Below are 224,443 nucleotides of genomic sequence, written 5' to 3'. Positions count from 1 at the left end.
CGCACCGTACCCTGTTGGTTGAGCCGGTAGCTGAAGGTGCGGGTATTCTCGCGCTGTCGCCTCGGGCCAACCGCATCATTATCGAAGAAGGCGGCAAGCTGCTGCCGCTGTCGTTGAAGAACCCGCACCCGGAAGTCTCCTGGAGCGCGTTGTGGAGCAAGGTCTGGTACGAGAACTATGACGAGCCGAAGTATGTCTGGCAGTCCACCGCCTCGAACACCGACTTTGAACCCAAGCTGAGCCTTTCGCCGCTGACCTTCGGTACGTTGAAGGCTGCGTTCTACGCCATGATCCTGGCCGCTCCGCTGGCCATCGCGGCCGCTATCTACACTGCCTACTTCATGGCCCCGGGCATGCGCCGCAAGGTCAAGCCGGTAATCGAGCTGATGGAGGCGATGCCGACGGTTATTCTCGGTTTCTTCGCTGGTCTGTTCCTGGCGCCTTACCTGGAAGGACACCTGCCGGGCGTATTCAGTCTGTTCCTGCTGATGCCGATTGGCATTCTGGTCGCAGGTTTCAGTTGGAGCCGCTTGCCTGAGTCGATCCGCCTGCGGGTCCCGGATGGTTGGGAAGCTGCGATTCTGATCCCGGTGATTCTGTTCACTGGCTGGTTTGCCCTGTACATGAGCCCGCTGCTGGAGGCCTGGTTCTTCGGTGGTGACATGCGTCTGTGGATCACCAACGACCTGGGCATCACCTACGACCAGCGCAACGCCCTGGTAGTGGGTATCGCCATGGGCTTTGCGGTAATTCCAAACATCTATTCGATTGCTGAAGACGCCGTGTTCAGTGTGCCGCGCAGTTTGACCCTGGGCTCGCTGGCACTGGGTGCAACGCCATGGCAGACCCTGACCCGCGTGGTCATCCTCACCGCCAGCCCGGGTATTTTCTCGGCGCTGATGATCGGTATGGGCCGCGCTGTAGGTGAAACCATGATCGTACTGATGGCTACCGGCAACACGCCGGTCATGGAAATGAACCTGTTTGAAGGTATGCGTACCCTGGCGGCCAACGTTGCGGTCGAGATGCCGGAGTCGGAAGTTGGTGGCAGTCACTATCGTGTGCTGTTCCTCGCCGCGCTGGTGTTGTTGATGTTCACCTTCGTGATGAACACCTTGGCCGAGCTGATTCGCCAGCGTCTGCGCAAGAAATACTCGTCGCTTTGATAGAAAGGTAGAGATCCGTGAAAAAGGATTCCCTCAAAAGCTGGTTCAAGAGCGGCGCCCCTGGCGTCTGGGTCAGCGGTGGCGCGGTCGCCATCGCGGTGATCATGACCATCGGTCTGCTCTCCGTGATCGCCGTGCGCGGCCTGGGCCACTTCTGGCCGGCCGACCTGATCCAGGCAACCTATAAGGTCCCGGGTCAGCCTGACCATGTAGTGGTCGGTGAAGTCGTACAGAAAGAAGAAGTGCCTCTGGCGCGTTTGAAAGGAGCTGGCTTGCCGGTTCCTGAAAATGGCCCGGAGTTCATGACGCGTGAGTTGATCAAGGTCGGTAACCGCGACCTCAATGGCAGTGACTTCACCTGGGTAGTAGGCAATTGGCTGACTGACCAGAAGACACCAGCGGAGCTGATTGCCCTTGAGCGACGCGAGTGGGGTAACTTTTACGGTTATCTGGTGAGCGTCAAGGAAAACGGCAAGGTCGTCGCCGAAGGCCAGGCTGCCTGGTCTGAACTGCAGACGCGCCTGAAGCGTGCCGATAAGCTGGCGGGCGAGCTGCAAAAGCTTGAGAAGAAGGACATTGGTGCCATTAACTACGGCCTTGAGCGCTTGCGTTTGCACGCTCGCAAGCTGGAACTAAATGGCAAGCTCGATGCCGCCGCCCAGGCAGACATGGACGCCGAACGCGCCGAGCTGAACAACCGCTACAAAGCGATTGAAGAGCGTTTGGGCAGCCTGCATCAGGACTTCGGTCGCGACAGCTTGGTCGTCAAAGACGGCAATGGTCGTGAAATCGAGATCAGCCTGGACAAGGTGGTTCACGCCTACCAGCCGAACGCCATGGGCAGCTTCACCAAGCTCGGTGTGTACTTCGCCAAGGTCTGGGAATTCCTCAGTGACGACCCGCGTGAAGCCAACACTGAAGGCGGCATCTTCCCGGCCATCTTCGGTACGGTGATGATGACCCTGATCATGGCCGTGATCGTCACGCCCTTTGGTGTGCTGGCTGCGGTCTACCTGCGCGAATACGCTCGCCAGGGGCCGGTAACTCGCCTGATCCGTATTGCAGTGAACAACCTGGCTGGCGTACCGGCTATTGTCTACGGTGTGTTCGGCCTGGGCTTCTTCGTCTATGTATTGGGTGGCTCGCTCGACCGTTTGTTCTTCCCTGAAGCATTGCCAGCGCCAACGCTTGGGACTCCGGGTCTGCTCTGGGCCTCGCTGACCCTGGCCTTGCTGGCGGTGCCAGTGGTAATCGTGGCCACTGAAGAGGGCTTGGCACGTATCCCCCGCACAGTGCGCGAAGGCTCGCTGGCGCTCGGTGCGACTAAGGCCGAAACCCTGTGGAAGATCGTTCTGCCAATGGCCAGCCCGGCGATGATGACCGGGATGATTCTCGCCGTGGCGCGTGCCGCCGGTGAGGTGGCGCCGCTGATGCTGGTGGGTGTAGTGAAGCTGGCGCCGTCGTTGCCAGTTGACGGTAACTACCCGTATCTGCACCTGGACCAGAAGATCATGCACCTGGGCTTCCACATTTATGACGTTGGTTTCCAGAGCCCCAACGTCGAGGCCGCGCGGCCGCTGGTGTACGCCACCGCGTTGCTGCTGGTGCTGGTCATCGCCACGCTCAACCTTTCGGCGGTATGGATTCGTAACCACCTGCGCGAGAAGTACAAGGCGCTGGATAGCTGATTGAAAGTCTTTAGCCATGAGCGGCAAGCTTCACGCCGCTTTTGCACAAACTTGCAGCGTGCAGCTTGAAGCCTGCAGCTACAAATGGAGTGAAACCATGCAACATGAAACCCATGCTCACGGTATCGACATGTCGGCCCTGGGTCGCACCAAGCAGAGCCTGCAATTGGCTGACGAAACCGTTGCCATCGAAGTGCCTGGCCTGAACCTGTTCTACGGCGATAAGCAAGCACTGTTCGACGTTGGCATGAACATCCCAAAACAGCGCGTGACTGCATTTATCGGTCCGTCCGGCTGTGGTAAGTCCACGCTGTTGCGTACCTTCAACCGCATGAACGACCTGGTTGACGGTTGCCGCGTCGAGGGCGAAATCAACCTGTACGGCAACAACATCTACCGTAAGGGCGAAGATGTGGCTGAATTGCGTCGCCGCGTCGGTATGGTGTTCCAGAAGCCTAACCCGTTCCCCAAGACCATCTACGAAAACGTGGTTTATGGCCTGCGTATCCAGGGCATCAACAAGAAGCGTGTGCTTGATGAGGCAGTGGAATGGGCGCTTAAAGGCGCCGCGCTGTGGGATGAGGTCAAGGACCGCCTGCATGAGTCGGCACTGGGTCTTTCCGGTGGTCAGCAGCAGCGTCTGGTCATTGCCCGTACCATCGCCGTTGAACCCGAAGTGCTGTTGCTCGACGAACCTTGCTCGGCACTTGACCCGATCTCGACGCTGAAGGTCGAAGAGCTGATCTACGAGCTGAAGTCCAAGTACACCATCGTCATCGTTACCCATAACATGCAGCAGGCGGCACGGGTTTCCGACTACACCGCATTCATGTACATGGGCAAGCTGATCGAGTTTGGTGACACCGACACGCTGTTCACCAACCCGGCGAAAAAGCAGACCGAAGACTACATTACCGGCCGCTATGGCTAGTTTGCGGCAAGCAGACAAGGTGCCCGGTATCACACGTATGACTTGAAGCTTGCAGGTTGCAGCTTGCAGCTTTTTCGCGGAGCGAAAGCATGATCAGTAAAGACAGCCTTACCCACCATATCTCCCAGCAGTTCAATGCCGAGCTCGAAGAGGTGCGCAGCCACCTCCTGGCAATGGGTGGCTTGGTCGAGAAGCAAGTCAATGACGCAGTTACCGCGCTGATCGAGGCCGACTCTGGCCTGGCTCAGCAGGTGCGTGAAGTCGATGACCAGATCAACCAGATGGAGCGCAACATCGACGAAGAGTGCGTGCGCATTCTCGCCCGTCGCCAGCCGGCTGCTTCCGACCTGCGCTTGATCATCAGTATCTCCAAGTCGGTCATCGACCTGGAGCGTATTGGCGATGAGTCGACCAAGATTGCCCGCCGCGCCATCCAGCTGTGTGAAGAGGGTGAGTCGCCACGAGGTTACGTTGAAGTTCGTCACATCGGCGATCAGGTGCGCAACATGGTGCGTGATGCACTGGATGCGTTCGCTCGTTTCGACGCCGACTTGGCGCTGTCGGTAGCCCAGTACGACAAGACCATCGACCGCGAGTACAAGACCGCACTGCGCGAACTGGTTACCTACATGATGGAAGATCCGCGCTCGATCTCGCGGGTACTCAGCGTGATCTGGGCACTGCGTTCGCTTGAGCGGATCGGTGACCATGCGCGCAACATCTCCGAGCTGGTGATTTACCTGGTACGCGGTACCGACGTACGTCACCTGGGCCTGAAACGGATGAAAGAAGAAGTCGAGGGCGGTAGCGAAAAGGCTAATGTTCCAGCCGAAGCTGACGATAAATAAGACTGCCCCGAGAAAGAACGCCCGGCCCTGGCCGGGCGTTTTCGTTTGTGGGGTGTGCACTTAAAGGCAGCCGCGAACGCAATCACGAGTCCCGGCGTGAGCCAATTTTTGGCAAATGGCCATCAGTCAGCGTTATGCTAGTCGGGATTCAATAGGAGTGGCGATGAGTAAAGTCAGTGTGTTGGTTGTGGATGATGCGCCGTTCATTCGCGATCTGGTGAAGAAGTGCCTGCGCAACTATTTCCCAGGGATTGTCATCGAAGACGCAGTCAACGGTCGCAAGGCCCAGACATTGCTGTCGCGCCAAGCCTTTGACTTGGTCCTGTGCGACTGGGAAATGCCAGAAATGTCCGGACTGGAATTGTTGACCTGGTGCCGCCAGCAAGAGTCGATGAAGACACTGCCGTTCATCATGGTGACTAGCCGTGGCGATAAGGAAAACGTGGTTCAGGCGATCCAGGCTGGTGTTTCCGATTTCGTCGGCAAGCCGTTCACCAACGAGCAATTGCTGACCAAAGTGAAGAAGGCCCTGACCAAGGTCGGTAAGCTCGATACGTTGCTGGCCAGTGCTCCGACGCGCGCTACTTCCGCCTTTGCCAACGACTCGTTGAGTGCGTTGACCGGTGGGCGTGCCGAATCGGTAAAAGCCTCGGCCCCGGCTGCTCCGGTGGTGGCTTCCCAGCCGCTCGTCAATGCCCCTAGGCCGACCGCTGCCGCACCTGCTGGTCGTGGCCAGGGACAACTGCGCTTGCCTGGCGGGGTCCAGCCTTGCGTGATCAAAGCGCTGAGCCTTAAGGAGGCGCTGCTGGTGGTGCGCCGGGGTGAAACTCTGCCCCAGGTACTCGAAGGTGCCGTACTCGACCTGGAGCAGGGCGAGAACGCCGAGATCGCCCGACTCAATGGCTATTTGCATGCTGTTGCAGCACTGGAGCCCAAGCCGGACAGCGATTGGTTGCAGCTGACTTTCAAATTTGTTGATCAGGATGCGCAGAAGCTTGATTACCTCTCGCGGCTGATTGCTCGCGGTACGGCGCAGAAGCACTTCGTTCCAGGCGCCTGATAGGTAGGAGCGGGGTTGCCTCGGGTGAAGGCCAGCTGTTGCCCGATTGCAGTTGCCATACGCCGATCGCCGGGTTGATGCGTGGACTTCGATCAGTACACCACTCGTCTCCTGGCACGGCGCTGAAACACTCTCGCCATTCCTCTGCTGAAATTCGCTGCTAGGCTTCGACAGATATCAACTGTCATAAAGCCACTAGTCATGCCTGCACGCTCGCTGCTGTTTTGTGCCTTGCTCGTGGCTTGTGGCCCGGCACTGGCCTCGACGCTCTACAAAAGCACCGATCCCTACGGGGTGGTTTCTTATTCCGATCGTCCACTAACCGGCACCAAGGCCTTCGTCTTCGGTGATCGGATGGTCGAGCAATTGGAAGGTCAGGTGAAACTGCACGCCATCAAGTTCGCTACTGGCGTGAGCTTCAGCGCCCGCAATGACACCTTTGCGCCGGTAGAAGTTGAACTGCGCCTGGAGCGCCTCGGTAATGCCAAGGGCGCCGGTACGCGGCTAGTACGTCGCGTGGTGCCTGCTCGGGCGGCGGTGTTGCTGACAATAGTCAACGCACAGAAACCGGACCAGCCAGTGAGTTATCAAGAGAAGTTCTCCTACGCACTGGGGAATCCTGGGTCGCGTTATCAGGCGTTTAGGTACCCGTTGCCGTGGCGCGGCGGGCCGTTCCACTTAACCCAAGGTCCAAATGGGCGCTACAGTCACTTCGGTCCTAAAGGACGCTATGCGATGGACATCGCGATGCCGGAAGGAACACCAATCATCGCCTCGCGGGCGGGCATAGTGATCAAGACCGAGAACAGTCAGAGCGGGCGCGGCACTCATCCATCGGGCAATTACGTGCGGATTCTGCACGACGACGGCACCATGGGCGTCTATCTGCACCTGATGCGTGGTTCTGTGGTGGTGCGGGAGGGCCAGCAAGTGGTGTACGGGACCGCTCTGGCGAAATCCGGCAACACCGGTAACAGCACGGGCCCGCATCTGCACTTTGTGGTGCAGCGCAACGTCGGGCTCGAGCTTGTATCCATTCCTTACCAGTTCAATCAGCCTGTCGCTGGGTTGCCGAACTTTACAGCTGGCAACCCATAAGACGACTCAATCGAGTTTGAGCACTTTCGCCAGGACGATTTTCGGGCCTTTCATCTTCTTGATGATGATACGCAGGCCTTCGACTTCCATCTGCTCTTCTTCTTCAGGAACGCGCTTGAGGGTCTCGTACACGAGGCCGGCAAGGGTTTCTGCCTCGATGTGATCCAGGTCCACGCCCAGCAGACGCTCGACCTTGAACAACGGCGTGTCGCCACGAACCAGCAGTTTGCCTGGCTGGTAGGCGAGGATGCCGCGTTCGGCCTTGCGATGCTCGTCCTGGATGTCACCTACCAGCACTTCCAGCACGTCTTCCATGGTCAGGTAGCCAATCACCTTGCCGTCGGCTTCTTCAACCAGGGCAAAGTGCGCTCCGCCCTTGCGGAACTGCTCGAGCAGATGCGACAGCGGCATGTGTCGGGACACGCGCTCCAGCGGCCGGGTCAGCTCGGCGAGATTGAACGACTCGGGTATGTGCTCCAGATCAGCCAGCTCCAACAGCAGATCCTTGATGTGCAGCAGGCCGATGAACTCACCGCGCTGGGAGTCGAACACCGGGTAGCGGCTGAACTTGTGCCGACGGAACATCGCCAGGATCTCTTTAAGCGGCGCATGTGCTTCCAGGCAGACCATGTCCTCACGGGAGTTGGCCCAGTCGACCACCTCCAGTTCGCCCATTTCCACCGCTGAAGCCAGAACACGCATGCCTTGGTCGCTAGGGTCCTGGCCACGGCTGGAGTGCAGAATCAGCTTCAGTTCATCACGGCTGTAGTGGTGTTCGTGGTGCGGACCGGGTTCACCTTGGCCGGCAATGCGCAAAATGGCGTTGGCGCTGGCGTTGAGCAGGTAAATTGCCGGGTACATTGCCCAGTAGAACAGGTACAGCGGCACTGCAGTCCACAGCGACAGCAGCTCGGGTTTGCGAATGGCCCAGGACTTGGGCGCCAGCTCACCCACCACGATGTGCAGGTAGGAAATCACGAAGAAGGCACTGAAGAACGACACTGCCTTGATGACTTCCGGCGACTGCACGCCGACAGCCGCCAGTAAAGGCTCGAGCAAGTGGGCGAAAGCGGGCTCACCAACCCAGCCCAGGCCCAGCGAGGCGAGGGTGATACCTAGCTGGCAAGCCGAAAGGTAGGCGTCCAGCTGGTTGTGTACGGTGCGCAGGATTTGCCCGCGCCAGCCATGCTGCACGGCAATCGACTCGACCTTTGTCGAGCGCAATTTGACCATGGCGAACTCGGCAGCAACGAAAAAGCCGTTGAGCAGTACCAGCAGCAGAGCAAAAAGAATCATGCCGAAATCGGCAAAAAGTGAGGCGAAGCTAATACCAGGGGATGGGTCCATGATGGGGTTTTACGGGGTCCGTCATTTGAAAATGGGAAGAAATGCTGTGCCAGCATTCGCTGGCACAAGTCCGCCAATGTAGCGGGTGAGGGCGCAATTGCCTAGTGGCGAACCTTCAGACGGGCGTGCGTTGGGCAATCTGGGTGGGGGCGAAATGACAGGTAAAGGTGCTGCCATGGCCTGGCACGCTACTGATCTCAAGGCGTGCGCGGTGCCGCAAGAGTACGTGCTTGACGATCGCCAGACCAAGGCCGGTACCGCCAGTGTTGGACGCTCGACTGGAGTCGACCCGATAAAAACGTTCGGTCAGGCGTGGCAGGTGCTTGGCATCAATGCCAATCCCCGAATCCTGGACGCTCAAGTGCGCGCCGTGTTCGTCGGCCCACCAGCGGATGCGGATCTGCCCTTCATCCTGAGTGTACTTGACGGCATTGAAGACCAGATTGGAGAAGGCGCTGCGCAACTCCGCCTCACTGCCTTTGAGACGAATGCCGGGAGCGGCTTCCAGCGTGATGCGCTGGTTGCGTTGACCCGACAGGGCTTGGGCATCGTTTTTGATCGTTTGCAGGAGTGGTTCTACGGCCACTGGCTGGTTGTCCGAGGGGTAGTCCGTGGCCTCAAGCTTGGCCAGCAGCAGCAGGTCGTTGAGCAGGGTCTGCATGCGCAGGCCCTGTTGTTGCATCTGCTGTAGCGCCCGGACCCAGCGCGGGTTCACCTGCTCGACGTTATCGAGCAAGGTTTCCAGGTAGCCGGCAATGACGGTCAACGGCGTGCGCAGCTCATGAGAGACGTTAGCAACGAAGTCCTTACGCATTTGTTCGAGCTGGTGGATAAGGGTGACGTCGCGGACCAGCATCAGATGTTCATTGTTGCCATACCGGGTGATATGCAGCTGCACGCGCAGGCGGTCGTTGATCGGTGACGGTATTTCCAGCGGTTCGACGTAGTTCTCCTGTTCGAAGTACTCCTTGAAGCGCGGGTGGCGAACCAGGTTGGTTACTGGTTGACCGCTGTCCTGGGGAGTTTTCAGGCCTAGCAGGGTTTCAGCAGCGCGGTTCCACCATTCCAGGTTGCCATCGCTGTCGAGCATGATCACAGCATCCTTGAGAGCCGCTGTGGACTCCTGCACGCGATCGATCACTGCCTGCAGACGGCCACGCACGCGTTGGTCGCGGCGTTGCAGGTGATAAATGCTGTCGAACACCTCGCCCCACAAGCCATACCCATCGGGCGGTGCCTCATCGGGCTTGTGCAAGCGTAGCCACTCGTGCAGGCGCAACAGTTGCTTGAGTGTCCAGCCCAAGTAGAGCGCCAGGCCAAGGGCCAGGCTCCAGCCGTAATAACCACTGATCAAACCAACCAGCAGGCAGGCGGTAATCAACAGCAGCATGTGGCGAATCAGGGTGCCATGCCAGTTCTGGTTCAATTAACGACGCGTCCTTTCCTATACCTTGGCCTGATTATCGATTCAGCTTTTGGTCGAGAAGCGATAACCGGTCCCACGCACAGTTTGTACCAGATTCTCGTAAGCCTCACCCAGTGCCTTGCGCAGACGGCGGATATGCACATCGACGGTGCGCTCTTCGACATAGACATTGCCGCCCCATACCTGGTCGAGCAATTGGCCACGTGTGTAGGCACGTTCCTGGTGGGTCATGAAGAACTGCAGCAAGCGATATTCGGTAGGCCCCATTTCAGCAGGCTTGCCGTCGATGGTGACCCGATGGCTGATGGGATCGAGCAGCAAACCGCCGACTTCAATTGGCGCTTCGCCGTCGCTTGGACCTGCACGGCGCAGCACGGCCTTCAGGCGGGCCACCAACTCGCGAGGTGAGAAGGGTTTGGTGATGTAGTCATCAGCGCCAACTTCAAGACCCTGGATCTTGTTGTCTTCTTCACCCTTGGCGGTGAGCATGATGATCGGAATATCGCCGGTCAGCTCGTCGCGCTTGAGGCGTCGGGCCAGCTCGATGCCAGAGGTGCCCGGGAGCATCCAGTCCAGCAGGATCAGGTCTGGCTTGCGGTCGACGATGATGGCGTGGGCCTGCTGGGAGTTTTCTGCTTCCAGGCAGTCATAGCCGGCCATCTCCAATGCAACGGCGATCATTTCGCGAATTGGCGCTTCGTCGTCAACGATGAGAATGTTTCTGCCAACCATGCTTAAACCTCTTCCATTAAAGGTGTCTTGGCCCGCATTAGATAACGGAATTATTGCAGTCGTGTGACAAGTCGTGGGCTATAGCAGCAACATTCGGTTACTGGGCTAGGCTTACATTCCCTCTCCCGAGAAACACGGTGGATCCAATGACACGACATACGCTGAACTGGATGGCGCTTTTCACTGCAGTGGCACTGGCCTTGCCGGGAATCGCTTCCGCCCATCATGCCATGATGAAAGATGGTGTGATGGTCGACCATGCCGGCATGACGCTTTATACCTTCGACAAGGACTCGGGCGGAAAATCCATGTGCAACGATGAGTGCGCCAAGAACTGGCCGCCGTTGCTGGTCAAGGATGGTGACATGGCCGAAGAGGGGTGGACGCAGATCAAGCGTGACGACGGTTCAATGCAGTGGGCTTACAAGGGCAAGCCGGTCTACACCTTCATCAAGGACAAGAAAGGCGGGGATATGACCGGTGATGGCATGAAGGATGTGTGGCATGTGATCAAGTGACCGCGACGTTAATCACAGGGCAAGCCCGCTTCCACTGCTGCTCGGGTGGGAGTGGGCTTGCCCCGCGCGGGTTCAGAAACTGTAATCCAGCACAATCCCCACGAATATCAGCAGCCCAGCCCAGTGGTTGTGCAAAAACGCCTTGAAGCAGGACTCTCGGTCGAGATTGCGGGTCGACCAGAATTCCCAGACAAAGCACAGCAACGCTGCCATCAGGCCCAGATGGAACCAGCCGCCCAATTCAAAACGCATGCCTGCCAGCAACAGGCAGCCTAGCGAAAGTACCTGCAGGGTCAGGATGATGACCCGATCAGCTTCGCCAAACAGAATGGCAGTGGATTTCACCCCAATCTTCAGATCGTCATCGCGGTCGACCATGGCGTAGTAGGTGTCATAACCCACGGTCCACAGCAAATTGGCGATGTACAGCAGCCAGGCGATGGCCGGCAGCTCGCCGTTGGCTGCGGTGAAGGCCATGGGAATGCCCCATGAATACGCTGCCCCCAGCACTACTTGTGGGTAGTAGGTGTAGCGCTTCATGAACGGATAGCACGCCGCTAGCGCCACGGCGCCGAACGATAGCCACACAGTCCTGGTGTTGGTGCATAGCACCAGCAGGAAACTGGCGCCCACCAGCACGGCAAACAGTACCAATGCTTCGCGGGCATTGATCCTGCCAGCGGCCAAGGGGCGGTCGGCCGTACGTTTGACGTGACCATCGACCTTGCGGTCGGCGAAATCGTTGATAGCGCAACCGGCCGCACGCATCATTACCACGCCGAGGGTGAAAATCAGCACGTTGGCCAGGGTTGGCGTGCCCTTGGCGGCAATCCACACAGCCGAAAGCGTTGGCCAAAGCAGCAGGTAAATGCCGATCGGCCGGTCCATGCGGCTAAGTTGGATAAAATCCCAGGCCCGTGGGTGCAGGCGATTGAGCGACTTGAGCAGTTGCAGGTACATCAGCGGATCCCCCCGGCAATCTCGGTAGCCTGCCACAGTGAAGGCAGGAAGACTTCGGCTACCAAGATGCTCAACGCGTCACGATCGAAGCGTGAGCGCCGTCCCCAGAGTTTGTCGCTGGCATCGATGGTCGGCAGCCAGGTCTTGGGGTAATGGCAGACTTCAATGGCACGGCGCGTGAAGGCATGGTCGCAGAACAGCAGCTCCCCCAGGGAGCGACTGCCCAACGCTTCCATATCCAGCCCGCCGCTTTCCAGAGCGCTACGTGCGGCGACGCTTCGGGCGAACACCCAGGCTTGGCCGTGGCCTCGCAAATACACTTCGCGTACCCAGCCTTCGCTTTGCGGGGCCAGGCCTAATGCCTGGCACTCGTCATCACGCAGCGGCTGCCATCCTTCATAAAGGGGTGTAACGGAAAAGTGGTCGGCGGATAATCGAGTCAGGCGACGGGTCAGAGATCCTTGATCGAACAACCAGTCCAGAAGCGCGGGCGTTGCGCTGTCTGCTACCTGAGAGTGCTGCAACCATTCTGCAGCGGGCGCTTGCAACGTTTCGTACGACACGATGGTATGGATTAACAGGCCAAAGAGACGGCGAGCTTAGCATGATTGCCCGATCCGGCTTGCATGCTGGCACCTGGCTCCAGTACAAAGCCCTTCCTTAGATGGTCGCCAATGTAATTTTGTCTAGAGCGGCCACTCCAAAGCCTGGATTCGTTGAGGAAAAACGTGATGAAAAAGTGGCAGTGTATTGTTTGCGGTCTGATTTACGATGAGGCCGAGGGCTGGCCGGATGACGGCATCGCCCCAGGCACACGCTGGGAAGATGTTCCGCAGGACTGGCTGTGTCCAGACTGTGGCGTAGGCAAGATGGACTTCGAAATGATCGCTATCGGCTGATCATTTTATAACCAAGATTCGAGGAAGGCATGGCATGACGGCTCCAGTGGTAATTGTTGGAACAGGATTGGCGGGTTACAACCTGGCCCGCGAATTTCGCAAGCTCGACGGCGATTCGCCGCTGTTACTGATTACCGCCGATGATGGCCGATCCTACTCAAAGCCAATGCTTTCTACCGGCTTTGCCAAGAACAAGGATGCTGACGGCCTGAGCATGGCCGAACCCGGAGCCATGGCCGAGCAGCTCAACGCCGAAGTACGCACCCACACCCGTATCAGCGGAATCGACCCTGGTCATAAGCGCCTGTGGATTGGTGAGGAGCAGGTTATCTACCGCGACCTGATTCTGGCTTGGGGGGCGCAAACCGTGCAGGTGCCGGTTGAAGGCGATGCCGGCGATGCGATTTTTCCGATCAACGACCTCGAGGATTACGCTCGATTTCGCGCCGCCGCTGCAGGCAAGCAGCGGGTGTTGATTTTGGGCGCTGGGCTTATAGGCTGTGAGTTCGCCAATGACATGAGCCTGGGAGGTTTCCAGGTGGATTTGGTGGCGCCCTGTGAGCAGGTGATGCCAACTCTATTGCATCCGGCTGCCGCAGCTGCCGTGCAGACCTGCCTGGAAGGGCTCGGGGTACGCTTGCACCTGGGCCCGGTGTTGACCCGCCTGCAGCGGGTTGGCGCAGGCCTGGAGGCGCACCTGTCCGACGGCCTGGTAATCGCGTGCGATTTGGTGGTTTCTGCTGTCGGCTTGCGTCCGCGTATCGATATGGCCGCTGCAGCCGGCTTGCAGGTCAACCGAGGTGTAGTGGTCGATCGGCAGTTGCGCACCTCCCATGCCAATATCTATGCACTGGGCGACTGCGCCGAAGTCGATGGTTTGAATCTGCTTTATGTCATGCCGCTGATGAATTGCGCGCGCGCCTTGGCGCAAACCTTGGTTGGTAACCCTACGGCGGTTGCCTATGGCCCCATGCCGGTAACGGTAAAAACCCCCGCCTGCCCGTTGGTGGTATCTGTGCCGCCTCATGGTTGTGAAGGTACCTGGCACGTTGAAGGCCAGGGCATCGACCTTAAAGTGCTCTGTCACGATGCTGAAGGCAACCTGCTCGGCTACGCCCTTACGGGCTCGGCAGTCATGGAGAAGCTGGCTCTAAATCGGCAACTTCCCGCGCTTATGGCGTAAACGGCCTGCATTCTGTCGGATTACCCCTGTGTTTGCGTGAACAATGGCCGCCCAGAGACTGGCGCGGCCCCTGACGGCATGCCATTCTCACTCCCGTCTGCCGCAGTTTAGAGCCTGCGGTGCCTTGGGCGCTGCTTGCGAAGAGCAGCACGGCATAAAAACAAAAAACCGTCTAAGAGGCTTCACTATGCGCAAACCAGAACTCGCCGCAGCTATCGCTGAAAAGGCCGACCTCACCAAAGAGCAAGCCAATCGCGTGCTCAACGCCGTTCTCGAAGAAATCACTGGCGCACTGCATCGTAAAGACAGTGTGACTCTGGTCGGATTTGGCACCTTCCTGCAACGTCACCGCGGTGCTCGCACTGGCAAAAACCCGCAAACCGGCGAGCCTGTCAAAATCAAAGCCAGCAATACCGTTGCGTTCAAGCCAGGCAAGTCCCTGAAGGACAGCGTCAATCCTTGATGCCTCGCATGGGTTGATTGCATTGGAAGACGGGTACCTGCGCGGTGCCCGTTTTCATTACCGCTGCCTGGCTGCGGAATACGTCCAAGGAGGGACGCAAGATGCACTGCAAGACTTATAACGCCAGGACGGCGGTTCGTGGCTTGGGTGTCGTATGATCCGGCGCCGTCTTCTACTCAATTTCGCTCTGCACACCCTGGCATGTGTGCTTTTTGTGCTGCTCAACGATTACGCTGTCAGCTATTACAAACAGAATTTTGGCGGTTTCACCGCCCGAGGCGTGGCTGCTGGAATGGTCGCCTGGGGAGCCTGGTATTTGCTGATGATCTTCAGTATTCCCGTCGCCATGATCATGCGTTTGCGTGTTCGTCTCTTGCTGACGCTGGCCCAAGCTGCGTTGATCCTCTATTGGCTAATGCCCGAACACCCGGTACGCGCGCTGTTTTATGCCAGCCTCAATGGCAGCCTGACGTTGATGGCGGTGCTATTAAGCGAGGGTATCGGGCGGCATTTGAAGCCCTTTGTCAGCAGTCAGGCACAAGTATGAATGGCCGGATTCTGAGTAGGATTGAGCCTTTTACCCAGCAAATTGTCCTCATCTTCGCGAAATTAGTAGCAAAGTGTGGTGTTTTTCTAGTGAGACTATAAACTGCTTCGCCAGTCACTTTTTAGCCGAGGCGCGCACATGAAGTTTCGCTTTCTCCTTTGGGCCATGGGGCTGTTGATGGCCAAGGCCAGCCGCAAAAACCCGGCGTTCCAGCAACAATTGGCCGACAAGGACCTGGTATTCCAGTTGCAGACGCTCGATGGCAAGGTTGCACGTCACTTCATTGTCAAAGGCATGCGTATCAGCAGCCAGTCGGGCACTCATCCCCAGCCGGCGTTTGCCATTGCCTTCAAAGATTCAGCCTACGGCTTTGCCACCCTGCAAGCGAAGAACAAGCAGTTGGCATTCATGCAGGGAATTCAGGAAAAAAACATCCAGATCAAGGGCAATCCGGCGCTGGTCATCTGGTTCCAGGGGCTTATGAAATACCTGAAACCGAAGAAAAAGGCCTGACCCCGCAGGGGCAGGCCACCGGCTCAGTGGTGATTGAACTGCGAGGCCAGTTCGCGCAGCAGCGCTTCTGCTTCCAGCACTTTGTTCACCACATCCGCCGCTTTTTCGCGGGTTATGTTCAGGCGCTCCAGCAGTTCGTCCGGGATCGACTCGTCCGGGCCGGAGCCAATGCCTCGAGTACGTAACAGACGTACAGCCAGGCATACCAGGTTCGGGAACGCTGCATGGTCACCGGCGTAGAACGGGTCGTGCTGGAAGCGCAGCGCCGTGGACAGCTCTTCAGGCATATCCCAGTAACGCATTAGCCAGGCCCCGATCTGCTCGCGGCTGATACCTAGCAGGTGCTGTTCGACATAGCTGTGGCACAGGTGCGGATTGACCTCCAGATGGCGGCAGATCAGCGAGAAGTGCGGTGGGAATACATGCGCCAAGAGCAGGTAGCCGAAATTGTGCAACAGCCCGGCCAGGTAGGTCAGCCCAGCTTCCGGCCGCTCGGCACGGGGCATGGCACGGGTCAGTCCTTCGATCACGGCAGCCGTGTAGATCGACTGTTGCCAGTAGGGTGTGGTGTCCTGCGGGTGATCCTTGGGCAGGCTCAAGGTTTTGCCCAGCGCCAGCCCTAATGCCAGGTTGATCACCAGATCAAAGCCCAGCACGCGGACGATAGCGTCCTCTACTGAACGAATCTTGCCGGGAGAAGCGTAGTAGGGCGAGGCAGCCCAACTGACCACTTGCGCAGCCAGCGCCGGGTCGGTTTCGACTACACCGGTAATATCGTCGATGGTGGCGTTGGGATCGACACGCAGCTTGATGATTTTCTGCGCGGTTTCAGCCAGCGGCGGAATTTCGATGGTGCTTTCCAGGCGTTGCTGGATACGGCGCGCGGTAAAGGCCTGGACGGCCTGAGTGATCTCGTCGCGATCATCGGTCGGACGATCGAGGTTCGGACGAATGCTGCTCAAGGGTTCACCAAAGTTACCGGCGCTGGCTTTGCTTAGCATCTTCTTGAAGTCGTCACGTTCGATCTCCAGCAGCAACCCTGCTTCGCCGGAATGAATCAGCAACTTTTCAGGCTTGAGCAGGCTCTCATCGTAGAGACACGGGGAGCTGGTGAGCGCTGGAATGCCAGGCAGGAGCTTCAGGCCGTGCTTGTCGAGCATCAGCTTGAGGCGATCCAGTGGCACGGCAGCAAGCTTGCGGCCAGTCAGTTCGGCCAAGCGGTTGAGGTCAAGCAATTGGTTCTGCGCAAACAGCACCATCAGCGCACCCACTGCATCGTCGAGCAGGACAGCCTGTACCTTGCGCTCAGGCAGCAAGTTTGGATGATCGTGCACTTCGCGATAAGCGATGCCGACCTTTTCCAGCAGCAGCCGGATAACAGGCGGAGCGTGGGGGGTTGCGGTGTCCAGGGCAACTTCAGTCATGGCCTGCATCCAGAAATTTTATAATCGCAAGAGTATAACCAGCTTGCGTCGCAAGATGGATCCATTCTGAGACGGGCGTCACACTTGCCCGTACTGCTGCCCATGGCGCAACCAACGTTCGAGCAGCGGACTGACATGACCAGGCCAGCGCGCCAGTAGCACCTGCGCAGCGTCTCTTACTGCGGGTAACAGGTCTGCGTCACGCATCAGGTCAGCGACCTTGAACTGCAGCAGGCCAGTCTGACGAGTACCCAGCATTTCCCCTGGCCCACGCAGCTCCAGGTCTTTCTCGGCAATGATGAAGCCGTCATTGGTTTCGCGCATGATGCCCAGGCGCTCGCGCCCTATCTGCGACAGGGGCGGATGGTAAAGCAGGACACAATGGCTTACGGCACTGCCTCGACCAACCCGGCCACGCAACTGGTGGAGTTGCGCAAGACCAAGACGCTCCGGGTTCTCGATGATCATCAAACTGGCATTGGGAACATCTACCCCGACCTCGATCACCGTGGTGGCGACCAGCAACTGCAGGTTGCCTTGTTTAAACTCGGCCATGATCGCGGCTTTTTCGGCAGGCTTCAGGCGCCCGTGGATCAAGCCGACGCGTAGCTCACCCAAGGCGCTGCCAAGCTCCTCGAAGGTTGTTTCAGCTGCTTGGCAGGTCAGCTCTTCAGACTCTTCGATCAGGGTGCACACCCAATAGGCCTGGCGCCCTTCGGCGCAGGCAGCACGCACCCGCTCAACCACTTCGAAGCGTCGACTGTCAGCAACCAGAACGGTATTGACTGGCGTACGGCCGGGCGGCAGCTCATCGAGGATAGAGGTATCCAGGTCGGCATAGGCGCTCATTGCCAACGTGCGCGGGATAGGCGTTGCGGTCATGATCAACTGATGAGGGCATAACTGACCACCTACGCCTTTTTGTCTCAAGGCCAGGCGCTGCTGAACGCCGAATCGGTGCTGTTCATCGATGATCGCCAGGGCCAGGTTCTTGAACTTCACCTCTTCCTGAAACAGCGCATGCGTGCCCACCACCATTGGCGCGCCTCCGGCAATTTGCTCCAGAGCGCTGGCGCGAGCTTTGCCCTTGAGTTTGCCAGCCAGCCACGCGACTTCGATGCCAAGCGGTTCAAGCCAGCGTTTGAAAGTAATGAAGTGCTGCTCAGCGAGAATCTCGGTGGGCGCCATCAATGCCACTTGATAGCCGGCCTCAAGCGCCTGCAGGGCTGCCAGGGCCGCCACTACGGTCTTGCCGGCACCCACGTCACCCTGAACCAGGCGCAGCATCGGCTCCGGCTGGCTGAGGTCGTAGGCAATCTCGTTGCCGACGCGTTGCTGGGCGCCCGTTGGCGCGAAGCCGAGATTGGCCAGGTACTGCTCGGGCAAGCGGGTGGCCTTGGGCAGCGCTGGAGCGCGTTGAGCGCGCAGGCTTTCGCGCAAGCGTTGTTGAGACAGCTGATGTGTCAACAGCTCTTCGAATGCCAGGCGGTGCTGGGCCCAATGCTGGCCTTCGGCAAGTTCATCGACATCGGCATCGGCGGGTGGATGATGCAGATAGCGGATCGCATCGTCCAACGGCGCTAGTTGGTAGTCCCGGGCCAATTCTGCCGGGAGCCAGTCGGGCAGGCTGCGTGGGCCGAGCATGGATAGGCTCTGCTGGCACAGCTGGCGCAACCGTTGCTGGGTCAGGCCTTCGGTGGTCGGGTAAATCGGCGTCAGGGTTTGTTCCACCGGCGCGGGCTCGTCGCCGGTCAGGGCGCGGTACTCAGGGTGATAGATTTCCAGTCCCGAAGCGCCGGGGCGGGCTTCACCGTAGCAGCGCAGGTGCGTGCCGCGTTTAAGGCCTTCTTTCTGCGCATTGCTGAAGTGGTAGAAGCGCAGGCTCAGCACGCCGGTACCGTCACCCAGGCGAACCAGTAGGCTGCGGCGTTTGCCCATCACCACGTCCGTGCCGCTGACTACGCCTTCGATCACCGCATCCTGGCCCGGACGCAGGGCGCCAATCGGAACCACGCGGGTGCGGTCCTGATAGCGCAACGGCAAGTGAAAAAGTACGTCCTGAAGGTTTTCCAGTCCGACCTTGGCCAGCTTTTCAGCCATGGCTTCGCCGACACCCTTGAGTGCGGTTACCGAAACCTGAGACAACTCCGGCATATCAGCTTCCTACTGACTCGCAGATGGCTTGGCCACCGAGCACAGGCGGATGGAGTCAGCGAGAATCTCGATCGCCTTGGGCCTCGGAAAGCTGGCGCGCCAGGCAATTGCCACTGTGCGAAACGGTGCCGGTGGGCTCAGTGGGCGCACTTCGAGGACTCCAGGGGCGTAGTGATGGCTGTGCACTGCCGACAACGGCAGGATCGATACACCAAGGCCCGACGCCACCATGTGGCGGATGGTTTCCAGCGAGCTGGACTCGACCGTGGTGTGCTTGGCACCGTCGCTACCCTTGGTAAGGGTTGGACAGGCTTCCAGCACCTGGTCGCGGAAGCAATGACCTTCGCCTAGCAGCAGCAGGCTCTTGTCGTTGAGCAGGCTGGAATCGATGGTCTGCTTCTTGGTCCAGGGATGTTCGCTGGGCATCAGCACATAGAAAGGTTCATCGTATAACGGCAAGGTCAGTACATCGGCTTCGTTGAACGGCAGGGCGATGATCACTGCATCCAGCTCACCGTTGCGCAGCTTGTCGCGCAGGATGTGAGTGAAGTTTTCTTCGATGTACAACGGCATCTGCGGTGCGACGCGGTGCAGTTGCGGGATCAGGTGCGGGAACAGATACGGGCCAACCGTGTAGATCGCGCCGACTTTCAACGGGGCGGTCAGTTGGTTCTTGCCAGCCTGGGCCAGCTCGCGGATACCTTGGGCTTGTTCGAGAACTTTTTGAGCCTGGGCGACGATTCCTTCGCCAACCGGGGTCAGGCGAACAGCGCTTTTGCTGCGCTCGAAGATCAGTACACCGAGCTCATCCTCAAGTTTTTTCACGCCCACCGATAGAGTCGGCTGGCTGACATGGCAACGCTCGGCCGCGTGGCCGAAGTGCTGTTCTTGAGCGAGGGTGACGATGTAGCGCAATTCTGTGAGGGTCATAACGGGCGTCCATGAATTTGCGGCCCCAGCATAGCGGCTGCAATCGATAGACGCACGTTATCAGAGTTGCCCGTTTGTGACAGAAACAATGCGTCAGCGCTTATCCAGCGAGTAGACGAATGGCGCGATCACTTCGATGCTGCCGTTGTTCAGCAATTCCTTGGGTGGTGGTGGTACCGGTTGAGCGCGACGGATCATCTCCAGGGTTGCTCTGTCCAGTGCCGCACTTCCCGAGCCTCCAGCCAGGGCGTAGGAGAGGATCTTGCCCTCGCCATCGACCACGAAGCGTAAGCGGTTGATGCCTTCCATGCGCATGCGCCGAGCATTTTCCGGATAGCGCTTGTACTTGGCCAGGTGGCGCAACAGGTCACTCTGCCAGGTTGGCAAGGCATTGCTGTTGGTGGCGATACTGGGAGCAGGCGCTGCGGATTTCTGCGCTGGCGCGTTGCTTGGCGGCGTATCGACCACTTGCTCGTCGGTAGGCTTGTCCTGCGGCGGCTCAGGCTTTTTCTCAGGTTTGGGCGGCTGCGGTTTGGCCTTCGGCTTGACCTGCTTGGCAACGGCGATCTTCGGCTTCGGTGCCTCAGCCAGTTTCGGCAGCGGCAATTCTTCGACCGGCGCTGGCGGTTGAGGCGGAGTCACTACCTTGGGCGGTGGAGGTGGAGCAGGTACTGGCAGCGGTGCCATCTCGATCATCATCGCCGCAGGCGGCAATTCGATTGCTTGGGGTACCGACCAATTGAGCGTCAGCAGCACGGCAATGGCATGGATACCCAGCACAATTGCCAGACTACTGCTGTAACGCGCCAGCTTATGCCGCGTCTTGATCATTTCTTGGCTGCCGTCTCAAGCCCGACCAGACCGACTTTCAGGTAACCGGCCGCGCGCAGCGTATTCATGACTTCCATCAGATCGCCATAGTCCACGCCTTTGTCGGCCTGGAAGAAGATCGTCGTGTCCTTGTCGCCTTTGGTCTTGGCATCGAGCAGAGCGCCGAGTTGCTCGCGCTGGACCTGCTCTTCGCCGACGTAGACATTTTGGTCAGCCTTGACGCTGAGGAAGATCGGCTTCTCCGGCCTCGGTGCCGGTTTGGCGGTAGAGGCTGGCAGGTCGACCTTGATATCAACGGTTGCCAGAGGCGCCGCCACCATGAAGATGATCAGCAGGACCAACATCACATCGATAAACGGTGTGACGTTGATTTCGTGGTTCTCGGCGAGGTCGTCGCCACCTTCGTTAAGATGCAGGCCCATGGATTACCCCACTTTCACCATGTGAGGCGCGCTGGCGCGATCAATTGGCTGGTGGTCCAGGTCGCGGCTGACCAGCAGCAGCACTTCTGCAGAAGCGTCGGATACTTGCGCTTTGTACCCAGCGATAGAGCGGGCGAAGACGTTGTAGATAACCACGGCCGGGATCGCTGCAACCAGGCCCAACGCTGTAGCCAGCAGGGCTTCGGCAATACCTGGAGCTACTACCGCCAGGTTGGTGGTCTGGGTTTTTGCAATGCCGATGAAGCTGTTCATGATGCCCCACACGGTTCCGAACAGACCGACAAACGGTGCGGTCGAACCAATGGTGGCCAGTACGCCGGTGCCGCTGCTCATGTTGCGGCCGCTGGCCGCTACCAGGCGCTCAAGACGGAAGCTGACGCGTTCCTTGATGCCTTCTTTCTCGCGGGTATTGGCCGAAAGGCGCATTTCATCGAGGGCATCATGGACCAACAGGTGCGCCAGGGTGCCTTCCTTGTTGGCGCCATCGCTGGCTTCCTTGAGGGTGGTAGCCTTTTTCAGGGCGGCAATTTCGCCACGCAGACGACGCTTGGCACCCAGCAGCTCGAAGCCCTTGGCGATCCAGATGGTCCAGGTAATGATCGAGGCAATCGCAAGGCCGATCATGACGATCTTGACCACGATGTCGGCGTTTTTGTACATGCCCCATGGGGACAGGTCATGGGCCATGCCCAAGCTGGTTTCTTCAACCAGGCCTTGCTCACCGGTGTCCGGGACTTGACCGTCTACGGGGGCCACTACCGGGGCAGCAGCCGGATCGACAGGGGCCGCAGCTTGTTCGCCGCCAGTTGCAGGCGCGGCGGCAGGTGCAGTAGCCGGGGCAACGGCAGCAGGTGCAGCGGGGGTCGTGACAGGCTCATCGGCCATGGCGGCGGGGGCCAGTACCAGGCTGAACATCAGCGCGGCAATGGCGCGCCATACGCGCGGCGTGGTTGGCGAAGCGGAAGGTTGAATACGTGTCATGCTGGCCGGACCTGATGAAGAAGAAAGAGTTGGATGTCCTTCTAGGCCTCGAGACGGGCCGAGAACAAAATTTGGGCGGCCATTATTGCAAGTAATTCTTGTTAGCAGAAGTAATAAAGTTACTTTTTTTCTATCATAGCTAGCCGCCTATCGATTTATTTGGATAGGCTGGGCCTTTGATTTGCGGAGTTTCGGGATGTCTGCGCCATCAGTTCTTATTGTCGGTTGTGGTGATGTCGGTAGCCGCCTGGCCAAGCAAATGCTGGCGTGTGGATGGCAAGTGAGCGGCTTGCGCCGCAATGTCGAGCAGTTGCCTGTCGGGGTCAAAGGGGTAGCTGCAGACCTCTTTGACCGCCGCTGTCCCGACGCCTGGCCAGAGGTGACGCCGGATTATCTGGTGTACTGCGTGGCAGCCAGCAAGCACGACGAAGCGGGATATCAAGCCGCCTATGTCGAGGGCTTGCAGCACGTTCTCGGTTGGTTGGCTGCGCACGAACAGAAGCCGCGGCGCTTGCTCTTTGTGTCCAGTAGCAGTGTGCATGCCCAGCAGAATGGCGAATGCGTTAATGAAACGTCGGCGACCGAGCCGCAGGGTTACTCGGGTATCGTCATGCTGGAGGCAGAAAAACTGGCGCTGACCAGCGGTATCCCGGCCTCGATTGTGCGCCTTACAGGAATTTACGGGCCAGGGCGTGAATGGCTATTGAGCCAGGTGCGTCAGGGATACCGAGTAACCGAAGAACCTCCACTGTACGCCAATCGGATTCACGCCGACGATGCCGCGGGTCTGCTCGCCTTTCTGCTCAAGGCCGATACCCAGGGGCGTACCTTGGACGATTGCTACATCGGTGTGGACGACGCGCCAGCACCTTTGGCCGAAGTGGTGGCATGGTTGCGCCAATACATGGGCGTAACGCAGTGGTCTGAGCAGGAGCGGGTGCGTCGTACCGGTAGCAAGCGCTGCAGTAACGCTCGTGCCCGGGCATTGGGCTGGGAGCCACAGTACCCGAGCTACAAGGAAGGCTACGCCGCAATCCTGAGCGATAAAGCCTGAGGCGCTAACCGATCAGTCGCGCTCGAGCAGCCATTGGCGAGCGCCTGGAGTGAGCTGCGGTTTCTCATCCGGCTGAGCGCTGTTGAGCGCCTGCAGAATTTCCAACTGATCACCGTTACGTTTGAAGATCCAGGGCGCGCCTTTCTGATTGCGCTCCAGCCACAGGCTGTCGTATGCGCCGCTCATGTCGGCGCAGTCGCCAGCCAGGCAAAGCGCGTAGCGGTCCAGATTGGGCAAGCCTTCAACGCTGCCATTGTCGCGAAAACGTACCTGGGCGCCTTGGCCTGGGCCTTCAATGATTTTCCACTCACCACCCATGTAGGCGCTGTACAGGGCCTGCTCGAAGGTAGTGCCGGTACGTGCTCCCATTGGCGCAGGCGTGCGCGCCTTCTCGAAGCGTTGTGGCGGGGTGGATTTTTGCACCAGCTCATTACCGTCCAGCACCAGGGTTTCGACCTGGTCGCCAGGGAATTCAGCCTGGTACTGCTTCTCTCCAGCCTTGAGCTGGCCTTTAGCGATTTCGAAGCCATTGTCGAAGCTGGCCTGGGCCGCCGCAATATTGAGCTTCCACTCAAAATTGGGACCGTTGTCTTGCAGCGCCTGGCGCAGGCTGACGCCTTTGGCGGCGGTGTCGATGGCTTTCTGGTTGATCCAGATACCGTTGTAATCTTCAGGTTTGTGGCTAGCGCAGCCGCCGAGCAGTGCGGCAGCCAGGGTCAGGGCGAGCGCGTGGCGCATAGCGGGGTCCTTTCCGGGGCAAAGCGGGGGCGAGCCGGGCGACTCGCCGCGCGGGGGTATTACTCGAGGACCAGAATCGCGTCCATTTCAACCTGCGAGCCGCGTGGCAGGGCGGCAACGCCGATGGCGGCGCGGGCAGGATAAGGCTGTTCGAAATACTTGCCCATGATCTCGTTGACCTTGGCGAAGTGGCTCAGGTCGGTCAGGAAGATGTTCAGCTTGACGATGTCCTTGAACGAACCGCCAGCGGCTTCAGCAACAGCCTTGAGGTTTTCGAAGACCTGTACGGTCTGGGCTTCGAAGCCTTCAACCAGTTCCATGGTTTTCGGGTCCAGAGGGATCTGGCCGGACATGTACACAGTGTTGCCGGCCTTGATTGCCTGGGAGTAGGTGCCGATGGCGGCTGGGGCCTTGTCACTGGTGATGACGGTCTTGGTCATGATGATTCCTTGCTGTTATTGGGCTACGTGCGCATACGGGTGATGCGAATCACCCCGGTCAGGGCGCGCAGTTTTTTGATCACACGGGCCAGGTGCACGCGGTCGTGTACGCTTACCACCAGTTGGACCACGCTGATGCGACCATCGCGTTCATCCATGCTGATTTTTTCAATGTTGCCGTCGGCGGCATTGACGCTACTGGCGAGCAGGGCGATCAGGCCGCGCTGGTGTTCCAGCTCGACGCGCAGTTCGACGTTGAACTCGCCGGTGACATCCTTGGCCCAGGACAGCTGTACGCATTTTTCCGGGTTGTGACGGATTTCACTGATATTCCGGCAGTTCTCAAGGTGCACGACCATGCCTTTGCCCGCAGACAAGTGGCCAACGATCGGATCACCCGGGATGGGGGTGCAGCACTTGGCGTAGCTGAGTACCAGGCCTTCGGTTCCGCGAATGGCCAGTGGTCCTTCTGGAGTCGAGAGCTGTTCGCCTTCTGTAGAGAGCAGGCGGCGGGCAACGACATAAGCCATGCGATTGCCCAGGCCGATGTCTTCGAGCATGTCCTCGATCTGCTCCAGGCGATATTCGCTGAGCATGGCCTGGACGCGTTCCTGAGGGATTTTGTCCAGTGCACTGTCGAAGCCATTGAGTACCTTGTTCAGCAGGCGTTCGCCCAGGCTGATGGATTCGGAGCGGCGTTGCAGCTTGAGGGCATGGCGAATATGCGTGCGGGCCTTGCCGGTGACGACAAAATTGAGCCAGGCAGGATTTGGCCGCGCGCCGGGGGCGCTGACGATCTCGACCGTCGAACCACTCTGCAAGGGTTCGGACAGCGGCGCCAGGCGCCGATTGATTCGGCAGGCGATGCAACTGTTGCCGACGTCGGTGTGTACCGCGTAAGCAAAATCGACCGCGGTGGAGCCTTTGGGCAGCTCCATGATGCGGCCCTTGGGCGTGAACACGTAGACCTCGTCCGGGAACAGGTCGATCTTCACGCTTTCGATGAATTCCAAGGAGTTGCCAGCCCGTTGCTGCATTTCCAGCACGCCTTTGACCCACTGGCGGGCACGGGCATGGGTGCCTTTGGGCTGCTCGTCGTCGCTGGACTTGTACAGCCAGTGGGCAGCAATGCCGTTGTTGGCCATCTCTTCCATTTCGCGGGTGCGAATCTGGATCTCGATTGGCACGCCGTGCATACCGAACAAGGTGGTATGCAGCGACTGGTAGCCGTTGGCCTTGGGAATCGCAATGTAGTCCTTGAAACGCCCCGGCAGTGGCTTGTACAGGTTGTGCACGGCGCCGAGTACGCGGTAGCAGGTGTCTACCTTGTCGACAATGATGCGAAACGCATAGACATCCATGATCTCGTTGAAGGCGCGACGCTTGCCGCGCATCTTCTTGTAGATGCCATAGAGATGTTTCTGCCGGCCGCTGACTTCGCCTTCGATGCCGTCGACAGCTAGGCAGTGGGCGAGGGACTCTTCGATCTTGTTGACCAATTCCTTGCGGTTGCCACGGGCCCGTTTGACCGCCTGGTAGATGCGCGCAGAGCGCATCGGGTGCATGGCCTTGAAGCCTAGGTCTTCGAACTCCACGCGCACGCTGTGCATACCCAGGCGATTGGCGATGGGGGCGTAGATTTCCAGGGTTTCCTTGGCAATGCGTCGGCGTTTTTCGCCCGACAGCACTTCAAGTGTGCGCATGTTGTGCAGGCGGTCGGCCAGCTTTACCAGAATTACGCGGATATCCCGGGCCATGGCCATCGCCATTTTCTGGAAGTTTTCCGCCTGGGCTTCGGCCTTGGTCTCGAAATTCATTTGAGTCAGCTTGCTGACTCCATCGACCAGCTCGGCCACCGTCTCGCCAAACTGCGAGCTGAGGGCTTCCTTGGCGATGCCGGTGTCTTCGATCACGTCATGAAGCATGGCCGCCATCAGGCTTTGATGGTCCATGTGCATGTCGGCGAGGATGCTTGCCACCGCCAGCGGATGCGTGACGTAAGGCTCACCGCTACGACGGCGTTGGCCGTCGTGGGCTTGTTCGGCGTAGAAGTACGCTCGGCGTACCAGGTTGACCTGGTCTGGGCCGAGGTAGGTCGACAGACGATCGGCGAGGGCGTCTATGCTCGGCACAGGATTACCTCCTGCCGAGGAAAGGGGACCTGCGCCGTACTACGTCGACCAGGCATAGGCTTAGACGGCCTCGTTGGCCTCTTCCTCACTACCGAAGGCGAAAGCAGGCTCGACTTCGACGATGGATTCGGCAGCGATGAACTCAGGGGTGCAGATACCTTCAGCGATTTCACGCAGGGCAACGACGGTAGGTTTGTCGTTTTCCCATGCCACTTTCGGCTCTTTGCCGCCGGTGGCCAGCTGACGGGCACGCTTGGTAGAGAGCATGACCAGCTCAAAACGGTTATCCACGTGTTCTAGGCAGTCTTCAACGGTTACGCGGGCCATGGTCTTCCTCAAGTAGCAAATGCGGTGTTCAGCCCAAATGGGCGAGCGGACTCGATAGTTTAAAAAATCACCAGCCTTTAGGGAAGCGCTGATTTCGTTTCGGGTCCTTGTTGTCTTGACGATACCTAGTTAAAGGGCTCTAGCACAACCGTCTTGTGTTGGTTGCGATCGAACGCGCCCAGACGATAGGAGCGCCACGATGCTACTGGCGACCCAAGGCATCGCGAAGGCGCGGGGTAAGCTCGTCGAACAGAGTCTGCACCGAGCGCAACGCGCGGCAATCGGGACGGGTCAGTAGCCATAGCTCGGTATCACAGCCGGGCAGGGCGTCGCTCAATGCCTCGACGCCTGGCAGGGTGTGGGCCATGTAGTCGGGCAGGGCGGCCACGCCCAGGCCGGCGGTTACCAACTGCGCAATGGCAGAGATGCTGCTGCACTTATAACGCGGGTTCACGGCGGGCAGGTGCTCGCTGCGCCAGACCACGGTAGAGTGGTCCTGCATGGTGTCGTCCGGGGCAATCCAGGGCAGGCTGGCCGGGATTTGTTTGAGTTTTTCCCGATATTCCTCGCGGCCACAGACCACGTAGGAGGCCGAGCCGAGGCAGCGGCCAACCAAGTGCTCAGGTGGCGAGTTAGTCAGGCGCAAGGCGAGGTCGGCATCTCGTCGACTCAGATTGGCAAAGGTATTGGAGGTTGCCAGCTCAAGCGACAACGCCGGGTAGGCTGGCATGAACTCGGCCAGTGCTGGCAGCAAAAGGCTGTGCAATACGGCATCGGTACAGGTCAGGCGCACGGTGCCGCTGACCACCTGTTCACCGTGCTCCAGTGCTACCCGGGCAGCATCCAGTGCCTGTTCGGCGCGCTCGGCCTGCTCGGCCAGGGCCTGAGCCGTGCCGGTAGGGATGTAGCCCTTGCGGCTTTTTACAAATAACGCGGTCCCCAGGGCTGCTTCCATGCGCCGGATCGAGCGAAATACCGTCGAAACATCCACCCGCAGTAGCTCTGCGGCTTTTGCCAGTGAGCGCCCGCGTACCAGGGCGAGTACCAGCGAGAGGTCGGCGTGACTGATCTGATATTGCATGGGTGCACTCTTTGCTTGCCTAAATGCCAATGTCTGTTGCGTTAGGGCCATTCTATAGTGAGCCAGCAGTCGTGAATCAACTCGCGGCGTTGTCAGGATGTGGAACGTGAGTCCCAGATGGCATCGCCCTGCAGTTCCCCACGATGGGACTACTTAAAAGAACAAACTAAACCATCGCCGCTCCCAGTAGCGCCGCAGTACCTCCTTCACAATCGTTCGATAAAAAATCAAAGGATGCCTAGCCATGACGTCGGTCTCCCCGCGCGCCATCCCTCTCGACGAGATGGGTGAATTTCTCAAGGCCCACCCTGAGGTGCAGTTTGTCGATCTGCTGATTGCCGACATGAACGGAGTGGTACGAGGCAAGCGCATCGAGCGAGCGAGCCTGGTCAAGGTCTACGAAAAAGGTATCAACCTGCCGGCATCGCTATTTGCCCTGGATATCAATGGCTCCACCGTGGAAAGCACCGGACTGGGCCTGGATATCGGCGACGCAGACCGTATTTGTTTCCCGATTCCGGGTACCCTGAGCTACGAACCCTGGCAAAAGCGCCCAACCGCCCAGTTATTGATGACGATGCACGAGTTGGACGGCGCGCCGTTCTTTGCTGACCCGCGAGAAGTCCTGCGCGGTGTGGTCGAGAAGTTCGATGCGCTCGGCCTGGATATTTGCGCGGCGTTCGAGCTTGAGTTCTACCTGATCGACCAGGACAACCTCAACGGTCGCCCACAGCCACCGCGCTCGCCAATTTCCGGCAAGCGACCGCAGTCGACCCAGGTCTACCTGATCGATGATCTAGACGAGTATGTGGACTGCCTGCAGGACATGCTCGAAGCGGCGAAAGAGCAGGGCATTCCAGCCGATGCCATCGTCAAGGAAAGCGCCCCTGCGCAGTTCGAGGTCAACCTGCACCACGTTGCTGATGCGATCAAAGCCTGCGACTACGCGGTGCTGCTCAAGCGCCTGATCAAAAACATCGCCTACGACCATGAGATGGATTCCACCTTCATGGCCAAGCCGTACCCTGGCCAGGCGGGCAATGGCCTGCATGTGCATATCTCGTTGCTGGACAAGAAAACTGGCAAGAACATCTTCACCAGCGATGATCCGGAGCAAAGCGAAACCCTGCGCCACGCTATCGGTGGCGTGCTGGAAACCATGCCGGCGTCGATGGCCTTCCTGTGCCCGAACGTCAACTCCTACCGCCGGTTCGGTGCCCAGTTCTATGTGCCGAATGCGCCTAGCTGGGGCTTGGACAACCGAACGGTGGCAGTACGCGTGCCTACCGGCAGCAGCGATGCAGTACGTATCGAGCACCGTGTAGCGGGCGCAGATGCCAACCCGTACTTGATGATGGCGGCGATTCTGGCAGGCATCCACCACGGTCTGACCAATCAGATCGAGCCTGGCGCGCCGATTGAAGGCAACTCCTACGAACAGTTGGAGCAAAGCCTGCCAAACAACCTGCGCGATGCGTTGCGTGAGCTCGATGACAGCGAAGTGCTGAACAAATACATCAGCCCGGACTACATCGACATTTTTGTTGCCTGCAAGGAAAGCGAAATGACCGAGTTCGAGGTGTCGATTTCCGACCTCGAATACAACTGGTACCTGCATACCGTGTGATGTCCGGAGAAAACAATAATGGCAATTGCACCACGTGAACACTGGGAACAGCTGTTCCAGACCCTGAAGATCGAAGGCCGTGCCTTTGTTGATGGGCAGTATTGTGCCAGTGTCTCTGGTGACACTTTCGATTGTTCCAGCCCGGTCGATGGGCGCCAATTGGTGCAGGTCGCCAGTTGTGACGGTGCGGATGCCGAGCGTGCCGTTGCAGCAGCGCGACGCAGCTTTGACAGCGGTGTCTGGGCTCAGCAGGCACCCGCGCAACGTAAGCGGGTGTTGATTGCTTTCGCTGACTTGCTTCTGGCCAACGCCGAGGAACTGGCGCTGCTGGAAACCCTGGACATGGGCAAGCCGATTGCCGATTCCTTGAGCATTGATATTCCGGCTGCGGCCAATGCCATTCGCTGGCACGCCGAAGCCATTGACAAGATTTACGACGAAGTTGCTGCAACCGCGTCCGACCAGTTGGGTCTGGTCACCCGCGAGCCGGTCGGCGTGGTTGCGGCCATTGTTCCGTGGAACTTCCCACTGATGATGGCCTGTTGGAAACTCGGCCCGGCCTTGGCCACCGGTAATTCGGTAATTCTCAAGCCGTCCGAAAAATCACCACTGACCGCGATCCGCGTCGCTCAGCTGGCAGTCGATGCCGGCATTCCGGCGGGTGTGCTGAACGTGTTACCTGGATATGGCCACACCGTAGGCAAGGCCCTGGCCTTGCACATGGATGTGGACACCCTGGTGTTTACCGGTTCTACCCGTATTGCCAAGCAATTGATGGTTTACGCCGGTGAGTCGAACATGAAGCGTGTCTGGCTGGAGGCCGGCGGCAAGAGCCCGAACATCGTGTTTGCCGACGCTCCCGACCTGCAGGCGGCTGCCGATGCGGCAGCGGCTGCCATTGCCTTCAACCAGGGCGAGGTATGCATTGCCGGTTCACGCCTGCTGGTTGAGCGCAGCATCAAGGAGCGCTTCCTGCCCATGGTGGTCGAGGCACTCAAGGCCTGGAAGCCGGGGCACGCCCTGGACCCCGAGACCCGTGTCGGTGCATTGGTAGACAGCACTCAACTGGACACTGTGCTTGGCTACATCGAGGCCGGCAAGGCAGATGGCGCCACGTTGCTGACGGGTGGAGAGCGTGTGCTGGAAGACACCTGCGGCGTCTATGTGCAACCGGCGATTTTCGATGGCGTAACCAACGCCATGCGTATCGCCCGCGAAGAAATCTTCGGGCCAGTGCTTTCGGTCATCACCTTCGACAGCGCCGAAGAAGCCATTGCCATTGCCAATGACTCGCCATTCGGCCTAGCGGCAGCAGTCTGGACCAGTGACATCTCTCGGGCCCACAAGACTGCCCGCGCCTTGCGTGCCGGCAGCGTCTGGGTCAACCAATACGACGGCGGCGATATGACTGCGCCATTTGGCGGGTTCAAGCAGTCGGGTAATGGTCGGGACAAGTCGCTGCACGCATTTGATAAATATACCGAACTCAAGGCGACCTGGATCAAGCTGTAAGGGAGGGTGAACCCATGCAAACTACCAATGACCTGCCGCCTTTGATTGGCATTTCTGCCTGTCGTCAGCAATTGGGCAATAACTCGTCGCACACGGTCGGCGATAAATATGTCGAAGCAGCAGGTTTTGCCGGGATTCCTGTGATCCTGCCTGCTCGCGCCGAGCCGGTTGATCCGCAGCGCGTGCTAGAGCGCCTAGATGGCATTCTTTTTACCGGTTCGCCTTCTAATGTCGAGCCGCATCATTACAATGGCGCCCCCAGCGTGGAAGGTACGAAGCACGATGTGTTTCGTGACCGGCTGACTCTGCCTCTGTTGCAGGCCGCCATTGCCACTGGTGTGCCGGTGTTCTGCATCTGCCGTGGTTTTCAGGAATTGAACGTTGCCTTGGGCGGCACACTGCACCAGCGCGTGCAGGAGCTACCAGGTTTCCTCGATCACCGTGAGCCGCAGGATGCCCCACTGGAAGAGCAATACAGCCCACGTCATAGCGTTACTGTGCAGCCCGGTGGGCTGTTCGAGCGACTGGGGCTGGAGCAAAGCTTCATGGTCAATTCGCTTCACAGCCAAGGAATCAATCGCCTGGCTGACGGCCTGCGGGCCGAGGCCCTGGCGCCGGACGGACTGATCGAAGCTGTGTCCATGGAGGATGCTCCGGGCTTTGTGGTCGGTGTGCAATGGCACCCCGAATATCGCTTGGCCGAAAATCCGGTTTCGTTGCGTCTGTTTCAGGCGTTTCGGGAAGCATGCCTGGCCCGTGCAAGGGGTGAGCGGCACCGGGAGACGACCGTATGAGGTCAGCCGGTTGATCCGGAGTTCAAGCAACACGTAACAGGATTCATTGAGTGCAAGCGGGCGTGCTGCGGGGCGCCCTGAAAAACAATAGTAAAAGCGGCGGCAACTACTCATGAGTGAATACGAAGCAGGCCTGTCTCCAGGTGTTGGACAGGCTCGCGCCGAGGAAAACGGTGTATCTAAAGCTTCCAAAGGGCTGGCCAAGGGCCGGCTTGGACTGCTGGCGAGCATTGTCCTGGGCATCTCTACCATTGCACCGGTCTACACCCTCACGGGTGCGCTCGGCCCCACGGTGCGCGAAGTCGGTGCTCATTTGCCGGCAGTGTTCATCGTCGGCTTCCTGCCGATGCTCCTGGTAGCCTTGGGTTATCGCGAGTTGAACGCGGCTGAACCCGATAGCGGCACCTCCTTCACCTGGTCGGCACGGGCCTTCGGTCCAATGATCGGCTGGATTGGCGGTTGGGGTCTGGTAACTGCAACGACCATTGTGCTGTCCAACCTTGCGGGGGTGGCAGTCGACTTCTTCTATCTGTTCCTCGGGCAAATATCCGGTAGTCACGAGGTGGCGGCGCTGGCGGACAACCTGCTGATCAACGTTGTTACCTGTTGCGTGTTCATCGCCATGGCGGTTTGGATTTGCTGCCGCGGGATAGCCACGACCATGACGGTGCAGTACGGCCTGGTGGCACTGCAATTAGTGGTGCTGGTGGGCTTTGCCATGGCTGCATTTGGCGAGTCCTCTGCTACGCCTCCGCTGGAATTTGATCTCGACTGGTTCAACCCATTCGGTGTCGAATCGTTCTCGGCATTTACTGCCGGCCTGTCATTGTCGATCTTCATCTTCTGGGGCTGGGATGTCTGCTTGAGCATCAGCGAAGAGTCGGTGGGTAGCGGTGATACCCCTGGCCGCGCGGCGACCCTGACCGTGCTGCTGATCCTGGGTCTGTACCTGGTAACGGCGATTGCCACCCTGCAGTTCGCCGGGATTGGTGATATCGGTCTGGGCCTGAACAATCCGCGCATTCAAGAGAACGTCTTCGCTCACCTGGCGGGGCCAGTCATGGGACCATTGGCGATCCTGATGTCCATCGCCGTGCTGGCCAGTACCGCTGCATCGCTGCAGTCGACTTTCGTGTCGCCGGCCCGCACGTTGCTGGCAATGGGTTACTACGGGGCCGTACCGGAGCGGTTTGCCAATATCTGTCCGCGCTCGAAAACCCCTCGGTACGCGACAATCTGTGCCGGTGTAGCGGCAGGTGTGTTCTACGTCACCATGCGGACCCTGAGTGAAAACGTGCTGGCTGACACCATTACCGCGCTGGGCATGATGATCTGCTTCTACTATTCGCTGACTGCCTACGCCTGCGTCTGGTACTTCCGCCACAGCTTGTTCGACAGCGTACGCCACTTCCTGATGCGTGGCCTGTGCCCGCTGCTCGGTGGCGGTATTCTCTCGGTGATCTTCCTGCAGACGGCCATCGACAGTGCATCACCGTCGTTCGGCAGCGGTTCGCATGTAGGGGGCTTGGGGCTGGTGTTCGTGATCGCAGTGATCATCACACTGCTGGGACTGGGGCTGATGATGCTGTCACGCCTGCGAGCGCCGGCGTTCTTCCTGGGCATGACGCTGCAGCGTCACGCCACAGTCTCCAACCGCCGCTAAGCGGTTGGAGTTACCCGCTGCTCAGGCAAGCAATTGCTTGAGCAGCTGGCCATGACGCTGCTGCTGGTGAGCCTGCAGCAAGCGGTTGGCGCGGAATACCGCTTTGAGGTCTTCCAGCGCAGTGGCGAAGTCATCGTTGATGATGACGAAGTCATACTCGTCGTAGTGGCTCATCTCACTGACTGCTTCGCGCATGCGGCCTTCGATGATCTCATCGCTGTCCTGGCCACGGTTGGTCAAGCGCTGGCGCAGGGCTTCCTGGGTGGGCGGCAAGATGAAGATCGAGCGCGCCTCAGGCATCAATTTGCGCACCTGCTGAGCACCTTGCCAGTCGATTTCCAGAATCAGGTCATGACCTTGATCCAGAGACTGCTGGAGCGCGCTGCGCGACGTCCCATAGAAATTACCGAAGACTTCGGCCTGCTCGAGGAAGTCGCCTTGCTCGATCATCAGTTTGAACTCGGTGTGCTCGACGAAGTGATAGTTCACGCCGTGAACTTCGCCTGGGCGCATCGCGCGAGTGGTGTGCGATACCGAAACCTGGATGCTGTTGTCAGCGTCGATCAGGGCCTTGACCAGGCTGGTCTTGCCAGCGCCTGACGGGGCGGAAACGATATAAAGGGTGCCGCTGCTTTGATTCATGGTCGGGGTGGCCTTACTCAATGTTCTGTACTTGTTCACGCATCTGCTCGATCAGTACCTTGAGGTTGACCGCGGACTGGGTGCTGCGTGGGTCGAAGGCTTTAGAGCCCAGGGTGTTGGCTTCGCGATTGAGCTCCTGCATCAGGAAGTCCAGGCGCCGACCAGCGGCACCGCCGGACTTGAGCACCCGGCGTACTTCGGTGATGTGGGTGCTCAGGCGATCGAGCTCTTCGGCAACGTCGCTCTTTTGCGCCAGCAGGACCATTTCCTGTTCCAGACGTTGCGGATCGAGTTCGGCCTGCATGTCGGCGAAGCGATCGAGAATTTTCTGGCGCTGGGCGGCGAGCATCTGCGGCACCAGGGCACGCAAGGTGGTGACCTCGCTGGCCATGCCATCCAAGCGCTCGTTGATCAGGCGCGCCAACTCGCTGCCTTCGCGGTTGCGGCCACTCTTCAGTTCGTTCAGCGCTTCGACGAACAGCGCCATGGCTTCACTGTTGAGGGTTTGTGGGTCATTGGCATCGGCGACCAGTACGCCTGGCCAGGCTAGCACTTCCAGGGGATTGAGCGCTGCTGGATGTTTGATCAGGCTGGCGACGGTTTCGGCGGCAGCTACCAACTGGGCAGCACGCTCACGGTCAACCTGCAGGGGTTTGCCGGTGCTCTCTTCGTTGAAGCGCAAGGTACACTCTACCTTGCCGCGTGACAGGCCTTGGCGCAGGGCTTCGCGCACTGCGCCTTCAAGGTCTCGCAGGGCTTCTGGCAGGCGCAGGTGCGGCTCCAGATAGCGGTGGTTCACCGAGCGAAGTTCCCAGATCAGGGTGCCCTGGCTACCGGCGCGCTCGACGCGAGCAAAAGCGGTCATGCTGTGCACCATGGGAAGTACCTCGCAAAAAGGGGTTAAGGGAAAGCCAACCGGCTGCAAAGGCGCAAGATTGTAGCGCAGTGCGGTGCTGGCTCCCAATCCACTGATGTTACAAACAGTCTGGAAAAACCCGGAAAAAACCGACCAACGCCTCTGGGCCCGCTGTTTCACGGGCTGCGACAATAGACGTGTCCTCGAGCCCCAGCGCGCTCTATAATGCTGGGCAGATTCAAACCCAGTACAGGTATCCCAAATGAAACGTCCAAGTGGTCGCGTTGCCGATCAGCTCCGCTCGATCCGCATCACCCGCAACTACACCAAACACGCCGAGGGATCAGTGCTGGTCGAGTTCGGTGACACTAAAGTCGTTTGTACGGTCAGTGTCGAGAACGGTGTACCTCGGTTCCTCAAAGGCCAGGGCCAAGGCTGGCTGACTGCCGAATACGGCATGCTGCCACGCTCCACTGGCGAGCGTAACCAGCGTGAAGCCGCGCGTGGCAAGCAAGGTGGCCGTACCCTCGAAATCCAGCGTCTGATCGGCCGTTCACTGCGCGCCGCCCTGGACATGAGCAAGCTCGGTGACATCACCCTGTATGTCGACTGTGACGTGATCCAGGCCGACGGTGGCACCCGCACTGCTTCCATCACAGGCGCCATGGTCGCCCTGATCGATGCGTTGCGTGTGGTCAAAAAGCGTGGCGGCCTGAAAGGCGGCGACCCACTCAAGCACATGATCGCTGCCGTCTCGGTTGGCATGTACCAGGGCGAAGCGGTGCTTGACCTGGACTACCTCGAAGACTCGGCTGCAGAAACTGACCTGAACGTGGTTATGACCAGCAAAGGTGGTTTCATCGAAGTCCAGGGTACCGCTGAGGGCGCACCGTTCCAGCCAGAAGAGCTCAATGCCATGCTGGCGTTGGCACAAAAGGGCATGGTTGATCTGTTTGAATTGCAGACAGCTGCGCTGGCTGACTGATAGTCGACAAGGCAAGGAGCAGAGCATGAGCGAGCAACCACTACAGTTGCCTACCCCCAATGCCGAGATTCGTCAGTGGGCGATGTTCTGTCATCTGGCTGCCCTGCTGGGGCTGGTCGTGCCTTTTGGCAACCTGCTGGGTCCGCTGGTGATGTGGATCTGGAAAAAGGACCTCGATCCGTTCATCGATGCCCAGGGCAAAGAAGCGCTGAATTTTCAGCTCACTGTGTTCCTGGCCTCGATCATCTGCTTTGCGCTGATGTTCGTGCTGGTAGGGATCGTACTGTTCGGCATGCTTATGGTTGCCGTGCTGATCCTCACCATCGTTGCCGGGGTTAAGGCCAACGACGGCCAGCCTTACCGCTACCCGCTGACCTGGCGGCCGATCAAATAATGATCAGTTGCAGGCAGCCATAAAAAAACCGACGTGATGTCGGTTTTTTTATGGCTGAACGATCAGATCGTCAGTGTCCAGTCGTAGTCCACGATCAGTGGCGCGTGCTGGGAGAAGCGTGGCTGACGCGGCAGGCGAGCGCTGCGCACGAAGCGACGCAAGCCAGGGGTCAGCAACTGGTAGTCAAAACGCCAGCCCAAATTGAGCATCTCGGCCTGCTCGTTGTCTGGCCACCAGCTGTACTGGTCGCCTTCACGACTGACTTCACGCAGCGCATCGACATAACCCATTTCACCGACGACGTTATCCATCCAGGCGCGCTCAGGTGCCAGGAAGCCCGGTGATTGCTGGCCATCGCGCCAGTTTTTCACGTCGAGTTTCTGCTGCGCCACGTACAACGAGCCGCAGTAGATATATTCACGACGCTTGCGTCGCTGCTTGTCCAGGTACTTGGCGAAGTCGTCCATCAACTTGAATTTCTGATTCAAGTCTTCGTCGCCGTTCATTCCCGAAGGCAGCAGCAGCGTTGCGATGCTTACCTTGTCAAAATCGGCCTGCAGGTAACGTCCGTAGCGGTCGGCTGTCTCGAAGCCCAGGCCGCTGATGACTGCCTTGGGCTGCAACCGCGAATAAAGTGCCACACCGCCTTGGGCGGGGACTTCTGCGTCGCAGGCATAAAGGAAGTAGCCATCAAGCTGAAAAGCTGGGTCGTCGAGTTCAAAGGCCGAGGCGCGGGTATCCTGAAGGCAGATGACGTCGGCATTCTGAGCTTGCAGCCAACTGAGCAAACCACGCTCGACTGCAGCCTGAATGCCATTTACGTTCACACTGATGATCCGCATAAATGGCCCCAAAAATCTCGTGCGTGTATGATACCCGAGCTGTACTCATTTAGCTAAATCCGTGGTAGTCCGGGACTTTTCATGCAGCCGTATCAGCGCGATTTCATACGTTTTGCCATCGATCGTGGGGTTCTGCGCTTCGGTGAATTCACTCTCAAGTCCGGGCGCACCAGCCCGTATTTCTTCAATGCCGGCCTGTTCAGCAGTGGTTCGGCCCTGGCTCAGCTCGGGCGTTTCTATGCAGCGGCGATTGTCGACAGCAAGATTCCGTTCGATGTCCTGTTTGGCCCTGCCTACAAAGGTATTCCGCTGGCGGCAACCACCGCAGTGGCTCTGGCCGAGCATCACAACCTTGATCTGCCGTGGTGTTTCAACCGCAAGGAAGCCAAGGCTCACGGCGAAGGCGGAAGCCTGGTCGGCGCCCCGCTGACGGGCGACGTGCTGATCATCGATGACGTAATCACCGCTGGCACCGCCATCCGTGAAGTCATGCAGATTATCCAGGGCCAGCAGGCCAAGGCTGCAGGCGTATTGATTGCTCTGAACCGCCAAGAGCGCGGCAACGGCGAATTGTCGGCTATCCAGGAAGTGGAGCGCGACTTTGGCATTCCAGTGGTCAGCATTGTTTCGCTGACCCAGGTGTTGGAGTTCCTTGCCGACGATCCAGCGCTTAAGCAGCACTTGCCGGCTGTCGAGGCTTATCGAGCCCAGTACGGGATCTAAAAAAGGGCCGCATCCGCGGCCTTTTTTTGGTCAGTCCGTGCCGTATTTCGGCGAGCGAGGCCCGTAGAGCAGCCCGCCGTTCTGGTAAGGCGATAACAGACGTGCGCCAGTCATGCCAGCAATTGGATAGCTGGCGTCATCCAATGTGGTGTTGATGATTTGCTTGACCGCAGCGGTGATCAACATACCGACCAGGCCGCCGGCGTTGTTATTTCCTTCTTCGCTAGACGCCGTGGCGGTGCCGGTCCACAGGGTAGTACCGGTTTTAAGATCGACAAGCTTAGCGCTGGCAGTCACGATCGATGCGCTGCTAATCACCATGTAGCGTGTGCCGTAGTCGCTGACGGTCACATAAAGCCCCGCGTCCGCACCAAATATTTCGTTGAGCTTATTGGTTGGCAACTGATGGATATCGGCTGGCGTGGTCAGCCCATTCTGACGGAATGTCTCGTCGACCAGAGCGACAGGCAGCACATAGTAGCCGGCCTCAGCCAGCGGGTAGGTAACCTGCGAAAGCATGCCGTAGCTGGCTTTAACATCCGGCGACTCGTTCAGCGGAGGCAAAATGAGGATCGAGCGCGGACGAGCTTGCTTGAAGGCTGAGTAGTCGACCGTCTTGCGCTCGGCGCAGCCTGCGAACAGCGACAGGATGCACGCGCCAACCATCAATTTTATAAGACGACTGATCACTGTTTGGCTCCTTGCTGGGCATTTTTCATCAAGAAGTCCATGTAAGCGGTCGACTCTGGAAACAGGGCTTTCTCCGTCTGGAACTGCTGAATCATTTGGTCATCCTTGCCCAGGCTCGAGTAGAGCAGGCCGAGCTGAGCGTGATAGCCGGGCGGTACAGCACCACTTTTGGCGCGGATCTTCTGCAGGTCGCGCTCAAGCGCCTCCGCTTGGGCTTCTTTCGATTCCCCTTTGAAGTACTGATACACCTGGGGCTGGTAACTCTCCCACTGGTACAGCGGCTTATGTGAGGTGCAGCCAGTTAGCAAGACACTGCCCAGCAAGACGCCGACGACCATGCGCCAGGCAAAATTTGCGTTACTCATTCTGTGTTCGTCCGTGTGAATTGAGTCTTCGTATTAAGACGCAGGCTTCCAGGCGCCGCTTTCTACTGCATCGACAAGCTTGTTGACGGCTTCGCGCATAGCCAGGTCAAGTACTTTGCCGTTAAGGGTAGAGTCGTAACTGGCAGTGCCGCCGAAGCCGATCACTTCACGATTGGACAGGGCAAACTCACCCGCACCCTGGCTCGAATAGACCACTTCAGAGGTGCTGATGTTGACGATGTTCAGGGCTACCTTGGCATAGGCGACCTGGGTTTTGCCGCGGCCGAGAATGCCGAACAACTGATGGTCACCCACCTCTTTGCGTCCGAACTCGGTGACATCGCCGGTCACGACGAAGTCAGCACCCTTAAGGCGTTGGGCTTGGCCTTTGATGGCCGCTTCCTGCTGGATTTCACCCATGTTGTCGCGGTCCAGTACGTTGAACCGGTTGGTCTGTTGCAAGTGGGTAATCAGGATGGTCTTGGCTTGACCGCCGAGGCGATCGACGCCGTCGGAGAAGATGCCGCGCATGTAGCTGGAACGGTTGTCGAACTTGCCTACAGCGATGGGGGTGCGCAGGCCACTGTAGGGGCGGTTAACGCTTTCGACTTGTTGTACCGCGACAGCCCTTGAGGTTTCTGTTGCACAGCCTGCAATAGAGCCCAATGCGATGGCGGCTGCCAGCACGAGTCCTTGTGACGCATATTTCACACTACTTCTCCCGGGTAAATACAAATGGTTTGCATCTAATTGTGCCAGCTGTTTCGGCTGGCAGGCAATTTCCTTGAGGGGGAAGCAGGAGACGCAAGGAACAATTGCGGGGCAGGTGTGCCCCGCAATCAAGGCGTTAGCGCGGTTTGTGATTGGTGATCAGGGTACCCACACCGCTGTCGGTGAAGATTTCCAGCAGTACTGCGTTTGGTACTCGGCCGTCGATGATATGCGAACTGTTGACGCCGCCTTGCACTGCTTCCAGAGCGCAGCGGATTTTCGGCAGCATGCCGCCGTAGATAGTGCCGTCGGCAATCAGTTCGTTGACTTGCTCGGTCGTCAGGCCAGTCAACACCGCGCCTTGCTTGTCCATCAAGCCTGCAATATTGGTCAGTAGCATCAGCTTCTCAGCCTTCAATGCTTCTGCCACCTTGCCTGCTACCAGGTCGGCGTTGATGTTGTACGACTCGCCGTTCTCACCGACGCCGATCGGGGCGATTACCGGGATGAAGTCGCCTTTGACCAGCATGTTCAGCAGGTCGGTATTCACTTTGACTACTTCGCCCACATGGCCGATGTCGATGATTTCCGGAGTGGTCATCTCGGGCGTCTGGCGGGTAACGGTGAGCTTTTTCGCACGGATCAGTTGGGCATCCTTACCGGTCAACCCGATGGCGCTACCGCCATGACTATTGATCAGGTTGACGATGTCCTTGTTCACCTGGCCGCCAAGCACCATCTCGACCACGTCCATGGTCTGCGCATCGGTGACGCGCATGCCATCGATAAAGTGGCTTTCAATCGACAGACGCTTGAGCAGGTCGCCAATCTGAGGGCCCCCACCGTGAACCACTACCGGGTTGATGCCGACAGCTTTCATCAGCACCACATCGCGAGCAAAGCCGGTTTTGAGCTCTTCGCTCTCCATCGCGTTGCCGCCATATTTGATCACCAGGGTCTTGCCGACAAAGCGGCGGATGTAAGGCAGCGCTTCGGACAAAACCTGGGCGACATGGGTGGCGGCATCGCGATCGAGGGTCATGCAGGGCTCCAATTGGAACAAATAGTCGGTCAGAACTTGGGTTGCAGATCAGGGGCAACGCGCTTCAACTGGGCGCGGAATACTTCCTGGATACGCTGCAGTTCGGCGGTGTTGTCGGCTTCGAAGCGCAATACCAGCACCGGTGTGGTGTTGGAGGCGCGAACCAGGCCCCAGCCATCGGGATAGTCGACCCGCACACCATCAATGGTGGTCAGGTTGGCGTCTTGGCCCCAATCGGCTTCGCGTTGCAGTGCTTCAATGATGCTGAATTTACCTTCGTCGGTCACATCAATGTTGATTTCCGGTGTGGAAATATCATTCGGGAACGCGGCGAATAGCTGCTCGGCATCGGTGGATTCTTTACTGAGGATCTCCAGCAGACGCGCGGCACTGTAGATGCCGTCATCGAAACCGTACCAGCGTTCCTTGATGAAAATGTGTCCGCTCATCTCGCCGGCCAGTAGTGCGCCGGTCTGCTTCATCTTCTTCTTGATCAACGAATGACCGGTCTTCCACATTAGCGCGCGGCCGCCGTACTGCTCGATCAGCGGGGTCAGGCGACGCGTGCATTTGACGTCGAAGATGATCTCGGCACCCGGGTTGCGTTCGATAACGTCCTTGGCGAACAGCATCAGCAGGCGATCGGGATAAACAATGCTGCCGGTGTTGGTGACGACACCGACGCGGTCGCCATCGCCATCGAAGGCCAAGCCCAGGTCGGCACCGGTTTCCTTGACCTTGGCAATCAGGTCGACGAGGTTCTCAGGTTTGCCTGGATCCGGGTGATGATTAGGAAAGTTGCCGTCGACTTCGCAGAACAACGGGATCATTTCGCAACCCAGGGCTTCGATCAGTTGCGGGGCAATTACGCCTGCGGCGCCGTTGCCGCAGTCGACAACGACCTTGAGCTTCTTCGCAAGCTTTATGTCGCCGGTGATCTGTTTGAAATAGCGCTCGAGGATTTCGACGTGTTCGACACGGCCTTCGCCGCGGGTCAGGTCATTGGTTCTCAGGCGGGTCAGCAGTGCCTGAATTTGTTCGTTGGCCAAGGTGTCGCCAGCGATGACGATCTTGAAACCGTTGTAGTTCGGCGGGTTGTGGCTGCCGGTGAGCATTACACCGGATTTGCCCGCCAGGACGTTGGCGGCATAGTACAGGGCAGGCGTCGGCACCAGGCCAACGTCACTTACCGTGCAGCCTGCTTCGACCAGGCCTTTGATCAACTGCTCGACCAGCATAGGGCCAGACAGGCGGCCATCACGGCCAACCGAGATATTCGGTTCGCCTTGGGCCAGGGTTTGCGCTCCAATGGCGCGGCCGATCCAATAGGCCGTCTCGGCGGTCAGGGTGTCACCTACCACGCCACGGATGTCGTAAGCGCGAAAGATGCTTTCTGGAAGTGCAGGTACCAGGTGTGCCATGTCGTTCATCTCTGGGGGAGCTCCAATATCGAGGGCGTGCAGGGCAGGCTCAAACTGAACGCTTTGACGGTCTTTTCGCCAGAGAGTTCGCCATCCTTGGCGCACAGTGGGCAGTGGGTCGATCAGTTGCTGCCGGAATGTCCAAAGCCGCCTGCGCCGCGCTGGCTTTCGTCGAAGGCTTCGACGATGTCGAAATGAGCCTGCACTACAGGCACCAGGACCAGTTGCGCAATACGCTCGCCAATGGTGATGGTGAACGGGGTTTGGCCACGGTTCCAGCAGGAAACCATAAGCTCGCCCTGGTAGTCGGAATCGATCAGGCCGACCAGGTTGCCCAGCACGATGCCGTGCTTGTGGCCCAGGCCTGAGCGCGGCAGGATCAGCGCAGCCAGGCCAGGGTCGCCGATGTAGACCGAAAGGCCGGTGGGAATGAGCAGGGTCTGACCAGGCTCCAGGACGGTGTCTTCCTTGAGCATGGCGCGAAGGTCGAGGCCGGCCGAGCCCGGAGTGGCGTACTGCGGCAGCGGGAATTCGTTACCGATGCGTGGATCAAGAATCTTGGCTTGTAGAGCGTGCATGCAGAGTTAAACCTGGTTGAGACGTTCGGCGATGAAAGCAACCAGCTGACGGGCAATCTTGCCTTTGCTGGTCTGTGCGAAGAGTGTTTCATGAAGCTGGCGATCGATCACACTGCAGGCGTTCTCCTCGCTGTTGAAGCCGATGCTGGGGTTGGCGACATCGTTGGCGACAATCAGGTCGAGGTTCTTGTCCTTGAGCTTGCGCGCGGCGTAATCGAGCAGGTGTTCGGTCTCGGCGGCAAAGCCGACGCTGAACGGGCGGTCTGGACGGGTGGCGATACTGGCCAGGATGTCCGGGTTGCGAACCATCTGCAGCAGCAGGCCGTCACCTGTCGTAGGGTCTTTCTTGAGTTTCTGCGGTGCGATCACTTCTGGGCGGTAATCCGCAACAGCGGCCGACGCGATGAATATGTCGCAAGGCATCGCAGCTTCGCAGGCTGCCAGCATGTCGCGGGCGCTGACCACGTCGATACGAGTGACGCGATCAGGCGTTGGCAAGTGCACCGGACCACTGATCAGCGTGACTTTAGCGCCCGCTTCAACAGCAGCTTCTGCCAGGGCAAAACCCATTTTCCCAGAGCTGTGGTTGGTGATGTAGCGCACCGGATCGATGTTTTCCTGGGTCGGGCCGGCAGTGATCACAATGTGCTTGCCGGTCAGCGACTCACGTTTGAAACTTTCGGCCGCGCACCAGGCCAGGTCGGTAGCTTCGAGCATACGGCCCAGGCCCACGTCGCCACAGGCCTGGCTACCGGAAGCGGGGCCAAACACCTTGATGTCGCGGCTTTGCAGCAATTCGAGGTTTGCTTGGGTGGCCGGGTCGCGCCACATGGCCTGGTTCATGGCGGGTGCCACGGCCACAGTGGCGTCGGTGGCCAGCACCAGGGTGGTCAGCAGGTCGTTCGCTACGCCTTGCGCCATACGCGCGAGCACGTCGGCTGTGGCTGGGGCAATCAGGACCAGGTCGGCCCATTTGGCCAGTTCGATATGGCCCATCGCCGCTTCGGCAGCAGGGTCCAATAGATCCATGTGCACCGGGTGACCGGACAGTGCTTGCAGGGTGAGCGGGGTGATGAACTCCGCGCCACCGCGGGTCATGACGACGCGCACCTGCGCACCGTGTTCCAGGAGTCGGCGAACCAGTTCGGCACTCTTGTAGGCGGCGATGCCGCCGCCGACGCCGAGAACGATGCGCTTACGATACAGCCGCTGCATAGGCTTGCCTTTTGCTCAGTGATTGCACGCGGCGACGACGCCTCCCCAGGCCGAATCGTCGCGTAAAAATGAGCGGGTAATGTAGCACAGGGCTGAAAAACCGCAGTAACTGATAGACAAGGAGGTGGTGGATGAGCATCAGGGATTGGCCGGCGGCGGAGCGCCCGCGGGAAAAGTTACTGGAGCAAGGGGCGCTCAGCCTCTCGGATGCAGAGCTACTGGCGATCTTTTTGCGCACCGGGGTACGCGGCTTCAGTGCGGTGGATCTGGCCCGTCATCTGCTCGGGCAGTTTGGTGGCCTGCGCGGTTTGCTTGAGGCCGATGGCAAGCGATTCAACCGCGAGTTTGGTCTCGGGCCTGCGAAGTTCGCCCAACTACAGGCTGTGATGGAAATGTCTCGGCGTCATCTGGCCGACCGGCTACGCCGCGACTCGGCGTTAGAAAGCCCACAGGCGGTCAAGGACTACCTCAAGGCGCAATTGCGGCATGAGCCGCACGAGGTTTTTGCTTGCCTGTTCCTGGATGCCAAGCACCGCTTGCTTGGATTCGAAGCGCTGTTCAATGGCACCATCGACACGGCCAGTGTCTACCCCCGGCAGGTGGTAAAGCGTGCATTGGCGAACAATGCCGCAGCACTGATCCTGTGCCACAACCATCCATCGGGAGTGTCCGAGCCCAGCTCTGCAGACCTGCATCTGACCGTGCGCCTCAAGGAGGCGCTGGCACTGGTGGATGTGCGGCTGCTCGACCACTTCATTGTCGGCGACGGCGAGCCGTTGTCGATGGTCGAGCAAGGGTGGTTCAGCGTGTCGAGCTGACCTTGGCGAAGTCCTGGCGACCGAACGGGCTGACCTGGTAACCCTGCACATTCTGGCGTACCAGGGCGGCAGCGGTGGGGTGCGCAAGGGGCAACCACAGCGCCTGCTGCTGGATCAGGGCCTGGGCCTGCTGGTACAGGCGACTACGTACGCTTTGGTCCGTAGTCGTCCTGCCAGCGCTGATCAACTGATCGAGGCGCTGGTCGCAGTAGCGGGCGAAGTTGGTGCCCGACTTCACTGCAGCGCAAGCGAATTGCGGGCTGAGGAAGTTATCCGGATCGCCGTTGTCGCCGGCCCAACCCATGAACAGCAAGTCGTGCTCGCCGGCCTTGGCTCGACGAATCAGCTCGCCCCATTCAATGACGCGAATTTCTGCCTTGATACCGATCTTGGCCAGATCGGCCTGGAGCAGTTGGGCGCCGAGGCTCGGGTTGGGATTGAGCAGGCTGCCTTGCGGGCGAGTCCAGATCGTGGTGCTGAAACCTTCCTTGAGCCCGGCCTTGGCAAGCAGCGCCCGCGCTTTGTCGAGATCGGTCGGGTACCCAGGCAGGTCCTTGGCGTAGCTCCAGGTATTGGGCGGGTAGGGGCCATTGGCGGCCACTGCTGTGCCCTCGAATACCGCCTTGAGGTAGCTGGCTTTGTCGAAAGCCAGGTTGATGGCCTGACGTACCTCGGGTTTATCCAGCGGCGCATGCTGGCTATTGATAGCGACGAAGGCGGTCATGAAGGCCTCGGTCTTTTCTACCTTCAGCGTCGGATCCTGGGCAGCGGCAGCGACGTCCAGTGGCTTGGGCGACAAGGCAATCTGGCACTCGTTGCGCTTGAGCTTTTGCAAGCGCACGTTGGCGTCAGGGGTAATGGCGTAAATCAGTGGGTCGACACCAGGCTTACCGTTGAAGTAATCAGGGTTGGCTCGATAGCGAATGACCGCGTCTTTCTGGAAACGGTTGAATACAAACGGCCCGGTGCCAATCGGCTGGTTGTTGAGCTTTTCCGGGGTACCGGCCTTGAGGAGTTGGTCGGCGTACTCGGCAGAGTAGATTGAAGCGAAGCCCATGCTCAGGGTGGCGAGGAAGGTGGCGTCCGGATGATTCAGGGTGAAACGTACCGACTGCGGCTCTGGCGCTTCAATCTGCTTGATCAAGCTTGGCAGCTGCAACGATTGGGCGTGCGGATAGCCGCTTTGGGCAATTTTGTGCCAGGAGTGAGCGGGGTAGATCATGCGCTGGAAGCTGAACAGCACGTCGTCTGCGTTCAAGGTGCGGCTGGGTTTGAAATAGCCGGTGCTGTGAAACTTCACTTCCGGGCGCAGTTTGAACTCATAAATCAGGCCATCGGCTGAAACCGTCCAGCTCTCGGCCAGGCTTGGCACCACTTCGCCTTTTTCGGCGTCAAATTCCACCAGGCGGTTCATCAGCACGTCTGCCGAAGCGTTAGTAGTGGTCAGCGAATTGTACTGAACCACATCGAAGCCTTCAGGGCTGGCTTCGGTGCACACACTCAACGCGGCCGCCTGAGCGAAAACAGGGGCGAGCAGGGTGGCGAACAACAGAGGTAGAGTAGCAACGCGCATAAGATTCCTTGGCTGATCGATGGCCCATCTGCCAGTGCAGTCTGGAAAAGTCCTACCCTAGTGCGCCAGGCCAGAAATAACCATAGGCTTTTTTATCAATATCGCGACGAGTGGTCGACACCTCTGCGGGCCAGTCGTTATGCTGCTCCGGCGTGTCAGTCAGCAAGCCAAAGCACATATTCTGTTGTTGTGCTCTGGTCTTTCTGGTATAAAGCAGCGCTCTTTTCTAGGGGCTCGGCTCGTCGCATCTGCTGATTGAGTCGATAAGACCCTGAAGAAACACGGCGCCTAGCGCCATTGACTGAGAGATTAAGCGGCCAACCCATGCCGGGTTGGGCATGTGGTTTTAGAGGGCTGAGGCATGTCGAGAGTCTGTCAAGTTACCGGTAAGGGTCCGGTGACTGGGAATAACATTTCCCACGCAAACAACAAAACCCGTCGTCGTTTCCTGCCGAACCTGCAGCATCATCGCTTCTGGGTCGAGTCCGAGAAGCGTTTCGTGCGTCTGCGCGTATCTGCCAAAGGCATGCGCATCATCGACAAGCGCGGCATCGATGCCGTTCTGGTCGACATTCGCCGTAACGGCGCTAAGGTCTAAGGGAGAGAATCATGCGTGAATTGATCCGTCTGGTGTCGACCGCTAATACCGGCCACTTCTACACCACCGACAAGAACAAGCGCACCACTCCGGACAAAATCGAAATCAAAAAATTCGATCCGGTTGTTCGCAAGCACGTGATCTACAAGGAAGCCAAGATCAAGTAATTGATCTAGCTGACGAAAAAGGGCCCGTATCTCAGGATACGGGCCTTTTTTTTGTCTGTAGGAGCGGGCTGTTAGTTGGCTTTCTGCTCGAACATCACGTAGATCTTGCGGCACGGCTCCAGTACTTCCCAGGTGCCCTTGAAGCCTGCTGGAATGACAAAGCGATCACCGGCACGCAGGGTTTTTGCCCCGCCGTCTGCATCGCGCAGCACCGATACGCCCTGAACGATTTCGCAGTACTCGTGTTCAGTGTAATTGACGGTCCATTGGCCGACTTCACCTTCCCACACGCCTGCAGCAAATTGCCCGCATGGGCTGGAGTAGTGGTTGTAGACCGCTTGTTCCGGATCGCCTTTGAGCACTTTTTCGGCAGCAGGACGATAGCGTTCGGCTTCGGTAAGGACTTGAGCGAAGTCGATGATTTGGTTGATGCGCATGATCTTTTCTCTTGTTTGTTTAATAAAATGAACATCAGTAGGCGTTTGGTGCAATTATGTCAAATATATTGATAATTGGGCCGCCAGTGGTTTAGGGTGGCAGGTGCCTGTGCGCGTATCTCGCCCAGCCAGAATTTTTGACAGTGCCCGTGAGACCTCGTGCGGCACTGCACCTTAACAAGAGGAGGAGTTTCGTATGACCACCCTGACTCGTGCGGATTGGGAACAGCGTGCCCAACAACTGAAGATCGAAGGCCGCGCTTTCATCAATGGTGAATACACCGCCGCCGTTTCCGGCGCGACGTTCGAATGCCTCAGCCCGGTCGATGGCCGTGTGTTGGCACAGGTTGCCAGCTGTGATGATGCCGACGCCCAGCGTGCCGTGGAAAACGCCCGCGCCACTTTCACTTCCGGCGTCTGGTCGCGTCTGGCTCCAGCCAAACGCAAGGCCACCATGATCCGCTTTGCTGCCCTGCTCAACGCAAATGTCGAGGAACTGGCGCTGCTGGAAACCCTGGACATGGGCAAGCCGATCAACGATTCGCTGACTATCGACGTACCCGGCGCTGCCCAGGCGCTGAGCTGGAACGGCGAAGCGATCGACAAGATCTACGATGAAGTCGCGGCAACTCCCCATAACCAATTGGGCCTGGTGACGCGCGAGCCGGTAGGTGTGGTTGCCGCTATCGTGCCGTGGAACTTCCCATTGCTGATGGCCTGCTGGAAGCTTGGCCCGGCCTTGGCTACCGGTAACTCGGTGGTGCTCAAGCCTTCGGAAAAGTCGCCGCTGACCGCCATCCGCATCGCCCAGTTGGCAATCGAGGCCGGTATTCCGGCAGGCGTCCTCAACGTGCTGCCAGGGTATGGCCACACTGTGGGCAAGGCTCTGGCCCTGCACATGGACGTCGATACGCTGGTATTCACCGGTTCGACCAAGATCGCCAAGCAATTGATGATCTACGCGGGCGAATCGAACATGAAGCGCGTGTGGCTTGAAGCCGGTGGCAAGAGCCCGAACATCGTTTTCGCCGATGCTCCAGACCTGAACGCTGCCGCCGAAGCCGCCGCCAGCGCCATTGCTTTCAACCAGGGTGAAGTCTGCACAGCGGGTTCGCGTCTGTTGGTCGAGCGCTCGATCAAGGACAAGTTCCTGCCTCTGGTGCTCGAAGCGCTCAAAGCCTGGAAACCGGGCAACCCGCTGGACCCGGCTACCACCGTAGGTGCGCTGGTCGATGCACAGCAGATGAACACCGTGCTGTCGTACATCGAAGCGGGTCACACTGACGGCGCCCAGCTGCTGGTCGGCGGCAAGCGCATTCTCGAAGAAACCGGTGGTACCTACGTGGAACCAACGATTTTCGACGGCGTCAGCAACGCCATGCGTATTGCCCAGGAAGAAATCTTCGGCCCAGTGCTGTCGGTACTGTCCTTCGACACCGTCGAGGAAGCGATCGCTATCGCCAACGACACGCCATACGGCTTGGCTGCGGGTGTGTGGACTGCCGATATTTCCAAGGCTCACCTGACCGCCAAGGCGCTGCGCGCCGGTAGCGTTTGGGTCAACCAGTACGACGGTGGCGACATGACCGCTCCGTTCGGTGGTTTCAAGCAATCGGGCAATGGCCGTGACAAGTCCTTGCACGCGCTCGACAAGTACACCGAGCTGAAGGCGACCTGGATCAAGCTGTAACCGCAACCGTTCGATCCAGTTCACAGCCGGACCTTGCTCGACGCGGGTCCGGCTGTGTTGTTTGTGCAGATCCACAACAGCCTGGGAGGCTGCGATGCGTTGGGGAACCTATTTCGCCGTGCTGTCGGCGGTGCTCAGTGTCGGCCTCGCGTTGGGCGTGAGCATGCCGCTGGTGTCCTTGCGTCTGGAAGGTTGGGGTTACGGCAGCTTTGCCATTGGCGTGATGGCAGCGATGCCGGCTATCGGTGTGTTGCTGGGCGCCAGCTTGACCAGTCGGCTAGCTGCCCGTTTTGGTACGCCGGGGCTGATGCGCATGTGTCTGTGGGCAGGTGCATTGTCCATCGGTTTGTTGGCGCTATTACCCAGCTATCCGCTCTGGCTGGTGCTGCGCCTTCTGATTGGCATGATTCTGACTATTGTGTTCATCCTCGGTGAAAGCTGGATCAACCAGCTGGTGGTGGAGCAATGGCGAGGTCGCCTGGTGGCTTTGTATGGCAGTAGTTATGCCCTGAGCCAATTGGCTGGGCCGCTTTTGCTTGGGGTACTGGGTTCAGAAGACGATTTTGGTTTTTGGGTTGGTGCAGGCTTATTACTGCTGGCGCCCCTGGCGCTGCTTGGGCGTAGCGGGGCGCCCACGGCGGAGTCCTGCAGCGTTACGCTTTTCGATTTGATTGGTTTCTGCCGGCGTTTGCCGGTGATTGCCTGGGCGATTGCGTTATTTGCCGCTTTCGAGGCGATGATTCTCACCTTGTTGCCGGTGTATTGCCTGCAGCAAGGCTTCAGTACCGAGATTGCCTTGTTCATGGTCAGTACGGTGGTGATTGGCGATGCGCTGCTGCAACTGCCTATTGGCGCACTGGCCGACCGTATGTCCAGGCGTACGCTGTTCAGCGGCTGCGCGATGACCTTGCTGCTGTCGAGCCTGGCTATTCCAGTGATGCTGCAGACTTGGATGATCTGGCCATTGTGGGTGTTGTTCGGTGCCAGTGCCGGGGGCTTGTTTACATTGTCGTTGGTGCTGATCGGCGAACGCTACCGGGATGACGCTCTGGTGCGCGCCAATGCACACGTAGCGCAGTTGTGGGGTATTGGTTGCCTGATCGGTCCGCTGGTTGCAGGTGCAGGTAGCCAGTGGGTCAGCGGGCACGCGTTGCCCCTGTTGATGGCAGCTGGCGCTGCCGGTCTGGTGGTGCTTGCCCGGCGCCCGAATGCGTTCGAACCTGCTGCGGCCTAAAGCATGCGCTCCAGGCCTACGGCTTTGCTGATCCAGGCATTGAAGCGGCGCCACAGGCCACCGGGTTCGGTGGTCAGAGTGTGCAGGCGGTGGTTGTCTTCGGTCACCCAGACCAGCTTGCCGTCGACCAGTTGCGGCTGGTAGCTCAGTGCCGGAGACATACCCTGTACCGCCAACTCGCGGGTATATTCGGCAAGCTCCGGGCTGTCGACCAGTACGCCGACCTCGGTGTTCCACAGCACAGACCGAGGATCGAAGTTGAACGAGCCAATGAAGGTTTTGCGCCGGTCGAAGATGATCGCCTTGCTGTGCAGGCTCGAATCGGAACTGCCATAAAGGCTCAGGGTGCGTTTGGAACCGGGATCACCCGGCTGGCGACGTAGTTCATACAAGTGCACGCCATGCTTGAGCAGCGCCCGCCGATACGGCGCGTAGCCGCCATGCACCGCAGGCACATCGGTCGCCTCCAGGGAGTTGGTCAGCAGCTTGACCGAGACACCGGCATCGGCATGGCTGGTCAGGTACAGCAGGCCGGTTTCACCCGGGACGAAATACGCCGAGATCATGATCAGTTCATGCTGCACGTCGTTCATTTCCGGGCCCAGTTGGTGGGTCATGAGCAATTGCGGGTCCGGCTCATCACGGGCCAGAACCTTGCTTGGTGCATCCCACAGCGCCTGGTTATGAGCCCAGATAAGTTCGTTGCGCCACACGCCCAGGCGGGGATTGATCTTGTAGGCCATCAGGCGCTCGTACAGCGCCTTGCGTTCAACCTGGGCCGCGGCCAGCCAGGCTTCCAGGCGTTGGCGGCTGGCACGCAGGTCTTCGGCGTCAGGCTGGGTCAGCATAAAGTCGCCAATCGGCTGGCTCAGGGCACTGTTCCAGTATTGATCGAAGCTATGGCCCAGTTGTTCGGCTACCGGGCCGACGCCCAAGAGATCGATATCGGTGAAATTGAGGTTGGGTTCGGCGTCGAAGTACTCATCGCCCAGGTTGCGACCGCCAACAATGGCCATGCTGTTGTCTACCAGCCACAGCTTGTTGTGCATACGTCGATGTTGCAGATTGAGGTTAAACAGTCTGCCCAAGGCACGGGTCACGCCGGTGCTGCGTCCAAGGTGTAGCGGGTTGAAGACACGAATATGGATGTTCGGGTGGGCGGCGAGGGTGGCTATCTTGTCGTCGATGCCGTCACTGGTGGTGTCATCGAGCAGAATACGAACACGCACGCCCCGGTCAGCAGCCTGCAGTAACTCATGCACCAAGGCGCGGGTGCTGAGACCGTCATGCACGATGTAGTACTGCAGGTCGATACTCGACTGAGCGTTACGGATCAGTTCGGCGCGAGCACGAAAGGCTTCATTGCTATTGGGCAGCAGGCGAAAGCCGGAGCGGCCTTCGTAGGCAGCAGCCTGACGTTGTACAGAGCGGCCGAAAGCTGAGTCGCTGGCGGGCAATGCCTGGGTAACTTCCCGCGGTTGTCCGACGCTGGCGCATCCACTCAGGCCAAGCGTCAGCAGCAGCGACAGCAGCAGGGGCAGCGCGCACAGGCTTCTCAAGGCAAAAGGGTCCTTTAGTTTTATTGCTTATGGATATCGACCGCGAGCGGCGGCGGAAAGTTACCCGTCGTTGCCAGCTTCGGCCAGTAGACGAATGGCGGTCTCTCCAACCTTGCGCACAGCGGCTTCTATTGCGGCTGTGGGGCGCGCCGCAAAGTTCATCCGTAGGCAGTTGCGGTACTTGCCGGAGGCGGAAAAGATACTGCCTACGGCAATCTGTACACCTTGCCCAAGTAAAGCCCGGTTCAGGCGGAGCGTGTCGAAACTTTCGGGCAACTCCACCCAGAGCATGAATCCACCCTGCGGCCGGCTGGCGCGAGTGCCTGGGGGAAAGTAGCGGGTAACCCAGTCGCTCATTTGATCTCGACTGCGTTGGTACTGACTACGCATACGGCGCATATGCGGCTGGTAATGTCCGGCCTCGATAAAGTCGGCGATGGCCAACTGCGGCTGGGTCGCGGTGCAGCCGGTGCTAATGTATTTCATGTGTAGCACCCGCTCCAGATACCGGCCTGGGGCTACCCAGCCGATCCGCAGCCCGGGAGCGAGGGTTTTAGAGAAGGAACTGCATAGCAGCACCCGGCCGTCTTCGTCGAACGACTTGATGGTGCGCGGGCGCGGGTAGGTGTAGGCCAGGTCGCCATACACATCATCTTCCAGGATCGCTACGTCGAAACGTTGGGCCAGGGTCAACAAGGCCTTCTTGCGCGCCTCGGGCATGATATAGCCCAGAGGGTTGTTGCAGTTCGGGGTGATTTGGATGAGCTTGATCGGCCACTGCTCAAGCGCCAGCTCCAGAGCTTCAAGGCTTATGCCCGTGAGTGGGTCGGTGGGGATTTCCAAGGCTTTCATGCCCAGGCCCTTGAGGGTTTGCATGGCGCCGTGAAAGCTCGGTGAGTCCACTGCGACGATATCTCCCGGCTGGCACACGGCGCGAATGCTGGCCGACAGCGCCTCGTGGCAGCCGGTGGTCACCACGAGGTCAGCCGGGTCGATACTGCAGCCGGAGTCGAGCATCAGGCGGGCAATCTGTTCACGCAGGGCCAGGGTGCCGGAAATGGTGTCGTAATACAGACCGGGCATGTCCTGGCGGCGGCTGAGCTGGGCCAGGCTGCGCAGCAGCGGCTTGAGTGTGGGGCTATCGATGTCGGGCATGCCTCGGCCCAGTTGCACGACGTCCTTGCTCGGTACGCTGCGCACCAATTCGATGACTTGTTCCCATTGGGATATTTCCACTGGTCGCTGCGCCGGACGGCTGACTGCGGGCAGGGCAGGCAGGCTACGGTCGCTCGGCACGAAATAGCCGGACTTTGGGCGCGGCGCGGCCAGGCCGTTGTCTTCCAGCAGGCGATAGGCCTGCTGCACAGTGCTCAAGCTGACACCATGCTCCACGCTCAATGCCCGTACAGATGGCAAGCGATCACCCGGGCGGTACAAGCCTTGCTCAATACGGGCGCTGAGCAACTCGGCGAGGTTGACGTAGAGGGTCATGGCATACTCCCGCAGCGCAATTTGGCGACTTACCAATACAGATGCTGAAAAAATACAGCATTCAGTGGCAAAGCTGCCGATTCTGTATGGAAATAATATCTGTGTTTTGAATCTGTATTGCTTTTGCTTGATCGCTCAAGCTTTTCCTGCGGTTATCCAGGCCGGGGAGGATTCAAGCAATGAGCGGTATGAGCGATGTGCGTCTGAAATTGCACGCTGAAGAATTGAGTCGTGAACAACGCGTGAAGTTGTTCAATGTTCCAGTAGCGCTTGGGCGTTGGGGCTTGATGGCGCATCGATGGAACAGTCGTCGCGTGTTGTTGGAGCTAACCCCCGAGCAGTTGCGCGATGTCGGCCTTACACCGGAGCAGGCACGCCAGGAGGGCTTGAAACCTTTCTGGCGTGGCTGAAACTGGGTCCTTGAAGCACCGGCAGTCGTTCGCAGGGCGAGCCGGTTCCTGCCGCTCGGTACATCGGGTCAGACCAGCTCTTTGAGCCGGTGCCAGAGCATGCCCAGGGCGAGCAGCGGTGAGCGCAGGTGTTTTCCGCCCGGGAAAGTGAGGTGCGGCACTTTTGCGAACAGGTCGAAGCGTCCACGGTGCTGGCCGCTGATGGCCTCGCCCAGCAACTTGCCCGCCAGGTGAGTGGCATTGAGGCCGTGACCTGAGTAGGCCTGGGCAAAATATACGTTTGGCTGGTCGGCCAGGCGACCGATCTGCGGCAGGCGGTTGGCGCCGATGCCGATCATGCCGCCCCACTGGTAGTCGATGCGTGCATTGGCCAGTTGCGGAAAAACCTGGAGCATCTTTGGCCGCATATAGGCGGCGATGTCCTGTGGGTCGCGCCCGGAATAGTGGCAAGCGCCTCCGAACAGCAGTCGGCGATCCGCGCTCAGACGGTAGTAGTCCAGCGCAACGCGCTGGTCGCAAACCGCCATGTTCTGTGGCAGAAGCTCGTGAGCCAGCTCTTCGCTCAAAGGCTCGGTGGCAATGATGTAGCTACCGGCAGGCAACACCTTGCCGCCCAATTCAGTGTTGAGGTTGTTCAAATAGGCGTTGCAACCAAGTACCAAGGTACTGGCGCGCACCGATCCTTGGGCAGTATGCACACGCACCTGTGCGCCATAGTCGATACGCGTAACTGCCGACTGTTCGAACAGGCGAACCCCAAGCTTCCTGGCCACGGCTGCCTCGCCCAAGGCCAGGTTCAGGGGGTGCAGATGCCCGGAGCCCATGTCGATCAGACCGCCAACGTAACGGTCCGAGCCCACCACCGTGTGCATCTGCTCGGGTTGTACCAGGCGTAGCTCATGGCGGTAGCCCAGGCCGCGCAGCTCTTCGGCATCTTCGGCGAAGCCTTGGAGGTCTTTGGGCTTGTTGGCCAGGTCGCAGTAACCCCAGGTCAAGTCGCAGCTTATCGCGTGCTGCTCGATACGCTGGCGAACGATATCCACAGCTTCCAGGCCCATCAATTTCAGCTCGCGTACGCCATCGCTGCCCAGTAGCGGGGTGAACTGATCCAGGCCATGCCCGACGCCGCGAATCAACTGCCCGCCATTGCGACCACTGGCGCCCCAGCCGATTTTGCGGGCTTCCAGCAAAATGACATTGAGGCCGCGTTCAGCCAGTTCAATTGCTGTATTGAGCCCCGAAAAACCTCCCCCGACCACGCACACGTCGCAGCTCAGCTCGCCAAGCAACACCGGATATTCGGGCTGCAACTGGCTGCTGGCTGCATAGTAGGAGGCGGCATGGGAAGTAGGTGATTGAACAGGGACGCTCATCGATGAGTCCTGAATTTGGTGTTTGGAAAAATTGACGCAGGATAAGCTGCACTTTCGATAGGGAGCAACCATGGGGCAAAATAGCGTTGTTCCCGTTTCCTACCGCAGGCCGCCATGAGTTGTAACAGCCACAAGATCCGATTTTTGCGTGATCAGATCCCGTCCTTCGAATGTGTGCCCGGTTGCCATGACTGCTGTGGGCCGGTGACCACGTCTTCGGAAGAAATGGCCCGCCTGCCGCGCAAGAGTGCGGCCGAACAGGAAGCCGCACTGGCCGAGCTGAACTGTGTGCACCTGGGGCCTGATGGCTGCACTGTGTACGAAGAACGGCCGATGATCTGCCGACTGTTCGGTACCACAGAGCGCCTGCCATGCCCCAACGGTCGCGGTCCGGCCGAAATGATTGACCCGCAGGCAGAGAAGCTGGTGCATCAGTTCATTGCCAGTACCCGTCAGGTGCTGGTTTAGGGCTTAGTCGGGAATCGGCAGGTTAAGGCTTTCTTTGACTTCTTCCATGACAATGTAACTCTTCGATTCGCGAACGTGCGGCAGTTTGAGAAGAATATCGCCCAGCAGTTTGCGATAAGAAGCCATCTCCGAGATCCGCGCCTTCACCAGATAGTCAAAATCGCCCGACACCAGGTGGCATTCCAGCACGTGGGGCAGTTTCAGTACCGCACGGCGAAATTCTTCGAACGTGTCACCGGACTTGTAATCCAGGCTTATTTCAACAAACACCAGCAGGCTGCCCTTCAGGTGCTGCGGATTGAGGCGGGCGTTGTAGCCCATAATGATGCCTTCTCGCTCCAGACGCCGCACTCTTTCGGTGCAGGGTGTCGTCGATAGACCCACCTTTTCGCCCAATTCTGTAAACGAAATACGCCCATCGGATTGTAGGATCCGTAGGATGTTGCGGTCGATCTTATCCAGTTCACGTTTGCTTTGGTGCTGGGTTCTCATAGTGGATGCCCCTCCGTAAAAGCCAACCTTGCCGAGAATTCTCGCCAAATATAGGCTTTTATACAGTGAAAAGCACTGGTCATACCTTCCTATACTGCGCCCATCTACGCCACTAACAACAAATGTCAGCTATAGGCTGCGTCGAGGGTAATAAACATGCGAGTTCTGGTACTTGGTAGCGGTGTCATCGGAACCGCCAGTGCCTACTATCTGGCACGGCAGGGTTTTGAAGTCGTTGTGGTCGACCGTCAACCGGCAGTCGCCATGGAAACCAGCTTTGCCAACGCCGGCCAGGTCTCGCCAGGCTACGCTTCGCCGTGGGCTGCTCCCGGTGTGCCACTGAAGGCCATCAAATGGCTGCTCGAGCGTCACGCACCGTTGGCAATCAAAGCCACTGCGGACATCGATCAGTACCTGTGGATGGCGCAGATGCTGCGCAACTGCACCGCCAGCCGTTATGCCGTGAACAAAGAGCGCATGGTGCGTCTGTCTGAGTACAGCCGTGATTGCCTCGATGAGTTGCGTGCAGAAACCGGCATCGCTTACGAAGGCCGTTCGCTGGGGACAACCCAACTGTTCCGTACCCAGGCGCAACTCGATAGCGCCGCCAAAGACATCGCTGTGCTTGAGCAGTCCGGTGTTCCGTACGAAGTACTCGACCGTGAAGGTATCGCCCGCGTCGAGCCAGCCCTGGCTAACGTTACCGATATTCTTGCAGGCGCCCTGCGTTTGCCAAACGACCAGACGGGTGACTGCCAGATGTTCACCACTCGCCTGGCGGAAATGGCGATCAAACTGGGTGTCGAGTTCCGCTTTGGCCAGGACATTCAGCGTCTGGACTACGCCGGTGACCGCATCAACGGTGTGTGGATCGATGGCAAGCTGGAAACCGCCGACCGCTACGTTCTGGCGTTGGGCAGCTATTCACCGCAACTGCTCAAGCCGTTGGGTATCAAGGCGCCGGTTTACCCACTCAAGGGTTACTCCCTGACCGTGCCGATCACCGACCCGGCAATGGCGCCGACTTCGACCATTCTCGACGAAACCTACAAGGTAGCGATCACCCGTTTCGACAACCGCATTCGTGTTGGCGGCATGGCTGAAATCGCTGGTTTTGACCTGTCGCTGAATCCGCGTCGACGCGAAACGCTGGAGATGATCGTCAACGATCTCTATCCTCGCGGCGGCGATCTGAGTGAGGCCAGTTTCTGGACCGGCCTGCGCCCGACCACGCCGGACGGTACGCCGATCGTAGGCGCCACGCCGTTCCGCAACCTTTTCCTCAATACCGGTCACGGTACGCTGGGCTGGACCATGGCTTGCGGTTCGGGCCGCTTGCTGGCGGATCTGATCGCACGCAAAAAGCCGCAGATCAGCGCCGAAGGCCTCGATATTTCTCGTTACGGAAAACACCAGGAGTCTGCAAAACATGTCAGTCCAGCGCCAGCTCACCAATGAGCGTATGAGTCAGATCGTTACCCACAATGGCACCGTTTATCTGGCGGGCCAGGTGGGCGACGACATGAATGCGGGGATCGAACAGCAGACCCGTGAAACCCTGGCCAACATTGAGCGCCTGCTGGATCTAGCTGGTACCGACAAGAGCCGCTTGCTCTCGGTGACTATTTATTTGAAGGACATCGATGCGCACTTCCAGGGCATGAACAGTGTCTGGGACACGTGGCTGCCCAAAGGCGTAGCGCCTGCGCGCGCTACTGTCGAAGCCAAGCTGTGCGAGCCGGAAATTCTCGTAGAGCTGTCGGTAGTGGCTGCACTGCCGTAATAGCAATCCCTCACCCGGTGCCGTTGGTGGCCTACAAGCTGCAATCGAGCGCCGGGTTTTTTACTATAACCAGACTGCCAAGAAGGCTGCCGCTATGCGTCCTGCTCGTGCCCTGATCGATCTTCAAGCTCTGCGTCACAACTACCAACTGGCTCGCGAATTGTCCGGTGCCAAGGCCTTGGCCGTGATCAAGGCTGACGCCTATGGCCATGGTGCCGTGCGTTGCGCTTTGGCGCTCGAGCAGCAGGCCGATGGTTTCGCCGTGGCTTGCATCGAGGAGGCGCTGGAGTTGCGAGCGGCGGGGATCAAGGCGCCGGTGTTGTTGCTCGAAGGCTTTTTTGAAGCCAGCGAACTGGAGCTGATTGTCCAGCATGACTTGTGGTGTGTTGTGCATTCGCTGTGGCAGTTGGAAGCTATCGAGAAGGTACGCTTGAGCACGCCGATCACCGTTTGGCTCAAGCTCGACAGCGGCATGCACCGGGTAGGTTTGCACCCCAAGGATTACCAGGCGGCCTATCAGCGTTTGCTGGCCAGCGGCAAGGTCACCCGTGTGGTGTTAATGAGTCACTTCGCCCGTGCGGACGAGCTCGATAGTGCTGCCAGCAACGACCAGGTCGCGGTGTTCCAGGCCGCCCGCCAGGGGCTGAGTGCCGAAGTCAGCCTGCGTAACTCACCGGCTGTGCTGGGTTGGCCGGTCATTCCAAGCGATTGGGTGCGTCCGGGCATCATGCTCTACGGCGCCACGCCGTTTGAAGTGCCGCAAGCTGAAGCCGCCCGGTTGCAACCGGTAATGACCCTGCAATCACGCGTTATCAGTGTGCGTGAATTGCCAGCCGGTGAGCCGGTGGGCTATGGCGCTAAATTCATCAGCCCGCGCCCGACTCGCGTCGGCGTGGTTGCCATGGGATATGCCGATGGCTACCCGCGTCAGGCGCCGACCGGTACTCCGGTCATGGTGGCTGGGAAGCGCAGTCAGTTGATTGGCCGAGTGTCGATGGACATGCTGTGCATTGATTTGACCGACGTACCGGAAGCCGGTATCGGCAGCCCGGTAGAGTTGTGGGGAAAAAATGTGCTGGCCAGCGATCTGGCGCAGCAGGCGGGAATGATTCCGTACCAGATCTTCTGCAACCTCAAACGCGTACCGCTGGACTATATCGACGATTGAGGCGCCAAAGCGGACAGGCTGCGGGTCGAAGTGTTGTAAATACTGAACGCTGTTGCGATGATATCGTTCAATTTCGACCCCACTCGTTCGTTTAGGAGGGCTCCAGCATTGGACGTCGGTGAACGACTGCAAGCCATTCGCAAGCTCAAGGGCCTGTCCCAGCGTGAACTCGCCAAACGGGCGGGCGTCACCAATAGCACGATCTCGATGATCGAGAAGAACAGCGTAAGCCCTTCAATCAGCTCGTTGCGTAAAGTGCTGGGCGGTATTCCGATGTCCATGGTCGAGTTTTTCTCGGAAGAACTACAGCCGGAAAACCCCACGCAAATCGTTTACAAGGCTCATGAATTAATCGACATTTCTGACGGTGCCGTGACCATGAAACTGGTTGGCAAGGCGCACCCGAGCCGGGCGATTGCGTTTCTTAATGAGGTGTACCCACCGGGCGCCGATACCGGTGAAGAAATGCTCACTCACGACGGTGAGGAAACCGGGATTCTCCTTGAAGGACGCCTGGAACTGGTAGTCGGTCTGGAAACTTTTATTCTCGAGGCGGGCGATAGCTACTATTTTGAAAGTACCAAGCCGCACCGTTTCCGAAACCCATACGATGAGCCGGCTCGGCTGATCAGCGCAGCGACGCCGGCCAACTTCTAAAGCGTGTGACACGCGGCGGATTGTCGCGGCTAAGACCCTTTGGACATTAGGGTTGTTTCGGTATGGCAGGGTTCCCGTTATACTTGCGCCGCCTGCGAAACCGTGGCCGCGGGCGTGACTAGCCACCATGAGGGTGTACGCGTGAATCTAATCAAGAAAATGCTGGCCGTACCAGCTGCCGTATTGGCCCTTTGGGCAGTCAGCGCAACAGCTGCGACCAACGACGACATTGCCAAGCGACTCGAACCAGTCGGACAAGTGTGTGTACAAGGTCAAGAATGTAAGGGTATGGAAGTTGCTGCTTCCGCAGGCGGCGGCGCTGCCAAGACCCCAGACGATATTATCGCCAAGCACTGTAATGCCTGTCATGGCAGTGGCTTGCTGGGCGCACCGAAGATCGGTGACACCGCTGCCTGGAAAGAGCGTGCCGACCACCAGGGTGGTCTGGACGGTATCCTGGCCAAGGCAATCACCGGCATCAATGCCATGCCGCCGAAAGGCACCTGCGCTGATTGCTCGGATGACGACCTGATGGGCGCCATCAAGAAAATGTCCGGCCTGTAAGCCTGCAATTTCGTCAACAAAGCCCGCCACGTGCGGGCTTTGTTGTTTCTGCAGGCCTGGCTCGCTCCCCCTGGTGTGGACTGGGGAGCAAACTCACGCCATGCTCGGTCCAACCTGCAAGGATGATCGGGAGGCGCAAATGCCACAGAGTTGCTCAATTGAAAAGGCAGTAGACGAAGTGTTGGCGCGTTTGCCCGCGCATATCCACATGGGTTTGCCGCTGGGCCTGGGCAAGCCCAACGCTTTCGTCAACGCCCTGTATGCGCGTGTTCGGCAATTGCCCCAGCGGCGTTTAACGATTTATACCGCGCTCAGCCTGGGCCGGCCTGATCTGGGTGACGGCCTGCAGCGGCGCTTTCTCGAACCGTTTCTCGAGCGCGTATTTGCCGACTATGAAGAGCTCGAGTACTTGAGCGACCTGCGCAAGGACTGTTTGCCGGCCAATATTCGTATCGAGCAGTTTTTCATGCAGCCGGGCAGCCTGCTGCACAGCGCCACGGCCCAGCAGGATTACGTCAGCAGCAACTACAGTCACGCCGCGCGGGACATCAACGCGAAAGGTTTGAACCTGGTGGCACAGCTGGTAGCTGAGGACACCCAGTACCCGGACCACCTGAGCCTGAGTTGTAATCCGGATATAACGCTCGATCTGCTGCCGATGATCGAGCGTCGTCGTGCTGCCGGGGAAACCATCCTGCTGTTGGGTCAGGTACACGCTGAGCTTCCCTATATGCCCGGTGGCTCTGAATTACCCCGTCAGGATTTCGACTTGCTGATTGATTCCGTTGAGCGCAGGCGGCTGTTTTCGACACCGAACATGCCCGTCACGCCCCAGGATCATTTCATCGGCTTGCATGCCAGCGCCCTGGTGCGCGACGGCGGCACTTTGCAGATCGGCATCGGCGCCATGGGCGACGCCCTGACGGCGGCACTCCTGGCGCGAGAGTTTGAAAGCCAAGCCTACCAGGCACTGCTGGCTGCGATGAACCTGCAGCCCTGGCACGCAATGATCGAGCGTGAAGGTGGTATCGAACCTTTCGTTCACGGCTTGTATGGCTGTAGCGAAATGTTCGTCAACGGACTGCTGGCTTTGTTGGAAGCAGGCATTATCCGGCGCCCGGTTGATGGCGATGTATTGGCACATGGAGGCTTCTTCCTGGGGCCTCGGGCGTTTTATCAGCGCTTGCGCGACATGCCGCTAGAAAACCGCAAGCGTATCGACATGCGCGCTATCAGCTACATCAACGAACTGTTCGGCGAGGAAGCCCTCAAGCGTTCACAGCGCCTGGATGCACGCTTCATCAACACCGTGTTCACCATGACCCTCATGGGTGCCGGGGTTGCCGACCAGTTGGAAGACGGGCGGGTGCTCAGCGGTGTTGGAGGGCAATACAACTTTGTCGCGCAGGGACATGCCCTGGAAGGTGCGCGATCGATTCTGCTGTTGCGCAGCTGGCGTGAGTCGGGTGGGGAGGTAAGCTCGAATCTGGTCTGGGAGTACGGCCATTGCACCATTCCACGGCACCTGCGCGATGTGGTCGTCACTGAATACGGGATTGCCGACCTGCGCGGGCAAACCGATGCCGAAACCATCCGGCGACTGCTGCAAATCAGCGATTCGCGCTTTCAGGCCGGGTTGATCGCACAGGCGCAGAAGGCCGGCAAGCTACCGTCCGACTTTGCCTTGGAGCCGCGCTTTACCGACAACACACCGCAGCGCTTGCAACGCTTGCGCGACGAGCACGCGCAGTTGTTCCCCGAGTATCCGTTGGGCAGTGATTTCACTGAGCAAGAGCGCGACTTGTTGCGCGCGTTGAACTGGCTCAAGAGCAAATTCAAATTGAGCGAGGTACTGTCGCTGGGCAAGGCCGCCTTGGACGCACCGGCACCGGAGGCTTATCCGCAACAGTTGCAACGCATGGGACTGGCGCAGCCGCAGGGGCTCAAGGATGAGCTGTACCAGCGCTTGCTGCTGGCAGGGTTGCAGGCTACTTCATCGGCTTGAGGACGCTATCGCGGGGCAAGCCCCGCGACATGAACGCCGGCTTACTCGATGAAAGTAACCACGCCATCTTTGAGCGACTTGACCCGGGCCAGCGACTCAACGCGGTAGCCCTGGCTGTCCAGCTCGGCGCGGCCGCCCTGGAACGACTTCTCGATAACGATACCCAGGCCAGCAACGGTAGCGCCAGCTTGCTTGATGATCGAGATCAGGGCCTGGGAGGCTTTGCCATTGGCCAGGAAGTCGTCGATCACCAGCACGCGATCGCTGCTGTTGAGGTGACGCGGGGAGATCGCCACGGTGTTTTCAGTCTGCTTGGTGAAGGAATACACCGTGGCGGTCAGCAGGTTCTCGGTCAGGGTCAGCGACTGGTGCTTGCGCGCGAAAATCACCGGCACACCCAGCTTCAAGCCGGTCATCACCGCTGGGGCAATACCCGAGGCTTCGATAGTGACGATCTTGGTGATGCCGGAGTCGGCGAACCGACGGGCAAACTCGTCGCCAATCAGTTGCATCAGCGCAGGGTCGATCTGATGGTTAAGAAACGCATCGACTTTGAGAACCTGATCGGAAAGCACGATGCCTTCTTCGCGAATCTTCTGGTGCAGTGCTTCCACTGTGGTATTTCCTCGATGTAGCAAGAGTGGCCACGGCAGTGCGCCGCAGCAAAGGTTGATTATCTAACGTTTAAGCATGGCGCGGATATCGGCCAATGCATTATTGCCGCGTGCGGCCTTCACTTCGGTCGGCGCATCGTCAAGGCCTTCCCAGGCCAGGTCATCATCCGGCAGCTCGTCGAGGAAGCGGCTTGGCGAGCAATCAATGATCTCGCCGTACTGTTTGCGCTTGGCTGCAAAGGTGAAGGCCAGGGTCTGGCGTGCGCGGGTAATACCCACGTAGGCAAGACGTCGTTCTTCCTCGATGGTGTCTGCTTCGATACTGGAGCGGTGGGGAAGAATCTCTTCCTCCATGCCCATGATGAACACATAGGGGAATTCCAGGCCCTTGGAAGCATGCAACGTCATCATTTGCACGCCCTCGGCACCGTCTTCCTCTTCCTGCTGACGTTCAAGCATGTCACGCAGGACCAGCTTGCCGATGGCCTCCTCGATGGTCATTTCACCGTCTTCGTCCTTTTCGAGGGTGTTTTTCAACGCCTCGATCAGGAACCAGACGTTGCCCATTCGAAAGTCTGCAGCTTTGTCGCTGGAACTGTTGGTGCGAATCCAGTTTTCGTAATCGATGTCGGTGACCATGCCGCGCAAGGCCGCGATAGGGTCTTCCAGAGCGACTTGCTCGCGAACCTTGTCCATCCAGCGCTTGAAGCGCTGCAGGCGGTCGGTGAAACGGCTGTCCAGATGCTCGCCCAAGCCCAGCTCTTCACTGGCGGCGTACATCGAAATCTTGCGTTCGGTGGCGTAATTGCCGAGCTTTTCCAGGGTGGTCGAGCCAATTTCACGGCGCGGTACGTTGATCACTCGCAGATAAGCGTTGTCGTCATCCGGATTGACCAGCAGGCGGAAGTAGGCCATCAGGTCTTTGACTTCCTGGCGCCCGAAGAAGCTGTTGCCGCCAGACAGGCGATACGGCACTTGATGATGCTGCAGCTTTAACTCAATCAGCTTGGCCTGGTAGTTGCCGCGGTAAAGAATGGCGAAATCGCTGTACGGGCGATCAGTACGCAGGTGCAGGCTGAGAATTTCCATGGCCACCCGCTCGGCCTCCGCTTCCTCGTTTTTGCAGCGGATCACACGGATCTCGTCACCATGGCCCATCTCACTCCAGAGCTGCTTTTCAAAGGCATGCGGGTTGTTCGAGATGAGCACGTTGGCGCAACGCAGGATACGGCTGGTGGAGCGGTAGTTTTGCTCCAGCATGACCACCTTCAGCGACGGATAGTCCTCTTTGAGCAGCATCAGGTTTTCTGGACGCGCGCCACGCCAAGCGTAGATCGACTGGTCGTCGTCGCCCACCACGGTGAACTGGTTACGCGTGCCGATGAGCATTTTCACCAGCAAATACTGGCTGGCGTTGGTGTCCTGGTATTCATCCACCAGCAGGTAGCGAACCTTGTGCTGCCATTTTTCCAGGATGTCGGCGTGTTCCTGGAACAGCTTGACCGGCAGCAGGATAAGGTCGTCGAAGTCCACCGCGTTAAACGCCTTGAGCGTGCGCTGGTAATGGGCGTAGACGATGGCGGCGGTCTGCTCTTTCGGGTTACGCGACTTTTCCAATGCTTCGGGCGGTAGGATCAGGTCGTTTTTCCAAGCGCCGATCATGTTCTTGATCTCGTCGACGCCGTCGTCGCCCGAGTACTCTTTCTGCATGATATCGGTCATCAAGGCTTTGACGTCAGTCTCGTCAAAGATCGAGAAGCCCGGTTTGAAACCCAGGCGCTGATGCTCCTTGCGGATAATGTTCAGGCCCAGGTTGTGGAACGTCGACACGGTCAAGCCGCGCCCTTCGCCTTTGCGCAGCAGGGTGCCGACCCGCTCTTTCATCTCCCGCGCGGCCTTGTTGGTGAAGGTCATGGCCACGATGTACTGCGCACGAATGCCGCAATTCTGAATCAGGTGCGCGATTTTGCGGGTGATCACGCTGGTTTTGCCGGAACCGGCACCGGCGAGCACCAAAAGAGGGCCGCCGACGTAGTTCACGGCTTCTTGTTGCCGGGGATTGAGTCGGGACATGAAGAAAACCGGGGTCGCCTGAAAAATAGCCGGGCATTTTAGCAGGCGCAGAGAGTTTCTGCCGCGACCGTCTGACAGTGTGACGTACCACTCGATCTAAATTTGCCGCTTTTGATACTTTCCCGCAGGATGCATGGCGAAACCTGCGGGATGTCGGCAAATGGATAGGCGCGACTTTAAGTGAAAATCATTTTCACTAATGGTTTAGGATGAGCCTCTCGCTGCCCATTGTCATTTGACTGCGTCCACGTCCTAAGGAGCCAGCTTGTCTACGCCTGTCGAACCCTTGCGTTTGCTGTTGCTGGCTGATGAGCCCGAGTGGGCCTCGGCCCTGCGTAATTGTCTGGCACCGCTGGCGGGTAGCGCGGTGATGTTGACCGCACCCAGTTGGGACGCGGTCGATAGTTTGTTCGCCAATGATCGCAATGCATTGGTACTGGCAACGCCGCAGCTACAGCCTGCTCCAGGGCGCTGTATCCTGCCGATGGTGTTGTTGCTCGAGCAGGAGCCGCAATCACCACCACCTGGCGTTAGCGACTGGCTGGTGCTTGACCAACTGGGTCCCGATCTTCTGCGCCGTAGTCTTCGTCATGTGCGTGAGCGTGGCGTGCTGGAAGCCACCTTGCAGCGCCTGGCCGAGCAGGACCCGTTGACCGGTATCGCCAATCGCCAGGGTTTCCAGACCCTGCTGGCCGCACGCCTGGCCGATAACGAGGGGCGGGGTGTCGCCCTTGGGCATCTGGATCTGGACAACTTCCGCCGTGCCAACGACGCGCTGGGCCATCAGGCTGGCGATCGCTTGATTCTTCAGGTGGTCGGGCGTTTGAAGAGCCGGCTTGAGGCGGGTGATCAGGTGGCACGCCTGGGTAGCGATGAATTTGCCCTGCTGATCGATACGCGACGTGAACCACAACGCGCCGAGTGGATGGCCGAACGCATTACCGAGGCCCTGGCCGAACCCTATTGGGTCGATGGCGAGAGCCTGCTACTCGGCTGCAGCCTGGGTGTTGCCCATGCGCGTGCGCAGGGCGGCGCTGACCCCCTGATGTGGCACGCTCACATTGCCATGCAACAGGCCAAAGGCACCCAGGGTTGCACCTTTCACATCTTCAACGAGCGAATAAACCGCAACGCTCGCAGCCTGGCTGATCTGGAAAGCGAGTTGCGCCGCGCCCTGCGTCGCGATGAACTGGAATTGCACTATCAGCCACGGCTCGACATGACCGATGGGCGCATCGTTGGCCTGGAAGCGCTGGTGCGCTGGCGCCACGCCGAGCGTGGTTTGTTGCCACCCAGTGAATTCGTGCCGCTCGCCGAGCAGAGTGGTTTGATCGTGCCGTTGGGCTACTGGGTAATCTCCCGGGCCCTGCGCGACATGCAGGTGCTGCGGGAAAAGGGCCTGGCGCCCTTGCACATGGCGGTGAACCTGTCGTTCCGTCAGTTTCAGGACAGCCAGCTGTTGGCGACGCTAAGCCGGCTGATCATCGAGCATGGTGTGGATGCGCGCTGGCTGGAGTTCGAGCTTACCGAGACGGCCGTGATGCGCCGCAACGATCTGGTTGAGCAAACCATGGACGCCCTTGGGCGGCTTGGCGTGCGCTTTTCTCTCGATGATTTTGGTACTGGTTTCTCATCCTTCGTCCACCTCAACAGCCTGCCGATTACCTTGCTCAAGGTCGATCGCAGTTTTGTCGGTGGCATGGAAAAGCGTGAAGAGAACCGCAAGCTGGTCCATGCCATGATCAACCTGGCGCATAACCTCAACCTCGAGGTGGTGGCCGAAGGAGTGGAAACCCCTGAGCAACTGGACCTGCTGCGTAGTTTCAACTGCGATCAGGTTCAGGGTTTTCTGATCAGTCGGCCGTTGCCGATCGATGAACTGGTGACGTTTCTATTCAGTGGCGCGGCGCTGCAAACCATTGCCTTGTAGTGTATTGGGGCTGCTGCGCAGCCCTTCGCAGATGAATCCGCTTCTACGGTAGTGTTTACGCTACTGATACTGCGGTTTTCATGCCCCCAGCATTGCGCAGTAAACGCTTCATCCGCCACTCGAACGCCAGTGTCAGGCTTATCGCCGCACAAGCCAGGCCTACTGCCAGGCCCCACCAGACGCCAACCGCACCCATCCCCAGAGTAAAGGCCAGCAGCCAGGCTGCCGGAGCGCCAATCACCCAGTAGCAGAACAGGCCCACCAGGAAGGTGGTCTTGGCATCCTTGAGACCACGAATCGAGCCCATGGCGATGGTTTGTACGCCATCGAACAATTCGAACCAGGCCGCCACCATCAGCAGGCTCACGGCCAACTGGATAATGTCGGCGAACGCGGGATCACCGTGATCGAGGAACAGCCCCACCAATGGATCGGGCAACAGCCAGAACAGGATGGCGAACATCAGCATCATCGTCGCACCGAAACCGATGCCGACCCGTCCGGCATGTCGCGCGCCAGGCAGATTACCCGCGCCATAGTAGAGGCCGACGCGCATGGTAACCGCATAAGACAGCCCGGCCGGGATCATGAAGGCGGTGGAAACGATCTGCAGGGCAATCTGGTGGGCTGCCAGTTCCGTGCTGCCCAGTACGCCCATGCACAGCGCGGCAAAAGCGAACAGGCCGACTTCCACCGTATAGGTTCCACCAATGGGCAGTCCAAGGCGCCAAAGCTCACGCAGGGCTGGCCAGGAAGGGCGGCTCAGGCCAGTGCGAATCGGATAAGGGCCATAGGCCGGGTGCCAGCGTATGTACAGGGCCATGGCCACGGCCATGCAGTTGGCAACGACTGCCGTGACCAGGCCGATTCCGACCAGGCCCAGCTTGGGCAAGCCGAACATGCCTTCGATCAGCGCATAATTGAGCAGGAAGTTGGCCACCGTGCCGATCAGGCTGATGACCATTACTGGCGTCGAGCGGCCAATGGCGCTGGTGAAGCCGCGCAAGGCCATGAAGCTCAAGTAGCCGGGAAGGGCCAGCGGAAGCAGGAGCAGGAATTGGGCGGCGGCTTCGACGTTGTTCGGGCTTTGGCCCAGTAGCAGCAATACCGGTTCAAGGTTCCATAGCGCCAGCGCCGCAACAATGGCCATGGCCCAAGCCAACCACAGTCCGGCCTGGGTCAGGCGGGTAGCGCCGGCAATGTCACCGGCACCTTTGCGAATCGCCACCAGCGTGCCGACGGCAGCGATCACTCCCAGACAGAAAATCGACACGAACGAATAGCTGGCCGCGCCCAGGCCACCGCCGGCCAGGGCCTGCGGGCTGATGCGGGCCATCATCAGGGTGTCGGTCAGCACCATCAGCATGTGGGCCAACTGCGAGGCGATCAGCGGACCGGCCAGGCGCAACAGAGCCTTGAGTTCATGAGTGGGTGCGACCTGCATTGAATCGTCCTTTTTTGAAGCTGATTTCGGAAAGTTTGAAATTCTCATCTTTTGTGAGGTTTTGCACAAAAGGATAAAAGCGATCATTGGCATGATTAAAACTCATGCCGGTATGATGTCCGTCAACACTCAGGCAGCACCTGCAGGATTGACCACATGCCCCGTCGTTTACCGCCGTTGTACGCTTTGCGAGCCTTTGAGGCGGCTGCCAGGCACAGCTCGTTCACACGCGCCGGGGATGAGTTATCAATCACCCAGAGCGCAGTCAGCCGACACATCCGCACGTTGGAAGAACATTTCGCCTGCCGTTTGTTCGTGCGCAATGGCCGAAGCTTGCAGCTCAGTGAGGCGGCCCGCTTGCTGCTGCCCGGGGTGCGTGAAGGTTTTGCCGCGCTGGAACGTGCCTGCAATACGCTACGCAGCGAGGACGACATCCTGCGCATGAAGGCTCCTTCGACGCTGACCATGCGTTGGTTACTCGCGCGACTCAGCCGTTTTCGCCATCTGCAACCGGGCAACGAGGTGCAACTGACCAGTGCATGGATGGATGTTGATCACGTCGATTTCAACCATGAGCCATTCGATTGTGCGGTGTTACTGGGCGATGGGCGCTTTCCCCCGGACTGGGAAGTAGCGCGGCTGTTTTCCGAGCTGTTGATTCCGGTCGGCGCGCCCGATTTACTGACGGAAGGACCCTGGGACGCCAAGCGTCTGGCAGGCATCGAGTTGCTCCACCCGACTCCTGACAAGCGCGACTGGCGCAGTTGGCTTGCGCGCATGGGCCTGACTGACAAGGTCTCGCTGAAAGGTGGGCAGGTGTTCGATACCCTGGAGCTGGGCATGATTGCGGCCGCCCGGGGGTATGGCGTGTCGATGGGCGATCTGCTGATGGTGGCCGAGGACGTGGCTCAGGGACGTTTGAGCCTGCCCTGGCCAACAGCGGTAGCCAGTGGTCTGGACTATTATCTGGTGTGGCCAAAAACGCGTCCGGGTGGCGAGCGGTTGCGCCGCTTGAGTGATTTCCTGCAGGGCGAAGCCGACGCGATGGACCTGCCGAAGGTGCAGGTCCTCAGTTAGCTACCGCGGTCGTTATGGGCGCGCTCTTGCCCCGCGATGAGGCTCTTACAATCCAGGCAAATCCAGCGCTCGGGCACACACCTGCAACGAACGCTGCTGGCTCTGCGCATACAGCGCCAGCTCATCCTGTACCGACTTGCCCAATGCCTGTTCGAACGCGTCGCGATTGGCATTGCTGCCGTACTCGCTATGGGCATCGTCACCCAGGTTGGACTGAAAGATCCCCGCAGCACTGACCGGCAGGAAGTCTTCGTACACCAGGGCTGCAAATTGCACGTGCCCGGCGTCGATCAGTCCCTGCAGCGAGGTCGGGCGCTGGGCCTCGCCGCGTGCTGCCAGGCCACGTTCGGTCGGGAAGTAGTGGAAGTACGCCAGATCCTGTTCACGCATGTGCGCCAAGTCGTCCGGGAATGCGCGGAAGCTATCCTCGAGCAAATTCATGTAGCGCTCGGCGTTGGCCTCTGCAGGCACACCCCCCAGTGAATCACGCGCGGCATCAAGGAGTTGGTCATACAGTTGGCGACCTTTGGGCGTCAGTGCTGCGCCGCGCTGCTCGATCTCGCCGAAACGGGCGGTATGGCTGCCACTGGCAGCGCCCTGCTGATCGCTGAAGGCGACCTTTTCCTGCAGGGCTTTGAAACTGGTCTGGCGCAGCAGGATAGGGCAGCGACGCGGTGGTGGGCCTTCGATTACGGCCTTGGGTGAAATGCCTTTGGCCGGCATGCCTGCCTGAATGGCGTCGATGTCGAGGGTTCGCGGCGTCAGGTGGTTGATGTGGGGGCCTTTGAAAGCTACAACATCGGCGATCAGGCGGTGTTGATCGTGCAGCTGTTGATACTGTTGCGCTGTTACGGTGGCGTCCTGGTGCCAGCGGAAGGTGTGCAGGGCTTCACTGACAAAGGCGTCGGCATCGCTGGCGGTCAAGCCGCCATCACGTTCGCACTGCTGGATCAGCTCCAGGGCGCGCGGGGTGAAGATCTGCCGTTTGGCGAGAATCTGCCGTGACAGTTCCCGCAGCGCCGGGTTGTCGATCAATTCCAGGCGCAGCAACGAAGTGAATACCCGGAACGGACTGATGTGCAGTGACTGCTCATGAACGGCACGAAAGGCTGTGGAATGTACCGGTACGCCAGCGGAGCTGAGGTCGTAGTAGCCTACCGGCTGCATGCCCATCACCGCGAACAGACGAGCGATGGTGGCAAGCTCTTCGGCGTTGCCAACTCGGATTGCGCCATGACGCTCCTGGTCCAGGCGCTCGATCTCGCCCGTCAGGCGCAGGGTTTGAGCCACTTGCGGCTGCTCGGCCATGACCTGCTGGTTGACTTCGCTCACCAGCGTCAGCAGCGTGCCATAGAGCGGCACCTCCTGTTTGTACATGAGCGACATGGCGGCCGAGAATTGCGCGCGAATGCTGTCCGGGCTGACGAAATCTTGAGCGGGCATCGAAAGCTTCCTGGTGAAGTGGGCACCGCTACATGAAAGCGAGGAATGCACTACTCCCGCAAGCGAAAAAAAGTGGATCAGTTATTCCGTAATTTCGTGAACTTCCGGCGCCAACTCGGCAGCGATCCACTCAACCAGCGCGCGCACTTTCGGCACTTCCGCCGCGTGCTCGGCAAACGCCAGAAAATGTGAGCCGTTGCTGCGCATGCTGTGCTGCCAGGGCACGACCAACTTGCCCTCAGCCAGCTCCTGCTCCACCAGATAACGCGGCACCAGGGCCACACCGCAGCCGGACTGGGCAGCACTGAGACTCATATAGAAGGTGTCGAAGCGTGGTCCGTGGTAGCTATGGGCTGAGTGCAGGCCTTGTTCCAGGAACCATTCATGCCAAGCCTCGGGGCGCGATGTGCTTTGCAACAGCACAAGCTCGGACAATTCGCTGGCGTCTTTGAGCGTGCGGCCCTGTACCAGCTCTGGAGCGCATACCGGTACCACCTCTTCGCCGAACAACTCCACGCAGGTAGCCCCAGGCCATGTACCTTGGCCGAAGAAAAACACCACGTCGGCTTTACCCTGCAGCAGTGCGAACGGCTCCATCTCGTTGCGGATATCCAGATGAATATTCGGGTGGCGTTTGCCGAAGCCTTTCAGGTGGGGAATCAGCCAGCGCACGCCAAAACTCGGTTGAGTGGCTACTTTCAATACTTCGGTCTGCTGGCCGTAGGAGAGGATGTAGCGGCTGGACATGTCTACCTGGGTGAGGATCTTGTTGACCTCGGCCAGGTAAAGCGCGCCAGCAGGTGTCAATTGCAGACGTCGGCGGATGCGCAGGAACAGGTGATGGCGCAGCATCTCTTCAAGTTGGGCGACCTGTTTGCTCACCGCGCTCTGGGTCAGGTGCAATTCTTCGGCTGCGCGGGTGAAGCTCAGGTGTCGGGCGGCAGCCTCGAAACACTGCAGGGCGGCCATCGATGGCACCAAACGTTTGGACATAGCGGTCTCTAAGCGGGTAGATCATTACCTGGCGGAATGATATGCGGAATAAAGGTCGTTTGTTGCGCCAGAGTGATCGGATTAATACTGATCCGGATCACTAATTCAACCACTCATCGCATGCAGGAGAAGAAAATGGTTGATGGACTGCTTGACCGCCTCGGTGTCTCGGCCAATGCCTACACCAATGGCAACCATTCCGTTCACACCCCTATCGATGGCAGCGCGATTGCCTCGGTGCACCTGGAAAGCAAAGCCCAGGTCGTGGCTAAAATCGACAAGGCTGCGCAAGCATTTCAGGCTTGGCGCAATGTTCCTGCGCCGCGTCGCGGTGAGCTGATTCGTCTGTTCGGCGAAGTGCTGCGTGAAAATAAGGCCGCCCTGGGTGAACTGGTCTCGGTCGAAGCCGGCAAAATCACTCAGGAAGGTCTGGGTGAAGTGCAGGAAATGATCGACATCTGCGACTTCGCCGTGGGTCTTTCGCGCCAGTTGTACGGTTTGACCATCGCCTCTGAGCGTCCTGGCCACCACATGCGTGAAACCTGGCACCCGCTGGGCGTTGTCGGTGTCATCAGCGCCTTTAACTTCCCGGTTGCCGTCTGGGCCTGGAACACTACGCTGGCGCTGGTTTGCGGTAACGCCGTGGTCTGGAAGCCTTCCGAGAAAACCCCGCTGACCGCGCTGGCCTGCCAGGCACTGTTCGAGAAAGCCCTGAAAGCCTTTGGTGATGCGCCAGAAGGCCTGAGCCAACTGATTATTGGTGATCGCGAAGCCGGTGAAGCGCTGGTCGACGACCCGCGTGTGCCGCTGGTCAGCGCCACCGGCAGTACCCGCATGGGTCGCGAAGTCGGTCCACGGGTTGCCGCTCGCTTTGGTCGCAGTATCCTCGAACTGGGTGGCAACAACGCCATGATCCTGGCGCCTAGCGCAGACCTGGACTTGGCCGTGCGCGGCATCCTGTTCAGCGCCGTCGGTACGGCCGGTCAGCGTTGCACCACCCTGCGTCGTCTGATCGTGCATCGTTCGATCAAGGAGGAGGTGGTTGCACGGGTGAAAGCCGCCTACGCCAAAGTGCGTATCGGCGATCCGCGCAAGGACAACCTAGTCGGGCCACTGATCGACAAGCAGTCCTTCAGCGCCATGCAGGATGCCCTGGCGCGAGCTCGCGACGAAGGCGGCCAAGTGTTTGGTGGTGAGCGTCAGCTGGCAGAGCAGTATCCGAATGCCTTCTACGTATCGCCAGCCATTGCCGAGATGCCGGCACAAAGCGCCGTGGTGTGTCACGAGACCTTCGCCCCGATTCTCTACGTGCTGACCTATGACGACTTCGAGGAGGCCCTGCGCCTGAACAACGAAGTACCGCAAGGCTTGTCCTCGTGCATCTTCACCACCGACCTGCGTGAAGCAGAGCGCTTCCAGAGCGCTGCGGGCAGCGACTGCGGCATTGCCAACGTCAACATCGGCACCAGCGGTGCGGAAATTGGCGGTGCCTTCGGCGGCGAGAAAGAAACCGGTGGCGGTCGCGAGTCGGGCTCCGATTCGTGGAAAGCCTACATGCGTCGCCAGACCAATACCGTGAACTATTCGCGTGAGCTGCCATTGGCGCAGGGGATCGTGTTCGACTGATCCGGTTAAGCGCGGGCAAGCCCGCTCCTACAGGTCGTAATGATACTGTGGGAGCAGGCTTGCCCCGCGATAAGCTCCCCACCGAACAATAATAATCAAGGAAGCCGACCATGCCAGAGCTGCGTCAACACTGTTTGTGGGAACACGTAACCACGCTCGCTGCGCCGGTCGATAAGCTGGCCTCCGAACTCAAGGCCGACGTCTGCGTCATTGGCGGCGGCATTACTGGTCTTAGCGCTGCACTGCACCTGCTCGAAGCAGGCAAGTCGGTGATCCTGCTGGAGGCCTGGAAAATCGGCCACGGCGGTTCGGGTCGCAACGTCGGTCTGGTCAATGCCGGTACCTGGATTCGTCCCGATGACGTTGAAGCTACGCTCGGCCAACAGCAAGGCAGCCGCCTGAACAAGGTACTCGGCGAGGCACCTGCTGAAGTTTTCGCCACTATCGAACGCTTGGGCATCGACTGCCAGGCACACAATACTGGCACCCTGCACATGGCGCATAACGCCACCGGCGTTGCCGACTTGCAAGCGCGTCATCAGCAGTGGAGCCGTCGCGGCGCCGACGTCGAACTGCTTACTGGCGCAGCGTGTGAGGAATACTGCGGTACCGACAAGATTTCCGCCGCGCTGCTCGACCGCCGCGCCGGCACCATCAACCCCATGGCCTACACCCAAGGCCTGGCGGCCGCCGTCAGCCGTCTAGGTGGGCAGGTTTTTCAGCAGTCCGCTGTCGAGGGCCTGGAACGCGAAAACCGCGGCTGGCGGGTGAAAACCGCCAATGGCTCGGTCAGCGCCGACAAAGTGGTTATCTCCACTGGTGCTTACACCGAAGGCGATTGGACCACCCTGCAGAAGCACTTTTTTCGGGGTTACTACTACCAGGTTGCCTCGACGCCGCTGCAGGGCGCGGCGGCCGACAACGTGCTCAAACATGGGCAAGGCTCCTGGGACACTCGCACAGTGCTGAGCAGCATTCGTCGTGATGATGAAGGCCGACTGTTGCTTGGTAGCCTGGGCCGGGTCGACAACAAGCCAAGCTGGTTCATTCGCAGCTGGGCCGACCGTATTCAGAATCACTACTTCCCGCAGTTGGGCAAAATCGAGTGGGAAATGCACTGGACCGGCTGCATCGACTTCACCCCTGACCACCTGATGCGCCTGTTCGAACCGGCCCCGGGCCTGGTCGCGGTCACCGGATACAACGGCCGGGGCAACACCACAGGAACGGTGATCGGTAAGGCTTTTGCGCAATTCCTCCTGCAAGACAACCCGGATACCCTGCCTGTTCCGTTTTCGGCAATGAAGCCGGTTTCAGCACCGGCCCTGCGCACCGGCTTCTATGAAACCGGATTCTCGCTGTATCACGCCGGGCAATGTTTGCGCGTGGTGTTGTAACGGCTACTTGTGCAGCCAACTGAGAAAGCCACCTTTCTTGATGGCTGCCGGTTTTTGCTCCAGCAGCGACTGCCGTGTTTGCTGACGGATACGTTGGAGCTTGATCAGCGCTGTCTTGACCTCGTCCCGTTGCTCAAGACAGCTGCGCACTTGGTCTTTGTCGATGCGGTACAGAAGACAACTGGACAAGGTGCGGAACTCAGCCGTTGAGTCTTGCGCTTCAAGCAGGTTCTCAACCCCCAGGATCTCGCCCGGACCCATGCGTCCGGCCTCGATCAGCTTGTCACCATCATGCACCACCACCGACACCACGCCAGTGCCTATCACCAGTAGATAATCCGAATTTTCACCCACGCCCAGGATCACTTGATCGGCCAGGTACTCGACTGATGTCATGCGCTGGCTGAGGTTGTCTTTTTCCTCGCCGCTCAATGAGCGGAAAATGCGCACGTCTTCCAACAGGGCGCGCTGGCGGGTCCATGTCTGGGATGGCAGGCTGTCGGTATTCCACACCACGCCGGTTGCTTCGAGGTGGCGATGAGCGAGGTCGAACAGATGATTGCGTGTATCGGTTTTCTGGCTCATTGAACTGACAAAACCGCTGGCTTCATATTCGACCGATTCCAGCGTGGAGCTTTTAATGGTGACCTTGGGTGGCGGTGTGCTCAGCAGCGTGCGCGTACCTTGCAGGGCTTTCTCCAGCGCATCGAACACGCGCCGAGGACGGACCCGCGCCGGAATCACCACGCTGATCGACACGCCGTGTACATCGTTTGGCTGGCTGAAATTGAGCAGTTTGGCCTTGGCCGCCACCGAGTTGGGAATTACCGCCAGGCTGCCGTTGCCGGTCAGCAGGCGAGTGGCGCGCCAGTCGATATCGATGACCTTGCCCTCAGTGCCATCGATGCTGATCGAGTCACCAATCTGATAGGGGCGGGTGGTGTTGAGGACAATTCCGGAGAACACATCGCTCAGGGTGCTTTGCAGTGCCAGGCCAATAACGATCGCCATCACCCCCGAGGTCGCCAGCAGCCCCTTTACCGGTAGCTGCAACACGTAGGCGGCTGCGGCGACAATGGCCACTAGAAAGATCACCGCACCGAGTACGTCTTGCAGCAGGCGGCCGGTATGGCTACTGCGCGCGACCAAAATCACGCCGATCACAACGGTCATGGTCCGCGCTGCGAATAGCCACCAACCAATGCCCAGGACAGTTGCCAACAGATTGCGGGCTACATCGTCGGCCCAAGGCGCCGGCTGCAACGGGCTTACCCCGGAACTGATCAACACCCAGGTAAACAACAGGAACACACCCAGGCGCAGGCCAATACGCAAGGCGCGCCGCTTGAGCGGGGTCACTTGCCAGAGCAGAAGATCAAGTGCGATCAGTACGATACCGATCAGCAAGGGGTAACTCTGGATGAGAGCGAACATACCGAACTCGCGGCGGTGGGGTGTTGCTAGTAAAGAGCAGGTTTGCGGCAATTACTACCGGTGGGTACCTAGAACATGAAGTAGACACTGGCGCTGGTCTGGTCCAGGTCGATATCACCCACCTCGAGCACTTCTTGCTCCAGGCGAACGCCAATGTTGCGCAACACATCGACCTCGACCCCAAGGCCGTAGGTCATATCCAGGTCACTGCTGTCACCGGCAACGTCTTTGTCCGCATCCCAGGCGTGGACGCCGGCGCTGGCGAACAGGCGTATGCGTTGACCGATCGGAAAGCCAAGGTGCGCGGTGGCTTGCAGCGAGTGGCCTTCGAAGTCCGCGTATTCGCCATCGAATTTGCCCAGGTCTACCCAGGCACCTTCGAGCGCCAGGTAGGGGTTCAGCCGGTAGCCGACGAAAGCTTTGTAGGCGTTGTCGTCATCGCTCAATTGATGCTCGTCGGTTTCAACCTTGGTGAGGCCGCCGCCCAGATAAAGGCCGCGGTCATCGGCCATGGCGCCGACAGAGCTGAATACGACCAAAGCGGCTACAAACTGTTTTGCGAATTTCATTGTTCGTCCAATGTGGGTTGGTTAGTGGGGTGGGGCTCGATCAAGCCGAGCCCTTGGGTTGGAACTCTCTGTCCAGCCGTTCGCGAATCAATCGCGCAGCGGTATCCATGGCGGGGTAGATGTCTTCGACCACAGGCCCTTTGTCTTGCTCGATGTTGCGACCGCTGGCCCGGTCTACGGCGCGGCCGAGGGTTACACCGCTCAGGCTGTCGCTGACCTCGCTCTGGAAGAACAGGTAAAGCGTCTCGTCACGCACACCCGTGACGTGCAGGGAGAGACCCACCAACATGCCGATGGGAATGTATTCAGTGACATTCGGATCACGCGGAGCGCGCTCGATATCGGCAATTGAAACGTTTAGCGCCAGTGCGCCATGGGTTGGCTTGTCTACTACGTGATAACCCGCAGCAGTCAGTTGCTTTTCCAGTTGCGCGCGAAAGTGCGAGCGAAGCTTGTTTGCGTCGCCATCAAAGTTGGCAAGTCTGGGATCGCTAGTGTCGAAGGAAATGGTTTTTGGCAAGTTGATGAATATCGTCTTGTCATAATCCCTCGACAACGGCGCGGAGGATTTCTTCCAGGCAAGGCTACTGTCATCGTGTTCGATAACATTGAGGGTAGTACTTGCTTGTTGCTCGGGCGTTATAGCGGCGTCGATGGTGGGGGCCATCGAGCAACCCAATAGGCTCATCGAGAGCAAAAGCAGGATTAACGTTCTGAACGGCATGGAGGATTCCTGTTGGCGCCACCCTGATGTGACTGGCGCATCGCACTCTGAAGCTGGAGTGGAAAAAGCAGGAATCAAAAATCGTTATTTATGGCTTGTAAGGCGCGCCCTATAAGGGCGCGGCGGTCCTCGCGGTCAGTCGTTCATGCACCTCATGCGGTCAAGCTCAAGCATGTAGTAGCAAAGCGTATCGCCACTTGAAGGTATGACCGCCAGGTTGAGAATCGAGCCTAGCCTGAAGTATTGGCGAGCAAACAGCAGCTCCGAATTGTGGCGAACGTCGAACAGCTCTTCATGGCTGCTGGCCTGCAGGTCTTCAACCTTGATCTTCAATCGCCAGCGAGAGACATCGACAAACGACGTGCCGACGGCTACGTGTCGTTCCTTGTCGCCTAATCGTTCAAGCACGCTGATAACGGCGCTCGGTTCGCTTATGGTCAACCCCTCCTTGGAGTCCAGAACATCCTGAGCCATGAAGTTATGCCCTTCGGTTCGATAAGGCTGGCTGTTCTTGAATGGGCGGGGAAGCTCAATGAAGAGTGCCGTCAGGCTCGCCGACACAACCATTGTGATGACAAGCCAGTGGAACCATGCAGTTCGAATATTTTTCATCATTCAGCGGCCACACATTTTTTTAACATGCGGGCGAGGGACTCGTCATGCAACTGGAACTCTGCATTGTAAGTAAGTCCTGTGGTTCTAATACACGATATATTAAAGCGTGGGCCGGTACGACTGATAAACACTTGACCTTTCATTTCTGGCGTTGACAAATTAAGTCCTGCAATTTCAGCGCTGAGTTTGTCGACTTCATGCTTGTTTTTACCGACCGCCGAAATTGAAAGTTCGCCCTGCTTTATAACGACCACTTGCAGTTCGTTAACCGGTTGATACCAGGCATATATCCGCCATACAGCAAACACTGCCAGTACTGCTGCAGCCAGGTAACCCAGTTGGAGTACTCTGCCAATTCCTGGCGTGCCACTGGGTGCTGGCAGCGCAGGGTCGGTGCTTGGAGGGCCTTGTTCCAGGTCTTCTTGCTCAGGCGCTGCGGATGCCCCGGGTTCGTTGATCAGGTAGTCGCTGTTGAAGCGATAGCCTCTGCGCGGCACGGTGATCAGGATCTCGTGATCCTTGCTGTCGCCGAGAATATTCCTGAGCATGAAGATTGACTGGTTGAGACTGCCGGTGGAGACGACACGATCATCCCAGGCGAACTCTTGAATGGCTTCGCGTGAGCAGGTTGTACCAGGGCTCATCAGCAAAAGTTCGAGTATGCGCGAATCGGCTCGCGCCAGTGCTACTTCCTCGGTGGTGCCGGGTGATTTCTCGATAATTATCTTGCAGTGTTCGGAATTAAACTCCACAAGAACGCTGTTTTTCAGTCGAAAATGGTAGATCATCAAGCATTACGCGTGCCGTGAAATGTGTAGCTATTATAGGCCTGCGCATCGGTGTGGCAAGTCGACGGTTAGTGCTTGCTATTGTCTTAGTGCATAAATAAAATAGAGCGCTATATATATTTCAAGTTTGAAATAATTGCTCAGGCTGCTGTAGTCGGTCGGTATTGCAAGGCTTCGGCAAGATGATTTCTATCAATGCGCCCCGCTTGCTCCAGATCGGCCAGCGTGCGAGCTACCTTCAGCAGCCGATGCGCTGCTCGCAATGATAACGTCAGTCGCTCGCAGGCGCTTTCCAACCAATGCTGGTCGGCTGTGGATAACTCGCAGTGCTTGCGCAAGCCTGGCAGGTCGAGAAAAGCGTTGGCGCAACCCTGGCGCCGCTGCTGAAGCTCGCGCGCAGCTGCTACCAGCGCCGCAATACGGGCACTGCTCTCGCCGTTGTTGGCAACCGGGGACAGCGCGGTAGCTTCGCGGGCGACGGTCAGGTGCAAGTCTATGCGGTCGAGCAGGGGGCCGGAAAGCTTGTTGCGGTACCGCTGAATCTGATCACTGCTGCAGCGACAGCGCCCGGTGGGGTCGCCGAGATATCCACAGGGGCAGGGATTCATTGCTGCCACTAATTGGAAGCGTGCCGGGAAACGGATCTTGTCTTTGGCGCGGGCGATAACAATCTCGCCGGACTCCAGCGGTTCACGCAGCACTTCAAGCACCCTACGTTCAAACTCGGGCAGCTCATCAAGAAACAGTACACCGTGGTGAGCAAGTGTGATTTCCCCCGGTTGTGGACGGCTGCCGCCACCCACCAACGCAGCCCCGGACGCCGAATGATGAGGATGTCGGAAGGGACGTTGCGGCCAACTACTGAGCGGCACATGGCTGGCTACCGATTGAATCGCTGCCACCTCCAGTGCCTCACGTTCATCCAGCGGCGGCAACAGACCAGGCAAGCGGCTGGCGAGCAGGGTTTTCCCGGTGCCGGGGGGACCGCTGAAAAGTAAGTTGTGAGCGCCCGCAGCGGCCACCAACAGGGCACGTTTTGCGGCTTGCTGGCCCTGAACCTCATCGAGATCAGGGTAGGGGCGCACTTGCAGCAGCAAGCCATTGGCAGCATAAGGGGCAAGAGGCGTGTGGCCATTGAGGTGAGCCACCAGCTCCAGCAGGTGGCCGACAGCAAACACTACCAGTCCCGATGCCAGACAGGCTTCTTCGGCATTCTCCTGTGGCACTACCAGCGCCCGCCCGGCTTCCCGAGCGGCTAAAGCCGCTGGAAGAACGCCTTGCACTGGTCGTATGGCGCCCGATAGCGCAAGCTCTCCGAGGCACTCCAGATCTTCCAGGGCAGTGCCTGGAAACTGCCCGTTGGCTGCCAGAATGCCCAAAGCGATAGCCAGATCAAAACGCCCGCCGTCCTTTGGCAGATCTGCTGGCGCGAGATTGAGCGTGATGCGGCGGGCGGGAAATTCCAGCCCTGAATTAAGAATCGCGCTGCGCACGCGGTCCTTGCTTTCCTTCACCGTGGCTTCCGGCAAACCGACCAGGGTCAGCGCGGGCAAACCGTTGGCAAGATGGGCTTCGACACTGACAGCAGGGGCAGACACACCCACTTGGGCGCGACTGTAGACAAGGGCGAGGGACATGAACACTCCATGATCAATGCGGGGCCGCGTCCTGCGGCTTTGTAAGGATAGTGGAGGGATGAGGGGGGAGATAAGGAATAGTGAGTCTGATTTTTTCCAGGACTGAGCCCTGACCGGATCTGTGACAAGACTGGCTACATTTTCAAACATGTCGAGATAGAGTTTGAATTGTGAAGTACACAATTTTTGCTAAATTTCGATGGGCTGATTTATTTATGATCACATACTACGCGCACAACCTGCGTCGATGCTGTATTTTGCGTAAATACTTGTAATGCCTGATGCCTCCTGAAACGAGCTAAAGGGTGTTTGTAATCCTTATTATGTAGTAGTCTATAGTTTCTTTGGTTGGTGTATTGAATGGCTGGATGATTATGAGTTTGAATGATGTTCGCTATTATATTGCCTTGTCATGTGCTGTTTTAGGACCTTCAATTTTGTACACAGGGCTGGTTGCTTGGCCTATAAGAGTCGCCTACCAACTTGAGGGTAGGCAATTGCATGTTCTATATCTGGCACTATATATACTTATTGTTTTTATTGGATTTATTTTTTACAGGAAAAGGCTGCGCGGTATAATTTAAGGAGGGTGATGCTTCTATTGTGGGTTTTCGGGTGGTTCTATCTGCATTATTGTTTTGACAGAGTAGTAATCCACCAATACTTCGAAGGCTAGAGCGGTTTTGCCCGCTTGCTGGTATGCGCGTCTGTAATTAATTGGGTCCTTTATGAATAATTCTACCGACCCGGCGGTTCGTACTTGTTTCGTCATTCCTAATATCGATAAGACTAGATCTGCTGAATAATAAGCCATATCCCCATCAGATGAGTTGTTGACTATTTTTCGATAAAGTTCCCTTGTTGGCCCGACTACGCTGGGAGCACTGTAGTCATTGGAAGTGCCGGAGCAACCAGATGAAATCAGGCCTTGTTTTTTACCAGTAATTGTCATGTAGCTGACATTGGCCATCTTCTCTCCTTTTTACTGCTGTTTGTAAGTTGTTTTCAGCTGCTTTCGAACAGCGCACGAGAGTGCCTGAAAGAGAATTTTTGCTCAACGTCTCACGGCGGGCGCCGCAAAATTCAGAAGTTTCCTACAAGTGCAGCGTGTTGTGGCTGTTGGTATGTAACGTCTAGAAAGTTTGCGTATTGTCTTCACAACAATGAACAGGTGTGAGTTTCGAGGGGATGCGAGGATGGCGTCTAAAAGTAAGTCTAATTTTTACGATAATTTTTCCCTTCAAGGGTGCGTAGGTGTTTTCTGTCAGACGCTTCTGAATCATACTTTGGGCGCCGTTACTCTGTTGCGCCTGCCAAGGTGCGTGCCTACCCTGCGATGGTCGTTAATATTTTTACGACCGGATGTCGCAGTCCGAGGCATAAGTCAGAGCTCTATTTTCCAGTTGCAGGCTTCTCTGCTTGCATCACAGGTTAATGGCGGCTGTGCGTGGGGCACTTTAGGGTGCGCCGGTTCCTATGCCCGGTCTGCGAACCCGCGTACAGCTGCCACCCTATTCGTTTCGCAGCGAACGGTGGTCGCTCCATTTGCATGGGAGTTGCCCAATGAAAAAGCCTGTTCCTGATCCACCCGATTTGCCCTTCGTCGAAACTGTCGAAAGGGCGGTCGCCAGTTGTCCCGAGCATCCGCCGCTGTTCATTGTTCGTGCAGGTGTCAGCGCCGAGGATGCGCTGGTGCATGCGTCGCTCTATCTCCGATGCGCTAATGCCAGTGTTGCGCAGGTAGTGGAACGTGTTGACGGTTTGGGGCGGGAACATGCCTGGACTGTTCAGCATTCGCTGGAGCTGGCTCAAGCCTTGATCGATTCATTGATCGATGGGATTGAGCTGCAGCGATTACCGGGCTAGCCCGCTTCTGCCGGTAGGTTCTGTGTTTGCAGAAGGCAGCTTATTCGGCAGCAGTCGGATTCAGGCGTGCTTCCATTTCGGCCACTTTGGCTTCCAGCGCTTCGAGGCGAGCGCGGGTGCGGGCCAATACCACCATCTGGCTGTCGAATTCTTCCCGGCTGACCAGTTCCAGTTTGCTGAAGCCGCTTTGCAGCAACGCCTTGAACTGGCTTTCGAGTTCAGCCCGAGGTTGTGAGGTGTCACCGCTGAAAAGGCGCGAGGCTTGGTCGCTCAGGGCATCGAGAAAGGCTTTGGGCGCGAGCATGTTCGGCTATCCGCTGTATCCAAGTGGGGCGCCAGTGTAGCACGCAGATTTTATCCCCCTTGGCCTGCACGCTTTTTGCGCATCGCGGTGAATCGCCGCGCACTGTAATTGTGCAGCGAATGGGGGCTGGCGACTGGCCAATGTTTACCGCTTGGCGCAAGTGCTTGTTATTGGGGGACTTAACGGATTTGGCAAGGTTTCTGCTAAGACCTTAGTGACCCATGCACTGATGCAGTCAACGTGACGTAGGCGGGTGCAGGTGGAGCATCAAGCTGTTTCGGTCGACGACGCGTTACAAAGCCAGGCGCTGCGCTTAGACTTGAGTCGGGTTTGTTTTCCTGGGGCAAGTCCACCAATTCGGGAGAGAGTTTCATGAAGCTAGTCACTGCCATCATCAAGCCGTTCAAGTTGGACGACGTGCGCGAGTCGCTGTCTGAAATCGGCGTGCAGGGTATCACTGTCACTGAAGTCAAAGGCTTCGGTCGGCAGAAGGGCCACACCGAGCTGTATCGCGGGGCCGAATATGTCGTCGATTTCCTGCCCAAGGTGAAGATCGACGTCGCTATCGACGACAAGGATCTGGACCGGGTCATCGAAGCGATTACCAAGGCTGCCAACACCGGCAAGATCGGTGACGGGAAGATTTTCGTGGTCAATCTGGAGCAGGCGATCCGCATCCGTACCGGCGAAACCGATACCGACGCGATCTAAAAAAAAGCCTCACCAAACCCCAACGCCCCAGGAGAAAACAATATGACTCTGCGTCAATTCGCAGGGCTAGGAGCCCTTTTGTCCCTCGTAATGCCCGGCCTGGCCCTGGCAGAGGAGGCAACCCCCGTACTCAACTCCGGCGACACCGCCTGGATGTTGACCGCCACAGCCTTGGTGCTGTTCATGACCATCCCTGGTCTGGCGTTGTTTTACGGCGGTATGGTGCGTTCCAAGAACGTGCTGTCGGTGATGATGCAGTGCTTTGCAATCACCGGCATGATCAGCATTCTGTGGGTGGTCTTCGGCTACAGCCTGGCATTCGATACCACGGGTATGGAAGAAGGCGTGGTCAACTTCAATTCCTTTGTCGGTGGTTTCTCCAAGGCCTTCCTGGCCGGTGTCACCCCTGACAGCCTGACGGCAATGTTTCCTGAGGCGGTGTTCATCACCTTCCAGATGACGTTCGCCATCATTACTCCAGCGCTCATCGTCGGTGCCTTCGCCGAACGCATGAAATTCTCCGCCATGCTGATTTTCATGGCTGTCTGGTTCACCCTGGTCTACGCCCCCATCGCTCACATGGTCTGGGCGGGTGCGGGTGGCCTGATGTGGGATTGGGGCGTTCTGGATTTCGCTGGCGGCACTGTGGTGCATATCAACGCAGGTATCGCCGGTCTTGTGGCCTGCCTGGTATTGGGCAAGCGTAAAGGCTTCCCGACCACCCCTATGGCTCCACACAACCTGGGTTACACCTTGATGGGCGCGGCCATGCTGTGGATCGGCTGGTTCGGCTTTAACGCAGGCTCCGCCGCTGCCGCCAACGGTACCGCGGGTATGGCCATGCTGGTAACTCAGGTCGCTACCGCCGCAGCCGCACTGGGCTGGATGTTTGCCGAGTGGATCACCCACGGTAAACCCAGCGCCTTAGGCATCGCATCCGGTGTGGTCGCCGGTCTGGTGGCGATCACCCCGGCTGCAGGCACCGTGGGCCCGATGGGCGCCTTGGTGATCGGCTTGATGTCGGGCGTCATCTGCTTCTTCTGCGCTACCAGCCTCAAGCGCAAGCTTGGCTATGACGATTCTCTGGATGCCTTCGGCGTCCACGGTGTCGGCGGTATCGTCGGCGCAATCCTCACTGGCGTGTTCGCCGCCCCTGCGCTGGGCGGCTTCGGTACCGTTGAAGACATTGGCGCACAAGTCTGGATTCAAGCCAAAGGCGTCGGTTTCACCGTGATTTACACCGCCATTGTTACCTACGTGATTCTCAAGGTATTGGACTTGGTGATGGGACTGCGGGTTAACGAAGAAGAAGAGTCGGTCGGTCTCGACCTGGCGCAACACAACGAGCGCGGCTACAACCTGTAACGCCCTCGAAAAATCTTGCCCGGCTTGCCGGGCATTTTTTTGTCTGCAAGATGTCGATTTCCGGTAACGCAAACGGTTTCTCGTGGCGTTTTTGCGCTTGCTTTTTCGGCTGGCGTCACACGGGCAGAAAACTTACAGAGCAGAGTGATAGTTAGACACTTTGCTTTTTCTCTGAGCACGCTAGAATGCGCGCCGAAGGGAGCTGACAAGCAGTCCGCAAACTTCGCTACCCTTTGCTAGGCTTGCCAATGAGCAGGCTGATCACGCCAGGGTAGGCCGACGATCCACTATCGGCAGCTCTTTAATTTTGTCAGGCCCTGCCAAGAGCGGGACCTGCACGGTGCACGCCAGCTTTTTTGCGCGCACTCGAGGTGGCGGCAAACCCGCGACCCTTTGAATTTTTTCTGGTGGCTGTCGATTCGACACTGCTGGTCTATAACTAATATGCTTTTCGCAAGCCATGAGGTAGAACATGAGCGACGACGATCTGGAAAATGACGACCTCGAAGTAGGCGACGAAGACGACGGTGATGAAGGCCTCGAAGCGGCAGCCGATGATGTGGCTGACGATGGTGGCGACGACAGCCCGGCACCTGCTGCCAAGGGCAAGTCCAAGTCGGCTGCTGTCTCGGTAGATGAAATGCCGAGCATGGAAGCCAAGCAAAAGGAGCGTGATGCCCTGGCCAAGGCCATGGAAGATTTCCTCTCCCGTGGCGGCAAGGTGCAGGAAGTGGAGGCCAACGTGGTCGCCGATCCGCCCAAGAAGCCAGACAACAAGTACGGTAGCCGTCCTATCTGATTTGTTCTGTCAGCAAGAAAGCCCGCCGTCGCTGCGGGCTTTTTTGTGCCACGGGAGAAGGTTACCGCCAGCTGTTGAGCAGTTCGGGCAGTTGCGACAGACGCTGGATTTCGGCATCCGGGCGACTGTCGGCCTCCCAGCGTTTACCTTGCGGGTTGAACCAGATTGCTCGCAGGCCTGCGCGTTGGGCTCCGGCAATGTCATCTCCGGGGTGATCGCCGATATGCACCGCTGCATGAGCTTCGACCTGGCCCTGGCGCAGGGCTTCAAGGAAAGGTTGCGGGTCGGGCTTGCCGATCCCCAGGTCTTCGGCGCACAGTGCAAACTTGAAGTAGTCGGAGAGCCCCAGGCGCCGCACGTCGGCATTGCCGTTGGTGACGACACCTAGAGTGTACCGATGACGAAGGATTTCCAGTACCGGCTGTACTTCGGGAAAGATGTCGATCTGGTGGCGGGCGTGCAAGAACACTTCAAAGCCTTCGTTGGCTAGCTCACGGGCTTTGTTCTCGCTGTAACCGACGTCTTCGAGGGCGAGAAACAGTACGCGCCGGCGCAGGGCGCTGATACGGTGCTTGAGCCCGGGTTCAGCCTGCACCAGGCGCTCGCGGATAGCGTATAGATGCTCCACCGGGACTGTGCCCAGGTCTGGCGCATTGGCAGCCAGCCAGTCACGCAGGATAGCTTCGGCGCTGACGATCACCGGCGCGGTATCCCATAAGGTGTCATCCAGGTCGAAAGTGATCAGTTCGATGCTCATGAATCGCTGTCCTTACTGCGTTTTGCCCGGGGGTGAGCGCTGTCATAGACGGCGGCCAAGTGCTGGAAATCAAGGTGAGTGTAGATCTGCGTGGTAGCGATGTCGGCGTGACCGAGCATCTCCTGTACCGCGCGCAGGTCTTGGGATGATTCCAGCAGGTGGCTGGCGAAGGAGTGCCGCAGCATGTGCGGGTGCAGGTTCTGGCCCAGTTCTCTGGCTCCCGCCGCCTGCACGCGCAACTGGATCGCGCGCGGACCAAGTCGACGCCCTTGTTGGCTGACGAACACCGCACCGTCCTGCGGGCTGCTGATGCCGCGTAGAGCCAGCCATTGCTCCATCGCCTCACGCGCCTTGCGGCCGACGGGCAGCACGCGAGTCTTGCTGCCCTTACCATGCACCTGTACCAGGCCGGCAGGTAGATCCAACTGGTCAAGGTTCAGGCTGGTCAGTTCCGACAGACGCAAGCCCGAGGAGTAGAACAACTCCAGGATGGCGTGATCGCGGCGTGCGAGAAAGTCGTTTTCCACTGCGCCTTCGAGCAACTGCAGGGCGCGATCGGCGTCGAGCGTTTTAGGCAAGCGCCGCTCACCCTTGGGCGCCGATAAGCCGTTGGCCGGGTCATGGCTGCACAGGCCTTCGCGATTGAGATAGCGATAAAAACCGCGCACTGCCGAGAGCAGGCGAGCCAGACTGCGAGAGGATTGTCCCTGATGATGCTGGCGAGCGATCAGTTGGCGCAGGTGCTGAATTTGCAGGTCTTTCCAGCTGTCGATCCCGGACTTGCTGCAAAATGCCAAAACACTTTCCAGGTCGCGGCGATAAGCCAGCTGGGTGTGCTCGGACACCTGACGTTCATTGCGCAGGTGCGCACTGAAGGCCTGCAGCTGGCGTTCCATCAACGTACCGGACGTAGGGTCTGGGTAAAGCGTGGGACAACACGGCCAAGCACCTCGGCGATATAGCTGAGGAACAGAGTGCCCACCGTGCTTTTGTAGTGCTGCGGATCACGGCTGGCGATGGCCAGCACGCCATGCAGGCCTTGATGATTGAGGGTAGCGACCGCCGTGGAGCCGACTTCTTTGCGCTGGTCTTCCCCAAACAGAAAGTCCAACTCATGGTCACGCAAGTTGCCACTGACGGTCTTGCCGCTGCACAACAGGCCGCCGATGGCCTGCTGGGCGTCGGCACTGTTGACCCAACGGCCGACAGGGGCTGCGCTTTCACCGAACAGGATCAGGCTGACGAAGGGGACTTTGAATTCCTGGCGCAGGCTGTCTTCGACCGCCATGACCACGGTTTCCAGGCTGTCGGCATCGAGTAGATCGAGAATCAGCCGACGGGTCTTGTCGAACAGCCGGTCGTTGTCTCGGGCAACGTCCATCAACTGAGAAAGGCGGTGGCGCATTTCTATATTGCGGTCGCGCAGCAGCTTGAGCTGACGCTCCACCAGCGAAACACTGTCGCCGCGCTGGTGGGGAATGTTCAGTTCGCAGAGCAGATCGTCGTGTTCCGCGAAGAACGTCGGGTTGTCACGCAAGTAGGCAACCACGGCATCAGCCCCGAAGGCGGGCGTCGAGCCCTCGGCGCTAGGGTCGGTGGGCTGTTCGGCGGGAGCCTGGGGCTGATCGGTCATGGTTGGCACTCACTCATAGACGAACCTGTCCTTCAAATACGCGAACGGCGGGGCCGGTCATGATGACCGGCTTGCCTGGGCCTTCCCACTCGATGGACAGGCGCCCACCGGGAAGGTCGATCAGTAGTGGGGAATCCATCCAGCCCTGGCTGATGGCAGCCACGGCAGCCGCGCAGGCGCCAGTACCGCAAGCTTGGGTTTCCCCTGCGCCGCGTTCCCAGACGCGCAGTTGTGCGCGGTGGCGGTCGATGACCTGGATAAAACCGACGTTGACCCGTTGTGGGAAGCGCGGATGGTGCTCGATCTGTGGCCCCAGTTCATGAACCGGTGCGCTGTTGATATCGTCGACGCGGATTACCGCATGGGGGTTGCCCATGGATACGGCGGCCAATTCAACCTGTTGCCCGGCCACGTCCAGCGGATAGCTCAGCGCCTGGTCCGGTGCATCGAACGGAATGTCGGCAGGCACCAGCCGAGGTGGGCCCATATCGACGCTGATCTGCCCGTCGTTGCGCACGTCCAGCTCGATGACACCGCTCTTGGTTTCGACCCGGATGCGTTTTTTTGCAGTCAGGCGCTTGTCCAGCACGAAGCGTGCGAAGCAGCGGGCACCGTTGCCACATTGCTCTACTTCAGAACCGTCGGCGTTGAAGATCCGGTAGCGGAAGTCCACCTCCGGATTGCTCGGCGCTTCGACAATCAGCAACTGGTCGAAACCGATACCGGTGTGGCGATCACCCCATTGCTTGGCGTGCTTGGGCAAGATGTGCGCATGCTGGCTGACCAGGTCGAGGACCATGAAGTCGTTGCCCAGCCCATGCATTTTGGTAAAACGCAGCAGCATGGGTTTACTCCGGCAGCAGGCTTTCGCCAGCGAACAACTCGGCGACAGTTTCCCGGCGACGCACTTCAAACGCCTGGTCACCATCGACCAGGATCTCGGCACAGCGACCACGGGTGTTGTAGTTCGAGCTCATGACAAAACCATAGGCGCCCGCGGACTGCACTGCCAGCAAATCACCTTCGGCCAGATTCAGCGTGCGCTCTTTGGCCAGGAAGTCACCGGTTTCGCAGATCGGCCCGACCACATCGTAGTTACGACCTTCGCCGGCACGCGGCTGCACGGCAGTAACGTCCATCCAGGCCTGGTAGAGGGCCGGGCGGATCAGGTCGTTCATGGCCGCATCGACAATGGCGAAGTCTTTGTGCTCTGTGTGCTTGAGGTATTCGACGCGGGTCAGCAGCACGCCGGCGTTGGCCACAATGTAGCGGCCAGGCTCGAATACCAGTGCCAGGTCACGGTCACCAACGCGCTCGCGAATGGCCTTGATGTAGTCGCCAGCCAGTGGCGGCTCTTCATCACGGTAACGCACGCCGAGGCCGCCACCCAGGTCCAGGTGACGCAGGAGGATGCCGCAGTCACCGAGGCGATCGATCAGCGCCAGCAGGCGGTCGAGGGCATCGAGGAAAGGCTCCAGGGTGGTCAGTTGTGAACCGATGTGGCAATCGACACCGACCACTTCCAGGTTGGGCAGTTGGGCGGCGCGGATGTAAACCTCTTCAGCATCGGCGATGGCGATACCGAACTTGTTTTCTTTCAGACCCGTGGAGATGTACGGGTGGGTGCCGGCGTCGACGTCCGGGTTGACTCGCAGCGAAACCGGGGCACGCAGGCCCATCTCGGCGGCAACCACTTGCAGGCGTTCCAGCTCGTCGGTGGACTCGACGTTGAAGCAGTGAACACCGACTTCCAGGGCTCGACGCATGTCTTCGCGGGTTTTGCCGACACCCGAGAACACCACACGATCGGCGCTTCCGCCAGCGGCCAGGACACGCTCTAGCTCACCGCCGGATACGATGTCGAAACCTGCGCCCAGGCGGGCCAGCAGATTCAGCACGCCGAGATTGGAGTTGGCTTTGACCGCAAAGCAGACCAGGTGCGAAACACCCTGCAGGGCGTCGGCATAGCTACGGTACTGGGCCTCGATATGAGCGCGCGAGTAGACGTAGGTAGGCGTGCCGAAACGTTCGGCGATGGCCGACAGGGCCACGCCTTCCGCGAACAGTTCACCGTCGCGGTAGTTGAAAGCGTCCATGGGTTACCCTTACTGATGCTTGTGCGATTGCGACTTTTGACCGTCTTTACTGTCGTCTGGCAGGTACAGCGGACCCTTCTGGCCGCAGGCGGAAACAAGGCAGGCAATCGCGACGAGCGCCGCGAGGGAGGAGATCAGGCGCTTCATGGCGTAATCCTTTGAAATATGCAGTATTGCGCCCGAGTATACCGAGCACCTGCCGCCTTGCCTATGCAGGCAGCCCGCCGTCGGGCGGGGGCTGATGCGTCAGGCACAGGGCGTAATCCTTTGCATTCGGCGCGCGGCGCTCGTATCTTCCCCGGCTTGCGTGTGTGCAGACATTTTTGAGGTTCTTGCAATGAGTTTGACCGAAGCGCGTTTTCACGACCTGGTCGATGCGACCCAACAGGCCCTGGAAGACCTGTTCGACGAGACCGACCTGGATCTGGACATGGAGAACTCGGCTGGCGTCCTGACCATCAAGTTCGACAATGGCAGTCAGTTGATCTTCAGTCGCCAGGAGCCACTGCGTCAGCTGTGGCTGGCAGACAAGTCCGGCGGTTTCCATTTCGACTACGACGAGCAGAACGGCAAATGGACCTGCGAAAAAACCGAAGAGTTGCTGGGCGAGATGCTTGAGCGCATCGTCTGGGAGCGGGTGGGCGAGAAGCTCGACTTCGACGAGATCTGAGATGAGCAGCGCGTCAAAGCCGGTCAAGCCGCTCTACAGCAATGTCAGCCCGGCGGTGCCATCGCCTTGCATCAGCACTTGTCGGCTGAATGAGGACAAGGTCTGCATTGGCTGTTTCCGACATGTCGAGGACATTCGCCAGTGGCGTTCTGCCGATGACCAGCGCCGTCGGCAAATCTGCCAGGAGGCACTGAGCCGTCGGCAACAGGCAGGATCGGCGTAATCCCTTCAGGTATTGTGTATTTACTTGGCTGTGGTAGTGTCGAACTTGCTTCGGCAGTGCCGAATTCCTGCAAACCCCGCCCTTGGGCGGGGTTTTGCTTTATATCGCTCAAAAAAAGGAGCCTGACTGGATCATGAGCACCAAGCCTTCCATTATCGTCACCCGATTGGACGTACAGCGTCTCGAGCGTCTGATCGACAGCCTCGATGAGAAGATGCAGGATACGCCGGGTGTGCTCGCCTTGCAGGACGAGCTGGACCGCGCCGAACAGGTCGGTCACGAGGAAGTTCCGGCCGGTGTCGTGACCATGAACTCCCGAGTTCATTGCCGCGAAGAAGCCAGTGGCAAGGACTACCACCTGACCCTGGTCTACCCCAAGGACGCCAACGCCGATGAAGGCAAGATCTCCATCCTGGCCCCCATTGGCAGCGCGCTGCTGGGCTTGTCGGTAGGTGAGCAGATCGATTGGCCGGCCCCTGGCGGCAAGACCCTGAAGTTGAAGCTGCTGGAAGTTGAATACCAGCCCGAAGCTGCTGGCAACTTCGATCTCTGAGCCTTACACCTGCGTCAGGGCTTCGTTGAGCGCCTGTTCCAGTTCGCCTTTGTAGCGCAGGTAGAGAATGCTCGATCCCAGGCCTTCGGCAAGCATGCCAGACAGGTCCAGGTCGGTAATGTAACAACGGTAGCGCTCGGTCTCGCGGCGCTGCTCGATGATCTCGCGGGCGACCATGGCATACAGCTGGTCGCCATGCTCGAGTTCGGAAAACTCCCGCTGATTGCAATACAAAGTGACCTGTACGTCGTCGCTGGCGCCTGCCTGCACAATGGCCTGCACTTCGTAATAAGGCATGGCGATGGCTTTGCGCTGCACTTGCTTGGAATCCACCTGGCGGACCTTGCCAGTGCCTGAAGGCAACAATTGGTAATAAAGAATATCCAGCGAGCCTTGAGCGTGAAGATTGTCTAGCGGCAGTCGCGCTTCGCGGCGAAAAACCATGGATTGAATAAAGCGCTGCAGCGGTAGCAACAGGCTGTTTTCGTCATGGTAAGGCAGGCGCTGTTGCCAGAGTGCGTTGTGCTCATCGAGTACATAGACAGTGGCCCAGGCATCCTGCAGCCGATAGAACACCTGAATGCATTGCGGTTGCCCCATTGGCAGAACCTGGGCCAGATCCAGCTCTTGCAGGGCGTTGGCATCCAGATGCAGCGGGCTGTATTCGCTGCGTTCTTTGCCCAGATAGTGCGAAACAGCGCTGTGACCCTCAAGCGTTACCAGGCTCACTGCACCGGCCTGCAGCTCCAAAACGTGAGTGTGCTGTTGAACCTGCAGCAGATAACGGAAGTTGAGGTTCTGCGCCAGCAGCGCCTGGGCATTGAGAAAAACTTCTTCGACCCGCAGGGCTATGGCCTGGGCTCGGTTATGACAGAAGCAGTGCACCCGCAACCGTGGTTGGTGGCTGGAATCACCCGAACCATTGAGGTAGTCGCGCAAGCACCGCAGCAAGGCATGTTCGCCATCGTAGCGGTGCACCTGAACCTCGTTCCAGCTATTGAGTGTTACCTGGTCCAGGGTCAGGACCAGGTTTTCACGTACGCCGGCGTAGCTCAAGGAGTCGGTACGTTCGGTGGTCATCAGGATGTTCAGGTCACGATGGTGGCGTAACGGGTCGATGCCGACGTTGATCAACAAGAGAATCTCGTCGGCCACGCTCGACTGCAGCAGGCGCTGTTCGCTAGCCATCGGCAAGGGCAGGGGAATGCTTTGTTGCAGGCTGCCCAGCAGGTTGAACAGCTCATATTCACTCAGGTCGCTGCTGCCTGGATGTAAGGCCAGGCGTGTGCTGCTGTCGATTACCCCATTGCGATGGGCCCAGGCCAGCAACTCGAGCAATTCTCGGCAGCGCTTGAGTGGCGCGAAATGCTCCCATTCGTGCACACCCAGGTTACCGTTGTATAAGCCCCAGTGAACCTCTCCGGGTTCCTTGCGGTTGGGCGACTGCACCAGCGTGAGGGTATCTTCGGCCAGGTCCGGGGCAATACCTGGGTTGATGACCTCGACTTTGCCTGCGCGGCGTTCAAACGCTGCGTACAGGCGCCGGCCGAGGATGTTCAGGTCACGGTGGTCGATTCGACTTGCCGCGTTGTGGCTACGGGCAAACTGGCAAAGGAAGCGGTAGCTGTAAGTGAGTTCGGCGACCAGGTCCCGGCGTTCGACTGCCACTTGGCGTACCTTCCATTGACTGCGGGCGTCGAGCAGTGCCAGTTGGCGCTCGTCCCAGCCCCATTCCTCGCTGAGTCGCTCAAGCAGCGAGCGCTGCCAGTTACCGCGTTGGCGCGACTGGCCACTAAGCTTCTTGTTCACTTTCAGGTAAAGGCTGCGACGCACCAGCTCAAGTCGCTGGTGCTCGCCGCGGGCCTGCAGGTACTGTTCGATGCGCCGGTAGACCATGACGTATGGATCGAGCTCATCGAGATCGAGCTGATTGGCGAACACCGCCTGTTTAAATTGCAGGCTCAGGCAGTTTACGTGCGGGTGTTCGCTGGCATACACCTCGGTCAGAAGCAGCTTCAGCACCGATTTGTAGGGCGACTCGATGCCCTTGAAAAGCTGCCAGAGTCCCGCGCCGACATACTCTCCCGGCGGAATATGTGCCAGGTGGCCGAGGTCCAGGTGCTCTTCGGCGCGCACGAAGCGCTTGGAAAGAAGTATGTCGATGTAATGGCCGTAACGTGACTCTTCGTAGACCGGTACCAGCCACCACAAGGGGGTGCATCCGGCAAGCCAGATCGCGGTGCGGTAGAACTCGTCGAGCAGCAGATAGTGCTGGGTGGTTCCGCAGTCGTCGGAGCTGAGTTGGCTGTCGCGTGCGCCGTTCACGAAGCTTTGCGGTTCGATCAGAAACAGGTGGGCCTCGGCGCCTTGGCTGGCGGCCCAGCTTTCCAGCAGTTGGCATTTTTTGCGCAGTTCGGCCAGTTCGCTTTCGTCGAGATCGGCTGCGTGGCAGACCCAAACGTCCATATCGCTTTGTTCTGCCTGGGCCAGCGTGCCCAGGCTGCCCATCAGGAAAAGCCCGTGGATGGGCTTGGGTGGGTTTCCATGGCGGGCCTTGTAGGAGAATGAACGCGTCAGGCGCAGGGCTTCGGCCAGTATGTTGGCGTCGGGCTCGAAAGTGGCGATGCCTGCCGGTGTGGTTCCAGACACATAGCCTGGTAGCAGCGGGTGATTGACGTGCAGAAACAATGGCAACAGCCTCAGCACTTGCTGCTGACGGCTCGATAGTCCTTCCAGGGCTCGTTCGAGCCGCCCCTGATTGAGCGTCAGGAAGCGTTGGCGCAGTTGGCTGAGGACCTTGCGGTCAATGCCCTGATCGAGGTCGGGGCGAATTTCGTAGGGGTGGTTCATTGCGCGCTAAAACCGGCCGTCTGGGGAAGCTCGGGCGAGTTTAAGCGGTAATTGTTTTTTGGCGCCATCTTATTAGCGCTGAATGCATCGCGGAGCAGGCTTGCTCCGCGATGATCATTGTTCTCAGGCCGGTTGGGCGACTTTCAGGATGGTCAACAGTTGCTGTGCGTGCTCGGCCGCATCATGTCCCAGACTGGTCAGATAACCGCCGTCATGCTGGTCGGTCAAACCTTTGTCGTACAGGCGCTGGGCGGCAGCGATGAGCTCTTGAGAGGCAGTGTTGTGAACCTTGATACCTTCCTGGCTGCTATCCAGGTTGAACAGGGCAAGGACTTCCAGCTCGGCAATCAGATCGGGGGTAAACGACATAGTAACTCCGACTTCCAGACAAGGAGGGTAGCACCGTCAGCGGTGCCTGGTTTTGCAGTGTAGTCAGGTAACTCCTGCTTTGCTTCAGTCCTTTTCAGGTGGCAGCTCAGGCAGGGCGCGCAAGGCAGTTTCATACCACTGGGTGTCAAAGGCGCGGTCATCTTCAAGCATGGCGTCAATCTCGTAGGCCAGCACGTGGGCCATGAGGTTAAGGATGTCTTCGCGCTCGTAACCTACCAGGGCCAGTTTGTTGAACGTGGCTTTGGCGGCAGGTGGATCATCGCTTTCGATCTGGTTTTCGATCGCTTCGATCAGGGTCGATTCGGCGAACTCTTCTTCGTCGCTGTCGATGTCTGTGGGGTCGCTCATGGGCGATTCTCCTCTGAGGGGATGCTCAGTTTGCCACGAGCAAAGCGCCAATGCCTCGCTATCTACAAACTCCATGATGCTGGTCAGTGCCGCGTGCCGAGGCTATAACATCTGCGCCAACCCCTTTACGGCCTGGAGGCTGTTGTCATGCTCAAGCTTCACGGATTTGCGGTCAGCAACTACTACAACATGGTCAAGCTGGCGCTGCTGGAAAAAGAAATTCCTTTTGAAGAGGTTCTGTTTTTCGGCGGCCAGAGCCCGCAGGCACTGAAAGTCAGCCCGCGGGGCAAGGTGCCGGTGCTGGAGACCGAACATGGTTTTCTCAGTGAAACCAATCTGATTCTGGAATACATCGAACAAACGCATCCTGATAATAAGCCATTGCTGCCAGCAGATGCCTTCGCCCAGGCCAAAGTGCGCGAGCTGGCCAAGGAAATCGAGCTTTATATCGAATTGCCGGCCCGTGCGTGTTATCCCGAGGCTTTTTTTGGTGCCAAGGTCGATCCGGTGATCAAGGACAAAGCGAAAACCGAGTTGTTGGCCGGGGTGGAAACGCTGAAGCGCAATGGCACGTTCTCGCCATACGTTGCCGGCAACCAGATGACCATTGCCGACATGAAGTTCTGCTTCAGCCTTGATCTGGCCAGTGCAGTGGGCAAGAAGGTTTTTGAACTGGATCTGCTGGAGGATTTTCCACAAGCCCAGACGCTGCTCAACCATTTCAAGCAGAATCCCAACGTGCAGAAAATCGAAGCAGACAAGGATGCGCAGATGCCCGCTTTCCTTGACATGGTGCGTAGCGGCAAGCGCTAGCGCCTATATCACACCAGGCTCGCGGCATGGCGCCGACGAGCCTGTGCGCCTGACTCAGCGGCTGGACAGCAGGGCCTGGCCACGGGCAACGGCTGCGCGGACCTGGGCCGGTGCAGTACCGCCGATGTGGTTGCGGGCGTTGACCGAACCTTCGAGGGTGAGCACGGCGAAGACGTCCTGTTCGATCTGGTCGCTGAACTGGCGCAGTTCTTCCAGGCTCATCTCAGCCAGGTCCTTGCCGCTATCGACACCGTATTTAACGGCGTGGCCGACGATTTCGTGGCAGTCACGGAATGGCAGGCCACGGCGTACAAGGTAGTCGGCAAGGTCGGTAGCGGTAGAGAAGCCACGCAGTGCAGCTTCGCGCATGATCGCGTGGCGCGGTTTGATCGCCGGGATCATGTCGGCAAAGGCACGCAGCGAGTCGCGCAGGGTGTCGGCGGCGTCAAACAGCGGCTCTTTGTCTTCCTGATTGTCCTTGTTGTAGGCCAGCGGCTGGCCCTTCATCAGGGTCAGCAGGCCGGTGAGAGCACCGAATACGCGACCGGTCTTGCCACGCACCAGCTCTGGAACGTCGGGGTTCTTCTTCTGCGGCATGATCGAGCTGCCGGTGCAGAATCGATCAGGTAGGTCGATGAACTGGAACTGGGCGCTGGTCCACAGTACGAGTTCTTCAGAGAAACGCGACAGGTGCATCATTGCGACACTGGCGGCTGCACAGAATTCGATAGCGAAGTCACGATCGGAGACGCCGTCCAGCGAGTTGCCGCCCACGGCCTCGAAGCCCAGGAGCTTGCAGGTCAGCTCGCGGTCGATCGGGTAGGTTGTACCTGCCAGTGCGGCGCTGCCCAGAGGCATGCGGTTGGTACGCTTGCGGCAGTCGACCAGGCGCTCGTAGTCGCGGCTGAGCATTTCGAACCAGGCCAGTAGGTGATGGCCGAAGGTAACCGGTTGGGCGGTCTGCAGATGGGTGAAGCCGGGCATGATGGTGTCGGCTTCGCGTTCGGCCTGTTCCAGCAGGCCTTTCTGTAAACGAGTGATTTCAGCCAGAATCAGGTCGATCTCGTCACGCAGCCACAGACGGATGTCGGTAGCGACCTGGTCATTGCGGCTACGGCCGGTATGCAGCTTTTTACCGGTGATGCCGATGCGATCGGTCAGGCGCGCCTCGATGTTCATGTGAACGTCTTCAAGGTCGACACGCCAGTCGAAATTGCCGGCCTCGATTTCACCCTGGATGGTCTTGAGGCCATCGATAATGGTATCGCGCTCGGCATCGGTGAGCACGCCGACCTTTGCCAGCATGGTGGCGTGGGCGATCGAACCCATGATGTCGTGGCGGTACAGGCGCTGGTCAAAGTTGACGGAGGCGGTGAAACGGGCGACGAAGGCGTCGACGGGCTCACTGAAGCGGCCGCCCCAGGACTGATTGGTCTTGTCGGTGCTCATGGATTCACTCGTTGAAGGCGTGAACGGAAAAGTGGCGTCGATGATAACAGGGTTAAGGCTCGTACCGCAGGGCGGCGGTCGGTGTGTATGCGTGATTATGTCGCGCTGAAGGCAGATGACAGCCGTTGCACAACAGGATATTTACCGATTGAACGGCAGCGTTCCGGCAACCGTCTACAGTTGGACAGAGGATCGGCATGTTTCCTGCCGAACCAGTGAATCTTTAGCCATCGTGCGAGTCTGAGCGTGGATCGCCGTGACGGTCGTCACCTCACCTGTCTACGCTACCCTTGTGCGAGACTCACGCAGGAATCCAGCGCTATATGAATGTCCTGATCGTTGATGACGAACCCCAAGCCCGGGAACGGCTGAGCCGACTGCTTGGCGAACTCGGGGGTTACACCGTACTGGAGCCCAGCGCCACCAATGGCGAAGAGGCTCTGGCGTTGATAGACAGCCTTAAGCCAGAGGTGGTCTTGCTCGATATCCGCATGCCGGGGCTCGATGGCCTGCAGGTAGCTGCCCGCCTGTGTGAGCGAGAGGCCCCGCCTGCCGTTGTGTTCTGTACGGGTGATGACGAATTCACCGTCCAGTCATTTACGGAAAGCACCCTGGGTTATGTGCTCAAGCCGGTGGCTGCCGATGCGCTGCGCGAAGCCTTGAGGAAGGCCGAGCGACCCAGCCGAGTGCAACTGGCCGCGCTCACCCGGCCAGCGGCCGAAAGCGGTAGCGGACCACGCAGCCACATCAGCGCCCGAACCCGCAAAGGTATTGAGTTGATCCCGCTGGATCAGGTGATCTACTTCATCGCCGACCACAAATATGTAACGTTGCGTCATGAAGGCGGAGAAGTCTTGCTGGACGAGCCCCTCAAGGCGCTGGAAGACGAGTTCGGCGACCGATTCGTACGGATTCACCGAAATGCCCTGGTCGCCCGCAACCGAATAGAACGTCTGCAGCGCACGCCGTTGGGGCACTTTCAGTTGTTTCTCAAGGGTCTCAACGGCGACGCACTGATCGTTAGCCGCAGGCATGTGGCCGGTGTACGCAAGATGATGCAGCAGCTCTAGGCTGCGACTGGAGAATATCTCTACCAGGGACGGTTCAATTCTCCTGTGACATAGATCTGCAAGCGGGTCGGAATGAGCTGTTATCATCCGGTACATCTATCTTGTACGGATCGATCCATGTCCACTCGTGAAATCCGCATTGCCACGCGCAAAAGTGCCCTAGCCCTGTGGCAGGCCGAATACGTCAAAGCACGCCTTGAGCAAGCCCATCCCGGGTTGCTGGTTACTCTGGTGCCGATGGTCAGCCGGGGTGACAAACTGCTCGACTCGCCGCTTTCCAAGATCGGTGGCAAGGGCTTGTTCGTCAAGGAACTGGAAACCGCGCTACTGGAAAATCAGGCCGACATCGCAGTGCACTCGATGAAAGATGTGCCCATGGACTTCCCTGAAGGCCTGGGGCTGTATTGCATCTGCGAGCGTGAAGACCCGCGCGACGCCTTTGTTTCCAATACCTTCAAAGGCCTCGATGAGTTGCCAGCTGCAAGCGTGGTAGGCACCTCCAGCCTGCGCCGGCAGGCTCAGTTGCTGGCGCGCCGCCCTGATCTGCAGATCCGCTTTCTGCGCGGTAACGTCAACACCCGCCTGGCCAAGCTCGATGCTGGTGAGTACGACGCGATCATCCTCGCTGCAGCCGGTCTTATCCGCCTTGGTTTTGAAGACCGCATAACCTCCGGCATCAGCGTCGACGACAGCTTGCCTGCCGGTGGCCAAGGTGCCGTGGGTATCGAATGCCGCAGCGTCGACAGCGAAATTCATGCGTTGTTGGCCCCTTTGCATCACCAGGACACCGCGGACCGAGTCGTGGCCGAGCGGGCGCTGAACAAGCACCTCAATGGTGGATGCCAGGTCCCGATTGCCTGTTATGCCGTACTCGAGGGCGACCAACTGTGGCTGCGTGGCCTGGTTGGCGAGCCCAGCGGTGGCAAGCTGCTGACCGCCGAGGCCCGTGCGCCGCGCAGCGATGCGCAAACGCTGGGCGTTCAAGTTGCCGAGGATTTGCTCAAGCAAGGCGCCGAAGACATCCTCAAGGCTGTCTATGGCGAGGCCGGCCACCCGTGAGTGGTTGGCGCCTGCTGCTGACACGTCCGGAGCAGGAGTGCATTGCGCTATCCCGGGCGCTAACCGAGCAAGGCATTGCCAGCAGCAGTCTGCCATTGCTGGAAATCGAGCCGCTGAGCCTGGATGAAGCGCAGGGCCAACTGCTGCGTGAGTTTGACCAGTACGCTGCGGTCATTGTGGTCAGCAAGCCCGCTGCGCGTCTGGGGCTGGCGGAGCTGGCTCACCACTGGCGGCAGTTGCCTCGGCAAGCCTGGTTTACCGTGGGTGCCGCCTCAGCGCAGATCCTCCAGGCCCATGGCTGCCAGGTCAGCTATCCAGCGCAGGGGGACGACAGCGAAGCCCTGCTGCACATGCCTGAACTGCACCAGGCGATTGCCGGACCGGCGCCACGTGTGTTGATCATGCGTGGCCAGGGCGGTCGCGAACTGCTCGCCGAGCGTCTCGCCGAGCAAGGTGCTAGTGTCGATTATCTGGAACTCTACCGTCGCTACCTGCCGGCTTATCCGCAAGGCGCGCTGTCTGAGCGAATTCGCGCGGAACGCCTGAACGGCCTGGTGGTCAGCAGTGGGCAGGGGTTTGAACACCTGCTGCAACTGGCCGGGGTCAATTGGTCGCAGTTGGCCCGCTTGCCGCTTTTTGTACCTAGCCCGCGTGTAGCCGGGCAGGCCCGGCAAGCCGGGGCACAGAATGTAGTGGACTGCCGCGGTGCCAGTGCCGCGGCGTTGTTGGCAGCGCTGCAGCAAATGCCTGCACCTGCCCTCTGAAGCGCTAAGCTGATTGGCGACGAGCCCAATGCAAAGGATGGATACGTGAGCGAAACTGTCTTGCCCAACGATGACATGCAAACGACGCCTGATGCGTCTGAACCTTCCGCTGCCACCCCAGGCAAACGTTCGGGTAACGGCCTGGCGATCCTGGCTCTGCTGCTCGGTGCAGCGGGTGTCGCCGTCGGTGGTTGGGGGGTATGGCAGGTGCGCCAGCTCCAGGGCGCTGAACAAGGCCAGGGCCAATACCTGCAAGCCCTGGGCGAAAAGACCCAGGCCCTGCAATTGCGTGAACAGCAAATATCTGCTCAGTTGGCGGGCTTGCCTGCAGCTACCGAGCTGGAAGATCGCCGCCGCCTTGTAGCCCAATTACAGGGTGACCAGCAGCGTCTGAGTCAGCGCCTTGAAACCGTGCTCGGGGCCAGCCGCAAGGACTGGCGCCTGGCAGAAGCCGAGCACTTGTTGCGTCTGGCCAGCCTGCGCCTTTCTGCATTGCAGGATATCGTCAGCGCGCGTGCACTGGTCCAGGGTGCCGATGACATTCTGCGAGAGCAGAGTGACCCTGGCGCATTCGCCGCGCGTGAGCAGTTGGCCAAGAGCCTGGCAACCTTGAACAGCGTCCAGCAACCGGACCGTACCGGCTTGTTCCTCAAACTTGCTGCCCAGCGTGAACTGGTGCAGCAGCTCAGCGCCGTGTCGCCAGAGTTCAGCAGCGACGCCGATGCCCTTGGGGCATTGACCGCCGATGGCGACGGCGCCAGCCGCTGGTCGCAGTGGTGGGCCGAGTTGTCCAAGTATTTCCAGATCGATTTCAATGCTGACGAGAATGTACAGCCGTTGCTTTCCGGGCAGTCGCTCAACCAACTGCGCCTGGCGCTGAGCTTGACGATCGAACAAGCCCAATGGGCAGCATTGAATGGTGAAGCGAAGGTTTACACCCAGGCGCTGGATGATGCACGTAGCGTTCTGCTGGCCAACTTCAATGCGGACAACCCCCAGAGCAAGGCAATGCTAGACAGCCTCAATGCGTTGGCTGAAGAGCCCGTGTCAGTGGTCGTTCCGGATCTGGCCGACAGTCTGAGTGCTGTTCAGGCCTACCTTGAGCGTCGGCACCTGCCGGTCGAGGAGGCCAAGCCATGAAGCGCGTCTACCTGTTGGCGGTAGTGGCCATTGCGGTCGCTGCTGCGCTCGGGATCGCGATCGCCAAGCACAGTGGTTATGTGCTGATTTCCTACGGCGGCTTTCGCTATCAATCGGGGCTTTGGGCGGCGCTGGCGGCGTTGCTCGGCATCATCCTGACGGTACTGCTGGTGCGCTATCTGGTGGGCCTTGTGTTGACCTCAAGTGGCGTGGTCAATCCCTGGTCACGGCGCAACCGCAGTCGCCGTACCCAGCTGGCCATTGAGCAGGGGCAGTTGGACCTTGCTGAAGGTCGCTGGGCCAGTGCCCAGCGCCACCTGCAACGTGCCGCCGAAAGCGAGCGTCAGCCGCTGCTGTACTACCTTGGTGCTGCGCGGGCTGCAAATGAACTGGGGCGTATCGAAGACCGCGACAACCTGCTTGAGCGTGCACTGGAGCGCCAACCGCAGGCGGAGCTGGCCATCGCCTTGAATCATGCCCAACTGCAGATGGATCAGGGGGATAGTGATTCCGCACTGGTCACGCTGCAAGCCATGCAGGAGCGTCATCCGCACAATGCGCAAGTGCTCAGGCTGCTGCAGCGGTTGTACCGAGAGCGTGGCGACTGGTCGGCGCTGATTCGGTTGATGCCGGACTTGCGCAAGGACAAAGTCTTGCCCGCTGCCGAACTGGCGGATCTTGAACGTCGCGCCTGGGGAGAAAATCTCAGCCTGGCCGCCAGCCGTGAAGGCGAAGAGCAAAGTGCTCGGCAGTCGCTGGAACGCGCCTGGCAGCAACTAACAGCCGCCCAACGTCAGGAGCCACAGCTGGTGCTCGCCTATGCCGAGCAACTGCGTCAGCTTGGTGCCGAGAGCGAGGCCGAAGAAGTTCTGCGCACCGCCATCAAGCGCCAATATGAAAGCCACCTGGCACGGCTCTACGGCTTGGTACGTGGCTCGGATGTCGCACGCCAGTTGCAAACCGCTGAAGGCTGGTTGAAGCAGCATGGCGATGATCCGGGCCTGTTACTCACTCTCGGACGGCTGAGCCTGCAGAATCGCTTGTGGGGCAAAGCCCGTGACTACCTGGAGAGCAGCCTACGCTTGCAGCGCAATCCTGAAGCGTGCGCAGAGTTGGCGCGACTTTTGGCCGGGTTGGGTGATACCGAGCGCAGCAATCAACTGTTCCAGGAGGGCCTGGGGCTGCTTGACGAACGTCTGCTGGCCTTGCCGCTGCCAGAATCCGTCCAGGCGTGAATTGAGCCTTGGGCATGCGCCAGCGCGCGTGCTCAAGGCTGCAGAGAAACTGCCTACACACTCTTACGCTCCCGTCTGACAGTGGTGGGTAAAACTTCAAGTCTTCTCTCGGAATATTCCCTTTGCACTCAGGGACTTGCCCTATTTGTCGTGCCTTGAAACAAGGTACCTCTTTCCTCTACCGTTAAAGCCTGTCCTTCTCGATCCCGGAACTCCCATGCCGTCGGCCCGCTCGCGTTCAATGTTCCTTCCGGCGTTGCTGGTATCGGCGCTAATGCTGGCTGTGGCGTTTTACCTGGAATGGGGCTTGGCGCTGCAGCCGTGTCCGTTGTGCTACAGCCAGCGCATTTGCCTTGGCGGCTTTGCATTGGTCTGCCTATGTGCGGTAGCACAGGCGCCAGGGTGGTCTGGTTCGCGGGTCTATGCGGCCTTAGGGCTGCTCTTTGCTACCGCTGGTGCGCTTTTGGCCGCCAGGCACGTTTGGTTGCAAGGCTCACCACTTTCCAATGTTGGTTGCCAGCCATCGATGGAGTATTTCGTCGCGAACATGCCCCTGGGTGAGATAGTCAAAGCCATGCTGCTTGGCAGCCCGGAATGCGTGCCTATCACTTGGAGTTTTCTCGACTTGACCGTTCCTGAGTGGAGCCTGCTGATTTTTGTACTGCTGGCCGCGCTACTGCTCTTTCGCCTGTTCGCCTACAGGCATGTGGTGATCCACGACCTGGCAAAAAACTGAGGCGCCCGAGCGCAGCTGCAAACGACCAGTGGCACCAGCAAGTGGTATTAAACACTTGTATGAACTTTGTCGTCTGCGTACCTTGAAGCCAGGGGCGCACGGGAATAATCTCCCTGCACGCATACCGAAAATACAGCTGCTCGATGCTGCCCTGCCAACGACCTATGCTCTGCACTTTTGCGAGCGGGGGCAGGGGCATTACCCAGAAGGGATGAGATCGCCATGCTAGATAGTTGTCAGAATGCTCAGGAACGCTGGGGTGGGGTCCATAAGCTCATTGACCGCTGGTTGGAAGAGCGCGCAGAGCTGGTGACAGCCTTCCGTGAGTTACGTGATGCGAAGCCGGCCTTTGCCGATAAGGACAAAAGTCGAGACTTCTGTGCAGTGTTGGTCGACTATGTTTCGGCCTGGCATTTTGAAGTCAGCGAGCAACTGGTCAGCGAAGCCAAGGCATTTGGCGACACACGCGGCCTTGAGCTTGCCCAGCAGATCAGTCCGCGCATCGACGCGACCACTGAAATCGCTTCGGCATTCAACGATCATTGCGACAAAGGCAACTGCAACGACCCCGAGCGTTTCGCGAAGAAACTCAGTGAGCTGGGCAGCTTGCTGCATGAACGCTTCGAACTGGAAGACTGCCTGATCGAAGTACTGCACAACGCGCATAGCGAAGAAGGCGCCGTTCAGGCCTGATTGGTGGGCCGACGCGTCAGTCGGCCACCTCGATCAGTTCAATCTCGAACACCAATGGCGTGTAGGGCGCAATCAAGTCGCCCGCGCCTTCGGGGCCATAAGCCTGCGCCGAAGGAATCACCAAGCGCCATTTCGAACCGGTTGTCATTTCGGGCAGTGCTACTTGCCATCCCTCGATCACACTGTCCAATTTGAACCATTGCGGCTGTTGGTTCTGATCGAAGATTGTGCCGTCGGGCAACTTGCCAACATAACGCACCTGGACTTTCCCGGTCGCGGTGGGTTTGATTCCACTACCTTTCACCAGTTCTGTTGCCAGAATGCCTGCGGCTAATTCGCGCACACCAGCACGCGCGCGCTCAGTGGCGAGGAAACGCTTTTCTGCCGACAGCATCTGTTCACTTTGTGCTTGTAGCGCTGCTTCATTGGCCTGGGTTTCATGTTCGCTGAGTATTACTGCAATACGTTCTTTGCTCAGGGCCAACGGCTTGTTTTGATAGGCTTGGCTTAGTCCTTCGAGCAACGCGTCCAACTGCAGGTCAGGAACTTCTGTACGCAAGCGCTCACCGAGGCTTGCGCCCAAGCTGTAGGCCAGGTCATGTTCCTTTGTCGGGGTGTTGGCAGGCGCTGCCATGAGCGTTGCCGGCATTAGAAAAAGAGCTAACACTAGATAGCGTGACACTGGCTCACTCCTGCTTCAGTGGAAATAAAGTATGCCAGCGTTCGCCTGCGACTTCCGTGTAAATATCAGCAACACTTTGTGAAGCATCTACACTTGATTCCAGCTGCAGTGATAACAACTTTGCCCAGGCATGCAACGCGGCGCCCTTAATACTGTCAACATGGCCTAGCGGCGGTAGCAGCAGAAGCATAGTATGAGCCGCACTCTCGTCAGCCAGGAGGTAAATCATGTCGGCCAATAAGAAGCCAGTAAATACTCCGTTGCACCTGCTCCAGCAACTCTCGGGCAGCCTGCTCGAACATTTGGAAACTGCCTGCTCGCAAGCGCTGGCTGATGCAGAAAAACTGCTCGCCAAGTTGGAAAAACAACGCGGCAAGGCTCAAGAAAAACTGCACAAGTCTCGTCTTAAATTGCAGGATGCTGCCAAGTCCGGAAAGTCCAAGGCTCAGGCCAAGGCCAAATCCGCAGCCGCTGAACTGGAAGAATTGCTCGACTCGCTCAAAGAGCGTCAGTCGCAGACTCGCACCTACATCCTGCAGCTCAAACGTGATGCTCAGGAAAGCCTGAAACTTGCCCAAGGCGTTGGCAAGGTCAAGGAGGCTGCTGGCAAAGCGCTGACTCAGCGCGCGGCCAAACCAGCGCCTGTTGCTGCCAAGCCAGTAGCCAAGGCTGCAAGCAAACCCGCTGCCAAACCTGCAGCAAAAGCACCTGCGCGTAACGCTGCTGCCAAGCCGGCAGCGGCCAAAGCGGCCACCAAGCCTGCGGCTAAAACCGCAGCTGCAAAACCTGTTGCCGCGAAAGCGCCGGCCAAACCTGCAGCAGCAAAAGCCACCGCCAAACCTGCGGCACGGACAGCAGCTGCAAAACCTGCGGCCAAGCCAGCAGCCAAGCCAGTAGCAGCCAAAGCTCCAGCCAGGGCTGCGGCCAAACCTGCAGCAGCGAAAGCGCCAGCCAAAGCTGCGGCCAAGCCGGCAGCGGCTAAAGCTCCAGTCAAGGCAGCGGCCAAACCCGTGGCAGCGAAAGCACCAGCCAAAGCTGCGGCCAAGCCAGTTGCGGCAAAAGCGCCAGCCAAGCCTGCGGCCAAACCTGCAGCAGCAAAAGCGCCAGCCAAACCCGCGGCCAAGCCTGCTGCGGCCAAAGCACCTGCCCGAGCTGCGGCCAAGCCTGCTGCAAAGGCACCTGCCAAGCCAGCAGCACAACCAGCTGTAGCCAAGCCTGCAGCGACGCCTGCGCCAGCAGCGTCCGTGTCTACGCCAGCAGCTGCGGCTCCGGCAGCCGCCGCGCCGACCACGCCGGCAGCGTCGGTGGCACCAACTCAGACTCCGTCTTCGGCGTCCTGAGTCGACAGCATCACGGCGCGCAATCTTTCCAGCGCGTCGTGATGCAAACCGGCGTCCCTTGGCGCCAGGTAGTGCAACCAGTCGGTCCCGACTCCGGTTGCTGCGCACCAGCTTTCACTGGCGATCTGCAGACGCTCCAGCAACACCCGCTCTGCTTCCAGCTCCAAACCTTTCACTTGTTCGCGCAAGCGCGCCAACTGCAAGTCCTCAATGGCTGCCTGTCGCCATTGCCGGCGCAAGCTGCGTAACGGCCCGGTCACTTCTTTCTGCCAGGTTTCGGCCACCTCACGCAGTGCCTGCATGCGTTGCTCGCTGGCTTGAGCGCCACATGAATTGAGCCATGCCGCACAAAGCAGCAGGCAGACATCGCCACCCTGGTCTTGCCATTGCAAGCACGCTGTTTCTACCCCTGGGCGGGCGTAGACTTTCAAGGCAAAATTCCATAGGTCGGTGTGCATGGTCCTACTCGCGCCAGTTGCCGACGAAGCTGGTAGACTCCGCGGCCATTATGATCAGACTATCGAACCTCACTTTACAGCGTGGTCCCCAGCGCCTGCTAGAAGGCGCTGAGTTGACCCTGCACGCCGGTCACAAGGCCGGCCTGATCGGTGCCAATGGCGCCGGCAAATCCAGCCTGTTCGCCTTATTGCGCGCAGAGCTGACGCCTGACTCGGGCGACTGTCAGCTGCCGGCCGACTGGCGTATCGCACACATGCGTCAGGAGGTCGATACGCTCGACCGCCTGGCAGTCGACTATGTGCTCGATGGCGACCTGCGCCTGCGCAAGGTCCAGGCCGATCTCGCCGCCGCCGAAGCCGCCCATGACGGGACGGCGCTGGCGCGCCTGCATATCGAGCTCGACAGTGCCGATGGCTACACCGCCGATGCGCGTGCGCGCAAGCTGCTGGCCGGCCTTGGGTTCACCAACGAGCAGATGGATCGCCGGGTCGGCGACTTTTCCGGCGGCTGGCGGATGCGTCTGAACCTGGCCCAGGCGTTGATGTGTCCTTCCGACTTGTTGCTGCTCGACGAGCCGACCAACCACTTGGATCTGGATGCGATCCTTTGGCTGGAAGACTGGCTCAAGAGCTATCCGGGCACTCTGTTGCTGATTTCCCACGACCGCGATTTTCTCGATGCGGTTGTCGATCATGTGGCCCACGTCGAACAGTGCAAGCTGACGCTTTACCGCGGTGGCTACACGGCATTCGAGCGCACCCGTGCCGAGCGCCTGGCCCAGCAGCAACAGGCCTACGAGAAGCAGCAGGCGCAACGTGCGCACATGGAAAAGTACATCGCCAGGTTCAAGGCCCAGGCTACCAAGGCACGTCAGGCGCAGAGCCGGATCAAGGCCCTGGAGCGCATGGAGGAGCTGTCGGCGGCGCATGTCGATTCACCGTTCGACTTCGTTTTCCGCGAGTCGGAAAAAATTTCCAGCCCCTTGCTCGATCTCTCCGAGGGTCGCCTGGGCTATGGCGACAAGACCATCCTCGAGAAGGTCAAGTTGCAGCTCACACCGGGTGCTCGCATTGGTTTGCTCGGCCCCAACGGCGCGGGTAAGTCGACCCTGATCAAAAACCTGGCGGGGGAACTTGAGCCGCTGAGCGGGCGCCTGGTCCGTGGTGAAAACCTGTCGGTCGGCTACTTCGCCCAGCACCAACTCGACTCGCTGGATAACAAAGCCAGCCCGTTGTTGCACCTGCAACGCCTGGCACCGACCGAGCGCGAGCAGACATTGCGTGATTTCCTCGGTGGCTTTGACTTTCGTGGCAACCGCATCGACGAGCCGGTGCTGAATTTCTCCGGTGGCGAAAAGGCTCGTCTGGCACTGGCATTGATCGCCTGGGAGCGGCCGAACCTGCTGCTGCTCGACGAACCGACCAACCACCTGGACCTGGAAATGCGCCTGGCGCTGACCATGGCCCTGCAGGAGTTCAGTGGCGCAGTGTTGGTGGTATCTCACGATCGCCACCTGCTCAAGAGCACCACCGATGACTTCTTGCTGGTAGCTGACGGCAAGGTTGAAACCTTCGATGGCGACCTTGACGACTACAGCCGTTGGCTGGTCGAGTACCGTCAGCGCAATGCACCTGTCAGTACTGCACCGGTAAACGCCGACAAGACTGACAAGAAAGCCCAGCGCCAGGCAGCTGCGGCACTCCGTCAGCAACTGGCGCCGCACAAGCGTGAAGCCGACAAGCTTGAGCGTGAACTGGGCAGCTTGCACGAACAGTTGGCGAAGGTTGATGCCAGCTTGGGTGACAGCGCGCTCTATGAAGCAGCCCGCAAGGATGAGCTGCGCGATCTGCTGGCCCAGCAGGCCAAGCTCAAAGTTCGCGAGGCAGAGCTGGAAGAAGCCTGGATGGCCGCGCTCGAGGAGCTGGAGACCATGCAGGCGGAGCTGGAGGCGTTGTCTTGATAACATCCTTGCAGTTGCCGGTACCGCCGGAATGGATCGCACCGTTCTGGATGGGGCTGCAGATTCTTCTGATCCTCTGCGCAGCCTTTGTGTTGCAGCGCCTGGTTGGGCGTTGCCTCAAGCGCCTTGGCGAGCGGTATCCGTTGCCACCGGAGCTGATGATGCCGGTGCGGGGCGGTTTGCGCTGGTTGATCATGGGCAGTGCGCTGGTCTTTGTGCTCGAGCGCCTGGGCGTTTCCGCCACGGTGCTATGGACGGCCTTGTCCGGCTTTGTCGCCGTGGCTGCTGTAGCATTCTTCGCCATGTGGAGCGTGCTGTCGAACCTGCTGTGTGCCGTGCTGATCTTCACCGTCGGGCCGTTTCGCATTGGCGACGTAGTGGAGTTGGTCGAGACCATCGACAAGCCCGGCGTTAAAGGTCGGGTGGTGGCCATCAACCTGCTGTTCACGACATTGATCGAGTTGCCCGAAGCTGGCGGGGCCATCGTTCAGGTGCCCAACAGCCAATTTTTCCAGAAGTCGGTACGGCGCTGGCGGGGTGCTGAATTCCTGCCGTTAGTGGGCGAAGACAAAACCTCCGGCAATTGATCGGCAAACCGAAAAAAATCGTGGTGATTTTTTCGCCAGCACACTAGCTTAGAGCTTTGTTACAAAGCTACGGGCGAGGTGTGCGATGTCGTTGGAAACGTGGTTGGCATTTTTTGCCGCTTGCTGGGTGATCAGTCTCTCGCCGGGCGCTGGGGCCATTGCCTCGATGTCGTGCGGGCTGCAGTACGGTTTCTGGCGTGGTTACTGGAACGCTCTGGGCCTGCAACTTGGCCTGGTACTGCAGATTGCGATCATTGCTGCCGGTGTCGGCGCTGTTCTGGCGGCTTCTGCTACCGCGTTCCAGGTAATTAAATGGTTCGGTGTTGGCTACCTGGTCTACCTTGCCGTCAAACAATGGCGTGCCTTGCCGGCTGACCTGAGCGATGAGTCTGCCGTGCGGCCAATCGGAAAACCGTTGAGCTTGGTGTTTCGCGGCTTTCTGGTCAACGTCAGCAACCCCAAGGCGCTGATTTTCATGCTGGCGGTGCTGCCGCAGTTCATCAATCCACATGCGCCATTACTGCCTCAGTATCTGATCATCACCGCGACCATGATCTCTGTCGATCTACTGGTCATGGCCGGGTACACCGGCCTGGCAGCGCGGGTCTTGCGCTTGCTGCGTACCCCCAAGCAACAGCGCCGGATGAACCGCACCTTTGCCGGGTTGTTCCTAGGCGCTGCCACGCTGCTGGCGACCATTCGCAGGGCGCCGGTTTGAGGCGCAGGCACGTATCATTGCGGTAAATGCTGCATGTGTAGCAATGGGCGACCTTCGGGTCGCCTTTTGCTTGAAGATGAAATTGTCACTAATTTTTGCTGAGATTGCCGGGTAAACCTTGAGCGATGGCCATTGGAAGTGAACAATGCAATACCTCGCATTGTTATTTGAGATTGGCTCATGATTCCCCGCTCCCGTTTGCTTGCCTGGTTACTCTGGCCGCTACTGGCTTTGAGCAGTACCGCGCTGCTGGCTGACTCTGTCGATGATGCCGCCAAAGCGTTGCACCTGATCGGCTACATCGGCGCCGACTATCCGGCAACGGTGGAAGCGGGCAAGGTCGTGGACGATGGGGAATACCGTGAGCAGCTGGAATTTACTGATGTTTTGCAAGGCCTGATCAGCGGCCTGCCGGCCCGCGCCGAGCAGAGAGCGCTGGAGCAGGGCGTGATCAACCTGCGCCAAGCCATTGTTCAGCATCAAGAGGGCGCCAGCGTCGCCCACCAGGCCCGCCTGCTTGGTGCGCAGTTGGCCGTAGCCTATGAAGTCAGCCAGGCCCCGCTCATCACGCCCGATGCCTCCCGTGGCGCACCGCTGTACGCACAGCAGTGCTCGGTTTGTCATGGCGACACCGGCGCCGGTGATGGTCCGGCAGGTGTGGGCCTTGAGCCGCCGCCGGCCAACCTGCGCAGCAGCGAACGCCTGTCCCGCCTGAGTTTGTTCGATCTGTTCAATACGCTTGGGCAAGGTATTGAAGGCACCGACATGCCATCGTTTGCCGACCAGCTTGACGAGCGCCAGCGCTGGGACCTGGCCACTTATATCGCAAGCTTTACTGCCGACCCGGCCAAAGCCAAGGGTGACACAACATTCAACCTCGCTGATCTGGCTCGTCAGACGCCCGCCGAGGTCGACGCCGCCCAAGGTCCAGAGGCAGCTGCAGTATTCCGTGCGCAACGCGCCCAGCCGCCGCAGGTCCAGCGGGGGCCGGGGCAGTTGCTCGACTACACCGCAACCACGCTGGACAAGAGTCTGGCAGCCTTCGAGGCCGGGGACCACGAGCAGGCCTATGACCTGTCGGTTGCAGCCTACCTGGAAGGCTTTGAGCTGGTCGAAAGCTCATTGGACAACGTCGATGCCAACGTACGCAAAGACACTGAGAAGTCGCTAATGGCTTATCGTCAGGCGTTGCAGGATGGCTTGAGTCTCGATCAGGTCAAAGAGCGCCTGGAGGTAGCCAAAGGCAAGCTGAAGGAAGCTGCGGATCTGCTGGGTGGGGACGGCTTGAGCTGGACCTTGAGTTACATATCCGGCCTGCTGATTCTGCTACGCGAAGGCCTGGAAGCTATTCTGGTGTTGGCGGCGATCCTGGCCTTTTTGCGCAACACCGGGCAGCAGTCGGCGGTGCGCAGCGTCAACATCGGTTGGGCCCTGGCATTACTGGCTGGTTTTGGTACCTGGGCACTTGCGGCCTATGTAATTGACGTGGGTGGCGCCCAGCGTGAGCTGCTGGAAGGCTGCACAGCGCTGTTTGCCAGCGTCATGGTTCTTTGGCTAGGGGTATGGATGCACGATCGTCGGCATGCCGCTGCCTGGCAGAACTACATCAAGAGCAGTCTGGTAAGCGGTGGAGGACGTTTCGGCTTTGCCTTGCTGGCGTTCTTCTCGGTGTATCGCGAGCTGTTCGAAGTGATTCTGTTCTATGAAACCCTATGGCTGCAGGCCGGCCCTGCAGGGCATCAGGCGGTACTGGCGGGTGGCGCCACGGCGCTGATCCTGCTCATTGGCCTGGCCTGGGTGATTCTGCGTGGCTCGGCGAAACTGCCGCTGTCGTTGTTCTTCAGCATTAACGCCGCTCTGCTGTGTGCATTGTCGGTGGTGTTTGCCGGCCACGGCGTCAAGGCCTTGCAGGAGGCCGGCGTGATTGGCACTCGTCCGGTGGCATTCTTCGATTTTGATTGGCTGGGTATCCACGCAGATGCCTACTCGCTGACCGCGCAAGCTGTGGCGTTGCTTGCAATCGTCATTCTCTACGGACGTAGTCGCTTGGCCGAGAAACGACGGGTTTCGGCGGGCTGATTTGAAGCTGGACGGGCGAGCGGAGATACTGATCGCCCGTTCTTGTTGGAGTTTTTTCTGATGCGTGTCTGGATTGATGCCGATGCCTGTCCCAAGGCGGCGAAGGATCAGGTGGTCAAATTCGCTCTCAAGCGCCAGCTCGAAGTGGTACTGGTGGCTGGGCAGAGCCAGATCAAGCCTGCATTTGCCTGTGTCAGGCTGATCGTTGTGCCCAGTGGTCCGGACGCCGCCGACGACTACCTGGTCGAACATGCTGTGCCGGGTGAGCTGGTGATTTGCAGTGATGTGCCGCTTGCCGATCGGCTGGTGAAAAAGGGCGTGGCTTGTCTTGATCCGCGCGGGCGTGAGTTCGATGAGCGCAACATGGGCGAGCGTCTGGCGGTACGCAACCTGTTCACCGACCTGCGAGAGCAGGGGCAGGTCGGTGGTGGCCAGGCGCCTTACGGCGATCGTGAAAAGCAGGCATTCGCCAACGCCCTGGACCGCATCCTCACGCGCCTGGCACGTTGATATCGAACTCAGTCGTTTTCGTGAGTCAGCTCTAGTACGCGGTCAACCAGCTTGTAGATGCCGCCAGCAGCTTCGCTGATCGACTTCGCCTTCATGTAGGCCGGGGTGGTGACCAACTTGCGCTGGGTGTCTTCGACGATGTCATGAACATCGCATTCCTCGTGAGTGCCGCCCATCTTGACGATGGCTGCGCTGGTATCGGCATCGTCACCAATGGTGCAGACCACGCCAGGGCCATAGATCTTCGCCGCCAGGGCAGGGGAAATACAGATCAAACCCACCGGTTTGCCGGCTTCGGCAAATGCTTCGGCCAACGACAGAACGTCTGGGTGAACGGTGCAAGCAGAGCCTTCAACGGCAAAGTTGGACAGGTTTTTTGCCGCGCCAAAACCACCCGGTACGATCAGTGCGTCGAAGTCTTTGGCATCGGCTTCTCGCAAGTCCTTGATTTCGCCACGGGCGATGCGCGCGGACTCCAGCAGGACATTGCGCGACTCGGGCATTTCTTCGCCGGTCAGATGATTGATTACGTGCATTTGGGCAATGTTCGGAGCAAAGCATTGCACCTGTGCGCCGCGTTGGTCCAGGCGCAGCAGAGTAATCACACTTTCGTGGATTTCGGCACCGTCATACACACCACAGCCGGAAAGAATCACTGCAACTTTTTTTGTCATTCTCACTACTCCCGAGTCGAGGTGTTCAATGTCCTATAATTTGGCAGATGTCGCCACAGAGTTTGGATCGCAATCCGCGCCGAGTGTTCACTTGCTGCAGGTCAAGGACGATTGTTGTCTTGATCGGGGGCTGACTGCTTGGCCTGCTCCGCTTGTTCCGCCAGCAACGCGGCAGCTTCCTTGCGGGCAACGCGCGCGGCCTTGAAGCGCCGACGCACCCACAGGCACCCGCCCAATGCCAGCAGGCCGCCGAGGACCCACAGTTCGTATTTTTTCACGTTACCCAGCAGGCCTTCGAGAATGGCGCCGAAGTGATAGGCGGCGGTGCCCAAGGCCAAGGCCCAGACGGCCGCGCCGATGCCGTTGAGCAGCAAGTAGCGCCGTGGTGGGTAGCCGGACAAGCCAATGGCGACCGGCATAACGGTACGCAAGCCATAGACGAAACGGAAACTCAGGACCCAGATGTCCGGATGCCGACGGATGTGCTCGAGGGCCTTGTCGCCCATCAGTTGCCAGCGTGGCTTGCGCGCGAGCAGCTTACGCCCGTGCTTGCGCCCCATGAAATACCAGAGCTGGTCACCGGCATAGCTGCCGAAGAAGGCCACCACGACCACCAGGTTGATATCCATGTATCCGCGGAACGCAAGGAAGCCTGCGAGAACCAGGATGGTCTCACCTTCGAAAAACGTACCGAGAAAAAGGGCAAAGTAGCCGAAATCCTGCAGGAATTGTTGGAGCATTTTCTGGGTGCTGGCGAAATGAACGCGCAGCCTAACCCTTCGTGGCCTTTGGGGAAAGTGTCCAAATGTGTCTCGACGTGAACATTTCCTACAAGGACAATAACTGCGTCCTCAAGTCGCAGGGTTGTCCCTGGCTGTCATTCAAGCGTCATAATGAGCGCTTATAACTGTCGCGCTCGCCCGCCTGCGCGGGCTCAGGAGTCTGCCGTGAGCTTTACCCCCGCTAACCGTTTGTTTCCTGCCACCCGTCTGCGTCGCAACCGTCGTGACGATTTCTCCCGTCGTCTGGTTCGCGAAAACGTACTGACCGTCGATGATTTGATCCTGCCGGTGTTTGTCCTGGATGGCGAAAATCGCCGTGAGGAAGTTGCCTCGATGCCGGGTGTAGAGCGCTTGAGCATCGACCTGTTGCTGGAAGCTGCACAGGAGTGGGTGAACCTGGGTATTCCTGCCCTGGCCTTGTTCCCGGTCACGCCCACAGAGAAAAAGTCGCTGGACGGAGCTGAGGCCTGGAATCCTGAGGGTATCGCCCAGCGAGCCACTCGAGCCCTGCGCGAACGCTTCCCGGAGCTGGGTGTGATTACCGACGTAGCCCTTGATCCGTTCACCACGCATGGCCAGGACGGTATTCTCGACGACGAAGGTTATGTGCAGAACGACATTACCGTCGATGCACTCGTGCGTCAGGCGCTGTCACATGCCGAAGCTGGTGCGCAGGTTGTCGCCCCTTCGGACATGATGGATGGCCGCATCCAGGCCATTCGCGAGGCACTTGAGCTGGCCGGTCACGTCAACGTTCGCATCATGGCTTACTCAGCCAAGTACGCCAGCGCCTATTATGGTCCGTTCCGCGATGCGGTCGGCTCTGCGTTGAACCTGGGCAAGGCCAACAAGGCCTCCTACCAGATGGACCCGGCCAACAGTCAGGAAGCCCTGCATGAAGTGGCTGCAGACCTGGCTGAAGGCGCTGATATGGTCATGGTCAAGCCAGGCATGCCATATCTGGATATCCTTTACCGGGTCAAGGATGAATTCAAGGTCCCGACCTTTGTCTATCAAGTCAGTGGCGAGTACGCCATGCACATGGCCGCGATCCAGAACGGCTGGCTCAGTGAAGGAGTGATCCTGGAATCCCTCACGGCCTTTAAACGGGCAGGAGCTGATGGCATCCTGACCTATTTCGCTGTTCGCGCTGCTCAATTGATGAGAGGGCAGTAACGCCCTTCAGGAACGCTAGATGAATAACGAAGTACAGAGTAGTGATGTCGAAATGAAGCAAGCTCATTCCGTGCCGGAGCAGATGCTCGAAACGCCGCCGGAGCCTGCTGCAGTGCCCGAGCCTGTGGTCGAGGTAGAGGCGCCCGCGCCTTCACCGGCCCCGGCGGCACCCGCCATCGCCATTCCGGGTCTGGATGACAGCAGCCTGTACATTCACCGTGAGCTGTCGCAACTGCAGTTCAACATTCGCGTGCTGGAGCAGGCGCTGGATGAGAACTACCCATTACTGGAGCGGTTGAAGTTCCTGCTGATCTTTTCCAGTAACCTGGATGAGTTCTTCGAAATTCGTGTAGCGGGCCTGAAAAAGCAAATCACCTTTGCCCGTGAGCAGGCCGGCGCTGACGGCCTGCAGCCTCACCAGGCGTTGGCGCGCATCAGCGAAGTGGTGCACAGCGAAGTTGATCGCCAGTATGCGATTCTCAACGATGTGCTGCTGCCAGAGCTGGAGAAGCACCAAATTCGCTTCATTCGTCGCCGCCATTGGAACACCAAGCTCAAGGCTTGGGTGCGGCGCTTCTTCCGCGACGAGATCGCGCCGATCATCACGCCAATCGGCCTCGATCCGACTCACCCGTTCCCGTTGCTGGTGAACAAGAGCCTGAACTTTATCGTCGAGCTTGAAGGTGTGGACGCCTTTGGCCGCGATTCTGGCCTGGCGATCATACCGGCGCCGCGTCTGCTGCCGCGGGTAATCAAAGTGCCGGAAGATGTGGGAGGCCCTGGCGCCAACTATGTCTTCCTGTCCTCGATGATCCATGCTCACGCCGACGACCTGTTCCAGGGCATGAAGGTAAAGGGCTGCTATCAGTTCCGCTTGACCCGTAACGCCGATTTGGCGCTCGACTCCGAAGATGTCGAAGACCTGGCCCGCGCCCTGCGTGGCGAGCTGTTCTCGCGTCGCTACGGTGATGCGGTGCGCCTGGAAGTGGCAGACACCTGCCCCAAACATCTCTCGGATTACCTGCTCAAGCAGTTCAACCTGAGTGAAAGTGAGTTGTATCAGGTCAATGGCCCGGTCAACCTGACTCGACTGTTCAGCATTACTGGCCTGGATAGTCACCCAGAATTACAGTACACCCCGTTTACCCCAGCGATTCCCAAGCTGCTGCAGAACGCCGAGAACATTTTCAGCGTGGTCGGAAAGCAGGACATCCTGCTCATGCACCCGTTTGAATCGTTTACGCCCGTGGTCGATCTACTGCGTCAGGCCGCCAAGGATCCTAACGTCTTGGCCGTACGCCAGACCCTGTACCGCAGTGGCGCCAACTCGGAGATCGTCGACGCATTGGTCGATGCGGCGCGCAACGGCAAGGAGGTCACTGCGGTGATCGAATTGCGCGCACGGTTCGACGAAGAGTCCAACCTGCAACTCGCCAGCCGCCTGCAAGCGGCCGGCGCCGTGGTGATCTACGGAGTGGTTGGCTTCAAGACTCACGCCAAGATGATGCTGATTCTGCGTCGCGAAGCGGGTGAAATCGTTCGCTATGCGCACTTGGGTACCGGTAACTACCACGCCGGCAACGCCCGGCTGTATACCGACTACAGCCTGCTGACCTCCGATGATGCGCTGTGCGAAGACGTCGGCAAGTTGTTCAGCCAGTTGATCGGCATGGGCAAGACCCTACGCATGAAAAAGCTGCTGCATGCGCCGTTTACCTTGAAGAAAGGCATGCTCGACATGATTGCGCGTGAAACCCAGTTTGCCCTTGATGGCAAGCCTGCGCACATCATTGCCAAGTTCAACTCGTTGACCGATCCAAAGATCATCCGCGCCTTGTACAAGGCCAGTCAGTCGGGTGTGCGCATCGATCTGGTGGTGCGTGGCATGTGCTGCTTGCGGCCAGGAATTGCCGGTGTGTCGCACAACATTCAGGTGCGTTCGATAATCGGCCGCTTCCTGGAACACACTCGGGTGTTCTACTTCCTCAATGGCGGCGAGGAGCAGATGTTCCTGTCGAGTGCCGACTGGATGGAGCGTAACCTCGACAAGCGCGTCGAGACTTGCTTCCCGGTCGAGGGCAAAAAGCTGATTCTGCGTGTGAAGAAGGAGCTGGAGGGGTATCTGACCGACAACACCCACGCCTGGATCCTGCAGCCGGATGGTCGCTATGTTCGCAGTACGCCTACCGGGAACCAGAACCCGCGTAGTGCCCAGGCGGCCCTGCTGGAGCGCCTGAGCAACCCGGTCCTCAGCGTACGCTGAGGACGAAGCCGACCCGGGTCAGCCACTCGGCCTCCAGGCCGAAGTCGGCCTGGGTCAGCTGATTCTCTTCCAGCCAGCCCGCCGGGAACTCTACATCCAGGCTGTCGCCTTTGGCGTGCAGGGTAACCTTTGGCATCTGCTGGGTGCCGCGGATGTGGTGGAACAGGATCGCAAAGCGCAGCAGCACGCACAGGCGAATCAGCTTGGCGCCGTCTTTGCCGAAATCGGCGAACTTGTCCTTGGGGATGTTGCGGCGATGGCCGCGCACCAGCAATGCAAGCATTTGCTGGTCTTCTCGGGAGAAACCCGCCAGATCGGAGTGCTCGATCAGGTAGGCGCCATGCTTGTGGTAGTGATAGTGGGCGATGTCCAGGCCCACCTCATGCACCTTCGCGGCCCAGCCGAGCAATTCGCGCCAGATACCCTCTTCCAGGTCCCAGGCCTTGGCTACCTGGTCGAAGGCGTGCAAGGCTTTGCGTTCGACTCGGGCGGCTTGGCCCTGGTCGACGTGGTAGCGCTCCATCAGCGAAGACAGGGTGCGTTCACGGACGTCTTCGTGATGATGACGGCCCAAAAGGTCATACAGCACGCCTTCGCGCAGGGCCCCATCGCAATGGTCCATGCGTTGTAGCTCCAGCGCGTCGAAAATGGCCTCGAGAATGGCCAGGCCTGCCGGGAAAATCGTGCGGCGATCCGGTTTGACGCCCTCGAAGTCGATCTTTTCGGAATCGCCCAACTTGAATAGTTTGCGCTTGAGCCACGCTAAGCCTTCGGCGTTGACCTCGCCGTTGCCCATGCCGCCCGACTTGAGGGCCAGGCCGATGGCACGGATGGTCCCGGAGGAGCCGATGGCTTCGTCCCAGGTCAAGCGGTGGAGGGCGTTTTCAATGCTCATCAGCTCCAGGCGCGCGGCTGTATAGGCCTGGGCATAGCGGGCTGGGGTGATCTTGCCGTCACGGAAGTAGCGCTGGGTATAGCTGACGCAGCCCATTTGCAGGCTCTCGCGCAGCAGTGGCTCGAAACGTTGACCAATAATGAACTCGGTACTGCCGCCGCCAATGTCGGCGACCAGGCGTTTGCCGGGGGTGTCGGCCAGGGTGTGGGACACGCCCAGATAGATGAGTCGGGCCTCTTCACGGCCGGAAATCACTTCTACCGGATGCCCGAGTATCTCTTCGGCGCGGCGGATGAACTCGCCACGGTTGCGCGCTTCGCGCAGGGCGTTGGTGCCGACGATACGCACCGCACCGTCGGGCATGCCACTGATCAGTTGGGCGAAGCGTTTGAGGCAGTCCAGACCGCGTTGCATGGACTCTTCGTTCAGCTGGCGCTCTTCGTTGATGCCGGCGGCCAGCTGGACCTTTTCGCCGAGGCGCTCAAGAATGCGGATCTCGGTATGGTGGGCCATGGCCACAACCATATGGAAGCTGTTGGAGCCCAAGTCGATGGCAGCGATCAAGGAAAGATTCTTGGCTGTGTTTTGCGGCATGATCATGGCTTCTCGGTCGATAACCCGGCAATCGTGCCACGATCCTGAGCTGACGCCAACGCGCAGCTTATCAAGGCTTGATGCAAGGCAGGTTGAATGAGGAAATATGACTTTCCTGTGACAGCGGTCATATGCACGGTCATGCACAACTATAGTTACACTCAATCGTCCGCGACTTCCTGTAAGCCGCAGGTGCGGCTATGATGGGCCACGTTTTTTTGCTTACGACCTTGGAGACTTCCATGAGCAGCGATCTTATCAAACACGTCACTGACGCCTCCTTCGAAGCCGATGTACTGAAGGCTGAAGGCCCGGTGCTGGTTGACTACTGGGCTGAATGGTGCGGCCCTTGCAAAATGATCGCTCCGGTTCTGGACGATATCGCCGCTACCTACCAGGGCAAACTGACCGTTGCCAAGCTGAACATCGACGAGAACCAGGAAACCCCGGCCAAGCACGGCGTGCGTGGCATCCCGACGCTGATGCTGTTCAAGAACGGCAACGTCGAGGCCACCAAGGTCGGCGCGTTGTCCAAGTCTCAGTTGGCAGCCTTCCTGGACGCCAATATCTGAGTCAAAAAAGCCCCGTATTTTCCGGGGCTTTTCTTTGCCTGATGACTAGACGGCAGAAAAAGCAGGTGTTACATTCGGCCTCGCACTGTTTTTTCGGTGCCCTCTGCACGCCGTCGCCGACGCATCCCTAATTCGAATCAGTACGCGATCCTGTCGCCTTCTTTGCGGCGCGGCTTCATTAAGCCAGAAGCTTAATTTCCCCTTCTTACATGATTACGTCATTCCCCTTATGAACCTGACTGAACTCAAGCAAAAGCCGATTACCGATCTGCTCGAAATGGCCGAACAGATGGGCATAGAAAATATGGCCCGTTCGCGCAAGCAAGATGTGATTTTCTCCCTGTTGAAAAAGCATGCGAAAAGCGGCGAGGAAATCTCCGGTGACGGCGTGCTGGAGATTCTCCAGGACGGTTTCGGCTTCCTGCGCTCTGCTGATGCTTCTTATCTGGCCGGTCCGGACGACATCTATGTTTCGCCAAGCCAGATCCGTCGTTTCAACCTGCGTACCGGCGACACCATTGTCGGTAAGATCCGCCCGCCAAAAGAAGGCGAGCGTTACTTCGCCCTGCTGAAAGTCGATACCATCAACTTCGACCGGCCGGAAAACGCGAAGAACAAGATTCTGTTCGAAAACCTGACGCCGCTGTTTCCGAACAAGCGCCTGAAGATGGAAGCCGGTAACGGTTCCACTGAAGACCTCACCGGTCGGGTTATCGACCTGTGCGCTCCGATCGGCAAAGGTCAGCGTGGCCTGATCGTCGCTCCGCCCAAGGCGGGCAAGACCATCATGCTGCAGAACATCGCGGCCAACATCACGCGTAACAACCCCGAGTGCCACCTGATCGTTCTGCTGATCGACGAGCGTCCGGAAGAAGTAACCGAAATGCAGCGCACCGTGCGCGGCGAAGTGGTTGCCTCCACCTTCGACGAGCCGCCAACCCGCCACGTGCAGGTTGCCGAAATGGTCATCGAGAAGGCCAAGCGCCTGGTTGAGCACAAGAAAGACGTGGTCATCCTGCTCGATTCGATCACCCGTCTGGCCCGTGCCTATAACACCGTGATCCCAAGCTCTGGCAAGGTCCTTACCGGTGGTGTCGATGCTCACGCCCTGGAGAAGCCAAAGCGTTTCTTCGGTGCTGCTCGTAACATCGAAGAAGGCGGCTCGCTGACCATTATCGCCACCGCGCTGGTTGAAACCGGCTCGAAGATGGACGAAGTGATCTACGAAGAGTTCAAGGGTACCGGCAACATGGAACTGCCGCTGGACCGCAAGATTGCCGAGAAGCGTGTCTTCCCGGCCATCAACATCAACCGTTCGGGTACCCGCCGCGAAGAGCTGCTTACCGCTGACGACGAACTGCAGCGCATGTGGATTCTGCGTAAGCTGCTGCACCCGATGGATGAAGTCGCTGCCATCGAGTTCCTGATCGACAAGCTCAAGCAGACCAAGACCAACGACGAGTTCTTCTTGTCGATGAAGCGCAAGTAAACGAGTGCGTTGTGCAAGAGCCGGGGCAACCCGGCTTTTTGCTATCTGTACTTTGGCTATTCTGGCTGGTCGGGTTAGGCGCTACACTCTGCTCCCCGACCGGTACGGCGAATACGAGGCTTTTGCATGCAGTATCGCGATTTGCGCGACTTTATCCGTGGCCTGGAACAGCGCGGCGAACTCAAGCGCATCCAGGTTCCGATCTCCCCAGTTCTGGAAATGACCGAAGTCTGCGATCGCACTCTGCGAGCCAAAGGCCCGGCATTGCTGTTCGAGAACCCCACCGGTTTTGACATTCCAGTGCTTGGCAACCTGTTTGGCACCCCGGAACGGGTGGCCATGGGCATGGGGGCCGAGTCGGTCAGCGAGCTGCGTGAAATCGGTAAGCTACTGGCTTTCCTGAAGGAGCCTGAGCCGCCCAAGGGGCTCAAGGACGCCTGGTCCAAGCTGCCGATCTTCAAGAAAGTGGTGTCCATGGCGCCGAAGGTGGTGAAGGACGCGGCCTGTCACGACGTGATCATTGAAGGCGACGACGTCGATCTCGGCATGCTGCCGGTGCAGCATTGCTGGCCGGGTGATGTGGCGCCGCTGATTACCTGGGGCCTGACTGTAACCCGAGGCCCGAACAAGGAACGCCAGAACCTGGGGATTTACCGCCAACAGGTAATTGGCCGTAATAAAGTCATCATGCGCTGGCTCAGCCATCGTGGTGGCGCCCTGGACTACCGCGAGTGGTGCGAGAAGCATCCGGGCCAACCGTTCCCGGTTTCTGTGGCCTTGGGCGCTGACCCTGCAACCATTCTTGGCGCCGTGACGCCAGTGCCTGACACACTTTCCGAATATGCCTTTGCTGGTTTGTTGCGCGGAAACCGCACCGAGCTGGTCAAGTGCCGTGGCAATGACTTGCAGGTGCCAGCTACTGCCGAAATCATCCTCGAAGGTGTGATACATCCGGGTGAAATGGCCCCGGAAGGGCCTTATGGCGACCACACGGGCTACTACAACGAAGTCGATAGCTTCCCGGTGTTTACCGTTGAGCGTATTACTCACCGGAAAAACCCGATCTATCACAGCACCTACACCGGGCGTCCACCGGATGAACCGGCGATTCTCGGTGTGGCATTGAACGAGGTGTTTGTACCGATACTGCAAAAGCAGTTTCCGGAGATTACCGACTTCTACCTGCCACCAGAGGGTTGTTCCTACCGCATGGCGGTGGTGACCATGAAGAAACAGTATCCGGGGCACGCCAAGCGCGTCATGCTCGGTGTCTGGTCGTTTTTGCGACAGTTCATGTACACCAAGTTCGTTATCGTCACCGACGACGACATCAACGCACGTGACTGGAATGACGTGATCTGGGCGATTACCACGCGCATGGACCCCAAGCGCGATACGGTAATGATCGAGAACACCCCGATCGACTACCTGGACTTTGCATCGCCGATTTCTGGCCTCGGCTCGAAGATGGGCCTGGATGCAACGAACAAATGGCCAGGAGAAACCACCCGTGAATGGGGGCGGGTCATCGTTAAGGATGAAGCTGTCACCCGGCGGATCGATGAGCTGTGGAACCAGTTGGGAATAGACTAAATGCAGGTAACCTTGCAGCCTTCCGGGGCGGTGCTAGTGCTCAACCCCGGTGAAAGGATTCTGGATGGGGCGCGACGCCTGGGTTATAACTGCCCGCAAAGCTGCCGCAATGGCAACTGTCATGTCTGCGCTGCCTTGCTGGTAGAGGGGCGTGTGCGTCAGGATGGACAGGAGCGTGATCATGGCGAACTGTTCACCTGCATCGCCGAGCCGTTGGAGGACTGTATCTTGTTGTGGGATGGTGTGCTCGCCCTGGGTGAGCTGCCAGTGCGGACACTGGCCTGTCAGTTGAGTGAGTGCGTCGACGTCGGTGGCGATGTCTGGCGGATTCGTCTGCGGGCACCGGCCGGCAAAGTGCCACGCTATCACGCGGGCCAATACCTGATGATCGAGCGCGAAGGCGCTGACAAGGCAGCTTTCTCGCTGGCTTCGGCGCCTCATAGCGGGCGTGAACTTGAGATGCATGTACTGGCGCGTGAGAACAGCGCCCTGCAGTTGATCGAGCAGTTGCAACGTACGCGCATGGCGCGCATCGAGATGCCCTTTGGCGACACTCATTTGGCCGAGTTGCCCGACGGCCCATTGGTACTGATTGCCGCGGGTACCGGCATGGCGCAGATGCACAGTCTGCTCGAACATTGCCGGGCCAAGGGATTCAAGCACCCGGTCCATCTGTATTGGGGGGTGCGCCGCCCTGAGGACTTCTACCAGATCGAACACTGGGCCGAATGGGAGCGTTTGCCGAACCTGTTTCTGCACAAAGTGGTCAGTGATCTTTGTGGTTGGGAAGGGCGCTGCGGAATGCTGCATGAGGCGGTGTGCGAAGACCTGAGCGACCTGGCAGGTGTGCACGTCTATGCCAGTGGTTCGCCCAATATGATCTATGCCACCCTCGATGCATTGGTCGAAGCAGGAATGGACGCTCATCAAATGCGTGCCGATGTTTTTGCTTATGCGCCGCGTGATTGAATAGCGGTATAAGGCACGCTGCAACAGCGTGCCTATTTTAATAACCTGCATCGTTGGTGTCTGGCATAAGGCCTTTATTATTGCCTGCGCCGTAAATAACTTTCACTACACTTGAAATAACACTCGATAGCTTGCGCAACGCCTTGCTGCAGGGCGCTTTCGAGTGTGCCGAGTATTGTGTTCAATGCCCGTCTGCCGTACGGTAAGTACGCGGATGAAGCATTCGTTTACAGTAACTCACTTCACCAGTTACGAGGAATTTGGCGGCAGCTATGTCGGCGATTGAAACTGCATCTTTGAATGTGGCTTATCCTCCGTTGCTCGACTTCGGACAACAACTGTCTCTTGAGCAACTTCAACACTCGGTTCAGCACACCATGTCACGTCACCAGGGCGGCCCCGTCTGGTTGTTTGCCTATGGTTCGCTGATCTGGCGGCCGGAGTGCAATGCCGCCGAGCGCCAGCGGGCCAAGGTGCATGGTTATCATCGTGGCCTCTACCTCTGGTCTCATGAGCATCGTGGTACACCTGAGTCCCCGGGGCTGGTGTTCGGTCTGGATCGGGGTGGTTCATGCGGCGGCTTCGCCTACAGGTTGCCGCAGGAGCGCCTTGAAGACTCTCTGTTGGCGCTGTGGCAGCGTGAAATGCCATACCCGGCCTACCGACCTCATTGGCTTACTTGTCGTCTCGATGATGGCAGCAAGGTTCAGGCATTGGGGTTTGTGCTGGAGCGGCACCTGCCCTGTTATGCCGGCAACCTGCCCGACCATCTGCTCAGTCAGATCTTCGCCAATGCCAGCGGGCGCTACGGCAGCACCCGTGACTATGTCGAGCAGACATTGAGTGCCTTGCGTAGCCACGCCATGCCGGACCGTAACCTTGAAGCTCGCTTTCGCCGCTGCCATCCGGGCACTGCATAAGCGGTAGCGGGCAAGCTCGCGACTACCCGTTGGAGCTGTGCCTCCAACAGTAATGAGAATTGTTAAATTGCCGCAGAAACTCTGGTTCGCTAATATCGTGCTCTGGAAGAACTCAAGGCAGGCAAGGATCAAGGATGAAGTGGTTAGCAGCACTGTTGTTGGTGGGGGCAGGTATTGCCCATGCCGATATCAAAATGGAATTTGTTGAAAAGGTCATCCCAACCTATCCGCAGGAATTGCTCAAGTCGGCTATTTCCGGTTCTGTCAGAATCGGTTTCGATGTGCTGGCTGACGGTAGCGTCCGAAATGTAAAGGTCCTTCAGAGTAGTGACCCGGCCTTTGCAAATTCTGCGCTGAAAGCGGCCAGGAAATGGCGTTTCAAGCCCTGGACCGTTTCTAGAGAAAACCCTGAAAAAGTGGATGTACAAACAAATCTGTATTTTCGTCTGAATGACAAAGAAGAATGGTGGGATATCTACGAGCGTGCCGGGTTGATCTTGAAGACGTGCAAGCAATTCAACGAAGAAGTGGCCTTGTACCGTAAAGATGATGAAAAAAGGCCACTTGACGAGATGAACACGACATTGCTGTCGATTCGCATGATCTCGGACATCCCGAAAGACGGCGCCACCAGCTACGAGTACGCCCTTGCTACCTCAAAGGCCTTTAACAAGGCCCTGCCGAAAATTATCGAACAGTGCCGGGCATTCCCGGGAGTCGACTATGTCGACCTTTGGCCTGCGGCGTTGCGCGAGCGGCTGGTCCCGCAGCGCTAACGAGCGCTGCGGGAAAACCGGCTCAGCACATGGTCACCACCAATTTCCCCACGGCCTTGCGCTGACCGAGCAATTCGATGGCCGCGCCTGCCTCGGCCAGTGGGAATGTTTGCGACACCAGTGGCTTGAGCTTGCCCTCGGCGTACCATGCAAACAGTTGCTTGAAGTTTGCTGCATTGTCGTCCGGCTGGCGTTGGGCGAAAGCGCCCCAGAACACGCCGAGCACTGCCGCACCCTTGAGCAGTGCCAGGTTTACCGGTAGCTGCGGGATGCGCCCGCTGGCAAAACCTACCACCAGTAGGCGGCCGTTCCAGGCGATGCCGCGGACAGCCTGGTCAAACAAGTCGCCGCCAACCGGGTCATAGATGACATCGACGCCATTACCAGCGGTCAGGCGCTTGATCTCATCCTTGAGGCTGTGCTCGCTGTAGTTGATCAACTCATCGGCGCCGGCAGCCTTGGCTACGGCGAGTTTCTCGGCGCTGCTGGCTGCAGCAATCACCCGCGCCCCCATGGCCTTGCCGATTTCCACTGCTGCCAGCCCGACGCCGCCTGAGGCACCCAGTACCAGCAGGCTCTCGCCAGCCTTGAGCTGGCCACGTTGCTGCAGGGCATGCATCGAGGTGCCGTAGGTCATGCCAAAGGCGGCTGCACTGTTGAAATCCATTTGCTCTGGGATAGGCAGGACGTTGTAGGCAGGTACTGCAACTTGCTCGGAAAAACTCCCCCAGCCTGTCAGTGCCATGACCCGATCACCCGGTTTGAGTGTGGTGACCTTTTCACCTACCGCGCTGACAATACCGGCGGCTTCGCCGCCAGGCGAAAAGGGCAAGGGGGGCTGGAATTGATATTTGCCTTCGATGATCAAGGTGTCGGGAAAGTTGACCCCGGCTGCATGCACCTCCATGACGATCTCGTTCTTCTTCGGGGCGGGGTTTGCAACTTCTTCCAGGACCAGATCCCTGGCAGGACCCAGGGCTTTGCACAACACAGCTTTCATCGGGACTATTCCTTTGCGCGTAGTGGCCGATAAGTGTAGGTGGGTGGAGTACCGGGTCAATCAGCATGGCCCGTCCTGATAGGCCGGCATAAGCCTGGGCTTGGGTTTGACCGGTGCGCTGGGTATGCTGGCGCCAACTGTGTGAGGAGCGAATTTGTGAAAGCGTGGATCTTGATGGTACTGGCGTTGATGCTGCCGACAGCGGCGATGGCCGAGGAAGCCAAGGAAGGCGAACCGAAGGTTTCTTATATCTCTTTGAGTCCACCCTTCGTTGGCAACTATGCCTTGGATGGCGGGCCGAAACTCCGTGTGTTCAAAGCCGACGTGGCCTTGCGCGTTAACAGTGATGCTGCTGCCGCAGCGGTTAAGCATCATGAGCCACTGATCCGCAATCAGTTGGTGGCACTGTTTACCCAGCAGAATCTGGAAAGCATGAGCAATGTCGAATCCAAGGAAAAACTGCGTCAGGAAGCCTTGAAGCAAGTCCAGCAAGTCCTGGAATCCGAAGAGGGCAAGCCTATGGTCGATGATCTATTGTTCAACAACCTTATCGTGCAGTGATACCGACCCGCTTCAGGATGTGAGGCTGCGTCGAAAGCGCGCCAGGGCGACCGCAAAAAACGCCAGGCCAATGGCTGCCAGGGCCAGCACGTCGGGCCAGACCACCGCCAGGCCGGCGTCGCGAAACAGGATCGCCGCGCTCAGGCTGACAAAGTGGGTTGAAGGTGAAAGCTGCATGACCCACTGTAGCCACTGCGGCATGCTGTCCAGCGGTGTGCTGCCGCCCGACAGCAACAGCATGGGAATGATCACTGGAATCGCCAGCAGGCCGAACTGCGGCGTCGAGCGCGCCAGGGTGGCGAGGAATATGCCTAGCGCTGTACTGGCAAACAAGTACAGGGCGGTGACTGCCAGGAACAACCCGAGTGAGCCGGCCAGCGGCACGCCCAGTGCGCCTTTGACGACTACCTCCAGCGACACCCAGGTGCATACCACCACGACCAGTGCGTTGCTGCCGATCTTGGCCAGCATGATTTCCAGTGCGGTCAGCGGCAGCACCAGCAAATGATCCAGGGTGCCATGTTCGCGCTCGCGTAGCAGTGCTGTGCCGGTAAGCACGATGGCAAGGATGGTGATGTTGTTGACGATCTGGATTACCGCCAGGAACCAGCCACCTTCCAGGTTGGGGTTGAACAGGGCCCTCGGGCTGATTACCGCCGGGCTGTTGGTAGCGGCGGAGCCCTGGTTGGCGTAATCGAGCAGCTCGCGCTCGAATATCCGCCCGATGTATCCCGCCCCCATGAACGCCTGGCTCATGGCTGTGGCATCGACGTTAACCTGCAATTCCGGTGAACGCCCCGCCAGCAGGTCGTTTTGAAAGTTCGTTGGCACGTTGATGACGAAGGTATACAGGCCACTGTCCATGGCCTGGTCGAGCTGGTTGTAAGGCAGCGGCACCGCAGGCTGGAATTCAGGGGGTTGCAAGGCTTCGGCAAGCTTGCGCGACAGCTGGCTGTGGTCTTCATCGATCACCGCGACGCTGGCGTTGTGCACACCAATGATCGAGCCTGCCGCCGGCATGTAGATGGCCACGCTGAATGCATAGAGCAAAAACAGCAGCAGAACGCTGTCGTGGCGTAGGCTGGTCAGCTCCTTGAGACCCAGGCGCAGGGTATGTGCCAAACGATGCATCAGACCTCCTGCTTCTTGAGCATGGCCAGGCTCAGGCCGGTGAAGGCAACAAAGAACCCGAACAGGGCCAGGCATTGCGGCCACAGTTCACGCAGGCTCAAGGCCTTGGTGAAGGTGCCGACGGCAACATCGAGGAAGTAGCCGGCCGGGAACAGTTGCCCCATCAGTGCTGCAGATCCATCGAGTGATGAGCGTGGCACGATCAGCCCGGAGAACTGGATGGTCGGCAGGCTGGTGATGATCATGGTGCCGAGGATCGCCGCGATTTGTGTACGGGTGAACGCCGAGATCAACAGGCCAAGGCTAGTGGTTGCCAGCACATACAGTAGACCGCCAACGGCCAGGGCAAATGCGCTGCCTTTGAATGGCACACCGAATAGCCAGCGGTTCATCGCCACCAGCAACGCCAGGTTGATCAGGCTGATCGCCAGGTAGGGAGCCTGTTTGCCGAGCAGGAATTCCAGGCGGGTCAGTGGGGTGGCATAGAAGTTGGTAATCGAGCCCAGTTCTTTTTCGCGGACAATCCCCAGTGCTGTGAGCATGGCCGGAATGAAGGCAAGGATCAGCGCCATTACCCCGGGACCAATGGCGTTCACGCTGACCACGTCCTGGTTGTAGCGAAAACGAGTTTCCAGGCGCACGGGTGATTGTCCAGGTTGTGCCTGGCTACTCAGGGCTGCCAGTTGCTCGAGGTTGGCCTGGTGCACCGCTTCGACGTAGTTACGGCTGGTTTCGGCGCGAAACGGCATGCCGCCGTCGAGCCACGCCGCTACCACGGGTTGGCGCCCGGCATGCAAGTCACGTCCGAATCCAGGGGGGATCTCCAGTGCCAGCTTGATTTCCGAGCGCTGCAGGCGCTGGTGCAGCTGTGCCGAGTCGCGGATAGGCGGCTGCTCGGCGAAGTAGCGCGAGCCACGGAATGCTTCAAGATAGGCTCGACTTTGCGGGCTTTGGTCCTGGTCATAGACGGCGAACGCGAGGTTCTCTACGTCCAGCGAGATGCCATAGCCGAAGATCACCATCATGAACAACGCACCGAGCAAGGCGAACGCCAGGCGGACTTTGTCGCGCAGCAGCTCCTTGCCCTCGCGGGTGGCGACGGCAAACAGGCGCCTGATACTGAACCCCTGGGACATGGTTATCGGGGTTGTAGCGCCAGGCTCCTCGAGAGCCGTTGAGGCTGCTGGCGCTTCGGCAAGGCCTTGCGCTTGTTCCAGGCATGTCACGAAAGCGTCTTCGAGGGTATCACCGGCAAACTGCTGTTGCAGCGCCGCGGGGGTGTCGCAAGCAAGCACCTTACCCGCGTGCATCAGGGAAATTCGGTCGCAGCGCTGCGCCTCGTTCATGAAGTGCGTAGAGAGGAATATGGTCACGCCTTGTTCCCGCGACAACTCGATCAGCAGGCGCCAGAAATCATCGCGGGCAGCCGGGTCAACGCCTGAAGTGGGCTCATCGAGAATCAGCACTTCCGGACGGTGCAATACCGCCACCGCGAGCGACAGACGCTGGCGCAGCCCCAACGGCAGCGCTGCGGATTGCTGATCGGCAATGTCGCCGAGGTCGAAGCGTTCAATAAGTTCAGCGATACGGGTTGTGCTATCGGCTTTGGGCAGATCGAAAAGCCGCGCGTGCAACTCAAGGTTCTGGCGCACGCTAAGCTCGCCATACAACGAGAAGCTCTGCGACATGAAACCAACCCGCTTGCGTGTCGCCAGGTCTTTGGCGTCTACCGGCCGACCCAAAAGGGTCGCGCTGCCTTCGCTGGCCGGCATCAAGCCGGTGAGCACCTTCATCGTGGTGGTTTTGCCGCAACCATTGGAGCCGAGAAAACCGAATATCTCCCCTCGACCGATGGCGAAACTGACCTTGTTCACTGCAGTGAAGTCACCAAAGCGCAGGGTCAGTTCGTGGGCTTCAATAGCAACTGTTGTTTCGCCGGCGGGGCGTGGAGGAATCTCCAGGGGCTGAGCATCGTGTGCACTGTCACCTTGGTAGTGGGTGAAGGCGTCATCCAGTTTGCCGCTGGCCGTTGCGCTGGCCAGTTCCTGGCTGAGTCCTGAGGCGATCAACTTGCCGCGATCAAGCATCAGGCAGTGTTCGAACTGCTCGGCTTCTTCCATGTAGGCAGTGGCAACCAGCAGGGTGAGCTGTGGTCGCTCGGCACGGACTTGCTCGACAAGTTCCCAGAAGTGCCGACGCGACAGCGGGTCTACACCGGTGGTTGGCTCGTCAAGGATCAGCAAGTCGGGATCGTGGATCAGCGCACAGCACAAACCGAGTTTTTGCTTCATGCCTCCGGACAGCTTGCCGGCCGGCCGATCGGCAAATCGCGCAAGATCGGTAGCGAGCAACAAGCTGTGCATGCGCTGCTCGCACTGCGTAGCGCTGAGGCCGAACAAGGTGGCGAAGAAGCGAATGTTCTCGCTGATCGACAATTCAGGATAAAGGTTATTGCCCAGACCTTGCGGCATGAAGGCAATACGCGGGTACAGGCTGTTGCGGTGTCGGCGCTTGCGGATCGACCCTCCCAGTACTTCAAGTTCACCGCTTTGCAGCTTCTTCACCCCGGCAATCAAGCCCAGCAGGCTGGACTTCCCAGCACCGTCCGGACCTATCAGCCCGCAACGGGTGCCAGCTGGCAGCTCGAAGGAGATATCCTGCAGGGCATCGAGCTTGCCGTAACGGTGACTGATGCCCTGCGCTTGTAGCGCCAGGGCGTTCATTGCAGGTTGGCCGGCCAGTCTACTTCAGCCGTGCGCACGTAACCTGCACCCGGCATGCCGGGCTTGGCCTGAGGCACGGCGCTGGGTTCGGTCAGGCGCAGCTTGACGCGAAACACCAGCTTCTGGCGCTCGTCACGGGTTTCCACCTGTTTCGGCGTGAACTGGGCCTTGGCGGCAACAAACGCGATTTTTGCCGGCAGCGCTTTGTCCGGCAGGGCGTCGAGAACTATCCTGGCTTCATCGCCGACAGTCAGGCGGCCGGTGGTCGAGGCCGGCAGGTACAGGTTCATGTACTGGTCGTTCGGGTTGATCAGCATCAGTACGCGACCACCGGCACCCAGCACCTCACCCGGCTCGGCCAGACGCAGCTGGATAATGCCATCGATGGGGGCGCGCAGGCTGCTGTCGTCGATCTCGCTGGTAAGCTGGGCGACTTGTGCTTCGGCAGCGCCAATCGCAGCCTTTATCGCGGCCAATTGCGCGCGGGCTGCGACCACTGCTGAACTTGCGGTGTCGTAGCGGGCTTGCTGTTGGTCGAGCAGTTGTTGGCTGGCGTATTTACGCTGGAAGATTTCCTTGACCCGCTTCAGCTCCTGACTGGCCAGCAGCAGTTCGCTCTGGCGCAGTTGCACATTGGCCTGGGCGGCGGAGTAGTTTTCCTGGGCGCGAAGCACCTCGGCCTCAGCCTGGCTGCGTTGAGCTTCGAGCGTGCGGGTGTCGATACGCGCCAGTAACTGGCCTTGCTTGACCTTGTCGCCTTCATCGACCAGTACTTCGGCCAGGCGCCCGGGAATCTTGCTGGCTATTTGTACTTCAGTGGATTCAAGCCGGCCGTTGCCCATGCTCAAACCCTCAGGCAGGCGGTCGTGCAGGGACTTCCAGTAGCCCAGGCCACCAGCGGCCAGGAGCAAGGCGATCAAAGCGCCAGCAAATAATTTTGGAGTATGTTGGCTCATCAGTTTGCCTCCTGCTGCATTCGCACCAAATTGTGGCGCGGCACCGACCCTGGTGCGTTGATGTTCGTCAAAACTCCGCAATCCTACCCTGTTTAACGCAACGCGAGTACTGCGGCCCACTGCTCCGGGGTAACCGGCATTACCGACAAGCGACTACCTTTTTGTACAAGAGGCAGTTCTGCCAGGGCGGTTTGTTGCTTGAGGTAGCCCAAGCCTAGAACCTTGGTGAATGTCTCCACATGGACGACATCGATGGCGCTCCAAGGATTTTTTTCATCGTTGGCTTTGGCGTCGAAGTAATGGCTCTGAGGGTCGAGGGCCGTCGGGTCAGGGTAAGCGGCGGTGCTGATCTGGCCGATTCCGGCAATACCGGGTTCAGGGCAGCTTGAGTGATAGAAGAAAAATTGATCGCCCGCTGCCATGCTGCGCAAAAAATTCCGTGCCTGATAGTTACGAACGCCGTCCCAGCGCGCTTGCTTGAGGCGAGCTAGATCCTTGATGGAGAGTTCATCGGGCTCGGATTTCATTAGCCAATAGGCCATGAGTGGTGCTCCTGACTAAATTTGAAATAACCTGTTGCATGAAACCGACGGTCGGTTGGCGTCAAGGTTTGCGTGTCGGCGCTGGTTGTCGGAGAATGCGCCACTTTTAAGCTTGACGCTGCTGCAACAACTAAAAAACGTTGCTGACAACGTGATCAGTTTGCCTGAGGGGGGCAATCAATGAATCGCAAACCGGACTTGCTCTGGATTCTCGTGTTTCTGTTCGGTTTGGGTGTGGTCACTACCGGTTATGCGCAAAGCCTTTGGGAGCGCAAACTCGATGCTCCCTACGAAATACCGGTGAATCCTCAACAACGTTGATCGCAGCGCTGACGTTTCTCAGGCTGGCGCCAGGTACCAGCCACGGTCCGAGACCGTCCCTTGTAGCGGCACATCCCAGCTGGCCTGCGCCAGTCGTTGCACTTTTTGACAATCGTGCGCCAGGCCCAGCAGCAAAGGCTTTTTCCAGGCTTTGCGGCGGGCTTGATAGGCCAGGCTTCGATCATAGAAGCCGCCTCCCATCCCCAGTCGGCCCCCTTCTTCATCAAACCCCACCAAGGGCAGCAGGATCAAATCCAGCGCCCAGATAGGTCGTTGTCGTGCCAGGTTGATGTGTGGTTCGGCGATGCGAAAGCGATTGGGCCGCAGTTTTTCGCCGTGCTCGATTCGCTGGAAGACCATTTTACTTCTAGGCCAGGCGTGCAGGACGGGCAGGTAGGTACGCTTGCCTCGACGTTGCGCCTCGCGCAGCAGCAGGCGAGGGTCGATCTCGCAGTCGTTGGGCAGGTACAGGGCGATGTGGCGGGCGCGACGGAACAATGGGTGTTGCGCCAACTGGCGGTACAACCCGGCTGCGGCCTGACGTTGCTGGGCCGGGCTCAAGGCTCGACGGGCATCACGTAGCAAGCGGCGGAGTTGGGGGCGGGTGAGCTGCGCGGTGTCGGTCATGGCACGGGCGTTCCCAGAGAAGGCTGTTGCGCTTGGGGCAACAGCTCAATTTGCCCGCTTTAGAATGCGTGCAAAGGTAATTCAGGCTCCCCGACGAACCGCTGTCGGTGTAGCCCTTGAACCCGAAAGTTCAAGGTGGAGATTGCAGGAGGCGTTAAGGCTTTCCGTCAAGCGGACATGCACACCGGCCCCACGTGCAACCCCCGTGGTTGTGCGTATCGGCTCAGGGACATGACCGACTGGCAAGCACTCCAGGGAGTGGCGCCAGTATACCGATTCTTAACCCTTATTTGAATCTTGATCGTCAGACAATGCCTGATCGACGCGCTCGAGCAGATCGCGTACCTGCTCGCGAGTAGCGCCACCGGCCGGTGCTTCGGGGCGTTCCTGGTTGTGCAGCAGGTCGTGGGTAATATTCAGCGCGGCCATCACGGCGATCCGGTCGGCACCGATCACTTTGCCGCTGCTGCGGATTTCACGCATTTTGCCATCCAGGTAGCGTGCGGCGCTGACCAGATTGCTGCGTTCCTCGGGTGGACAGATGATCGAGTATTCTTTGTCGAGGATCTGAACGGTCACGCTATTGCTTGAACTCATGAGTCTTGCTCCAGGGCCTTGAGTCGCAAAATCATCGATTCGACCTTACGCCGGGCGATTTCGTTTTTTTCGATGAGGTGGGCACGCTCCTCGCGCCAGGACTTTTCCTGAGCTAATAGGAGTGCATTTTGCCGTTTAAGTTGCTCGACTCGCTCAATCAGCAGCTCGAACCGGCCCATCAGCGTTTGCAGATCGTTCTCTTGCATTGGTTGCCACTCGATTCGGTCTGGCGGGTGATTGCCCGATTTATGCCCCGGCCTGCTCCGAGTTGGCCGCGTCGATGGTCTTGGCGCGCCTGCCGGTGCTAGGATACAAGGTCTTCATTCTAGTCATTGCGCCGTCTGGCGCCTAGTTGCCCATGCCTATTACCAATTCGCCGTACACCGCTTTCGCCACTTTGCTCACCAGCAACGGCCATCCTGTATCCCCTGCCGAACTGCACGGGCTGTTGCTCGGGCGCAGTTGCGCTGGGGCTGGCTTTGATGCGGAGGCCTGGTTGGCCGACGCCGCCCACCTGCTGGAAAACGATCCGGCAGACAATGTTCGTAACGCTTTGATCGGCTTGCAGGAGATGGTCAAGGGCGAACTCGCCGGTGACGATATCACTATCGTACTGCTGCTGCCGGGCGACGACGAGGCGCTGACTGACCGCGCTGCGGCGCTGGGTGAGTGGTGCAAGGGCTTCCTTTATGGCTTCGGTTTGAACTCCGCTGGCGTGACCCTGAGCACTGAAGCCAAAGAAGTTCTTCAGGACCTTGATGCTATTTCCCAGGTGCAGGACGCCCTGGAAGAATCCGAGGACGGTGAGAGCGACTATATGGAGGTGATGGAATACCTGCGCGTCGCGCCGCTATTGCTGTACACGGAATTGGCCAAATCGGTCGAACCTGCAGCCAAACCTTCGCTGCACTGATTGTAGAGGGACCCCACTGCCCATGAGCCATATCCCCAAGTCGGAATACGCCCGTCGACGCAAGGCGCTAATGGCGCAGATGGAGCCCAACAGTATCGCTATCCTGCCTGCCGCTGCGGTTGCCATTCGTAACCGCGACGTCGAGCATGTGTACCGGCAAGACAGTGATTTCCAGTACCTGAGCGGCTTCCCTGAACCGGAGGCAGTGATTGCGCTGATTCCCGGTCGCGAGCATGGCGAATACGTGTTGTTCTGTCGCGAGCGCAATCCCGAGCGGGAATTGTGGGATGGGCTACGCGCTGGGCAGGAAGGTGCGGTGCGTGATTTTGGCGCCGATGACGCCTTCCCGATTACCGATATCGACGACATCCTGCCGGGCCTGATAGAAGGCCGGGACCGGGTGTATTCGGCCATGGGCAGCAACCCCGAGTTTGATCGTCACCTGATGGAGTGGATCAATGTGATCCGTTCCAAGGCTCGCCTTGGTGCCCAGCCACCGAACGAGTTCGTTGCCCTGGATCATCTCCTGCACGACATGCGCCTGTATAAGTCGGCGGCAGAAGTGAAAGTGATGCGTGAAGCGGCAGCCATTTCTGCCCGCGCCCATGTTCGCGCCATGCAGGCTTGTCGTGCTGGCTTGCGTGAGTACAGCCTGGAGGCCGAGCTGGACTACGAGTTCCGCAAGGGCGGGGCGAAGATGCCCGCCTATGGTTCTATCGTTGCTGCCGGACGCAACAGCTGCATTCTGCACTATCAGGAGAACGATGCACTGCTCAAGGATGGTGATCTGGTTCTGATTGACGCCGGTTGTGAGATCGACTGCTACGCCAGTGACATCACCCGGACCTTTCCGGTCAGTGGCCAATTCTCCCCGGAACAGAAAGCGATCTACGAACTGGTGCTCAAGGCTCAGGAAGCGGCAGTCGCCGTTATTGCTCCAGGTAAACACTGGAATCACGCGCACGAAGCAACGGTTCAAGTGATCACTGAAGGGCTGGTGGCGTTGGGGTTGCTCAAGGGCAGCGTCGAAGCGTTGATCGAAAGCGAAGCTTACCGGGCGTTCTACATGCATCGCGCTGGCCACTGGCTGGGCATGGATGTACATGACGTCGGCGAATACAAGGTTGGCGGTCAGTGGCGGGTACTCGAACCGGGTATGGCCCTGACGGTGGAGCCTGGCATCTATATCGGTGCCGATAACCAGAGTGTCGCGAAAAAGTGGCGCGGCATTGGCGTACGTATCGAGGATGACGTAGTGGTTACAAAGCAGGGCTGTGAAATCCTGACCTCCGGTGTGCCGAAGACGGTCGCTGAAATCGAGGCCTTGATGGCTGCCGCGCGCAGTGCCGCGGCATGAAACGGGTGAACCTGGCAATTATTGGCGGCGGCCTGGTCGGCGCCAGTTTGGCGCTTGCCCTGCAGGCAGGTGCCAAGGCGCGCGGCTGGACGATCCTGCTGATTGAACCCTTTGCACCCGGCGACACTTACCAGCCGAGCTATGACGCGCGTTCGTCCGCTCTATCGTACGGCACCCGCCAAATTTACGAGCGCCTTGGCCTGTGGCAGCAGATCAGTCGTCGCGCCGAACCCATTCGCCAAATCCAGGTTTCTGACCGTGGCCGCTTTGGTGCCACGCGCCTGGATGCCCTGGAGGAAGGCGTTCCTGCCCTGGGCTACGTGGTGGAGAACGCCTGGCTCGGCCAGTGCCTGTGGAAAGGCCTGGATGCCGATGTGGTCAGCTGGCGCTGTCCGGCTGAAGTGACAGCCATGCAGGCGCTGGAAGACGGCTACCGTCTTTCGCTCAATGACGACACCGTGGTCGAATGCGATCTTGCCGTGCTGGCCGATGGCGGTCGCTCCGGGTTGCGTGAGCAATTGGGCATTCATGTCAGTCAGCGGCCATACAACCAGAGTGCGCTGATTGCCAACATCACACCCAGTGAAGCCCACTGTGGCCAGGCATTCGAGCGCTTCACAGATGAAGGACCGATGGCCTTGTTGCCGTTGCCGGAAAACCGCTGTGCGCTGGTCTGGACCCGTGCAGGTATGGATGCCAAGCGCCTGGCGGAACTGGACGAGCGCAGCTTCCTTGGTGAGCTGCAACATGTGTTCGGCTATCGCCTGGGTGCTTTGCGCCAAGTGGGCGCGCGGCATCTTTACCCTTTGTCATTGGTGGAAGCCCAAGAGCAAGTGCGTCCGCACCTTGTCGTTCTGGGTAACGCTGCCCACAGCCTGCATCCTATTGCCGGGCAGGGTTTCAACCTCTCCCTGCGTGATGTGCAGTCGCTGGCTGAAGGCCTGTTGGCAGGCCCTGGGGTGCCAGGTGACTTTGCCACATTGCAAGCCTATCGAGAGCGCCAGCGGCTGGACCAGGACATGACCGTGGGTTTTTCCGACCGAGTAACCCGCTTGTTCGGCAACGCCCAGCCATTGATTGCCACTGGACGTAACCTGGGCTTGCTCGGGCTTGACCTGTTGCCTCCAGCCAAGCGCTGGTTTGCCCGTCAGGCCATGGGCCTGGGAACCCGTCCGGACCCGCGGAGCTGAGCATGGATGACTCGCGTAAACTGGCCCGGCGCGCACGGCTGCTGCGCTGGCTGCTGAATTTTTATCCGCCTTATATTGGCGCCGGTATTCGGGTGTTGAGTATCAGCCCGGATTTGCGCCATGTGAGGGTGCGCATGGGCCTGCACTGGTTCAACCGCAACTATGTGGGAACCCAGTTTGGCGGCAGCCTCTATTCGATGGTCGATCCGTTCTACATGCTGATGCTGATAGAGCTGCTGGGCCGTGAGTACATCGTCTGGGACAAGGCAGCCAGTATCGACTTTATCGCACCGGGCAAAGGCCCGGTGTTCGCTGACCTGCGCATCGATGATGAGCTGCTGGCTGACATTCGCGAGCACACCGCAGGCGGTAAAAAGTACCTGCCAAAACTTCAAGTCGATATCCGCGACGCTGCCGGTGAGTTGGTGGCGCAGGTCGACAAAACCCTATACGTGCGGCTCAAGCCGCAAGCGAGACAGGCTTAAGGCATGGAAATGCGCGCAGATCTGTTGATTGTCGGTGCCGGTATGGTCGGCAGCGCCCTGGCCCTGGCACTTCAGCACAGTGGCCTGGAAATTCTCCTGCTCGATGGCAGTCCGCTGTCGGTCAAGCCATTCGATGAGCAGTCTGCTTTCGAGCCGCGGGTCAGTGCCCTGTCGATGGCCAGCCAGCGGATCCTGGAGCGCCTGGGCGCCTGGCAAGGCATTGAAGAGCGCCGCCTGAGTCCGTATTCGGACATGCGTGTCTGGGACGGCAGCGGCACCGGTCAGATCCATTTCTCGGCGGCCAGCGTGCACGCCGAGGTGCTGGGCCACATCGTCGAAAATCGCGTGGTTCAGGAGGGTCTGCTGCAGCGCTTGCATGACAGCGAAATCGGCTTGCTGGCCAATGCGCGTCTTGAGCAGATGCGCCGCTCTGGTGATGAGTGGCTGCTGACCCTCGCCGATGGCCGGACCTTGCGCGCACCGCTGGTGGTCGCGGCTGATGGTGCGCACTCGGCGGTGCGCCGCCTGACGGGCTGCGAGACGCGTGAATGGGACTATCTGCACCACGCCATTGTCACCAGCGTGCGCTGCTCTGAGCCGCACCAGGCTACGGCCTGGCAACGCTTTACCGATGAAGGCCCGTTGGCCTTCCTGCCTTTGCTGCGGGACGGCCAGCAGGATTGGTGCTCGATTGTCTGGTCGACCACGCCAGAGCAGGCCGAGCGTCTGATGAAGTTGGACGATAGCGATTTCTGTGCACAGCTGGAGCGCGCTTTCGAAGGTCGCCTCGGCGCTGTGTTGCAAGCCGACCCAAGGCTTTGTGTGCCTCTGCGTCAGCGGCATGCCAAGCGCTATGTCGCCGAAGGTCTGGCGCTGATCGGCGACGCTGCCCACACCATCCATCCGTTGGCGGGGCAGGGCGTCAATCTGGGTTTTCTCGATGCAGCCACCTTGGCTGAAGAGCTCCAGCACGCCTATGAGCGGGGGGAGCGACTGGCAGATATCCGTGTCCTGAGCCGTTACGAACGCCGGCGCATGCCACACAATCTTGCGCTTATGGCGGCGATGGAAGGCTTTGAACGCCTGTTCCAGGCCGACCAGCTACCGCTGCGCTGGCTGCGTAACAGCGGCCTGAAATGGGTGGAACAACTGCCTGAAGCGAAGGCCCTGTTTGTTCGTCAGGCTCTTGGCCTTAGTGGTGATCTGCCAGACTTGGCGCGGGCCTGAGTCCAGCGTTGCAAGCGCAGTAACATCTGGTAACTCCTCCCCGATGAGTTCAGTTGAGATGGGAAATGGGATTAACTACCATTTGCACCTCTTTTGAACTTCGAGGACATGCACCATGTTGCCACGCAAGTACGTACTGGCCGCTCTGGCTTTGACTCTGCTGGGCGGTACCGCCCAGGCTGCGGATGAAGTGGTGGTGTATTCCTCGCGTATCGATGAGTTGATCAAGCCGGTTTTCGATGCCTACACGGCCAAGACCGGGGTCAAGGTCAAGTTCATCACCGACAAAGAAGCCCCTTTGATGCAACGCATCAAGGCCGAGGGTAAGAACGCCACCGCTGACCTGTTGCTGACGGTCGATGCCGGCAACCTCTGGCAGGCTGAGCAAATGGGCATTTTGCAGCCGATCAAATCCGAAGTGATCGATGCCAATATTCCCAAGCAGTACCGTGCTTCGTCTCACGACTGGACCGGCTTGAGCCTGCGTGCGCGGACCATCGCTTACTCCACCGATCGAGTGAAGCCGGAAGAGCTGAGCACCTACGAAGCCCTGGCCGACAAGAACTGGGAAGGCCGCCTGTGCCTGCGCACGGCGAAAAAGGTCTACAACCAATCGCTGACCGCCACCCTGATCGAAACCCACGGCGAGAAGAAAACCGAGGAAATCATCAAGGGCTGGGTCAATAACCTCTCCACGGATGTGTTCTCCGATGACACCGCCTTGCTGCAGGCGATCAACGCTGGTCAGTGCGACGTTGGTATCGTCAACACCTACTATTACGGTCGCCTGCACAAGGAAAATCCGAACCTTGCCGTCAAGCTGTTCTGGCCCAACCAGGCCGACCGTGGCGTGCATGTCAACCTGTCGGGTATCGGCCTGACAAAATATGCGCCACATCCTGAAGCCGCTACCAAGTTGGTGGAATGGATGACAGGCGAAGAGGCGCAGAAGATTTTCGCGGGTGTGAACCAGGAATTCCCGGCCAACCCGAAAGTAGCGCCTTCCGAAGAAGTCGCTGCTTGGGGTTCGTTCAAGGCCGACACTATCCCTGTCGAAGTGGCTGGCAAGCGCCAGGCTGAGGCGATTCGCCTGATGGATCGGGCTGGCTGGAACTAAGTCGTTGCCCTGACAGGCCCCTGTGGCAACGGGCTTGCCCCGCGATTGCAAGATGACTGACATAATGCAATCACGGCGCAAGCCCGTTTCTATTTAAAAAGAGATTTGTCCTTTTGGCTCACCCCGCCCAACGCCGCTGGTATCCCCTGGTTTTTGCAGTTGCCGCCCTGGTGCTGCTGCCGCTGAGCGTACTGCTGTTGTCTTGGCAGTCGGTCGACATGCAAATCTGGTCGCACCTGATCGATACCCAGATGAGCCGCTTGCTGGGCAACACCTTGACCCTCATCGTGGGGGTGGGCGTCGGAGTGACCGTATTGGGTGTCAGCCTGGCCTGGCTAACCAGTCTGTGTGAGTTCCCCGGCAGACGCTGGCTGGACTGGGCGTTAATGCTGCCGTTCGCGATTCCTGCCTATGTGTTGGCATTTGTTTTTGTCGGTCTACTGGATTTTTCCGGGCCGGTGCAGACCTTGCTGCGCGAGTGGTTCGGGCCCATGCGCCTGCCTCGGGTGCGCTCCACCGGTGGGGTGATCATCGTCCTCGTGCTGGTGTTCTACCCCTATGTGTACTTGCTTGCCCGTAGCGCTTTCCTGGCCCAGGGCAGAGGCTTGATGGAAGCGGCGCGGGTGCTTGGGCATTCGCCGCTGCAGGCATTCTGGCGCGTGGCGCTGCCCATGGCCCGCCCAGCTATCGGTGCAGGCATTGCCCTTGCGCTGATGGAAACCCTGGCTGACTTCGGCGCAGTATCGGTGTTCAACTTCGACACCTTCACTACAGCCATCTACAAGACCTGGTATGGCTTCTTCAGCCTTTCAAGCGCCGCGCAGCTGGCCAGTCTGTTGCTGCTGGCGGTTATGCTGGTGCTCTACGGCGAACGTCGTGCCCGGGGTGCAGTGCGGGGCAGCAACGAACGGCCCAGGAGCAAGGCTCTGTACCACTTGCGCGGCGTGAAGGCATTGGCGGCCAGTAGCTGGTGCCTGTTGGTGTTTGCCTGTGCCTTCGTCATTCCGTTGCTGCAATTGCTGGTGTGGTTTTGGCAGCGCGGCCGTTTCGATCTTGATGAGCGCTACTCCAGCCTGATTGTGCATACCCTCTACCTGGGAGCTATGGCGGCGCTGATCACGGTGAGTGTTGCGCTGATGCTGGCCTTCGCCAATCGCCAGGCACCTACGGCGAGTATTCGTGCTGGGGTAGGGCTGGCCAATCTTGGATACGCTTTGCCAGGCTCGGTACTGGCGGTGTCGATCATGTTGGCATTCAGTTACCTGGACAATCAGTTGGTGGTGCCGCTGTCCAATTGGTTGGGCGGTGCCGGCCGACCGTTGTTGCTGGGCAGTCTGTTCGCTTTGCTACTGGCGTACCTGGTGCGATTTATCGCCGTGGCCTACGGGCCGCTGGAAACCAGTCTGGAGCGTATTCGCCCATCACTGCCGGAGGCTTCGCGCAGCCTTGGCGTGAGCGGTCCAAAATTATTTTTCAAGGTGTATCTGCCTTTGTTGGTGCCGGGGGCCTTGAGCGCCGCCTTGTTGGTGTTCGTCGATGTTCTCAAGGAGATGCCGGCGACATTATTGATGCGCCCGTTCGGCTGGGACACGCTGGCTGTGCGCGTGTTCGAAATGACCAGCGAGGGTGAGTGGGCGCGGGCTTCGCTGCCCGCACTGACGCTGATTCTGGTTGGACTTTTGCCGGTCATCGGTCTGATTCGACGTTCGGCACATCGTGTAGGTCAAACGCGCTGAGGGTGTCAGCCTTCAAGCTTGCAGCTACAATGCGCGGCATTCGCTGCGGCCGGTCCTACAAACCGGGTAGCTGAAATGCTGCCAACAGCCGTAGCTTCGCCACGCCCGGAAGGAGAAACCCATGGGACTGCGCACGCCTCTTTATGACCTGCATTTGGCGCTAGGCGCCAAGATGGTCGATTTTGGCGGTTGGGACATGCCTTTGCATTACGGCTCTCAGGTCGAAGAGCACCATCAGGTGCGTAGCGACTGCGGAGTGTTTGATGTTTCCCATATGACCGTGATCGATGTTCATGGCGGCCAGGCTCGTGCCTGGCTGCAGTACCTGCTGGCCAACGACGTCGACCGTCTGACCGAGCCCGGCAAAGCGCTGTACAGCACTATGCTCAACGAGCAGGGCAATGTTATCGACGACATGATCGTCTATCGCTGTGAGGACGGTTATCGACTGGTCGTAAACGCGGCGACGCGAGACAAGGACTGGAAGTGGTTGAACGATCACAAAGGCACCTTCCTGGTCGAGCTTATCGAACGTCCGGAGCTGGCTATCCTGGCTATCCAGGGCCCTGGTGCCCGTGCCAAGGTCGCCGAGTTGGTCAGCGCTCCACGCGCAGCCCTGATTCGCGAACTCAAGCCCTTCGAAGGCCGCACCGAGGGCGATTGGTTTGTTGCCCGCACCGGTTATACCGGGGAAGATGGCCTGGAAATCATCCTGCCCGCTTTGCAGGCGCCTGCGTTCTTCAACGACCTGGTGGGCGCAGGCATTGCTCCCAGTGGCCTTGGTGCGCGCGACACGCTGCGCCTGGAAGCGGGCATGAACCTGTATGGCCAGGACATCGATGAGGCCCATACGCCGCTGACTTCTAACCTGGGTTGGAGTGTTGCCTGGGAGCCGGCCGAGCGCGATTTCATTGGGCGCAGCGGGTTGCTGGCGGAAATCGAGCATGGCGTCGATCAGAAACTGGTCGGGTTGGTGCTGGAAGAGCGCGGTGTGCTGCGTGCCCATCAGGTAGTGCGTGTAGCCAATATTGGCGAAGGGGAGATCACCAGTGGTAGTTTCTCTCCTACGCTGAGCAAGTCGATTGCGTTGGCGCGGGTGCCAATGGCAACCGCCGACCGTGCCGAAGTAGAAATCCGTGGCAAATGGTATCCGGTGCGGGTGGTCAAGCCGACCTTCGTGCGCCATGGCAAGACTCTGATCTGAACCTAATTCTTGCGGGTTTACCGCTTACCCTATCGAGGAAAACAAGATGAGCAATATCCCCGCCGACCTGCGTTTTGCCGAAAGCCACGAGTGGGCCCGGTTGGAAGCTGATGGCACAGTAACCGTCGGTATCAGCGACCACGCTCAGGAAGCGCTGGGTGACGTGGTATTCGTCGAGCTGGCGGAAGTCGGCAAGGTTTTCGCCGCTGGCGACGCTGCCGGTGTGGTTGAGTCGGTCAAGGCCGCCTCGGACATCTATGCACCGGTAGGTGGTGAAGTAATCGCGGTAAATGAGGAACTGGCCGACAGCCCAGAGTCGCTGAACAACGATCCATATGCCAGCTGGATCTTCAAACTCAAGCCAGTCGACACTGCCGAACTGGAAAAACTGCTCGACGCTGCTGGCTACAAAGCGGCCATCGGCGAATAGTTTTTCACACAAGCGGCAATATCTTCCTAGACTCAATATGCCTCGACTGCTCGGGGCTTGGTCTAGGAAGAGAGAGCCGCTATGTCCCAGTCGCCGTCCCTGAGCCAACTTTTCGAAGTTAATCCTTTCCTGCGTCGCCATCTGGGGCCAGATGCCTCGGAACAGCAAGCCATGCTTCAAGCCCTTGGTCTGGGCACTCGTCGCGAACTGATCGAGCAGACCGTGCCTGCGGGCATTCGCTTGAACCGGCCACTGGAACTGCCCGCTGCTTTGGATGAGCAGACAGCCCTGAGCAAGCTCAGAGGCTATGCCGAGCAGAATCAGGTGTGGACCAGCCTGATTGGTATGGGTTACCACGGTACGCTTACGCCAACGGTCATTTTGCGCAACGTGCTGGAAAACCCGGGTTGGTATACCGCCTACACCCCGTATCAGCCGGAGATTGCTCAAGGCCGCCTTGAAGCATTGCTGAACTTCCAGCAGATGATCATCGACCTCACTGGGCTGGACCTGGCTAACGCCTCGTTGCTTGATGAAGCCACGGCGGCGGCGGAAGCCATGGCCTTGGCCAAGCGCGTGGCCAAGTCGAAAAGTAATGTGTTCTTCGCCGATGAACACTGCCACCCGCAAACCCTGTCGGTGTTGCAAACCCGTGCCGAAGGCTTTGGTTTCGAGTTGGTGGTCGATACCGTGGATAACCTGGCTAACTACCAGGTATTCGGCGCTTTACTGCAGTACCCGGATACCCACGGCGACATTGTCGATCTGACGCCACTGATCGAACAGTTGCACAAGCAGGACGCCCTTGCCTGTGTGGCTGCCGACCTGCTCAGCTTGCTGATGCTGACCCCGCCTGGCGAGTTAGGTGCGGACGTGGTGTTGGGGTCGTCGCAGCGATTCGGTGTGCCGATGGGCTATGGTGGCCCACATGCGGCCTATTTTGCTTGCCGTGATGAGTTCAAGCGCGCCATGCCTGGGCGCATTATCGGTGTGTCCAAGGATGCGCGTGGAAACGTGGCGCTGCGAATGGCCTTGCAGACCCGTGAGCAACATATTCGTCGTGAGAAAGCCAACTCCAACATTTGCACCGCGCAGGTGCTGCTGGCCAACATCGCTGCGTTCTACGCGGTGTATCACGGCCCTCAAGGCTTGCTGCGCATTGCCCAGCGGGTTCACCGGCTGACGTCCATGCTTGCTGCCGGTTTGCACAGCAAAGGCATCAAGCGTCTGAATGAACACTTTTTCGACACCTTGACCCTGGAAGTTGGCGGCAGCCAGATCGCGATTATACAAAGTGCTGAAGCTGCGCAGATCAACCTGCGCATTCTTGGTCGCGGCCAGTTGGGCGTCAGCCTTGATGAGACCTGCGATCAGACAACCGTGCTGCGTTTGCTCGATATATTCCTCGGTGCAGATCACGGCCTGGATATGGACAACCTCGATGCGCAGATCTTGCCTGAAGGTATTCCGCCGGCACTGCAGCGAAGCTCGACCTATCTCACCCATCCGGTGTTTAACCTGCATCACAGCGAAACCGAGATGCTGCGTTATCTCAAGCAGCTGGAAAACAAGGATCTGGCGCTGAACCAGTCGATGATCCCGCTTGGCTCATGCACCATGAAACTCAATGCCAGTAGCGAAATGATCCCGATTACCTGGCCGGGGTTTGCGTTGTTGCACCCGTTTGCCCCCGCCGCGCAGGTGCAGGGCTACAAGGCGATGATCGACGAACTGGAAGCCTGGTTATGTGCAATCACGGGTTTCGACGCGATCTGCATGCAGCCAAACTCCGGTGCGCAGGGCGAGTACGCCGGTTTGATGGCGATTGCCAAATATCACCGTAGCCGTCACCAGAGTCAGCGCGATATCTGCCTGATCCCCTCGTCGGCCCACGGCACCAATCCGGCCTCGGCGCAGATGGCAGGCATGCAGGTGGTGATCGTCGAGTGTGATGAGGCAGGCAACGTCGACCTTGCGGACCTGACCGCCAAGGCGCAGGCCGCAGGCGAGCGCTTGTCGTGCTTGATGGCCACCTATCCATCGACGCACGGGGTGTATGAAGAAGGCATCAGTGAAATTTGCGACGTTATCCACAAGCAGGGCGGCCAGGTGTACATGGATGGCGCCAACCTCAATGCCCAGGTCGGTCTGACCCGGCCTGCTGATATCGGTGCCGATGTTTCACACATGAACCTGCACAAGACCTTTTGCATTCCTCATGGCGGCGGCGGTCCAGGCATGGGCCCGATAGGCGTGCGTGCCCATCTGGTCCCTTTTGTCGCCAGCCATCCCGTCATCCCGGTGCCCGGGCCAAACCCGCAGAACACCGCTGTCAGTGCGGCGCCTTGGGGCAGCGCCAGTATTTTGCCGATCAGTTGGATGTACATCGCCATGATGGGGCCGCAGTTGGCCGATGCCAGCGAGGTGGCGATCCTGTCGGCCAACTACCTGGCCGAGCAGCTGGGTGGGGCGTTTCCGGTGCTCTATCGGGGTCGCAATGAGCGCGTCGCCCATGAATGCATCCTGGATTTACGGCCACTGAAAGCCTTGACCGGAATTACCGAGGAGGATGTGGCCAAGCGCCTCATGGATTATGGCTTCCATGCACCGACCATGTCGTTCCCGGTACCGGGGACATTGATGGTTGAGCCTACCGAAAGCGAATCGAAGGCGGAGCTGGATCGCTTTGTCGAAGCGATGCTGAGTATTCGCGCGGAGATTCGTGAGGTGCAGGACGGTAACTGGTCTGCAGACGACAACCCGCTCAAGCATGCACCGCATAGCTTGGCGGATGTATTGGGCGTGTGGGCGCGTCCGTACAGCATCGCCCAGGCAATTGCGCCCAGTGACCATGTGCGACAGCACAAGTACTGGCCAGCGGTGAATCGGGTGGACAACGTGTTTGGTGACAGGAACCTGTTCTGCGCCTGTGTTCCTGTTGAGGACTATCGCAGTTGATCGCGGGCCAGGGCGCCCCTGTGGGGCGCACTGGCCCTGCAAGGGTGAATTACTCGCTTACAGCATTTTTGGCCAGAATCGCATGGGCCAGATCCATGTCACTCGCTTCCAGTCCCGGGTTGTCAGCCCGCACCTTCTGGATGGCAGACTCCAGATAAGGGCCACGGATAGCACCTTCACTGGCAACGAAACTGCCTGCATCGTCCTGCGCGGCAAGGACCAATTTGTGGTCTTTGGACGTCAGGTAGGTGGAGCCTGTGGTTGCGCCAGAGGAAATGACATTGCGCCAGAAGGTATCGGCCATGGCTGAACCGATTGGCAGGGAGAGCAGGGCAAGGGTTGCGACTGCAGCTTTGAGACGCATCGAGGGGTGACTCCAACTGAGGTTGACTGACAGCTTCGATCGGATTGCCTCGATCTAGTTCCCTGAAGCCACCCGCAGGACTTCTGTCATGGTGGTCAACCCCGAAGCCACCTTCTGCGCGCCGCGCTGTTGCAAGGACAGCATGCCATCGGCGATGGCTTGTCTACGCAGTTTCTCGAGGTCGATATCGTCGTGGACATGGGTTTTCAGCCCTTCATTCACGTTCAGCAGTTCATAAATACCGGTGCGGCCGAAGTAGCCGGTCTGCCGGCAATCATTGCAGCCCCGGGCCAAGTAGCCGTCTTCACCCGGAGCCGCCTTTTCCTTGCAGTTGCAGAGCGTGCGTACCAGGCGCTGGGCCATTACACCAATGAGCCCAGCCTTGATCAGGTGCGCAGCAAGGCCTAGCTCAAGCAGACGTGTGATAGCGCTGCAAGCATCGTTGGTGTGCAGGGTGGATAGCACCAGGTGTCCGGTCAACGCGGCCTGGAAGGCCACTTGGGCTGTTTCCAGGTCGCGGATTTCTCCAATCATGATGATGTCCGGGTCCTGGCGTAACAAGGCGCGAGTGCCTTCGGCAAAGCCAAGGTCAATGGCTGGATGTACTTGCAGCTGATTGAACCTTGGTTCGACCATTTCGATGGGGTCTTCCACCGTACACAGGTTGACCTGCGAAGTGGCCAAGTGTTTGAGCGTGGCGTACAGGGTGCTGGTCTTGCCCGAGCCGGTTGGACCGGTGATCAGAATCAACCCGTGGCGCTGCCCGATCAATGCCAACCAGCGCGCAAGATCGTTGCCCTCCAGGCCCAACTGAGAAAAGTCTTGCTGCAGCACCATCGGATCGAAGATGCGCAGCACCAGTTTCTCCCCAAAGGTGGTGGGCAGCGTCGATAGGCGCAGTTCCAGTTCATTGCCAGCGGGCAGGCGCGTCTTGATCCGACCATCCTGCGGACGGCGTTTCTCCGCGACATTCATGCCTGCGAGCGTTTTCAGGCGACTGATGACTGCCAGGGTTACATCGCCGGGAAACTGATACACCGAATGCAGCAGGCCATCGATGCGAAAACGCAGATGACCCTGGTCTCGGCGTGGCTCCAGATGGATGTCGCTGGCACGTTGATCGAATGCGTATTGCAGTAGCCAGTCGGCAATGGTGACGATATGGGCATCATCGTCTTCGTGTGGTCGACCCTTTTCGCTCAGGTCAAGCAACTGTTCGAGGTTGCCAGGTGGAAACGCTGGCACTGGCTGGTGGCAGGCCCCTTTTACCGAGCGGGCCAAATGAAAGAAAGCCTGACTGAACCGGCGAATTTGCACCGGGCTTGCTAGAACGTGATTGATAGGCCTGCGCAGCACTTGTGCCAGATCGGCCTCCCACGACCTGGTAAACGGTTCAGCGCTGGCCACGGTGACACTATTGGCATCCGCCGCTATCGCCAGAATGCCGTGACGCTGGGCAAATGCGGCGGACATCAGTCCTGTGGTTGCGCCCAGGTCGAGTTGCAAGGGATCGATATGCCTGTAGGGCAGTCCGGCGCGCTCGGCCAGCCACTGACATAGGTTCTCCAAGTTCAGGTGTTGGTCTGCTTGGCGGGGATCAGGCAGGTTTTGCGCCGCGATCAGCTCCAGAGGATGTGTATCGCCGATCTGGCGTAGGCTTCGCAGCGCCTGGGCTGCTTGCGGGCCGATGAGTCGGGCATCGAGCAACGCGGTAAGAAGACCGTCCAGGCTTAGCCTGCGATCCTGATCCGTGACAGTCATGCGGCATCCTTGCCTTGCTGCCTGAAGGGGCAACTACAAGCGTAGTCGACAGCAGGAAACAGCAAGGCCGATATGCATTTCCGGTTATTGCAATGCTCAGCCCGAAGTACGGGCCAATTGCAGGTGAACCTCGGCGACACAAACCAGGTTGCGCATTTTTTGCGCAATCAACTCGGCACGGTGCCAGCTTAGGCCGGCAATCTCGATCTCGACCTTGAGCAGATCATCCTCTTGGTTCATCAGCATTTTGTGGGGCGTAAGAAATTGCAGGGCGAACAGATTCAGAATCCGGCACAGGCTGTCTGGCTCGGCGTCTACCTGGAGTTGATAGTGCACACAGCTATGGATGCTGCCAGCGGCCCAGACATCTTCACGCATCGGGATCACAGGGTTGTCGAAGCGTTCGAGTGCGCTCATGGAAGTCTCCGGTTCAGGTGGAGGAAATTTTCACATGCTCAACCGGGTTTTTTTTCTCTATGATCAGCAAATTAGGCGGGTTTTTGAATTAGATAATTCGTATATTGGCGCAATGCGGGAATAATTATGCAGAGTGAATTGGATCTCTACGATCGGCGGATCCTGGCTCTTTTGCAGGAAGATGCATCGCTTTCCAGTGCGCAGATTGCCGAGCGCGTAGGACTCTCGCAGTCACCCTGTTGGCGACGGATTCAGCGTTTGAAAGAAGAGGGAGTGATTCGCGCTCAGGTGACCTTGCTGGATCGCAAGAAAATCGGCCTGAATACGCAGATTTTTGCCGAGGTAAAACTGAATGCTCACGGACGCTCCAATTTCACCGAATTTACCGAGGCGATTCGCGGCTTCCCGGAAGTGATGGAGTGCTATGTGCTGATGGGTGCAGTGGATTTTCTGCTGCGCATTGTCACCCCGGACATCGAAGCTTACGAACGCTTCTTTTTCGAAAAACTGTCGATGGTGCCGGGGATCCAGGAGGTCAACTCGACCGTGGCCTTATCCGAAATAAAGTCCACGACGAGTCTACCGGTGCTGCGCTAAGGGCTTACTTGCGCAACAGATGCTTCCAGCCGCGACTCTGGAACACGGCCATGGCCTGGTCGGCACGGGCATCCAGTACCTCAGTGCGAACGTCGGCTTCAACTTCGTCGCTGATCGACTGGTTGGCCAGTTCATGCAGTTTGTTCAGCTCACCGAACAAACGGTCCAGGTCGGGGCTCTCAAGCACCTGACGGGCATGGTGCAGCCAGGCCAGCAGACGCTCGATACGGGGCAGTTGTTCTGCCAAGTCTTCCGGCTGGCGATGGTACAGCGGCAGGTTCAGGGCCTTGGCTTCGTCGGCCAGCAGCACATTCAACCAATTGGCCAATTGCGCGGCACCTTGGCGGTCGCCGCGCTTGTTGCGCTCGACGGTCCAGCCGCGAGCCAGCAGCCAGCGCGAGGTCTCCAGAGAGAACTGGCCCCAGCGCGGGTCCTGCAGCTCTTCTGCAAATTGTTCCGGCGCTGCTCGGCGAACGTCTTCGTCGTCATTGCCGGCCAGCACCAGTGGGCGCCAGTCTTCCAGCAAGGCATCGAGGCTGCTGCGCAAGGCGGAGGTTGTCGTGCGTGGTGCGGCCTGGCCGAGGCTGCTGGTCAGGGCGCGCAGTTCAGCAAGGGCCTGGACCCAATCCTGCAGCAGGCGCCAGTGACCGTTGAATCGGTACTGTTCGGCCAAGCGCTGGCTGGCACCGAGCAATTGCCAGGCGAGGGTGGCGAAGGCGTCATCCAGGGGCATCTCGGGGTTCAGCTCGGCAGTCGGCAGGCTCAGCGCGTAGCTGGTTGGATCGAGCAAGCGATAACCCCGCTCGGCCTTGCTGATGTCGCACGGGAACAACGGCAGGCTGGCAGACAGCTCGGCCGCGAGTTCCAGCAACGCTTCAGGTTCACCTTCGCGCAGCTCAAGCTCCAGCTCGCAGATTTCTTCCTTCTGCTTGCCAGCGACCACGGTGCCGAGGTCCAGGGCGGCTTCGATCACCACCTTGGCCTTGCCACGGCCCCAGGCGATCTCTGCATATTCGCGGGTGAAATCAGTGGTGAACAGCGCCTTGATGGCTTTTTTATCCACGTCGGCGAGTTCGGCCGGCCAGCATTCGTCGTCGAGCTTTTTCACGTCCAGCTTAGCCTTGGGCAACTGCCACTCGTGCTCGTTGCGTACCGACAGACCGGCGACGCTCTGGCCACGGGTCTTGAGGGTCTGGATGACTACATCGCCGTCGCGGCGCAGGCGCAGTGCAACCTTGGCGGCAGCCAGGTCACGCTCAGGGGTGTCGAAGTACTGGTTCAGCAGCTCGCGCTGTTGCCAGCCAGACTTGTTGCGCTTCTTCAGCAATGGGTGTTCGCGCAGGGCGGCGAGCGTCTCGCGGCTGACCCGCAGTTTGATTTCGGTTTCTTTGTGCATTGCTGAGTAATCCAGGCTCGGATGACAGGGAGCGTCTTGGCCGTGCAGTGTACAGGAGTCGGCCGCCGACGGTTTATTCCAGGTGCCCGATGGCCCTATGATGGGCTTCGCCTCAAGGAGAATGCGCATGCCTTTGCCATCGCTCAAAGAACAGTTCGCGGCATTGATTGCTATGCCTTCGGTCAGCTGTACCCAACCTGCGCTAGATCAGTCCAATCGTGCAGTGATCGACCTGTTGGCCGGTTGGTTGGGTGACCTGGGCTTTGCCTGCGATATCCAGCAAGTGACGCCGGGCAAGTTCAACCTGCTGGCCAGCTACGGCAGTGGCCCTGGCGGGTTGGTGTTGGCTGGGCATAGCGATACGGTGCCTTATGATCCGCAGCTGTGGCAGACCGACCCGCTCAAATTAACGGAGGTTGATGGCCGCTGGGTCGGGCTCGGCAGTTGCGACATGAAAGGTTTCTTCGCCTTGGTCATCGAGGCCGTACAGCCATTGCTGGCGAACGACTTCAAGCAACCGTTGCTGATTCTTGCGACCTGCGATGAAGAAAGTTCAATGTCCGGTGCCCGTGCATTGGCCGAGGCTGGGCGTCCGCTGGGGCGAGCGGCGGTGATCGGTGAACCTACCGGGCTCAAACCTATCCGCCTGCACAAGGGTGTGATGATGGAGCGTATCGATATTCTCGGTCGCAGTGGCCATTCGTCGGATCCGAGTCTTGGCCATAGTGCGCTGGAGGCCATGCACCAGGTGATGGGCGAGCTGATGAATTTGCGTCAGCAATGGCGGAAGGAATTCAACAACGCCCAGTTCAGCGTACCGCAGCCGACGTTGAACTTCGGTTGCATTCATGGCGGTGACAATCCGAACCGGATCTGTGGCCAGTGCGCATTGGAGTTTGATTTGCGGCCATTGCCGGGCATGGACCCCGAGGCGCTGCGTGCCGCCATTCGGCAGAAACTTGCACCGCTGGCCGAGCTGCATCAGGTGAAGATCGACTATGCACCGTTGTTCCCCGAGGTGCCGCCGTTTGAACAGGAGGCCGACGCGGAGTTGGTGCGGGTAGCCGAACGTCTTACAGGTCACCGCGCCGAAGCGGTAGCCTTTGGTACCGAAGCGCCTTATCTTCAGCGCCTGGGCTGTGAGACCCTGGTACTCGGTCCGGGTGACATCGCTTGCGCCCATCAGCCGGGCGAATATCTTGAAATGTCACGCTTGCAGCCTACTGTGCGTCTATTGCGTGAGTTGATTGAACATTACTGCCTGAACCCGGTAATTGCCCGTTAGGTTCAGCCGTTACCCAAAGGAGATTGCGCGTGACGCCAAGCCTGTTCCGACGATAACCCTTCGAGCGCTGTGTGCTTTCCCGTTCTTGTCCAATTTTCTACAGGCTTTGTGGTTATGCCCGATTACGTCAACTGGCTGCGTCATGCTTCGCCCTACATCAACGCCCACCGTGACTGCACCTTTGTGGTCATGCTGCCCGGTGACGGTGTGGAACACCCCAACTTCGGCAATATCGTTCACGACCTGGTGCTGTTGCACAGCCTTGGGGTTCGTCTGGTACTGGTGCACGGTTCGCGTCCGCAAATCGAAGCCCGCCTGGCCAGTCGTGGCCTCACGCCGCATTATCACCGTGGTATGCGCATCACCGATGCGGCAACCCTGGAATGTGTGATCGATGCCGTTGGTCACCTGCGTATCGCTATAGAGGCGCGCCTGTCGATGGACATGGCGGCTTCGCCGATGCAGGGTTCGCGCTTGCGCGTTGCTGCAGGCAACCTGGTAACCGCGCGACCGATCGGTGTGCTTGAAGGTGTCGATTATCACCATACCGGTGAAGTGCGCCGGGTCGACCGCAAAGGTATCAACCGGCTGCTCGATGAGCGCTCCATTGTGCTGTTATCGCCGCTCGGTTACTCGCCGACTGGCGAAATTTTCAACCTGGCCTGTGAAGATGTCGCAACACGCGCAGCAATTGAGCTGGAAGCCGACAAATTGCTGTTATTCGGCTCTGAACGCGGCTTGATTGACGAGCAAGGGCGGCTAGTACGTGAACTGCGCCCGCAACAGGTTCCGGCGCATTTGCAGCGTTTGGGCAGTGATTATCAGGCCGAACTGCTGGATGCCGCTGCCCAGGCTTGCCGTGGTGGCGTAGCACGCAGTCATATCGTCAGCTATGGCGAAGATGGCGCCTTGCTCACTGAACTGTTTACCCGCGATGGTGGCGGCACCCTGGTGGCTCAAGAGCAGTTTGAGAAGGTTCGCGAGGCAGCCATTGAAGATGTCGGTGGTCTGCTGGAACTGATCAGCCCGTTGGAAGAACAAGGCATTCTGGTGCGTCGTTCTCGTGAGGTGCTGGAACGTGAGATCGAGCAATTCAGCGTGGTTGAACGCGAAGGCATGATCATCGCGTGTGCCGCACTGTATCCGATTGCTGATTCCGAGGCGGGTGAGTTGGCGTGCCTGGCGGTGAATCCCGAGTATCGTCATGGGGGGCGTGGCGATGAGCTGCTTGAACGCATCGAGACACGGGCGCGGGAGATGGGCTTGAACACGTTGTTCGTGCTGACGACCCGGACTGCTCACTGGTTCCGTGAACGTGGGTTTGTACCCAGTAGCGTCGAGCGGATGCCGGCAGCAAGGGCCTCGCTGTACAACTACCAGCGTAATTCGAAGATTTTCGAGAAAGCTTTGTAAGGCTTCGCGAGGCAAGCCCGCTCCTACAGGTTAAGTCCTGTGGGAGCGGGCTTGCCCCGCGATTACGCCATCAAACGGTATGCAGGTACCAGTTGTACTCGAGGTCGGAGATGGAGTGTTCAAACTCTTCCAGCTCACTTTCCTTACAGGCCACGAAGATATCGATGTATTTAGGATCGATGTACTTGGCCAGGATCTCGCTGTCGTCGAGCTCGCGTAGGGCATCACGCAAGTTGTTCGGCAGGCTCTGTTCGTTCTGCTCGTAGGAGTTGCCTTCGGTCGGCGCGCCAGGTTCGACCTTGTTGGTCAGACCATGGTGAACGCCCGCCAATACCGCGGCCATCAGCAGGTACGGGTTGGCGTCGGCACCGGCGACGCGGTGTTCGATACGCACGGCATCAGGTGCGCCAGTTGGTACGCGCAGGGCAACAGTGCGGTTGTCCAGGCCCCAGCTTGGCGAGTTTGGTACGTAGAACTGAGCACCGAAACGGCGGTACGAGTTGACGTTCGGGCACAGGAACGCCATCGACGCCGGTAGGGTCTCGAGCACACCGCCGATCGCGTGACGCAGTGCGGCGTTCTGCTCGGGATCCTCGCTGGTGAAGATGTTCTTGCCATCTTTGTCCAGCACCGAGATATGGACATGCAGACCATTCCCCGCCTGGCCTGGATAAGGCTTGGCCATGAAGGTGGTGTCCATTTCATGGTCGTAGGCGATGTTTTTGATCAGGCGCTTGAGCAGTACCGCGTAGTCGCAGGCCTTCATTGGGTCGGCAACGTGGTGCAGGTTGACTTCAAACTGCGCCGGGGCGCTTTCCTTGACGATTGCGTCGGCAGGGATGCCCTGTTCCTTCGCGCCTTCGAGGATGTCCTGCAGGCAGTCTACATACTCATCCAAATCGTCGATCAGGTAGACCTGGGTCGACATCGGGCGTTTGCCGGAGATGGGCGAACGTGGCGGTTGTGGACGGCCATTCACGTTCTCCTGGTCGATCAGGTAGAACTCCAGCTCGAACGCGGCGCAGATGGTCAGACCCATCTCATCGAACTTGCTCACCACTTGGCGCAGAACTTCACGCGGGTCGGCGAAGAACGGCTCACCTTCGATTTCGTGCATGGTCATCAGCAGCTGCGCAGTCGGGCGCTTCTGCCAAGGCTCGTTGGATAGGGTGTCGGGGATCGGATAGCAAATGCGATCGGCATCGCCGATGTCCAGGCCCAGGCCGGTACTTTCTACCGTTGAACCGTTGATATCCAATGCGAAGAGGGAGGCCGGCAGGTTGATGCCTTTCTCGTAAACCTTGTGGAGGCTGGTGCGCTCGATGCGCTTGCCACGCACCACACCATTCATATCTGCAATCAGAAGGTCAACGTAGAGAACCTCAGGATGTTCCTTAAGGAACGCGTTCGCTTCGTTAAGCTGAACGGCACGCGGGGGTACCGACATGATGCAACACCTTTGTTGTTAAAAATATCAATCAATGGGGGCTTGCAGCTCCAGTCAATCGGAAAGCCATACCGAAGTCAAGCCAACCACATGATGCCCTAAAATGGCCCTTAAGCGGCATTTTTGCTGCAATCGAGGGCGCTAGCAACCGCTGCTTTCGTACCAGAAGAGCGATTTTTCGACAGGCCGTGTTCTATTTTTTACGGGGGTGTTGTGTAAAAAAATGAACAAGGCTAAGCTCGGTGGCAACCCATAACATCAATAATACCGGGGGTTACATGTCACGCCAGCCGACAACCGGCCGCACCGTCTGCCGCCCGCAGATTGGTTTTCGAGCATTTTACGCGAGCGCCCATCGCTGCGCGTCAGTCCTCAGCACCCCGGCTGAAATAATTGACGGCGCGGGCAGCCTGCCTGTTGTCGATGCGTCCTCTTCGTTTCTCTTTAATGACTATAGCGGCTCTCGTCGCGGTATGCCCCTGCGCGGCTTTTGCTTTAGCCCCGCGCGGCATCCAGAATGTCTGCGACGCCCACTCCGGGTGTCCTGACGATTGTCTAGACATTTACCTCCTGAGGTATTTATGAGTAACAACCTCGACCAGCTCACCGATTGGTTGAAAGAACACAAGATCACCGAAGTTGAGTGCTTGATCAGCGACCTCACCGGGATCACCCGTGGCAAGATTTCTCCAACCAACAAGTTCATTGCTGAAAAAGGCATGCGCTTGCCCGAGAGTGTCCTGCTGCAAACCGTCACCGGCGACTACGTCGACGATGACATCTACTACGAGCTGCTGGATCCGGCTGATATCGACATGATTTGCCGACCTGACGAGAACGCGGTGTTTCTCGTCCCTTGGGCTATCGAGCCCACCGCCCAGGTAATCCACGATACCTATGACAAGCAAGGCAATCCGGTCGAGCTGTCGCCGCGCAACGTGCTCAAGAAGGTTCTGAAGCTTTATGCCGACAGAGGCTGGCAGCCAATTGTGGCGCCAGAAATGGAGTTCTACCTGACCAAGCGCTGCGAAGACCCAGACTTCCCGCTGCAGCCGCCAATTGGCCGCTCCGGCCGTCCGGAAACCGGCCGTCAGTCGTTTTCCATTGAAGCAGCCAACGAATTCGACCCGTTGTTCGAGGACGTTTACGACTGGTGCGAACTGCAGAACCTGGACCTGGACACGCTGATCCACGAAGACGGCACGGCGCAGATGGAAATCAACTTCCGTCACGGTAACGCCCTCGCTTTGGCCGACCAGATCCTGGTGTTCAAGCGGACCATGCGTGAAGCGGCGCTCAAGCACAACGTCGCCGCTACCTTCATGGCCAAACCGATGACCGGTGAGCCAGGCAGTGCTATGCACCTGCACCAGAGCATCATCGATGTGCACACCGGCAAGAACATCTTTTCCGATGAAGATGGCCGCATGAGCGAACTGTTCCTCAATCACGTTGGCGGTTTGCAGAAATTCATTCCGGTAGTACTGCCGTTGTTTGCACCGAACGTGAACTCGTTCCGCCGCTTCCTGCCAGACACCTCGGCTCCGGTAAACGTGGAATGGGGCGAAGAGAACCGCACCGTCGGCCTCCGGGTTCCGGATGCAGGTCCGCAGAACCGCCGCGTAGAGAACCGTCTGCCAGGGGCCGACGCCAACCCGTACCTGGCGATTGCCGCCAGCCTGTTGTGCGGATTCATTGGCATGGTCGAAGGCATCAAGCCAAGCGCCCCGGTACAGGGTCGTGGTTACGAGCGCCGCAATCTGCGCCTGCCGCTGACCATCGAGGATGCGTTGGAGCGCATGGAAAACTGCAAGGCCCTGGAACCCTACCTGGGCAAGAAATTCATTACCGGCTACGTCGCAACCAAACGTGCCGAGCATGAAAACTTCAAACGTGTAATCAGCTCCTGGGAACGTGAGTTCCTGCTGTTTGCAGTCTGATCAACCCCGGAGCCGCAGGAGCGCGGCCGTCAGAAAACGGAGAAGCACATGAGCGTCAACAACCCGCAAACCCGCGAGTGGCAAGACCTGAGCCGTGATCATCACCTGGCGCCTTTCAGTGACTACAAGCAACTGAAAGAAAAGGGCCCGCGAATTATCACCAAAGCTGAAGGTGTGCATTTGTGGGACAGCGAGGGCAACAAAATCCTCGATGGCATGGCTGGTCTGTGGTGTGTGGCGGTCGGTTACGGTCGTGAAGAGCTGGCAGACGCTGCAGCCAAGCAAATGCGTGAGCTGCCGTACTACAACCTGTTCTTCCAGACCGCACACCCACCTGCGCTGGAATTGGCCAAGGCGATTTCTGCCGTGGCGCCGGAAGGTATGACTCATGTGTTCTTCACCGGTTCGGGCTCCGAAGGTAACGACACTAACCTGCGTATGGTCCGTCACTACTGGGCGGTCAAGGGCAAGCCGCAGAAGAAGGTGATTATCGGCCGCATTAATGGTTATCACGGTTCCACCGTGGCGGGCGCCGCGCTGGGTGGTATGAGCGGCATGCACGAACAAAGCGGCACCCTGCCGGACATCGTGCACATCCCGCAGCCGTACTGGTTCGGTGAGGGTGGCGACAAGAGCCCGGAAGAGTTTGGTATCTGGGCCGCCGAACAGCTGGAAAAGAAAATTCTCGAAGTGGGCGAAGAAAACGTCGCTGCCTTCATCGCTGAGCCGATCCAGGGCGCAGGCGGTGTGATCATTCCACCAGAAAGCTACTGGCCGAAGATCAAGGAGATTCTGGCCAAGTACGAAATTCTGTTCATCGCCGACGAAGTGATCTGCGGTTTTGGGCGTACCGGTGAGTGGTTCGGTTCCGACTACTACGACCTCAAACCAGATCTGATGACCATCGCCAAGGGTCTGACTTCCGGTTACATCCCAATGGGTGGTGTGATCGTACGTGACGAAGTAGCCAAGGTCGTCAGCGAAGGCGGTGACTTCAACCACGGCTTCACCTATTCCGGTCACCCGGTCGCTGCTGCCGTTGGCCTGGAAAACCTGCGGATCCTGCGCGACGAGAAAATTATCGAGCGGGTCAAGGAAGAAACGGCACCGTATTTGCAAAAGCGTTTGCGTGAGCTGAACGATCACCCGTTGGTAGGTGAAGTGCGTGGCCTGGGCATGCTCGGTGCTATCGAGCTGGTCAAGGACAAGGCATCGCGGACCCGTTACGACGGCCAGGGCGCGGGCATGATCTGCCGTCAGCACTGCTTCGACAACGGTCTGATCATGCGCGCAGTGGGCGACACCATGATCATCGCGCCACCGCTGGTCATCAGCCGGGAAGAGATCGACGAGCTTGTGGAAAAGGCACGCAAATGCCTGGACTTGACGCTTGAGGCGCTGAAATAGCCAAGTGCTAGGCTAGCGTAATGGCATCATGGGGTTTCGAGGTGCTCTTTCCTTGAAAGAGCGCCTTGGAACTTGCCAGACTAGCGACTGTTTCAGTCGCCCAGTGCTTGTGCCGTAAAGAGCAGGCCACTGAACAGATGGCTTAATAAAAAATTCTGGAGCATTACGCATGAAGAAATTGGGCAAGACGTTGTTGGCTATGTCCCTGATGGGCGCCATGGCCAGTGCTGTTCAGGCGGATGACAAAGTGCTGCACGTCTATAACTGGTCCGATTACATCGCACCAGACACCGTTGCCAACTTCGAGAAGCAGACCGGCATCAAGGTCGTCTATGACGTCTTCGACAGTAACGAAACCCTCGAGGCCAAGTTGCTGGCAGGCAAGTCCGGTTATGACATCGTCGTACCGTCGAACAACTTTCTGGCCAAGCAGATCAAGGCGGGTGTCTATCAGGAACTCGATCGTTCCAAGCTGCCAAACTGGAAGAACCTTGACGAAGATCTGCTCAAGGCCGTTGGTGATGCCAGCGACCCGGGTAACAAGTACGCATTCCCGTACATGTGGGGCTCTATCGGTATTGGTTACAACCCAGAGAAGGTCAAGGCTGCGCTGGGTGTCGACAAGATCGATTCCTGGGACGTGGTGTTCAAGCCCGAGAACATCGAAAAGCTCAAGAGCTGTGGCGTAAGCTTCCTCGATGCGCCGACCGAAATGATCCCGGCGGCTCTGCATTACCTTGGCAAGCCGACCAACAGCACAGACAAAGCTGACCTGAAGGCCGCTGAAGAACTGTTCCTGAAGATCCGTCCGTCGATCGGTTACTTCCACTCCTCCAAGTACATCTCGGACCTGGCCAACGGCAACATCTGCATCGCTGTGGGTTACTCGGGTGACCTGGAGCAGTCCAAGGCGCGTGCTCACGAAGCCGGTGACAAGGTCAAGCTGGACTACATCATTCCGAAAGAAGGCGCCGGTACCTTCTACGACATGGTTGCTATCCCTAAAGATGCCGCCAATGTCGACGCCGCTTACAAGTTCATGGACTTCCTGATGCAGCCGGAAGTCATGGCGGGTATCACCAACGCGGTACGCTTCCCTAACGGCAACAAGGCGGCAACCCCGCTGGTAGACAAGGACATCTCGGGCGATCCGAGCATCTATCCACCGGCAGATGTGAAGAAGCAGCTGTACGCAATTGCTGACCCAGGAGCGAAAGCTCAACGCGAGATCACTCGCAGCTGGACCAAGATCAAGTCGGGTAAATAAGCCGGCTGTATCCCTGGGCGCGGTGTAAATCACGTCCAGGGATCATTTAGCGGCAAATTTTTTTTGCGACATTAGTGCATCGAAGGTAAGTTGCGCGCCGGTTTGCGTTGATGGCAGGTGTTTCTGCCGTTGGCCACTGGCACTATTGTGAGGACCTCCCACTTGTCTATATCCACATTTCGCAAGGCCATGCTGGCCGGAGCGGGTCTGACGCTGGCGATCAGCGTCCAAGCGGCGCCCACGGTGCACTTTTATAATTGGTCGGACTACATCGGGCAGACGACACTCGCAGACTTCGAGAAAGCCACGGGCATCAAGCCTGTACAGGACGTCTTCGATTCCAATGAAACCCTGGAAGGCAAACTCCTGGCGGGTCGTACCGGCTATGACGTAGTGGTGCCGTCCAACCATTTCCTCGGCAAGCAGATCAAGGCGGGCGCCTTCCAGAAGCTCGACAAGTCGCTGCTGCCAAACTATTCGAATCTGGATCCGGCACTGATGAAGCGCCTGGAAAAGAACGATCCGGGCAATCAGTACGCCGTTCCTTATCTGTGGGGGACCAACGGCATTGGTTACAACGTCGAGAAGGTCAAGGCGGCGCTGGGTACCGACAAGATCGACTCGTGGGCCATGTTGTTCGAGCCGGAAAACATCAAGAAGCTCTCCAAGTGTGGGGTCGCTTTCCTGGACTCGGCCGATGAGATGCTTCCTGCGGTTCTCAACTACATGGGGCGTAATCCCAACAGTACTGATCCCAAGGACTACGCCGACGCCGAGAAGAAGTTGTTGGCAGTGCGCCCATATGTGACGTATTTCCATTCGTCCAAGTACATCTCGGACCTGGCCAATGGCGACATCTGTGTAGCTGCTGGTTTTTCCGGTGACGTGTTCCAGGCCAAGGCCCGTGCAGAAGAAGCCGGCAAAGGCGTGGACGTGGCGTATGTGATTCCCAAGGAAGGCGGCAACCTCTGGTTCGACATGCTGGCGATCCCCAAGGATTCCACCAATGTCAAAGAGGCCCATGCCTTCATCAACTATTTGCTGAAACCTGAGGTGATTGCCCAGGTCAGTGATTACGTCGGTTATGCCAACCCGAACCTCAAGGCTGGCGATCTGATGGACCAGAGCGTGCGAACCGACGCAGCGGTTTATCCACCGCAAGAAGTGCTGGACAAGTTGTACGTTAGCTCCGAGTTACCACCCAAAGTGCAACGTTTGATGACCCGTAGCTGGACCAAGGTCAAGTCGGGCAAGTAAGTATCCAGGGTCCGTCACGGCAGGGGCGGACGCAAAAAATCTTGTTGGGAGTTTCACAAATGGCTGTTGCCTCCGGTGCCTATAAGAAAGCCCTCGAGGGCGACCAGCAACCTAAACAGGTGCTGGTCAAAATCGACCGGGTCACGAAAAAGTTCGACGAAACGGTCGCGGTGGACGATGTGTCCCTCGAAATCAAGAAGGGTGAGATCTTCGCTCTGCTTGGCGGCTCCGGTTCGGGTAAATCTACCTTGCTGCGTATGCTCGCCGGCTTCGAGCGGCCAACCGAGGGGCGCATCTTCCTCGATGGCGTAGACATTACCGATATGCCGCCCTACGAGCGGCCAATCAACATGATGTTCCAGTCCTATGCGCTGTTCCCGCACATGACCGTCGCGCAGAACATTGCCTTCGGCTTGCAGCAGGACCGCATGCCCAAATCCGAGATCGACGCCCGTGTTGGCGAGATGCTCAAACTGGTACATATGACCCAGTACGCCAAGCGTAAGCCACACCAGCTTTCCGGTGGCCAGCGCCAACGTGTTGCCCTGGCCCGTTCGCTGGCCAAACGTCCGAAACTGTTGCTGCTCGACGAGCCGATGGGGGCGCTGGACAAGAAGTTGCGTTCGCAGATGCAATTGGAATTGGTAGAGATCATCGAGCGCGTGGGCGTGACCTGCGTGATGGTGACCCACGACCAGGAAGAGGCCATGACCATGGCCCAGCGCATCGCCATCATGCACCTGGGCTGGATTGCCCAGATTGGCAGCCCGATCGATATCTATGAGACACCAACCAGCCGCCTGGTCTGCGAATTCATCGGTAACGTCAACCTGTTCGACGGTGAAGTGGTCGAGGATGCTGAGGGCCATGCGGTTATTGCCAGCCCGGAACTCGAACGCAAAATCTATGTTGGCCATGGTGTTACCACTTCGGTCGAAGACAAGCGCATCACCTACGCGCTGCGTCCGGAGAAACTGCTGGTAACCACCGCGCAGCCGACCTGCGAGTACAACTGGTCGCGCGGTAAGGTTCACGACATCGCCTACCTTGGTGGCCACTCGGTGTTCTACGTCGAGCTGCCTGGTGGCAAGATCGTTCAGTCGTTCGTTGCCAACGCCGAGCGTCAGGGCACCCGACCAACCTGGGACGACCAGGTTTATGTCTGGTGGGAAGACGACAGCGGTGTGGTACTGCGGTCATGAACATGCGCAAGCTCAAGCGAGCGCTCAATCGAATAAAGCCTGAAGGCCGCCATCTGGTTATCGGCGTTCCCTTCATCTGGCTGTTCCTGTTCTTCATGCTGCCGTTCTTCATCGTGCTGAAGATCAGTTTTGCCGAAGCCGACGTGGCGATTCCGCCTTACACCGAGATCTACAGCTACGTTGAAGGCAAGCTGCAACTGATACTTAACATGGCCAACTACGGCCTGTTGTCCGAGGATGAGTTGTACATCGCGGCCTACCTGGGCTCGTTGAAGATGGCCTTCTTCAGCACACTGCTGTGCGTGCTGATCGGCTATCCCATGGCCTATGCCATTGCCAATGCGCGCAAGGAAAGCCAAACCGTCCTTTTGCTGCTGATCATGATGCCAACCTGGACCGCGATCCTGATCCGCGTCTATGCCTGGATGGGCATTCTCAGCAACAACGGCCTTCTCAACAGCTTCCTGATGTGGCTGGGCTTGATCGACCAACCGCTGCAGATCCTCAACACCAACCTTGCGGTGTATATCGGCGTGGTCTATTCGTACCTGCCGTTCATGATCCTGCCGCTGTATGCCAACCTGGTCAAACACGACCAGAGTCTGCTTGAAGCTGCTTCTGACCTGGGTTCGAGCACCTTCAACAGCTTCTGGAAAATCACCGTTCCGCTGTCCAAGAACGGCATCATCGCTGGCTGCATGCTGGTGTTCATTCCGGTGGTGGGTGAGTTCGTTATCCCTGAACTGCTTGGCGGTCCGGAAACCCTGATGATTGGTAAAGTGCTCTGGCAAGAGTTCTTCAACAACCGTGACTGGCCGGTGGCGTCTGCCCTGGCAGTGGTGATGCTGGCGATCCTGATTGTGCCGATTCTGCTCTTCAACCGTAGTCAGGCCAAAGAGATGGAGGGCAGGGCATGAAGCGTTTCAGTTTCTCCAAGCTGATGTTGGTTGTGGGCTTGCTGTTCATCTACCTGCCCATGCTGATCCTGGTGATCTACTCGTTCAACGCCTCGAAGCTCGTAACAGTCTGGGGCGGCTGGTCGATCAAGTGGTATGTCGGCCTGCTCGACAACAGCCAACTGATGGGCTCGGTGATGCGCTCGCTGGAAATCGCCTTCTACACCGCGATTGCCGCAGTGGCGCTGGGCACCCTGGCAGCGTTCGTGCTCACCAGGGTTACTCGCTTCAAGGGGCGTACTCTGTTCGGTGGCCTGGTCACCGCGCCGCTGGTAATGCCTGAGGTAATCACCGGTCTGTCGCTGTTGCTGCTGTTCGTGGCCATGGCGCAGTTGATCGGCTGGCCGCAGGAGCGTGGCATCGTCACCATCTGGATCGCCCACACGACCTTCTGTGCGGCCTATGTGGCCGTGGTGGTGTCGGCGCGTCTGCGTGAGCTCGACTTGTCGATCGAAGAAGCGGCGATGGACCTGGGTGCACGTCCTTGGAAGGTGTTCTTCCTGATCACCATCCCGATGATCGCGCCTTCACTGGCTGCCGGCGGCATGATGTCCTTCGCCCTGTCGCTGGATGACCTGGTACTGGCCAGCTTTGTGTCGGGCCCTGGCTCGACCACGTTGCCGATGGAAGTCTTCTCTGCCGTGCGTCTGGGCGTGAAGCCGGAAATCAACGCCGTTGCCAGTCTGATCCTGCTCTCGGTGTCGATTGTGACCTTCATGGTCTGGTACTTCAGCCGTCGCGCCGAAGAACGTCGCCGCCGGGCGATCCAGCAGGCTATCGAGGAAAGTGCTGCAGAGTCGTGGAAACAACCAGACGTAGGTCGCTCACCTTCGCCTGTTTCAGCTTGATCTGAAAAGCGCGGAACAGCCTCGCTCCCATCCAGGGAGCAGGCTGTCCCGCGATGAGCTCTATCCCTCCAGCATCTTCTGTCCGCATAAATCTATTGATTTCGCACAAGCGGCATCGCTGCGTCTGATCTACGCTAACACTCGCATCTCTCTATCGAACTGGTACATGCAAGGAGCCTGCATGACGGTGTTGCGTCCATTTTTAGTCGCCGGCCTAGGGCTATTGCTGATACTGACAGGGTGTGGTGAAAAGAAAACCGCTGAAGTCGAACTACCCAGGGTAGCCGTACAACACGTTCAACCCAGTGACTTTGCTGCTTCTGTCACCTTGACCGGGGATGTTCAAGCCCGGGTACAAACGGAACTGTCGTTTCGTGTAGGTGGCAAGATCATTTCTCGAAGTGTTGATATTGGCGATCATGTGAAAGCCAATCAGGTGCTGGCTCGGCTTGACCCCAAGGATCTGCAGGCCAATGTCGACTCGGCCAAGGCTGAAGTGTTCGCAGCGCAAGCGCGGGTCACTCAGGCCAGTGCTGCTTTTGTCCGTCAGCAGAAGCTGCTGCCCAAAGGCTATACCAGTCAGAGCGAGTACGACTCGGCCCAGGCCACGCTACGTAGCAACCAGAGCGCACTGAAGGCCGCCCAGGCGCAACTCGCCAACGCTCGCGACCAATTGGCTTACACCGCACTGGTGGCTGATGCCGCTGGGGTCATTACCGAACGTCAGGCCGAAGTTGGGCAGGTGGTTCAGGCCACGATGCCGGTTTTCAGCTTGGCCCGCGATGGTGAGCGTGATGCGGTGTTTAACGTTTACGAGTCCTTGCTGGTAGCGCCGCCGAGTAACGAAACGATTGTGGTCAGTCTGGTCGACAACCCGAAAATTCAGGCCAAGGGCCAAGTGCGTGAAGTGACGCCGACGGTCTCGGCGCAGAGCGGGACGGTGCAGGTCAAGGTGGCGTTGCACGACGTTCCGGACGCAATGGAGCTGGGCTCGCCGGTCACGGCCACTGGCAATGTTCATGGAAAACCAAGTATCGAACTGCCCTGGTCGGCCTTGACCAAGGCGTTGCATGATCCGGCTGTCTGGCTGGTAGGTGATGACAACAAAGTCAGATTGCAGCAGGTCAAGATCGGTCGCTATCTCACCGGTAAAGTGGTGATCGGTGAAGGCCTCAAAGGCGGCGAAATGGTGGTTGTGGCAGGCGGGCAGCTACTCAATCCGGGCATGCAGGTGGAAATCGCACCCTTTGAGGATATTGGGGTGGCTCAATGAAGACATTCACATTGGCGGTGTGCAGTGTGGTGTTGTTGACGGGGTGTGGCAAGGAAACTGCCAAACCAGATCCGATTCGTCCGGTACTGTCGCTGATCGTCGAGCCTCAAGTTCAAGCCGATCTTGGGCGATTTGCTGGCAGTATCCAGGCGCGTTTCGAAAGTACCTTGGGCTTTCGAGTAGGCGGGCGTATTGCTCGGCGCTGGGTCGATGTCGGCAGTCAGGTGAAGGCCGGCGATACACTGGCCAGCCTCGATCCGGCCGATCAGCGTAACCAGCTACGTGCAGCCGAAGGCGATCTGGCGAAGGCCCAGGCGCAATGGATTAATGCTCAGGCTGATGCACGCCGGCAGCAACAGCTATTTGATCGCGGCGTGGGTGCACAGGCACAACTCGATAGCGCGATGACCGATATGAAAACCACTGGCGCTACCCTTGAGCAAGCGCGGGCCGCTGTCGATCAGGCGCGTGATCAACTCGGCTACACCGAGTTGCAATCCGATCATGCTGCGGTGGTCACCGATTGGCAGGCGGAAGCCGGGCAGACCGTCAGTGCCGGCCAGGCGGTTGTCACCTTGGCTCGCCCGGATATCAAGGAGGCGGTTATCGACCTGCCGACCTACCTGGCCGAACAGCTATCTGGTGATTTGAAATTTGTCGTCGCTTCGCAACTTGACCCCGACATCAGCACCACCGCGACGTTGCGTGAACTTGAGCCGCAGGCGGATGCCGCCACGCGAACGCGTCGAGCGCGTTTGACCTTGGCTACCACCCCAGACGCGTTCTATCTGGGGACCGCGATCAGTGTCACCTTGACCTCGACGGTATCCCCGCGGGTGGAACTGCCTGCCTCGGCGCTGCTGGAAAGTGACGGAAAGAACCGAGTCTGGGTGGTCGATCCGCAACAGGAAACGGTCGCTATTCGTGATGTGCAGTTGCTTGAACGGACGCCGACCAGCGTGGTGCTGAGTTCAGGTTTGAAGGCAGGGGATCGCGTAGTAACTGCCGGCGTCAACAGTCTCAAGCCGGGTCAGAAAGTATTAGTCGATGAGGAAAGTCCACGATGAAAGGAAGCTTCAACCTGTCGGAGTGGGCGCTGAAGCACCAATCCTTTGTCTGGTACCTAATGTTCGTCAGCTTGCTGATGGGCGTATTTTCCTACATGAACCTGGGGCGGGAGGAAGATCCTTCTTTCACCATTAAAACCATGGTGATTCAGACGCGTTGGCCTGGGGCAACGCAGGATGAAACCCTCAACCAGATCACCGACCGCATCGAGAAAAAGCTCGAGGAGCTGGACTCACTCGATTATGTAAAGAGTTACACCCGTCCGGGTGAATCGACCGTCTATGTGAACCTGCTCGATACCACGCCTGCCAAGGATATCCCCGAGATCTGGTATCAGGTACGCAAGAAGATCCAGGATATTCGTGGCGAGTTTCCTCAAGGTATCCAGGGACCGGGATTCAACGACGAGTTCGGTGACGTCTACGGGTCTATCTATGCATTTACCGCCGACGGCTTGACCATGCGCCAACTGCGCGACTACGTCGAGCAGGTGCGGGCGGTGATCCGTGAAGTGCCAGGCCTGGGCAAGGTCGAGATGATCGGTACCCAGGACGAAGTGCTGTTCCTGAATTTTTCCACACGCAAGCTGGCCTCCTTTGGCATTGATCAGCGCCAGGTGTTGCAGGCGTTGCAGAGCCAGAACGCGGTCACGCCGGCCGGGGTAATCGAGGCTGGGCCTGAGCGCGTGTCGGTCCGTACGTCCGGGCAGTTCGCTTCGGAAAAGGATCTTGAAGCGGTCAATCTGCGTATCAATGATCGCTTCTTCCGTCTGGCGGATATCGCCGAAATCGAGCGCGGATATGTTGATCCGCCGTCGCCGCAGTTTCGCTTCAACGGGCAGCCTGCCATAGGCCTGGGCATCGGCATGAAAGCCGGTGGCAACATTCAGGCATTTGGTGCCGACCTGCACAAAACCATGGACCAGGTGGTTTCCGAACTACCGGTAGGCGTCGGGGTGCATACCGTATCCGACCAGGCGGTGGTGGTGGAAGAAGCCGTAGGTGGCTTCACCAGTGCCCTGTTCGAGGCGGTCATCATCGTTCTGGTGGTGAGCTTCATCAGCCTGGGCCTGCGCGCCGGTCTGGTGGTGGCGTGCTCGATTCCATTGGTGCTGGCGATGGTGTTCATCTTCATGGAGTACAGCGGCATCACCATGCAGCGGATCTCGTTGGGGGCGTTGATCATCGCCCTAGGGCTGTTGGTAGACGATGCGATGATCACGGTGGAGGTAATGGTAACGCGCCTGGAAATGGGCGAGACCAAGGAGCAGGCAGCAACCTTTGCCTACACCTCGACGGCCTTTCCGATGCTCACGGGCACCTTGGTGACAGTCGCAGGCTTCATGCCGATTGGTCTCAATGCCAGTTCTGCAGGGGAATACACCTTCACACTTTTTGCCGTGATCGCCGTTGCGTTGCTGGTGTCCTGGGTTGTGGCGGTGGTGTTCGCACCGGTACTGGGTGTGCATATCCTCAGCGCCAAGGTCAAACCGCACAACGAGGAAACCGGCCGCGTCGGCAGGGCATTCGAACACAGCTTGCTATGGTGCATGCGCCACCGCTGGCTGACGATCATCGGTACCATCGTGATCTTTTTGCTGGCGCTGTTTTGCATGCGATTCGTGCAGAACCAGTTTTTCCCCGCTTCGGACCGCCCTGAAATCCTTGTCGATCTCAATCTGCCGCAGAACGCCTCCATCGAGGAGACCCGCAAAGCGGTGGATAAACTGGAGGCCACGCTCAAGGGTGATCCGGACATCGAGCGCTGGAGCACTTACATCGGCCAGGGTGCGATTCGTTTCTACCTGCCACTGGACCAGCAACTGCAGAACCCTTACTACGCACAGCTGGTTATCGTCAGTAAGAGCTTCGAGTCCCGCGAAATACTCATCAAGCGCTTGAAGCAACGTTTGCGTGAAGACTTTGTCGGCATTGGCAGTACAGTGCAGTCACTGGAAATGGGTCCTCCTGTCGGGTTGCCAATCCAGTACCGAGTAATGGGCAAGGACATCGATGAAGTGCGTAAACACGCCATCGCCTTGGCGACGCTGCTCGACAGCAATGACAACATTGGCCAGATCATTTACGACTGGAACGAGCCAGGCAAAGTATTGCGAGTCGATATCGCCCAGGACAAGGCACGTCAGCTTGGCCTGTCGTCCGAGGACGTGGCCAATGTGATGAACAGTATTGTCAGTGGCACGACCATCACTCAGGTAAATGACAACATCTACCTGATCGACGTTATTGCGCGCGCCGTAGGCAGTGAACGTAGCTCGCCGCAAACGCTGCAAAACCTGCAGATCGTCACCCCCAACGGTACGTCGATTCCCCTGCTGGCATTCGCTACCGTGCGTTACGAGCTGGAACAGCCGCTGGTCTGGCGTCGCGATCGCAAGCCGACCATCACCATCAAGGCCGCCGTGCGCGGCGATATTCAGCCGACCGACCTGGTAAGAGAGCTCAAACCGCAGATCGACGATTTTGCCAGTAAGTTGCCGGCAGGCTACAAGATCGAAACCGGCGGTACCGTGGAGGCGAGTGGCAAGGCCCAGGGCCCGATTGCCAAAGTGTTGCCGTTGATGCTGTTTCTGATGGGCACGTTCCTGATGATTCAGTTGCACAGCGTGCAGAAGCTGTTCCTGGTCGCGAGCGTGGCGCCGTTGGGCTTGATCGGTGTGGTCCTGGCCCTGGTACCAACGGGCACGCCGATGGGCTTTGTGGCGATTCTGGGGATTCTGGCGCTGATCGGCATCATCATCCGTAACTCGGTGATCCTCGTGACCCAGATCGACGAGTACGAAGGGCAGGGCTTTACGCCGTGGGCAGCGGTTCAGGAAGCAACCAACCACCGCCGTCGACCGATCCTGCTGACGGCTGCAGCGGCGAGTCTGGGTATGATCCCCATTGCTCGCGAAGTGTTCTGGGGGCCCATGGCCTACGCGATGATTGGTGGGATCATCATCGCCACCTTGCTGACGTTGCTGTTCCTGCCGGCCCTGTATGTAGCCTGGTACAAGATCAAGGAGCCGCAGGCTACAGAAGGGTGATGCCCTTGCAGAGCTTACCCGTCCGCTTTCCGAGGCGGGCAAGGGGCTCGGTGTAACTGAAATAAAAAACCGGCGCACAGGGCGCCGGTTTTGTGTTGGCGTTTCGACTTACAGGCCGTCGAGCATTGCTTTGTTGCGAACTGCACCCTTGTCGGCACTGGTGGCCAACAAGGCGTAGGCTTTCAGTGCGGTAGTCACTTTGCGTGGACGCACTTCCACAGGCTTCCAGCCTTTCTTGTCTTGCTCCACGCGACGTGCAGCCAGCTCTTGATCGCTAACCAGCAGGTTGATCGAACGGTTGGGGATGTCGATCAGCACCTTGTCGCCGTCCTGAACCAGGCCGATAGCGCCACCGGCAGCTGCTTCAGGGGAAGCGTGGCCGATGGACAGGCCCGAGGTGCCACCCGAGAAGCGGCCATCGGTCAGCAAGGCGCAGGCTTTACCCAGGCCCTTGGATTTCAGGTAGGACGTCGGGTAGAGCATTTCCTGCATGCCTGGGCCGCCTTTCGGACCTTCGTAGCGAATGATGACGATGTCGCCTTCTTTCACTTCGTCGGCAAGAATGCCGCGCACGGCGCTGTCCTGGCTTTCGAAGATTTTCGCATTGCCTTCGAACACATGGATCGACTCGTCGACGCCGGCAGTTTTCACTACGCAACCGTCCAGAGCGATGTTGCCGTACAAGACGGCCAGGCCGCCTTCCTGCGAGTAGGCGTGTTCGACACTGCGGATGCAGCCGTTCTCACGGTCATCATCCAGGCTTTCCCAGCGGGTCGACTGGCTGAAAGCGGTCTGGGTCGGGATGCCGGCCGGGCCAGCTTTGAAGAAGTGGTGTACGGCTTCGTCGCGGGTCTGGGTGATGTCCCACTTGGCGATGGCTTCTTCCATGCTCGGGCTGTGCACGGTCGGCAGGTCGGTGTGCAGCAGACCGCCACGGGCCAGCGAGCCGAGGATGCTGAAGATGCCGCCGGCGCGGTGGACGTCTTCCATGTGGTACTTCTGGATGTTCGGCGCGACCTTGCACAGTTGCGGCACTTTGCGCGACAGGCGATCGATATCGCGCAGGTCGAAATCGATCTCGGCTTCCTGGGCTGCAGCCAGCAAGTGCAGGATGGTGTTGGTCGAGCCACCCATGGCGATGTCGAGCATCATGGCGTTCTCGAACGCCTTGAAGTTGGCGATATTGCGCGGCAGAACGCTCTGGTCGTTTTCGCCGTAGTAGCGTTTGCACAAGTCGACGATGGTGCGCCCGGCTTGCAGGAACAGCTGTTCACGGTCGCTGTGGGTCGCCAGGGTCGAACCGTTGCCTGGCAGGGCCAGGCCCAGCGCTTCGGTCAGGCAGTTCATCGAGTTGGCGGTGAACATGCCGGAGCAGGAACCACAGGTTGGGCAAGCGCTGCGCTCGTACTCGGCAACTTTTTCATCGGATGCGGTCGAGTCGGCGGCGATGACCATGGCGTCGACCAGATCCAGACCGTGACTGGCCAGTTTGGTCTTGCCCGCTTCCATCGGTCCACCGGAAACGAAAATCACCGGGATGTTCAGGCGCAGGGCGGCCATCAACATGCCAGGGGTGATCTTGTCGCAGTTGGAGATACATACAATGGCGTCGGCGCAGTGGGCGTTGACCATGTACTCGACCGAGTCGGCGATGATTTCCCGGCTAGGCAGGGAATAGAGCATGCCGTCGTGGCCCATGGCGATGCCATCGTCCACCGCAATGGTGTTGAACTCTTTGGCCACACCACCGGCACGTTCGATCTCGCGGGCGACCAGTTGGCCCAGGTCCTTCAGGTGCACATGCCCTGGGACGAATTGGGTGAACGAGTTGGCGATGGCGATGATCGGTTTTTTGAAGTCTTCGTCTTTCATCCCAGTGGCGCGCCACAAGGCGCGTGCGCCGGCCATGTTGCGACCGTGGGTGGACGTTTTCGAGCGGTAATCAGGCATGAAGCACTCCTGGCGGCTAATCAGGTAACAAAAAGGGGAGTGAGCTTCTCTTGTCCTTTGCACCGAAGGCATGTGGCCGCTGGTACGGATGAAGCCGAGATCGCCGCGGGATCGCCGTGCGCTCGGCCAGAGCTCATAAACCCGCCGGGATGACTGGCGATGAATAGCCCGATTCTACACCGCTGGCGCTGCGAAGGAATGGCGATGTAGAGGGTTGGTGGCGAACAGCACCGACATTGTCCGGTAATCGGTCTGTCAGACCTTTTGTAAGACCATTCTGAATCGTTGCGAAAGCCACTAAAAGCGGCTGTTTCCGCCAGTTGAACTGGCTATCATCGCCGCGCCGCATGTGCGGCTTACGAGATTACATCCTTAATGGACCTTCCCAGTTTCAGTTCATCGCGAACCTACATTCTGGCACTGAACGCAGTGGCGCCAGGGCTGCCCGTCAGCTGACCGATCTTTCTGCGGTCGGCCTCCAGGCACCTGCGCTGCTGCCTGGAGATCGAAATGACATCTATCCATGAAGTAAACCGTGCCGCCCCGGCATCGCCCAAGGCTCAAGCGCAGACTCATCGCGCAGCCGTCGATGAGGCAACCGAGGACTTCCACAAGGGCGCCTTGATCTCAACCCCGCTGGGTAATCTGAAGACCGCCACGATCGGCCTGCTGTATCGAAAGCGCGTGCTTTGGCTGGTATTGCTGGTGTTTGGCAACTTGTTTTCCGGAGCCGGGATCGCCGTGTTTGAAGAAACCATTGCCGCACACATCGTTTTGGTGTTCTTTCTGCCGTTGCTGGTCGACAGCGGCGGCAATGCTGGGGCCCAGTCGGCAACGTTGATGGTCCGCGCCTTGGCTACAGGTGAAGTTGTGATGCGTGACTGGTTGAGTTTGCTAGGTCGCGAGTGCGGGGTAGCCTTGGCCTTGGGATGCACCATGGCCCTTGCAGTGGCGTCGCTTGGGGCGCTGCGTGGCGGACAGGATATCGCGCTGATTGTGGCCAGTAGCATGTTGGTCATTGTGTTGCTTGGCAGCCTGATCGGCATGAGCCTGCCGTTCCTGCTAAGCCGCATGAAACTCGACCCGGCCACGGCCAGCGGGCCTTTGGTGACATCGATTGCCGATGCCGCAGGGGTGCTGGTGTACTTCGGGATTGCGTCGCAGGTGCTGGATATCTAACGGCGTTGGCGGCTGTCCCGTGACCGAGTGGATGTACCCGGTTGGAGCGGGCTGCCCCGCGATGCGATGTAAATGAATACTCGCTATCGCAGGGCAAGCCTCAGCGGCTTAGCTGTTAGGCAGCAACCGGCAGGTAATGCTCTTGATGTAGCGGGTTTCCGGGATCGCCGGGTGTACCGGGTGATCCGGGCCCTGACCGCCGCGCTCGAGCAGTTGGATGTTGCGATCCAGGTGGCGGGCGCTGGTCAGCAGAATATTCTGCAGGTCGTCTTCGGGTAGGTGCATCGAGCACGACGCGCTGACCAGAATGCCATCTTTGGTTAGTAGGCGCATGGCCTGTTCGTTGAGGCGACGATAGGCACCTTCACCGTTTTTCAGGTCTTTCTTGCGCTTGATGAAGGCAGGTGGGTCGGCAACGATTACGTCGAATCGCTCTTCCGAGGCCTTGAGCTCTTTAAGGGCTTCGAATACGTCGCCTTCAATGCAGGTCAGCTTTTCGGCAATGCCGTTAAGGGCTGCGTTGCGCTCAACGCCGTCGAGGGCGAAGCCCGAAGCGTCTACGCAGAACACTTCGCTGGCGCCGAAGGCACCGGCCTGTACGCCCCAGCCACCGATGTAGCTGAACAGGTCGAGAACGCGCTTGCCTTGAACGTACGGCGCCAGGCGCGCACGGTTCATGCGGTGGTCGTAGAACCAGCCAGTCTTTTGGCCTTCCATGACCGGAGCTTCGAACTTGACGCCGTTCTCTTCCAGGGCAACCCACTCCGGTACCAGGCCGAACACGGTTTCCACGTAACGATTCAAGCCCTCGGCATCGCGTGCGGCCGAGTCGTTCTTGAACAGAATGCCGCTAGGTTTGAGCACCTGGACCAGCGCAGCGATAACATCGTCCTTGTGCTGCTCCATGGTGGCCGAGGCCAACTGCACAACGACGATATCGCCGAAACGATCCACTACCAGGCCCGGCAGCAGGTCGGAATCGCCGTACACCAGGCGATAGAACGGCTTGTCGAACAGGCGTTCGCGCAGCGACAGGGCTACATTGATGCGGTGCACCAGTAGCGATTTGTCCAGTGCCAACTTTGCGTCACGCGACAGCAGGCGGGCACAGATAAGGTTGTTGGGGCTCATAGCGACGACGCCCAAGGCCTTGCCACCGGCGGTTTCCAGAATGGCCTGGTCGCCGGCCTTGAAGCCATGCAGCGGGGTCGCGGCGACGTCGATTTCGTTGCTGTAGACCCACAGGTGGCCGGCGCGCAGGCGGCGATCGGCATTGGCTTTGAGACGAAGGCTGGGCAGGGACATGACGTCGCTCCGGGAAAAAAGAGCGGGAGTATAACCCGATGCCTGGCGTGCCGATGTGAATAGCGACAAATTGCTACATGGCAGAGGCCCTGGTTTCTCCCCTGGTCAGGATGATCGGGTTAGAATCGCCGCTCAGTCCCGAGTGTATACATATGTCCCAGGAACTCTCCGCCGAACAGATTCAGCATGCCTTGCAAGGCATCAGCGTTCCCCCGCAGCCGCAGATCATGGTCGATCTGCAGTTCGAGCAATATATGCCTGATCCCGACCTTGAGGTGATCGCCAAGCTGATTTCTCAAGACCCCGGGCTGTCGGGTGCTCTGCTCAAACTGGTGAACTCGCCTTACTACGGGTTGACCAACAAAATTGCCTCGATACAGCGTGCAGTGAATTTGCTCGGCAGCCGTTCGATCATCAACCTGATCAACGCCCAATCGATCAAGGGCGAGATGAGCGATGACACGATCGTTACGCTCAATCGTTTCTGGGATACCGCCCAGGATGTGGCGATGACGTGCCTGACCCTGGCCAAGCGCATCGGCTCCCAGGCGGTGGACGAAGCCTACGCCTTGGGCCTGTTCCATGACTGTGGTGTGCCGTTGATGCTCAAGCGCTTCCCCAATTATATGGGCGTGCTTGAAGATGCCTACGCCAGTGCCGGCCCGGATAAGCGGGTGGTCGATACCGAGAACCAGGTGTTCAACACCAACCATGCGGTGGTTGGTTACTACACGGCCAAGTCCTGGCGCCTACCCGAGCATTTGAGCAATGCCATCGCAAATCATCACAACGCCCTGGCGGTGTTCAGCGATGATTCGGCGCGCAGCAGTCAATTGAAAAACCTGCTGGCGATTCTCAAAATGGCCGAACACATTTGCTCCTCCTACCGGATATTGGGCAACCAGAGTGTCGATCACGAGTGGCAGGCGATTGGGCATCTGGTGCTCGACTACGTGGGGCTCTCGGAGTACGACTTCGAGAACCTCAAGCAGACCATTCGCGAATTGGGCAGCCACTGACACATGCCGGAACTACCAGAAGTCGAAACCACCCGGCGCGGTATTGCGCCTTACCTGGAAGGCCAGCGCGTCAGTCGGGTGATCGTGCGTGACCGGCGTTTACGCTGGCCCATTCCCGAGGATCTCGACATCCGCTTGTCCGGGCAGCGTTTCGTCAAGGTCGAGCGCCGCGCCAAGTATCTGCTGTTAAATGCTGAAGTCGGGACGCTGATCAGTCACCTGGGCATGTCCGGTAATTTGCGTCTGGTCGAGATTGGCCTGCCTGCCGGCAAGCATGAGCATGTGGACATCGAATTGGAGTCGGGTCTGGCCTTGCGCTACACCGATCCGCGCCGTTTCGGAGCAATGCTCTGGAGTCTGGATCCACTCAATCATGAGTTGCTGATCAAGCTCGGGCCCGAGCCTTTGACCGACCTGTTTGACGGTGAGCGTCTTTTTCAGCTATCGCGCGGTAAGTCCATGGCGGTCAAGCCATTCATCATGGACAACGCTGTGGTGGTAGGGGTTGGCAACATATATGCGACCGAGGCGTTGTTCGCGGCGGGCGTCGACCCGCGTCGCGCGGCGGGCAGCATTTCACGGGCCCGGTACTTGAAGCTGGCTATCGAGATCAAACGCATTCTGGCCTGCGCGATCGAGCGCGGTGGCACCACTTTGCGCGACTTTGTCGGCGGTGATGGCCAGCCGGGCTACTTCCAGCAGGAGCTGTTTGTCTACGGTCGCCGGGAAGAACCGTGCAAGGTTTGTGGCAGCATCCTGCGCGAGGTCAAACTGGGCCAGCGCGCGAGCGTTTTTTGCCCGCGCTGTCAGAAGTGAAGGCGCTCAGCGGGGGCTGAGCACTTCTGCGCGGCCTACGCCGCGGGGGTCGCTGGCGGCTTCCAGCGTTTGCTTGGCCTTGTCCCAGAACAACACTTGCTGGTTGCCGTATGTGCGGCCCAGATCCTTGAGCTGGTAGCCACGGGCCTGCAGTTGGTGTTGCTGTTCGGCGCTGAAGGCCCCCGGTTCGTGCTCTACGACATCCGGTAGATACTGGTGGTGGTAGCGTGGCACAGCGGGCCAACTGGCGACCGGCTTACCTTCGAGGAAACCAAGCATCGACAACAGCACCATGCTGGGGATTCGGCTGCCGCCCGGTGTGCCAAAAGCAGCGAACTGCGTCGGGCTCTCGATGAAAGTCGGGCTCATGCTCGATAGCGGTCGTTTACCGGCGGCTACGGCATTGGCTCGACTGCCGGCCAGGCCATAGCTATTACTGCCGTGCGGGTCCGCGGCGAAGTCGTCCATTTCATTGTTCAGTACCACCCCGGTGCCAGGTGCGCTGAACGCTGCACCGAATGGCAGGTTGACCGACAGTGTTGCGGCGACGGCATTACCTTCGGCATCGATTACCGCAAAGTGTGTGGTGTGATCGCCTTCGCGCCAGGGCGGCGCAGGCGCAAGGCTGCTGCTGGGCGTGGCCTGGTAAACGTCAATACTGTCTGCAAGGCCGGTCAGGTAGTTGCGCGACAGCAACTGCGCTACCGGGTTGCTCACGTAATCCGGATCACCAAGCAGGCCGCGGTCGCGGTAAGCCCTGCGCAACACTTCCAGCACGTAATGGCTGCGTTGTACCGGTGCGGCGCTTTGCCAGGGCAGGCGCTGGAGCATCGCCAGGCTCTGTGCCAGGGCCACGCCACCCGCGGAGGGCGGTGGGGCGCTGATCAGCTCGCGCTGGTCGGCCAACGGGTAGCGCAAGGGCTCGCGCTTGGCTGTGCGGTAGTTGGCCAGGTCGTCCAGGCTCCAGATTCCGCCCGCGTCCTGCACACCTTGAACCATGGCCTGGGCAGTAGGGCCCGCGTAGAACCCATCGCGGCCCTGTTCGGCCAGTCGTTGCAGGGTGATCGCCAGTTCGGGTTGGCGGATCTTTGCACCCAGCTCGGGTACTTCACCGTTCGTGAGAAACAGACGGGCGCTCTCTGGGTCGTCACGCAGTGCGCTCAAGCGCATCTTGGCCCGATCCCGGTAGATACGGTCGACGGCAAAGCCCTGGTTGGCCAGGCGAATAGCCGGTGCCAGGGTGCTTCTAAGTGGCAGCTTGCCGTAATGCGCAGCCAGATCGGCTAGGGCCGCTGGCAAGCCTGGGATCGCCGCCGCCAAGGGACCGTTGATGGACAAGCCCGGCTGGACCTTGCCGTCTTGCAAATACATGGCTTCGCTGGCCTTGGCGGGCGCACGCTCGCGAGCGTCGATAAAGGCATAGCGAACCGGAGTGTCACCTTCACGCAGGAGGAAGAACCCTCCGCCGCCAAGTCCGGAACCGTAGGGCTCGACTACTGCCAGGGCTGCACTGAGGGCGATGGCTGCATCGAACGCGTTGCCACCCTGCTGGAGAATTTCTCGGGCAGCGGCGGTGGCTTCGGTGTGCGGGCTGGCGATCGCGGGACGCCCCGGGCCCTGGGCCTGGGCACCGACAGCCCCTAGCGCCAGGCTGGCACCAAGGACTAACGGGAGGAGCCGGGCGACGAACGGCATCAGGCCTTGCCGGTGATCTTGCGGTATTTGGCCATCAGCTCGTCTTCGGTCTCTGGATGAGCTTCATCCAGCGGGATGCAGTCGACCGGGCAAACTTGCTGGCACTGTGGTTCGTCGTAATGACCGACACACTGCGTGCACAGGTTCGGGTCGATCACGTAAATCTCTTCGCCCTGGGAGATAGCGGCGTTCGGGCACTCGGGTTCGCAGACGTCGCAGTTGATGCAATCGTCGGTGATGATCAGGGACATGGGGACTCCGGCCAGGGCTCAGGACCCGGGCATTTGAAAACCAATGGGCACAATTGTGCCGCATTCGCGCCCGCAGTGCACGCGGGCGCCGTAGTCAAATTACCGAGGTCACTTCTTGAAGCGTTCGGTCAGGGCCTCGGCCACCACGGGATGGACGAATTTAGTGATGTCGCCACCCAGCGCCGCAATTTCCCGAACCAAGGTTGAGGAAATGAACGAGTAACGTTCGGAAGGGGTGAGGAACAGGCTTTCGACGTCCGGTGCCAGTTGGCGATTCATGTTCGCCAGTTGGAACTCGTACTCGAAGTCCGATACGGCACGCAGGCCGCGCAGGAATACATTGGCCTGCCTTTCCTTGGCGAAATGTGCCAACAAGGATGAGAAGCCGATGACTTCGACATTGGGCAGGTGCTTGGTGACCTCACGAGCCAGTTCCACCCGTTGTTCCAGCGGGAACAGCGGGTTTTTCTTCGGGCTGGCAGCGACCGCAATGATCACCTCGTCGAACAGCCGTGAGGCACGTTCGACCAGATCGCCATGGCCCTTGGTAATAGGGTCGAAAGTACCTGGGTACAACACTCGGTTCATCGCGTCGTCCTGGCAGGAGTGCGTTGGGGAGTCGGATGGTATCGCAGCGGTGGCAGTCGGCCAAGCCGCCTGCGCATGCTGAAGGCACTATAGACAGTGAGGCCATTTGTTGTCATCTACTGGTAACCAGGCGTTCGATCAGCCCATCGGTGAGTCGGGCGGTCAGGCCATACACCGACAATTGCGGATTGGCACCGATGCTGGTGGGGAATAGCGAACCGTCATGTATCGATAGGTTGGCCAGTTGATGATGGCGTCCAAGACTGTCGCAAACAGCCTGGTGAGGGTCTTCGCCCATGGCGCAGCCCCCCATTACGTGGGCACTGCCCAGGCGTGTGCGGAACAGTTCCAGGCTCAGGCCGTCGATCATTTTCCGAGCTTCTTGCAACGACTTCACATAGCGACCGTCGCTGTGCACAGGCAGGACGGCCTCAGCACCTGCAGCAAACTGGATTTCAGCCATGCTGTGGAAAGCGCGGCGTACACCCTCCCAAGTGTAGGGCGTTACGGCGTAATCGAGTACGGGCGAGCCATCACCGCGCAGTTGAACTTCGCCGCCAACACTTTGCGGGTGGAAACCGTCGCGGAGCAAAGCGAGCATCATGTGGGTGTTGGGGAGCTGCTCCATACGTGTTGCATTTTCAATACCCATGCCGCCGAGTAACGTGGCGGCCAGCGCGGGCTGTAGCGGTGGTACTTCAAGCTTGTAGCCTATTGGGCCGGTGACGCCATCGCGCCATTGAAAGTGATCGGAGTAGATCGACTGTGGAGCGCCGTAAAATGGATTGACCTTGTCCTTGAATAATCCGGCACTGAAGTTGACCAGATGCAAGAAAGTACGTTTGCCCAGGCGCTCATGCGGGTCCGGGGCGTCCGAGCGCAGCAACAGGCCGGGGCTGTTGATTCCGCCGCCTGCGAGAATGTAGTGCCGGGCCTTGACCTCAATCTTGCGCCCCGTCGGGTTTACGCAGCGGGCGTCCATGGCCAGGCATTGCAGGCCACTGATGTGTTCACCGTCGTGGATCAGTCGTTCAGCCCGCGCCAGATAAAGCAATTCCCCACCTTTTTCCAGGGTGGCGGGAATGGACGTTACCAGCATCGATTGCTTGGCATTGACCGGGCAGCCCATGCCGCAGTAACCCAGGTTCCAGCATCCGCGCACATTGCGTGGAATGACTTTCCAGCTGTAATCGAGGGCTTCGCAACCGCGGCGCAGCACTTCGTTGTTGGCATTGGGTGGCATGGCCCACGGCGTGATGCCCAGGCGTTGCTCAATACGCTCGAACCAGGGCGCAAGCTCGGCACTGCTCAGGCCTTTCACGCCGTGCTCGCTGGCCCAATGCGCAAGCGTCGGTTCCGGCGTGCGGAAGCTCGACGTCCAGTTGATCAGGGTGGTACCTCCCACGGCACGGCCCTGCAGGATGGTGATTGCGCCATCTTTGCTCATGCGCCCGATACCTTCCTGGTAGAGGCTGGAGTAAGCCTCGTCTTCGAGTAACTTGAAGTCGCTGCTGGTTTTGAGCGGCCCTTCCTCGATCAACAGTACTTTGAAACCGGCGGCACTGAGCATTTCGGCACTGGTGGCGCCACCGGCGCCGCTACCGATGATGACTACATCGGCTTCCAGGCTCAGGTCTTGGTCCAGGCGCGAGGCGTCACGGGTTTTCCAACCGCGGGCTATGCCCTCACGGAACAGGTCTGGTACGGGCATCTTCAGCCTCTTGTCGTTGTAAGTTGATTCAGATCTTCGGAGGGCCTGGGTAGCCGCATTGCGCCCACGATTGAGGCAACTCGTACCAGGCCATTTGCAACAACTGCAGCAGTGAGGCATGGCCCATGCGCAGTAGATTCAGCGAGCTGTTTTCCCAGCGCTGTAAAAAGGCCTGCAGTTGTTCGGCGTTGGCGCTTTCCCAGCTGCCCCAGATACCCGTGAGTGGCCCACGGGTAACTGGCAGAGCGAGCACGTCGAACAATTGCTGCGTCAGCTTGAGCATCGCCGGGGACAGGCTGGCGAGTTTGCTGTCCAGTCGGTTGAGCACTGCGTCAACGTTTTCGGCGGCAAAGGTACCGGCAAGGATCACCGGAATCAGGCTGCGAAGAATCGGCAAGTCACCCTGGCGCAAGGTGATGAAACCGCTGGCCGGCGTTTGCGCCGAGCAGCCGCTAAGGCTCACGCCCAGGCCGGCCGTAGCCAGGAACGCAGTAGCGCTCAGGCTGAACTTGAGCAGTCCGCGACGACTCAGGGCGGATGTTGCAGGCAGATTTGTGGTCATTGTTGTTGTGCCTGGAGTTGTTGTTAGCGAATGAAGAGTTTGTACACCCACTTGATCAAGGGCTTGCCATAAGGCGGATAGATCAGGCGTGCGGCGTTCAAGCGTTGCTTGGCGAACACTGCCTTGGCTTTGCTAAAGGTCAGGAAGCCGTCGTGACCATGGTAGTGGCCCATGCCCGAGGGGCCGACGCCGCCGAAGGGCAGGTCGTCCTGTGCGACGTGCAGCAGGGTATCGTTCAGACATACACCGCCAGAGTGGCTCTGCTCGAGCACCTTCTGCTGCTCGCCACGGTCATAGCCAAAGTAGTAAAGCGCCAAAGGGCGAGGCCGTTGGTTGATATAGGACAGCGCTTCATCAAGATGGTCGTAGGGCACCAGCGGCAGTAGTGGTCCGAAGATTTCGTCCTGCATGACGCGCATGTCGTCGTTGACTTGCAGCAGCAGGTGCGGAGGAAGGCGGCGGCCCTGGCGGGGTTCCTGTGAGTACAGGTCGATGATTTTCGCGCCTTTGTCACGAGCATCATCGAGATAACTTTCCAGGCGTGCCAGGTGACGCGGATTGATGATCGCGGTGTAGTCCGGGTTATCTGCCACGCGCGGGTAGAAGCGATGTACGACGCTGCGATAAGCGTCCGCAAAGTCATCCAGACGTTCACGTGGCACTAGGACGTAGTCTGGGGCCACACAGGTCTGGCCGGCATTGAGGGTCTTGCCGAAGGCGATCCGTTCAGCCGCATCGGCCAGGGGCACGGTTGCGGAGATGATGGCTGGCGACTTTCCACCCAGTTCCAGGGTAACGGGCGTCAGGTTCTGCGCCGCTGCCAGCATGACGTGGCGGCCGACGCTGGTGGCGCCGGTGAACAGCAAGTGGTCGAAGGGCAGGCGAGAAAATGCTTCGCCGACATCGGCTTCGCCTAACACCACGGTGATCAAGTCTTGGGGAAACGCAGACTCCAGCAATTGCTTAAGTAACAAGCCAGTTGCTGGTGTGGCTTCGCTGAGCTTGAGCATGACTCGATTGCCAGCTGCCAGGGCGCAGGTTAAAGGGCCCATGGCCAAAAACAGCGGATAGTTCCACGGCACGATGATCCCCACCACGCCCAAGGGCTGGTACACCACCTTGGCGCTGGCAGGCTGGAAAGCCAGGCCGACTTTGCGCGGTGAGTCCTTCATCCACTGCTTGAGGTGGCGCTCGGTATGACGCAGCCCCTGGATGGTTGGCATCACTTCGGCTAGTCGCGTTTCATCGACACTGCGGCCGCTAAAGTCCTCGCTGATGGCTGCGGCGAGGGCGTCCTGGTGCGTGAGCAGCATGTGTCGCAGGCTTTTCAGCCATTGCAGGCGCTGCGCTGCGGGCGGCATGGGGTTACCGGCAAAAGCCTGACGCTGGACGCTGAACTGGGTGTCGAGGTCATCAAGGGAGCTAGAGGGTAAAAGACGAGCAGCGTCGGCGGTCATGCGAAACTCCACGGCAGGGTGTTTTTCTAGAGCTTATACTCTAATGCTCGTGTTTTGCGACTAGTTTTTAATGACATGCAGGTACATCCACATTCGGATAAACCGTAAGATGGACCTAATCAATTAAAGCTCGGCATCTGGAACTGATCATGGCCCCGCGCATCAAGACCCGCGACCGCATCGTGCAGACCAGCCTGGAACTGTTCAATCAGCAGGGCGAGCGCAGCGTCAGCACCAATCACATTGCAGCGCATATGGAGATTTCTCCCGGAAATCTGTACTACCACTTCGCCAATAAGCAGGAAATCATTGCCGTGCTCTTCAGTCAGTACGAAGAGCAGGTGGAGAGCTTTTTGCGTCCACCGCAAGATCGCGTTGCCACGGTTGCCGACAAGCGCTTCTACCTCAAGGAGCTGTTAGCGGCGATGTGGGATTACCGCTTCTTGCACCGAGACCTTGAACACCTGCTCGACAGTGACAAGGAGCTGGCGGCCCGTTATCGACGTTTTTCCCAGCGCAGCTTGATTCAGGGTCAGGCAATCTACCGTGGTTTCGTGGAGGCTGGGCTGGTAGCCATGGATGCCGTGCAGATCGAGTCGCTGACACTCAATGCCTGGATTGTGCTGACCTCCTGGGTACGGTTTCTCTGCACTACTCGGGAAAGTTCGGCCTACCTCAGTGAAGATGCCTTCAAGCGAGGCATCTATCAGGTATTGGTTCTGGAACTCGGTTTTGTAACTGCGCAAGCCCGCCCTGCGGTGGACGCCTTGTGCCAGGAGTTTTACGTATCGCTTAACCAGGCACTGGAGCAATAAAGCCCAGGCCCTATCCGTTCAATCGTTCAGGAGACTGTCATGCCCCTCGCGCAACTGATCACTGCCCAGCAATTGGCCGAACGCCTGGAGGCGCCGGAGCTGGTGATTCTCGATTGCCGCTTTGCCCTGGAAGATATCGACTATGGCCAGCGTAGTTATGCTGAGGGGCATATTGCCGGTGCGCATTTTGCCGACCTTGAACGCGATCTCAGTGGACCGATCATCAAGGGTGTGACCGGTCGCCATCCATTGCCAAGCCCAGAGCGGTTGGTCGAGCGCCTGCAAGACTGGGGAATCGATAGCGACAGCGAAGTCGTTCTGTACGACGACGGCCCGGGTGCGTTCGCTGTGCGTGCCTGGTGGCTGCTCGCCTGGCTCGGCAAACGTAGTGGCGTGTCGATTCTCGATGGTGGCCTCAAGGCGTGGCACGCAGCAGGATTGCCGCTGAGCCTGGACGCACCGGTTAAACGCGAAGGCTCTTTCAAAGGCGAACCCGACCCTGCAATGCTGCTTGATGCCACGCAGTTGGCACAACGCCTGGGCCAGGCCGACCTGACCCTGATTGATGCCCGCGGACTGCCGCGTTTTCGTGGCGAAGTGGAACCTATCGATCCGGTTGCCGGGCATATTCCCGGCGCGCAATGCGCAGCTTTTACCGACAATCTGGGACCGGACGGTCGCTTCCTGGCTGCCGAACAGCTCAAAAAGCGCTTCGCTGAAAAGCTGGGCAAGCGCGCGCCAGAGCAGCTTGTTGCCTATTGCGGTTCAGGCGTGACGGCTTGCCATAATCTGTTTGCCTTGTCGCTGGCGGGGTATCCGCTGGGCAAGTTGTACGCAGGGTCGTGGAGTGAGTGGATTACCGACACTCAGCGCCCTGTGGCCACGGGCGACTAAGTCCTACAGGTCTGCCAGCCACTGCGGTATGCGTCTTTCCAGGTAATAGCCGGGATCACGTACGCTGCCATCGACAAAGCCGACATGACCACCGCGCGAATGCAGCTCTAAGGTGGTCATCGGCGCCAGCTCTTTTGCCTCAGGCAAGCTATGGCTGAACACGAACGGATCATCGCGGGAATGGATGATTAGCGTGGGCGTGCGGTTTTCACCCAGGTAATAACGGCTCGAAGCCCTGCGGTAATAGTCCTTGGCATCGATAAAACCATTGAGTGGCGCAGTGACCTTGCCATCGAAGTCCCAGAAGGTACGCAGGTTTTCCAGCGGCCCCAGGCGATCCAGTGCCGCCAGTCCTTCCTGATGGCCGTGGTGCTCGAAGTGGCGCTGCTTGTCCTTCACATAGGCGAGCATGGCGCGCATGAAATGCGCTTGGTAAACCCGTGAAAAGCCCAGGCCAATCCGGTCGGCGCATTGATCCAGGCGAAACGGAACCGACACTGCCACCGCTGCCTGCACCTGGCTCGCCGAGCCTGCTTCACCCAAATGTTTGAGCAGCACATTGCCACCCAACGAGTAGCCAACCGCGTAGATCGGTGCCAGCGGACGACTGCTGCGCAGATGCGTGATTGTCTCCGCCAGGTCTTCGCTGGCGCCGGAGTGATAGCTGCGTGCAAGAAGGTTGGGCTCGCCAGAGCAGCCTCGCCAGTTCAGGGCCACGCTGGCCCAGCCTCGCGCCGCGAGGCAACACTGCAAACCGATCACATAGGGTGAGTTGGAAGACCCGGTCAAACCATGGAGCAACAGCACCAGTGGCGCACCGGGGCTGTGTGGTCCATGCCAGTCGAGGTCGAGAAAGTCTCCGTCGGCTAGCCAGAGCCGCTCGCGCCGGCGGCTCAAGGCAGCCGATTTGCGCCATAGCGGCCCCCACAATGTCTGCAGGTGTGGATTGCCCAGCCCCCGGGCGGGCTTGAAGGGGCTGGGCGCAGAAGAAGACATCGTGGTGTACTCACAAATCCTGTTACAAGTTAGTGTATGCCGGGTTCCTGAACTTCGCTGCAATCAACCCGCAGGTTGTTCGGGTAAGGGATGCTGTTCCACTGTAGGGCCGACGCTGATCCGCACCAGCTTGTCGAGCTTTAGGTGTTTTTTCAAGGCGACATTCAGCTCATCCAGTGTCAGTGTCTGCACCTGCTCGATAAACGCCTGCCGGTAGTCCAGTGGCAACTGATGTACGCCTGTGCGCATCAAAATCTGACTGAGCTGTTGATTGCTTACCGACTCTCGAAGGTAGACACCGCGCAATTTGTTCTTGGCATCGATGAACTGTTGTTCAGTCGGGCCGTTATCCGCGTATTCCTGCAATAGGTCTTCGAGCAGCGCAACGGTGCCCTCCTGGTATTTGGCTTGAACTTGCGTGTTGAACACCCAGATCCCGGTGCCAGTTGGTTGCAGCAGGTGTGAGCTGGCGCTATAGGTCAAGCCGCGTCGAGTGCGCAGTTGCTCGAAGAGCCTAGATGTTGATCCCCCACCAAGTATCAGATTGGCCAAGGTCAGTGCCGGTGCGTCGGGATGATCGATACCAACCCCTGGTATAGCCATAAGCAGGAGTGATTGAGCGCCGGGGTGTTCGAGGTGATAGATTTCCGGCTCGAACGTTGTCGGTTCCTGCAGGGGCGGCAGGGCCGTGCCTCCAGGCAAGGCAGTGGATAGTTGGGTGGCGATATCACGGGCCTGTTCTTGAGTGAGATCGCCGACCAGGGTGATCAGTGCATTTTCGGCGTTGAATGCATGTTGATGAAATGCCTGAAGGTCGGCGACTTTCAATGCTTCAAGCGTCTGCGGTGTACCAAGCTTGGGAGAGGCATAGGGATGACCGGCATAGGTATGCGCATACAGCTGCGTGAGAGCTTTGGTCATGGCGTAATCGTTGTTTCGCGCTGACAGGCTGTTCATCTGATCCTTGATCAGTTGCAACTTGTCTTCGGCAAACTGTGGTTGTCCCAGTACTTCGGCCAGCAACGCCACAGCCTTGTCCCGGTGCGGTTCAGAACTGAGGCTGCGCACACTCACATAGGTGTAGTCGAGATGAACCGATTTTTGGAATTTTGCACCGATTTCGTCAAAACCCTCAGCAATTTGCAGGTCATTACGCTGAGTCGTTCCCTCGTCAAGCATGCCCGTTGTGAGTTGAGCAAGTCCTGAAGCGCCATCGTCCCGAGCGCTGCCTGCGTCAAACACGACCCGCACATCGAACATCGGTAACTTCGCGCTGCGCAGAAACAGCACCTGGCTCCCCTGGGGCGTTTGCCACGATTCGATTGCCAGCTGTAATTGCGCAGGAGAAGCGGGAGGCGTCTTCAATGACTCCAGCTCAAGGACTTGGGGTTGTTCTTGCGCACTGGTCACACCGCACACAAGCACCAGCAAGGCAGATAGAAAACTGCAGGGCATTTTAATCATTTTCGGCCTCCTCGGCCTGGAAATAGGCAGCAGCGAAACGCTCGCGGGTGAAGTACGAAGCCGCGACTTGTTGAATTTTTTCCGGTGTTATTTGCGCCAACCTGGCGGCATCAGCATCCAGTTGGGAGATCGCCAGGTCACTTCCAAGGAGGGCTGAAATCCCGGCCGCCTGGCCTTCCAGATGGTCTTGAGCAAAGACCTTTTCAGCCAACAGCAGGGCTATGGCACGTTCAAGTTCTTCCGGCTGCGGTGGGCTCTGCTTCAAAGTGTTCAGCTGCGCCCAAATGGCCTTTTGTATCTCCGGCAGTGGGCGAGGTTGGGCGATATTGACCAATGCGGTGATCTCAAAAAGCGTATCGCCCCGTGATATCGCTTTGTATTTGACGCGAGGAGAGGAAAGGATTGCCTGCTGACGATGCAGGCGGGTGCTGAGTCGCGCCCCCATTCCTGCTCCCAGCAGCGCCTGGATCAAACGCAAGGCCTCCACATCTTCTGCATGCTCGGCTGTTGCATAGGTGGGCACGTTGAAGGCCATGTTCAGTAATGGGGTGCTGGATTTATCGAGTACCGTCATTGTTCTCGGGCCCAACGGAGCAGACTGTAAGGGCCGCTTTGTCACCGGCAGGTGTTGCCGGGTGAAGCCTGCGAAGTAGTGTTCAACCTGCGCTCGGACTTCATCGAGTTGCACATCACCAACGACAACCAAGGTGACGTTATTGGGTACATACCAGGCCTGATACCAGGATTTCAGCTCCTCGTTGTTCATGCGCTCAAGGTCATTCTGCCAGCCGATTACAGGCGTGCTGTAGCTGCTGGTGTAGGCGATGGAATGTAATTGCTCCTGCGTTCTATCGGTTGGGTAACCGTCCACCTCTTCACGTCGCTCCGACTTCACTGCCTCTATCTCGCGATCGAACTCGGCAAAGGCGAGAGTGGCGCCCTGAAGCAAGTCAGCGTTCAGCTCCAGCGCCACAGCCAGGCGATCGCTGGGCAAGGTCTGGTGGTAGACCGTCATGTCGCGGGTGGTGTATGCGTTCTGGCTGCCGCCCAGGCGTTCGATGATTTGCGAGAACTCTCCGGGTGCAGCCTTTGAGCTGCCCCGAAAAAGCATGTGCTCCAGCGCATGAGACAGGCCCGATTGGCCGGGGTACTCATGGCTAGAGCCGACTTTGACAAGCATGTGGGTGGTGACCACCGGTGCTCGGCGATCTTCGCTGACGACCACTTGCAGGCCGTTATCCAGGCTGAATGTGTGACGCACAGGCAAGTCGGCCAAGGCTTGGCCGGAAAACAGAAGCGCGCCAAGCAGGCCGCTTCCTAGGCAATAACGTCGTTCCATGACGGCGCTCCTTCTGGTTAGTGACCAGAGGAACGATCAGCCACAACGAGGGGCCGCAGGGGCTATTTAATTACCGCACTGTTGGCGGTCCCCGCATTCACAGGGACCGCGAGGCAGTTCAGCCACGCTGCCAGAGGGCGTAGTACACCTGTCCGGCTTTTTTCTCTCGGTGCAGACGCCAGTTGCCTGGCAGTTGCAGCGTAGAAGGTGGGGTTTCGCTTTCGGTATAGATCCAGGCATTGGCAGCCAACCACTGGCGTTCTTCGAGGAGTGCGCAGGTGGTTGGTAGCAGGTCCTGGTGAAACGGTGGATCGAGGAATACCAGATCGAAAGCAAGCTTCGGCTCGCCTTGCAGGTAGCGCTGGGCGTCGCTCTGGATCACCTGGCCGCGAGGGCAGCGCAGGGTCTCCAGGTTTTGCCGCAGGCTGGCAATGGCCGCCGGATTGCTGTCCAGCGCAACAGCTTCGCAGGCTCCACGCGACAGCGCCTCGAGGTACAAGGCGCCGCTACCGGCGAAGGCGTCGAGGACCTTGGCCCCTTCGACGTGTGGTGCCAGCCAGTTGAACAGCGTTTCACGCACTCGATCGGGCGTGGGGCGCAGCCCAGGGGCGTCAGGAAAGCTCAGGCGGCGGCTGCGCCATTCTCCGGCAATGATGCGCAGTTGGCCTTGGCCGTTGTGTTGCTTGGCCGATTTTGCGGATGGACTGGCCATTAATGCTCCGGTACACCAAGCGGCTGCTCGGCGGGTTTGTCAGTGGGCGGCGGCAGAGGTTTCTGCGGCACGCTTGGTCCTGCAGTGACAATCACCATTTTGTCAGCTGCGAGGTGTTTGTTGAGTGCGGCCTTGACCTGTTCGACAGTCAGGGCCTGGGATTGCTGCATGTAGTCTTCAAGCCAGGTCAGCGGCAGGTCATAGAAGCCAATGGCACCCAGTTGGCCAACGATGCTGGCATTGCTGGCATTGGACAGCGGAAAACTGCCTGCCAGTTCGCGCTTGGCCTCGTCCAACTCTTGCTGGCTCGGGCCAGTCTTGAGGTAATCGGCAAGGATATCCTGGACCAGCTTGAGGGTGCCCTCGCTGAGCTCGGCGCGGGTCTGCAGGTTGATCATGAACGGGCCACGTACCTGCATCGGACTGAACACAGAGTATACGCCGTAGGTCAGGCCGCGTTTCTCACGCACTTCGCTCATCAGACGAGTGCCAAAGGCGCCGCCACCCAGAATCTGGTTACCCAGCGACAGTGCAGCGTAGTCCGGGTCGTTGCGGTCGATGCCCAGCTGCGCCAGCATCAGATGCGTCTGGTTGGACGGAAAGTCGATATGTATAGTGCCTGGCTTTGGCTCCACAGGCTGCGTCAGCTTGGCCAGCGCCGGGCCCTTGGGCAGGGCTGCCGAAACCTGGGAGGCAATGGCTTCGGCTTCGCTGCGGCTGAGGTCGCCAACCAGGGCGATGACGGCATTGCCCGCGGCGTAGGCCTTGGCATGGAATGCGCGTAGCTGCTCCAGGGTGATCGGGGTAATGCTCTTGGCGGTGCCATCGCTTGGATGAGCATATGGGTGGTTGCCATACAGGTGCTCGAACAGGGCAATGCTGGCCAGCTTGCCTGGGTTCTGCTTCTGGTACTCGAAGCCGGCCTGCAGCTGGTTCTTGATCCGCTCAAGGGCATCTTGGGGGAACGTAGGTTTGCCGACAACTTCAGCGAACAGCTTCAGCGCCGGTTCACGCTTGTCTACCGCGCTCAGGCTGCGCAACGAGGCCACGGCCATGTCGCGATAGGCGCCGTTGCCGAAGTCTGCACCCAGCCCTTCGAAACCTTCGGCAATGGCGGTAACGTCCTTGCCGGAGATACCCTCATTGAGCATCGCGTTAGTCAGGGTGGCCAGGCCCGGCGCGTCACCATCCTGGCTGCTGCCGGCAGCGAAGGTCAGGCGCAGGTCGAACATTGGCAGTTCGCGTGCTTCGACGAACAGCACCTTGGCACCTTCGGCAGTGTTCCAGGTCTGGATGTTCAACTGGCGGCGGCTGGGTGCCTTGCCATCGAGCTCTGCCAGTGTCTGCAAAGTATTGGTTGGCTTGGCTGCTGCGCTGTTGGCAGGCTGCGCGGCATTGTCCGATTGGGCCGGCTTGGCCAGGAAGAACGCCGAAGCGCCTACCAGTACCAGGATGCCCAGGCCGATCAGGGTGTAACGGGGTGCGCTACGTTCACTCATGAGCGTTCTCCTCGGGCAGTACATGGGCAACGCTCAGGCGTTCACGGGTGAAGTAGGTGCGCGCGGCATTCTGAATGTCGGCCGGGGTTACGTTCTTGAGTTCATCGAGTTCGCTGTCAATCAGCTTCCAGGACAGGCCGACGGTCTCCAGCATGCCGATGGATGTGGCCTGGCTGCTGATAGAGTCGCGATCGTAGACCAGTCCGGCGATAACCTGGGCGCGTACGCGCTCAAGCTCTTCGGCTGACGGCGGGGTGTTTTTAAGCTCGTCGAGTAGCGTCCAGATACCGCTCTCGACTTCGGCGAGGGTTTTTTTCTTCTGCTGATTCGGCGTGGCCGAGATCAGGAACAGGCTGTCGCCACGGGTAAATGGGTTGTAACTGGATGACGCTCCGGAGACTAACTCCTGGCCACGCTCCAGGCGACTTGGCAGGCGCGCACTGTAGCCTCCATCCAGCAATGCCGAGATCAGGCGCAGGGCATGCACGGTACGCGGGTCCTTGGCGGTTGCCAGGCCGGGGGCGTTGAAGCCGTAAATCAGGCTCGGCAGCTGGGTACGCACATGCAGGGTGGTTTCGCGCAAGCCAGGTTCGGCCAGTTCCAACGGCAGTTTGGTCGGTGGAATGGCACGTTTTGGGATGGCGCCGAAGAAGCGCTGGGCCAAACCTTTGACCTCATCGACGGTAACGTCGCCGACGATTACCAGCGTGGCGTTGTTCGGGGTATACCAGGACTCGTACCAATGGCGTAGTTCTTCGACCTTCATGCGGTCCAGGTCTGCCATCCAGCCGATGGTGGGCGTGCGATAGCTGCTGGCTGGGAAGGCCATGGCGCTGAACAGCTCGAAGGCTTTCGCGTTGGGCTGATCGTCGGTGCGCAGGCGACGTTCCTCTTTGATTACCTCGATTTCGCGACTGAACTCGTCAGCAGGCAAGCGCAGACTACTCATGCGGTCGGCTTCCAGCTCCAGGGCTACCGGCAGGCGGTCGCGGGCCAAGACCTGATAGTAGGCGGTGTAGTCGTCGCTGGTGAAAGCGTTTTCTTCGGCACCCAGATCGCGCAGGATCCGTGAGGCTTCGCCAGGTCCCAGCTTCTCGCTGCCTTTGAACATCATGTGTTCCAAAGCATGGGAAAGGCCGGTCTGGCCAGGGGATTCATAGGTAGAGCCCACCTTGTACCAGATCTGCGAGACCACCACCGGTGCGCGGTGGTCTTCGCGCACGACCACTTTAAGGCCGTTGTCGAGAATGAACTCATGGGTGGGTTGCGGATCGGCGGCAAAGGCCGCGAACGGCAGACAAACTGTGCTGAGCAACAGGCCAGCGGCGCGGCGGGCTAGAGCATTCATACGTTGTTTAACCTGTAGGACTGCCCGCATGGTCTTAGCGTCAGCGGGCTAGGAGGTGCTAGGATACTGATCCGGTTGCCCGTCGACCATGCCTGTCGTGGATCTGACCTGCAGGCCACAAGACAAAATGCTGCGCATGAACGAGCCGGAATAAAAGTAGTCTGTTCTGCGTAAAAAGAATTCTCGAAGCGCCACAGTGGCGCTTCGCTACCCTGAGATAGCCGTCTTCCATGTTTGGTTCCAACGACGACAAAAAGACGCCGGCCGCGGCTGGTGAAAAAAAAGGCCTGTTCGGCTGGCTGCGCAAAAAGCCCCAGCAACCTGTTGCCGAACAGCCACAACCCCCCGCACCGATTGAGCCGGAGCAGGTGGCAACGCCGACTGTCGAAGTTGCTTCGACCCCGGCTGCGGCACCTGATCCTGCTCATGTTGTGCCCGTCGAAGCCCCGCAGGCACCGTCCGTCGGGCTGGTTCTGCCGGTTCCTGAAGAGCCGGTAGCACTGGTCGCCGACCTGGAGCCGCACGAGCCTCCACCCATCCCTGAACGTCCGGTTCAGGTGGCAGCGGCCCAGCCCGAGCCGGAAGCTGAGCCCGAGCCCGAGCCCGAGCCGCTGGCGGTTGAGCCCGTGCTCGTGGTTACAGCGCCAGAACCTGTTGCGCCACCGGTAGTCCTGGCCGAGCCTGCGCCTGTAGCGCCTGTAGCGCCTGTTGCAGAGCCTGCGCCTGTCCAAGACGTAGTCCCCGTTAGTACCGAGGAAAACAAGGGCGGTTTCTTCGCTCGCCTCAAGCAAGGGTTGTCCAAGACCAGCGCCAGCATTGGCGAGGGCATGGCCAGCCTGTTCCTGGGCAAAAAAGCGATCGATGATGATCTGCTCGACGAAATCGAAACTCGCCTGCTGACCGCAGATGTGGGTGTTGAAGCCACTTCGACAATTGTCCAGAGCCTGACCCAGAAGGTTGCTCGCAAGCAGTTGGCCGACAGTGACGCCCTGTACAAGTCGCTGCAAGGCGAGCTGGCTGACATGCTCAAGCCTGTCGAGCAGCCGCTGCGTATCCAGTCCCAAACCAAGCCTTTCGTAATTTTGGTCGTGGGTGTCAACGGTGCCGGTAAAACCACCACCATTGGCAAACTGGCGAAAAAGCTTCAGCTTGAAGGCAAGAAAGTCATGCTGGCTGCCGGTGACACTTTCCGTGCCGCAGCGGTCGAGCAATTGCAGGTGTGGGGTGAACGTAACAATATTCCGGTCATTGCCCAGCACACCGGCGCCGATTCCGCTTCTGTGATCTTCGATGCGGTCCAGGCTGCGAAGGCGCGTGGTGTTGATGTATTGATCGCCGACACCGCCGGTCGACTGCATACCAAAGACAACCTGATGGAAGAGTTGAAGAAGGTCCGTCGGGTTATTGGCAAGCTCGATGCCGACGCGCCTCACGAAGTCTTGCTGGTGCTCGATGCAGGCACCGGGCAAAACGCCATCAACCAGGCCAAGCACTTCAACCAGAGCGTCGAACTTACAGGCTTGGCCCTGACCAAGCTCGACGGCACCGCCAAGGGTGGGGTGATCTTTGCCCTGGCCAAGCAGTTTGGCCTACCGATCCGCTATATTGGCGTGGGTGAAGGTATTGACGATCTGCGCACCTTCGAAGCCGAACCCTTCGTGAAAGCACTGTTTGCCGAGCGGGAGCACCCATGATTCGATTCGAACAGGTCGCCAAGCGCTACCCCAATGGTCACGTAGGCCTGCATGAGTTGAGTTTTCGAGTGCGCCGCGGCGAGTTCCTGTTCGTCACCGGTCATTCCGGTGCGGGCAAAAGTACGTTGCTGCGCCTGTTGCTGGCTATGGAGCGTCCTACCAGCGGCAAACTGTTACTGGCTGGACAAGACCTTGGGCAGATCAGCAATGCCCAGATTCCCTTTCTGCGTCGGCAGATTGGCGTAGTGTTCCAGAATCACCAGTTGCTGTTCGACCGTACCGTGTTCAACAACGTTGCCTTGCCGCTACAAATCCTCGGACTGTCCAAGGTCGAAGTGGCCAAGCGCGTCGATTCGGCGCTTGAGCGCGTCGCGCTTTCGGACAAAGCCGAGCTGTATCCTGGCGATTTGTCCACAGGGCAACAGCAGCGTGTTGGTATTGCTCGGGCCATTGTCCATCGCCCGGCCTTGCTGCTGGCGGATGAGCCCACCGGTAACCTCGACCCGCGCCTGGCGGCAGAGATCATGGGTGTATTTGAAGATATCAACCGCTTGGGCACCAGCGTGCTGATCGCCAGTCACGACCTGGCGCTGATTGCGCGTATGCGCCATCGCATGCTGACACTACAACGCGGTCGCTTGATCGGCGACGGGGAGGCCGGGCAATGAGTGCGACACGCAGTCCCAAGGTTTCCGAGCGCGTGGCGCCCAAGGCCGCTGATCCGCAGCCTGAAAAAAACAAACGCAGCAGCCATGACGACGATGGTCCAGACTTCCGCACCCTTCTGCACGCCTGGCTGGAAAGCCATCGCTCCAGTCTGCTCGATAGTTTACGTCGCCTGGGCAAGCAGCCAATTGGCAGCTTTTTCACCTGCCTGGTAATGGCTGTGGCCCTGAGCTTACCCATGGGGCTGTCGTTGCTCCTGAGCAACGTCGAGCGTCTGGGAGGATCGTGGCAGCGAGCGGCACAGATTTCCCTGTACCTCAAACTGGATGCCAGCAGCCGTGATGGCGAAGCGCTGCGTGAGCAGATCAAGGGAATGCCTGGCGTTGCCGAGGCCGAATACGTTAGTCGTGAAAAAGCCCTGGAAGAATTCCAGCAGCAATCCGGTCTGGGGGATGCCCTGCGTGAACTGCCGGAGAACCCACTTCCGGGTGTCGTCGTCGTAACACCGGCGGAAGTCGACAAGCCAGCGCTGGAAGCCTTGCGCCAGCGCCTTGCAGAGCTTCCCAAGGTGGATGTGGCGCAGTTGGATCTGGTTTGGGTCGAGCGCCTGGCGGCAATTTTGAAGTTGGGTGATCGTTTTGTTTTTGGTCTGACGGTCCTGCTGGTGTCGGCGCTGCTTTTGGTAATTGGTAACACAATTCGCCTGCACATCGAGAACCGCCGTACCGAAATTGAAGTCATCAAGCTGGTAGGCGGCACTGACAGCTATGTGCGCCGGCCTTTCCTGTACATGGGCGCGTTATATGGCCTGGGCGCAGGAGTTTTGGCTTGGGGCGTACTGGCATTCGGCCTGAATTGGCTGAATGACGCGGTTATCGGGCTTTCTGGTCTTTATGGCAGTAATTTCGCATTGGCAGGGGTTCCGTCTGCCGATGGTCTGTCGCTCTTGCTTGGAGCGGTGTTGTTAGGGTATATCGGTGCTTGGATTGCGGTCGCCCGCCACTTGCGAGAGCTTGCACCGCGATAGTGTCTTTTTGCTGCTATTGACTCTTTTCATATTCAAGGGAACTTGTTTCGCGGTTCCCGGTCAATGTTGGCAGTGCCTGAGGGCACGAGTTCAGTGAGTCGGAGGTTTTTTCGTATGACCACTTCGTTGCAACCTGCCTATGCCCTGGTTCCCGGTGCAAACCTGGAAGCCTACGTGCACACAGTCAACAGCATTCCATTGCTGTCGCCTGAGCAGGAGCGTGAACTGGCCGAGAGTCTCTACTATGAGCAAAATCTAGAGGCAGCTCGGCAGATGGTGCTCGCGCACCTGCGCTTTGTCGTACATATCGCTCGCAGCTATTCGGGCTACGGGCTGGCCCAGGCTGACCTGATTCAGGAAGGCAACGTTGGCCTGATGAAAGCGGTCAAGCGTTTCAACCCTGAAATGGGTGTGCGTCTGGTGTCCTTTGCCGTGCACTGGATCAAAGCCGAGATTCACGAGTTCATCCTGCGTAACTGGCGTATCGTCAAGGTCGCTACCACCAAGGCCCAGCGCAAACTGTTCTTCAACCTGCGCAGCCAGAAAAAACGCCTGGCCTGGCTGAACAACGATGAAGTTCATCGCGTTGCTGAAAGCCTGGGCGTCGAGCCACGTGAAGTGCGCGAGATGGAGAGCCGCCTGACTGGTCAGGACATGGCCTTTGACCCAGCGTCCGAAGCCGATGACGACAGTGCTTTCCAGTCGCCGGCCAATTACCTGGAAGACCATCGCTACGACCCGGCTCGTCAGTTGGAAGATGCCGACTGGAGCGACAACTCCACCAGCAATCTGCATGAAGCACTGCAGGGCCTGGATGATCGTAGCCGTGACATTCTCTATCAGCGCTGGCTGGCAGAAGAGAAAGCCACGCTGCACGACCTGGCCGAGAAATACAGCGTGTCTGCCGAGCGTATTCGGCAGCTGGAAAAGAATGCGATGAACAAGGTTAAAGCCTTGATCGCAATCTAAGTCGCGATACGCCACAAACAAAAAGCCCCGACGTGTCGGGGCTTTTTTTAGGCATCACGGATTTTTGTGGGTAGATGGGGCAGGGCTGGGTTGTGCACTGCAAATGAGTGCTTATCCCGTTACGGCATCATCAAGAGTTACGGCCGCCTCCCGTTCGGTACGCCCCCCCCCGGTCAGACAATTAATCGATGTTGCAGGTGAGCTGCAGGATATGGTCGTGTTCGTGAATGGTTCTGTTAGCGAGCACTTCAATCGCCGCCACCTGTTCGCTGGTCAGGTTGTATCCTTCATCCCCTCGCTGGGACGCTATCCACCCCATGATTGCCGCTAGCTGTGTATCGCATCCGTCCGGCAGCGCGATTTCATAAGCTAGTTGTTCGGTCTCTTTATCGAATGCTTCAATGATGTATTTCAAGGTTCCACCTCGCGTGCATTGCCCGAAAGTCCTTGGGCCACTTCATATAGGCGCGGAGAGATTGTCATACCGAACCGGCAATCCGTGAAAACCCTTTTTTATGGTGCCGGGCCATTCACGCGACAACGCCGGTCTATAATCGCGCCACGTTGGCCCCGCCACTCTTTCCGCCACCCATGTCGAGACTGTTATGACCATTTCCTTGTATGCCGCTTCTGTTCCTGTTTTCAAGCAAATGCTCAACGCCTTGAGTGAGGTTCTGAACAAGGCCGAAGCTCACGCTACGGCTAAAAACATTGATCCGAGCGTCTTCCTGCAGGCTCGCCTTTATCCGGATATGTTTCCACTGGTTCGCCAAGTGCAGATCGCGGTTGATTTCGCCAAGGGTGTATCGGCACGCCTGGCTGAGGTCGAGTTGCCGAAATACGATGACAGCGAAACCACCTTTGCTGAGCTGCAAGCACTGATCAGTAAGGTTCTGGCTTTCTTGGACGGCGTTGCGCCAGCGCAGATCGATGGCAAGGAAGGTATTGAAATCGTGACCCGTCCGGGTACGCCGAAAGAGAAGCGCTTCACTGGCCAGGCTTATTTGCTGACCTACGGCCTGCCGCAGTTCTTCTTCCATGTCACCACCACTTACGCAATCCTGCGTCACAATGGTGTGGAAGTGGGCAAGCGTGATTACATGGGCGCGTTCTAAGGCATTTACCCCGTAATCGGCAAATAACGAAAACCCGGCAAAGTGTGCGCTTTACCGGGTTTTTTATTGGTTCCAGGGCGCCTTGCGCGGGCTGTCCAATTGCGCGAGGTAGTCGCTGCCACCCAATTGGCGCATCTGTTGGCGAATCCAGCCCGCACGCCGTGCCACGTAGCTGCTGGGGCGGCTAGCGCTCCATCTGAGCGGGCTGGGTAGCACGGCGGCCAGTAGGCTGGCCTGTTGGCGGTTCAAGCGGCTGGCGTCGACGCCAAAGTGATGTTGGGCCGCAGCCTGGGCACCGAACACACCTTCGCCCCATTCGGCGCTGTTGAGGTAAACCTCCAGAATCCGCTCCTTGGACCAGAGCAGTTCGATCAGGGCGGTGAACCAGGCCTCAAGGCCCTTGCGTAGCCAACTGCGTCCTGACCAGAGAAACTGGTTTTTCGCCACTTGCTGGCTGAGGGTGCTGGCGCCGCGGATGCTGCCACCGCGCTCGTTGTGCGCCAGTGCAGCCTGGATGGCGATGAAGTCGAAGCCCCAATGGTTGGCGAATTTCTGGTCTTCGCCGGCAATGACCGCCACTTTGAGTTCGTCCGAAATGCGCTCCCAGGGTTCCCAGTCGCGCTGCAGGTCAATCGGTTGGCCGTTGAACCATGATTCGATCTTGCGTTCGACCATCAACGCCGTGCCTGGGGGAGGGATCCAGCGCAGCACCAGCACCAATAAAGCACTGCCGGCGGCGAACCAGAGCAGGGCGCGGGTAAGACGGCGGATTATGGAGGACAACATAGAGATGGCTTGGCCGAACCGAATGAGCGGGCCATTATACAGACCCTGTGATGACTAGGAGTCGCCCCATGTTGCGTAGTTTTCTTTTGCTCGCCGCGTTTTTCGGCTTCACCGGTGTCGCCTTGGGTGCATTTGCCGCTCACGGGTTGAAGGGACGCTTGAGCAGTGAGTACCTGGCGATCTTCCAGACAGGTGTAACGTATCAATTGGTCCATGCCCTGGCGTTGTTTGGGGTTGCCGTATTGGCTACGCAGTTGCCGGGTCGCCTGGTGGGTTGGGCTGGTGGCTTGTTTACCCTGGGCATCGTGCTTTTCTCTGGCAGCCTTTATCTGTTGACCCTCAGCGGGATTGGCAAACTGGGCATAATCACTCCAATCGGCGGCATGGCCTTCCTCGGCGGCTGGTTGTGCCTGGGCCTGGCTGCCTGGCGCCTGGGTTGACTTGGCGGTCCGAATCGAGACGAATGGCGATGCTTGGCCTTGGTCGCAGCACCTGATCAGGGCTAGAATGCGGGCCCCTAAAAATAATGGTGGCCGTGCGCATGCGCATTCAATTGAACGGTGAACCCTTCGAGTTGCCCGATGGCGAAAGCGTCGAGGCCCTGCTGACCCGCCTGGACCTTGTCGGGCGCCGTGTCGCGGTAGAGCTCAACCTGGACATCGTGCCACGTAGCCAGCACGCAGCCACAGCGCTGCGTGAAGGCGACCAGGTCGAAGTCGTGCATGCCATCGGCGGCGGCTAGAGGCCCAGGATTACCTTGCAAGTCCCTCAACCATTCAGAGGATTTCCGATGAGCAACCTTCGCAGCGACAAGCCCTTCACTCTGGCCGGCCGTACCTTTCAGTCGCGTCTGCTGGTCGGCACTGGCAAGTACCGTGACCTTGAAGAAACCCGCCTGGCCATTGAAGCCTCGGGTGCCGAAATCGTCACCGTCGCCGTGCGCCGGACCAATATCGGCCAGAACCCGGGCGAACCGAACCTGCTCGATGTGCTGCCGCCGGATCGCTACACTATTTTGCCCAATACAGCGGGTTGCTATGACGCAGTCGAGGCGGTGCGCACCTGCCGCCTGGCCCGTGAGCTGCTTGACGGCCACAACCTGGTCAAGTTGGAAGTACTGGCCGACCAGAAAACCCTGTTCCCCAACGTCATTGAAACTATCAAGGCCGCCGAAGTGCTGGTCAAGGATGGTTTCGACGTGATGGTCTACACCAGCGACGATCCAATCATCGCCCGTCAGTTGGCTGAAATAGGTTGTATCGCCGTCATGCCATTGGCGGGTCTGATTGGTACCGGCTTGGGCATCTGCAACCCGTACAATCTGCAGATCATCCTTGAAGAATCAAAAGTACCGGTGCTGGTAGATGCCGGCGTCGGTACTGCTTCGGACGCTACAATCGCCATGGAAATGGGGTGCGAGGCGGTGCTGATGAACTCGGCCATTGCCAATGCCCAGCAACCTATCATGATGGCCGAAGCCATGAAGCACGCCATTGTCGCCGGTCGCCTGGCTTATCTGGCCGGTCGTATGCCGAAGAAACTCTATGCCAGCGCCTCGTCGCCGCTGGATGGTCTGATCAAGTAAGAGCACCTGATGACTGAATCGCAAGAAACGCCGATCTCCACTGACGGCGAAGAGCGCCAACACCGGCGCATCAAAAGTTTCGTGATGCGCGCCGGGCGTATGACTGAAGGCCAGCAACGTGGTCTGGAGCAGGGTGGTCCACTGTTCATCCTGCCGTTGGCCGATAGCCCGGTCGATTACGACCAGGTATTTGGCCGTTCGGCTCCGCGTACCCTGGAGATTGGTTTCGGCATGGGCCATTCCCTGCTGGAAATGGCTGCTGCGGCACCGGATCAAGACTTCATCGGTGTCGAAGTACACCGCCCAGGCGTAGGTGCGCTGCTCAATGGCGTGCTGACCCAGGGTCTGAAGAACCTGCGGGTGTATGACTGCGATGCTATCGAGGTGCTGAACAAGTGCGTGGCTGACAACAGCCTCGATAGGCTGATGCTGTTTTTCCCTGATCCGTGGCACAAGAGCCGTCACCACAAGCGTCGTATCGTTCAGCCCGAGTTTGCCGAGCTGGTGCGCAGCAAGCTCAAGGTGGGCGGCGTATTCCATATGGCTACCGACTGGGAACCCTATGCTGAATACATGCTGGAAGTGATGAATGTTGCGCCGGGTTACCGCAACCTGGCCGCAGACGGCAAATGCGTAGAGCGTCCGGCCGAGCGCCCGATCACCAAGTTCGAACGCCGTGGCGAGCGACTTGGGCATGGGGTCTGGGATCTGAAGTTCGAAAAGCTGGCGTAAGCCAGTTGCGGGGCAAGGCGATGCGTCGCCTTGCCCCGCGATGCATTCAGCGTCGGTCAGCAACCACACCAATCAATACCAGCACAACCAGCAACACGGGCGCCAATGCATAGTTGTTGAACTGCGCCAGTCCGCGTACTACCCACGGCGTTGCGTAGATTAGCGCGGCACCACTGCCGATCATCACCAACAAAGCCATGAAAGGCACGCGCAATGCGCCTGCCAGGCCGCCCAGGCGTTGTTCCACCCAGCCTTTGATGTCCGTGCCGAACAGCACCAGCAAACAGCCTACAAGCGCCAGTGCGATTTCCGATAGATTGCTGCGACTCCAGCGGGAAACTGTCGAGAGCAGGTCGAGTACCAAGTCCATTCGCAATCCTTAGGTCAAGAAATACTGCAGCAGGTCATTGAGGAACAACTGGCCCCGAGGCGTGGCGACCAGTCGCGTCGTTTCGACCTGCAAAAGGCCTTTTTGTTCGGCTTCGCGCCGTGCAGCAGTAAGTTGTTCCAGAGCCAGTCCAGTGCGTTGGCTGAACAGTTCGGCGTCGACTCCCTGGGTCAGGCGCAGGGCATTCATCAGGAACTCGAAGGGCAACTCGTCTATCGGCAGCAACTTCTCACCAGCCTTGAAGGCTTTTGCCGGGTTCAGATAGTCCTTGGGCAGGCGGGTTTTCCAGGTGCGCAGGATGCGCCCGTCAGGGTGGCTGAGCTTGCCGTGGGCGCCGGCACCGATGCCGATGAAGTCGCCAAAGCTCCAGTAATTGAGGTTGTGGCGCGCGGCGCGACCGGCCTGGGCATAGGCCGACACTTCGTACTGGCTGTAGCCGTGGCTGGCCAGTAGGGCTTGGCCGGCTTCCTGGATGTCCCAGAGAATATCGTCCTCGGGCAGCATTGGCGGCTGGTTCCAGAACACGGTGTTCGGTTCCAGGGTCAATTGGTACCAGGACAGGTGCGTAGGTTGCAGCGCGATAGCCTGGCGCAGGTCAGCCAAGGCGTCGTCCAGCGACTGATCAGGCAGGCCGTGCATCAAGTCCAGGTTGAAATTGTCGAAGCCGGCATTGCGCGCCATATCGGCAGCGCGGATGGCTTCGTCACCGTTGTGGATGCGGCCCAGGGCTTCAAGCTTGGCCTGTTGAAAGCTCTGGATGCCAATCGACAGGCGATTGATGCCCAGTTGCCGGTAGGCTTTGAACTTTTCCTGCTCGAAGGTACCGGGGTTGGCCTCCAGGGTGATCTCAATATCACTGGCAAAGGGGATGCGTTGCTCTACCCCCGCCAGCAAACGGCCCAGCGCACGAGCACTGAACAGGCTCGGGGTGCCGCCGCCGAAGAAGATCGAACTGATCGGCCGTCCATAGACTGCGCCCAGCTCCTGGTCCAGGTCGGCCAGCAAGGCATTGACATAAGCCTCTTCCGGCAGCTCGGGGGTAGCGGCGTGGGAGTTGAAATCGCAGTACGGGCATTTGCGCACGCACCAGGGAATGTGAATGTACAGCGCCAGGGGAGGCAGTTGTGTCAGTGCCGCCCGTGGTGTTTGGGACGTAAAGCCAGCCTCGCCCAGATGCAGTGGCTGTGCCGGCGAATGATCGATCATGCCAGGCCCAGACGTTGACGCAACAGGCGCATGGCACGGGCACGGTGGCTGATCTGGTTCTTGTCGGCGGGACTCAGTTCGGCGCTGGAGCAGTCGCGCTCCGGTACCCAGAACAGCGGGTCATAGCCAAAACCGTACTCGCCGCTGGCTTGTGTGAGGATGCGGCCGTGCCAGAGTCCTTCGCAGAGGATCGGCAACGGATCGTCGGCGTGGCGTACCAACGCCAGGACACAGACGAATTGGGCGCCGCGTTGCTCTTGCGGTACATCCTTGAGAACGTCGAGGAGCTTGGCGTTGTTGGCTGCGTCACCCTTGCCGTCGGCATAGCGTGCCGAGTAGATACCAGGGGCGCCGCCAAGGAAGTCGACGGCCAGGCCGGAATCGTCGGCCAGCGCCGGCATGCCCGAAATGCGCGCGGCATTGCGCGCCTTGAGGATGGCATTCTCGACAAACGACAGCCCGGTCTCTTCCGGCTCGATGTTGCTGAACTCGCCGATTGAACGCAGTTGCACGGTATCACCGAGCATGGCCTGCAGTTCCTTGAGTTTGCCGGCGTTATGGCTGGCCAATACGATTTGCTGAAAATTCATCATTCGCCTGGGAAAAGCTCTTGGTTAAAACTGATGGTTTCGGTTTTGCCGCCAGTATCAACGTTGATGGTGAAAGTACGGGTTTCCTGTTGGTTCACAGGGTACTGGGCGATGTAATAGATCGCGCCTTGTTCGTTGATCTGTTTGAACTTCAGCGGGATCGAATTGCTGGTGAGATCCTTGACGCTGCCGCTAACCTGGGTAACAACCGGTTTGCCGGCCTTGATCACCGAGACGTTGATCACGCCCTGGTTTTTGCTGCGAACCAGTTCAGCGGCCTTGGCGATGTCCGGCTGCAGGAAGGTCGAGATGAAGGTGCTGTAGTGCACCGTGGTATCTCCAAAGACTTCCTGGCGTTCGCCCTTGATGGCGTCGGCAGCAACTGCGGTGACGCTCAAGCAGGCAGTCAGAATAAAGCTCAACAAGCGACCCATGATCGTTCTCCTCCAGTGTGCGGGTTAAACCGCGACCTTGTGTTGGGTAAGGCCGGGGCTGCTGACACGGTAAATGCCGATCTCCCCTAAAAGATTAGGCCATAGCTTGCTTGCCCACCCGTGGCGGTGCAAATGGTCAACGGCCAGCCGGTCGAGAACTTGTGCGCGACGTTCGCTGCACAGCGCCTCGAAATCTTCAAAGGTGCAGAAGTGAATGTTCGGCGTGTTGTACCAGGTATACGGCATGAAGTCCGAGACCGGCATGCGACCTTTGGTCGCCAGGTACCAGCGGCAGCGCCAGTGGCCGAAATTGGGGAAGGTAATGATGCACTGGCGGCCTACGCGCAGCATTTCATCGAGGATCCGATCGGGGTACTCCACGGCCTGCAGGGCCTGGGTCATGACCACGACGTCGAAACTGTTGCTGGCAAAATTGCCCAGCCCTTTGTCGAGGTCCTGCTCGATGACGTTTACGCCTTTGGCGACGCACTGAGCGATGTTGTCCGGGTCGATTTCCAGGCCATAACCGCTGACCTGCTTGTTGTCACGCAGTGAAGCCAGCAGTTCACCAGTGCCGCAACCGAGGTCGAGTACCCGGCTGCCGGCGGGGATCCAGTCTTGGATGATTTCCAGGTCGGCTCTCATAGGGTCCTCAGCAGACGATGCGGTTCATGTAGTTCGTGAATCCCGTGATGTAGCGCGGGGTCGGGATCAGGAAGGCATCGTGGCCATAGGGCGAGTCGATATCCAGGTAGCAGACGTTCTTGCGTGCAGCGATCAGCGCGTCGACGATCTCTCGCGAACGAGCAGGCGAAAAGCGCCAATCGGTAGTGAAGGACATCACACAGTACTGCGCAGTGACGTTGGCCAGGGCTGCCACCAGGTCGCCGCCATGGGCAGCGGCTGGATCGAAGTAGTCCAGTGCCTTGGTCATCAGCAAGTAAGTGTTGGCATCGAAGCGGCCAGAGAATTCTTCACCCTGATAACGCAGGTAGCTTTCGACCTGGAACTCGACACTGTGGAAGTCGTAGTTGAGCTTGTCGCTTTTGAGCTCGCGTCCGAATTTTTCACCCATGGAGTCATCGGACAGGTAAGTGATGTGCCCGACCATGCGTGCGAGCATCAAGCCGCGCTTGGGGATCACGCCGTGGTCCTGGAACGAGCCACCGTGGAACTCGGGGTCGGTAAGAATGGCCTGGCGGGCGACCTCGTTGAAGGCGATGTTCTGTGCCGAAAGCTTCGGTGCCGAAGCGATGTCCAGGCAATGACGTACGCGATCAGGGTAAGTGATGGTCCACTGCAGGGCCTGCATGCCGCCCAGGCTGCCGCCGATCACGGCTGCCCACTGGGTGATGCCCAGGCGGTCGGCCAGTCGAGCCTGACTGTGAACCCAGTCTTCTACCGTCAGCACTGGGAAATCGGCGCCATAAGGCTTGCCGGTGGCCGGGTTGGTGCTGCTTGGGCCGGTGCTGCCGTTGCAGCCGCCCAGGTTGTTCAGGCTGACGACGAAGAAGCGGTTGGTGTCGATCGGCTTGCCGGGGCCGATGCAACTGTCCCACCAGCCCGGCTTGCGATCGTCGGGGCTATGGTAGCCCGCCGCGTGGTGGTGACCGGACAACGCATGGCAGATCAGCACGGCGTTGCTGGCCGAGCTATTGAGCGTGCCGTAGGTTTCGTAGATCAGTTCATAGGAGTTCAGCGAGCGGCCGCAGGCCAGGGCCAAAGGCTCGTTGAACTGCGCCAGTTGCGGTGTTACCAGACCGACCGAATCTTCGGGAAAGACAGTGGACATCGACCCTGCTCACGCTTAAATGAGGCGTAAGTCTAAAGACCACTGATGTGTGCGGCAAGAAAGGAAAGCATCGCGGGGCAAGGCCGTTCCCAGCCAGTGGGACAGGGCTTGCCCCGCGGTAGCGTTGAATCAAACCAGCAGGCGCAGAATTTCCGGCATGCCGGTCATGGCGGCGAGGTTGTTGATGACCAGCATGTCGATCAACTTGAGCGCCATGAACGCCAGGATTGGCGAGATGTCCAGGCCACCCAGGTTCGGCAGCAGGCGGCGAAACGGAGCCAGGAACGGATCGCAGATCTGATTGATCAGCTCGGCACCTGGGTTGTGGCTACCGGGGGCGACCCAGGAAAGAATTACGCTGATGATCAGGGCGAAGAAGAAAATCTTCAAGAACAGGGCGGTGATGCCAATGATCGACCAGATCAGCAGTTGCAGCGGATTACCGGTGGTGCTGTAGGCCAGCAACAGGGTCAGGCCCATGACCAGCATTTGCACAATGATTGCCAGCAACAGCGACGACATATCCAGGCCGAACAGGCTCGGGATGATCCGGCGCATTGGCTTTAGCAACGGCTGGGTGGCGCGCACCGCAAATTGGCTCAGTGGGTTGTAGAAGTCGGCCCGAACCAGCTGCAGAATGAAGCGCAGCATGATGATCAGCAGGTAGAGACTACCCAGGGTTTGTACGACGTAAATGGCAGCGTTGTTCAATCCGATCATATTCGGCTCCTTAGTTGCCCAGTTGTTCGGCCATTTCGGCCGAGCGATGCGCCGCAGCGCCCAGCGCTTTTTCAACCAGCGCTTCGAATCCATCGGCCTGGAACGACTTGATTGCCGCTTCAGTTGTGCCGGCAGGGGAAGTTACCCGACGACGCAGTTCGGCGGCGTCTACATCGCTGCTGACGGCCATGTGTGCGGCGCCCAGGGCAGTTTGCAGGGTCAGCTTGGCTGCGGTTTCGCGAGGCAGTCCGAGTTTTTCGCCGGCAGCAGTCATGGCCTCGATCAGTAGGAAGAAATACGCAGGACCACTACCGGAAACGGCAGTGACAGCGTCAAGTTGTTGCTCGGTGTCCAGCCACAGGGCAATACCCACCGCCGACAACAGTTGTTCGGCTTGCTGACGTTGCGCCGCCGTCACTTCGTGGGTGGCGTACAGGCCGCTGACACCTTGGCGCAACAGCGCCGGCGTGTTGGGCATGCAACGTACGATTGGCTGTGCACCGAGCCAGTTGTTCATGCTGGCGCAGGTGATTCCAGCGGCAATGGACACGACCAGTTGTTCGGGCTTGAGGTTGGGCTTGAGCGCTTCACAGACGGCTTTCATGGCCTGCGGCTTGACGGCCAGCACCACCACGTCGGCCCCTTCAATGGCCTGGGCGTTATCGGCGAACATTTCGATGCCGTGCTCGGCGTGAACTTTGGCGCGCTGCTCGGCGCCCGGGTCACTGGCGCGGATCTGCGAGGCGTCCAGGCCCTGGGCGCGCAGGCCGCCGATCAGGCTGGCGGCCATGTTGCCGGCGCCGATAAAGGCAATACGAGTCTTGCTCATGTCAGGTCCTTTAGGAAATAAGTTGAAAAGGCATAGGTCAGGGCTGGCTGTAATCGCGGGCGCCGAATAATGCGGTGCCAATACGTACCCACGTCGCGCCCTGAGCGATAGCCGCTTCCAGGTCGTGGCTCATGCCCATGGAGAGCGTGTCCAGATTCAGCCCGAGTCTGTCTTGTAGTTCGCGAACCCGTGCAAAAGCTGCTTCCTGAGCTGCGCGGTCGTCGGTGGGCTCGGGAATCGCCATCAGCCCGCGCAGTCGCAGGCGCGGCAACGCGGCAATGGCGGTGGCCAGTGCAGGCAGTTCTTCTGGCGAACACCCTGATTTGCTCGCTTCGCCACTCACATTCACTTGCAGGCAAATGTTCAGCGGAGCAAGGCCGTCGGGGCGTTGCTCTGACAGGCGTTGAGCAATTTTCAAGCGGTCCACGGAATGTACCCAGTCAAAATGCTCGGCGATTGCGCGAGTCTTGTTCGACTGAATGGGGCCGATGAAGTGCCAGGTCAAGGGCAAGTCGGTCAATTCGCCTTGCTTGTTGAGGGCTTCCTGCAAGTAGTTCTCACCGACATCGCGAACCCCGGCGGCAAAGGCTTCACGCACGGCGGCAGCGGGTTTGGTCTTGCTCACCGCCAGCAGGCGGATGTCGGAAGGTGCGCGTCCAGCGGCCTCGGCAGCAGCGCTGATGCGTGCGGCGAGCGTGGAAAGGTTGTCTGCTATGGTGGACATTGATAGATGCCAGCGGCTCTTTGGGTCTGCGGCATTCTACCTGCTTGGCAGTCTTTGGGGAGTCTCATGGATGTGACTGAACTGTTGGCCGTGGCGACAAGGGCTGGAGCCTCGGATATTCACCTGGCGGCAGCAGAGGTACCGGCGCTTCGTGTTGATGGGCGAGTGCGCCGACTGCAACTGCCCGTATTGAGCACTGAACAAATGCTCGGGATGCTGGCGCAGTTGATGACCAAAGCGCAGAAAAAGGATTTCGAAACGCTTCTGGATATCGATTTTTCTGTCGCTTTACCCGACCTGGCGCGTTTTCGCGTCAATGCGTTCACGCAGAGCAGAGGGCCCGCAGCAGTACTGAGGGTGATTCCGAATGCCGTGAGCAGTCTCGCCGACCTGGGACTGGGCAGGGTCTTTCAGCAAATCGCCGAGCTGCCTGCAGGACTGGTGCTGATCACCGGTCCTACTGGGTCGGGCAAGTCGACTACATTGGCCGCTTTGCTTGATCACCTCAACCGCCAGCGGCAGTTGCACATCATCACCCTGGAAGACCCTATCGAATTTATTCACAGCCCTCGGCGCAGCCTGATCAGTCAGCGCGAAATCGGCAGGCATAGCCATGGCTTTGATCAAGCCTTTCGTGCCGCCCTGCGTCAGGATCCGGATGTGATAATGCTTGGTGAACTACGCGATGCGCGGACCATACGCCTGGCCTTGAGCGCCGCGGAAACAGGCCATCTGGTGCTGGCAACAGTGCATGCAAGCTCTGCTGCGAGAACCATTGATCGACTGGTAGACGTCTTTGCAGCGGATGAAAAGCAATTGGTGCGGGTGATGTTGGCGCAAGCACTACAGGCTGTGGTGTCACAGGTGCTGGTCGAAAAGGTAGGGGGCGGGCGAGTGGTCGCGCATGAGGTGTTGCTGGCCACCCCCGCAGTGCGCAACCTGGTGCGTGAGGGGAAGGTGGCGCAGTTGTATTCAACCATGCAAATGGGCGGGGCGTTGGGTATGCAGACGCTAGACAGTTGCCTTGAAGGTCTGCTTGCGCGCGGATTGATCAGTGCTGAGAGCGCCCGCGCAGGGGCGCATCAAGGTTTTTAGCGCTTGGCCAGGGCCAATTCCTGGCTTTTCGGCAGAACGCGTTTGGCAACCACGTAGCGGCTGCGCCAGTAAGGCTTGTTCAGCGTGTCGATGCTCACCCGCTTACCTGTGCGTGGGGCGTGGATGAAGCGGTCATTGCCCAGGTAAATGGCAACATGATTGACCCGCCGACTCTTGATGTTGAAGAAAATCAGATCGCCTGGCTTGAGGTCTTTGCGATCGACTTTAACGCCGTGGCCCTGAGCCATGGCATTGGAGGTGCGGGGCAGGTCGACTTCATCGATTTCGTGAAAGGCGTACTTGACCAGGCCGCTGCAATCGAAACCTTTACTTGGGCTGCTGCCGCCCCAACGATAAGGGGTGCCCAGTACATTGACGGCGCGGCTGAGCACATCGCTGCTCTGTTGCGGCGACATTGATGCAACCGGCAGGCTTGGCTTGCTGGAGCGGGTGCTGTGCTGCACCTTGCTGCTGACGTGCTTGGTGGAACGCACGGCGGCGGAATTTGAGGAGTACCCGGAAAAGCCGTTGGGTAGACGTTGCTCACGGTTGGTGGCGTGGGCTGCCAGTGGCAATAATAGGCAAAGGGTCAGCCATGTCTTGAAAAAAGGACGCATGGGCAGGGCTCTTGGTGGTTAGCGCGCAACTTTATAACAGCTTTTTGATCATTTTCTGATCCGTTGGTCGATTGGCGCAGTGCCATACGTCGCCCTGAAACGAAAAAGTCACATTTTTTCTTAGAAAATTTATCGATAACCCACAGAGGCTATGAATGAACAGTTATCAGCAGGACGGGCAGTTACACGACACGCACAGCAAGGTAATTGGTTACCTGTTGTGGATTTTCGGTTTCACCGGCGCCCACCGTTTTTATTACGGCAAACCGGTTACCGGTACTATTTGGTTCTTTACCCTGGGCTTGCTGGGTATTGGCTGGCTGATCGACCTGTTTCTGATCCCGGCGATGGATCGCGAGGCAGATCTGCGCTTTCACGCCGGCCCTCTGGACTACAGCCTGAGCTGGATCCTGCTGACCTTCCTGGGTGTGTTCGGCGTGCACCGCATGTATCAGGGCAAGTGGATTACCGGGATCATCTACCTGTTCACCGGTGGGCTGTTCCTGGTGGGGGTCTTGTACGATTTCTGGACGTTGAACACCCAAGTATCGCTGGCCAACGCTCAGCGGCGTTGAAGGCAGCGGCCTTGTCGGTGTGTCGACAAGGCCGCTGGCAGGACTTACTGGCGGGTCTGGCGCTGCTGCAGCAGCAAGTTGCTGAAGCCGCTGCCAGCCAATTGTTTCTGCGCTACGGTCAGTTGTTCACGGTTGCTGAACGGCCCGACCAGCACCCGGTACCAGGTTTCTTCCTTGACGGTACCGGACTCTACCTTGACCGCCTGGCCGAGCAGAATGATCTGCGCCCGGACCTTGTCGGCGTCAGCCTGTTTGCGGAACGACCCGGCCTGCAGAAAGAACTGGGTCGTTGCTGCAGGCTTGATTACCGGCGGCGCGGGTGGTGGCGTTTGCCCCATCAGGGCCGCCTGTGCTCGCGCAGTATCGATTTTCGCCGCTTCCGCCGGGGTTACCGGAGGTTGCGCAGGCACCGGCGGGGTTTTCTCCGGAACGGCTTCAGGCGGCACGATCACTTCCGACTCGGGCAGCAAGGTGTAGAAGTCGTACTTGGGCTTTACCGGTTGTTGCGGGCTCGGCGCTGTCTTGTTGGCTTCGGCGGCTCTTTCGGCTTTTTGCTGTTCAGGCTTGGTCCGCTTCACTTCTTGGTTGCCTGGCTCAAGCTTCATCAGAAAAACGATGAAGGCGCCAACCGTCAGGCCAATTGCCAGCCACAACCAGCCCGGAATCGGCTGTTTGGCAGGTGCCTGGTTGCGACTGGCGCCGCGCTTTGGTGCAGGTTTTTTCTTGGCAGCCAACTTACATACGCTCCAGGGTTTCCAGGCCGAGCAGCTCCAGACCTTGCTTGAGGGTGCGGCCAGTCAGGGCAGCCAGGCGCAGGCGGCTCTGCTGTTGTTCAGGGGTCTCGGCAGCGAGGATCGGGCAGTTCTCGTAGAAGCTGGAGAACAGGCCGGCCACGTCGTACAGGTAGGCGCAGAGTACGTGCGGTGTGCCTTTTTCGGCGACGTTGTTCAGGATTTCGCCGAATTGAGCCAGGCGCGCAGCCAGGTCTTGTTCCTGGGCCGCCTGCAGAACGATCTGCCCGTCTGCCTCATCGAAGCTCTTGTTCAGCTTGCGGAATACGCCGGCGACGCGCGTGTAGGCATACAGCAGGTACGGAGCAGTGTTGCCCTCGAAATTGAGCATCAACTCGAAGTTGAAGCTGTAGTCGCTGGTGCGGTGCTTGGACAGGTCGGCGTATTTTACCGCATCAATGCCCACCACTTGGCCGATAGCGCGCAGTTCAGCCTCGGGCAGCTCGGGGTTCTTCTCCTTGACCAGGGTGTAGGCACGCTCTTTGGCTTCGGTGAGCAGATCGATAAGTTTTACCGTGCCGCCGTCGCGGGTCTTGAACGGGCGGCCATCAGCGCCGTTCATGGTGCCGAAGCCCATGTGCTCCATTTGCATGGGGTGACCGACGAAGCCGGCCAGGCGAGCTACTTCAAATACCTGATTGAAGTGCAGGGCCTGACGCTGGTCGACAAAGTACAGGGCGCGATCGGCCTTGAGCACGTTGCTGCGATAGCGCACGGCAGCCAAGTCGGTAGTGGCATACAGGTAGCCGCCATCGGCTTTCTGCACGATCACCGGCAGCGGTTCGCCCTCGGCGGTCTTGAACTCGTCGAGGAACACGCACTGGGCGCCCTTGCTCTCGACCAGAAGGCCTTTGGCCTTGAGGTCGTTGACGACATTGGCCAGGTCGTCGTTATAGGCGCTTTCGCCCATTACGTCGGCCATGGTCAGCTTGACGTTGAGCAGTTCGTAGGTTTTCTGGCAGTGCGACAGCGAGATGTCTTTGAAGCGAGTCCACAGCTTCAGGCATTCCTCGTCACCCGCTTGCAGTTTGACCACCAGGCCACGGGCACGGTCGGCGAACTCTTCGGATTCGTCGAAACGTTTCTTCGCGGCGCGGTAGAAGTTTTCCAGGTCCGACAGCTCGTCGCTGGTGATCGGGTTTTCCTGGAGGTAAGCCATCAGCATGCCGAACTGAGTGCCCCAGTCGCCCACGTGGTTCTGGCGAATCACGGTGTCGCCAAGAAACTCCAGTACGCGCGACACGGCGTCGCCGATGATAGTCGAACGCAGGTGACCTACATGCATCTCTTTGGCGAGGTTCGGTGCCGACAGGTCAACCACAACCTTCTGTTGAGGACCGGCCTTGCGCACGCCGAGCTTGGCGTCGGCGAGTGCGGCATCAAGGCGGGCAGCCAGAGCCTGGGTGTTTTGGAAGAAGTTCAGAAAGCCTGGGCCGGCAATCTCGACCTTGCTGATCTGCTCGTCGGCAGGCAGCGCGGCAATGATCTTTTCTGCCAGGTCACGAGGCTTCATGCCGGCAGGCTTGGCCAGCATCATCGCGATATTGCTGGCGAAGTCGCCGTGCGTCTTGTCCCGGGCGTTTTCCACCTGGATCGCCGGCGTCAGCCCTTCAGGCAACACACCGTCGGTGACGAGTTGGGTGAGGGCTTGCTGGATTAGCTGGCGAATGGTGTCTTTCATGGGCTTCTCTTTCGACCGCAAGCGCGGCGGCGCTTCGATGCGCAGGTGGAAAAACTGGACATTATCCGTTGCCGGGGCGTGGTTGCCAACCTTTGAGGGTATATCGCGGGGCAAGCCCGCTCCCATTGCGACCCTGGTCAGTACAGATCTACAGGGTCAACATCTAAAGACCAGCGCACTTGGCGCCCGGACGGCATCTGTTCCAACAGTAGCAACCAGGCGCTGATCAGTCGATGCAAAGGCGCCCGTGCATTGGCCTGGAGCAATAGTTGTGCTCGAAAACGGCCCGCGCGTCGTTCCATCGGTGCGGGTACCGGGCCAAGCAGCTCGATACCTTGAAGGTTGTGTTCGATCAGCAACTGCTCAGCAGCGCTGCATGCTTCGTCGAGAAACCCTTCGGCCTGCCCTGGTTTGTGCGCTTCAGCTCGCAGCAGGGCCAGGTGGGCAAACGGTGGCAGGCCAGCCGCACGTCGCTCGCTCAGGGCTTGCTCGGCAAAGGCGAAGTAACCTTGTTCGGTCAGTTGCACCAATAACGGATGGTCGGCCAGGTGCGTCTGGATGATGACCTTGCCAGGTTCCTCGGCGCGTCCTGCACGCCCAGCAACCTGGACGATCAGTTGGGCCATGCGCTCGCTGGCGCGAAAGTCTCCGGAGAACAATCCGCCGTCTGCGTCGAGAATTGCCACCAAGGTTACGCGTGGGAAGTGGTGCCCTTTGGCAAGCATTTGGGTACCGACCAGAATACAGGGCTGGCCACGCTGGATCGTGGCGAACAACTGGTTCATGGCGTCCTTGCGCGAGGTGCTGTCGCGGTCCACACGCAAAACCGGGAAGTCAGGGAACAGAATGCTCAGGCGCTCTTCCGCTCGCTCGGTGCCAGCACCCACGGGGCGCAGGTCAACCTTGTTGCATTGCGGGCACTGGCGTGGCACACGCTCATCGTAACCACAGTGATGGCAGCGCAATTCATTGGAGCGCTGATGAACGGTCATGCGCGCATCGCAGCGCGGACACTCGGACATCCAGCCACAATCGTGGCAGAGCAAAGTAGGTGCAAAGCCGCGGCGATTGAGGAATACCAGCACCTGTTGGCCGGCTGCCAGGGTCTGGCCGATCGCCTGCTGCATCGGTCCGCTGATACCGCTGTCCAGCGGCCGGCTCTTGACGTCCAGGCGCAGGAAGCGCGGTTGCTGTGCGCCGCCAGCGCGCTGATTGAGGCGCAGTAGGCCGTAGCGCCCGCTGTGCGCGTTGTGCAGGCTTTCCAGTGACGGTGTCGCCGAGCCGAGCAGGATCGGAATGTTCTCTTGGCGCGCGCGTACCAGGGCGAGGTCGCGGGCGTGATAACGCAAACCCTCCTGCTGTTTATAGGAACCGTCATGCTCCTCGTCGATGATGATCAAGCCGGGATGCTTCATCGGGGTGAACAGGGCCGAGCGCGTTCCGATGATGATGTCGGCCTCGCCGTCGCGGGCTGCCAACCAGGCATCCAGGCGTTCGCGGTCATTGACTGCGGAGTGCAGCAAGGCGATGCGGGCGTTGAAACGCTGCTCGAAGCGCGCCAGAGTCTGTGGCCCCAGGTTGATTTCCGGAATCAGGATCAACGCCTGTTTGCCGGCTTCAAGGGTTTCGCGTATCAGTTGCAGGTACACCTCGGTCTTGCCGCTGCCGGTGACCCCGGCGAGCAGAAAGGCATGAAAGCTGTCGAATCCCGAACGTACGGCATTGAACGCGGCGCGCTGTTCGTCGTTCAGTGGCAGTTCGGGCTGGGCCAGCCAGTGTTCATGACGCTCCTGTGGCAAGTGGCGGCGTACTTCAACCTGTACCAACTCCTTGGCCAGCAGCAGGTCGAGGCTTTCTTTGCTCAGCATCAGTTTGCTCAGCAGCGTGTGTGCGACGCCGTGAGGGTGCTGGGCCAGTGTCGCCAAGGCTTCGCGCTGGCGAGGGGCGCGGGCGATACGAGGGTCATCCTGGCGCGCCCCTGGGGCCACCTGCCAGAAACGTTCCTGGCGTGCCTCGGCGGGTTCACCCTGGCGCAATAGCACGGGCAAGGCCCAGCTCAGGGTGTCGCCAAGGCTGTGTTGATAGTACTGGGCTGTCCATAGGCACAGTTTGAACAGCGCCGGGGGCAGTGGTGAGACAGGGTCGAGCAGGGCGATTGCCGGTTTCAGCTTGTCGGCCGGTACTTCGCTCTTGTCGGTGACTTCGATCAGGATGCCGATCATTTCTCGGCGCCCGAAGGGCACGCGGATACGCATGCCGGGGGTTAGCGTGTGGCGCGCCATGCTCGCTGTGGCCCTGTAGTCGAACAGTCGCCGTAGCGGCGAGGGTAGGGCAAGGCGCAGAATGACGTCGGACACGCAGTAAGTTCTCTGAAGGGGTTCCAAGACCTGGCGAGCCTAGCAGACGACGGCCGGTGCAAGCGACAACTTGCGTTGACAGCATGCTCTGGTATTATTCGCCGCCTAATTACGTGCGGTATTCAACAATGGTGTTGGGTGGCGGCACGCAGTCGAGGAAGTGACCATGAAGCCAGAAATTCACCCGAATTACGAAGTAATCGCAGTCACCTGCAGCTGCGGTAACAAGTTTGAAACTCGTTCGACCCTGTGCTCCCCGCTGGGTACCGACGTTTGCAACGAGTGCCACCCGTTCTACACCGGTAAGCAGAAGACTCTGGATACCGGCGGCCGCGTCAAGCGCTTCGAAGATCGCTTCGCTGCGTTCGGCAAGAAGTAAGATTGCGCGTCGCTGGCCCGATGGGCTTGGCAACGTTGCTGAAAAAGGCGTCCCTTGTGGGCGCCTTTTTTGTGGGCGCAACTTGGCAAATGACGGCGCTGGCTTTCTGTCCGATGCCCGTCGATCCACAATGGGTTAGCGTACGTCAGGTGGTCGACGGCGATACCTTGCGTCTGAAAGATGGTCGAAGCGTGCGCTTGATCGGTATCAATGCGCCGGAGATCGGACGCAAGGGGCATACCAGTGAAGCCTTTGCCGAAGCCGCACGCCAGCGCCTACAGGCGCTGGTAGAGGCCAGTGACGACCGGGTGAACATGGTCCCCGGTGTCGAGGCCCGCGACAAATACGGTCGCACACTGGCGCACGTCTATGGTCGCTCTGGCGACAATTTTGAGGCACAACTGCTCAGTGAGGGCCTCGGCTACCGCGTGGCGGTGGCGCCCAACGTCTCGCTGAGCGACTGTCAGCAGCAGGCGGAACAGGCTGCTCGTCGGGCTGGCAAAGGTCTGTGGCGGCAGTCACCGGTAACCTCGTCGAGCCAGATCCGTAAGTCGGGCTTCGCGCTGATCAGCGGTAAGGTGGGCAGTATTGAGCGCAATCGCGGCGGCATCTGGATCGAAATTGACGATTCACTGGTACTACAGGTGCCTTCGCGTTTGCAGCGTAACTTCCCGTCATCCTTTCTGACTGATCTAAAAGGACGATCCGTCGAAGCTCGCGGTTGGGTGATGGATCGTTCCCGCAAAGGTGGCTTGAAGCCCGGACAGAGACGCTGGATGTTGCCATTGACCGATCCAACGATGCTGGAAAGGGTCGAAAGATAAAAAATTGTCTACATTTTTTATTTCGATTGTACACATCGAAACCCTTGCAGGCTGCGGCTCTTGGCGGAAAGTCGTAGGTTAAAGGCCTTGACACAAGTGACCGACCAGTCTTGTCGGGCCTTGGCTCTTTGCGTATCCTCGGCGGTCCGTCAGAACAGTAAATAGCGGAATGCCCACCATGTCAGACCTGAAAACTGCCGCTCTCGAATATCATGCTCAGCCTCGTCCGGGGAAATTGAGCGTAGAGCTCACCAAACCTACCGCGACTGCTCGCGACCTGGCGCTGGCCTACAGCCCTGGCGTGGCCGAGCCGGTGCGCGAAATCGCTCGCGACCCGGAGCTGGCCTACAAGTACACCGGCAAGGGTAACCTGGTAGCAGTCATTTCCGACGGTACTGCCATTCTTGGCCTGGGTAACCTCGGCCCGCTGGCGTCCAAGCCGGTCATGGAAGGCAAGGGTGTTCTGTTCAAGCGTTTCGCTGGCATCGACGTATTCGACATCGAAGTCGACTCCGAAAGCCCGCAAGCCTTCATCGACACCGTCAAGCGCATCTCCATCACTTTCGGTGGCATCAACCTGGAAGATATCAAGGCACCTGAGTGCTTCGAAATCGAGCGCGCCCTGATCGAACAGTGCGACATCCCGGTGTTCCACGATGACCAGCACGGCACCGCTATCGTCACCGCGGCCGGCATGATCAATGCTCTGGAAATCGCTGGTAAAACTCTGGCTGATGCCAAGATCGTCTGCCTGGGCGCTGGTGCTGCTGCCATCTCTTGCATGAAGCTGCTGGTCAGCATGGGTGCGCAGATCGAGAACATCTTCATGGTTGACCGTACTGGCGTGATCCACGCTGGTCGTGACGACCTGAACCAGTACAAGGCGGTCTTCGCTCACGCTACCGACAAGCGTACCCTGGCTGATGCCCTTGACGGCGCTGATGTGTTCGTTGGCCTGTCCGGTCCGAATCTGCTGAGCGCTGAAGGCCTGAAGTCGATGGCGCCAAACCCAATCGTCTTCGCTTGCTCCAACCCTGATCCGGAAATTTCGCCGGAGCTGGCTCACGCTACCCGTAGCGACGTGATCATGGCCACCGGTCGTTCCGACTACCCGAACCAGGTCAACAACGTACTGGGCTTCCCGTTCATCTTCCGTGGTGCCCTGGACGTTCGCGCCAAGCGCATCAACGAAGAAATGAAAATCGCCGCGGCCAACGCCCTGAAAGACCTGGCCAAGCTGCCGGTTCCAAAGGAAGTTTGTGCAGCCTACGGCGTTGATGCCTTGGAATTCGGTCGTGAGTACATTATTCCGAAGCCAATGGATGCACGCCTGATCACCGTCGTTTCCGATGCCGTAGCCAAGGCTGCGCTGGAGACTGGTGTGGCAACCCTGCCGTATCCGGCTAACTACCCGCTGAAAAGCGTGGATGACGTGTTCAACGGCTAAGCCGTTGTAGCGTTGTAACAAAAAGCCCCGGCTCGCAAGAGTCGGGGCTTTTTGTTGGCTGTTTTCTGTGTATCCCATCGTGGGGCAAGTTCGCTTCCTAGGCTGGCCGTGCACGACCAGTGGCAGCGGGCTTGCCCCGCGATCGCTTAGAACAGGTCTATCGGCGCCGCTTCATCAGCCGGCAGCGGACTGCCTGGGGCTGAGCCGCCCAGCTCGTTCACCGACGGTGGCGTGTCTTCTGCCTTGAACAGCTCAAAGTAGGCATTTGGCGTGCTAGGTGTTGCTGCTCGGCCACTGACTGGATCGATCCGCAGGCTGAGGATGCCTTCTGGTTCGGCCGGCGCGTGGTTGGGCTTGTCCTTGAGGGCGGCGCCCATGAAGTTCATCCAGATCGGCAGCGCCACAGTGCCACCATACTCACGGCGGCCCAGGGTTTCCGGTTGATCGAAGCCGCTCCACACCGTGGTTACCAGGTCGGCGTTGTAGCCGGAGAACCAGGCATCCTTGGATTCGTTGGTGGTGCCGGTCTTGCCCGCAAGGTCGGTGCGGCCCAAGGCCAGGGCGCGGCGTCCGGTACCACGCTTGATTACATCCTGGAGCATGCTGGTAAGGATGTAGGTGGTGCGACCATCGACAATGCGTTCAGCAACGGCTGGAGGCTGGGCAGTCGCCGGCTCATTGCCTGCAGGTGCTGGCGTCGCTTCACCGGGCAACTGGGTATTGATGGGGGCTTCTGGTGCAGCAATGCCTGCTGCGATCTGATCGGCTTGTGGCACCCGTGGCGGGTTGGCAGTAAACAGGGTTTCACCGTTGCGGCTTTCGATGCGGTCGATCAGGTATGGGGTGATTTTGTAGCCGCCATTGGCAAAGGTGCTCCAGCCGGTGGCAATTTCCATCGGCGTCAGCGTCGCGGTGCCCAGGGCCAGGGACAAGTTGGGTGGCAGGTCCTGCTTGTTGAAGCCGAACTTGCTGATGTAGTCGATAGTGCGGCCAACACCCATAGCTTGCAGCAGTCGGATCGACACCAGGTTGCGCGACTTGTACAGCGCTTCACGCATGCGGATCGGGCCGAGGAAGGTATTGGTGTCGTTCTTTGGTCGCCAGACTTTATCCAGGTACTCGTCGACGAACACGATAGGCGCGTCGTTGACCAGACTGGCTGCTGTGTAGCCGTTGTCCAGTGCAGCGCTGTAGACAAAGGGCTTGAAGCTCGAGCCGGGTTGGCGCTTAGCCTGCATGGCGCGGTTGTAGTTGCTCTGCTCGAAGGAGAAACCGCCGACCAGGGCGCGGATGGCGCCGGTGTTGGGGTCCAGCGAAACCAACGCGCTTTGGGCATTGGGTACCTGGCTGAACTTCAGCGTGCCGTCGTCCAGACGCTGGACGCGGATCAGGTCGCCAACTTGAGCAACGTCAGAAGGCTGTTGCGGTGCTCGACCCTGGCTATTGGTATTGAGGAATGGGCGTGCCCACTTCATGGTTTCCCAAGCCACGGTTTCCACTGTGTCGCTGCGTGTCAGTACTTGCAGACCGGTCTTGTCGACGTGTGTGACGATGACTGGCTCCAGGCCACCCAGCGGGCGCTGTTTGCTCAGCTCCTGTACCCAATCAGCATGGGTCTTGCCTGCAAAACGTGCTTCGGGGCCGCGATAGCCATGGCGCTCGTCATAAGCACTGAGGCCATCCAGGACCGCCTTGTTGGCAATTTCCTGCAGGTCGCTCGGTACGGTAGTGGTAACCCGGAAACCCTCGGTGTAGGCATCGCTGCCGTAACGGCCAACCATCTCGGCGCGTGCCATTTCGGCGATATAAGGGGCGCTGACTTCAGGTGTAGGTACGTGGTAGCTGGCGTTGATTGGCTCGGCCAGCGCGGCTTGATAGCTGGCCTGGTCGATTTTGCCCAGTTTGTACATGCGCCCAAGAATCCAGTCGCGACGCTCCTTGGCGCGCACCGGGTTGGCAAGCGGGTTGAAGCGCGACGGTGCCTTGGGCAGCCCGGCGATCATGGCCATCTGCGCCAAGCTGATGTCGCGGATCGATTTGCCATAGTAAACCTGCGCTGCAGCTTCGATGCCGTAAGCGCGGTTACCCAGGTAGATCTTGTTGACGTACAGCTCGAGAATCTCGTCCTTGGTCAGCTCGCGCTCAATCTGCAAGGCCAGGAGAATTTCGGTGGTCTTGCGCGAAAAGCTGCGCTCACTGCTGAGGAAGAAGTTCTTCGCCACCTGCATGGTGATGGTGCTACCGCCGGTTTGAATGTGTCCGGACTTCAGCAATTGTGTTGCAGCACGCATCAAGCTAGCCGGGTCGACCCCGTAGTGATTGGCGAAATTGTCGTCTTCTGCCGAGAGCAAAGCCTGGATGAAATGAGGCGGAATGTCGGCGAAACGTATTGGAGAACGCCGCATCTCGCCGAACTCGGCGATGAGTTTTCCGTCGCTGCTATAGACCCGCAAAGGGATCTGCAACTGGATGCTTCTGAGGGCCTCTACCGAGGGCAAGCTGGGGCTAAGATACAGAAACGCACCGCTCAGACCGAGCACGAGGGCGCAAATGACTGCGACGAAAGACCACCAGAAGAACTTCAGCAGGCGTATCAAGGCTTTTGGGCGTCCAGGTAAAAGAGTGGGTTGCGCGCAGGGCCAGCGGACAAGGAAAAACGCTGGGCATTATAAGCATTTTTCGCGCAGACGCGTTATTGGTGCGACCGTCAGGGAGTCAGCTGGTTGTTGAGGGTTGGCCTCAATACGCCTGTATAGATCAGGGAAAAACCGATGTTTGGACGCATGGGCAGGGATGCCAGTTCACTTTTGGGGGTAGAAATTACCCCTCCGTTCATCAGGCTGGTGCGCTTGTGCCGGCGTCGAGGTCGTTATCAGCTACAGGGCTGGGCGCTCGAACCGTTGCCGAAAAGCGCAATGCACAATGGCTGGATTGCCGAGCCGGAGCAGGTCGGTGCCGTGTTGCGTGAAGCCGTCGTGCGCTGCACCGGACAAGGCCAGCGTGGGGCTGTGGCGCTACCAGGCGGGTTGCTCATCGAGAAAATCCTTTCACTGCCTGGCGATCTTGAAGATCGCCTTATCGATGAGCGTCTATCCCGTGACGTCGGTGAGTTTGTTCCCTTTGCCCTCGAAGATGCGGCAATCGAATTCCAGTCTATTGGACCGAGCCCAGGCAACCCGCTGCACCAGCTCGTTGTTGTCGCCGTCTGCCATCTGGCCTTGCTGGATGCTCTACAGGCCAGCGCCGAATGCGCGGGTCTGTTTATTTGTGCTGTAGAACCTGACGCTCACGCCTTGCGCCGTGCAGTGCAGGCGGGTGGGGTACAGGAGGCCATGCTGCTACAACTGGAGGCAGGCGCCCTCGTTATTCACGAGTTTGCAGCAGAGCCTGTAGCGCCGCGCCGCGAAGTGCTTCTGTATGAGTGCCAGGGAATTGTGCAAGAGGTCGTCACCGCTGTGGATAACTATTTGCTATCGAGCCCCGGCAGGGCGCTCCCTGGGCAAGTACTTCTTGCCGGCGGTGGTGCGCACGATCAGAGCTTCGCCGCGCAGCTTGAGCAGCGCCTTGGCATTGAGGTGCGGCATGTCGACCCCTTCCAGTCCCTGATCCCAGCCCCTGGCCTTGATAAGCTGCCCTCCATGGAGCAGGCCAAATACCTTGCGGTTGCTTGCGGCCTGGCCATGCGTGAGGGGGGTCGATGCTTGAACTGAATCTACTGCCTTGGCGCGAGCAGCGACGCCAGGCTGCAATTCGACGCCTGCAAGTACTACTGCTAGGGGTGGGGCTGACGGCAGTACTGGCGACCTGGGTAATGGACTTCCTGGGTCGAGGCGAACAACACGGCCAAGCGCTTGAGCAGGCTTCAATTCACCAAGCCATTGAGCACTTCGATACCCAGCTGGCGCAAATGGCACAGTACAAAGATATGCGTGAACAGATTCACAGTTACCAGCAAGTGCTGGACACCCTGCACGATCAGCGTTTGCTACTGGTCGATCTTTTTCAGCAACTGGAGCGTGCAGTTCCACTCGGTGTGCAGCTCACCACGGTGAGCCGACAAGGTTCGCGCATGCAGATTTCCGGGGTTGCGCAATCGGCGCCATTGGTTGCACAGCTGTTGCGCAACTTGTCCGACGCTTACCGGGATACTCATGTGCATCAGGTCAAGGCGGTCGATGAGGGCGAAGCATTCGAAATGAGCGTCGCTCTGGGGGCCGAGACTTGAGTGTGTCGATGATGTTTCGATGGCAACAGCTGGCGAGTGCCTCTCCCATCAGGCAAGTGTTTTTTCTGTTGTGCTGTCTGGTGCTGCTGCTCGGGCTGGCTTACGCGTTGCAATTGCGAGCGCTGTTTTCAGGGGTTGAAGCCGCCCATGAGCAGACTCGGCGCATGAATATCGAACGCATCGATAGGGCCAGTCGAACGCAGGAGCTTGCATCTGCACAAGCGCAACTGGCTGCAGCCCATGAAAGCCTGAATGTCTCGCGCTGGCGCTTGGCGGCAGGCGGTGAGGTGGCTGATCTGCTTGAAGTGGTTGCGCTTCGAGGGCATGCGGATGGGGTGCTTGTCGAGTACTTGGAGGTGCTGCCGCAGGTGCTGCATGACCAGCACATTGAGCTGCCCGTGCAGCTTCACTTGCGTGGCTCTTACTCTGGGCTGGTGGCTTTTTTCCATGGCTTGGCCCAGTTGCCTCGGCTGTATGTCGCGCAGGACTTTACCCTGTTGACGGGTGAGGAGCATGCGCCGAGTGAGCTGCGTATGCAGGTAGGCGTCAGCGCTTACCAAAGCCGAGAGGCGAGCGCATGGTCTGTAGTGGCGGCTGCCGAACCTGAGCAGGTGCGGCCTGTGCCAGTTTCTTTGCGCAACCCTTTTCAGTTGCCGCCGCCGATGCTGCCGCGTGAGTACCTGCAGACTTTGCCGCTCGAGCAGTTCGAAATGGTCGGCAGTCTTGCGCGCAATCAGGTTCGTTTTGCGTTGCTGCGGGTTGCAGGCTTCGTGCATCGCCTGCAATTGGGCGATCGGCTGGGGCGGAATAACGGCCGGGTCGTACGTATCGATGAACACGAGGTGGACATTACCGAAGAAGTTTTCCTGGAGGGCGAAGGCTGGGTCCAGAGAACTCGAACGCTTGGCCTGAAATTGCCGGCAACCACCGGATAGGGGTGCGAACCAGGGAGGTCGCAGGTGAAGACAAAGTGGAGCAGGGCAGCAATCGTCTGGCTGGTTGCGGGGTGGCTAGCGATCCCGATGGCAGCTGGTAGCGTCGAGCGTGGCCAAGCGTTGTCGTTGAATTTTCAGGATGTTGAGGTGCGCGCGGTACTGCAGGTGTTGGCCGACTTCAGTGGGGTAAACCTGGTCGCCAGTGATGCCGTGCAGGGTCGGGTTACTTTACGCTTGCAGGAGGTGCCCTGGGAACAGGCGCTAGATCTGGTACTACGCAGCAAGGGCCTGGAAAAGCGTGTCGAAGGCAATGTCCTGCTGGTAGCGCCGATCGCGGAGTTTGCGGGGTACGAAAAACAGCTGCTTGAAGGGCGTCAGCGGGTGGCTGGGCTGGCGCCGATGCGCCACGAGTTGCTGCCGATCCATTACGCCCAAGCAAAGGATATTGCCGCAGTATTTCAGGCGCTTGCGCCGAACGATCCATTGGCATCCGGGCAGGAGGCGCTGAGTGTCGATGAGCGGACCAACACCCTGATCGCTCGCCAGACCCCCGAGCGGCTCGGAGAGCTAAAGGAAATGATCACTCGCCTGGATGTGCCGGTGCGCCAGGTGATGATCGAGGCGCGAATTGTCGAAGCCAATGTCGATTTCGAGAGAAGTCTTGGTGTGCGCTGGGGCGCGCAAGCAAGTTTGGGCGGCGGCCTTGGCTCCGCGGCTGGCGACACCTTTGTCGATTTGGGCGTGGAGCGGGCCACCTCGGCCATTGGCCTGGGCCTGGTGCGAGACAATATGCTGCTGGACTTGCAGCTCAGTGCCATGGAGAAGTCCGGCAACGGTGAAATCATCTCCCAGCCCAAGGTGGTCACGGCCGACAAGGAGACTGCCCGGATTCTCAAGGGCACCGAAGTGCCCTACCAGGAAACCAGTGGCAGCGGCGCTACTTCGGTGACTTTTCGCGAAGCCTCGCTATCGCTGGAAGTGACCCCGCAGATCACCCCGGATAACCGGGTGATCATGGCGGTGAAGGTGACCAAGGACGAACCGGACTACCTCAATGCCCTGGCCCATGTGCCGGCCATCCGCAAAAACGAGGTCAATGCCAAGGTTCGCGTAAGCGACGGGGAAACCATCGTGATTGGTGGTGTGTACTCAACAGTGCAAAGTAAAGTTGTCGACAAGGTGCCATTTTTAGGCGATGTGCCGTATGTTGGGCGGCTGTTTCGTCGCGATGTTCTACAAGAGAAAAAATCCGAGCTGCTGGTCTTCCTGACTCCGCGTATCATGAGTGACCAGGCGATTGCTGTGAGTCGTTGATTCTGTGCGAAATTTGATACTTGTGGGGCCCATGGGTGCTGGTAAAAGCACCATCGGTCGCCTGTTAGCTAAAGAGCTGCGCCTGCCGTTCAAGGATTCCGACAAGGAAATTGAACTGCGTACCGGCGCCAATATCCCGTGGATCTTCGATAAGGAAGGCGAGCCGGGCTTTCGAGACCGTGAGCAGGCGATGATCGCCGAGCTATGCGCGTTCGATGGCGTGGTTCTGGCTACCGGCGGAGGCGCGGTGATGCGCGATGCCAATCGTCAGGCCCTGCACGCCGGAGGGCGTGTGGTGTATCTGCATGCCTCGGTAGAACAGCAGGTTGGGCGCACTTCGCGTGATCGCAACCGACCGCTGTTGCGCACGGCCAACCCGGAGGCGACGTTGCGTGCCTTGCTGGAGATCCGTGATCCGCTCTATCGCGAGATTGCCGATCTGATAGTAGAAACCGACGAACGGCCTCCACGGATGGTCGTGCAGGATATTCTCGAACGCTTGCAGAAGTTGCCGCCCCGTTAAGCCAGGCTTATCCTCGGCGACCAGTCATGCCGTGACAGGGCACACCGTTTATTGCGCGGATCGAGTTATCGAGGCCGCGCCTTGTTCATTGTGGGGATACATGCAGACACTTAAGGTCGAATTGGGCGAGCGTAGCTACCCGATCTACATTGGCGAAGGCCTGCTGGATCAGGCTGAACTGCTGGCGCCGCATATCGCTGGCAGACAAGTCGCTATCGTATCCAATGAGACTGTCGCGCCCCTGTATCTCGAGCGTCTGAGCAAGACCCTGGGTGCCTATTCAGTGTTGCCGGTGGTCTTGCCTGATGGTGAGTCCTACAAGAACTGGGAAACCCTGCAACTGATTTTCGATGCTTTGCTGACTGCGCGTCACGACCGGCGGACCACTGTGGTTGCCTTGGGTGGTGGCGTCATCGGCGACATGGCAGGCTTTGCCGCTGCCTGTTATCAGCGCGGCGTAGATTTTATCCAGGTGCCTACCACCTTGCTGTCCCAGGTCGATTCGTCGGTGGGCGGCAAGACCGGCATCAATCATCCGCTGGGCAAGAACATGGTCGGCGCCTTCTATCAGCCCAACGCTGTACTGATCGACACTGCCAGTCTCAACTCCCTGCCACCGCGTGAGTTGTCGGCAGGCCTTGCCGAAGTGATCAAGTACGGTCTGATTTGTGACGAAGCGTTCCTGGGATGGCTCGAAGCGAATGTGGATGCGATGCGCAACCTGGATCAGGTTGCCCTGACGGAGGCGATTCGTCGCTCTTGTGCAGCCAAGGCTGCAGTTGTCGGCGCCGATGAGCGCGAGTCTGGCGTGCGTGCCACCCTCAATCTCGGCCATACCTTCGGCCACGCTATCGAAACCCAAATGGGTTACGGTGTCTGGCTGCACGGTGAAGCGGTCGCGGCGGGTACGGTCATGGCCCTGGAGATGTCCATGCGCCTGGGCTGGATCAGCCAGCAGGATCGCGATCGTGGCATTCGCTTGTTGCAGAGCGCCGGCTTGCCGGTGGTGCCGCCGCAGGACATGACGCCAGCCCAGTTCATGGAACACATGGCAGTAGATAAAAAGGTACTCGACGGTCGTTTGCGTCTGGTCCTGCTCAGCCGTATGGGCGAGGCAGTGATCACCGACGACTATCCGAAAGAGATTCTCCAGGCCACCCTGGCCGCGGATTACCGCGCGATAGTGGCCCAGCTTTGAGGTTGATGAGCGTCCGATGACTAGTTTGCATGCCGACGAGGCCTTTCTCGGCCATTACCAGTTGAACCACGATCCCTTCGCTGCACGGGTGCCTGGATTCAAGTTTTTCCCGGCCCAGCGCAAGCCAGTGCTTGGTCAGTTGCATCACCTGGCACGTTACAGCCAGTTGCTGCTGGTTGTGACCGGGCCACAGGGCAGCGGCAAGACGCTGCTGCG

218 protein-coding genes, 1 other RNA gene and 3 pseudogenes (2 of these 222 only partly in view) are annotated in these 224,443 nt (G+C 58.9%); 118 read left to right on the top strand and 104 right to left on the bottom strand.

What is annotated here, in order from left to right; translation table 11 throughout:
* The 6 genes from H8F21_RS01300 to H8F21_RS01275 all read left to right on the top strand — a co-directional run.
* On the top strand, positions 1-1,166 hold the 3' portion of the coding sequence (locus H8F21_RS01300) for an ABC transporter permease subunit (RefSeq protein ID WP_203477368.1). 1,123 nt of this gene lie to the left of the window's left edge; only the last 1,166 of its 2,289 coding nucleotides appear in the window; the start codon falls outside the window, past its left edge; its stop codon occupies positions 1,164-1,166.
* Between the two features lie 17 nt (positions 1,167-1,183).
* On the top strand, positions 1,184-2,854 hold the full coding sequence (gene pstA / locus H8F21_RS01295) for a phosphate ABC transporter permease PstA (RefSeq protein ID WP_203477369.1): 1,671 nt from the start codon (positions 1,184-1,186) through the stop codon (positions 2,852-2,854).
* Between the two features lie 97 nt (positions 2,855-2,951).
* Positions 2,952-3,785, top strand: a complete 834-nt coding sequence (gene pstB / locus H8F21_RS01290; RefSeq protein ID WP_136478774.1) for a phosphate ABC transporter ATP-binding protein PstB — start codon at positions 2,952-2,954, stop codon at positions 3,783-3,785.
* An 89-nt stretch (positions 3,786-3,874) separates the two neighbouring features.
* A complete protein-coding gene (phoU, locus tag H8F21_RS01285) occupies positions 3,875-4,633 on the top strand; it encodes a phosphate signaling complex protein PhoU (protein WP_203477371.1) in 759 nt (252 codons plus the stop codon).
* A 163-nt stretch (positions 4,634-4,796) separates the two neighbouring features.
* Entirely contained in the window at positions 4,797-5,693 is an 897-nt protein-coding gene (locus H8F21_RS01280) for a response regulator (protein WP_203583913.1), read from the top strand.
* A 201-nt stretch (positions 5,694-5,894) separates the two neighbouring features.
* Positions 5,895-6,791: a peptidoglycan DD-metalloendopeptidase family protein gene (locus H8F21_RS01275; protein WP_203477375.1), complete on the top strand. Its 897-nt coding sequence runs from the start codon at positions 5,895-5,897 to the stop codon at positions 6,789-6,791.
* Positions 6,792-6,797: 6 nt separating this feature from the next.
* Here H8F21_RS01275 and H8F21_RS01270 read toward each other — a convergent pair whose 3' ends face one another.
* The 3 genes from H8F21_RS01270 to phoB form a co-directional block, all read right to left on the bottom strand.
* Positions 6,798-8,138 (bottom strand): hemolysin family protein, encoded by a 1,341-nt coding sequence (locus H8F21_RS01270; protein ID WP_203477377.1) that lies wholly within the window; start codon positions 8,136-8,138, stop codon positions 6,798-6,800.
* 115 nt (positions 8,139-8,253) lie between these two features.
* Positions 8,254-9,564, bottom strand: a complete 1,311-nt coding sequence (gene phoR, locus H8F21_RS01265; protein ID WP_203477381.1) for a phosphate regulon sensor histidine kinase PhoR — start codon at positions 9,562-9,564, stop codon at positions 8,254-8,256.
* Positions 9,565-9,606: 42 nt separating this feature from the next.
* The gene (gene phoB, locus H8F21_RS01260) at positions 9,607-10,296 is read right to left on the bottom strand and encodes a phosphate regulon transcriptional regulator PhoB (RefSeq protein WP_028942483.1); all 690 of its coding nucleotides are present in this window, start codon (positions 10,294-10,296) and stop codon (positions 9,607-9,609) included.
* 146 nt (positions 10,297-10,442) lie between these two features.
* Between phoB and H8F21_RS01255 the strand changes: the two genes are divergently transcribed.
* A complete protein-coding gene (locus H8F21_RS01255) occupies positions 10,443-10,814 on the top strand; it encodes a COG4315 family predicted lipoprotein (RefSeq protein WP_136478768.1) in 372 nt (123 codons plus the stop codon).
* A 72-nt stretch (positions 10,815-10,886) separates the two neighbouring features.
* Here the strand turns inward: H8F21_RS01255 and ubiA are convergent, their stop codons facing one another.
* Both ubiA and H8F21_RS01245 read right to left on the bottom strand, forming a co-directional pair.
* Complete coding sequence (ubiA, locus tag H8F21_RS01250; RefSeq protein WP_203477383.1) at positions 10,887-11,774, bottom strand: 4-hydroxybenzoate octaprenyltransferase; 888 nt, start codon at positions 11,772-11,774, stop codon at positions 10,887-10,889.
* Positions 11,774-12,337: a chorismate--pyruvate lyase family protein gene (locus tag H8F21_RS01245; protein WP_203477386.1), complete on the bottom strand. Its 564-nt coding sequence runs from the start codon at positions 12,335-12,337 to the stop codon at positions 11,774-11,776. The genes ubiA and H8F21_RS01245 overlap by 1 nt, the downstream gene beginning before the upstream one ends.
* Positions 12,338-12,505: 168 nt before the next feature.
* Here H8F21_RS01245 and H8F21_RS01240 point away from each other — a divergent pair, with 168 nt between their 5' ends.
* From H8F21_RS01240 to H8F21_RS01220, 5 genes are all read left to right on the top strand, one after another.
* Positions 12,506-12,673, top strand: a complete 168-nt coding sequence (locus tag H8F21_RS01240) for a rubredoxin (RefSeq protein ID WP_136478765.1) — start codon at positions 12,506-12,508, stop codon at positions 12,671-12,673.
* 34 nt (positions 12,674-12,707) lie between these two features.
* The gene (locus H8F21_RS01235) at positions 12,708-13,856 is read left to right on the top strand and encodes an NAD(P)/FAD-dependent oxidoreductase (protein WP_203477389.1); all 1,149 of its coding nucleotides are present in this window, start codon (positions 12,708-12,710) and stop codon (positions 13,854-13,856) included.
* Positions 13,857-14,043: 187 nt separating this feature from the next.
* Positions 14,044-14,319: an HU family DNA-binding protein gene (locus tag H8F21_RS01230; protein ID WP_003213368.1), complete on the top strand. Its 276-nt coding sequence runs from the start codon at positions 14,044-14,046 to the stop codon at positions 14,317-14,319.
* 154 nt (positions 14,320-14,473) lie between these two features.
* Positions 14,474-14,866 (top strand): hypothetical protein, encoded by a 393-nt coding sequence (locus H8F21_RS01225; protein WP_203477392.1) that lies wholly within the window; start codon positions 14,474-14,476, stop codon positions 14,864-14,866.
* Between the two features lie 138 nt (positions 14,867-15,004).
* Entirely contained in the window at positions 15,005-15,379 is a 375-nt protein-coding gene (locus tag H8F21_RS01220) for a helicase (protein WP_203477395.1), read from the top strand.
* 23 nt (positions 15,380-15,402) lie between these two features.
* Here H8F21_RS01220 and H8F21_RS01215 read toward each other — a convergent pair whose 3' ends face one another.
* From H8F21_RS01215 to exbB, 6 genes are all read right to left on the bottom strand, one after another.
* Positions 15,403-16,803, bottom strand: coding sequence for an aminoacyl-tRNA deacylase and HDOD domain-containing protein (locus H8F21_RS01215; protein ID WP_203477398.1), 1,401 nt, complete (start codon positions 16,801-16,803; stop codon positions 15,403-15,405).
* 78 nt (positions 16,804-16,881) lie between these two features.
* Complete coding sequence (gene recG / locus H8F21_RS01210) at positions 16,882-18,957, bottom strand: ATP-dependent DNA helicase RecG (protein WP_203477409.1); 2,076 nt, start codon at positions 18,955-18,957, stop codon at positions 16,882-16,884.
* 9 nt (positions 18,958-18,966) lie between these two features.
* Positions 18,967-19,887 (bottom strand): hydrogen peroxide-inducible genes activator, encoded by a 921-nt coding sequence (locus H8F21_RS01205; protein WP_136478759.1) that lies wholly within the window; start codon positions 19,885-19,887, stop codon positions 18,967-18,969.
* Positions 19,888-19,980: 93 nt separating this feature from the next.
* Complete coding sequence (locus tag H8F21_RS01200; protein ID WP_136478758.1) at positions 19,981-20,718, bottom strand: energy transducer TonB; 738 nt, start codon at positions 20,716-20,718, stop codon at positions 19,981-19,983.
* Positions 20,715-21,140 carry a TonB system transport protein ExbD gene (gene exbD / locus H8F21_RS01195; protein WP_136478757.1) on the bottom strand — a complete coding sequence of 142 codons (426 nt, stop codon included), beginning with the start codon at positions 21,138-21,140 and terminating at the stop codon, positions 20,715-20,717. The genes H8F21_RS01200 and exbD overlap by 4 nt, the downstream gene beginning before the upstream one ends.
* A 3-nt stretch (positions 21,141-21,143) precedes the next feature.
* Positions 21,144-22,142, bottom strand: a complete 999-nt coding sequence (gene exbB / locus H8F21_RS01190) for a tonB-system energizer ExbB (RefSeq protein WP_203477422.1) — start codon at positions 22,140-22,142, stop codon at positions 21,144-21,146.
* Positions 22,143-22,338: 196 nt separating this feature from the next.
* Between exbB and H8F21_RS01185 the strand changes: the two genes are divergently transcribed.
* Positions 22,339-23,196, top strand: coding sequence for an SDR family oxidoreductase (locus H8F21_RS01185; RefSeq protein ID WP_203477425.1), 858 nt, complete (start codon positions 22,339-22,341; stop codon positions 23,194-23,196).
* Positions 23,197-23,208: 12 nt separating this feature from the next.
* Here the strand turns inward: H8F21_RS01185 and H8F21_RS01180 are convergent, their stop codons facing one another.
* From H8F21_RS01180 to H8F21_RS01160, 5 genes are all read right to left on the bottom strand, one after another.
* Entirely contained in the window at positions 23,209-23,934 is a 726-nt protein-coding gene (locus H8F21_RS01180) for a hypothetical protein (RefSeq protein WP_203477428.1), read from the bottom strand.
* Positions 23,935-23,993: 59 nt separating this feature from the next.
* A complete protein-coding gene (locus H8F21_RS01175) occupies positions 23,994-24,374 on the bottom strand; it encodes a RidA family protein (protein ID WP_038615925.1) in 381 nt (126 codons plus the stop codon).
* 23 nt (positions 24,375-24,397) lie between these two features.
* On the bottom strand, positions 24,398-26,506 hold the full coding sequence (gene spoT, locus H8F21_RS01170) for a bifunctional GTP diphosphokinase/guanosine-3',5'-bis pyrophosphate 3'-pyrophosphohydrolase (protein WP_136478753.1): 2,109 nt from the start codon (positions 26,504-26,506) through the stop codon (positions 24,398-24,400).
* Between the two features lie 60 nt (positions 26,507-26,566).
* Positions 26,567-26,833: a DNA-directed RNA polymerase subunit omega gene (rpoZ, locus tag H8F21_RS01165; protein ID WP_028942466.1), complete on the bottom strand. Its 267-nt coding sequence runs from the start codon at positions 26,831-26,833 to the stop codon at positions 26,567-26,569.
* A 202-nt stretch (positions 26,834-27,035) separates the two neighbouring features.
* Complete coding sequence (locus tag H8F21_RS01160; RefSeq protein ID WP_203477431.1) at positions 27,036-27,914, bottom strand: LysR family transcriptional regulator; 879 nt, start codon at positions 27,912-27,914, stop codon at positions 27,036-27,038.
* Positions 27,915-28,158: 244 nt separating this feature from the next.
* Between H8F21_RS01160 and H8F21_RS01155 the strand changes: the two genes are divergently transcribed.
* The 4 genes from H8F21_RS01155 to H8F21_RS01140 all read left to right on the top strand — a co-directional run bounded on the left by H8F21_RS01155 (position 28,159) and on the right by H8F21_RS01140 (position 33,510).
* Positions 28,159-29,541 carry a glutamine synthetase family protein gene (locus tag H8F21_RS01155; protein ID WP_203477434.1) on the top strand — a complete coding sequence of 461 codons (1,383 nt, stop codon included), beginning with the start codon at positions 28,159-28,161 and terminating at the stop codon, positions 29,539-29,541.
* A gap of 18 nt (positions 29,542-29,559) precedes the next feature.
* On the top strand, positions 29,560-31,053 hold the full coding sequence (locus H8F21_RS01150; RefSeq protein WP_203477437.1) for an aldehyde dehydrogenase: 1,494 nt from the start codon (positions 29,560-29,562) through the stop codon (positions 31,051-31,053).
* A 14-nt stretch (positions 31,054-31,067) separates the two neighbouring features.
* Entirely contained in the window at positions 31,068-31,847 is a 780-nt protein-coding gene (locus tag H8F21_RS01145) for a gamma-glutamyl-gamma-aminobutyrate hydrolase family protein (RefSeq protein ID WP_136478749.1), read from the top strand.
* A gap of 112 nt (positions 31,848-31,959) precedes the next feature.
* The gene (locus tag H8F21_RS01140; protein ID WP_203477441.1) at positions 31,960-33,510 is read left to right on the top strand and encodes an APC family permease; all 1,551 of its coding nucleotides are present in this window, start codon (positions 31,960-31,962) and stop codon (positions 33,508-33,510) included.
* Between the two features lie 21 nt (positions 33,511-33,531).
* Here H8F21_RS01140 and gmk read toward each other — a convergent pair whose 3' ends face one another.
* Complete coding sequence (gene gmk, locus H8F21_RS01135; RefSeq protein WP_136478747.1) at positions 33,532-34,152, bottom strand: guanylate kinase; 621 nt, start codon at positions 34,150-34,152, stop codon at positions 33,532-33,534.
* 13 nt (positions 34,153-34,165) lie between these two features.
* Positions 34,166-35,029: a YicC/YloC family endoribonuclease gene (locus tag H8F21_RS01130; RefSeq protein ID WP_203477444.1), complete on the bottom strand. Its 864-nt coding sequence runs from the start codon at positions 35,027-35,029 to the stop codon at positions 34,166-34,168.
* A 241-nt stretch (positions 35,030-35,270) separates the two neighbouring features.
* Here H8F21_RS01130 and rph point away from each other — a divergent pair, with 241 nt between their 5' ends.
* A complete protein-coding gene (rph, locus tag H8F21_RS01125; RefSeq protein WP_203477446.1) occupies positions 35,271-35,993 on the top strand; it encodes a ribonuclease PH in 723 nt (240 codons plus the stop codon).
* 25 nt (positions 35,994-36,018) lie between these two features.
* Positions 36,019-36,387, top strand: coding sequence for a DUF4870 domain-containing protein (locus H8F21_RS01120; protein WP_136478744.1), 369 nt, complete (start codon positions 36,019-36,021; stop codon positions 36,385-36,387).
* 62 nt (positions 36,388-36,449) lie between these two features.
* Here H8F21_RS01120 and H8F21_RS01115 read toward each other — a convergent pair whose 3' ends face one another.
* The gene (locus H8F21_RS01115) at positions 36,450-37,229 is read right to left on the bottom strand and encodes an exodeoxyribonuclease III (protein WP_203477457.1); all 780 of its coding nucleotides are present in this window, start codon (positions 37,227-37,229) and stop codon (positions 36,450-36,452) included.
* Positions 37,230-37,310: 81 nt separating this feature from the next.
* Here H8F21_RS01115 and pyrE point away from each other — a divergent pair, with 81 nt between their 5' ends.
* Positions 37,311-37,952 carry an orotate phosphoribosyltransferase gene (gene pyrE / locus H8F21_RS01110; RefSeq protein WP_203477459.1) on the top strand — a complete coding sequence of 214 codons (642 nt, stop codon included), beginning with the start codon at positions 37,311-37,313 and terminating at the stop codon, positions 37,950-37,952.
* A gap of 30 nt (positions 37,953-37,982) precedes the next feature.
* Here pyrE and H8F21_RS01105 read toward each other — a convergent pair whose 3' ends face one another.
* The 7 genes and pseudogenes from H8F21_RS01105 to coaBC all read right to left on the bottom strand — a co-directional run bounded on the left by H8F21_RS01105 (position 37,983) and on the right by coaBC (position 43,974).
* Complete coding sequence (locus tag H8F21_RS01105) at positions 37,983-38,618, bottom strand: DUF799 domain-containing protein (protein ID WP_203482594.1); 636 nt, start codon at positions 38,616-38,618, stop codon at positions 37,983-37,985.
* Between the two features lie 20 nt (positions 38,619-38,638).
* Positions 38,639-39,007, bottom strand: a complete 369-nt coding sequence (locus H8F21_RS01100; protein ID WP_236042832.1) for a DUF4810 domain-containing protein — start codon at positions 39,005-39,007, stop codon at positions 38,639-38,641.
* 33 nt (positions 39,008-39,040) lie between these two features.
* Positions 39,041-39,718, bottom strand: coding sequence for a CsgG/HfaB family protein (locus H8F21_RS01095; protein WP_136478741.1), 678 nt, complete (start codon positions 39,716-39,718; stop codon positions 39,041-39,043).
* Between the two features lie 136 nt (positions 39,719-39,854).
* Positions 39,855-40,760, bottom strand: coding sequence for an acetylglutamate kinase (gene argB, locus H8F21_RS01090; protein WP_203482582.1), 906 nt, complete (start codon positions 40,758-40,760; stop codon positions 39,855-39,857).
* A 29-nt stretch (positions 40,761-40,789) separates the two neighbouring features.
* Positions 40,790-42,166: pseudogene (locus tag H8F21_RS01085) on the bottom strand (phosphomannomutase/phosphoglucomutase); the annotation flags it as partial.
* Between the two features lie 137 nt (positions 42,167-42,303).
* Positions 42,304-42,759 (bottom strand): dUTP diphosphatase, encoded by a 456-nt coding sequence (dut, locus tag H8F21_RS01080; protein ID WP_203482580.1) that lies wholly within the window; start codon positions 42,757-42,759, stop codon positions 42,304-42,306.
* A gap of 6 nt (positions 42,760-42,765) precedes the next feature.
* Positions 42,766-43,974, bottom strand: coding sequence for a bifunctional phosphopantothenoylcysteine decarboxylase/phosphopantothenate--cysteine ligase CoaBC (gene coaBC, locus H8F21_RS01075; protein WP_203482579.1), 1,209 nt, complete (start codon positions 43,972-43,974; stop codon positions 42,766-42,768).
* 131 nt (positions 43,975-44,105) lie between these two features.
* Here coaBC and radC point away from each other — a divergent pair, with 131 nt between their 5' ends.
* Positions 44,106-44,792 carry a RadC family protein gene (gene radC, locus H8F21_RS01070; RefSeq protein WP_203482578.1) on the top strand — a complete coding sequence of 229 codons (687 nt, stop codon included), beginning with the start codon at positions 44,106-44,108 and terminating at the stop codon, positions 44,790-44,792.
* Here radC and H8F21_RS01065 read toward each other — a convergent pair.
* Entirely contained in the window at positions 44,776-46,365 is a 1,590-nt protein-coding gene (locus tag H8F21_RS01065) for an ABC transporter substrate-binding protein (RefSeq protein ID WP_203482577.1), read from the bottom strand. The two genes, radC and H8F21_RS01065, sit on opposite strands and share 17 nt — an antisense overlap.
* A gap of 361 nt (positions 46,366-46,726) precedes the next feature.
* On the opposite strand from H8F21_RS01065, the gene rpmB reads away from it, so the two are divergent.
* Positions 46,727-46,963, top strand: a complete 237-nt coding sequence (gene rpmB / locus H8F21_RS01060) for a 50S ribosomal protein L28 (protein WP_010225868.1) — start codon at positions 46,727-46,729, stop codon at positions 46,961-46,963.
* Between the two features lie 11 nt (positions 46,964-46,974).
* Positions 46,975-47,130 carry a 50S ribosomal protein L33 gene (gene rpmG, locus H8F21_RS01055; RefSeq protein WP_010225867.1) on the top strand — a complete coding sequence of 52 codons (156 nt, stop codon included), beginning with the start codon at positions 46,975-46,977 and terminating at the stop codon, positions 47,128-47,130.
* Positions 47,131-47,201: 71 nt separating this feature from the next.
* Here rpmG and H8F21_RS01050 read toward each other — a convergent pair whose 3' ends face one another.
* Positions 47,202-47,567 carry a cupin domain-containing protein gene (locus tag H8F21_RS01050; protein ID WP_203482576.1) on the bottom strand — a complete coding sequence of 122 codons (366 nt, stop codon included), beginning with the start codon at positions 47,565-47,567 and terminating at the stop codon, positions 47,202-47,204.
* Positions 47,568-47,763: 196 nt separating this feature from the next.
* Here H8F21_RS01050 and H8F21_RS01045 point away from each other — a divergent pair, with 196 nt between their 5' ends.
* Together H8F21_RS01045 and H8F21_RS01040 are read left to right on the top strand one after the other, a co-directional pair.
* On the top strand, positions 47,764-49,257 hold the full coding sequence (locus tag H8F21_RS01045) for an aldehyde dehydrogenase (protein WP_203482575.1): 1,494 nt from the start codon (positions 47,764-47,766) through the stop codon (positions 49,255-49,257).
* A gap of 94 nt (positions 49,258-49,351) precedes the next feature.
* Positions 49,352-50,491 carry an MFS transporter gene (locus H8F21_RS01040; RefSeq protein WP_203482574.1) on the top strand — a complete coding sequence of 380 codons (1,140 nt, stop codon included), beginning with the start codon at positions 49,352-49,354 and terminating at the stop codon, positions 50,489-50,491.
* On the opposite strand, the gene H8F21_RS01035 is transcribed toward H8F21_RS01040, so the two are convergent.
* Positions 50,488-52,050, bottom strand: coding sequence for a phospholipase D family protein (locus H8F21_RS01035; RefSeq protein ID WP_203482573.1), 1,563 nt, complete (start codon positions 52,048-52,050; stop codon positions 50,488-50,490). The two genes, H8F21_RS01040 and H8F21_RS01035, sit on opposite strands and share 4 nt — an antisense overlap.
* Positions 52,051-52,110: 60 nt before the next feature.
* On the bottom strand, positions 52,111-53,541 hold the full coding sequence (locus H8F21_RS01030) for an aminotransferase-like domain-containing protein (RefSeq protein ID WP_203482572.1): 1,431 nt from the start codon (positions 53,539-53,541) through the stop codon (positions 52,111-52,113).
* Between the two features lie 179 nt (positions 53,542-53,720).
* On the opposite strand from H8F21_RS01030, the gene H8F21_RS01025 reads away from it, so the two are divergent.
* Complete coding sequence (locus H8F21_RS01025) at positions 53,721-53,951, top strand: DUF1127 domain-containing protein (RefSeq protein ID WP_203482571.1); 231 nt, start codon at positions 53,721-53,723, stop codon at positions 53,949-53,951.
* A 68-nt stretch (positions 53,952-54,019) separates the two neighbouring features.
* Here the strand turns inward: H8F21_RS01025 and H8F21_RS01020 are convergent, their stop codons facing one another.
* A complete protein-coding gene (locus H8F21_RS01020; protein ID WP_203482570.1) occupies positions 54,020-55,324 on the bottom strand; it encodes an NAD(P)/FAD-dependent oxidoreductase in 1,305 nt (434 codons plus the stop codon).
* A 114-nt stretch (positions 55,325-55,438) separates the two neighbouring features.
* Here H8F21_RS01020 and H8F21_RS01015 point away from each other — a divergent pair, with 114 nt between their 5' ends.
* Positions 55,439-55,792, top strand: a complete 354-nt coding sequence (locus H8F21_RS01015) for a YkgJ family cysteine cluster protein (RefSeq protein WP_203482569.1) — start codon at positions 55,439-55,441, stop codon at positions 55,790-55,792.
* A gap of 3 nt (positions 55,793-55,795) precedes the next feature.
* On the opposite strand, the gene dadR is transcribed toward H8F21_RS01015, so the two are convergent.
* The gene (gene dadR, locus H8F21_RS01010; RefSeq protein WP_075805874.1) at positions 55,796-56,284 is read right to left on the bottom strand and encodes a transcriptional regulator DadR; all 489 of its coding nucleotides are present in this window, start codon (positions 56,282-56,284) and stop codon (positions 55,796-55,798) included.
* Positions 56,285-56,440: 156 nt separating this feature from the next.
* Between dadR and dadA the strand changes: the two genes are divergently transcribed.
* The 6 genes from dadA to H8F21_RS00980 all read left to right on the top strand — a co-directional run bounded on the left by dadA (position 56,441) and on the right by H8F21_RS00980 (position 62,461).
* Positions 56,441-57,742, top strand: coding sequence for a D-amino acid dehydrogenase (gene dadA, locus H8F21_RS01005; RefSeq protein WP_203482568.1), 1,302 nt, complete (start codon positions 56,441-56,443; stop codon positions 57,740-57,742).
* Positions 57,714-58,067, top strand: coding sequence for a RidA family protein (locus tag H8F21_RS01000; protein WP_203482567.1), 354 nt, complete (start codon positions 57,714-57,716; stop codon positions 58,065-58,067). Before dadA ends, H8F21_RS01000 begins: the two co-directional genes overlap by 29 nt.
* A 94-nt stretch (positions 58,068-58,161) precedes the next feature.
* Positions 58,162-59,235, top strand: coding sequence for an alanine racemase (alr, locus tag H8F21_RS00995; protein WP_203482566.1), 1,074 nt, complete (start codon positions 58,162-58,164; stop codon positions 59,233-59,235).
* A gap of 108 nt (positions 59,236-59,343) precedes the next feature.
* Positions 59,344-59,892 (top strand): cupin domain-containing protein, encoded by a 549-nt coding sequence (locus H8F21_RS00990; RefSeq protein ID WP_028942437.1) that lies wholly within the window; start codon positions 59,344-59,346, stop codon positions 59,890-59,892.
* Between the two features lie 141 nt (positions 59,893-60,033).
* On the top strand, positions 60,034-60,456 hold the full coding sequence (locus H8F21_RS00985; protein WP_178084197.1) for a c-type cytochrome: 423 nt from the start codon (positions 60,034-60,036) through the stop codon (positions 60,454-60,456).
* 139 nt (positions 60,457-60,595) lie between these two features.
* Positions 60,596-62,461: an acetyl-CoA hydrolase/transferase C-terminal domain-containing protein gene (locus H8F21_RS00980; RefSeq protein ID WP_203482590.1), complete on the top strand. Its 1,866-nt coding sequence runs from the start codon at positions 60,596-60,598 to the stop codon at positions 62,459-62,461.
* Between the two features lie 41 nt (positions 62,462-62,502).
* Here H8F21_RS00980 and H8F21_RS00975 read toward each other — a convergent pair whose 3' ends face one another.
* Positions 62,503-63,075: a xanthine phosphoribosyltransferase gene (locus H8F21_RS00975; RefSeq protein ID WP_203482565.1), complete on the bottom strand. Its 573-nt coding sequence runs from the start codon at positions 63,073-63,075 to the stop codon at positions 62,503-62,505.
* Between the two features lie 63 nt (positions 63,076-63,138).
* The gene (rep, locus tag H8F21_RS00970; RefSeq protein WP_203482564.1) at positions 63,139-65,148 is read right to left on the bottom strand and encodes a DNA helicase Rep; all 2,010 of its coding nucleotides are present in this window, start codon (positions 65,146-65,148) and stop codon (positions 63,139-63,141) included.
* 265 nt (positions 65,149-65,413) lie between these two features.
* On the opposite strand from rep, the gene H8F21_RS00965 reads away from it, so the two are divergent.
* Positions 65,414-67,078 carry a putative bifunctional diguanylate cyclase/phosphodiesterase gene (locus tag H8F21_RS00965; RefSeq protein ID WP_203482563.1) on the top strand — a complete coding sequence of 555 codons (1,665 nt, stop codon included), beginning with the start codon at positions 65,414-65,416 and terminating at the stop codon, positions 67,076-67,078.
* Between the two features lie 55 nt (positions 67,079-67,133).
* Here H8F21_RS00965 and H8F21_RS00960 read toward each other — a convergent pair whose 3' ends face one another.
* Positions 67,134-68,522: a NorM family multidrug efflux MATE transporter gene (locus tag H8F21_RS00960; RefSeq protein WP_203482562.1), complete on the bottom strand. Its 1,389-nt coding sequence runs from the start codon at positions 68,520-68,522 to the stop codon at positions 67,134-67,136.
* A gap of 156 nt (positions 68,523-68,678) precedes the next feature.
* On the opposite strand from H8F21_RS00960, the gene H8F21_RS00955 reads away from it, so the two are divergent.
* Complete coding sequence (locus H8F21_RS00955) at positions 68,679-69,599, top strand: LysR substrate-binding domain-containing protein (protein ID WP_203482561.1); 921 nt, start codon at positions 68,679-68,681, stop codon at positions 69,597-69,599.
* A 45-nt stretch (positions 69,600-69,644) separates the two neighbouring features.
* Here H8F21_RS00955 and hglS read toward each other — a convergent pair whose 3' ends face one another.
* Together hglS and H8F21_RS00945 are read right to left on the bottom strand one after the other, a co-directional pair.
* Positions 69,645-71,042, bottom strand: coding sequence for a 2-oxoadipate dioxygenase/decarboxylase HglS (gene hglS, locus H8F21_RS00950; RefSeq protein ID WP_203482560.1), 1,398 nt, complete (start codon positions 71,040-71,042; stop codon positions 69,645-69,647).
* A gap of 81 nt (positions 71,043-71,123) precedes the next feature.
* Positions 71,124-72,035 (bottom strand): LysR family transcriptional regulator, encoded by a 912-nt coding sequence (locus H8F21_RS00945; protein ID WP_203482559.1) that lies wholly within the window; start codon positions 72,033-72,035, stop codon positions 71,124-71,126.
* A 135-nt stretch (positions 72,036-72,170) separates the two neighbouring features.
* On the opposite strand from H8F21_RS00945, the gene amaB reads away from it, so the two are divergent.
* On the top strand, positions 72,171-73,661 hold the full coding sequence (gene amaB, locus H8F21_RS00940) for an L-piperidine-6-carboxylate dehydrogenase (RefSeq protein WP_203482558.1): 1,491 nt from the start codon (positions 72,171-72,173) through the stop codon (positions 73,659-73,661).
* A 110-nt stretch (positions 73,662-73,771) separates the two neighbouring features.
* Positions 73,772-75,058 carry an L-pipecolate oxidase gene (amaA, locus tag H8F21_RS00935; RefSeq protein ID WP_203482557.1) on the top strand — a complete coding sequence of 429 codons (1,287 nt, stop codon included), beginning with the start codon at positions 73,772-73,774 and terminating at the stop codon, positions 75,056-75,058.
* A 3-nt stretch (positions 75,059-75,061) separates the two neighbouring features.
* On the opposite strand, the gene H8F21_RS00930 is transcribed toward amaA, so the two are convergent.
* From H8F21_RS00930 to H8F21_RS00900, 7 genes are all read right to left on the bottom strand, one after another.
* Positions 75,062-76,492 carry a mechanosensitive ion channel family protein gene (locus tag H8F21_RS00930; RefSeq protein ID WP_203482556.1) on the bottom strand — a complete coding sequence of 477 codons (1,431 nt, stop codon included), beginning with the start codon at positions 76,490-76,492 and terminating at the stop codon, positions 75,062-75,064.
* A gap of 68 nt (positions 76,493-76,560) precedes the next feature.
* Positions 76,561-77,061 (bottom strand): outer membrane beta-barrel protein, encoded by a 501-nt coding sequence (locus H8F21_RS00925; protein WP_203482555.1) that lies wholly within the window; start codon positions 77,059-77,061, stop codon positions 76,561-76,563.
* 40 nt (positions 77,062-77,101) lie between these two features.
* A complete protein-coding gene (locus tag H8F21_RS00920; protein ID WP_203482554.1) occupies positions 77,102-77,785 on the bottom strand; it encodes a DUF3313 family protein in 684 nt (227 codons plus the stop codon).
* Positions 77,786-77,920: 135 nt separating this feature from the next.
* Complete coding sequence (locus tag H8F21_RS00915) at positions 77,921-78,259, bottom strand: hypothetical protein (RefSeq protein ID WP_203482553.1); 339 nt, start codon at positions 78,257-78,259, stop codon at positions 77,921-77,923.
* 137 nt (positions 78,260-78,396) lie between these two features.
* Positions 78,397-79,188 (bottom strand): winged helix-turn-helix domain-containing protein, encoded by a 792-nt coding sequence (locus H8F21_RS00910; RefSeq protein ID WP_203583923.1) that lies wholly within the window; start codon positions 79,186-79,188, stop codon positions 78,397-78,399.
* 140 nt (positions 79,189-79,328) lie between these two features.
* The gene (locus H8F21_RS00905; RefSeq protein WP_203583912.1) at positions 79,329-80,825 is read right to left on the bottom strand and encodes a YifB family Mg chelatase-like AAA ATPase; all 1,497 of its coding nucleotides are present in this window, start codon (positions 80,823-80,825) and stop codon (positions 79,329-79,331) included.
* A gap of 598 nt (positions 80,826-81,423) precedes the next feature.
* Positions 81,424-81,795: a hypothetical protein gene (locus H8F21_RS00900; protein WP_203583911.1), complete on the bottom strand. Its 372-nt coding sequence runs from the start codon at positions 81,793-81,795 to the stop codon at positions 81,424-81,426.
* A 593-nt stretch (positions 81,796-82,388) separates the two neighbouring features.
* Here H8F21_RS00900 and H8F21_RS00895 point away from each other — a divergent pair.
* The gene (locus tag H8F21_RS00895; protein WP_203478983.1) at positions 82,389-82,691 is read left to right on the top strand and encodes a DUF6124 family protein; all 303 of its coding nucleotides are present in this window, start codon (positions 82,389-82,391) and stop codon (positions 82,689-82,691) included.
* Positions 82,692-82,731: 40 nt separating this feature from the next.
* Here the strand turns inward: H8F21_RS00895 and H8F21_RS00890 are convergent, their stop codons facing one another.
* Entirely contained in the window at positions 82,732-82,995 is a 264-nt protein-coding gene (locus tag H8F21_RS00890) for an accessory factor UbiK family protein (RefSeq protein ID WP_136478705.1), read from the bottom strand.
* Between the two features lie 372 nt (positions 82,996-83,367).
* Between H8F21_RS00890 and glnK the strand changes: the two genes are divergently transcribed.
* The 3 genes from glnK (at position 83,368) to sutA (ending at position 85,870) form a co-directional block, all read left to right on the top strand.
* Positions 83,368-83,706, top strand: coding sequence for a P-II family nitrogen regulator (gene glnK, locus H8F21_RS00885; RefSeq protein ID WP_002555808.1), 339 nt, complete (start codon positions 83,368-83,370; stop codon positions 83,704-83,706).
* A 42-nt stretch (positions 83,707-83,748) separates the two neighbouring features.
* Positions 83,749-85,071, top strand: coding sequence for an ammonium transporter (locus tag H8F21_RS00880; RefSeq protein WP_203478984.1), 1,323 nt, complete (start codon positions 83,749-83,751; stop codon positions 85,069-85,071).
* 472 nt (positions 85,072-85,543) lie between these two features.
* The gene (gene sutA, locus H8F21_RS00875) at positions 85,544-85,870 is read left to right on the top strand and encodes a transcriptional regulator SutA (RefSeq protein ID WP_203478985.1); all 327 of its coding nucleotides are present in this window, start codon (positions 85,544-85,546) and stop codon (positions 85,868-85,870) included.
* 61 nt (positions 85,871-85,931) lie between these two features.
* Here the strand turns inward: sutA and H8F21_RS00870 are convergent, their stop codons facing one another.
* From H8F21_RS00870 to lptM, 6 genes are read right to left on the bottom strand one after another with little or no spacing between them, the layout of a single operon-like run.
* Complete coding sequence (locus H8F21_RS00870) at positions 85,932-86,627, bottom strand: HAD family hydrolase (RefSeq protein ID WP_203478986.1); 696 nt, start codon at positions 86,625-86,627, stop codon at positions 85,932-85,934.
* On the bottom strand, positions 86,624-87,523 hold the full coding sequence (xerC, locus tag H8F21_RS00865; RefSeq protein ID WP_203478987.1) for a tyrosine recombinase XerC: 900 nt from the start codon (positions 87,521-87,523) through the stop codon (positions 86,624-86,626). Before xerC ends, H8F21_RS00870 begins: the two co-directional genes overlap by 4 nt.
* Entirely contained in the window at positions 87,523-88,260 is a 738-nt protein-coding gene (locus H8F21_RS00860; RefSeq protein ID WP_203478988.1) for a DUF484 family protein, read from the bottom strand. The genes xerC and H8F21_RS00860 overlap by 1 nt, the downstream gene beginning before the upstream one ends.
* 13 nt (positions 88,261-88,273) lie before the next feature.
* A complete protein-coding gene (gene dapF, locus H8F21_RS00855) occupies positions 88,274-89,104 on the bottom strand; it encodes a diaminopimelate epimerase (protein WP_203478989.1) in 831 nt (276 codons plus the stop codon).
* A gap of 4 nt (positions 89,105-89,108) precedes the next feature.
* Positions 89,109-90,356, bottom strand: coding sequence for a diaminopimelate decarboxylase (lysA, locus tag H8F21_RS00850; protein WP_203478990.1), 1,248 nt, complete (start codon positions 90,354-90,356; stop codon positions 89,109-89,111).
* Positions 90,357-90,365: 9 nt separating this feature from the next.
* Positions 90,366-90,503, bottom strand: a complete 138-nt coding sequence (lptM, locus tag H8F21_RS00845; protein ID WP_128321863.1) for an LPS translocon maturation chaperone LptM — start codon at positions 90,501-90,503, stop codon at positions 90,366-90,368.
* Positions 90,504-90,693: 190 nt separating this feature from the next.
* Here lptM and cyaY point away from each other — a divergent pair, with 190 nt between their 5' ends.
* From cyaY to rnk, 3 genes are all read left to right on the top strand, one after another.
* Positions 90,694-91,026, top strand: a complete 333-nt coding sequence (gene cyaY / locus H8F21_RS00840; protein WP_100781851.1) for an iron donor protein CyaY — start codon at positions 90,694-90,696, stop codon at positions 91,024-91,026.
* 1 nt (position 91,027) lies between these two features.
* Positions 91,028-91,249 (top strand): DUF1289 domain-containing protein, encoded by a 222-nt coding sequence (locus H8F21_RS00835; RefSeq protein WP_203478991.1) that lies wholly within the window; start codon positions 91,028-91,030, stop codon positions 91,247-91,249.
* 133 nt (positions 91,250-91,382) lie between these two features.
* Positions 91,383-91,802: a nucleoside diphosphate kinase regulator gene (gene rnk / locus H8F21_RS00830; RefSeq protein WP_136478695.1), complete on the top strand. Its 420-nt coding sequence runs from the start codon at positions 91,383-91,385 to the stop codon at positions 91,800-91,802.
* Between the two features lie 3 nt (positions 91,803-91,805).
* Here the strand turns inward: rnk and H8F21_RS00825 are convergent, their stop codons facing one another.
* The 3 genes from H8F21_RS00825 to H8F21_RS00815 all read right to left on the bottom strand — a co-directional run bounded on the left by H8F21_RS00825 (position 91,806) and on the right by H8F21_RS00815 (position 95,390).
* Positions 91,806-94,652 carry a class I adenylate cyclase gene (locus H8F21_RS00825; protein WP_203478992.1) on the bottom strand — a complete coding sequence of 949 codons (2,847 nt, stop codon included), beginning with the start codon at positions 94,650-94,652 and terminating at the stop codon, positions 91,806-91,808.
* 123 nt (positions 94,653-94,775) lie between these two features.
* Positions 94,776-95,021: a TIGR02647 family protein gene (locus tag H8F21_RS00820; RefSeq protein ID WP_136478693.1), complete on the bottom strand. Its 246-nt coding sequence runs from the start codon at positions 95,019-95,021 to the stop codon at positions 94,776-94,778.
* Positions 95,022-95,105: 84 nt separating this feature from the next.
* Positions 95,106-95,390 carry a hypothetical protein gene (locus tag H8F21_RS00815; protein ID WP_203478993.1) on the bottom strand — a complete coding sequence of 95 codons (285 nt, stop codon included), beginning with the start codon at positions 95,388-95,390 and terminating at the stop codon, positions 95,106-95,108.
* A gap of 147 nt (positions 95,391-95,537) precedes the next feature.
* Here H8F21_RS00815 and H8F21_RS00810 point away from each other — a divergent pair, with 147 nt between their 5' ends.
* Complete coding sequence (locus H8F21_RS00810) at positions 95,538-96,203, top strand: glutathione S-transferase family protein (protein WP_203478994.1); 666 nt, start codon at positions 95,538-95,540, stop codon at positions 96,201-96,203.
* 54 nt (positions 96,204-96,257) lie between these two features.
* Here the strand turns inward: H8F21_RS00810 and argH are convergent, their stop codons facing one another.
* A complete protein-coding gene (argH, locus tag H8F21_RS00805) occupies positions 96,258-97,652 on the bottom strand; it encodes an argininosuccinate lyase (RefSeq protein WP_203478995.1) in 1,395 nt (464 codons plus the stop codon).
* Positions 97,653-97,871: 219 nt separating this feature from the next.
* Between argH and H8F21_RS00800 the strand changes: the two are divergent.
* The 8 genes and pseudogenes from H8F21_RS00800 to rsd all read left to right on the top strand — a co-directional run.
* Positions 97,872-97,979: pseudogene (locus H8F21_RS00800) on the top strand (sensor histidine kinase); the annotation flags it as partial.
* Entirely contained in the window at positions 97,976-98,722 is a 747-nt protein-coding gene (locus tag H8F21_RS00795) for a LytR/AlgR family response regulator transcription factor (protein ID WP_136478689.1), read from the top strand. The pseudogene H8F21_RS00800 and the gene H8F21_RS00795, both read left to right, overlap by 4 nt.
* 117 nt (positions 98,723-98,839) lie before the next feature.
* Entirely contained in the window at positions 98,840-99,781 is a 942-nt protein-coding gene (gene hemC / locus H8F21_RS00790; RefSeq protein ID WP_203478996.1) for a hydroxymethylbilane synthase, read from the top strand.
* Entirely contained in the window at positions 99,778-100,545 is a 768-nt protein-coding gene (locus H8F21_RS29455; RefSeq protein WP_203478997.1) for a uroporphyrinogen-III synthase, read from the top strand. Before hemC ends, H8F21_RS29455 begins: the two co-directional genes overlap by 4 nt.
* 45 nt (positions 100,546-100,590) lie before the next feature.
* The gene (locus tag H8F21_RS29450) at positions 100,591-101,685 is read left to right on the top strand and encodes a uroporphyrinogen-III C-methyltransferase (RefSeq protein ID WP_203478998.1); all 1,095 of its coding nucleotides are present in this window, start codon (positions 100,591-100,593) and stop codon (positions 101,683-101,685) included.
* Positions 101,682-102,920 carry a heme biosynthesis protein HemY gene (locus H8F21_RS00780; protein ID WP_203478999.1) on the top strand — a complete coding sequence of 413 codons (1,239 nt, stop codon included), beginning with the start codon at positions 101,682-101,684 and terminating at the stop codon, positions 102,918-102,920. The genes H8F21_RS29450 and H8F21_RS00780 overlap by 4 nt, the downstream gene beginning before the upstream one ends.
* Before the next feature lie 217 nt (positions 102,921-103,137).
* Positions 103,138-103,656 (top strand): disulfide bond formation protein B, encoded by a 519-nt coding sequence (locus tag H8F21_RS00775; protein WP_203479000.1) that lies wholly within the window; start codon positions 103,138-103,140, stop codon positions 103,654-103,656.
* Between the two features lie 222 nt (positions 103,657-103,878).
* Complete coding sequence (rsd, locus tag H8F21_RS00770; RefSeq protein ID WP_136478685.1) at positions 103,879-104,349, top strand: sigma D regulator; 471 nt, start codon at positions 103,879-103,881, stop codon at positions 104,347-104,349.
* A 16-nt stretch (positions 104,350-104,365) separates the two neighbouring features.
* Here rsd and H8F21_RS00765 read toward each other — a convergent pair whose 3' ends face one another.
* A complete protein-coding gene (locus tag H8F21_RS00765; protein ID WP_413242981.1) occupies positions 104,366-105,031 on the bottom strand; it encodes an FKBP-type peptidyl-prolyl cis-trans isomerase in 666 nt (221 codons plus the stop codon).
* A gap of 227 nt (positions 105,032-105,258) precedes the next feature.
* Between H8F21_RS00765 and H8F21_RS00760 the strand changes: the two genes are divergently transcribed.
* On the top strand, positions 105,259-106,371 hold the full coding sequence (locus H8F21_RS00760) for an AlgP family protein (protein ID WP_203479001.1): 1,113 nt from the start codon (positions 105,259-105,261) through the stop codon (positions 106,369-106,371).
* Here H8F21_RS00760 and H8F21_RS00755 read toward each other — a convergent pair.
* Entirely contained in the window at positions 106,347-106,829 is a 483-nt protein-coding gene (locus H8F21_RS00755) for a TIGR02444 family protein (RefSeq protein WP_203479002.1), read from the bottom strand. The two genes, H8F21_RS00760 and H8F21_RS00755, sit on opposite strands and share 25 nt — an antisense overlap.
* 50 nt (positions 106,830-106,879) lie before the next feature.
* Here H8F21_RS00755 and H8F21_RS00750 point away from each other — a divergent pair, with 50 nt between their 5' ends.
* From H8F21_RS00750 to H8F21_RS00730, 5 genes are all read left to right on the top strand, one after another.
* Positions 106,880-108,790 carry an ATP-binding cassette domain-containing protein gene (locus H8F21_RS00750; protein ID WP_203479003.1) on the top strand — a complete coding sequence of 637 codons (1,911 nt, stop codon included), beginning with the start codon at positions 106,880-106,882 and terminating at the stop codon, positions 108,788-108,790.
* A 50-nt stretch (positions 108,791-108,840) separates the two neighbouring features.
* Complete coding sequence (locus H8F21_RS00745; RefSeq protein ID WP_211201990.1) at positions 108,841-109,377, top strand: mechanosensitive ion channel domain-containing protein; 537 nt, start codon at positions 108,841-108,843, stop codon at positions 109,375-109,377.
* Between the two features lie 85 nt (positions 109,378-109,462).
* Positions 109,463-110,095, top strand: a complete 633-nt coding sequence (locus H8F21_RS00740) for a LysE family transporter (RefSeq protein WP_203479004.1) — start codon at positions 109,463-109,465, stop codon at positions 110,093-110,095.
* 180 nt (positions 110,096-110,275) lie between these two features.
* A complete protein-coding gene (locus H8F21_RS00735) occupies positions 110,276-112,174 on the top strand; it encodes an FTR1 family protein (RefSeq protein ID WP_203479005.1) in 1,899 nt (632 codons plus the stop codon).
* Between the two features lie 60 nt (positions 112,175-112,234).
* Positions 112,235-112,684, top strand: a complete 450-nt coding sequence (locus H8F21_RS00730) for a YaiI/YqxD family protein (protein ID WP_203479006.1) — start codon at positions 112,235-112,237, stop codon at positions 112,682-112,684.
* Between the two features lie 8 nt (positions 112,685-112,692).
* Here H8F21_RS00730 and elbB read toward each other — a convergent pair whose 3' ends face one another.
* Together elbB and H8F21_RS00720 are read right to left on the bottom strand one after the other, a co-directional pair.
* Positions 112,693-113,358: an isoprenoid biosynthesis glyoxalase ElbB gene (elbB, locus tag H8F21_RS00725; protein WP_203479007.1), complete on the bottom strand. Its 666-nt coding sequence runs from the start codon at positions 113,356-113,358 to the stop codon at positions 112,693-112,695.
* Positions 113,359-113,459: 101 nt separating this feature from the next.
* Entirely contained in the window at positions 113,460-114,098 is a 639-nt protein-coding gene (locus H8F21_RS00720) for a DedA family protein (protein ID WP_203479008.1), read from the bottom strand.
* Between the two features lie 207 nt (positions 114,099-114,305).
* Between H8F21_RS00720 and hemB the strand changes: the two genes are divergently transcribed.
* Both hemB and ppk1 read left to right on the top strand, forming a co-directional pair.
* Complete coding sequence (hemB, locus tag H8F21_RS00715; protein WP_136478674.1) at positions 114,306-115,316, top strand: porphobilinogen synthase; 1,011 nt, start codon at positions 114,306-114,308, stop codon at positions 115,314-115,316.
* Between the two features lie 82 nt (positions 115,317-115,398).
* Entirely contained in the window at positions 115,399-117,579 is a 2,181-nt protein-coding gene (gene ppk1, locus H8F21_RS00710; protein ID WP_371922341.1) for a polyphosphate kinase 1, read from the top strand.
* Here the strand turns inward: ppk1 and ppx are convergent.
* A complete protein-coding gene (gene ppx / locus H8F21_RS00705; protein WP_203583922.1) occupies positions 117,566-119,068 on the bottom strand; it encodes an exopolyphosphatase in 1,503 nt (500 codons plus the stop codon). The two genes, ppk1 and ppx, sit on opposite strands and share 14 nt — an antisense overlap.
* 242 nt (positions 119,069-119,310) lie before the next feature.
* On the opposite strand from ppx, the gene trxA reads away from it, so the two are divergent.
* The 6 genes from trxA (at position 119,311) to H8F21_RS00675 (ending at position 125,387) form a co-directional block, all read left to right on the top strand.
* The gene (trxA, locus tag H8F21_RS00700; RefSeq protein WP_136478672.1) at positions 119,311-119,640 is read left to right on the top strand and encodes a thioredoxin TrxA; all 330 of its coding nucleotides are present in this window, start codon (positions 119,311-119,313) and stop codon (positions 119,638-119,640) included.
* A 229-nt stretch (positions 119,641-119,869) separates the two neighbouring features.
* Positions 119,870-121,129 carry a transcription termination factor Rho gene (gene rho / locus H8F21_RS00695; RefSeq protein WP_038615733.1) on the top strand — a complete coding sequence of 420 codons (1,260 nt, stop codon included), beginning with the start codon at positions 119,870-119,872 and terminating at the stop codon, positions 121,127-121,129.
* Positions 121,130-121,255: 126 nt separating this feature from the next.
* Positions 121,256-122,722: a 4-hydroxy-3-polyprenylbenzoate decarboxylase gene (gene ubiD, locus H8F21_RS00690; protein WP_203479009.1), complete on the top strand. Its 1,467-nt coding sequence runs from the start codon at positions 121,256-121,258 to the stop codon at positions 122,720-122,722.
* Complete coding sequence (locus H8F21_RS00685; protein ID WP_203479010.1) at positions 122,723-123,691, top strand: CDP-6-deoxy-delta-3,4-glucoseen reductase; 969 nt, start codon at positions 122,723-122,725, stop codon at positions 123,689-123,691. It abuts the gene before it with no gap.
* A gap of 272 nt (positions 123,692-123,963) precedes the next feature.
* Positions 123,964-124,611, top strand: a complete 648-nt coding sequence (locus H8F21_RS00680) for a gamma-glutamylcyclotransferase (protein WP_203479011.1) — start codon at positions 123,964-123,966, stop codon at positions 124,609-124,611.
* 134 nt (positions 124,612-124,745) lie between these two features.
* Positions 124,746-125,387, top strand: a complete 642-nt coding sequence (locus tag H8F21_RS00675) for an energy transducer TonB (protein ID WP_203479012.1) — start codon at positions 124,746-124,748, stop codon at positions 125,385-125,387.
* A gap of 22 nt (positions 125,388-125,409) precedes the next feature.
* Here the strand turns inward: H8F21_RS00675 and H8F21_RS00670 are convergent, their stop codons facing one another.
* Positions 125,410-126,387, bottom strand: coding sequence for an NADPH:quinone oxidoreductase family protein (locus tag H8F21_RS00670; protein ID WP_203479013.1), 978 nt, complete (start codon positions 126,385-126,387; stop codon positions 125,410-125,412).
* Between the two features lie 156 nt (positions 126,388-126,543).
* On the opposite strand from H8F21_RS00670, the gene H8F21_RS00665 reads away from it, so the two are divergent.
* Complete coding sequence (locus H8F21_RS00665) at positions 126,544-126,948, top strand: flagellar basal body-associated protein FliL (RefSeq protein ID WP_203479014.1); 405 nt, start codon at positions 126,544-126,546, stop codon at positions 126,946-126,948.
* A 12-nt stretch (positions 126,949-126,960) separates the two neighbouring features.
* Here the strand turns inward: H8F21_RS00665 and H8F21_RS00660 are convergent, their stop codons facing one another.
* The 4 genes from H8F21_RS00660 to H8F21_RS00645 form a co-directional block, all read right to left on the bottom strand.
* A complete protein-coding gene (locus H8F21_RS00660; protein WP_203479015.1) occupies positions 126,961-128,079 on the bottom strand; it encodes an ABC transporter permease in 1,119 nt (372 codons plus the stop codon).
* On the bottom strand, positions 128,079-130,802 hold the full coding sequence (rbbA, locus tag H8F21_RS00655; RefSeq protein ID WP_203583910.1) for a ribosome-associated ATPase/putative transporter RbbA: 2,724 nt from the start codon (positions 130,800-130,802) through the stop codon (positions 128,079-128,081). Before rbbA ends, H8F21_RS00660 begins: the two co-directional genes overlap by 1 nt.
* Positions 130,799-131,758 carry an HlyD family secretion protein gene (locus H8F21_RS00650; RefSeq protein WP_203479017.1) on the bottom strand — a complete coding sequence of 320 codons (960 nt, stop codon included), beginning with the start codon at positions 131,756-131,758 and terminating at the stop codon, positions 130,799-130,801. Before H8F21_RS00650 ends, rbbA begins: the two co-directional genes overlap by 4 nt.
* A gap of 92 nt (positions 131,759-131,850) precedes the next feature.
* Positions 131,851-132,300 carry an EVE domain-containing protein gene (locus tag H8F21_RS00645; protein WP_203479018.1) on the bottom strand — a complete coding sequence of 150 codons (450 nt, stop codon included), beginning with the start codon at positions 132,298-132,300 and terminating at the stop codon, positions 131,851-131,853.
* A 180-nt stretch (positions 132,301-132,480) separates the two neighbouring features.
* On the opposite strand from H8F21_RS00645, the gene H8F21_RS00640 reads away from it, so the two are divergent.
* Complete coding sequence (locus tag H8F21_RS00640; protein ID WP_203479019.1) at positions 132,481-132,621, top strand: hypothetical protein; 141 nt, start codon at positions 132,481-132,483, stop codon at positions 132,619-132,621.
* 18 nt (positions 132,622-132,639) lie between these two features.
* On the opposite strand, the gene H8F21_RS00635 is transcribed toward H8F21_RS00640, so the two are convergent.
* From H8F21_RS00635 to H8F21_RS00620, 4 genes are all read right to left on the bottom strand, one after another.
* On the bottom strand, positions 132,640-133,248 hold the full coding sequence (locus tag H8F21_RS00635; RefSeq protein ID WP_203479020.1) for a 5-formyltetrahydrofolate cyclo-ligase: 609 nt from the start codon (positions 133,246-133,248) through the stop codon (positions 132,640-132,642).
* A gap of 83 nt (positions 133,249-133,331) precedes the next feature.
* Positions 133,332-133,509: non-coding RNA, 6S RNA (ssrS, locus tag H8F21_RS00630), on the bottom strand.
* A gap of 18 nt (positions 133,510-133,527) precedes the next feature.
* Complete coding sequence (locus H8F21_RS00625) at positions 133,528-133,845, bottom strand: cell division protein ZapA (protein WP_203479021.1); 318 nt, start codon at positions 133,843-133,845, stop codon at positions 133,528-133,530.
* The gene (locus tag H8F21_RS00620; protein WP_203479022.1) at positions 133,842-134,051 is read right to left on the bottom strand and encodes a TIGR02449 family protein; all 210 of its coding nucleotides are present in this window, start codon (positions 134,049-134,051) and stop codon (positions 133,842-133,844) included. The genes H8F21_RS00625 and H8F21_RS00620 overlap by 4 nt, the downstream gene beginning before the upstream one ends.
* Positions 134,052-134,203: 152 nt before the next feature.
* Here H8F21_RS00620 and H8F21_RS00615 point away from each other — a divergent pair, with 152 nt between their 5' ends.
* From H8F21_RS00615 to gcvP, 10 genes are all read left to right on the top strand, one after another.
* Positions 134,204-134,758: a YecA/YgfB family protein gene (locus H8F21_RS00615; RefSeq protein WP_203479023.1), complete on the top strand. Its 555-nt coding sequence runs from the start codon at positions 134,204-134,206 to the stop codon at positions 134,756-134,758.
* Between the two features lie 22 nt (positions 134,759-134,780).
* Positions 134,781-136,115 (top strand): Xaa-Pro aminopeptidase, encoded by a 1,335-nt coding sequence (gene pepP / locus H8F21_RS00610; RefSeq protein ID WP_203479024.1) that lies wholly within the window; start codon positions 134,781-134,783, stop codon positions 136,113-136,115.
* On the top strand, positions 136,112-137,305 hold the full coding sequence (gene ubiH / locus H8F21_RS00605; RefSeq protein WP_203479025.1) for a 2-octaprenyl-6-methoxyphenyl hydroxylase: 1,194 nt from the start codon (positions 136,112-136,114) through the stop codon (positions 137,303-137,305). Before pepP ends, ubiH begins: the two co-directional genes overlap by 4 nt.
* 2 nt (positions 137,306-137,307) lie before the next feature.
* The gene (locus tag H8F21_RS00600; protein WP_203479026.1) at positions 137,308-137,790 is read left to right on the top strand and encodes a DUF4442 domain-containing protein; all 483 of its coding nucleotides are present in this window, start codon (positions 137,308-137,310) and stop codon (positions 137,788-137,790) included.
* A gap of 9 nt (positions 137,791-137,799) precedes the next feature.
* Entirely contained in the window at positions 137,800-139,017 is a 1,218-nt protein-coding gene (locus tag H8F21_RS00595; RefSeq protein WP_203479133.1) for a 2-octaprenyl-3-methyl-6-methoxy-1,4-benzoquinol hydroxylase, read from the top strand.
* Between the two features lie 115 nt (positions 139,018-139,132).
* Positions 139,133-140,134, top strand: a complete 1,002-nt coding sequence (locus H8F21_RS00590) for an extracellular solute-binding protein (protein ID WP_203479027.1) — start codon at positions 139,133-139,135, stop codon at positions 140,132-140,134.
* Positions 140,135-140,247: 113 nt separating this feature from the next.
* Positions 140,248-141,870 carry an ABC transporter permease gene (locus H8F21_RS00585; protein WP_203479028.1) on the top strand — a complete coding sequence of 541 codons (1,623 nt, stop codon included), beginning with the start codon at positions 140,248-140,250 and terminating at the stop codon, positions 141,868-141,870.
* 121 nt (positions 141,871-141,991) lie between these two features.
* The gene (gene gcvT / locus H8F21_RS00580; protein ID WP_203479029.1) at positions 141,992-143,074 is read left to right on the top strand and encodes a glycine cleavage system aminomethyltransferase GcvT; all 1,083 of its coding nucleotides are present in this window, start codon (positions 141,992-141,994) and stop codon (positions 143,072-143,074) included.
* 46 nt (positions 143,075-143,120) lie between these two features.
* On the top strand, positions 143,121-143,504 hold the full coding sequence (gcvH, locus tag H8F21_RS00575; RefSeq protein ID WP_203479030.1) for a glycine cleavage system protein GcvH: 384 nt from the start codon (positions 143,121-143,123) through the stop codon (positions 143,502-143,504).
* 81 nt (positions 143,505-143,585) lie between these two features.
* Positions 143,586-146,462 carry an aminomethyl-transferring glycine dehydrogenase gene (gene gcvP / locus H8F21_RS00570; RefSeq protein ID WP_203479031.1) on the top strand — a complete coding sequence of 959 codons (2,877 nt, stop codon included), beginning with the start codon at positions 143,586-143,588 and terminating at the stop codon, positions 146,460-146,462.
* Positions 146,463-146,511: 49 nt separating this feature from the next.
* Here the strand turns inward: gcvP and H8F21_RS00565 are convergent, their stop codons facing one another.
* The 3 genes from H8F21_RS00565 to H8F21_RS00555 form a co-directional block, all read right to left on the bottom strand.
* Positions 146,512-146,826, bottom strand: a complete 315-nt coding sequence (locus H8F21_RS00565) for a DUF2388 domain-containing protein (RefSeq protein ID WP_203541862.1) — start codon at positions 146,824-146,826, stop codon at positions 146,512-146,514.
* 54 nt (positions 146,827-146,880) lie between these two features.
* Positions 146,881-148,587: a GspE/PulE family protein gene (locus H8F21_RS00560; RefSeq protein WP_203479033.1), complete on the bottom strand. Its 1,707-nt coding sequence runs from the start codon at positions 148,585-148,587 to the stop codon at positions 146,881-146,883.
* 96 nt (positions 148,588-148,683) lie between these two features.
* Positions 148,684-149,004 (bottom strand): hypothetical protein, encoded by a 321-nt coding sequence (locus H8F21_RS00555; protein ID WP_203479034.1) that lies wholly within the window; start codon positions 149,002-149,004, stop codon positions 148,684-148,686.
* A 126-nt stretch (positions 149,005-149,130) separates the two neighbouring features.
* On the opposite strand from H8F21_RS00555, the gene H8F21_RS00550 reads away from it, so the two are divergent.
* A complete protein-coding gene (locus H8F21_RS00550) occupies positions 149,131-149,601 on the top strand; it encodes an Lrp/AsnC family transcriptional regulator (RefSeq protein ID WP_203479035.1) in 471 nt (156 codons plus the stop codon).
* 4 nt (positions 149,602-149,605) lie between these two features.
* On the opposite strand, the gene H8F21_RS00545 is transcribed toward H8F21_RS00550, so the two are convergent.
* Positions 149,606-150,997: a CYTH domain-containing protein gene (locus H8F21_RS00545; RefSeq protein WP_203479036.1), complete on the bottom strand. Its 1,392-nt coding sequence runs from the start codon at positions 150,995-150,997 to the stop codon at positions 149,606-149,608.
* Positions 150,998-151,124: 127 nt separating this feature from the next.
* Here H8F21_RS00545 and argE point away from each other — a divergent pair, with 127 nt between their 5' ends.
* Together argE and argA are read left to right on the top strand one after the other, a co-directional pair.
* Positions 151,125-152,282 (top strand): acetylornithine deacetylase, encoded by a 1,158-nt coding sequence (gene argE, locus H8F21_RS00540; protein ID WP_203479037.1) that lies wholly within the window; start codon positions 151,125-151,127, stop codon positions 152,280-152,282.
* 114 nt (positions 152,283-152,396) lie between these two features.
* A complete protein-coding gene (argA, locus tag H8F21_RS00535; RefSeq protein ID WP_203479038.1) occupies positions 152,397-153,695 on the top strand; it encodes an amino-acid N-acetyltransferase in 1,299 nt (432 codons plus the stop codon).
* 70 nt (positions 153,696-153,765) lie between these two features.
* On the opposite strand, the gene H8F21_RS00530 is transcribed toward argA, so the two are convergent.
* Positions 153,766-155,142 (bottom strand): glutamine synthetase family protein, encoded by a 1,377-nt coding sequence (locus H8F21_RS00530; RefSeq protein WP_203479039.1) that lies wholly within the window; start codon positions 155,140-155,142, stop codon positions 153,766-153,768.
* Between the two features lie 581 nt (positions 155,143-155,723).
* Between H8F21_RS00530 and H8F21_RS00525 the strand changes: the two genes are divergently transcribed.
* From H8F21_RS00525 to H8F21_RS00480, 10 genes are all read left to right on the top strand, one after another.
* Positions 155,724-157,082, top strand: a complete 1,359-nt coding sequence (locus H8F21_RS00525; RefSeq protein ID WP_136478640.1) for a glutamine synthetase family protein — start codon at positions 155,724-155,726, stop codon at positions 157,080-157,082.
* 48 nt (positions 157,083-157,130) lie between these two features.
* Positions 157,131-158,489, top strand: coding sequence for an aspartate aminotransferase family protein (locus H8F21_RS00520; protein WP_203479040.1), 1,359 nt, complete (start codon positions 157,131-157,133; stop codon positions 158,487-158,489).
* Positions 158,490-158,658: 169 nt separating this feature from the next.
* The gene (locus H8F21_RS00515; protein ID WP_203479041.1) at positions 158,659-159,756 is read left to right on the top strand and encodes a polyamine ABC transporter substrate-binding protein; all 1,098 of its coding nucleotides are present in this window, start codon (positions 158,659-158,661) and stop codon (positions 159,754-159,756) included.
* 162 nt (positions 159,757-159,918) lie between these two features.
* Positions 159,919-161,013: a polyamine ABC transporter substrate-binding protein gene (locus tag H8F21_RS00510; protein WP_203479042.1), complete on the top strand. Its 1,095-nt coding sequence runs from the start codon at positions 159,919-159,921 to the stop codon at positions 161,011-161,013.
* Positions 161,014-161,072: 59 nt separating this feature from the next.
* Positions 161,073-162,215, top strand: coding sequence for a polyamine ABC transporter ATP-binding protein (gene potA / locus H8F21_RS00505; RefSeq protein WP_203479043.1), 1,143 nt, complete (start codon positions 161,073-161,075; stop codon positions 162,213-162,215).
* Entirely contained in the window at positions 162,212-163,132 is a 921-nt protein-coding gene (locus H8F21_RS00500; RefSeq protein WP_203479044.1) for an ABC transporter permease subunit, read from the top strand. The genes potA and H8F21_RS00500 overlap by 4 nt, the downstream gene beginning before the upstream one ends.
* Positions 163,129-164,019, top strand: coding sequence for an ABC transporter permease subunit (locus tag H8F21_RS00495; protein ID WP_203479045.1), 891 nt, complete (start codon positions 163,129-163,131; stop codon positions 164,017-164,019). Before H8F21_RS00500 ends, H8F21_RS00495 begins: the two co-directional genes overlap by 4 nt.
* Before the next feature lie 181 nt (positions 164,020-164,200).
* On the top strand, positions 164,201-165,292 hold the full coding sequence (locus tag H8F21_RS00490; protein WP_203479046.1) for an efflux RND transporter periplasmic adaptor subunit: 1,092 nt from the start codon (positions 164,201-164,203) through the stop codon (positions 165,290-165,292).
* On the top strand, positions 165,289-166,359 hold the full coding sequence (locus tag H8F21_RS00485) for an efflux RND transporter periplasmic adaptor subunit (RefSeq protein WP_203479047.1): 1,071 nt from the start codon (positions 165,289-165,291) through the stop codon (positions 166,357-166,359). The genes H8F21_RS00490 and H8F21_RS00485 overlap by 4 nt, the downstream gene beginning before the upstream one ends.
* Positions 166,356-169,409 carry an efflux RND transporter permease subunit gene (locus H8F21_RS00480; RefSeq protein WP_203479048.1) on the top strand — a complete coding sequence of 1,018 codons (3,054 nt, stop codon included), beginning with the start codon at positions 166,356-166,358 and terminating at the stop codon, positions 169,407-169,409. Before H8F21_RS00485 ends, H8F21_RS00480 begins: the two co-directional genes overlap by 4 nt.
* A gap of 108 nt (positions 169,410-169,517) precedes the next feature.
* Here the strand turns inward: H8F21_RS00480 and ilvD are convergent, their stop codons facing one another.
* Positions 169,518-171,359: a dihydroxy-acid dehydratase gene (gene ilvD / locus H8F21_RS00475; RefSeq protein WP_203479049.1), complete on the bottom strand. Its 1,842-nt coding sequence runs from the start codon at positions 171,357-171,359 to the stop codon at positions 169,518-169,520.
* 510 nt (positions 171,360-171,869) lie between these two features.
* On the opposite strand from ilvD, the gene H8F21_RS00470 reads away from it, so the two are divergent.
* Positions 171,870-172,538 (top strand): magnesium transporter, encoded by a 669-nt coding sequence (locus tag H8F21_RS00470; RefSeq protein ID WP_203479050.1) that lies wholly within the window; start codon positions 171,870-171,872, stop codon positions 172,536-172,538.
* A 108-nt stretch (positions 172,539-172,646) separates the two neighbouring features.
* On the opposite strand, the gene H8F21_RS00465 is transcribed toward H8F21_RS00470, so the two are convergent.
* Positions 172,647-173,843 (bottom strand): class I SAM-dependent rRNA methyltransferase, encoded by a 1,197-nt coding sequence (locus H8F21_RS00465; RefSeq protein WP_203479051.1) that lies wholly within the window; start codon positions 173,841-173,843, stop codon positions 172,647-172,649.
* 152 nt (positions 173,844-173,995) lie between these two features.
* On the opposite strand from H8F21_RS00465, the gene H8F21_RS00460 reads away from it, so the two are divergent.
* Together H8F21_RS00460 and mutM are read left to right on the top strand one after the other, a co-directional pair.
* Positions 173,996-174,862, top strand: coding sequence for an HDOD domain-containing protein (locus H8F21_RS00460; RefSeq protein WP_203479052.1), 867 nt, complete (start codon positions 173,996-173,998; stop codon positions 174,860-174,862).
* Positions 174,863-174,865: 3 nt separating this feature from the next.
* Positions 174,866-175,678 carry a bifunctional DNA-formamidopyrimidine glycosylase/DNA-(apurinic or apyrimidinic site) lyase gene (mutM, locus tag H8F21_RS00455; protein WP_203479053.1) on the top strand — a complete coding sequence of 271 codons (813 nt, stop codon included), beginning with the start codon at positions 174,866-174,868 and terminating at the stop codon, positions 175,676-175,678.
* 6 nt (positions 175,679-175,684) lie between these two features.
* Here the strand turns inward: mutM and ggt are convergent, their stop codons facing one another.
* From ggt to H8F21_RS00425, 6 genes are all read right to left on the bottom strand, one after another.
* On the bottom strand, positions 175,685-177,373 hold the full coding sequence (gene ggt / locus H8F21_RS00450) for a gamma-glutamyltransferase (RefSeq protein ID WP_203479054.1): 1,689 nt from the start codon (positions 177,371-177,373) through the stop codon (positions 175,685-175,687).
* Positions 177,373-177,624, bottom strand: coding sequence for a YfhL family 4Fe-4S dicluster ferredoxin (locus tag H8F21_RS00445; protein WP_017124885.1), 252 nt, complete (start codon positions 177,622-177,624; stop codon positions 177,373-177,375). Before H8F21_RS00445 ends, ggt begins: the two co-directional genes overlap by 1 nt.
* 108 nt (positions 177,625-177,732) lie before the next feature.
* Positions 177,733-178,212 carry a pantetheine-phosphate adenylyltransferase gene (gene coaD, locus H8F21_RS00440; protein ID WP_136478624.1) on the bottom strand — a complete coding sequence of 160 codons (480 nt, stop codon included), beginning with the start codon at positions 178,210-178,212 and terminating at the stop codon, positions 177,733-177,735.
* Between the two features lie 112 nt (positions 178,213-178,324).
* Positions 178,325-179,923, bottom strand: a complete 1,599-nt coding sequence (locus tag H8F21_RS00435) for a GMC family oxidoreductase (protein WP_203479055.1) — start codon at positions 179,921-179,923, stop codon at positions 178,325-178,327.
* Between the two features lie 28 nt (positions 179,924-179,951).
* Positions 179,952-180,485 carry a twin-arginine translocation pathway signal protein gene (locus H8F21_RS00430; protein ID WP_203479056.1) on the bottom strand — a complete coding sequence of 178 codons (534 nt, stop codon included), beginning with the start codon at positions 180,483-180,485 and terminating at the stop codon, positions 179,952-179,954.
* Between the two features lie 23 nt (positions 180,486-180,508).
* Positions 180,509-181,942: a coniferyl aldehyde dehydrogenase gene (locus H8F21_RS00425; RefSeq protein WP_203479057.1), complete on the bottom strand. Its 1,434-nt coding sequence runs from the start codon at positions 181,940-181,942 to the stop codon at positions 180,509-180,511.
* 149 nt (positions 181,943-182,091) lie between these two features.
* Between H8F21_RS00425 and H8F21_RS00420 the strand changes: the two genes are divergently transcribed.
* The gene (locus H8F21_RS00420) at positions 182,092-182,757 is read left to right on the top strand and encodes a TetR/AcrR family transcriptional regulator (RefSeq protein WP_136478620.1); all 666 of its coding nucleotides are present in this window, start codon (positions 182,092-182,094) and stop codon (positions 182,755-182,757) included.
* Between the two features lie 39 nt (positions 182,758-182,796).
* Complete coding sequence (locus H8F21_RS00415) at positions 182,797-183,651, top strand: sulfurtransferase (RefSeq protein ID WP_203479058.1); 855 nt, start codon at positions 182,797-182,799, stop codon at positions 183,649-183,651.
* Positions 183,652-183,654: 3 nt separating this feature from the next.
* Here the strand turns inward: H8F21_RS00415 and H8F21_RS00410 are convergent, their stop codons facing one another.
* From H8F21_RS00410 to H8F21_RS00385, 6 genes are all read right to left on the bottom strand, one after another.
* Positions 183,655-184,647, bottom strand: coding sequence for a hydrolase (locus tag H8F21_RS00410; RefSeq protein WP_203479059.1), 993 nt, complete (start codon positions 184,645-184,647; stop codon positions 183,655-183,657).
* A gap of 63 nt (positions 184,648-184,710) precedes the next feature.
* On the bottom strand, positions 184,711-186,111 hold the full coding sequence (locus tag H8F21_RS00405) for a M16 family metallopeptidase (RefSeq protein ID WP_203479060.1): 1,401 nt from the start codon (positions 186,109-186,111) through the stop codon (positions 184,711-184,713).
* Positions 186,104-187,450, bottom strand: coding sequence for a M16 family metallopeptidase (locus H8F21_RS00400; RefSeq protein ID WP_203479061.1), 1,347 nt, complete (start codon positions 187,448-187,450; stop codon positions 186,104-186,106). The genes H8F21_RS00405 and H8F21_RS00400 overlap by 8 nt, the downstream gene beginning before the upstream one ends.
* 118 nt (positions 187,451-187,568) lie before the next feature.
* Positions 187,569-188,162, bottom strand: a complete 594-nt coding sequence (gene rsmD / locus H8F21_RS00395; protein WP_203479062.1) for a 16S rRNA (guanine(966)-N(2))-methyltransferase RsmD — start codon at positions 188,160-188,162, stop codon at positions 187,569-187,571.
* Positions 188,162-189,661 (bottom strand): M16 family metallopeptidase, encoded by a 1,500-nt coding sequence (locus tag H8F21_RS00390; protein ID WP_203583909.1) that lies wholly within the window; start codon positions 189,659-189,661, stop codon positions 188,162-188,164. The genes rsmD and H8F21_RS00390 overlap by 1 nt, the downstream gene beginning before the upstream one ends.
* A complete protein-coding gene (locus H8F21_RS00385; protein WP_203479064.1) occupies positions 189,654-191,009 on the bottom strand; it encodes a M16 family metallopeptidase in 1,356 nt (451 codons plus the stop codon). Before H8F21_RS00385 ends, H8F21_RS00390 begins: the two co-directional genes overlap by 8 nt.
* A 230-nt stretch (positions 191,010-191,239) precedes the next feature.
* On the opposite strand from H8F21_RS00385, the gene ftsY reads away from it, so the two are divergent.
* From ftsY to rpoH, 4 genes are all read left to right on the top strand, one after another.
* Positions 191,240-192,703: a signal recognition particle-docking protein FtsY gene (gene ftsY / locus H8F21_RS00380; RefSeq protein WP_203583908.1), complete on the top strand. Its 1,464-nt coding sequence runs from the start codon at positions 191,240-191,242 to the stop codon at positions 192,701-192,703.
* Positions 192,700-193,371 (top strand): cell division ATP-binding protein FtsE, encoded by a 672-nt coding sequence (gene ftsE / locus H8F21_RS00375; RefSeq protein WP_065757980.1) that lies wholly within the window; start codon positions 192,700-192,702, stop codon positions 193,369-193,371. The genes ftsY and ftsE overlap by 4 nt, the downstream gene beginning before the upstream one ends.
* Positions 193,368-194,396, top strand: coding sequence for a permease-like cell division protein FtsX (ftsX, locus tag H8F21_RS00370; protein ID WP_203479066.1), 1,029 nt, complete (start codon positions 193,368-193,370; stop codon positions 194,394-194,396). The genes ftsE and ftsX overlap by 4 nt, the downstream gene beginning before the upstream one ends.
* A gap of 114 nt (positions 194,397-194,510) precedes the next feature.
* The gene (gene rpoH / locus H8F21_RS00365; protein ID WP_136478610.1) at positions 194,511-195,365 is read left to right on the top strand and encodes an RNA polymerase sigma factor RpoH; all 855 of its coding nucleotides are present in this window, start codon (positions 194,511-194,513) and stop codon (positions 195,363-195,365) included.
* Positions 195,366-195,546: 181 nt separating this feature from the next.
* On the opposite strand, the gene H8F21_RS00360 is transcribed toward rpoH, so the two are convergent.
* Positions 195,547-195,780 (bottom strand): DUF7683 domain-containing protein, encoded by a 234-nt coding sequence (locus H8F21_RS00360; RefSeq protein ID WP_203479067.1) that lies wholly within the window; start codon positions 195,778-195,780, stop codon positions 195,547-195,549.
* Between the two features lie 190 nt (positions 195,781-195,970).
* Between H8F21_RS00360 and H8F21_RS00355 the strand changes: the two genes are divergently transcribed.
* Positions 195,971-196,480: a DUF1993 domain-containing protein gene (locus tag H8F21_RS00355; protein ID WP_136478608.1), complete on the top strand. Its 510-nt coding sequence runs from the start codon at positions 195,971-195,973 to the stop codon at positions 196,478-196,480.
* 63 nt (positions 196,481-196,543) lie between these two features.
* On the opposite strand, the pseudogene mtgA reads toward H8F21_RS00355, so the two are convergent.
* Positions 196,544-197,301: pseudogene (mtgA, locus tag H8F21_RS00350) on the bottom strand (monofunctional biosynthetic peptidoglycan transglycosylase).
* Positions 197,302-197,334: 33 nt separating this feature from the next.
* Here mtgA and H8F21_RS00345 point away from each other — a divergent pair.
* The 4 genes from H8F21_RS00345 to trmB all read left to right on the top strand — a co-directional run bounded on the left by H8F21_RS00345 (position 197,335) and on the right by trmB (position 199,583).
* Positions 197,335-197,706 carry a DUF423 domain-containing protein gene (locus H8F21_RS00345; RefSeq protein WP_136478606.1) on the top strand — a complete coding sequence of 124 codons (372 nt, stop codon included), beginning with the start codon at positions 197,335-197,337 and terminating at the stop codon, positions 197,704-197,706.
* A gap of 101 nt (positions 197,707-197,807) precedes the next feature.
* Positions 197,808-198,008 carry a sulfur carrier protein ThiS gene (gene thiS, locus H8F21_RS00340; protein ID WP_107024977.1) on the top strand — a complete coding sequence of 67 codons (201 nt, stop codon included), beginning with the start codon at positions 197,808-197,810 and terminating at the stop codon, positions 198,006-198,008.
* Between the two features lie 48 nt (positions 198,009-198,056).
* Entirely contained in the window at positions 198,057-198,851 is a 795-nt protein-coding gene (locus tag H8F21_RS00335; RefSeq protein ID WP_136478604.1) for a thiazole synthase, read from the top strand.
* A gap of 9 nt (positions 198,852-198,860) precedes the next feature.
* Positions 198,861-199,583, top strand: coding sequence for a tRNA (guanosine(46)-N7)-methyltransferase TrmB (gene trmB, locus H8F21_RS00330; protein WP_203541883.1), 723 nt, complete (start codon positions 198,861-198,863; stop codon positions 199,581-199,583).
* 46 nt (positions 199,584-199,629) lie between these two features.
* Here the strand turns inward: trmB and H8F21_RS00325 are convergent, their stop codons facing one another.
* From H8F21_RS00325 to H8F21_RS00285, 9 genes are all read right to left on the bottom strand, one after another.
* A complete protein-coding gene (locus H8F21_RS00325) occupies positions 199,630-199,953 on the bottom strand; it encodes a DUF3392 family protein (RefSeq protein WP_136478602.1) in 324 nt (107 codons plus the stop codon).
* Between the two features lie 9 nt (positions 199,954-199,962).
* Positions 199,963-201,177, bottom strand: a complete 1,215-nt coding sequence (hemW, locus tag H8F21_RS00320) for a radical SAM family heme chaperone HemW (RefSeq protein WP_236042830.1) — start codon at positions 201,175-201,177, stop codon at positions 199,963-199,965.
* Positions 201,174-201,770 carry an RdgB/HAM1 family non-canonical purine NTP pyrophosphatase gene (gene rdgB, locus H8F21_RS00315; RefSeq protein WP_203479070.1) on the bottom strand — a complete coding sequence of 199 codons (597 nt, stop codon included), beginning with the start codon at positions 201,768-201,770 and terminating at the stop codon, positions 201,174-201,176. The genes hemW and rdgB overlap by 4 nt, the downstream gene beginning before the upstream one ends.
* The gene (locus H8F21_RS00310) at positions 201,767-202,201 is read right to left on the bottom strand and encodes a DUF4426 domain-containing protein (protein WP_203479071.1); all 435 of its coding nucleotides are present in this window, start codon (positions 202,199-202,201) and stop codon (positions 201,767-201,769) included. Before H8F21_RS00310 ends, rdgB begins: the two co-directional genes overlap by 4 nt.
* A 24-nt stretch (positions 202,202-202,225) precedes the next feature.
* Positions 202,226-202,846, bottom strand: coding sequence for a methionine biosynthesis protein MetW (gene metW, locus H8F21_RS00305; protein ID WP_136478598.1), 621 nt, complete (start codon positions 202,844-202,846; stop codon positions 202,226-202,228).
* Between the two features lie 7 nt (positions 202,847-202,853).
* Complete coding sequence (gene metX / locus H8F21_RS00300) at positions 202,854-203,993, bottom strand: homoserine O-succinyltransferase MetX (protein WP_203479072.1); 1,140 nt, start codon at positions 203,991-203,993, stop codon at positions 202,854-202,856.
* A gap of 129 nt (positions 203,994-204,122) precedes the next feature.
* Positions 204,123-204,713 (bottom strand): YggT family protein, encoded by a 591-nt coding sequence (locus H8F21_RS00295; RefSeq protein ID WP_203583906.1) that lies wholly within the window; start codon positions 204,711-204,713, stop codon positions 204,123-204,125.
* A 10-nt stretch (positions 204,714-204,723) separates the two neighbouring features.
* Entirely contained in the window at positions 204,724-205,542 is an 819-nt protein-coding gene (gene proC, locus H8F21_RS00290) for a pyrroline-5-carboxylate reductase (protein WP_203479074.1), read from the bottom strand.
* A 37-nt stretch (positions 205,543-205,579) separates the two neighbouring features.
* On the bottom strand, positions 205,580-206,266 hold the full coding sequence (locus H8F21_RS00285) for a YggS family pyridoxal phosphate-dependent enzyme (RefSeq protein WP_203479075.1): 687 nt from the start codon (positions 206,264-206,266) through the stop codon (positions 205,580-205,582).
* A 66-nt stretch (positions 206,267-206,332) separates the two neighbouring features.
* On the opposite strand from H8F21_RS00285, the gene H8F21_RS00280 reads away from it, so the two are divergent.
* Complete coding sequence (locus H8F21_RS00280) at positions 206,333-207,361, top strand: type IV pilus twitching motility protein PilT (RefSeq protein ID WP_203479076.1); 1,029 nt, start codon at positions 206,333-206,335, stop codon at positions 207,359-207,361.
* Here H8F21_RS00280 and H8F21_RS00275 read toward each other — a convergent pair.
* Complete coding sequence (locus H8F21_RS00275) at positions 207,358-207,978, bottom strand: C40 family peptidase (protein WP_203479077.1); 621 nt, start codon at positions 207,976-207,978, stop codon at positions 207,358-207,360. The two genes, H8F21_RS00280 and H8F21_RS00275, sit on opposite strands and share 4 nt — an antisense overlap.
* A 155-nt stretch (positions 207,979-208,133) precedes the next feature.
* On the opposite strand from H8F21_RS00275, the gene H8F21_RS00270 reads away from it, so the two are divergent.
* On the top strand, positions 208,134-208,553 hold the full coding sequence (locus H8F21_RS00270) for a TM2 domain-containing protein (protein WP_136478591.1): 420 nt from the start codon (positions 208,134-208,136) through the stop codon (positions 208,551-208,553).
* A 44-nt stretch (positions 208,554-208,597) separates the two neighbouring features.
* On the opposite strand, the gene H8F21_RS00265 is transcribed toward H8F21_RS00270, so the two are convergent.
* The 3 genes from H8F21_RS00265 to H8F21_RS00255 form a co-directional block, all read right to left on the bottom strand.
* Positions 208,598-209,287: an SPOR domain-containing protein gene (locus tag H8F21_RS00265; protein ID WP_203479078.1), complete on the bottom strand. Its 690-nt coding sequence runs from the start codon at positions 209,285-209,287 to the stop codon at positions 208,598-208,600.
* Between the two features lies 1 nt (position 209,288).
* The gene (gene argS, locus H8F21_RS00260; RefSeq protein WP_203479079.1) at positions 209,289-211,025 is read right to left on the bottom strand and encodes an arginine--tRNA ligase; all 1,737 of its coding nucleotides are present in this window, start codon (positions 211,023-211,025) and stop codon (positions 209,289-209,291) included.
* Between the two features lie 137 nt (positions 211,026-211,162).
* Positions 211,163-213,382, bottom strand: coding sequence for a primosomal protein N' (locus tag H8F21_RS00255; protein WP_203479080.1), 2,220 nt, complete (start codon positions 213,380-213,382; stop codon positions 211,163-211,165).
* Between the two features lie 166 nt (positions 213,383-213,548).
* Between H8F21_RS00255 and rpmE the strand changes: the two genes are divergently transcribed.
* The 3 genes from rpmE (at position 213,549) to H8F21_RS00240 (ending at position 216,032) form a co-directional block, all read left to right on the top strand.
* Positions 213,549-213,761: a 50S ribosomal protein L31 gene (rpmE, locus tag H8F21_RS00250; RefSeq protein WP_038615552.1), complete on the top strand. Its 213-nt coding sequence runs from the start codon at positions 213,549-213,551 to the stop codon at positions 213,759-213,761.
* Between the two features lie 2 nt (positions 213,762-213,763).
* Positions 213,764-214,585, top strand: a complete 822-nt coding sequence (locus tag H8F21_RS00245) for a thermonuclease family protein (protein ID WP_203479081.1) — start codon at positions 213,764-213,766, stop codon at positions 214,583-214,585.
* A 178-nt stretch (positions 214,586-214,763) separates the two neighbouring features.
* Positions 214,764-216,032, top strand: coding sequence for a malic enzyme-like NAD(P)-binding protein (locus H8F21_RS00240; RefSeq protein ID WP_203479082.1), 1,269 nt, complete (start codon positions 214,764-214,766; stop codon positions 216,030-216,032).
* A gap of 146 nt (positions 216,033-216,178) precedes the next feature.
* Here the strand turns inward: H8F21_RS00240 and H8F21_RS00235 are convergent, their stop codons facing one another.
* Entirely contained in the window at positions 216,179-218,626 is a 2,448-nt protein-coding gene (locus H8F21_RS00235) for a penicillin-binding protein 1A (RefSeq protein WP_413243024.1), read from the bottom strand.
* A 177-nt stretch (positions 218,627-218,803) separates the two neighbouring features.
* On the opposite strand from H8F21_RS00235, the gene pilM reads away from it, so the two are divergent.
* From pilM to H8F21_RS00200, 7 genes are all read left to right on the top strand, one after another.
* Complete coding sequence (pilM, locus tag H8F21_RS00230; RefSeq protein WP_203479084.1) at positions 218,804-219,742, top strand: type IV pilus biogenesis protein PilM; 939 nt, start codon at positions 218,804-218,806, stop codon at positions 219,740-219,742.
* A complete protein-coding gene (locus tag H8F21_RS00225; RefSeq protein ID WP_203479085.1) occupies positions 219,730-220,257 on the top strand; it encodes a PilN domain-containing protein in 528 nt (175 codons plus the stop codon). Before pilM ends, H8F21_RS00225 begins: the two co-directional genes overlap by 13 nt.
* An 8-nt stretch (positions 220,258-220,265) precedes the next feature.
* Positions 220,266-221,192: a pilus assembly protein PilP gene (locus H8F21_RS00220; RefSeq protein WP_203479086.1), complete on the top strand. Its 927-nt coding sequence runs from the start codon at positions 220,266-220,268 to the stop codon at positions 221,190-221,192.
* 87 nt (positions 221,193-221,279) lie between these two features.
* Positions 221,280-222,506 (top strand): type IV pilus secretin PilQ, encoded by a 1,227-nt coding sequence (locus tag H8F21_RS00215; RefSeq protein WP_203479136.1) that lies wholly within the window; start codon positions 221,280-221,282, stop codon positions 222,504-222,506.
* 4 nt (positions 222,507-222,510) lie between these two features.
* Positions 222,511-223,029 carry a shikimate kinase AroK gene (gene aroK / locus H8F21_RS00210; protein WP_203479087.1) on the top strand — a complete coding sequence of 173 codons (519 nt, stop codon included), beginning with the start codon at positions 222,511-222,513 and terminating at the stop codon, positions 223,027-223,029.
* Positions 223,030-223,129: 100 nt separating this feature from the next.
* Positions 223,130-224,227, top strand: a complete 1,098-nt coding sequence (gene aroB / locus H8F21_RS00205; RefSeq protein ID WP_203479088.1) for a 3-dehydroquinate synthase — start codon at positions 223,130-223,132, stop codon at positions 224,225-224,227.
* A 16-nt stretch (positions 224,228-224,243) separates the two neighbouring features.
* Positions 224,244-224,443: the beginning of an AAA family ATPase gene (locus tag H8F21_RS00200; protein WP_203479089.1), read on the top strand. It continues 1,402 nt past the right edge of the window; only the first 200 of its 1,602 coding nucleotides appear in the window; its start codon is at positions 224,244-224,246; its stop codon lies beyond the right edge, outside the window.

Source organism: Pseudomonas arcuscaelestis, assembly GCF_016881005.1.
GTDB lineage: Bacteria > Pseudomonadota > Gammaproteobacteria > Pseudomonadales > Pseudomonadaceae > Aquipseudomonas > Aquipseudomonas arcuscaelestis.
Note: the sequence above shows the minus strand (reverse complement) of the source record. Positions and strands in the feature narration are given on the sequence as shown.

Coding starts and splice junctions, on each gene's coding strand:
- pstB (WP_136478774.1), top strand. CDS start 2,952: ATGCAACATGAAACCCATGCTCACGGTATCGACATGTCGGCCCTGGGT.
- phoU (WP_203477371.1), top strand. CDS start 3,875: ATGATCAGTAAAGACAGCCTTACCCACCATATCTCCCAGCAGTTCAAT.
- H8F21_RS01280 (WP_203583913.1), top strand. CDS start 4,797: ATGAGTAAAGTCAGTGTGTTGGTTGTGGATGATGCGCCGTTCATTCGC.
- H8F21_RS01275 (WP_203477375.1), top strand. CDS start 5,895: ATGCCTGCACGCTCGCTGCTGTTTTGTGCCTTGCTCGTGGCTTGTGGC.
- H8F21_RS01270 (WP_203477377.1), bottom strand. CDS start 8,138: ATGGACCCATCCCCTGGTATTAGCTTCGCCTCACTTTTTGCCGATTTC.
- phoB (WP_028942483.1), bottom strand. CDS start 10,296: ATGGTTGGCAGAAACATTCTCATCGTTGACGACGAAGCGCCAATTCGC.
- H8F21_RS01255 (WP_136478768.1), top strand. CDS start 10,443: ATGACACGACATACGCTGAACTGGATGGCGCTTTTCACTGCAGTGGCA.
- ubiA (WP_203477383.1), bottom strand. CDS start 11,774: ATGTACCTGCAACTGCTCAAGTCGCTCAATCGCCTGCACCCACGGGCC.
- H8F21_RS01240 (WP_136478765.1), top strand. CDS start 12,506: ATGAAAAAGTGGCAGTGTATTGTTTGCGGTCTGATTTACGATGAGGCC.
- H8F21_RS01235 (WP_203477389.1), top strand. CDS start 12,708: ATGACGGCTCCAGTGGTAATTGTTGGAACAGGATTGGCGGGTTACAAC.
- H8F21_RS01230 (WP_003213368.1), top strand. CDS start 14,044: ATGCGCAAACCAGAACTCGCCGCAGCTATCGCTGAAAAGGCCGACCTC.
- H8F21_RS01225 (WP_203477392.1), top strand. CDS start 14,474: ATGATCCGGCGCCGTCTTCTACTCAATTTCGCTCTGCACACCCTGGCA.
- H8F21_RS01220 (WP_203477395.1), top strand. CDS start 15,005: ATGAAGTTTCGCTTTCTCCTTTGGGCCATGGGGCTGTTGATGGCCAAG.
- H8F21_RS01215 (WP_203477398.1), bottom strand. CDS start 16,803: ATGACTGAAGTTGCCCTGGACACCGCAACCCCCCACGCTCCGCCTGTT.
- recG (WP_203477409.1), bottom strand. CDS start 18,957: ATGCCGGAGTTGTCTCAGGTTTCGGTAACCGCACTCAAGGGTGTCGGC.
- H8F21_RS01205 (WP_136478759.1), bottom strand. CDS start 19,887: ATGACCCTCACAGAATTGCGCTACATCGTCACCCTCGCTCAAGAACAG.
- H8F21_RS01200 (WP_136478758.1), bottom strand. CDS start 20,718: ATGATCAAGACGCGGCATAAGCTGGCGCGTTACAGCAGTAGTCTGGCA.
- exbD (WP_136478757.1), bottom strand. CDS start 21,140: ATGGGCCTGCATCTTAACGAAGGTGGCGACGACCTCGCCGAGAACCAC.
- exbB (WP_203477422.1), bottom strand. CDS start 22,142: ATGACACGTATTCAACCTTCCGCTTCGCCAACCACGCCGCGCGTATGG.
- H8F21_RS01185 (WP_203477425.1), top strand. CDS start 22,339: ATGTCTGCGCCATCAGTTCTTATTGTCGGTTGTGGTGATGTCGGTAGC.
- H8F21_RS01180 (WP_203477428.1), bottom strand. CDS start 23,934: ATGCGCCACGCGCTCGCCCTGACCCTGGCTGCCGCACTGCTCGGCGGC.
- H8F21_RS01175 (WP_038615925.1), bottom strand. CDS start 24,374: ATGACCAAGACCGTCATCACCAGTGACAAGGCCCCAGCCGCCATCGGC.
- rpoZ (WP_028942466.1), bottom strand. CDS start 26,833: ATGGCCCGCGTAACCGTTGAAGACTGCCTAGAACACGTGGATAACCGT.
- H8F21_RS01160 (WP_203477431.1), bottom strand. CDS start 27,914: ATGCAATATCAGATCAGTCACGCCGACCTCTCGCTGGTACTCGCCCTG.
- H8F21_RS01155 (WP_203477434.1), top strand. CDS start 28,159: ATGACGTCGGTCTCCCCGCGCGCCATCCCTCTCGACGAGATGGGTGAA.
- H8F21_RS01150 (WP_203477437.1), top strand. CDS start 29,560: ATGGCAATTGCACCACGTGAACACTGGGAACAGCTGTTCCAGACCCTG.
- H8F21_RS01145 (WP_136478749.1), top strand. CDS start 31,068: ATGCAAACTACCAATGACCTGCCGCCTTTGATTGGCATTTCTGCCTGT.
- H8F21_RS01140 (WP_203477441.1), top strand. CDS start 31,960: ATGAGTGAATACGAAGCAGGCCTGTCTCCAGGTGTTGGACAGGCTCGC.
- gmk (WP_136478747.1), bottom strand. CDS start 34,152: ATGAATCAAAGCAGCGGCACCCTTTATATCGTTTCCGCCCCGTCAGGC.
- H8F21_RS01130 (WP_203477444.1), bottom strand. CDS start 35,029: ATGGTGCACAGCATGACCGCTTTTGCTCGCGTCGAGCGCGCCGGTAGC.
- rph (WP_203477446.1), top strand. CDS start 35,271: ATGAAACGTCCAAGTGGTCGCGTTGCCGATCAGCTCCGCTCGATCCGC.
- H8F21_RS01120 (WP_136478744.1), top strand. CDS start 36,019: ATGAGCGAGCAACCACTACAGTTGCCTACCCCCAATGCCGAGATTCGT.
- H8F21_RS01115 (WP_203477457.1), bottom strand. CDS start 37,229: ATGCGGATCATCAGTGTGAACGTAAATGGCATTCAGGCTGCAGTCGAG.
- pyrE (WP_203477459.1), top strand. CDS start 37,311: ATGCAGCCGTATCAGCGCGATTTCATACGTTTTGCCATCGATCGTGGG.
- H8F21_RS01105 (WP_203482594.1), bottom strand. CDS start 38,618: ATGGTTGGCGCGTGCATCCTGTCGCTGTTCGCAGGCTGCGCCGAGCGC.
- H8F21_RS01100 (WP_236042832.1), bottom strand. CDS start 39,007: ATGAGTAACGCAAATTTTGCCTGGCGCATGGTCGTCGGCGTCTTGCTG.
- argB (WP_203482582.1), bottom strand. CDS start 40,760: ATGACCCTCGATCGCGATGCCGCCACCCATGTCGCCCAGGTTTTGTCC.
- dut (WP_203482580.1), bottom strand. CDS start 42,759: ATGCACGCTCTACAAGCCAAGATTCTTGATCCACGCATCGGTAACGAA.
- coaBC (WP_203482579.1), bottom strand. CDS start 43,974: ATGCAGCGGCTGTATCGTAAGCGCATCGTTCTCGGCGTCGGCGGCGGC.
- radC (WP_203482578.1), top strand. CDS start 44,106: ATGAGCATCAGGGATTGGCCGGCGGCGGAGCGCCCGCGGGAAAAGTTA.
- H8F21_RS01065 (WP_203482577.1), bottom strand. CDS start 46,365: ATGCGCGTTGCTACTCTACCTCTGTTGTTCGCCACCCTGCTCGCCCCT.
- rpmB (WP_010225868.1), top strand. CDS start 46,727: ATGTCGAGAGTCTGTCAAGTTACCGGTAAGGGTCCGGTGACTGGGAAT.
- rpmG (WP_010225867.1), top strand. CDS start 46,975: ATGCGTGAATTGATCCGTCTGGTGTCGACCGCTAATACCGGCCACTTC.
- H8F21_RS01050 (WP_203482576.1), bottom strand. CDS start 47,567: ATGCGCATCAACCAAATCATCGACTTCGCTCAAGTCCTTACCGAAGCC.
- H8F21_RS01045 (WP_203482575.1), top strand. CDS start 47,764: ATGACCACCCTGACTCGTGCGGATTGGGAACAGCGTGCCCAACAACTG.
- H8F21_RS01040 (WP_203482574.1), top strand. CDS start 49,352: ATGCGTTGGGGAACCTATTTCGCCGTGCTGTCGGCGGTGCTCAGTGTC.
- H8F21_RS01030 (WP_203482572.1), bottom strand. CDS start 53,541: ATGACCCTCTACGTCAACCTCGCCGAGTTGCTCAGCGCCCGTATTGAG.
- H8F21_RS01025 (WP_203482571.1), top strand. CDS start 53,721: ATGAGCGGTATGAGCGATGTGCGTCTGAAATTGCACGCTGAAGAATTG.
- H8F21_RS01020 (WP_203482570.1), bottom strand. CDS start 55,324: ATGAGCGTCCCTGTTCAATCACCTACTTCCCATGCCGCCTCCTACTAT.
- H8F21_RS01015 (WP_203482569.1), top strand. CDS start 55,439: ATGAGTTGTAACAGCCACAAGATCCGATTTTTGCGTGATCAGATCCCG.
- dadR (WP_075805874.1), bottom strand. CDS start 56,284: ATGAGAACCCAGCACCAAAGCAAACGTGAACTGGATAAGATCGACCGC.
- dadA (WP_203482568.1), top strand. CDS start 56,441: ATGCGAGTTCTGGTACTTGGTAGCGGTGTCATCGGAACCGCCAGTGCC.
- H8F21_RS01000 (WP_203482567.1), top strand. CDS start 57,714: ATGTCAGTCCAGCGCCAGCTCACCAATGAGCGTATGAGTCAGATCGTT.
- alr (WP_203482566.1), top strand. CDS start 58,162: ATGCGTCCTGCTCGTGCCCTGATCGATCTTCAAGCTCTGCGTCACAAC.
- H8F21_RS00980 (WP_203482590.1), top strand. CDS start 60,596: ATGCCACAGAGTTGCTCAATTGAAAAGGCAGTAGACGAAGTGTTGGCG.
- rep (WP_203482564.1), bottom strand. CDS start 65,148: ATGTCCCGACTCAATCCCCGGCAACAAGAAGCCGTGAACTACGTCGGC.
- H8F21_RS00960 (WP_203482562.1), bottom strand. CDS start 68,522: ATGCAGGTCGCACCCACTCATGAACTCAAGGCTCTGTTGCGCCTGGCC.
- H8F21_RS00955 (WP_203482561.1), top strand. CDS start 68,679: ATGCCCCGTCGTTTACCGCCGTTGTACGCTTTGCGAGCCTTTGAGGCG.
- hglS (WP_203482560.1), bottom strand. CDS start 71,042: ATGCCCGCTCAAGATTTCGTCAGCCCGGACAGCATTCGCGCGCAATTC.
- H8F21_RS00945 (WP_203482559.1), bottom strand. CDS start 72,035: ATGTCCAAACGTTTGGTGCCATCGATGGCCGCCCTGCAGTGTTTCGAG.
- amaB (WP_203482558.1), top strand. CDS start 72,171: ATGGTTGATGGACTGCTTGACCGCCTCGGTGTCTCGGCCAATGCCTAC.
- amaA (WP_203482557.1), top strand. CDS start 73,772: ATGCCAGAGCTGCGTCAACACTGTTTGTGGGAACACGTAACCACGCTC.
- H8F21_RS00930 (WP_203482556.1), bottom strand. CDS start 76,492: ATGTTCGCTCTCATCCAGAGTTACCCCTTGCTGATCGGTATCGTACTG.
- H8F21_RS00925 (WP_203482555.1), bottom strand. CDS start 77,061: ATGAAATTCGCAAAACAGTTTGTAGCCGCTTTGGTCGTATTCAGCTCT.
- H8F21_RS00920 (WP_203482554.1), bottom strand. CDS start 77,785: ATGCCGTTCAGAACGTTAATCCTGCTTTTGCTCTCGATGAGCCTATTG.
- H8F21_RS00915 (WP_203482553.1), bottom strand. CDS start 78,259: ATGGCTCAGGATGTTCTGGACTCCAAGGAGGGGTTGACCATAAGCGAA.
- H8F21_RS00910 (WP_203583923.1), bottom strand. CDS start 79,188: ATGATCTACCATTTTCGACTGAAAAACAGCGTTCTTGTGGAGTTTAAT.
- H8F21_RS00905 (WP_203583912.1), bottom strand. CDS start 80,825: ATGTCCCTCGCCCTTGTCTACAGTCGCGCCCAAGTGGGTGTGTCTGCC.
- H8F21_RS00900 (WP_203583911.1), bottom strand. CDS start 81,795: ATGGCCAATGTCAGCTACATGACAATTACTGGTAAAAAACAAGGCCTG.
- H8F21_RS00895 (WP_203478983.1), top strand. CDS start 82,389: ATGAAAAAGCCTGTTCCTGATCCACCCGATTTGCCCTTCGTCGAAACT.
- H8F21_RS00890 (WP_136478705.1), bottom strand. CDS start 82,995: ATGCTCGCGCCCAAAGCCTTTCTCGATGCCCTGAGCGACCAAGCCTCG.
- glnK (WP_002555808.1), top strand. CDS start 83,368: ATGAAGCTAGTCACTGCCATCATCAAGCCGTTCAAGTTGGACGACGTG.
- H8F21_RS00880 (WP_203478984.1), top strand. CDS start 83,749: ATGACTCTGCGTCAATTCGCAGGGCTAGGAGCCCTTTTGTCCCTCGTA.
- sutA (WP_203478985.1), top strand. CDS start 85,544: ATGAGCGACGACGATCTGGAAAATGACGACCTCGAAGTAGGCGACGAA.
- H8F21_RS00870 (WP_203478986.1), bottom strand. CDS start 86,627: ATGAGCATCGAACTGATCACTTTCGACCTGGATGACACCTTATGGGAT.
- xerC (WP_203478987.1), bottom strand. CDS start 87,523: ATGGAACGCCAGCTGCAGGCCTTCAGTGCGCACCTGCGCAATGAACGT.
- H8F21_RS00860 (WP_203478988.1), bottom strand. CDS start 88,260: ATGACCGATCAGCCCCAGGCTCCCGCCGAACAGCCCACCGACCCTAGC.
- dapF (WP_203478989.1), bottom strand. CDS start 89,104: ATGCTGCTGCGTTTTACCAAAATGCATGGGCTGGGCAACGACTTCATG.
- lysA (WP_203478990.1), bottom strand. CDS start 90,356: ATGGACGCTTTCAACTACCGCGACGGTGAACTGTTCGCGGAAGGCGTG.
- lptM (WP_128321863.1), bottom strand. CDS start 90,503: ATGAAGCGCCTGATCTCCTCCCTCGCGGCGCTCGTCGCGATTGCCTGC.
- cyaY (WP_100781851.1), top strand. CDS start 90,694: ATGAGTTTGACCGAAGCGCGTTTTCACGACCTGGTCGATGCGACCCAA.
- H8F21_RS00835 (WP_203478991.1), top strand. CDS start 91,028: ATGAGCAGCGCGTCAAAGCCGGTCAAGCCGCTCTACAGCAATGTCAGC.
- rnk (WP_136478695.1), top strand. CDS start 91,383: ATGAGCACCAAGCCTTCCATTATCGTCACCCGATTGGACGTACAGCGT.
- H8F21_RS00825 (WP_203478992.1), bottom strand. CDS start 94,652: ATGAACCACCCCTACGAAATTCGCCCCGACCTCGATCAGGGCATTGAC.
- H8F21_RS00820 (WP_136478693.1), bottom strand. CDS start 95,021: ATGTCGTTTACCCCCGATCTGATTGCCGAGCTGGAAGTCCTTGCCCTG.
- H8F21_RS00815 (WP_203478993.1), bottom strand. CDS start 95,390: ATGAGCGACCCCACAGACATCGACAGCGACGAAGAAGAGTTCGCCGAA.
- H8F21_RS00810 (WP_203478994.1), top strand. CDS start 95,538: ATGCTCAAGCTTCACGGATTTGCGGTCAGCAACTACTACAACATGGTC.
- argH (WP_203478995.1), bottom strand. CDS start 97,652: ATGAGCACCGACAAGACCAATCAGTCCTGGGGCGGCCGCTTCAGTGAG.
- H8F21_RS00795 (WP_136478689.1), top strand. CDS start 97,976: ATGAATGTCCTGATCGTTGATGACGAACCCCAAGCCCGGGAACGGCTG.
- hemC (WP_203478996.1), top strand. CDS start 98,840: ATGTCCACTCGTGAAATCCGCATTGCCACGCGCAAAAGTGCCCTAGCC.
- H8F21_RS00780 (WP_203478999.1), top strand. CDS start 101,682: ATGAAGCGCGTCTACCTGTTGGCGGTAGTGGCCATTGCGGTCGCTGCT.
- H8F21_RS00775 (WP_203479000.1), top strand. CDS start 103,138: ATGCCGTCGGCCCGCTCGCGTTCAATGTTCCTTCCGGCGTTGCTGGTA.
- rsd (WP_136478685.1), top strand. CDS start 103,879: ATGCTAGATAGTTGTCAGAATGCTCAGGAACGCTGGGGTGGGGTCCAT.
- H8F21_RS00760 (WP_203479001.1), top strand. CDS start 105,259: ATGTCGGCCAATAAGAAGCCAGTAAATACTCCGTTGCACCTGCTCCAG.
- H8F21_RS00755 (WP_203479002.1), bottom strand. CDS start 106,829: ATGCACACCGACCTATGGAATTTTGCCTTGAAAGTCTACGCCCGCCCA.
- H8F21_RS00750 (WP_203479003.1), top strand. CDS start 106,880: ATGATCAGACTATCGAACCTCACTTTACAGCGTGGTCCCCAGCGCCTG.
- H8F21_RS00745 (WP_211201990.1), top strand. CDS start 108,841: ATGGGGCTGCAGATTCTTCTGATCCTCTGCGCAGCCTTTGTGTTGCAG.
- H8F21_RS00740 (WP_203479004.1), top strand. CDS start 109,463: ATGTCGTTGGAAACGTGGTTGGCATTTTTTGCCGCTTGCTGGGTGATC.
- H8F21_RS00735 (WP_203479005.1), top strand. CDS start 110,276: ATGATTCCCCGCTCCCGTTTGCTTGCCTGGTTACTCTGGCCGCTACTG.
- H8F21_RS00730 (WP_203479006.1), top strand. CDS start 112,235: ATGCGTGTCTGGATTGATGCCGATGCCTGTCCCAAGGCGGCGAAGGAT.
- elbB (WP_203479007.1), bottom strand. CDS start 113,358: ATGACAAAAAAAGTTGCAGTGATTCTTTCCGGCTGTGGTGTGTATGAC.
- H8F21_RS00720 (WP_203479008.1), bottom strand. CDS start 114,098: ATGCTCCAACAATTCCTGCAGGATTTCGGCTACTTTGCCCTTTTTCTC.
- ppk1 (WP_371922341.1), top strand. CDS start 115,399: ATGCTCGAAACGCCGCCGGAGCCTGCTGCAGTGCCCGAGCCTGTGGTC.
- ppx (WP_203583922.1), bottom strand. CDS start 119,068: ATGCCGCAAAACACAGCCAAGAATCTTTCCTTGATCGCTGCCATCGAC.
- trxA (WP_136478672.1), top strand. CDS start 119,311: ATGAGCAGCGATCTTATCAAACACGTCACTGACGCCTCCTTCGAAGCC.
- rho (WP_038615733.1), top strand. CDS start 119,870: ATGAACCTGACTGAACTCAAGCAAAAGCCGATTACCGATCTGCTCGAA.
- ubiD (WP_203479009.1), top strand. CDS start 121,256: ATGCAGTATCGCGATTTGCGCGACTTTATCCGTGGCCTGGAACAGCGC.
- H8F21_RS00685 (WP_203479010.1), top strand. CDS start 122,723: ATGCAGGTAACCTTGCAGCCTTCCGGGGCGGTGCTAGTGCTCAACCCC.
- H8F21_RS00680 (WP_203479011.1), top strand. CDS start 123,964: ATGTCGGCGATTGAAACTGCATCTTTGAATGTGGCTTATCCTCCGTTG.
- H8F21_RS00675 (WP_203479012.1), top strand. CDS start 124,746: ATGAAGTGGTTAGCAGCACTGTTGTTGGTGGGGGCAGGTATTGCCCAT.
- H8F21_RS00670 (WP_203479013.1), bottom strand. CDS start 126,387: ATGAAAGCTGTGTTGTGCAAAGCCCTGGGTCCTGCCAGGGATCTGGTC.
- H8F21_RS00660 (WP_203479015.1), bottom strand. CDS start 128,079: ATGCATCGTTTGGCACATACCCTGCGCCTGGGTCTCAAGGAGCTGACC.
- rbbA (WP_203583910.1), bottom strand. CDS start 130,802: ATGAACGCCCTGGCGCTACAAGCGCAGGGCATCAGTCACCGTTACGGC.
- H8F21_RS00650 (WP_203479017.1), bottom strand. CDS start 131,758: ATGAGCCAACATACTCCAAAATTATTTGCTGGCGCTTTGATCGCCTTG.
- H8F21_RS00645 (WP_203479018.1), bottom strand. CDS start 132,300: ATGGCCTATTGGCTAATGAAATCCGAGCCCGATGAACTCTCCATCAAG.
- H8F21_RS00640 (WP_203479019.1), top strand. CDS start 132,481: ATGAATCGCAAACCGGACTTGCTCTGGATTCTCGTGTTTCTGTTCGGT.
- H8F21_RS00635 (WP_203479020.1), bottom strand. CDS start 133,248: ATGACCGACACCGCGCAGCTCACCCGCCCCCAACTCCGCCGCTTGCTA.
- H8F21_RS00625 (WP_203479021.1), bottom strand. CDS start 133,845: ATGAGTTCAAGCAATAGCGTGACCGTTCAGATCCTCGACAAAGAATAC.
- H8F21_RS00620 (WP_203479022.1), bottom strand. CDS start 134,051: ATGCAAGAGAACGATCTGCAAACGCTGATGGGCCGGTTCGAGCTGCTG.
- H8F21_RS00615 (WP_203479023.1), top strand. CDS start 134,204: ATGCCTATTACCAATTCGCCGTACACCGCTTTCGCCACTTTGCTCACC.
- pepP (WP_203479024.1), top strand. CDS start 134,781: ATGAGCCATATCCCCAAGTCGGAATACGCCCGTCGACGCAAGGCGCTA.
- ubiH (WP_203479025.1), top strand. CDS start 136,112: ATGAAACGGGTGAACCTGGCAATTATTGGCGGCGGCCTGGTCGGCGCC.
- H8F21_RS00600 (WP_203479026.1), top strand. CDS start 137,308: ATGGATGACTCGCGTAAACTGGCCCGGCGCGCACGGCTGCTGCGCTGG.
- H8F21_RS00595 (WP_203479133.1), top strand. CDS start 137,800: ATGCGCGCAGATCTGTTGATTGTCGGTGCCGGTATGGTCGGCAGCGCC.
- H8F21_RS00590 (WP_203479027.1), top strand. CDS start 139,133: ATGTTGCCACGCAAGTACGTACTGGCCGCTCTGGCTTTGACTCTGCTG.
- gcvT (WP_203479029.1), top strand. CDS start 141,992: ATGGGACTGCGCACGCCTCTTTATGACCTGCATTTGGCGCTAGGCGCC.
- gcvH (WP_203479030.1), top strand. CDS start 143,121: ATGAGCAATATCCCCGCCGACCTGCGTTTTGCCGAAAGCCACGAGTGG.
- gcvP (WP_203479031.1), top strand. CDS start 143,586: ATGTCCCAGTCGCCGTCCCTGAGCCAACTTTTCGAAGTTAATCCTTTC.
- H8F21_RS00565 (WP_203541862.1), bottom strand. CDS start 146,826: ATGCGTCTCAAAGCTGCAGTCGCAACCCTTGCCCTGCTCTCCCTGCCA.
- H8F21_RS00560 (WP_203479033.1), bottom strand. CDS start 148,587: ATGACTGTCACGGATCAGGATCGCAGGCTAAGCCTGGACGGTCTTCTT.
- H8F21_RS00555 (WP_203479034.1), bottom strand. CDS start 149,004: ATGAGCGCACTCGAACGCTTCGACAACCCTGTGATCCCGATGCGTGAA.
- H8F21_RS00550 (WP_203479035.1), top strand. CDS start 149,131: ATGCAGAGTGAATTGGATCTCTACGATCGGCGGATCCTGGCTCTTTTG.
- H8F21_RS00545 (WP_203479036.1), bottom strand. CDS start 150,997: ATGCACAAAGAAACCGAAATCAAACTGCGGGTCAGCCGCGAGACGCTC.
- argE (WP_203479037.1), top strand. CDS start 151,125: ATGCCTTTGCCATCGCTCAAAGAACAGTTCGCGGCATTGATTGCTATG.
- argA (WP_203479038.1), top strand. CDS start 152,397: ATGCCCGATTACGTCAACTGGCTGCGTCATGCTTCGCCCTACATCAAC.
- H8F21_RS00530 (WP_203479039.1), bottom strand. CDS start 155,142: ATGTCGGTACCCCCGCGTGCCGTTCAGCTTAACGAAGCGAACGCGTTC.
- H8F21_RS00525 (WP_136478640.1), top strand. CDS start 155,724: ATGAGTAACAACCTCGACCAGCTCACCGATTGGTTGAAAGAACACAAG.
- H8F21_RS00520 (WP_203479040.1), top strand. CDS start 157,131: ATGAGCGTCAACAACCCGCAAACCCGCGAGTGGCAAGACCTGAGCCGT.
- H8F21_RS00515 (WP_203479041.1), top strand. CDS start 158,659: ATGAAGAAATTGGGCAAGACGTTGTTGGCTATGTCCCTGATGGGCGCC.
- potA (WP_203479043.1), top strand. CDS start 161,073: ATGGCTGTTGCCTCCGGTGCCTATAAGAAAGCCCTCGAGGGCGACCAG.
- H8F21_RS00500 (WP_203479044.1), top strand. CDS start 162,212: ATGAACATGCGCAAGCTCAAGCGAGCGCTCAATCGAATAAAGCCTGAA.
- H8F21_RS00495 (WP_203479045.1), top strand. CDS start 163,129: ATGAAGCGTTTCAGTTTCTCCAAGCTGATGTTGGTTGTGGGCTTGCTG.
- H8F21_RS00490 (WP_203479046.1), top strand. CDS start 164,201: ATGACGGTGTTGCGTCCATTTTTAGTCGCCGGCCTAGGGCTATTGCTG.
- H8F21_RS00485 (WP_203479047.1), top strand. CDS start 165,289: ATGAAGACATTCACATTGGCGGTGTGCAGTGTGGTGTTGTTGACGGGG.
- H8F21_RS00480 (WP_203479048.1), top strand. CDS start 166,356: ATGAAAGGAAGCTTCAACCTGTCGGAGTGGGCGCTGAAGCACCAATCC.
- ilvD (WP_203479049.1), bottom strand. CDS start 171,359: ATGCCTGATTACCGCTCGAAAACGTCCACCCACGGTCGCAACATGGCC.
- H8F21_RS00470 (WP_203479050.1), top strand. CDS start 171,870: ATGACATCTATCCATGAAGTAAACCGTGCCGCCCCGGCATCGCCCAAG.
- H8F21_RS00465 (WP_203479051.1), bottom strand. CDS start 173,843: ATGTCCCTGCCCAGCCTTCGTCTCAAAGCCAATGCCGATCGCCGCCTG.
- H8F21_RS00460 (WP_203479052.1), top strand. CDS start 173,996: ATGTCCCAGGAACTCTCCGCCGAACAGATTCAGCATGCCTTGCAAGGC.
- mutM (WP_203479053.1), top strand. CDS start 174,866: ATGCCGGAACTACCAGAAGTCGAAACCACCCGGCGCGGTATTGCGCCT.
- ggt (WP_203479054.1), bottom strand. CDS start 177,373: ATGCCGTTCGTCGCCCGGCTCCTCCCGTTAGTCCTTGGTGCCAGCCTG.
- H8F21_RS00445 (WP_017124885.1), bottom strand. CDS start 177,624: ATGTCCCTGATCATCACCGACGATTGCATCAACTGCGACGTCTGCGAA.
- coaD (WP_136478624.1), bottom strand. CDS start 178,212: ATGAACCGAGTGTTGTACCCAGGTACTTTCGACCCTATTACCAAGGGC.
- H8F21_RS00435 (WP_203479055.1), bottom strand. CDS start 179,923: ATGCCCGTACCAGACCTGTTCCGTGAGGGCATAGCCCGCGGTTGGAAA.
- H8F21_RS00430 (WP_203479056.1), bottom strand. CDS start 180,485: ATGACCACAAATCTGCCTGCAACATCCGCCCTGAGTCGTCGCGGACTG.
- H8F21_RS00425 (WP_203479057.1), bottom strand. CDS start 181,942: ATGACCGCCGACGCTGCTCGTCTTTTACCCTCTAGCTCCCTTGATGAC.
- H8F21_RS00420 (WP_136478620.1), top strand. CDS start 182,092: ATGGCCCCGCGCATCAAGACCCGCGACCGCATCGTGCAGACCAGCCTG.
- H8F21_RS00415 (WP_203479058.1), top strand. CDS start 182,797: ATGCCCCTCGCGCAACTGATCACTGCCCAGCAATTGGCCGAACGCCTG.
- H8F21_RS00410 (WP_203479059.1), bottom strand. CDS start 184,647: ATGTCTTCTTCTGCGCCCAGCCCCTTCAAGCCCGCCCGGGGGCTGGGC.
- H8F21_RS00405 (WP_203479060.1), bottom strand. CDS start 186,111: ATGATTAAAATGCCCTGCAGTTTTCTATCTGCCTTGCTGGTGCTTGTG.
- H8F21_RS00400 (WP_203479061.1), bottom strand. CDS start 187,450: ATGGAACGACGTTATTGCCTAGGAAGCGGCCTGCTTGGCGCGCTTCTG.
- rsmD (WP_203479062.1), bottom strand. CDS start 188,162: ATGGCCAGTCCATCCGCAAAATCGGCCAAGCAACACAACGGCCAAGGC.
- H8F21_RS00390 (WP_203583909.1), bottom strand. CDS start 189,661: ATGAGTGAACGTAGCGCACCCCGTTACACCCTGATCGGCCTGGGCATC.
- H8F21_RS00385 (WP_203479064.1), bottom strand. CDS start 191,009: ATGAATGCTCTAGCCCGCCGCGCCGCTGGCCTGTTGCTCAGCACAGTT.
- ftsY (WP_203583908.1), top strand. CDS start 191,240: ATGTTTGGTTCCAACGACGACAAAAAGACGCCGGCCGCGGCTGGTGAA.
- ftsE (WP_065757980.1), top strand. CDS start 192,700: ATGATTCGATTCGAACAGGTCGCCAAGCGCTACCCCAATGGTCACGTA.
- ftsX (WP_203479066.1), top strand. CDS start 193,368: ATGAGTGCGACACGCAGTCCCAAGGTTTCCGAGCGCGTGGCGCCCAAG.
- rpoH (WP_136478610.1), top strand. CDS start 194,511: ATGACCACTTCGTTGCAACCTGCCTATGCCCTGGTTCCCGGTGCAAAC.
- H8F21_RS00355 (WP_136478608.1), top strand. CDS start 195,971: ATGACCATTTCCTTGTATGCCGCTTCTGTTCCTGTTTTCAAGCAAATG.
- H8F21_RS00345 (WP_136478606.1), top strand. CDS start 197,335: ATGTTGCGTAGTTTTCTTTTGCTCGCCGCGTTTTTCGGCTTCACCGGT.
- thiS (WP_107024977.1), top strand. CDS start 197,808: ATGCGCATTCAATTGAACGGTGAACCCTTCGAGTTGCCCGATGGCGAA.
- H8F21_RS00335 (WP_136478604.1), top strand. CDS start 198,057: ATGAGCAACCTTCGCAGCGACAAGCCCTTCACTCTGGCCGGCCGTACC.
- trmB (WP_203541883.1), top strand. CDS start 198,861: ATGACTGAATCGCAAGAAACGCCGATCTCCACTGACGGCGAAGAGCGC.
- H8F21_RS00325 (WP_136478602.1), bottom strand. CDS start 199,953: ATGGACTTGGTACTCGACCTGCTCTCGACAGTTTCCCGCTGGAGTCGC.
- hemW (WP_236042830.1), bottom strand. CDS start 201,177: ATGATCGATCATTCGCCGGCACAGCCACTGCATCTGGGCGAGGCTGGC.
- rdgB (WP_203479070.1), bottom strand. CDS start 201,770: ATGATGAATTTTCAGCAAATCGTATTGGCCAGCCATAACGCCGGCAAA.
- H8F21_RS00310 (WP_203479071.1), bottom strand. CDS start 202,201: ATGGGTCGCTTGTTGAGCTTTATTCTGACTGCCTGCTTGAGCGTCACC.
- metW (WP_136478598.1), bottom strand. CDS start 202,846: ATGAGAGCCGACCTGGAAATCATCCAAGACTGGATCCCCGCCGGCAGC.
- metX (WP_203479072.1), bottom strand. CDS start 203,993: ATGTCCACTGTCTTTCCCGAAGATTCGGTCGGTCTGGTAACACCGCAA.
- H8F21_RS00295 (WP_203583906.1), bottom strand. CDS start 204,713: ATGATCGGATTGAACAACGCTGCCATTTACGTCGTACAAACCCTGGGT.
- proC (WP_203479074.1), bottom strand. CDS start 205,542: ATGAGCAAGACTCGTATTGCCTTTATCGGCGCCGGCAACATGGCCGCC.
- H8F21_RS00285 (WP_203479075.1), bottom strand. CDS start 206,266: ATGTCCACCATAGCAGACAACCTTTCCACGCTCGCCGCACGCATCAGC.
- H8F21_RS00280 (WP_203479076.1), top strand. CDS start 206,333: ATGGATGTGACTGAACTGTTGGCCGTGGCGACAAGGGCTGGAGCCTCG.
- H8F21_RS00275 (WP_203479077.1), bottom strand. CDS start 207,978: ATGCGTCCTTTTTTCAAGACATGGCTGACCCTTTGCCTATTATTGCCA.
- H8F21_RS00270 (WP_136478591.1), top strand. CDS start 208,134: ATGAACAGTTATCAGCAGGACGGGCAGTTACACGACACGCACAGCAAG.
- argS (WP_203479079.1), bottom strand. CDS start 211,025: ATGAAAGACACCATTCGCCAGCTAATCCAGCAAGCCCTCACCCAACTC.
- rpmE (WP_038615552.1), top strand. CDS start 213,549: ATGAAGCCAGAAATTCACCCGAATTACGAAGTAATCGCAGTCACCTGC.
- H8F21_RS00240 (WP_203479082.1), top strand. CDS start 214,764: ATGTCAGACCTGAAAACTGCCGCTCTCGAATATCATGCTCAGCCTCGT.
- pilM (WP_203479084.1), top strand. CDS start 218,804: ATGTTTGGACGCATGGGCAGGGATGCCAGTTCACTTTTGGGGGTAGAA.
- H8F21_RS00225 (WP_203479085.1), top strand. CDS start 219,730: ATGCTTGAACTGAATCTACTGCCTTGGCGCGAGCAGCGACGCCAGGCT.
- H8F21_RS00220 (WP_203479086.1), top strand. CDS start 220,266: ATGATGTTTCGATGGCAACAGCTGGCGAGTGCCTCTCCCATCAGGCAA.
- H8F21_RS00215 (WP_203479136.1), top strand. CDS start 221,280: ATGGCAGCTGGTAGCGTCGAGCGTGGCCAAGCGTTGTCGTTGAATTTT.
- aroB (WP_203479088.1), top strand. CDS start 223,130: ATGCAGACACTTAAGGTCGAATTGGGCGAGCGTAGCTACCCGATCTAC.